Raw genomic sequence first — 230,686 nt, forward strand, 5'->3', positions numbered from 1 at the left:
GCTTGATAGCAGAAACCGGCATTGCCATTGAACATCCCCCGAGATATGGTTTTGAGCACTTGAAGGGCTCACCCAGAGGCGCAGGCTTGTTCCTATCGTCGGTCTAGCCAGATGCATTCTTTATCGGCGCTTGGGTGAAAGGAGGAGGGGCGAAATCTCCCACGGATCTGTACTGCGCTAACAGTCAGAATCGAGCCTTGTCCCTCCTCCTCCCTTCAAGTCCTAGCATACAAGCGAGCCTGCTCGCGAAAGCGGTGTGTCAGTCAGCATTGATGTTGCTGACACTCCGTCTTCGCGAGCAGGCTCGCTCCCACACTGGGTTATAGGTTGATTCAGTTGGTTCGCGGTGTACGCCCCGGCACAAAATGGCTCACATCATTGAACCCCGGTGTCGACGCATGCCCCGGTGTCACCAGCGAATCGATGAACGCCTCGTCCTCGGCCGTGATCTTCACCGCCTGCGCCTTAGTGTAGGCGTCCCACTGCGCTTCGGTACGCGGCCCGACAATGGCCGAGGTAACGGCGCTGTTGTTCAGCACCCAGGCAATCGCGAACTCGACGATGCCGACGCCGCGCTGCTGGGTGTACTGCTGAATTTGCTGGGCGATGCGCAGGGACTCGACGCGCCATTCGGTTTCCAGGATGCGTTTGTCCTGGCGTCCGGCGCGGCTGTTGGCGTCCGGTTTCACATCCGGCGCGTATTTGCCGCTGAGCACCCCGCGCGCCAGCGGGCTGTAGGGCACCACGCCCAGACCGTAGTTTTGCGCCGCCGTGATCTGCTCGGTTTCAGCCTGGCGGTTGACGATGTTGTACAGCGGCTGGCTGATCACCGGCCGGTCAACGCCAAGCTTGTCGGCCACACGGATGACTTCGGCGATGCGCCAGCCACGGTAGTTGGACAGGCCCCAGTAACGGATTTTCCCTTGGCGGATCAAGTCGCCGATGGCCGATACCGTGACCTCCAGCGGCGTGTTGTGGTCTTCACGGTGCAGGTAATAGATGTCGAGGTAGTCGGTGCCCAAGCGCGTCAGGCTGGCATCGATGCCGTTGAACAGATGCTTGCGACTCAGGCCGCTGCGGTTGGGGACGCCGTCCACGGGGCCGAAGCCGACCTTGGTGGCCAGCACCCATTCATGGCGGCGGCTGGCGATGGCCTCGCCGACGATTTCCTCGGAACGGCCGTTGGTGTAGACGTCGGCGGTGTCGATGAAATTGATGCCCTGGTCCCAGGCCTTGTCGATGATTCGCAAGGAATCTTCGGCGCTGGTCTGTTCGCCGAACATCATGGTGCCCAGGGTCAGGGTGGACACCTGCAGGCCCGAATGACCCAGCGTGCGGTAGCTCATGAGCAAATCCTTTTACCAGTGGGAAAGGCTCAATCAGATACCAGAATCGCTCTGCGGGGCAAACCGATTTAACTAACAACTCAGATCAAATGTGGGAGCGGGCTTGCTCGCGAAGGCGGAGTATCAGACGACATTTATATTGACTGACACTCCGCCTTCGCGAGCAAACCCGCTCCCACAGGGGATTTGCGCTGCTTAGGCGCGCAGCGTGCGAGTCATGCGCAACGCCAGCAAACTGCCGCAGACAATCACGCCCGCCAGCAGGTACAGCGCCGCATCGGTCGAGCCGGTGCTGTCCTTGACCCAACCCACCAGGTACGGGCTGAGGAAGCCAGCCATCTGTCCCATCGAGTTGATCAGCGCCAGGCCGCCAGCCGCGGCGCCAGCACTGAGCAGGGCGGTCGGCACTGGCCAGAACATCGGCAGGCCGGTGAGGGCGCCCATGGTGGCGATGGTCAGGCCGAGAATCGCGATAGCCGGGTTGGCAGCGAAGTTCACCGCAATCAGCAGCCCCAGCGCGCCCATCAGCATCGGCACCACCAAATGCCAGCGACGTTCCTGGCGCAGGTCCGCCGAACGGCCAACCATCAGCATGAACACCGCGGCCAGCAGGTACGGAATCGCACTGAGCCAGCCGATCACCAGGTTATCGCTGAAGCCCAGGTTCTTGATGATCGACGGCAGCCAGAAGTTGATCGCGTACACGCCACTCTGGATGCAGAAATAGATCAGGCCGAAGGCCCAGATCGCCGGGTTCTTGAACACCGCCAGCAGCGAATCGGTCGTGGTTTTCGGCTTGTTCGCCAGATCTTCGGCGTGGTCGGCTTCCAGCACCGATCGCTCGAACGGGGTCAGCCACTTGGCGTTGGCGTAGCTGTCGCTGAGCAGGAAGTAAGCCAGCGCACCAAGGATGACGGTGGGAATGCCTTGCAGCAGGAACATCCACTGCCAGCCCGCCAAACCACCTTGGCCGGTGGCAAAGTGATTGAGAATCCAGCCGGAAAACGGACTGCCGAGCAGGCCGGAAACCGGGATCGCCGACATGAACAGCGCCATGATGCGGCCACGGCGGAAGGTCGGGAACCACTGCGAGAGGTACAACACCACGCCAGGGAAGAACCCGGCTTCGGCCGCGCCGGTGAACAGGCGCAGTGTATAGAACTCGGTCGGCGTGGTGACGAACAGCAGGCAGGTCGACAGGCTTCCCCAGGTAATCATCATCAACGCGATCCAGCGCCGTGGGCCGAATTTGGTCAACGCCAGGTTGCTTGGCACACCGCACAGCACGTAACCGATAAAGAAGATGCCGGCACCGAGGCCGTACACGGTCTCGCTGAACTTCAGCGCGTCGAGCATCTGCAGCTTGGCAAACCCAACGTTCACCCGGTCGAGGTAGTTGAACAGGTAGCAGATGAAAATGAAGGGGATCAAGCGCAGGGTGATGCGCTTGTAGACGGCGTTTTTGTCGTCAGCGATGGCGTCGGACGCTACGGCGCTCTGTGTCATGGCGGCTCTCTCTTTATTATGATTTTTTGCGATGCAAAGGGTAACGTTGATCGCCCAGAGAGTCTCGACCACCCTCAGGGTGGCTGTCTTTGTGCCTGAGCACAGGGTTTGCAACCAAGGCCTGTGCGGGTGAACAACCCGTTCCATCACCGTCTTCAAGGATTACTTGCATGTTCGAACTCGATCACGACCTGGCCCAGGACATCGTCGACCGGGCGATGGCTATCCTGCCGTACAACGTCAACGTCATGGACAGCCAGGGCTTGATCCTGGGCAGCGGCGAGCCGGAGCGGGTCAACACCCGGCATGAAGGCGCGCAACTGGTCCTGGCCAATGGCCGGGTGGTGGAGATCGATGCGCAGACGGCGATTCATCTCAAGGGCGTGCAGCCGGGCATCAACCTGCCGCTTTTGCTGGACCAGCGCCTGATCGGCGTACTGGGCATCACCGGCGAACCCGAGCAACTGCGCACCTACGCCGAGCTGGTGCGCATGACCGCCGAAATGTTGGTGGGCCAGCGCAACCAGCAGGCCGAACAACAATGGCGTCGCCAGCGCTGCGATGATCTGCTGGCGTTGTTGCTCAGCGAAGCTGGGGATGCTCCGCGACTGGTCGATGAAGCAGCGCAGCTGGGCCTCAAGCCACAGATGACCCGGGTGCCGTACCTGTTCGAACTGGGCCTGGAGCACGCGCCAGGGCAAACCGTCGAGGCACTCAGCGCCTGGTTGACCACCCGTCATCCCGACAGTTGGTGCGTGAGTTCAGCCAAGACCTCGTTGCTCTGGTGCCGGCCGGCGAGCCAGACGGTTGAGAACGAGCGCTTGCTGGACAAACTCGACGGCCTGGGCTGGAACATCCTGCGCATTGCCGTGGGTGGGCAGGCCGATGGACTTTCGGGCTTGCGTCGCTGCTATCGCCGGGTCGGTGACTTGCTGGCCTACGGGCGCGAGGTGTTGCCGCGCTCCCGATTGCTGACGCTGAACCGTTATCGGCTGCCGGTGATGCTCTGGCGCCACCGCAACGACGACGCACTCGATGAGTTGCTCAATCCGCTACGCAAGGTCATTGCCAAGGACAACAACGGCCAGTTGCTGGCAACCCTGCGCAGCTGGTGCGAACACGACGGCCAGAGCCAGGCCTGCGCCGATGCGTTGGGCATCCATCGCAACAGCCTGCGCTATCGCATAGAGCGGATTGCCGAGCTGAGCGGGGTTGATCCACTAAGATTGGACGGCATGCTCGCGTTGTACCTCGGCGTGCAACTGCTCCCCCAGACAGACGGGAACCCCTGAACCATACACATTCCCTGTGGGAGCAAGCCCGCTCCCACCCGGTAACGCGTCTGCCACGGGCTTTGTGGAAATGAACAATAATCCTCATCGGCGCTTGTGCAGCGGACCGGCGTTATTGTTCATGGCGGCTGGCAGCATGTGGACATTGGAACTGGAGAATTCCCATGAAAATCGTGATCGCCCCCGATTCGTTCAAGGACAGCCTCAGCGCTCAAGGCGTGGCCGATGCCATTGCCTTGGGATTGGCGCAGGTCTGGCCTGATGCCCAACTGATCAAATGCCCTATGGCCGACGGTGGGGAAGGGACTGTCGAGTCAATCCTGGCCGCGTGCGAAGGCGAACAGCGCCGCACCGTGGTTCGAGGGCCGCTGGGGGCCACGGTGGAAGCCGCCTGGGGCTGGTTGCCGCAGAGCCACACCGCGATCATCGAAATGGCCGAGGCCAGCGGTTTGCAGTTGGTCCCGGTGGTGCAACGGGATGCGTGCATCAGCAGCACCTTCGGTACCGGGCAATTGATCCGCGCCGCGCTGGATGCCGGTGCACAACGGGTGATCCTGGCGATTGGCGGCAGTGCGACCAATGACGGCGGCGCCGGTGCCATGCAAGCCTTGGGCGTGAAATTGCTCGACGCCCAGGGGCAGACGCTGTCACCGGGCGGCCTCGCCCTTGCGCAATTGGCCCGCGTCGACCTGAGCGACATTGATCCGCGTCTGGCACAGGTGCGCTTCGACATCGCCGCCGACGTCAACAACCCGTTGTGCGGCCCCCACGGTGCCTCGGCGATTTTCGGCCCGCAAAAAGGCGCCTCGCCCGTGCAGGTCGAGCAACTGGACCGGGCCTTGGGGCACTTTGCCGACTATTGCGCGACTGCCTTGAACAACGACGTACGCGACGAGCCGGGCAGTGGCGCGGCGGGCGGCCTGGGGTTTGCCGCCAAGGCGTTCCTCGGTGCGCAATTCAAGGCGGGTGTTGAAGTGGTAGCCGAACTCGTGGGCTTGGCCGACGCCATTGCAGGCGCCGATCTGGTCATCACCGGTGAGGGGCGTTTCGATGCGCAAACCCTGCGCGGCAAGACGCCGTTTGGTGTGGCGCGGGTCGCCCGGGAACATGGCGTGCCGGTCATCGTCATCGCCGGCACGTTGGGCGAGGGCTATCAGGCACTGTACGAGCATGGTATCGACGCTGCGTTTGCCCTGGCGAGCGGGCCGATGACCCTGGACCAGGCCTGTGCCGAGGCGCCGCGCTTGCTGCGTGAGCGGGCAACTGATATCGCTCGTGTCTGGCGGATGGCTGTCCGCTGCGGCTGAGGGTTTTTCACAAAAGCCCCGATGGCAGTTTTGGCGGTGGATTTGCACGCCATGGTGGCGCGCTTCGTGATTTGAGATAGGGTTGTGGCTGGGAGCACCCGCGCGACAGGAGACCGACATGCGCTATTCAGCCTTGACCCAACGAATCGCCGGTGACGGAGCGGCGGCTTGGCAGATTCACGATCGAGCGCTGCAATTGCGCGAACAGGGCGTCGATGTCGTGCTGCTGTCAATTGGCGATCCCGATTTCGATACGCCGCAACCCATCGTGCAGGCCGCCATCGCCAGCCTGTTGGCCGGTGATACGCACTATCCTGAAGTGCGCGGCAGTCGAGGGCTGCGCGACAGCATTGCCCGGCGGCATCGGCACCGCAGCGGTCAGGCGGTAGATGCCGAGCATGTGATCGTCTTTCCGGGCGCGCAGTGTGCGGTGTATTCGGTGGCGCAATGCCTGCTCGATCCGGGCGATGAAGTGATTGTCGCCGAGCCGATGTACGTGACGTATGAGGGCGTGATCGGCGCTTGCGCGGCCACAGTGGTCCCGGTGCCAGTGTGCCCGCAGAACGGGTTTCGCGTTGACCCGGCAGATGTCGCGGCACGGATCACGGCAAAAACACGCGCCATCCTGCTCAACAGTCCGAACAATCCATCAGGCGCCAGTCTGTCGTTGCCGATCTGGCAGGAATTGGCAACGCTGTGCATTCGCCACGATTTGTGGCTGATCAGCGATGAGGTCTACAGCGACCTGCTGTACGAGGGTGAACACATCAGCCCGGCGAGTCTGCCGGGCATGGCCGAACGTACGGCGACAATCAACAGCCTGTCCAAGTCCCATGCCATGAGCGGTTGGCGGGTGGGTTGGGTGATCGGGCCCAAACCCATGGCCGGACACCTGGTCAATTTGTCGCTGAGCATGTTGTTCGGCATTCCGGATTTCGTGCAGAACGCTGCGCAGTTGGCGCTGGACCGGGACCTGCCGGAAGTGGCCTCGATGCGCGAAGAGTATCGCCAGCGCCGAGACCTGGTGTGTGCAAGTCTGAGCCAGTGTCCGGGCCTCAGGCCGATTCGCCCGGATGGCGGGATGTTCGTGATGGTCGATGTAGGCCAGACCGGGTTGTCGGCCCAGCGCTTCGCCGAACGACTGCTGGAAGACTATGGCGTGTCGGTACTGGCCGGTGAAGCTTTCGGGCCGAGTGCGGCGGGGCATATCCGCATCGGGTTGGTGGTGGATCAGATGAAGCTGGCTGATGCATGCCGGCGGATTGCTTTGTGTGCGACGGATTTGCTGGAGGTGCGGCGGGCCTGAGGTCGTTGTGTTGCGTGTGCGGGCCCCGTCGTCGGAACGCCGCCCAGAGCGAGCTTGCTCCGGGCGGCGTTCCGACGATAGCTATGAGGCAAACGCCAAATCCCTCAAGCCTTCCAGGCTTGAGCGTTGACTAAATTGGCCGGCCGTTCACCCGCCAGCGCCGCCAACAGGTTGTCCACCGCGCATCTGGCCATGGCTTCCCGTGTTTCATGGGTGGCCGAGCCGATATGCGGTGTTGCCACCACGTTGTTCAACTGCAACAACGGCGAGTCCTGATTCAACGGTTCGCGTTCGAATACATCCAGCCCGGCCGCGCGAATCTGGCCCGCACGCAAGGCTTCAATCAGTGCTGCTTCGTCCACCACTTTACCCCGTGAAATATTGATGAAGATGGTCTCGGGACGCATCAGGGCGAACTGTTCTGTGCCGATCAACCCTTCGGTTTCAGCGGTCAGCGGCAACGTCAGGCAAACGAAATCGGCCTGTTGCAACAGCTCCGGCAGGCTTCGATAGTGCGCATTGAACCGCTGTTCCACCGCCGGTTTCGGTGACTGGCTGTGATAAATCACCGGCATGCCAAACCCGAAATGCCCGCGCTGCGCGAGGGCCTCACCAATGCGACCCATGCCAATGATGCCCAGGGTTTTACCGTGCACGTCGCTGCCGAAATGCGTGGGGCCGATGTTGCGGGTCCAATTGCCTTCACGAATCATGTTTGCCAATTCCACTACGCGCCGGGCCGTTGCCAGGATCAGCGCGAAACCAGTGTCGGCGGTAGTTTCTGTCAATACATCCGGCGTGTTGCTGAGCAGGATGCGCCTCTCGGTCAGGTAGTCGATGTCGTAGTTATCGACACCCACCGAGACGCTGGCAATGGCTTGAAGGTTGGGTGCCAGATCGAGCAGTTCGGCATCCAGCTTCAGGCTGGCACCCAGCAAACCGTGGGCGCGGGGCAGGGCATCGCGCAGTTTGGCCAGGCCCTGGGCATCAAGGTTTTCGATCTGCGTCACTTCGGCCTGCTCGTGCAGGCGAGCCATCAACAGCGGCGAGAGTTTCTTGTACAGGACGACCTGCTTTTTCATCTTTGAGATCTCAACTTCAATTCAGGAATGTGCCGTGGCAGTGCGCGTTACTGTGGCCGTGGGCCGCTCCCGATCGCTGGCGCCGGGCTTGAGGCAAATGGTCAGCAGCACCGAGCACATCAGCGCGCCGCTCATCAACAGGTACGAGGCGCCGGGCGAGCCGGTGGAGCTGTTCAGGTAGCCGACCAGATAGGAACCGCCAAAGGAACCGAGGGCGCCCATGCTGTTGATCAGCGCCATGGCGCCGCCCGCGACGTTGGCCGGGAGGATCTCCGGAATGATTGCGAAGAACGGTCCGTAAGGCGCGTACATGCAGGCACCGGCAATCACCAGCAGGGTGTAGGACCCCCAGAAGTGTTCGGCACCCAAGGCGTAGGAACCATAGAAGGCAATCGAGGCAATCAGCAGTGGCGGCCAGACGAAACGTTTACGTTTTTGCAGCTTGTCCGAACCCCAGGACACCAGCAGCATGCCGATCACCGCCGCCAGGTACGGCAGCGCCGACAGCCAGCCGGCCTGGACCATGTCCATCTGCGCGCCGGCCTTGAGGATAGACGGCAGCCACAACACGAAGCCGTACACGCCAATGCTCCAGCAGAAAAACTGCAGTGCCAGGATGATCACTTTGGGTGAGCGGAACGCTTCGGCGTAGTTCTTCACGGCCTTGATGCCGACCTGTTCTGCGGCCAGTGCGCTTTCCAGGTCCTGTTTTTCCTGATCGTTGAGCCACTTGGCTTGTGACGGACGATCATCGGCCAGACGCCACCAGATGAATGCCCACAACACCGCTGGCAAACCTTCGACGATGAACATCCAGCGCCAGCTGTAATGCTGCACCAGATAGCCCGAGACCACCGACATCCACAGCATGGTCACCGGGTTGCCGAGGATCAGGAAGGTGTTGGCCCGCGAGCGTTCGGCGCGGGTGAACCAGTGGCACAGGTAGATCAGCATCGCCGGCATCACTGCCGCTTCGACCACGCCGAGCATGAAGCGGATGACGATCAGCCAGTAGGCATTGGAGACAATCCCGGTCAACGTCGCCAGGCTGCCCCAGAGGATCAGGCTGACGAAAATCAGCTTCTTCACACTGTGTTTCTGCGCGTAGATCGCGCCGGGTACCTGGAAGAAAAAGTAGCCGAGGAAGAACAGCGCGCCGAGCATCGACGACAGGCCTGGTGTGATCATCAGGTCTGCCGCCATGCCGGACGCGGCGGCGAACCCATAGTTGGCGCGATCCAGATACGCCAGGCTATAGGTAATGAACACGATGGGCATGATGTACCACCAGCGGCGGGTGGCGAGCGTTGCGGTTTTCATGGTGGTGCTCCTGAGCTTGTTGTTTTTGTCGCAGCAGGTAACGGTTTGAATCTTCGGTGCCTTTACTGGCCTCATCGCGAGCAGGCTCGCTCCTACATTGGATCTAAGGTCGACATAAATCCCGTGTAGGAGCGAGCCTGCTCGCGATGGCGGCCTCAAATTCGCTGACCATTTCGGATCGGGTAGGCAACCCCTCCATATCCCCCCGGCTCTGCACCGCCCGGCTGCCAATCCAGTTGGCGCGTTTCACGGCCTCGACAACGCTTTGGTTTTCCAACAGCGCGCTGATCATACCCACGGCAAAACCATCGCCGGCGCCCACCGTATCGACCACTGTTTGCACCGGTACGCCAGCCACGAAACCTTGATCAAGATGTGTGCGGTAGTAAGCCCCGTGTGGGCCAAGCTTGATCGCCACGGCTTCGGCGCCTTGGTCAAGGTAGAAGGCGGCGATGTCGGCCGGGTCTTCGAAACCGCTCAGCAAGCGACCTTCGCTCAACCCCGGCAGCACCCAATGGGCGAGGGCGGCGAGGCGGTTGATCTCGGTGATCATTTGTTGCTCGCTGGCCCACAGGCTCGGGCGCAGGTTCGGGTCGAAGGACACACTGCGCCCGGCCTCGCGCATGCGGGTCATCAACTCGAACGACATCTGCCGCGCCGACTCCGACAGCGCCGGGGGAATGCCGGTGGCGTGCAGGTGTCGGGCCTTGAGCAATTCGGGCACGATCGAGTGCGGCGACAGGTGGCTGGCCGCCGAACCACGGCGGAAGTACTCGACCACCGGATCGCTGCCGTCGTCGGTGCGGGACTTGAGTTGAAATCCGGTCGGGTGGACGGTGTCGATGTCGACGTGGCGGCAATCCAGGCCTTGTTTTTCCAGGGTGTCGACCACGAACCGGCCCAACGAATCGGCACCGACACGGCTCAGCCATGCCACGTTGAATCCCAGACGGGAAAGACCAATGGCGACGTTGCTGTCAGCCCCGGCAATGCGTTTGTGGAAAGCGCCGACGCTGGCCAGGTCACCAGCCTGCTCGGCGACGAACATCGCCATGGTCTCGCCGAACGACAGAATATCGATCTTAGACATGAGCACTCTCCAGCTGCGATTGGCCGAGGTGGGCGAGGGCGGTAACGTGCTCGGTGGTCAGTTGCACCAGGTCATCGCCTTGCAGCGGATATTCCGCGGCCCGCATAACACCTTGGGCCATGTGCCGCAGCAGGTGTTCCCACTGTTGCAGGTCACTGACGGCGGGTGGGATAGCGACCAGTTTGCCGTCGGCGCGGCGGGTCACCGCTTTGCAGTGCACGTAACCGACGTGACGTCCGAGCAAGCGCGCGGCGCTGGCGGCGGACTGGTCCTGCCAGTGCCAATTGCCGATATCGAAGGTCATCTTGATCGGCAACTGGTGCTGCTCGACGTCCGCGAAAAAACGCTGGAAGGGTTCAATGCGGCCGCCGTGCAGGGTCTGGTCGTTTTCCACCAGCAACTGCACGGCGCTTTCGCCCAGCACACGGGCGAGAGTTTGCAGATCGCTGTTGTCGGTGAAATAGCCCAGCGACACCTTCAGCCATTTGGCGCCGAATGCCTGGGCGCGTTGCAGGGCCGTGATCAGTTCGGCGTTGGGTTTGGATTGCCCGGCCAGCCATAGCTCCATGGGCGACGAATACACGCTCTGCAGGCCCTCTGCTTGAGTGGCATCGGCCAGTTGAGCGGGGTCCTCGATGGTCAGCAACTCTTCGCGCCACTCAATGCGCGTGGCGCCGGCGGCGGCGAGAATCTCGATGAAGCTGCCCTGGCCGCGTTGACGCACAAGGTCGGCGCCGTAGCTGGAAAGGCTGATGGAAACGGCTGGTTTGTTCATTGTTTTTCTACCTCTGAAACCGGTTTCATTTTTGTTCAAAAAAATTTTCAGTGCTACTTGGGGCCCCTTCGCGAGCAGGCTCGCGAAGGGGCCTTAACATTCAACGCAAATTCCCAAGGGTCGACCCCCGCACAACCAGCCGCGCGGAAAAATCCAGCGTCCGCACCGCCCCGTCATCCCCACGCAACCGCTTGAGCAGACACTCAAAGGCACTGGCGCCCATCTCGGTGGTCGGCTGCGCGAGGGCGGTAATACCACTGCCCACCAACGGGTACCAATCCAAGTCATCGAGGGCGATCAAGCCCACGTCATCGAACAGGTTGCACTTGAGTTCACGCAATGCATGGGTGCTGGCTAGCGCTGCAATCCCGTTCGCGCAAAACAGCGCCTTCGGGCCGGGGCCAGGCGTGTCGAGGAAGGATTTCAATTGTGCGGTCAGTTCGCTGCCGGTTTCGATGTGCGTGCCGCGAAGCGCCGGGCGTTGCTCGATTTGCGCCTTGAAGCTGCTGACCCGCTCAATCCGCGAACTGGTGCCATCAAGCGGCTCAGTCACTAGCAACACATCGCAATAACCGCGTTCTTCAAGGTGGTTAAGGGCCATGTCTATGGCCTGCGGGTTGTTCAGCCCGACCATATCGCTTTCAAGGTTCTCCACCTTGCGATCCACCAGTACCAGGGGCATTTCCCGGTGCAGTTCGTGCAATTCGTCACGATGATGACCGAGGGTGTTCACGATCAGGCCTTCGATGTTGTACGAGCGCAGCAGGGCCAGGTGCTGGCGCTCTTGCTCGTCGTCGCGGTCGGTGTTGCACACCACCAGGCTATAGCCGTGCTGACGGCAGGCGGTTTCCACCCCGTGCATCACGGCAATTGAATAAGGGTTGCGGATATCGGCCACCAGCATGCCGATCAGGCGGGTGCGCCCGCGTTTCAGGCCGCGGGCCATCTGGTTCGGGCGATAGCCGAGTTCGGCAATTGCCTGTTCGATGCGCAGGGCAATGGCATCGGAGAGCAGGGCGCGATCATCGCCGATGAACCGCGAAACGCTGGCCTTGGAGACCTTGGCGTGTTCGGCCACGTCGAGCATGGTCACGCGGCTGCGCTGAGCGGCGGAGAAATCGTTCACGGTCTGAAACCTTCTTATTGGATTTATAAGGTCAAGTGCTTCGTGAGACAGCACTGAAACCGGTTTCAGGAGACACCAAAAGCCATTTCACCGTCAAGCCCTGGATGATTGATTGTCGAACAATGAACGACAAGTGGCCGTCAGGCCAACACGCTCAACCACGCAGAACCCAGCAATAACAGGCCCATGCTGCGATTGAAGCGTTGCATGGCACGGGGTGAGCGCAACCAGCGGCTTGAACCGGCACCGAGCATCGCCCAGACCGCGAGACATGGCAGGGAAACCAGAAAAAACACCAGCGACAAATACGCCACCTGCACTGCGCGATGCTCGCCACCCACGGCGAATACGCTGACCACCGCCAGCGCCATCATCCAGGTTTTCGGGTTGACCAGTTGCAGGCTGGCGGCGCCCACCCATCCGAGGCGCGCTTCGCTGTTGCGGTCGGCAATGGCTGTCGCCGGGGCGCTGAAAATCTGCCAGGCCAGATAACTCAGCCACGCCACGCCGGCCCATTGCATGATGCCTTGCACAGCGGGCCACGCGGTCAATGATGAACCGATACCCGTGCCCACCAGCAACACAAGAGTCGCAGCACTGGCACAGGCGCCGACGATGATCGGCACAGCCGCGACCCACCCGTATCGAGCGCTGTTGCTCAGCACCAGAATATTGGTCGGGCCGGGGGTGATCGAAGCCACGAAGGCAAACAGCAGGAAAGGCAGTAACGTCGGGAACGAGGGCAGCATCGCGGGCTAACTCCGGTGAAGATCAGTGAAGTCGATCTTCACTATCCCGGGCTTATCTGTCTGGAAGATTTGAGCAGCGTTTGCGGTACAGCGCTGGCGTCAGGCCGTAGGCGCGCATGAACCAGCGCCCCAGATGGCTCTGATCAGCAAAGCCCAGCGCCATCGCCACCGCGGCCGGTTGTTCGCCACGGGCCAGCAGGCGGCGGGCGGTGGCCAGGCGCAATTGCACCAGATACGCGTGGGGTGCCATGCCATAGGCAGCCTTGAACGCGCGGGTCAGGCGGAAGCGGTCGACGCCTGTGACGGCTGCCAGTTGATCGAGGCCGATGTCGTATTGCGCGTTGGCATGCAGGTATTCCCGGGCTTTCTGCGCCACTCGCGGCAGACGCGGGTCCTGGCCATCGCGGGCGCGCCAGTGCAAGTGGCTGGTCAGGCGTTCGAGCAAACCGTCAAGGGCGGTCTGGCGGACAATCTTCAGTTCACCGCGATGCAGGGTTTCAAACGCCAGGCTGGTGGCCTGGGCCAGACGCGCATCGCTGGCCAGGGTGGCGGCGAAGCTGAGCTGGCTGTTGTCGGGGGCATGATCGAACACGGCGCCGAGTTCACGCTGCAACCACTGTGGGTCGAGGTACAGCATGCGGTAGGTGAAACCGTCGGCGGTCGGGGCTTCGCCGTCATGGATGTCACCGGGTTCCAGCAGAAACACCTTGCCCGGCGTGCTCTGGTGCCTGGCCCGTCGGCAATTGAATTGTTGCAACCCTTGCTCGGTGACGCCCACCAGATAGCTGTCATGCCAGTGCGGGTCGTAGGCGTGGCCTTCGAAATGCGCGCGCAGGGTCTCGATGCCGGTGTCGGCATCCTGGGCCAGGTCGATCCAGTTGTGAGCGCTCATGGGGCACCTGCGAAACGGTTTGCCGGGCTATTTAACGCCTTGACCGAGGGCCATGCCTAGAACGTTTGTGCAGTCATCAACCGAACAGTCCTGCCGCGATGTTGATCGAGAACCCGAGAATGGCGGTGTTGAACACAAAACCGATCAACGACTGCGCGAGCACGATCTTGCGCATGTCCCGGGTGGCCACGCCGACATCCGAGGTTTGCACCGCCACGCCGATGGTGAACGAAAAGTACAGGAAGTCCCAGTAGTTGGGGGTCGTCAGCCCTTCGGCAAAACGCAGCGCCGGCTCCTTGCCGTCCCAGATGTAATACAGCCGGGCGTAATGCAGGCTGAAGATGACCCCGATCAGCAGCCATGAACCGATGACGGTCAGCGCAGTGAAGCCGTAATGCAAAAGCTTGCGCGTGGTTTCCAGGTCTTTGCTGCCAGCCAGTTCGAAGGTAATGGTCGCCAGGCTTGCCAGTGCCGCAATGCACACCAGTGCCAGCACCAGCCCGGCGTTTTCGTCTTCGATTTCGGCGATGCGTTTTACGTCAGGCGCCTTCGAGCGCACGGTGAGCCAGAGCATCAGCAGCAGGTAGATCCAGACGCCGGCATTCCAGCCGATGAGGATCTTGCCGATCGGCGAATCGGCCGGAACCAGAATGCCCACCGCGATGCCCAGCAGGATGGCGGCGGACAGGCGAGGGTGGGTGCGGGTGAGGAAGGACATGGAGGCTCGATGGGTTGGGGCTGTGAAATCACCTTAGCCCAGGTGATCCCAATCTTGAAATCACTGAGATCCCCTTGTGGGAGCGGGCTTGCTCCGGGCGGCGTTCCGACGAAGGCGCACTGTCAATCAACACGGATGTTGAATGTGATGGCCTCTTCGCGAGCAAGCCCGCTCCCACATGGGACAGTGGTGCTGGTCAGGTGTTTTTATGTTGCTTGCGCACCAGCTTCATCACCACCACAAAAAACACCGGCACGAACACCACGGCCAGCGTCGCCGTGATCATCCCGCCGATCACCCCGGTGCCGATGGCCTGCTGGCTCGCCGAACTGGCGCCGGTCGCGATCGCCAACGGCACCACGCCAAGGATGAACGCCAGTGAGGTCATGACAATCGGCCGCAACCGCAGGCGCGCGGCTTGCAGGGTGGCGTCGATCAGGTCGTGGCCTTCGTCGTACAGGCTCTTGGCGAACTCGATGATCAGGATCGCGTTCTTCGCCGACAGGCCGATGATGGTGATCAGCCCGACCTTGAAGAACACGTCGTTGGGCATCCCGCGCAAGGTCACCGCCAGCACCGCGCCGAGCACGCCCAGCGGCACCACCAGCAGCACCGAGGTCGGGATCGACCAGCTCTCGTACAACGCTGCCAGGCACAGGAACACGATCAGCAGCGACAGCCCCAGCAGGATCGGCGCCTGACTGCCGGACAACCGTTCCTGCAACGACAATCCGGTCCATTCCTGGCCCAGGCCCGCCGGGCCTTGCGCCACCAGCCGCTCGATCTCGGCCATGGCCTCACCGGTGCTGTGGCCCGGGGTCGGTTCACCGGAAATGCTGATCGCGGGGTAGCCGTTGTAGCGGGTCAACTGCGCCGGGCCCTGAGTCCATTTGGCCTGCACAAAGGCCGACAAGGGCACCATTTTTTCTTGGGTGTTGCGCACGTGAATCTTCAGCAGGTCAGCTACCTGGCTGCGTTGATCGCCTTCGGCTTGCACCACGACGCGCTGCATCCGCCCCTGATTGGGGAAGTCGTTGATGTAGGCCGAGCCCACGGCCGTGGACAGCACGTTGCCGACGTCGGCAAAGGACACCCCCAGCGCGTTGGCCTGCTTGCGGTCGACCACCAGTTGCACCTGCGGCGCCTCGGCCAGGGCGCTTTCGCGCACGTTCATCAGGATCGGGCTTTTTTCGGCCGCCGCGAGTAACCCGGTGCGGGCTTCCATCAACCGCTCATGGCCGAGACCACCGCGATCCTGCAGGCGGAACTCGAATCCGCTGGACGTACCCAGGCCATCCACAGGCGGCGGCAGTACGGCAAAGGTCACCGCGTCCTTGATCTGGCTGAGGGCGACGTTGGCCCGGTCGGCAATCGAAGCCGCCGAATCGTCGCTGCCGCGCTCGGACCAGTCTTTGAGTGTGCTGAAGGCGAGTGCTGCGTTCTGGCCACTGCCGGAGAAGCTGAAACCCAGGATCACCACACTGTCCCGAATACCCGGCTCGGTAGCGTTGTGCGCCTCGACTTGCTCAGCCACCTTCACCGTGCGGTTCTTGCTCGCACCCGGAGGCAACTGGATGTCGGTGATGGTGTAACCCTGGTCTTCTACTGGCAAGAACGAAGAGGGCAAGCGACTGAAGGCCAAGCCCAGACCGATCAGCAGCACGCCGTAGATCAGCAGGTAGCGCCCAGTGCGTTTCAACGCGTAGGCCACCCAATCCTGATAGCGCTCGGTCAGTTGCTCGAACCGGCGGTTGAACCAGCCGAAGAATCCGGATTTTTCATGGTGCTCGCCTTTGGCAATCGGCTTGAGCAATGTCGCGCACAGGGCCGGGGTCAAGGTCAGGGCGAGGAAGGCCGAGAACAGGATCGAGGTGGCCATCGACAGCGAAAACTGCTGGTAAATCACCCCGACCGAGCCCTGCATGAACGCCATCGGAATGAACACCGCGACCAGCACCAGGGTGATGCCGATGATGGCCCCGGTGATCTGCTGCATGGCCTTGCGCGTGGCTTCCTTGGGCGACAGGCCCTCGGTGGCCATGATCCGTTCGACGTTCTCCACCACCACGATGGCGTCGTCCACCAGAATGCCGATGGCCAGCACCATGCCGAACATGGTCAGCACGTTGATCGAAAACCCCAGCGCCAGCATCGTCGCAAAAGTGCCCATCAACGCCACCGGCACCACCAGGGTCGGAATCAGCGTATAGCGGATGTTCTGCAGGAACAGGAACATCACCGCGAACACCAGCAGCATGGCCTCGCCGAGGGTGTAGACCACCTTGGTGATCGAAACCTTGACGAAAGGCGAGGTGTCGTACGGGATCGAGTACTCGACGTTCGCCGGGAAATAGCGCTTGAGTTCGTCCATCTTCGCCCGCACCAGGGTCGCGGTGTTCAGGGCGTTGGCACCAGGCGACAACTGCACGGCGACGGCGGTGGACGGCTTGCCGTTCAGGCGTGTGGAAAACTGGTATTCCTGGCTACCGATCTCGACCCGCGCCACGTCGCTGATGCGCACGGTCGAGCCGTCCGGATTGGCCTTGAGGACGATGTCAGCAAACTCTTCGGGGGTCGACAACTGACCCTTGACCAGAATGGTCGCGGTGATTTCCTGGGTGGTGCGGGTCGGCAGATCGCCGATGCTGCCCGCCGACACCTGGGCGTTTTGCGCGACGATGGCGGTGTTGACGTCCGCCGGCGTCAGGTTGAAGGCGAGCAGTTTCTGCGGGTCGATCCAGATCCGCATCGCCCGTTCGGCGCCGTACAGCTGCGCCTTGCCGACGCCATCCAGACGCTTGATCTCGTTCATCACGTTGCGCGCCAGATAATCGCTGAGCGCCACGTCGTCGAGTTTGCCGTCGCTGGACGTGAGGGTGATCAACAGCAGGAAACCGGAGGAGACTTTCTCCACTTGCAAACCTTGCTGGATGACCGCTTGCGGCAGGCGTGACTCCACGGCTTTCAGGCGGTTCTGCACATCCACCTGAGCCAGTTCCGGATTGGTGCCCGGCTGGAAAGTGGCCTTGATGGTGGCGCTGCCCAGGCTGCTCTGGGATTCGAAATACAACAGGTGATCGGCGCCGTTGAGCTCTTCCTCGATCAGGCTGACCACGCTCTCGTCCACGGTTTGCGCCGAAGCGCCCGGGTACACGGCATAGATTTCAATCTGCGGTGGCGCGACGTCGGGGTATTGCGCCACCGGCAGTTGCGGAATGGCCAGCGCACCGGCCAGCAGGATGAACAAGGCAACCACCCAGGCGAATACCGGGCGGTCGATAAAGAACTGCGGCATAAAAAAGCGTCCTGCTTACTGACCAGTCGCCTGGGCAAGTGGAAGAGGGGTGTCGTCGATCTGCACTTTCTCGCCGGGGCGGGCGTGCTGCAGGCCCTCGATGACGATGCGGTCGCCTGCTTTCAGGCCGCCGGTGACGATCCAGCGATCGTTCTGCACGGCGCCCAGTTCGACCGGTTGCTGCCCGACCCGCTGTTCGGCGTCGAGCAGCAGCACCTGGGCGATGCCAGCGCTGTCGCGCTGGATGGCCCGTTGCGGCACGCTGATACCCTGCTGGTTGACCGCTTGTTCCAGGCGCACGCGCACGAAACTGCCGGGCAGCAAGTCGAGGTCGGGGTTGGGGAACTCGCTGCGCAGGATGATCTGGCCAGTGCCCGGGTCGACGGTGATGTCGCTGAACAGCATTTTGCCCGGCAGCGGGTAGAGGCTCCCGTCATCCTGAATCAGCGTGGCCTTGGCCTGGTCCTGGCCGACCTGCTGCAACTGACCGGAACGGAAGGCGCGGCGCAGTTCGTTGAGTTCGCGGGTGGACTGGGTCAGGTCGGCGTGAATCGGGTTCAGTTGCTGAATCAGTGCCAGCGGCGTGGTTTCGTTCTGCCCGACCAGCGCGCCTTCGGTGACCAGCGCGCGACCGATACGCCCGGAAATCGGCGCGGTGACGGTGGCGTAACCGAGGTTCAGCCGGGCGCGTTCCACCGCAGCCTTGTTGCCGGCGACGTCGGCGGCGGTCTGCCGTGCGTTGGCCCGGGCGTTGTCGTAGTCCTGGCCGCTGATGGCCTTGTCGTCGATCAACCGGGCGTAGCGTTGCTCCTGCAATTTGGCCTGGAACGCATTGGCTTCGGCCTTGTGCAACGCCGCTTCGGCACTGTCCAGGTCAGCCTTGAACGGCGCAGGGTCGATGCGGAACAATACATCGCCCTGTTTCACGTCACTGCCTTCGCGGAAGGTGCGCTGCAAGACCACGCCAGCCACGCGGGCACGCACTTCGGCCATGCGCGGTGCGGCAATCCGCCCGCTCAGTTCGCTGCTGATGGTCAGTGGCCGCGCTTCGATGGTCTCGATGCGAACCGTGGCCAGCGGCGCCTGTTCCTCGGCGTTCGAGGACTTGTCACACGCGCCCAGTGTCAACGCCAGTGCAATCAGGCTGAGCCTGGCAAGCAGATTCTTCGACATGTAATACCCCAATAAAGACCCCCAGCATCCTACTGGGCGACGGCGAGGGTAGCGGTGAAGCTTTGTTGGTGCTGTGTGAAATTGTGTAAGGGTTTTACTCAGGTGTGCGTGAGGGCGTATATCCTTCAGTCCTTGATTTCTATTGCGCCTGACAGGCCGCCATCGCGAGCAGGCTCGCTCCCACAGTTGAAATGCGGTCCCCTGTGGGAGCGAGCCTACTCGCGAAGAGGCCGGTGCAGACGCCACAGCTCTTTCTGGAAACACCCCATGCCCAACATCCTCCTGGTCGAAGACGACACCGCCCTCGCCGAACTGATTGCCAGCTACCTGGAACGCAACGGTTATTCCGTCAGCGTGATCGGTCGCGGTGACCATGTGCGCGAACGTGCGCGGCTCAATCCGCCGGACCTGGTGATCCTCGACCTGATGCTGCCCGGACTCGACGGCTTGCAAGTCTGTCGCCTGTTGCGCGCCGATTCTGCGACCTTGCCGATCCTGATGCTCACTGCCCGCGACGACAGCCACGACCAGGTCCTGGGCCTGGAAATGGGTGCCGACGACTACGTCACCAAACCCTGCGAGCCGCGGGTGCTGCTGGCCCGGGTGCGGACCTTGCTCCGCCGCAGCAGCCTCAGCGAGCCGCAGACCGCCAACGACCGCATTCTGATGGGCAACCTGTGCATCGATTTGTCTGAACGCACCGTGACCTGGCGCGAGCAATTGGTGGAGCTGTCCAGCGGTGAGTACAACCTGCTGGTGGTGCTGGCCCGGCATGCCGGCGAAGTATTGAGCCGCGACCAGATCCTGCAACGCTTGCGCGGCATCGAATTCAACGGCACCGACCGTTCGGTGGACGTGGCAATTTCCAAGCTGCGGCGCAAATTCGACGACCACGCCGGCGAGGCGCGCAAGATCAAGACCGTGTGGGGCAAGGGTTACCTGTTCAGTCGATCCGAGTGGGAATGCTGAGCCGATGTTCAGAATCCTCTTTCGTTTGTACCTGGTGACCATCGTCTCGTTCAGCGCCGCGATTTACCTGGTGCCGGATCTGGTGGTCAAGGTGTTCCACGAGCGCTTTGTCACCTACAACCTCGATTATTCCCGTGGGCTGCAAACGCTGATTGTCAAACAGTTTCACGCGGCCCCGGCCGAACAGTGGCCGGCCCTGGCCGCTGAAATGGACAAGGACTTCAATCCACTGCACATCGTGCTCAGTGACAATGACGACAGCAGCCTGACGCCTGAAGAACAGCAGCGCTTGCGCCACGGCGAGAACGTCGTGCGCGTGGGCGACTGGGGCTGGCGCACGCTGGCGGTCGCGCCGCTGAATGAGCGCACCGTGGTGCAAATGGTCGTGCCACCGGACCCGCTGGACGTCAATCTGTTGTACTGGAGCATCAACGTCCTGATCGGCGCGACCATGCTCGCGTGCCTGTTGCTCTGGCTGCGCCCGCACTGGCGTGATCTGGAACGCCTCAAGGGCGCGGCCGAACGCTTTGGCAAGGGCCACTTGGGCGAGCGCACGCAAATCTCTCCGAGCTCCAACATCGGCAGCCTGGCCAGTGTGTTCGACACCATGGCCGGCGACATCGAGAACCTGCTCAACCAGCAGCGGGACTTGCTCAATGCGGTGTCCCACGAGTTGCGCACGCCGCTGACGCGCCTGGATTTCGGCCTGGCGCTGGCACTGTCCGACGACTTGCCGGCGGCCAGCCGCGAGCGCCTGCAAAGCCTGGTGGCGCACATTCGTGAACTCGATGAATTGGTACTGGAACTGCTGTCCTACAGTCGCCTGCAAAACCCGGCGCGGCTACCGGAGCAGGTCGAAGTGTCGCTGGATGAATTCATCGACAGCATCCTCGGCAGCGTCGACGAGGAAATGGAGTCCCCGGAAATCGTCATCGACGTGCTGCTCCACGGCCAGTTCGAACGCTTCAGCCTGGACCCGCGCCTGACCGCCCGCGCCTTGCAAAACCTGCTGCGCAACGCCATGCGCTACTGCGAGAAGCGTATTCAGATCGGTGTGCAGGTGTATACCGGGGGCTGTGAAATCTGGGTCGACGATGACGGCATCGGTATTCCGGATGACGAGCGCGAGCGGATCTTCGAACCGTTTTACCGCCTCGACCGCAGTCGCGACCGCGCTACGGGTGGTTTCGGATTGGGACTGGCGATCAGCCGCCGCGCGCTGGAGGCCCAGGGCGGCACGCTGACGGTGGAAGCCTCGCCGCTGGGCGGGGCGCGGTTTCGCTTATGGTTGCCGGCTTCGGCTTGACTGGCGCTCGGGATAGCGCTGCTCAGGCACTCAGTCGACTACGCAACAACTTGGCCATCTCCTCCAGATCCGCGATCGGCTGATGCCCGATCAGCATCCAGGCGTGTTCCATGTCAGCCCAATACACGATGTTCAGCTCGCGCCGCCGTTCATGGGCGATTTGGCGGTTGCCGCTGTTGGAGCGGGTGATGCACAGCGCCATGGGGCCGTGCGCCGGATCGAGGTAGGTGATCTGGGCGATGGGCGCACCGTCGTACTCGAGGATTTGCGCACGCTTGAACTCGGCACGGGGCAGGCTCAGTTTTGCCGGCGCGAGATCGAGGCCCAGGCGCGCATCGATGGTTCGCAGTTGTGCCCGTTGGGCGGCTTCATCGGCGGGTAAATGATCCAGGGTTTCTGGCACGTAGAGCGCCATGTAATCGGCCACCAGGCCGCGCCAGTTGTGTGTCTGCTGACTCGCTTGCCAGCCGAGGAACAAACGGTCCGTCAGTACGCCGCCGGCCAACAGCCCGGCCGCGGCGGCCAGGAACCAGCGGCGATTGAGCCCGGGGCGGGCGGGTGAGGGTAGCGTGGCGAGCATGGCTTGCAGGCGATCCACCGGCGCCTGCCGGGCCAGTTCATCGTAGGCGTCCTTGAACGGCAGGCTGCTGCGATCCAGCCATTGCAGGCGCAGGCCGAGCATCGGGTCGGCGATGATGGCCGCGTCGATGCGCGAGCGCTGCTCGGTATCGAGTTGGTTGTCGAGGTAAGCCACCAGTTGTTCGTCCGAGGGTATCGTGCTCATCAATGTTCTCCTCGGTTAGGGTTGGGCACCGTGTGCAACGGTGGATATTCGGCCAGTTTCGCCCGAGCGGTGGCCAGGCGACTCATGACCGTGCCGATGGGCACTTGCAACACTTCAGCGACTTCGCGGTAGGACAAGCCTTCGACATAGGCGAGAAACACCGTTTCGCGTTGGGTCTCGGGTAACGCATCGACGCGACGGATGACCTGCGCCGCCAACACGTGGGTCTGGGCCACGGATTCACCATCGAACGACAAGGCCTGATCGGCATCCACCCAACCCTGACCCTGGCGCACCCGTTGGGCGCGGACTTCGTTGAGCCAGATCGAATGCAGAATGCTCAGCAGCCAGCGGTCCATGCGCGTTCCCGGCATGAATTGCCCGGCCCGTTCCAGCGCTCGCACGCAGGTGGCCTGCACCAGGTCATCGGCGACATGCCGTTGCCGGGACAGCAGCAGGCCGTAGCGCCATAAACGCGCCAGATGCTGGTTCAGTTCCGTTCGTATTGCCTGATCGCTGGCGATGGCGACCTCCGTCCGCTCGGGTTGTCAGGTTTTCGATGAACCGTTGATGGCTTCGGCCAGGTCCTGGTACTCCTCGCACTGGGTGCTGCCACAGATGGATTTGATCTGCTGCAGTTGCTCCTGCGCAAGATCCAGCCGGCCTTTGACCACATAGGCTTCGCCGAGGTATTCGCGGACCTGCGCGTACTGCGGGTCGAGTTTCACCGATTGCAGGTAATAGCCGATGCCTTCGTCGGTACGTCCCAGTTTACGCGTGGCGTAACCGCGATAGTTCAACGCTTTTGCCGTGTTTGGCTGTTTCAGCGTGTCGAGCAGGGCCAGGGCTTCTTCATAACGCCCGTCCTTGGCCAGTTGATAGGCATAGTTGGTGCGGTCTTCGTCAGGCACCAGGTTGCTGGTCTGCCTGACGCACCGATGCGATCTGGTATCCAGCACCTGACCTTTCGGGCAGCTGGGCCTGGTGGGCATGTCGTCACCGCCGCCACCACCGTTGGCCAGGGCGAGGGAGCCGGACAACGCAACGGTCAGCAACAGCGGGGTCATCAGAACAGCAAAACGAATATTCATGGGCTTTGCTCCTTAGGTTCATGGGTTTCGGATCAGGTCGCGCCCTGCCAGATGCAGCGCATGGTTGAGACAGCCAACGGCTTGAACAATTGAAGGGGCCTGCTGCCCCGGCAACCTCATGTTCAGGGTTGATGTCTTGAGAACACCGCAGCATGAACAATTATTCATTACGTTCTGGCGGTGCTTTCAAGGAAAGCCCATGACGGGGCGCAGGCATGGTTTTGTGCCTTACACAGTGTGTGCGCTGACGATCCCACATAGGATTTTCGTCGAACACAACATGGGCGGCGGTCCGACGAAGCATTATGACGCGGTATCAACCCAGCAGACGAATCGGAGCCCCTGCCGACCAGGCCTGAATGTCCTCGATCATTTGCGAGAAAAACAGCTGGTAGTTCTGTTGGCTCACGTAGCCGACATGGGGTGTTGCCAGCACATTGTCCAGGGTCCGGAACGGATGGTGGGCGGGCAGCGGCTCCTGCTCGAAGACGTCCAGGGCGGCACCGGCCAGCCGTTGTTTCTGCAGCGCCTTGATCAACGCCGCTTCATCGACAATCGGTCCGCGAGCGGTGTTCACCAGCAATGCCGTGGGTTTCATCCAGCCAAGGGCTTGCGCGTCCACCAGACCGCGACTGCGCTCGCTGAGCACCAGGTGCACCGACAGCACGTCGGCCTGTTCGAACAGTTCCTGTTTGCCGACATAGGTCACACCGACCCGCGCCGCACGTTCGGCGGTGAGGTTTTCACTCCAGGCGATGACGCGCATGCCGAACACCTGACCGAACTGTGCGACTCGCTGGCCGATGCTGCCCAGACCGAGGATGGCCAGCGTCTTGCCATGCAGGTCGCCACCCAGGCCTTGTTGCCACTGGCCGGCACGCAGGGCATTGGCTTCGACCACCAGGTTGCGGGTTGCGGCCATGATCAGCGCCCAGGTCAGTTCCGGTGCGGCGTGTTTGTAGCTGTCGGTGCCGCAGACCTGAATGCCCAGCGCGGCAGCGGCTTTCAGGTCCAGGGCGGCGTTGCGCATGCCGCCGGTCACCAGCAGTTTGAGCTTCGGCAGGCGGCGCAGCAGGTCTTCATCGAAACGGGTGCGTTCGCGCATCACGCAGATCACCTCAAACCCGGCCAGGCGCTCGGCCAGGGATGGGGTATCGGTGGGGTAGTCATGGAGAAAACTCACCTGGCCGACACTGTCCAGCGCCGACCAGTCCACCACGTCCCGCGCCACATCCTGCCAATCATCAAGCACTGCAATCTGCACAGGCATCGCCTTTCCTCTTTAACGCACGGGGTTGGTCTTGTTCAGCCAGGCGAGCAGGGCCTGGTGGAATTCTGCCGGTTCTTCCATCTGAGGCGCGTGGCCCATGCCAGGGAGTTCGACCAGCGTGGACTGGGGAATCAGCCTGGCCACCTGTTTGCCGAGGACGTCGTAGTGCCCGATCTTCGCCTTGACCTCGGGCGGGGCGATGTCACTGCCGATGGCGGTGGTGTCGGACGTACCGATCAACAGCAGGGTCGGCATCTTCAGGTTCTGGAATTCGTAGTACACCGGTTGGGTGAAGATCATGTCGTAGATCAGCGCCGAGTTCCACGCGACTTGCGTATGTCCCGGGCCTTTGTTCAGGCCGGCGAGCATGTCGACCCAGCGATCGAACTCCGGCTTCCAGCGGCCGCCGTAATAGGTGCTGCGTTTGTAATTGCGGATACTGTCGGCGCTGAGTTTGAGTTCGCGTTCGTACCATTGGTCAACCGTGCGGTAAGGCACGCCGAGGGCTTTCCAGTCTTCCAGGCCGATGGGGTTGACCAGCGCCAGTTGCTCGACCTGTTCGGGGTATTGCAAGGCATAGCGAGTGGCGAGCATGCCGCCGGTGGAATGCCCCAGCAGGGCGGCTTTCTGGATGCCCAGGGCCTTGAGCAATTGCTGGGTGTTCGTCGCCAGTTGCTGGAAGCTGTACTGATAGTGCGCCGGTTTGCTGGAGGTGCAGAAGCCGATCTGGTCCGGGGCGATGACCCGATAACCGGCGTCGCTGAGGGCTTTGATCGAGCTGTCCCAGGTGGCGCCGCAGAAATTCTTGCCGTGCATCAGCACCACGCTGCGACCATTGGCCTTGCCGTGGGCGGCGACGTCCATGTAACCCATTTGCAGGGATTGGCCCTGGGATTCAAAGGCGAAGTGCTTGAGGGTGTAGGGGTAGTCGAAACCTTGCAGCTCGGGGCCGTATCCCGCTCCTTCGGCGTGGGCGATGACGGGCAGGGCGGCGGTTAGCAGCAGACCGGGTAACCAGCGGGAGAAGGGGGGCGACATGGGTGGGCTCCATGGAAAATCCGCCGATGCTGGATCGGCTCGATTAGGGCGGCATTAAACACAGGCAACCGCCGCCCTCGATGGTTCAACCCATCCAGCCCAAAGTCGCCATGGCCAGCACGCCGTAGCGGGCACCTTTGGCCAGGGTGACGATCAGCAGGAAGCGCCCCAGCGGCTCGCGCATGACCCCGGCGACCAGCGTCAGCGGATCGCCGATCACCGGTAGCCAACTGAGCAGCAATGACCAGTGGCCGTAGCGTTGGTAATGAAACCGGGCTTTCTCCAGGTGCCGGGGGCTCACCGGAAACCAGCGTCGGTCGCCGAACCGCTCGATGCCGCGCCCCAGCCACCAGTTAAGCAGCGACCCCAGAACGTTGCCGAACGTTGCCACCGCCAGCAGTGCCCAGAGCCAATACCGATCGCTGAGCAGCAATCCGACCAGCACCGCTTCGGATTGCAACGGCAGCAGCGTGGCAGCACCGAATGCCGCGAAAAACAGCCCGAGGTACGCGCCGGACATCAATGAGCGGGGTAGTCCGCAACCACCACGTCAGTGCCGTTCTTTTTCAGGCCGATGACCTGATAGGCATCGCTCATGCCGTCCATTTCCATGCCGGGCGAACCCATGGGCATGCCGGGGGCAGCGACGCCCAGCAGATCGTCGCGCTTGCTCAAGGCCAGGACCTGGTCGGCCGGGACATGACCTTCGACGAATTTGCCGTTGATCAACGCGGTGTGGCACGACGACAGGCGCGGCGGCACGCCATGCTGTTGCTTGAACTCACTCATGTTGGCTTCGACGTGGTCTTCGACCTTGAAGCCATTGGCCTCCAGATGAGTGATCCATTTTTTGCAGCAGCCACAGTTGGCGTCGCGATGAACCTCGATCGGAATGAGGTCGGCGGCCTGGGCCAGGGAGGACATGAACAGGGCGCTCAGGGCGATCAGACGCAGAGGGTTTCGCATGGGGTTCGTCTCGGCTAACGGGCAAAAAAACGCATTCTGACCATTTTTATTGGTCAGGCATTCAAGGAGTGTTTCTAATTGCTACAAAGGTCTGCCATTCGATGATGGTAGATCAACGCTGTCAGGCAGATGAGGGGCACATTACAAAATCGTCAGGTTGAAATGCCGAGGGTAAGTATCGGTATTGATGAAAACCAACTAGTCGCTATGTAAGAAAAGTCTGAAGGACCATTCTTTAATGTGCCAAGATCCAATAAACAAGAAGTTTTACAGTATGTATCTTAATTGTACGAGAATTGTTAAAACTCTGAATTAAAGTTTGGTGGCCTCAAGTGCTCCGGCCGATACTCCTGACCTCCTAACTTGGTCAAACAAGGAGTTTTCAATGACTATCGGATATACCGGCGCCTGGACCGCGAAAGCGGGCCTGCTGGTTCGAGATGCCGCCAGCAGATCAAAGGCTGTTCCCCAGAGCGTCAAGGTCAGGCAGATGCTTGACTTGGTGGGCAACAATCCAGTTGAACTGGATACAGTCAAGATGGACAAGATGAAGTTGCGCAAGCAGATGAAGGGTTTTGATCCTACTAATATTTCAGTCAAATCCATGGGCAGTCTCAGTGTCTTTCTGAAAGAACGTGGCCTGATCAGTGATGTGACGGCGGTCACGCTGAGCAATGCCGGTAACAAGTTCGACCGGTTTGGCATCAAGGACCCTGACGCGAAGTTTAATGCACTGGAATATTTCGCCACGCAACTGGAGAACATCCAGAATAACAATCTGAAGGGTAACAAGTACGCCAACTACCTGGTTCCCGAATTCAAAAAAGCGATCTACGTGCTGCAAAACCTGGAAACTTACGGCAAGAACAACGGCCCCATGGTGAGGCCAGGCAGTGTTCTCTCGGAAGAGGCCTGACGCCATGTTGCCCGGCCCGCCCGGTTCATCGAACGGGCCGGCAACCCTTAGCGGTCGAGCAGTTTCATGACTTCTTCCGGATAACGCAGGCCAGCGGTGGCATTCGCCGGAAAGATTGCTTCCAGCGCGTGCAGTTCTTCGGCGTTCAGCGTCACCTCCAGAGCGGCCACGTTTTCTTCCAGGTATTTGCGTTGCTTGGTGCCCGGAATCGGAATCAGGTAGTCGCCCTGGGCCAGCACCCACGCCAGCGCCAGTTGGCCCGCCGTCACGCCTTTTTCTGCTGCCAGCGCTTGTACCTGTTGCACCAGCAGCAGGTTTTTCGCGAAGTTTTCGCCCTGGAAGCGTGGGCTGAAACAACGATAATCGTCCGCCGCGAAATCATCCGGGCTTTTCAATGCGCCGGTCAGAAACCCTCGGCCCAACGGGCTATAAGGCACAAAGGCGACGCCCAGGCGCTGGCAGGCCGCCAGGCAACCGTTTTCTTCCTGGTCGCGACTCCACAACGAATATTCGCTTTGCAACGCACTGATCGGATGAACCTTGTGCGCCCGCTCCAAAGTCGCCGCCGAGGCCTCGCTCAATCCCAGATAACGCACCTTGCCGGCACTGACCAGTTCAGCCATGGCGCCGACGGTTTCTTCGATGGCCACCTGCGGGTCGATTCGGTGCTGGTAATACAGGTCGAGGGTGTCCACGCCCAGGCGCTTCAAGCTGCCGTCGATGGACTGGCGAATGTATTCCGGCCGACCGTTGACGCCACGGGCGGTAGGGTTGGCCGGGTCGCGGACGATCCCGAACTTGCTGGCCAGGAACACCTGATCGCGCTTGCCGGCAATGGCCTTGCCGATCAGTTCTTCATTGGTGTGAGGGCCGTACATGTCGGCGGTATCGAGCAGGTTGACGCCCAGTTCCAGCGCGCGGTGCAAGGTGGCCGTGGCTTCGCGGGTGTCCGTGCCGGTGGTGTAGAAGTCGGTCATGCCCATGCAGCCCAGGCCGATGGCCGATACCTGCGGACCGTTCTTTCCCAATTGACGTGTGTGCATGAAATCAGCTCCCTGTGAAATGAATCGCCATTGTTCGCCTCGACAGAAACAAGATAAACCGGCTAAAACGGCTATCACTATTCGTTAAATCTAAATAATCAGCCGGTGGAGCCAGCAATGGACCGTTTCAACGCCATGCGCGTCTTTACCCGAATCGTCGAGTTGGGTGGCTTTGCCAGGGCCGCCGACAGCCTGCAATTGCCCCGGGCCTCGGTAACCATTCTGATCAAGCAACTGGAGGCGCATCTGGGGGTGCAACTGCTGCAACGCACCACGCGGCAGATCAGCCTGACGCTCGACGGTGCGGCCTATTACCCGCGTTGCGTGCGCTTGCTGGCGGATCTGGAAGAGACCGAAGCAGTGTTCAGTGCTGCACGTCATAATCCCAAGGGGTTGTTACGAGTGGACATGCCGGCGGGCGTGGGGCGCCTGATTGTGATTCCGGCACTGCCGCAATTCACCGCCCGCTATCCGTTGATCGAACTGGAAATCGGCCTGAATGACCGGCCGGTGGACCTGATACGCGAGGGTGTCGATTGTGTCTTGCGCGGTGGTTCGTCGCTGGACGATTCGCTGGTGGCGCGGCCGCTGGTGATGATGGATCAGGTGACCTGTGCCAGCCCCGACTACCTGCAGCGGCACGCAGCGCCACATACCCTGGATGACCTGAGCGGGCACCGGATGGTCGAGTACGTCTCCAGCAGCAGTGGCAAACGCTATGGGCTGGAGTTTGTCGTGGATGGCCAGGTGCGGTCGGTYGACCTGCCCAAGCAGGTGGCGGTCAACAGTGCCGATGGCTATCTGGCGGCGTGCGAGGCGGGATATGGCCTGGTGCAGACGCCGTACTATCACGTGGCGCGCCAACTCGAAGAGGGACGTTTATGTGAAGTGCTGAAGGAAGTGCCGCCACCGGGCATGCCGATGACGGCGCTTTATCCGCCGCACCGCCAGTTATCCCGGCGGGTGCGTGTGTTTGTCGATTGGCTGGTGGAACTGTGTGCCCAGCCCGGCAATGACTTTTACCGCAAGAATTCTGGACATTGAGCAGCGGTTAACGATGCTGGTAGTAACCCGGTCCGCCATGGTTGTCATAGTGATCGTGGTGCCAGCCCCCGTGGGGGAAAACAATGCATCCGCTCAGGGTCAGGATGGCAAGCAGGGGAATCAGCAGTGTGATTCGACGCAACATTTGAAAGTCCTCATGGTAATCGCCGCAATGAAGCTAAAACTCTTCATCGGCTGTAACATGAGACCCCGCTTGTAGCGGCTTATCCCCGAAACCGGGTAAGCGCTTGGCATGCGTGTCGATACAAACCGGATACATTTTCAGATTCAGGAACCCGCAATGACTCAGTCGCAACGTTTGAAATACTCGATTCTGATCTCCCTGGTGGTGCTGGGGATCATGTTTGGCCTTTCCTGGTTGCAGAACACCGGCGTCATCAGCGAAAAAATGTTCCAGTACATCGCCATTGGTGTGGCAGTGATAGTGGTGGTCGTCAATGGCGTGATGCGCCGCAAGGTCAAGCCCTGATCATTCGATCATTGGTTGCGCAGAATGGCAGCAGCCTGGGGATGCAGGCTGTAGCTTTTGTCGGGGTTGAGGACAATCACGCCTTCGCTGCACAAGCGCTTTAGCACTTCACGCACGCTGAGAAAGGACAGGGGAACATCCAGGTCCAGCAATTGGCTGTGCACGCCGCGCACGCCAAGGCTGCGGTCGCTTTCGGCGGCCGTCAGCAGGGCATCGATGACTTTCAGGCGGATCAGGCTGGTTCGAAGGCCAAAGCTTTTGAGCAGGATCCTGATCCGCTCGTTGCGGTGGCGATCGGTACGCGGCTCGAATGCGCCGACTCCCATGGAAGTACCCTTTGGCGCATTGCTACCGTCCGTTGGCAGTTGCGAGTTGTACATTGCAAAAACTCCTTTTCAGAGCCTGATCAGGAAAAAGTGGGCGCTCTTACAGGACTAGATGTATGAGCAGTCCGAATCATGAAGGCTCAAATGTAGAAAATTTGTCGCCATCGCGTGATCAACCTGTCAGTCCATGGGCAGTTTCACGGTAAATCCCTAAATTTTTGTGGTGAGCTTCGTCCCTACAGGGAGGCCCGGTCCGCGTGGATATGCGCACCTGTGGCCATCGTTTTTTCGATCAGGAGCGAGCGTGATTATTTCCAGCCAGTTAACCAGGTTGAGCCTGGCGGGTGTGACTTTGGGGTTGAGCCTGGGGCTGAGCCTTGCGGCGAGCGCGAGTGGTACGCCGGCGCCAACGAGCGCCGACATCCGCCGAACCGGTTTCGGCGTGCCGCACATCCGCGCCGTCAATGAGCGCGGGCTCGGCTACGGCATCGGCTATGCCTACGCCCAGGACAACCTGTGCCTGCTGGCCAACGAAATCACTACGGTGAATGGCGAACGTTCGCGGTACTTCGGGCCGGATCAGTTCACCGTAGAAGAGCGTGAGAACCTGGTCAGCGATATGTTCTTCACCTGGCTGAACACCCCCGCAAGCCGTCGCCGGTTTCTGGCAGGCCCAGACCCCCGAAGTGCGTGAGCTGGTCGAAGGCTATGTGGCGGGGTACAACCGCTCCTTGAGCGAACGTCGGGCCCAGGGGTTGCCGCCGCAGTGCCAAGGCGATTGGGTGCGCGACATCACCCCGTCGGATCTGGTCAAGCTGACCCGGCGCCTGTTGGTCGAAGGTGGCGTCGGCCAGTTTGCCGAAGCCCTGGCCGGTGCCACACCACCCAAAGCCGTTGCCCAGACGTCGAGTGCACAGGCAGCGTTCCAGGTAGCCGCCACGCGGATGCAGCGCTTTGCCCTGGACCGGGGCAGCAACGCCGTCGCGGTCGGCAGCGAGCGTTCCTTCAACGGACGCGGCATGTTGCTGGCCAATCCGCACTTTCCGTGGGTGGGTGGCATGCGTTTTTATCAGATGCACCTGACCATTCCCGGCAAACTGGACGTCATGGGCGCGGCGTTACCCGGCCTGCCGCTGATCAACATCGGTTTCAATCAGCATCTGGCCTGGACCCACACCGTGGATTCGTCCAGGCATTTCACGCTGTATCGCTTGCAACTCGATCCCAAGGATTCGACCCGCTACCTGCTAGACGGCCAGTCCTTGCCGATGGACAGGCAGACCGTCAACGTCAGGCAGGCGGACGGGCAGGTCCAGGCGATTTCCCATGAGGTCTACAGCTCGAAATTCGGTCCGGTGGTGCAATGGCCTGGAAAACTGGATTGGGATCGTCAGTACGCCTTCAGCCTGCGCGACGCCAATCTGGATAACGACCGTGTTCTGCAGCAGTGGTACGCGATAAACCGCGCTAAAAACCTCAAGGATTTCCAGGCCTCGGTGCACCAGATCCAGGGCATTGCGTGGGTCAACACGCTGGCGGCGGACGATCAGGGGCAGATGCTGTACATGAACCTGTCGGTGGTGCCCAACGTCAGCGCCGACAAGCTGGCGCAATATCAGGTGCAGACGATTCGTCAGCAGGATGCAAAGGCTGCCAAGGTGGCCGCGCAGTAAGGAAGTGGCGTTTTGCATGAACGCTGAAGGCCGCACCCCGCAAGGGTGGCGGCCTTTTCAGCTTTTCGGGGATGTTTGCGGAATTGCGTTGACCACCAGATTGCCGTTCTGGTTGCGGGTCAGGTAGACCGGCAGGACCCGCGGCAAGGACTTCACCAGGCCGTTGATCTCTCTGATGTTGTAGATGCCGCCGATATGGATCGCGCCGGTGCTGTTGTCAGCCACCATCAACGGTTTGTCCAGGTAGCGATTGATCAATGGCAGCGCATCGCTCAGGGCCAGATCGTCGAGCACCAGTTTGCCCTGGCGCCAGGCCAGTGAGCTGTCATTGTCATAAGTCTGGCTGATGCGGGGGATGAAGTCGCCGTGGCGATAACTGGCCTGCATCGCCGGGCCAAGGCGCAAACCGTCGCCTTGCAGGTCGGCGTTGCTGCTGACCAGTACCGAACCCACGATCAGATTGACCTTGACCTGGTCTTCATACATCCAGACGTTGAATTGGGTTCCGGTCACGCGAATTCGGCCTTCGGCGGCCTTGACCACGAAAGGGTGACGGGTGTCATGGCTGACACTGAAGAAGGCTTCGCCTTTTTTCAGCGTGACTTGCCGCTGATCCTTGTAGTTGCTGTACGTCAGCTCGCTGCCCAGGTTCAGCTCCACCTGGCTGCCGTCCTTCAAGGTGACCGTTCGAACATTGTCGGACGCTTCGAAATGCTGGTACGCGTTCGGAACCCAGCCCAGGTGCCAGCCGCCATAACCGGCCAAAGGCAGTGCCAGGGCACACACCGCCGCTGCAGTAGCCAGGCGGCGCCACGGGTTTACGGGTTGGGTGCGAACCAGCGGCACCACAGGTTCGGGACGGGGCAAGTCGCCGGCGACATCCCAGATCTCCAGCATCGCTTCGTACTCGAAGGCATGGAGCGGATGCGCATCACGCCATTGCTCGAACGCGTGGCGCTCTTGCTCGGTACAGTCATTGGCGTGCAGACGCATGCACCAATGCGCAGCGGCATCGGTGATGGCATCGTATTCGGCTTCCGAGAGGGTGTGGTCGGTCATTGGCCCATCCTGATTTCCTGCATTCTAACCTTGGGGGAAGTTTGCGAGAACATCAGTCATGGCATTTAACCATCAATGGGTATTTTTTTTCAGCGCCTCGCCTCTGGAGCGCCTGCTGTCGGGTAGCAGTATCCATAGGGGCGCGCGAAAAAAAGATCAAGACAAACACCGCTGTGCAGCGCAGATCCGGGGATCTGCGCGTTATTACGATGGGATCAGAGGCCAGTGGACGCCGTCACCGTTACCGGATCCAGTTGCCGGCCCATTTCGCAGATCAAAAAGGCGATCGAGTCGGCATTATGCAAAATGACGTCGATTCGGAACTTCGAATCCTGCACGTCAAAAAAAGCGTCTCGTGCCTCATCCATGGTCTTGCTGCCCGTCAGCCGCAGGATAGCCTTGCCGATGTGGTAAGAATCCGGAATCGAATCCAGGCTGATCCACGATTGCAGCCCATTGTTCCAGCGTGCGAACAGTTCCTCCTCGGGCGTTTCCATTGACAAGGCTTCTCGCTGGAAGTCCATTTGAGTCTGTTTCTTTGCTGCGCCATAGCTGGTGATCGACGCTACCAAATCGCTGAACGGCAGCCTGGCCTCAAGGTATGCAATGTCCACGGCCCCGGAAAACAAATGAGCGAACTCGTGTATCAGGGTCACGGCCTGGCTGTGGCCGTCGACATCAAAGGGTTGTGTCAGACTGGATTTGTACCAGTCGAGTTGTTGATCGAAAAACTTTTCCGTGAAATGCACATTGCGCTGTAGATCCTTGTCCACGACAAACGCGACGAGATTGTCCTCCGGGTCCCGGCTTGAACCCACGATAAAGCGTTGCGAGTTCATCCAGTCTTCATCGGGATCGACCAGCGCATTGCAGATGGGGACGATGGCCTGTTTGATTTTTTCGAGCAGTGCTTTGTCGACCCGACCAACATCAAAGAACTGTTTGAGGAAGGTATCGAGCCGTGTGCCCGGGGCGAGTTTTCTGAGTTGTACCAGGTTGTGCAGACTGTTGAACGCGTAATAGCGAGCCATGTCGATGGCCTGCACGATCATGCGGGCCTTATCGGGATGTTTGGCCCGGATTTCGTCCATCCCCCGGGCCTCGATATTCAGTACCTCCCTGGCAACATAGGCGTTGGCATACCGATTGTGCATTTTCGAGACGACTTTCCCGAAGTGAACGGTGTGGGAATCCGGGTCGATTACCAGTTGGTTGTCAGATGCAGCCAGTAACACGGGGCCTTCTTCCTTGCCTTTGATCGTTCTCCAGACCGCTCCGGTCTTGTTCACGCCGTACACCTTGCCGGCAATGGCGGCGAAGGTTTTCTGGCTGCCCGCTTCGAGATAGGTGCCGTCAGTGCTGCTTTTCGCGAGGTCCTTGAGTTCAAGCGTGGTTTCGAACGGTTGCAGCCGGGTACGCAGTGCTGCGGTCGACCGGACCCGCGACCAGGGTTGTGCGATCACGGGGGAGGCAACCGGTTCAGCAGCCGCTTCGCCGGTTGCCTGGGCGCTTTCGGCCGATCCTTCAAGCGACAACCGGCCCAATGACACGATTTGTGCCGCACCGGCAATAAAGTCGCGCAATGCGCTCGTCCAGTGATGGTCGTGCAGGGCTTCGGCTGAGTTCAGGGCGTCCTTGTAGGCCTTCCAAAGAAACTGCACATACGCGAGTTTGCCCGGCAGCAGGCCTGAAATGCACTCGATGCCGGAGCCGAACAGGTGTTTGACGGCCTCCCAGTCAGACTGAGCGGTAGCGTTTGCCTGGCTGCCGAGCATCTTCACCAGCAGTTGGGTGTTGTCATGGAACAATTGGGTGAACAGGTTGCCGCCGATGGGGTTGGACGCAAGGGTGATTTCGCTCGACTGGCCGGCGGTGGACTTGAACAGGTTGCGAAACACTGTTTGCTGACTGTCCGGCAGGCGACGTATCAACATGTCCTGCAATGGCCCCGGTGTGTTGAGCGCCGAGACAATGCTGGCCTCATTGTCGAACTCAACGAACGGTGAACCACCAGGGTGGTAAGGGGCATAGAGGATTTGCGGGCCTGCCTTGTCCGTGCCTGGGCCAATCAGGTACAGGCTCAGCGCGGTGACGGCGGCGGCACCGCTTGTCTTGATCAATTGCAGTGGCCGGGCGATTGCGTGCGCGCCTTCTACGGCCGCCCGGGCGATGGCGTCCGGCATGTCGAATACTTGCTGAAGCAAATCGAAAGCGCTGTCGGACAGCCGTTGCTGGAGTTTCAGTTCGTGGGCGTGTTGCAGCAGTTGCTGTCCTCAACAACGCTGTTGCGGTATTGCTCCAGCAGTTCAAGGTGCAGTCGCTGCTCTTGCAGCGGAGCCATTCCCAGCCAGGCGGGCAGGGACTGCTGCTGGCTGATCGCCCGGGCAATCGACGTGGCTCTTCCCAGGTTGGTGTTGAGCACCGTTGTGGTCAGGGCTTTAAGGGCTTTTTTCTGCTTCGTGTCGCTCAGATCGAAAGTGCGTACGTGTTCGCAGCGAGCCAAAAAGTGCTCGATGGACGATTGCGTGACCCGCTCCAATACAGGCCCTTCAATCAGCCGCAGCGGACCCAATGAGTAGCGTTGGTGAAAGATGCGCTGGGACGGGGTCAGGTTTTCCAGCAACGCCAGGCGTTGTTGTGGTTCGAGCAGGCGGCGGTTCAGTTCCAGCCTTGCACGACTGATGGTGTCAAAGACTTCCAGGCCCTCGGCGGGTGTCCACAGGATCGTCCGGCCGGAATGCGAGGAATCGAGTCCGCCACGCTCGGTCAACAGCAGGCAATGAGCCAGGGGCAGGACATCCTCCTGGCCGGAGCACTCCAGGGTCAATGAGTAGGCATCGGGGCGGAAGCCCTTGAGTGACAGGCGGTTTTGCCGGTCGGGCTGGTCCGGGTTGAAGACCGTGTCGACAATGGCCCGATCCGCATCCCGCAGTGTCGCGCCGAGTACCCGCAGACTGGCCTCGCCACGGATGCCAACGGAAAATGCATGGGTCAGGCGGGGTTTCATGTTTTCCAGATAGACCCGTTGCAAGGCCAGGGAAGCGACCGGTTGTGCTGCAAAATCTGCGTTTATCTGTGTTTCGATGTCGCTGAAGGTCTTGACGAAAGCCGCCACCGTATCGGCCAGCACCATGGAGGGATGCTGATCGCCGGGTAACACGGGGCGCGTGCTCCAGCGTTCGTCGGTAGCCAGCGTCAGCAGGCGCTCGCTGATCATCGAGCGGATATCCAGCGCCTTGTCGAACAGGGCGTGGATGTCTACGGCACCGTCACTGTGACGGAACACTTGCAGGGCGTAATCCATGTTCTGCAGCTGCTTGCCGATGATCCCGTCGAAGAGCCTGGGGAAGATCGCGCCGGAAATCACTTCGCCGGTCACGTTTGGCCAGTCAAAACCAATGAAACGCTGGCGCTCCTCCAGGCTCAGCAGGCCATAGAGCTCATCCTCGTGACCGGCCGCGCTGAACTTGCTCAGCACCGTATCGCACAAGTCCTGATAGTCCTTGAGCACCTGCAGGCCTTCAGTAGGCGTGTAGAGAAACGCGTTGCCGGCGCTGATCATCAGTGAGCCGGCCAACTCCACATAATTGGCCTGGTACTCCCACAGACGCACGGTTTCGACCGTCATTGATTTGTTCGTCCGAGTGGTCGTCGAGATCAACGCGTGCAAATCCTGGCTTTGCTCCGGGGTGATGATCCCGGCTTCGCGCTTGAGCAGCAGTTGCACTCGGGCCTGATCGGCAATGGCCTGGCCGAAGAACTTGCGACGTGATGCGCCATCGGCGCTCGCCGCATCCCAGAAACCTTCGAGCTGCCCGACCAGCAGGCTGATCAGTTGGCGCGAGATCGTCGTGACGCCTGCCTCCCAGAGTGGCTGGTCGGCTTTTGCCGGGGACTTTTTCGGATGGGAAAACTCAGGGGAAGACCCGGACGGCCAACGCTGATGGCGATAGTGCAGGAGGACGGCCTCACTCAGGGACAGGGAGTTGACCCAGCGTCGCGCCGGATGGCTTTCGTCAGCGTTCTCTGGCGTTGTTGCCTGGTAGAAGTTCACTTGGGTCCGGCCCTGATCCAGACCGGGGAAAGCCGCTGCCAGCTGTTCATTGAGTAATGCGTCGAGCAGCGATGTCAGGGACGGCAGTGCTTTCAATTCGTCGAGCAGGGCCTGGTCGTTGAGTTGCTGATGGGTGGAGAGGGTGTTGCGCTGGTCTTCGAACACGTCGCCGTCAATGGTTTGAAAGTTCAGCTCAATGTCGGTGGCGTCCACCACGGCCTTGCGTTGAGACAGCGCCATGAAGGCCAGCAGGTCATCGTCTTCGCTGGCCGCCTTGAGTTGCGTCACCAGTTGTTCGGTCAGGTCCGTACGGCTGGAGAACTTTTTTATTCCGGCGTACGGGGTGTAGAGAATCAAGCCGTTGTCATCGGGTGTCGCGGTCAGCAAAAAACTGCCGGCCAGCGCCACGGGTTCCAGGCCAGGGATTTTCAGCAGGATTTTCTTCGCCAGCATGGGCGGCGTCTGCCCATCGCGCAGTGCCTGGCTGGCCAGTTCGATATGGCTGAACCATTCGAAGTCCCTTTGCGTCAGCCCGTGGGTTTTGCCAAGTTCACGCCAGCGGCCGCGCAATGTCAGCGCCTCGGGGAAAAACAGCGGAGTTACTGGTGTAGACATCGTCGAGTCTCGTTCAGGGTGCCACTCAATGGCGCCGGTGGATTGAGCATCGAGACTAAAAGCCGGTGCGTTGACACGGGTGGTAAATAGATAACGCACGGGCCGCGGGCATTCGTGACAGGGATATACCTCATCGACCCTGAGCGAAAGGTTGACAGGTTACTCGCCGCGCGTTGTTAATCGGCGGGTCTTTGTACGCTGTTGTTCCCTCCAATAATTAGTCTGGAGCTTCAGATGTCTGCGCCACACGATCACGCGTCTACTGCGGTCTCGTCACACCTGTCACTCGAAGCGCTGAGCGCTTTGCTAGAGAAAATTTTTCTGCGTCACGGCACATCGGCCGAGGTTGCCCGGGTGCTGGCGCAAAACTGCGCCGGTGCCGAGCGCGACGGCGCGCACAGTCACGGGGTATTCCGCATTCCAGGTTATGTTTCGACGCTGCAAAGCGGCTGGGTCAATGGCCAGGCCGTTCCGGTGGTCGAAGATGTGGCTTCAGGGTTTGTGCGGGTCGATGCCAATAACGGTTTTGCGCAACCGGCCCTGGCGGCGGCACGCGAGTTACTGGTGCAGAAGGCCCGAAGTGCCGGCATTGCGGTGCTGGCGATCCGTAACTCGCACCATTTCGCTGCCCTATGGCCGGATGTCGAACCCTTCGCGGATGAAGGTCTTGTGGCATTGAGCGTGGTCAACAGCATGACCTGCGTGGTGCCCCACGGTGCCGACCGGCCGCTGTTCGGCACCAACCCGATTGCCTTCGCTGCGCCGCGGGCCGATGGCGGGCCGATTGTCTTCGACCTGGCCACCAGTGCCATTGCCCATGGCGATGTGCAGATTGCCGCCCGCGAGGGTGAACGCTTGCCGGCAGGGATGGGCGTAGACAGCCTCGGCCAGCCGACCACAGACCCGAAAGCGATTCTTGAGGGCGGCGCGTTGCTGCCTTTCGGCGGGCACAAGGGCTCGGCGTTGTCGATGATGGTCGAGTTGCTCGCGGCGGCATTGACCGGCGGCAATTTTTCCTTCGAATTCGACTGGAAGAACCACCCCGGCGCCAAGACCCCCTGGACTGGCCAATTGCTTATCGTGATCGACCCGAGCAAAGCGGCGGGGCAAAGTTTTGCCGAACGCAGCCAGGAACTGGTGCGGCAAATGCACGGTGTCGGCCTGAAGCGTTTGCCGGGGGATCGGCGTCATCATCAGCGCGCCAAGTCACAGGTCAACGGCATTGAACTGGATGCCCGGACGCTGGCGAACTTGCGGGAGCTGGCGGGGCTCTGATCGGGTCAGTTTTGCGCAATCCCTGTGCGGGCTTGCTCGCGAAGGCGCCGTGTCAGCCAATATCCAAGTTGCTGACACACCGCTTTCGTCGGAACGCCGCCCGGAGCAAGCCCGCTCCCACAAGGCTCAGTGTTTGCCAGTGCTTATCGACGCCCCAACAACAACCCCACCACCAGGCCAAACCCGGCGGAAATCGCCACGGTTTGCCATGGATGCCCGCCGATATAGGTTTCAGTGGCCTCGACCGCGGGCAAGGTGCGGTCGCGTACGCTGCTCACCGAATCCTTGGCCTGCTGGAGTTTCAGGGCGATTTGTCCGCGAAGGGTCTCCGCTTCTTCCCCGACCAGCGAGGCGCTGCTTTTCAGCAGCTTTTCCGACTCTTCGATCAGCGATTGAAGCTCGCTGAACGCTTGATCCTTGATTTGATCTTCGGCGGCTTGCAGGGCGGTTTTGCGGGCCATTGAAGTACTCCTTGCAGGTAAGTGGACAGTGAACAATGGAGTCAGCCGTCGTCGGAAAAGTTGCAGCTATTTTGCCCGGGAAGGCCATCTTGCTGAAAAACCGGCGCAGGACATTTCGTCCTACAGTGTAAGATGTCGCCTATTTTACGCAGCAGGAAATTCCCATGAGCTTCAATCTGGCCGACAAACCCCTCGCCGAGCGCGCTGCGCTTGAAGACGAGAAATCCCGTCTGTTCGAACTCTGGCAAAACAACCTGGGCAAAGCCAAGGGTGAGGCCGCGCGGTTGTTCGGCGAACGGGCCAAGCGCAAAGGCAAGTGGGCGGAATGGGTGCGCGCCGAGCTGGACGGCATGTCGCCCCCGGAGTACGCCAACATGGTGCGCAGTGAAGTCAATCGTCTGATGGCGGCCAACAAATAACATAGGCCGTCAGGCGAAACTCGCGACAATCGCCTCGCGCACTTTCAATAGCACCGGGTCGAGCTGGGTGCTGGTCCGCCAGCCCAGTTCGATCGGGTAGCGCGGCAAGGCCAAGGGGCAGGGCAGCAGCGCCAGCCCGCTGAGCGTTGCGATGCTTTGGGCGGCATGGGCCGGAATGGTCGCCACGGCCCGGCTGCCTTTGAGCAAATGCGGCAACGCGGCAAAATGCGTGGTCGAGGCGCACACCCTCCGACTCAACCCCAGCGCCGCCAATCCTTCATCGGTAATCCCGATAAAACCGCCGGACGACACCAGAATGTGTTCGCGGGCTACAAACTCCTCGAGACTGATGCTCTGCTGGCCCTCGACCAGGCTCGACGGGTCCGCCAGGCACAGATAGCCGCCTTCCCCCAGCACCTGACGGCTGAGCAGCCGCTCGGCGAACCCGCCCGCGGCAATCGCCAGGTCAATGCTGCGCTCCATCAGCGCCTGGGCGACGATCTGGCTGTGGGTCTGGCGGAAAATCAGCCGCAGTTTCGGCGCGCACCGGGCGATTTCTTCGATCAGCCGCCGGCCGTAGGCAATCTCGAAATCATCCGACATTCCCACGGTGACCGAGCGACCTTCGTACTGTTGCGCGGCCGGATCGACCATCGCCAGGCTTTGCCGGCATTTGTTCAGGGCATCGCTGACCACCGGTCTGAGCTGGTTGGCCTTGAGTGAAGGGGCCAGGCCGCGTCCAGTGCGCACGAACAGCTGATCGCCATACACCTCACGCAAGCGACGCAAGGCCGCGCTGACGGCCGATTGCGTCACGCCCAGGCGCAATGCGGCGCGGCTGGCGCTGGACTCTTCGTGCAGTGCTTCGAAGACTTTGAGCAGGTTGAGGTCGACGTCGGTGATATTCATTTGGTTCATATCATTCAGCAGTGAATCGGTCTTTATTGATGATCACGTGGCGCAGGAGAATGAGCAACACCTGATGCGAATGGAGTTTCCGAGATGCCAAAATCAATCGTTGCGGCCCTGCAAATCGGCGCCTTGCCCGGTGGCAAGGCTGAAACCCTGGAACAGATCCTGTCCTATGAAAACGCGATCATCGAATCCGGCGCCGGGTTGGTGGTGATGCCGGAAGCACTGTTGGGCGGTTATCCCAAGGGCGAGGGCTTTGGAACCCAATTGGGTTATCGCCTGCCGCAAGGGCGCGAAGCCTTTGCCCGCTATTTTGCCAATGCCATCGACGTACCCGGCGCGGAAACCGAGGCGCTGGCGGCGCTGTCCGCACGCACCGGAGCCAATCTGGTGATCGGCGTGATCGAGCGCGCCGGCAGCACCTTGTATTGCACCGCGCTGTACTTCGATCCGCAGGCCGGGCTGGTGGCCAAACACCGCAAGCTGATGCCCACCGGCACCGAACGGCTGATCTGGGGCAAGGGCGATGGCTCGACCTTGCCGGTGATCGACAGCCAGGTCGGGCGCGTCGGTGCGCTGGTGTGCTGGGAAAACATGATGCCGCTGCTGCGCACCGCGATGTACGCCAAGGGCGTGGAGGTGTGGTGCGCGCCGACCGTGGACGAGCGGGAAATGTGGCAAGTCAGCATGCGCCACATTGCCCATGAGGGGCGTTGTTTCGTGGTCAGCGCCTGTCAGGTCCAGGCATCGCCCCAAGCCTTGGGTGTGGACATCGCCAACTGGCCGGTGGATCGGCCGTTGATCGCCGGCGGCAGCGTGATCGTCGGTCCCATGGGCGACATCCTCGCAGGACCTCTGCGCGACAGCGCCGGGCTGCTTACCGCGCAAATCGATACGGACGACCTGGTATGCGCCCGCTACGACTATGACGTGGTCGGCCACTACGCGAGGCCGGATGTGTTCGAACTGACCGTGGACGAACGGGCCAAACCCGGGGTGCGCTTTATCACTTGATACCCTGCGGGCTTTGGCCAAAGCAGTCAGACAACTTGATAACTTTGACCATTGCCCGCCACCCCGCGCAGAGCGAGTATTTCCCTGTTGATTACGGTTCCCCCCAACCTAATAAAAACACAGAGGGATTCTGGCAATGCGCGATTACTTGTCTGCTACTTCTCAGTTCAATTATCAGCACACCGTCGATGCCGCACTCGCAGGCGATTTGACGGCCCTCAACGCCTGCGTCGAATGCTGTGACCGGCATGCCTTGCCGGGTCGCATCGCACTGTTCTGGGAAGGACGCGACGGCACCGGCACGACGTACACCTTCACCGACTTGCAGGACAAGGCCGCGCGTTTCGCCAACTACCTGCTGGCCCAGGGCGTGAAGAAAGGCGACAAGGTGGCCGGCCTGTTGCCACGCAACATCGAATTGTTGATCACCGTATTCGCCACCTGGCGCATCGGAGCCGTGTATCAACCGCTGTTTACCGCGTTCGGCCCCAAGGCCATCGAGCATCGCCTGAGCTGCTCTGGCGCCAAAGTGGTGGTGACCGATGCGGTGAACCGGCCGAAACTTGCCGAAGTCGCCGATTGCCCGACCACGGTGACCGTCACCGGCCCCAAAGGGCAGGGCCTGGTTCGTGGCGATTCAAGTTTCTGGGCCGAACTGGCCAATTATTCCGCCGACTGTGAACCGGTGCTACTGACCGGCGAAGCCCCGTTCCTGCTGATGTTCACCTCGGGCACTACCGGCCCGTCGAAAGCACTGTCGGTGCCGCTCAAGGCCATCGTTGCGTTCCAGAGCTACACCCGCGATGCGGTGGATCTGCGCCCGGAGGACGCCTTCTGGAACGTCGCCGACCCGGGTTGGGCCTACGGCATTTATTTCGGTGTCACCGGGCCAATGTCCATGGGCCATCCGATCACCTTTTACGATGGCCCGTTCACCCTCGAAAGCACCTGCCGGGTAATTAACAAGTACGGAATCACCAACCTCACCGGTTCGCCGACGGCCTACCGCTTGCTGATTGCCGGCGGCGATGAGTTCGCCAGATCGATCAAGGGCAAGCTGCGTATCGTCAGCAGCGCCGGCGAGCCGCTGAACCCGGAAGTGATCCGCTGGTTCGCCGACAACCTCGACGTGGTTATCCACGACCACTACGGCCAGACCGAACTGGGCATGGTGCTGTGCAACCACCACGGCCTTGAGCACCCGATTCACATGGGCGCCGCCGGTTTTGCCTCGCCGGGCCACCGCATTGTGGTACTGGACGACGAATACAAGGAACTCGGCGTTGGCCAGCCGGGCATTCTGGCCATCGACCGCAGCCAGTCGCCGATGTGCTGGTTCGCCGGCTACGAAGGCGGGACAACCAAGGCCTTTGTCGGCAACTATTACCTGAGTGGCGACACCGTCGAGTGGAACCCGGACGGCAGCATCAGCTTCGTCGGTCGCAGTGATGACGTGATCACCACCTCTGGCTACCGGGTCGGTCCGTTCGATGTGGAAAGTGCGTTGATCGAACACCCGGCCGTGGTCGAGGCCGCCGTGGTCGGCAAGCCCGATCCGGAGCGCACCGAACTGGTCAAGGCCTTCGTCGTGCTCAGCGCGCAATACCGCGCCGCCCCCGAGTTGGCCGAAGAGCTGCGCCAGCACGTGCGCAAGCGTCTGGCGGCGCACTCGTACCCCCGTGAAATCGAATTTGTCAGCGAATTGCCGAAAACCCCCAGCGGCAAATTGCAGCGCTTTATCTTGCGCAACCAGGAAATCGCCAAGGCTCAAGAGGCCGCGGCGAAGAACCTTCCAGCTTGAATCCAGGGAAACAATGATGCAGATCGAGAACAAGATTTTTATCGTCACCGGTGGCGCTTCCGGCCTCGGTGCAGCGACTGCCGAGGTACTGGTCGCCGCTGGCGCGAAAGTGATGCTGGTGGACATGAACGCCGAAGCCGTTGCAGCCCAGGCCCAGCGCCTTGGCGCACACAGCGTGGTGGCGGACATCAGCGACGAAGCGGCGGCCGAAGCCGCCGTGCAGGCGACGGTCAAGGCTTTTGGCGGCCTCAATGGCCTGGTCAATTGCGCCGGCATCGTGCGTGGCGAGAAGATTCTCGGCAAGAATGGTCCACACACGCTGGCCAGTTTCAGCCAGGTGATCAACGTCAACCTGATCGGCAGCTTCAACATGCTGCGCCTTGCGGCAGCGGCGATTGCCGAGACCGAAGCGGATGCCGATGGCGAGCGCGGCGTGATCATCAACACCGCGTCTGCCGCGGCTTACGACGGTCAGATCGGCCAGGCGGCTTACTCGGCGTCCAAGGGGGCGATTGTCAGCCTGACCTTGCCGGCTGCCCGTGAGCTGGCGCGTTTCGGCATTCGTGTCATGACGATCGCCCCGGGCATCTTCGAGACGCCGATGATGGCCGGCATGACCCAGGAAGTTCGCGATTCCCTGGCCGCTGGCGTGCCATTCCCGCCGCGTTTAGGCAAACCGGGCGAGTATGCCGGGCTGGTCAGGCATATCATTGAAAACAGCATGCTCAATGGCGAGGTGATCCGTCTCGACGGTGCCTTGCGCATGGCCGCCAAGTAAGGAGGATTTGTCATGACTATTTCCAACGATCCAATTGTTATCGTCAGCGCCGTCCGCACCCCGATGGGCGGCTTCCAGGGCGAACTGAAAAGCCTGACCGCGCCGCAACTCGGCGCGGCGGCCATCAAAGCAGCGGTGGAACGCGCTGGCGTTGCCAGCGATTCTGTCGACGAAGTGTTGTTCGGCTGCGTGCTGCCGGCAGGTCTTGGCCAGGCCCCTGCGCGTCAGGCGGCGCTGGGCGCGGGGCTGGATAAATCGACCCGCTGCACCACCCTGAACAAGATGTGCGGTTCCGGCATGGAAGCGGCGATTCTGGCCCATGACATGCTGGTGGCGGGCAGTGCCGATGTGGTGGTCGCCGGTGGCATGGAAAGCATGTCCAACGCGCCTTACCTGCTGGACCGCGCCCGTGCTGGCTACCGCATGGGCCATGGCCGGGTGCAGGACTCGATGTTCCTTGACGGCCTCGAAGACGCCTACGACAAGGGCCGCCTGATGGGCACCTTCGCCGAAGAATGCGCCGAAACCAACAGCTTCAGCCGTGAAGCCCAGGACGCGTTCGCCATTGCCTCGACCACTCGCGCGCAGCAGGCGATCAAGGACGGCAGCTTCAAGGCCGAAATCGTGCCGCTGACCGTGACGGTCGGCAAAGAGCAGGTGGTGATCAGCAATGACGAGCAGCCGCCAAAAGCCAGGCTGGACAAGATCGCTTCGTTGAAACCGGCGTTCCGCGATGGCGGTACGGTGACGGCGGCCAACTCCAGTTCGATCTCCGACGGTGCTGCGGCATTGGTGCTGATGCGCCAGTCGCAGGCACAGAAGCAAGGCCTGAAACCCTTGGCGGTGATTCATGGCCACGCCGCATTCGCCGACACCCCGGGCCTATTCCCGGTGGCGCCAATCGGTGCGATCAAGAAGTTGATGAAGAAAACCGGCTGGTCGCTCAATGACGTCGATCTGGTGGAAGTCAACGAAGCCTTCGCCGTGGTCGGCATGGCCGCGATGACTCATCTGGAAATCCCCCACGAGAAGCTCAACGTGCACGGCGGTGCTTGCGCCCTCGGTCACCCGATCGGGGCGTCCGGCGCGCGGATTCTGGTGACCCTGCTTTCGGCCCTGCGCCAGAAAGGCCTGAAGCGCGGCGTTGCAGCGATTTGTATCGGCGGCGGTGAAGCGACGGCCATGGCCGTGGAATGCCTCTACTGAAACTGACGCCAATCCCATGTGGGAGCGGGCTTGCTCGCGAAGAGGCCGTGTCAGTCGACATCTTTGTTGAATGACACACCGCTTTCGTCGGAACGCCGCCCGGAGCAAGCCCGCTCCCACAGGGTTCTGCGTCGTAACCAGATTCAAGGATTCACCATGATCCCCAATGACGACCAACAACAAATCCGCGACATGGCCCGGGACTTTGCCCAGGAACGGCTGAAACCGTTCGCCGCCGAATGGGACCGCGAGCATCGCTTTCCCAAGGAAGCCATCGGCGAGATGGCCGGGTTGGGCTTCTTCGGCATGCTGGTGCCGGAGCAGTGGGGCGGATGCGACACCGGTTACCTGGCTTACGCCATGGCCCTGGAAGAAATCGCCGCCGGCGATGGCGCCTGCTCGACCATCATGAGCGTGCACAACTCCGTGGGCTGTGTGCCGATCCTCAAATACGGCACCGATGAGCAGAAAGAGCGCTTTCTCAAACCGCTGGCCAGCGGTGCGATGCTCGGCGCTTTCGCCCTGACCGAGCCCCAGGCCGGTTCCGACGCCAGCGGCCTGAAAACCCGTGCGCGCCTGGAAGGCGATCATTACGTGCTCAACGGCTGCAAGCAATTCATCACCTCCGGGCAGAATGCCGGGGTGGTGATCGTGTTTGCGGTGACCGATCCGAGCGCTGGCAAACGCGGCATCAGCGCCTTTATCGTGCCGACCGACTCGCCGGGCTATACCGTTGCGCGGGTCGAGGACAAGCTCGGCCAGCATGCGTCCGACACCTGCCAGATTCTCTTCGAAGACGTGAAGGTGCCGGTGGCCAATCGTTTGGGCGAGGAGGGCGATGGCTACAGGATTGCCCTGGCCAACCTTGAAGGCGGCCGCGTCGGCATCGCTTCGCAATCGGTGGGCATGGCCCGCGCCGCATTCGAAGCGGCTCGCGACTACGCCCGCGAACGCGAGAGCTTCGGCAAGCCGATCATCGAGCACCAGGCCGTGGCCTTCCGTCTGGCGGACATGGCGACCCAGATCGCCGTGGCGCGGCAAATGGTGCACTACGCCGCCGCCCTGCGTGACAGCGGCAAGCCGGCCCTGGTCGAAGCGTCGATGGCCAAACTGTTCGCCTCGGAAATGGCCGAGAAGGTATGCTCCTCGGCGCTGCAAACCCTTGGCGGTTACGGTTACCTCAACGACTTCCCGCTGGAACGGATCTACCGTGACGTGCGGGTCTGCCAGATCTACGAAGGCACCAGCGATATTCAGCGCATGGTCATTTCGCGCAATCTATAAGAAGGAGTCCCCTGTGAGCTATGAAACGATTTTGCTGGAAACCCACGGCCGCGTTGGCCTGATCACTCTCAACCGTCCACAAGCGTTGAACGCGTTGAATGCGCAGATCGTCAGCGAACTGAATCAGGCCCTCGATGGCTTCGAGGCGGACTCGAACATCGGCTGCATCGTCCTGACAGGTTCGAAAAAAGCCTTCGCCGCCGGTGCCGACATCAAGGAAATGGCCGAGCTGACCTATCCGCAGATCTACATCGACGACCTGTTCAGCGACAGCGATCGCGTGGCCAACCGCCGCAAGCCGATCATCGCGGCGGTCAATGGTTTCGCTTTGGGCGGTGGCTGCGAACTGGCGCTGATGTGCGACTTCATCCTGGCCGGTGACAACGCCAGATTCGGCCAGCCGGAAATCAACCTCGGCGTGTTGCCGGGCATGGGCGGCACCCAGCGCCTGACCCGCGCCGTGGGCAAGGCAAAGGCCATGGAAATGTGCCTGAGCGGTCGTCTGATCGATGCCGTGGAAGCGGAGCGTTGCGGCATCGTGGCGCGTATCGTGCCGAGCGATGAGCTGCTGGACGAAGCGCTGAAAGTCGCGGCGCTGATCGCCAAGAAGTCGTTGCCGATTGCGATGATGGTCAAGGAAAGCGTCAACCGTGCCTTTGAAGTGAGCCTGGCCGAAGGTGTGCGCTTTGAGCGCCGGGTGTTCCATGCGGCATTTGCGACGCAGGATCAGAAGGAAGGGATGGCGGCGTTTATTGCCAAGCGCGAGGCTGAATTCCAAGGTAAGTAATGCGGCGTCTTCGCTGACCTCATCGCGAGCAGGCTCGCTCCCACATTGGATCTCCGCGTGGGAGCGAGCAGGCTCGCGATGCTTTCAGGGCTTCAAACCAGGTAGTTCTTCAGTTCGCGTGCAATCACCATCCGCTGAATCTCGCTCGACCCTTCGTAGATCTGTGTGATCCGGGCATCCCGGTAGTACTTCTCCACCGGATAGTCTTCCAGGTAGCCATAGCCGCCATGAATCTGAATGGCGGACGAGCAGACCTTTTCCGCCATTTCCGAAGCAAACAGCTTGGCTTGTGACGCCTCCGACAGACAGGGTTTGCCGGCCGTGCGCAGGCGTGCGGCGTGCAGGATCATCAACCGAGCGGCGTTCAATTGCATGTGCATGTCGGCCAGCAAATTGGCGATGCTCTGGTGCTCATTGATCGTTTTGCCGAACTGCACACGATCACGGGAATAGGCCAGCGCCGCTTCAAACGCAGCGCGGGCGATGCCCAGCGCCTGAGCGGCGATACCGATTCGCCCGCCTTCGAGGTTGGACAGGGCAATGGCAAGACCCTTGCCGCGCTCACCTAACAGATTGGCTTCGGGAATGGTGCAGTTGTTCAGGGTCACAGCGCAGGTGTCGGAGGCACGGATGCCCATCTTGTGTTCGGTGCGGTCGACGATAAAACCGGCAGTGTCGGTCGGCACCAGGAACGCCGAGATGCCACGTTTGCCCAGGTCCGGATCGGTTACGGCAAACACAATCGCCAGCTTGGCGCGCTTGCCATTGCTGACGAACTGCTTGGCGCCGTTGATCACCCACTGGCCGTCACGCAGTTCTGCACGGGTGCGCAGGTTGTGCGCCTCGGAACCGGCCTGGGGCTCGGTCAGGCAGAAGCAGCCGATGACCTTGCCGCTGGCCAGGTCCGCCAGCCAGGTCTGTTTCTGTTCTTCGCTGCCGTAGTTGAGCACCGGCCCGCAGCCCACGGAGTTGTGGATGCTCATGAAGGCGCCGGTAGCACCGTCGCCGGCGGAAATCTCTTCTACCGCCAGGGCGTAGGCGACGTAGTCGACATAGGTGCCACCCCATTCCTCGGGGACCACCATGCCCAGCAGGCCCAGTTCGCCCATCTTCGCCACCAGACCGTCATCGATCCAGCCGGCCTTTTCCCAGGCCTGGGCATGGGGCGCGATTTCGCCGCGGGCAAAATCCCGGGCCATGTCGCGGATCATGACTTGCTCTTCGCTCAATTCGATATCGTGCATGGCTCAGTTCTCGCTCTGGTCAAACTCGCTGAAGAAGCTCGCCACGTGTTCGGCGTCCAGCGCCTCGAGGGTGGGCGGGTTCCAGCGCGGTGTCTTGTCTTTGTCGATCAGCAAGGCGCGCACGCCTTCGATCAGGTCGCCGCGTTCGAACCACTGGCGGTCCAGATGCAGCTCAAGGGCGAAACATTGTTCCAGCGGCAGCTCGCGTCCGCGACGGAGCATTTCCAGGGTCACGGCCATGGCCAGCGGCGAGCGGGTTTCCAGCAGGTTGGCGGTGGTGACCGCCCACTCATGGCTGTCGGCGACCGTTACCTGACGCAGTTGCTTCACAATACTCGGCACATCGGGTTGGGCGAAGAACTGGTCGATGGCCGGGCGCAAGGTCGCCAGTGGCGCATCAGGCAGTTGCTGCACGGCGAGTGTTGCCAGCAGGCCTTGTAGGTCCTTGAGTGGCGTGTCGTGCCATTCGAGCTGGTCGAGTTTTTCGTCCAGGGCGCCCAGCTTGACGCTTTCGAGGTACCAGTCGGCCAGACCGCAATACAGCGCATCGGCGGCGCGAATCTGTACGCCGCTGACGCCGAGGTAAATCCCCAGTTCCCCGGGGATGCGCGGCAGGAAGTAACTGCCGCCGACGTCCGGGAAGTAGCCGATGCCGACTTCCGGCATGGCCAGGCGGCTTTTCTCGGTGACCACGCGCAGGTCTGCGCCTTGCACCAGACCCATGCCGCCGCCGAGGACAAAACCGTCCATCAGGGCCAGCACCGGTTTGCGGTAGTGGTGGATCGCGAGGTCGAGGGCGTATTCCTCGACGAAGAAATCTTCGTGCAGGGTGTCGCCGCTTTTGAAGCTGTCATGCAGCGAGCGAATGTCGCCGCCGGCACAGAAGGCTTTTTCCCCGGCACCACGCAAGACCACGGCATGGACTTGCGGATCCTGGGCCCAGGCGTCGAGCTGGCGGTGCAGGTTGCGCACCATGTCCAGGGTGAGGGCATTGAGGCCGGCGGGGCGGTTGAGGGTCAGATGACCAATGTGGTTGCGCACTTCGGCCAGCACTTCGTTTTGCATGGCATCCATGAACTGCGCCCCCTTCGATGAAACCTGAGCAGTCATCACTAACTCCCTGCTTTTATTGTCTTTATCGAGATGCTCGCGCGCGAGCGATGACGGATCGTATCAGTGCAAATTTGCCTTGTACAACCCGGATAAGTGCAGGTTATCTGTGCATTTTTGCATGGTGAGGACCGGCACTGTTTCAGCGTAGACCACGGTCTGTTCAGGCAAACGCCGCGAGCAGATCCTCTTCGAATGCCTTCTGCGCCTCGCCGGCCACCTGCGCCCGGTGCCGGGCCAGATGAAACGCGACATCGAAACTCATGTCGCCTCGGCTCACGGCCCTGAGCAAACCCTTGTCTTCCCAGCCACGGGCGAAGTGGCTGGGCAAATAGCCGACATGCTTGCCGGAAAGAATGAAGGCGAGGGTGCCTTCGACCTGTTCCGAACGCGCCGAACACCGCTTGCCCTGGAAGGGTTCGTCACTGCGCAGGAAACGGTAGGGGTGATCGACCCGGTCGCTGGCCTGCAGATCCTGATCGCTCGGGTCCGGGTTGCTGAACAGCGGATGGCCGGGGGCGCAATACAGATGCTGGGTTTCAATGAACAATTGGCGGTAGTCAAAGGCGCTTTGCACTTGCGAGAAATAGCCGATGGCCAGGTCCAGGCGCTGTTGCAGCAGCAGGCGCTCCATTTCACCGGGCATGGCGCTGATCAGTTCGATGCGCACTGACTCGTCCCGTTCACGAAAACGCCGGATCGCTTCGGCCACCCGTTGTAGCACCGATTGATCCAGGGCTTCGGACAGACCCAGGCGCACTTCGCCGATCAAGCGTCCGGCCACGCCGTTGGATTGATGACGGAAGGCTTCGATGGACTGGAACAATCCACGGGTGGCGCTGAGGAGTTGTTCGCCCTTGGGCGTGATCCGGAACCCTCCCTTGCCGCGACTGCACAAGCGGTAGCCGAGACGGGTTTCCAGTTTGGCCATTTGCTGGCTGATGCTCGACTGGCTCAACCCCAACTCGCCCTGGGCGGCGCTGAAGCCGCCGCACTCCACCACGCTGACAAACAGACGCAACAATTGCAGATCCAGATCATGCAGTTGGCCGAGCATCAAACATTACTCCGTCATAAAGTCAGGTTAATTAACTTGATATTTCACCAATGTATCCGACGACGCATCCTGCAACCACTTCCTCTGGTCAGGTGTTCGTCATGGCTCCCATGTTCAAGCTGTGTTTACCCGCGCTGTTCCTTGCCATGGCCGCATCGGCCCAGGCCGAAGACAAGGTGGTCAATCTGTACAGCTGGGCCGATTACGTCGCCCCTGAAACCCTGCAACGGTTCGAGCAGGAGACGGGGATTCATGTGCGCTACGACACCTTCGATGCGCCGGAGGTACTCGAAACCAAGCTGCTCACCGGTGGCAGTGGGTACGATGTGGTCGTCCCGTCGTCCAGTGTCCTGGCTCGCGGCCTGGCGGCAGGCGCGCTCAAGGCCATCCCCCATGAGGGGCTGAAGGGCTACGCCAATCTTGATCCCGACCTGTTGGAAAAGATGGCTGCGGTCGATCCCGGTAATCGCTATGGCGTGCCCTATACCTGGGGCACCCTGGGGCTCGGGATGAATGTCGAGGCGGTGCGCGAACGCTTGCCGAATGTGCCGCTCAACAGCCTGGACCTGCTGTTCAAGCCGGAATATGCCAGCAAGCTGAAGGACTGTGGCATCGCGGTCATTGATTCACCGCAGGAGGTGATCGGCCTGGCATTGCATTATCTGGGCAAGGATCCGTACAGCACCGATAAGCACGATCTCGATGCGGCCCAAGTGTTATTGCATCAATTGCAGCCTTCGGTGCTTTACGTCGCCAGTGGGCGGCAGATCAACGATCTGGCCAATGGCAGCCTCTGCCTTGCACTGACTTACAACGGTGACGCCAGCATGGCTGCTGATCAGGCGCGCAAGGCTAACAAACCCTATGAAATCGCCTACCGGATTCCCAAGGAAGGCACCATCGTGTGGCAGGACAACCTGGCGATTCCCAAGGACGCGCCACACCCCGAGGCTGCCCGCCAGTTCATCGAGTTCATGTTGCGCCCCGAGTCCGTTGCGGCGCTGACCAACACGCTGTTTTTTGCCACCGCCAACCAGGCTGCCACGCCGCTGGTGGATGAAGCGGTGCGCACCGATCCGGATATCTACCCACCCGCCGATGTACGTGAGCGGCTTTACGCCGACCGCAGCATGAGCCTCAAGGACATGCGCCAGCGCACCCGCTTGTGGACCACTTTCCGTAGCCGCCAATAACTAGAAATGAAGGAGCCTCAAATGGACGTCCCTGTGCAGAACGATCAAGCCATTACCCGTGACAGCCTTTACGGCACGGCCGCTGAAAGCACCTACGGCGGCATCACCAGCTTCATGCGTCGACGCTACAGCCGCGACTTGCGCGGGGTCGACGTGGCGGTCAGTGGTGTGCCGTTCGATACGGCGACCAGCAATCGTCCCGGGGCGCGCTTCGGGCCACGGGGCATTCGTGCGGCCTCAACCGGCATTGCCTGGGAGCGGCACTGGCCATGGACCTTCGACCCGTTCGACCATCTGGCGGTGATTGATTACGGCGATTGCGACTTTGATTTCGGCTCGCCGCAGTCGACGCCCGAAATGATTGAGGCCCACGCCGAGCACATCCTCAACGCCGGCACGGCGATGCTGACCTTTGGCGGCGACCATTTCATCACCTATCCGCTGCTCAAGGCTCATGCCCGCAAGCACGGGGCGCTGTCGCTGATCCACTTCGACGCCCACAGCGACACCTGGCCGGACGAAGAGGGCAAGCGCATCGACCATGGCACCATGTTCTGGCACGCGGCCAGGGAAGGGCTGGTGGACCCGTCGCGCTCGGTACAAATCGGCTTGCGCACCACCAATGACGATCATCAGGGCTTTCAGGTGCTGGACGCGCGGCAGGTGCATCGCCGTGGCTGCGAGGCGATTGTCGAGGCGATTCGTGCTCGGGTCGGCGACAACCCGGTGTACCTGACCTTCGACATCGACTGCCTCGATCCGGCGTTCGCTCCGGGCACCGGAACACCGGTGTGCGGCGGCTTGAGCACGGTGCAGGCGCTGGAGATTCTCGGCGGTCTGCGCGGGATCAATCTGGTGGGCATGGACGTGGTGGAAGTGGCTCCGGCCTATGACAGCGCGGAGATCACGTCACTGGCGGCGGCGACGCTGGCGATGGAGATGCTGTGTCTGTATGCGGCCAAACACAAGGTCGATAAGTAAAACGCAAACCCCCTGTGGGAGCGGGCTTGCTCGCGAAAGCGGTGTGTCAGTTGGTGCAGCGGTAGACTGACACTCCCCATTCGCGAGCAGGCTCGCTCCCACAGTCGTGATGGGTGTCAGGCCACTGGAACGAATGGCAGGTCAAGGATCTGGCCACCACTGAACCGCGCGAACGAACCGGAAATGGATTCGTGCGGCTGGCGTGGTGACGCGGTGGGGTGGGGGGCGGTGGCGATGACGCCCAGGCTATTGCGTACATTCAGATATCTGATATCGCGAGCATCGGCGGCTGCCAGGGCGGCGGTTTTCACCATCCCTGTTCCATGAACACTCGCCAGAGCGACAACGGCCAGCAAACATATACTCAATACCAAACGCTTCACTGGTTTCTTCCTTGGGGTCCGACGCTGCGAGTTTCGATACCCGATCGTCTTGTGGGCGTTAATCCGCTTTCACGTCCAGGACGCATTCCATGGCACCGCTCTGCAGCGTACGCTGTTTTCTGGGAACGACTTCAAGCGCGCGGTCAACGGGCAGTACGGGAACGCCGGAGCCCAGAAAGATCGGAATGGTGGTGATGAACAGCTGCTGCAATTCCCCGGCGTCGGCAAAACAAGCTGCCGTTTTGCCGCCACCGACCAGCCAGACATTCTTGCCCTTCGCCGCTTGCCTGGCCCTGGCCGCGATGGCCCCGGCATCACCGCGTACGAAGGTGATATCCAGATTGGCGGGGACTGACCGATTCCGGTTGCTCATGACAAAGGCGGGTACATCCTGGTAGGGCCAGTCATCGGGAGCGTTCGACATGATCCAGTCATAGGTCTGCGACCCCATGACCACCGCTCCGACCGTCTGATAAAAATCATCATAGGCCGTTGCATCATCCCCCAGCGCAAAGTTCTCCAGCCAATCGAGTTTGTGTTGTTGAGTGGCAATATAACCATCCAGGGTGGCAGCTACGTAATAGACCAGCGTCGACATGTGTTTTCCTTGTAATCATGCAGGTGGGAAATGACCCGTAAATAAAGAGCCCCTCTGGAAAGTGGCGAGGGGCGATGGTGATCATTTATTTCGGGTAGGCGAAGATAATGCCGTTTTCACTTGGTAGGCGCTTTATCTGGTTGCGCCGTATACCATCTACTTGGTAATGGGGTAAGCGTTTTTGCTTGTCGTGCTGATGCGGGGAAGCAGCGGAGCTTTATATCTAATGCAGCTTGTGAAGTGTCCTTGATTACAAGGTGCGGTTGAATTTTTAACTTTGAATTTTAGGCGTCGTGCGGCTGTTGCAGTTGGATTTATGATTGACTATTTAGATTGCAAATCAAATGATAAGGAAGTAACAAAATATTGCGAGGGTCCAAAAAATTGGGGTAGGAAGCCAACTTTTATGAATGATCTGTAGGAATGTTCTGAAGAAGCCCAGCATCCAACAAAATAAGTTCTGGAAATACGGGGGCTCCAGACAGATATTGTGCAAAAGAGTGGGTTTATTTAGAGTTTCCCTAAGTCACGCCAGACTATATAAAGGTAGCTAAAATGGGAGGTTTATTTTTGAGTCAGGAGACTAGTTAGGGGGCGGATATTGTTTGCCTGATGGTGGCTGCTTATTTTATTTTTATTTTAATTGTATGGGATGGGTTTCGCTACTAAGTTCCGTAATGGATAACTATTGATATATGGATGCTAAATAATGCCTAGTGTTTTTTCTGACGGAAAAGGGAATGGAAATCCAGGTTTTGTGCATGCGTTCAGTCGTATTGCGCCGACTTATGTAGAGAAGTACGGTACCAAACTAAGCCAGGCCCATGATGGATGCTGCGAATATTGAGCCTGCTCGCGATGGCGGTCTTGCATTCAACATCTCTGTTGGCTGACAGGGCCTCATCGCGAGCAGGCTCGCTCCTACAGTTTTAATGGGTGTCAGGCCACCGGAACGATCGGCAGATCCAGGATCTGACCACCGCTGAACCGTGCGAACGAACCGGAAATGGATTCGTGCGGCACGCCTTTGGCCACGTCACTGACGCCGTCCAGTCGTGCCAGTTGCTCGGTGCTCAACTGCACATTCAGCGCGCCCAACGTGGCGTCCAGTTGCTCCCGGGTCCGGGAACCGAGGATCGGAATCAGTGCCGTGGTCGAGCGCCTGGCCTTTTCCCGCAGCCAGGCAATGGCCACGTGAGTCGGGCTGGCGTCCAGTTCTGCGGCGACATCGATCAGGGTGTCGAGCAGGGCGGTTTCCCGGGCGCTTTTTTCGGCGTGAATCAGCACGCCGAGCTTGTTCGCGCGGTTGTCGCCTTCACTGTTGCGATACTTACCGGTGAGGAAGCCGCCGCCCAGCGGCGACCACAAGGTTACGGCCAGGCCCAGGGCTTCGGCCATCGGCAGTTGTTCACGCTCGGCGGTGCGTTCGGCGAGGCTGTACTCGACCTGGATCGCGGCAATCGGTGCAAAACCACGTACCTCGGCCAGCAGGTCGGCGCGGGCGATGCGCCACGCAGGGAAGTTCGACAGCCCGGCGTAATGAATCTTGCCGGCACTGACCAGATCGTCGAACCCGCGCAAGATCTCTTCCATGGGCGTGACGCCGTCGCTCATGTGGGCCCAGAACAGGTCGATATGCTCGGTCTTCAGCCGTTTGAGGCTTTCTTCGACGGCGCGCACCATGTTCTTGCGGCTGTTGCCAGTGTGGGAAATGCTGGCCGCCGGTGTAGTCCCAAGGGTGTATTTGGTGGCGATGACCAGGCGATCCCGTTCTGCGGCAATGAATTCGCTGAGCATGGCCTCGGACTGTCCGCCCTGATAACCATTGGCGGTATCGATGAAGTTGCCGCCGGCTTCCAGGTAGCCATCAAAAATGCGCCTGGCTTCGTCACGCTCGGCGCCATGGCCCCAACCGGTACCGAAATTACCGGCGCCCAGCGCCAGTTCGGAAACCCGCAAGCCGGTTTTACGACCGAAAACTTTGTAATGCATGGGATGACTCCAGAGGGGTGGCGACAGGACTAATAAATTACATACGACATGTATTAAATATGATGCGAGTAATTTAAGGCGTCAAGGCGCTTTTCCTTCCTGCATAAAACTGCCGATCACTGGTCACGTTATTCATGCGCAATGGCATACTGCCGCCCATGACTATCGATTCCCCCTTAAGCGCCTGGCAGCATGCCATCGAACAAAAGGGCTTCGTCCAGGACGAGGCCCAGGAACATGCCGTGTGGGCCCTGCAAAAATGCCACGAAGCGCTGCACGAAGGCCGATCCCCGATTTCCGGCGTGTACCTGTGGGGTCCGGTGGGGCGGGGCAAGACCTGGTTGATGGACCAGTTCTACCAAAGCCTGCGAGTACCAGCGCGGCGCCAGCACTTTCACCACTTCATGGGCTGGGTGCACCAGCGCTCGTTTCAACTGACCGGTACCGCCGATCCGCTCAAGGCGTTGGCCCGTGAACTGGCCGAAGAAGTGCGCGTTCTGTGTTTTGATGAGTTGTTCGTCAACGACATCGGCGACGCGATCATTCTCGGGCGCCTGTTCCAGGTGATGTTCGAACAGGGCGTAGTGGTGGTCTGCACGTCCAATCTGCCGCCGGACCAGTTGTACGCCGACGGCTTCAATCGCGACCGCTTCATGCCCGCCATCGCGGCGATCAAGCAGCACATGCAGGTGATTGCGGTGGATGGCGGGGAAGATCATCGCCTTCATCCGGGGGCCGGTTCGCAACGTTATTGGGTGGCCGAGTCCGGCAGGCCCGGCGCGCTGGATGAAGTGTTCCAGGTACTAAGCGTCGGCCAGTCAGTATCGAGCGAGCCGATCCAGGTCGGCTACCGTTCCCTTGAGGTGATCAAGGCCGGCCCGACTGTGCTCTGGACCCGTTACGCCGCGCTGTGCGAGCAACCCTTCTCGGCTATGGATTTCATCGCCCTGTGTGATACCTACGGCGCTATTCTGTTGAGTGACGTGCCCAACCTCAGCGCACAGAAACGCGCCGGGCGCATTGCCCGCGGCACCGAGGACGGTGTCGAACGGGTGGAAGCGGGGGATCGCGAGTTGCCGCAGTTGTCGGTGCATGACGACGGTGTGCGACGGTTCATTGCCCTGGTCGACGAGTGCTACGACCGCAAAGTGCCGCTGTACCTTGAGGCGCAGGTGCCGATGGCATCGCTTTACACCGAGGGTTATCTGGAATTCCCGTTCCGCCGCACCCTCAGTCGATTGCAGGAAATGCAACTGCAGCGGTTTGCCGAAGTTTGATCGGGATTTGATCGGGAGCAGCGAACATGAATCAGCCCCTGTCACACCATTTGCTGACCATGGCCTATCAGAACGCCTGGGCCAATCACCGACTGGCCAAGGCCTGGCATCAGTTGAGTCCGCAGGAACTGAGCGCACCCCGGGTCAGCTTCTTCCCGACGATCCGCGCCACGCTCAACCACATCCTCACCTGTGACTGGTTTTATGTGGACGCCCTGGAGCGCGAACTGCGCGGCGACGATCCGCATCCCGATTGCCGGGTGTTTTTCAAGGAGGACGAGCCCTGCCTCATGGCGACGGACCTGGTTGGCGAACAGGCCCACGTCGACCGCCGGCTGATCGCCTACTGCGAGCAGATGCGCGATGCCGACCTCGGCAAAATCGTGACCATCGCCCGCGACACCCCGCAACACGACAGTCGCTTGCGCCTGCTGTCCCATTTGTTTGAACACCAGATCCATCACCGCGGCCAGGTTCACGCCATGCTCAGCGGCACCTCGATCAAGCCACCGCAACTCGACGAGTTTTTCTGCGTCGGTGAATCGCATTTGCGGGCCAAGGATTTTGCCGAGCTGGGATGGACGGAGGCATTGATCTGGGGCGCTTGAGCGCCAAAGATTTGCACGGTTGCGATTGTCGGTAACACGGTGCTCGCGCTATGGTCAGCGGGCACTTCAGCGTGAAGTACATGCTGGGGGCTACTTCATGTGTGATCGAGGATGGAAATGGACTCCGCAGAAATTCTTGTGCTTCAGGCCAGTTACACCAATCCGGTGCATGCCGAGGCTATTTGTCTGGTGTTGAACCACTACGCCGAGGACCCGATGGGGGGCGGCCAGCCGTTGCCAGCCAATGTACTGGCGCAACTCCCGGCAGAGCTCGCCCGGCGCCCCCACGCTTTCAGTGTGCTGGCCTTTGTCGGTGGCGAGCCGGCCGGGCTGGTCAATTGCTTCGAGGGGTTCTCGACCTTTGCCTGCCGGCCGCTGGTCAATGTGCACGATGTGTCGGTGGTGAAAAAATTTCGCGGCTTGGGCCTGAGCCAGAAGATGCTGCAAAAGGTCGAGGACATCGCCCGTCAACGTGGCTGCTGCAAGCTCACCCTGGAAGTGCTGGAAGGCAATGCCGTGGCGCAGGGTTCGTATGAAAAAGCCGGTTTCGCCGCCGGCATGTTCGACCCGGCCCATGGGCGGATGCTGTTCTGGACCAAGAGCCTCTGACTCAACAGGCAAAAAAAGGGCGTCCATCAAGACGCCCGGCAGTCTTCTGCGACCCTAGGGGGCCATGGATCATTTCGGTCTGTAGGTTTCAGTCATTTGTGCGGTTTGATCGTCCGGAACCCGCAGCTCAGTGCTTTGGATGGGGTGGCCCAAGGCTTGTTGCTGGGCCAGTCGCAGGCTTTCGTAGTAATAGCGCATGCGTTCGGCTCCACCTTCGGCAAAAGCGCTGGTTGAGCCCAAAGCCATCAGGCCGGCGAGAATCAATGCGGTGCGTTTCATGGTTTGCCTCCCACTACAGATGTCGGATGCCTTTCGTCCATGAATCAATGAAGCAGTGTCGAAATGGCATTATCCGCCGAATCCGTTAATTGGGAATTAACTTCACCAACGGCCTTCGTGGCTAGCGCGGGACGGGAAGCCTGCTCGGAGAAGTTCGCGAGCCGGCGCGGAAGCAGTGCAGACTGCTCCCGCTTGAAAGGAGGGGGTCAGGCGAGTGGGGCGCGTTGCGTCACAGCCAGGGGCTGCGTCTGACCGGCTTGCAGCAGCAGCCGCAATTGCGCCAGCTCCTGTTTCAATTGATCGCGTTCGTCCTTCAACTGGCGCAATTCATCGCGACGGATTGTGACGTAAAGGGTTTGTGCTGGCAGTGCGGTATGTACTGTGCCCATTGCTCACCTCGCAAATGGCGTGTCTCAACTGTAGAACCGCCTCGAAATCAACGGCTGATCTACTATCGGCGCCAATTTTGATTTCTTTTGCCCCCGAAGGGAACTTTTTTATTTTTCATGGTCGTTGTGTCTTCGGTTTGATTCCCGACGTTATCCATCAGGATCGGGCACAATGCCCGGAAACTTCACGCCAACGCTCTGGACTAACCTCATGAGTCGCGTTGGGCTATAACCTTTGACACACTTTTATTTGTAGTAGGGAGCATCAGCACATGCAACTCGGGATTATTGGACTGGGCCGCATGGGCGGCAATATTGCGCGGCGCCTGATGCTCAACGGGCACACCACCGTTGTTTATGACCGCAATACCGCCTTTGTCGAAGCCCTGGCCACAGAAGGCTCCACGGGCGTCACCGATCTGCCAGCGCTGGTCGCTGGCCTGGCCAGGCCGCGTGCGGTCTGGGTCATGCTGCCGGCAGGCGCGCCGACCGAAGAAACCATCGACACCCTGAGCACCTTGCTCGAAGCCGGCGACACCATCATCGACGGCGGCAACACCTTCTATAAGGACGATATCCGCCGGGCGAAGACCCTGTCGGAAAAAGGCCTGCATTACATCGACGTCGGTACGTCCGGCGGCGTCTGGGGCCTGGATCGCGGTTACTGCATGATGATCGGCGGCGATGCCGAGACCGTTAAACGCCTCGACCCGCTGTTCGCAACCCTGGCCCCGGGCCTGGGCGACATCCCGCGCACCAAGGACCGCAAGTCCGATGACGAGCGTGCCGAACACGGCTACATTCACGCCGGTCCCGCCGGCGCCGGGCATTTCGTGAAGATGATCCACAACGGCATCGAATACGGAATGATGCAGGCCTTCGCCGAGGGCTTCGACATCCTCAAGACCAAAAACAGCGAGAGCCTGCCGCAAGACCAGCGTTTCGACCTGAACGTCGCCGACATCGCCGAAGTCTGGCGTCGTGGCAGCGTGGTGTCCTCGTGGTTGCTGGACCTGACTGCCGACGCCCTGGCCAGCGATCCGAAGCTTGACGGTTTCTCCGGGTCCGTGGCCGACAGCGGTGAAGGACAATGGACCATCGAAGCCGCGATGGAGCAAGCGGTGCCGGTGCCGGTGCTGTCGAACTCGCTGTTCTCTCGCTACCGCTCGCGTGGGCAAGGGACCTTTGGCGACAAGGTTCTCTCGGCCCAGCGCTTCGGCTTCGGCGGCCATGTGGAGACCTCGAAAAAATGACCCACGCGATCCGCAGAAAATCCAAGGCTGAACCCGCGCCGCCAACCACGCTGTTCCTGTTCGGCGCCCACGGCGATCTGGTCAAGCGCCTGCTGATGCCGGCGCTGTACAACCTGAGCCGTGACGGTTTACTCGGGAATGGACTGCGGATCATCGGCGTTGACCACAACGCCATCAGCGATGAAGGCTTCGCGAAAAAGCTCGAAGACTTCATCCGCAACGAGGTGGCCACCAGGACCGGCAAGGGCGATCAAGCCCTTGACCCGGCGCTGTGGGCCAAGCTCGCCAAAGGCATCAGCTACGTCCAGGGCGATTTCCTGGACGACAGCACTTATCAAGCGCTGGCGGCAAAAATTGCCGACAGTGGTACCGGCAACGCGGTGTTCTACCTGGCCACCGCGCCGCGTTTCTTCAGTGAAGTGGTGCGCCGCCTCGGCTCGGCCGGCTTGCTGGAAGAAACCCCCGAGGCATTCAGAAGGGTAGTGATCGAAAAACCCTTCGGCTCCGACCTGCATACGGCGGAAGCCTTGAACGCGTGCCTGCTCAAGGTGATGACGGAAAAGCAGATCTACCGGATCGACCATTACCTGGGCAAGGAGACCGTGCAGAACATCCTGGTCAGCCGGTTCTCCAACAGCCTGTTCGAAGCGTTCTGGAACAATCACTACATCGACCACGTGCAGATCACCGCCGCCGAAACCGTCGGCGTGGAAACCCGTGGCAGTTTCTATGAGCACACCGGTGCGCTGCGGGACATGGTGCCCAATCACCTGTTCCAGTTGCTGGCGATGGTGGCGATGGAGCCACCCGCGGCGTTTGGCGCCGATGCGGTGCGCGGCGAGAAAGCCAAGGTCGTTGGCGCGATCCGTCCCTGGACGGTCGAGGAGGCCCGCGCCAACTCGGTACGCGGCCAATACGCCGTGGGTGAGATCGACGGCAAGGCACTGCCGGGCTATCGCCAGGAAAACAACGTCGCCCCCGACAGCAATACCGAAACCTATGTGGCCCTCAAGGTCATGATCGATAACTGGCGTTGGGTCGGCGTGCCGTTCTACCTGCGTACCGGCAAGCGCATGAGCGTGCGTGACACCGAGATCGTGATTTGCTTCAAGCCGGCGCCCTATGCGCAGTTCCGCGATACAGAGGTCGATGAGTTGCAGCCGACCTATTTGCGCATTCAGATCCAGCCGAACGAAGGCATGTGGTTCGACCTGCTGGCCAAGCGTCCTGGTCAGGCCTTGAAAATGGACAACATCGAGCTGGGGTTCGCCTACAAGGACTTCTTCGAGATGCAGCCGTCTACCGGCTACGAGACCCTGATCTACGATTGCCTGACGGGCGACCAGACGCTGTTCCAGCGCGCCGACAACATCGAGAACGGCTGGCGCGCCGTGCAACCGTTCCTGGATGCCTGGCAGCAGGATTCCAGCGTGCAGAGCTATGCCGCCGGGGAAAACGGCCCCAAGGCCGGCGAAGAATTGCTCACCCGTGACGGTCGCGTCTGGCACCGCCTCGGATGAAGGAAACCTCGCAACGCCCCATCCGTTTTCTGCTCAGTGACATGGACGGCACCTTGCTGCTGCCCGATCACAGCCTGAGCCAGCGCACCATCGAAGCGGTCCGCTCGTTGCGCGAGGCAGGTGTATTGTTCAGCCTGGCCACCGGCCGACCACCCAAAGCCATGTTGCAAGTCATTGAAGCGTTGGGCGTCGACCTGCCGACGGCGGCGTTCAATGGCGGGACGCTGGTCAATCCGGACGGCAGTTTGCTCGTCGCGCACTATTTGCCGGCGACTACCGCGTTAACCACATTGACGCTGCTTTGCGACCTGCCTGATGTTGAGGTGTGGGTGTTCAGTGGCGGCGACTGGCTGGTCAAGGATGCGAACGGCCAGATGGTGCCTCGCGAACAGCACGGCCTGGGCTATCCGCCGGTGGTGGTCGACAGTTTCGAGCCGTATCTGGAACGTATCGACAAGATTGTCGCCGCGAGCAACAACACCCAATTGTTGATCGAACTTGAAGCGCGACTGTTATTGCAGGTAGTAGGCCAGGCACAGGTATCGCGCTCGCAACCGGTGTACCTGGATGTGACCGCCATGCAAGCCAACAAGGGCGAGGCATTGGTGGCGCTGGCCAGACATCTCGGCGTGCCGCTGGAACAGACGGCGGCGATCGGGGATGGCGGCAATGACCCGGCGATGTTTCAGGTTGCCGGGTTGTCGATCGCCATGGGGCAGGCGGAGGAGGCGGTAAGGCGTCAGGCCGATGTGGTCACCGGGGCCAATACCGAGGACGGTGCGGCGCAGGCGATCGAACAATACATCCTCCCTCGATAACTACGCCCCCCTGTGGGAGCGAGCCTTTGTGGCGAGGGGGCAAGCCCCCTCGCCACAAAGGCTCGGCGGTGTCAGAGCCAGTAACTCACCGCATACCACCCGAGCAAGCCCATCACCACGGTGTACGGCAATGCCATCCAGACCATCCGCCCGTAAGACAGGCGCACCAGCGGTGCGATCGCCGAGGTCAGCAGGAACAGAAACGCCGCCTGACCGTTGGGCGTCGCCACGCTCGGCAGGTTGGTGCCGGTATTGATCGCAATGGCCAGCGTTTCGAAATGCTCGCGGGTCATCTCGCCCGCCATGAAGGCGCGCTTCACTTCGGTGATGTAGATGGTCGCCACGAACACGTTGTCGCTGATGGCGGATAACAGGCCGTTGGCAATGAACAGCATGCCCGGTTGTTGGTCTGCCGGAAGCGTCAGCACCCAGTGGATCAGCGGGGCGAACAGTTGCTGATCGTGGATCACCGCGACCACGGCGAAAAACACCACCAGCAATGAGGTGAACGGCATGGCGTCCTTGAACGCGGTGCCGAGACGGTGTTCGTCGGTGATGCCGGTAAAGGCGGTGATCAACACGATCACCATCAAGCCGATCAAGCCCACTTCGGCGATGTGCAACGCCAGCCCGGCAATCAGAATCAATGCGGCAAAGCCTTGCACCAGAAGCGCTGCACGTTGGCGCGTGGTGCGCTCGGCATTGTCTTCGGCGGCGTAGTTGGCCAGCACCGCACGGACGTTATCCGGCAGCAGCGTGCCGTATCCGAACCAGCGCAGCTTTTCCAGCAGGACGCAGGTTACCAGCCCGGCAACCAGTACCGGCAGGGATACCGGCGCAATCCGGGTAAAGAACTCGGCGAAGTGCCAGCCCATTTCATGGCCAATCAGCAGGTTCTGCGGTTCGCCGACTAGCGTACAGACACCGCCCAGTGCAGTGCCCACGGCACCGTGCATCAGCAGGCTGCGCAGAAAGGCGCGGAACTGTTCGAGATCGCCGTGGTGCAGGGTGGGCAGATGTTTGTCGTCGCTGAACTCGCTGTCCTGACGTGGATCGTTACCCGAGGCAACGCGGTGATACACCGAGTAAAAGCCTACGGCGGCACTGATGATCACGGCAGTCACGGTCAAGGCATCGAGGAACGCCGACAGAAAGGCCGACAAAAAGCAGAACATCAGGGCCAGCAGGGCCTTGGAGCGGACCCCGAGCAGCAGGCGCGAGAACAGGTACAGCAACAGGTCCTTCATGAAATAGATACCGGCCACCATGAACATCAGCAGCAGGATCACCGGGAAGTTGTGCAGCAACTCGTCGTACAGCGCCTGGGGTGTGGTCATCTTCAGCAGCAGGGCTTCAATCAATAGCAGGCCGCCGGGCATCAGCGGATAGCACTTGAGCGCCATGGCCAGGGTGAAGATGAACTCCAGCACCAACAGCCAGCCGGCAGCCACCGGGCCTGCGGTCAACAGCACCAGGGCATTGAGGATGAGAAAGCCGACGATGCAGGCCTTGTACCAACGGGGCGAGTGCCCGAGAAAGTTGTGCGCGAACGCCTGGGCCATTGAACCGGACATCGGCTGCTCCTTGTCTTGAGAAGCGCGCAACTTGCCGTAAGCGCGCCAGAAGATCAAGCGTAGGAAAAGTGCCGGTGTTTATCCCTGGAAGCGAGCGATGACCGCCTTGTAGTTACCTTGCAGCGAATAGCCTCCCACGATGATGTTTCCATCGGCTTGCGCGGCGACACAGGTGGCGGTATCCAGGCTGGGGCCGAGGCGGGTACGTGTATAGCCGCTGCCTTTGCCAAAACGGCGATCGGGAAGGCCGTTGGGCAGGTATCGCCCGAGAATGAAGTCTGCTTCGACGCCGCCGATGGTGGCGCCCGCCGTCAGCACAGCGCCATCGGGCTGTAACTGCGCGGCGGTCCACTGGCATCCGCTGTAACCGATTTCCCGCCGCTGCGGGTGCCCTCCGTTGCAATGAGTGTCGGGTCGGCCGTTGCTGTGCATTTTAAATGCCAGGCAGTGCATTGGCTCGCGACTGCAGCCAAAACACAGGACGCCGCCTTCGTTTTGCTGGACCACCTGGCTGACCCGGGCGCCATGCCCTTGCGTCTTGAAGGTCATGAATCCATCCACGGCAAAACGGTCGTCGAGGCGCCCGTCCGGGTGATAGCGTGCCAGCAAGCCTTCGTCGGGAAAGTTGATCGATCCACCGACCAGAATTCGGCCATCACGTTGTACCGTCAGGCTGCTGAGCCAGGTATTCATCAGCAGGTGCCTGACCATCACGAAGCCGCGGCCATTGAACGAGTAGTCCAGCGAGCCTTCGACATCCAGTCGTATCAACATACCGACGTGATCGGCCAGTTCGAAGTGATGGTTGGCCAGGATCAGGATCCGGCCGTCTTGTTGTACGTCGATGTCGCAGGCTTCAGCGCCTGGCACACCGGGAGGGAGCCATTTATCGCGCATGCCCAGGGACAGACCGCCAGGCAATCGCACGACACGGCGGCCATTATTGCCAAAGCTTCGAACCAGGCGACCGTCTTGATCCAGCAATGCCAGGGCCGGGAGCGTGCGGTGCGCGTTTTCGTATTGCAGGCCGGCCAACAGGATATTGCCGTCGGGCAGGATCAGGACCTTGGCGCCCATGGCTTCGAACCCCGGCTCGAATTGCCCGATGACGCTTCCTTGTTTGCCGAACGCGAGGTCTGCGCAACCATCCTTCAGCAAGCGGGCCAGGCCAAAGCGGCTGCCATCGGCCATGGCGACTTTTGCGGCTACCAGCAAGCGACCTTGCGCATCGATCGCAACGCCATTGGCCAGGCTGAAAAGGCTGTCGGCGAAATAGACCTGGGTTTTGCCGTTGGCGGCAAACGTCGTATCGAGGGCCCCGGCGTTGTTCCGGGTGGCGGGGTAGGCAAAAGCGGACTGGATAGACATTCGCCGCATCTCCTTGCGAGTCGTCTTGATCCAGAAGTTTGGGTGGCGACTTGTAAGGACAATATTCAATCCCTGAATGAAAGGATGCGCAACGGTAAGAACTAACAGACGGAGGGTCGTTGTGTGCCACAACAGTGTCTTTTCGAACCAATGGCGAGCCTGCAAAGTATCAGGCGTATGCAAAGTTCCAATTAAACAGTGTCAACGAGTGCGCGCGGCCAGAAAAAACCTCGAGCTGAAGACAGGAGGAGGGCGCGGATTACTCCGGAGTAATCCGCAAAACGATCAGTGCGGCATCGACCACGACTGCAGTGTGTAACCTTCCTCGCTCAATTCGGCGCGGGCCTGTTCCAGCAGCAGTTCGAGTTGTGCGGGATCGGAATAAGCGCTGCTTGGGATCTGTTTGCGGCCAATGCTGGTGCTGGTGCGGTCGATAACGGTCAGGCTGAGTTCGCCATTACCGTCTTGTGGAGCCCAGGCCACGCATTTGAATGGTTTGAATGCGCGGTCGGCAATCAGAAGTGCTTCGTTGATACGCAGCGGGGCGTTCATAGGGTCTTCTCTCTGTATGCCCAATCAAGTGATGTGCCGCCGGTTGGGCTTACCGTTCGGCTGGTTACTTGTACTGATGCCCGCAACCGGGGTTTGGGTCACACACAATCAAAAGAAATTTCAAGTTTATTTCACAGGCTCAAGAATGAGCCTGTCATTGAAAGCTGAATGAAAGGAAAGAGTCGTTAGGTAACTAACATAATCGCAACTTATAACTGGTTGCATTGCATCCCTATAGTCAAACGGTACAAGCCCCTGTCAAATTCTTGCTAATGTTACAGTCAGGTCTGCCAAATGACTGTTTTTAATAAATTTTTGTAAATTTGGCGCCAAGGAACAGTCATGAGCGATGCGCCTGCCTTACGACGTTTATTAGTGGTGGACCCCTGTGACGATTGCTATCGTCTGCTCCCTGGATTGCGCGCTATCGGTTGGGACGTTGACAGCTGCACGCTGGAGAACGCCGCCGACCGAACCTGTGACGTGGGCTTGTTACGTTTGCAGCCCTTTCACCTTGAGCACCCGGAGGCTGTCAAAGAGTTGATCAGTCGCAGCGGCACCGAGTGGATAGCCGTACTCAATCAGGACGTGCTGCGACTGCAAAATGTCGGCGACTTCGTCTGTGAATGGTTTTTTGACTTTCATACCTTACCGTTCGATGTGTCCCGGGTTCAGGTAACGCTGGGCCGGGCGTTTGGCATGGCGCGGTTGCGCGGTCAGGGCACGGTCCATGTTGACCAGCCCGAGCACGAATTGCTGGGCGACAGCAAACCTATCCGTGAACTGCGAAAACTGTTGAATAAACTGGCTCCGACCGAATCTCCAGTGTTGATTCGCGGTGAAAGCGGCACCGGCAAGGAAATGGTCGCTCGAACCCTGCACCGACTGTCTCAGCGTCACAGCAAACCCTTCATCGCGATCAATTGTGGTGCAATTCCCGAACACTTGATCCAGTCCGAGCTGTTTGGCCATGAGAAAGGTGCATTTACCGGCGCGCACCAACGCAAGGTCGGGCGGATAGAGGCCGCCAACGGTGGCACTCTGTTTCTCGACGAGATCGGTGACCTGCCACTGGAGTTGCAGGCCAACCTGCTGCGGTTCCTCCAGGAAAAACACATCGAACGGGTGGGCGGCAGTCAGCCGATTCCGGTGGATGTGCGGGTTCTGGCGGCGACGAACGTCGACCTTGAAGCGGCCATCGCGAAGAAACGCTTTCGCGAAGACTTGTATTACCGCTTGAACGTACTGCAAGTGTCGACCGTTCCGCTGCGCGAGCGCCATGGCGACCTGGCGACGCTGGCCAACCACTTCTCCCATTTCTACAGCCGTGAAACCGGGCGCCGCCCACGCAGCTTCAGCGACGACGCGTTGATTGCCATGGGCAAACACGACTGGCCAGGCAATGTTCGCGAACTGGCCAATCGCGTTCGTCGCGGGCTGGTGTTGGCCGAAGGCCGGCAAATCGAGGCCCGTGATCTGGGGTTGATCAGTCAGCATACGAGCACTGCGCCGATGGGCACCCTCGAAGAATACAAGAGCCGGGCCGAACGCCAGGCATTGTGCGATGTATTGAACCGCCACAGCGATAACCTGAGTGTCGCCGCCAAAGTATTGGGTGTGTCGCGTCCAACCTTCTACCGCTTGTTGCACAAGCACCAGATTCGCTGAACCGCAGCCTGAAACCAAAAAACCGTTGCGATTGCAATTGCAGCGGTTTTTTTGTTCGGGTCAGAAGTAGTAAGGGAGTTTCAGGCTGAACTGGAAGTCCGGGGCATCGTCCGTCATGCCGATGGACAGGTTGGGGACGATGGTCAGGTTGTCGGTGGCCGCAATGGTCATGCCGATGTTGAAGTAACCGGCGTTGGCATCGCTGGAAACCACCGATTGCCAATCCCCGCCATCTTCCTTGAGCTTGCTTTTGCGCTGCACCAGGTCAGAGACCGAGAACGACATACTCATCTTTTCGTTCAAGGCGAACGCAATACCGGCGCCAATCTGGAAGCTGTCGCCAATGCGTACTTTGCCCGGTGTCTTGACCGCCGGGTTGGAGCTGATGTCGTCGAAAGATTCTTCCAGGTTGTGCGTGTAGGACAGGCTGCCGAACAGCACTGCCGGATCGAACGTCTTGACCAGAGAGATCCCCGGCGTAATCGCCCAGACGCCATTACCGGTAGGCAAGGATTCAGGCACGGCCAGGTTGGAGTTATCCGCTACCCGAATCAACTTGATGCCGAACGGGTCTTTGCCGGTAGGTGCCTTGACGCGCAAGGTCACCACGGCATCCGGCGTGTTGACCGATTCGTCGAGGAATTTATAGGCGATACCGAAGTTCACGTCACCAATGGTCGGGTCTTCTTTGACGGTGTCTTCGGTCGTGATATTTGCGGCGCCGTTATTGCCGCCACCGGACTGGTACGTGGACTCACGGTAGACCACCGGCACGTTCAGGTCGAACTGCCAGCGATTGTTGAAGTTGTAGCGGCCGGTGAGGTCAAGCGTCCAGGTGTCGGCCTTGATCCGGTCCAGGTTGATGGCGCCCAGGAAGATCGAGTCCAGGGCGAGAAAGCCGTTGAGGATCAGTTGGCGGGTATCGTATCGGGAGTAGGTTATCCCGGTTTCGAAGCTGAACTTGCCACCGCCGAAGAACCCGCTGGCCTCGTCATACAGGTTTGAAACGCTTTGCGCCGGTTGTGAGTCATCGGCCAGCGATTGTCCATAAGAACTGCCGCTACCCCCGGCGGCGCCCCCTGAGGCCGCCGCGGCACCGGTGCCGGTGGCGACTTTCGGATTGCCCTTGAGGTCCGCTGGCGACTTGGCCAGGCGTTTGGGAGGGGGTGAAGCGGGCTGGTCCTCAACCTGGCGGACCCGTTGTTCGAGAACCGCCAGGGCTTTTTGCTGTACTTCGTATCGTTGTTTCAACTCCAGAAGCTCTTGTTTGAGAGCCTCCAATTCCGGGTCAGGTGCTGCCTGCAACATCGCCGCGGGGAGTAGAGCACTCAAGCATGCAACTGCACGCAGTGATACTGATCGGTACATGAAATAAGCCGTCCATTTGTGCCCAACAGTCGTATCTCAGCGTAGTTCAATACCCCAAGGTCCGTAATGCAGCGAGTTGGCTCAGATTGCCGTCCAATACACCAGCACCAGGGCCATTATTGTTGAGCACCACGTTGAGTTGAGTCATGTTGTTGACCACATTGCTGCTGCCCAGCAATCGGGTGTTTTGCAGCAACCCGCCTTGGGCGACTTGTTGCAGGCTTGAGCCCTGATTGTTGTTGGCGGTAATGGCCATCTGAACGCCGCCGCTGGTCGCGGATACGGCGACACTGCCTGCGGCATTGCTGCCGGTAATGGTTTGACCGGCTATCAGCGCCTGACCCTGGCTCGGCACCAGTGCAGGGGCCGTGCTGGCCTCTTTGACGTTGATGGCGATGTTGTTGTTTGCGCTGTTGCCATCGCCTGCGGCCCGTGTGACCTGGGTTATGCCCCGGGAAGTGCTCAGCCCATCGCCCCCCGACACGTGACCGCTACCCGATTTGGGCGAACCGCCATGACCGGACTGCTTGATGGTTGAAACATAGAACTCGGGTTTGACCGTTGCGGCTTGAAGCTGCATCGAGCTGGAGGCTCCGATCAGATCACCACTGGCATTGCGCCAGGTACTGCTCATGACAACACCGAAGCTGATGACCCGCCCCGGCATCACATACCGGCCACGCAACTCGGCCAGTTCCTGGTCCTTGATTTCGATGGGTCTGAACTCATCAGCAAAACCTGAAGTGGTCGCTGCCAGACAGGCAGCGACCACCCAATACGAGGTTTTCATTTGCTGCTCCCGGAGCATCCTGCCCCCTATCATCTTATTGGCGATTAAAAGAAGTCGCTCTGTATGAAACCAAAATCCATCAATTCAGCATCTTTGACCGGGTTGAAGTTATCCATCTTGTTCTTGGCTGTCAGCGGTTCCGGTGGATTGCGTAGCGCATTGGTTTTGTCGTAACCGGGACCGACGATGGCGAAGATAATGCCATTCCAGCCTTTGACAAAGTCATCATGGGAGTAGCGTTTGTGTCCGAGTACCGGGTCGCCGATATAGACCCAGTGCTTGTCCGCCCGCTGCAACACCACGAAGTGCTTGTAGCCGCGAATTTCCATCAGTACCACCACCGGAATCGTCACTGCATCGAGTCTTTCCGGCGGGATCTTGTAGCCCCGGGCGCGCATGCCGATGCGTTCTATGTAGCGCTTCATGTCCAGCATGGAAAAACCCTGGGTACGCACAAGGTCCTGGTCTGCGGTGACCAGCATGCCTTTGATGATGTGCTCCTCATCGACGTCGAGCCAATAGGCCTGGCGCAGTATCGTTGCCAGCGCAGCGGCGCCGCAGCTGAAATCGGTTTTTTGTTCGACGATGTCGCTGAACTTGCGCTCGCGCAAACTCTGTACGTGCTTGTACACCAGCACGCCACCCGGCAGGGCGGCAACCGGCATCTGTGCGGCCTGGGTCAGGCCGGACAGGCAGAGCAGGGCGAAAAGGACAGTCTTACGCATGATCGATACGCCTTGGGGCTGTAGAAAAGCCCCGTCGCCGGGGCTTTCATTGCGATTGCGATCGCGATTACTGGCAAGTTTTGCAGCCTGCGGCGATGGACAGCGAGTTGCTTTGCTGGTTGCCTACGCCGGACGATATGTTCGCTCCGCCGTTGCCGGAGAAGTTGTTCATCGAGCCCGTTATCGAAGCATTGTTGGTTACAGGGGGTTTCCAGCTATCTGGAGTCATCACTTGTTGAGTGGTTACGCCAGCCAGACCGAATACACCCACGGCTACGAAATCAGTCGTGGAATTGCCGTTGTTGGTGACCTTCATCCCGGACGTGCTTTGGTTGGCCGCTGCCGCCGCTAGTGCTACACGGCCGCCCGAAACGGCAATCGCCAGGTTGTTTTTCTGTTGGTTGAAGGCGCCGGTGGTCACGTTGATGCCGATGTTGCCGGAACCGCTGTTGCCGGCGTTATTGAGCGTTGTGTTGTTGGTGTTGGAGCGGTTCCTGGCGGTGTTGCCGTTGCTCCTCTGTGTCGCGCTGGAGACGGCGACGGCAGTGCCAAAAATAAAGCTTTCGTCAGCAGTGGCAAGGGCGGCGGCGTTGTCTTGTTGGTTGCCGTCACCGGCTGCAACGTTGGCACCCATGTTGCCGTTGGAGTTGTTCAGGGAGTTATCGACTTTAGCGTCGTTTTGGGTGCCATGGTTCGATACGGAGTTGTGACTGCTGTTCTGCGAGTCCAGCACGGCGGCCCCGGCGCCTGCTGTAATCTGCAGAAATTGATCCAGAGTCGGGCCTTCAGGCTGAAGGTTGTTGCCTTGCTCAGTGCCCTGACCGTTGCCTTGACCATCAATACCGCCTGCTTGGGCTGCGAATGCCATCACTGCTGCCAGAGCGAAAGCCAGAGGTTTGAGAGCAGTTATCGGGTTCATGGTGTTTCTCCGTGCTCATTAGTTGGTCAAGTGTTGGTACGTCCCTAAACGCACTGTAATGGGGTCAGTCAGCGACCCGGATGCTCAGGGTGTTAGCCATTCGGTTCCCCACCCCGGCACTCTGGTTCACYTGGATGACTCCCCGGCTGCCGGTGAAGGCCTGGTCGCTTGTCACGACCTGGCGACTGCCGTCTGGGGTGCCAGTTGCTCCCGAGTTCGGTAACAACGCCACGTTCTGTTGAGAAAGGGCACTATCGTCAATGGCTTGCGGTGCAGCGCTGATGCTGATGCGCATGGCGTTGGCCATCTGGTTGTTCGCCCCGGCACCCTGGTTGACGCCCAGTACGCCATTGCCATTACTGAAGGCGGCGCCGCCGATATTGGTCGTTGCATCCATCGACGGATTGGCGGGCGTGGTGATTTTCTGCTGGACGCTGGTGGTCGCACCGGCTTGGGTACCAATGGCGATTGCGCGGACGTTGGCCTGCTGCTGTTGATCACCGGCCGCCTGGTTGACGTTGAAGTTGCCTCGGTATTGAGTACCGGAATCCTGAATGGAGGCGGTGTTAACCGAACTGACGCCCGAATCGGCCATCACACTGGTGCAGCCGAGCAGGGCAAGTAACAGGAGGGATCGACTCATCTCATTGGCCTCCCGCTATTCTGCCCAGTGAGCCGAGGCCGGTGCTCATGGCGCGGTTGATGGTTCCGGAAATGGCACCGCCACTGCCGCCACCGTGGCCGACGGACATGCCAGGCAAACCATTGGGGTTGGTGATGACGTTGAGGCCTTGCATTCCACTCAGGCTTTGCCCGTTACTGTTACGAAGGGCCGTTCCGGTGGTTACTCCGGCAATGTCGGCGTCGCTGAGTTCGCCGGTGACGCGGGCTGATGGGTTGGCATTGATGGTGTTCGGGTTCGGATCCCTGCCGCCGCTGCGACCGATGGGAGTCGGGTGAACAGAACGATCAAGCACGATGACACCGTTGCCTTCGGCTTGAGCGTTGAAACTGAGTATCGTGCCACCTGCGCTCGCGATCAGCAGGAGGCACGCCAAGCCCTTTTTGTTGAATATCCCCACGACGGTTATTCCTTCATTTGACGGCCGTCCCTGGTCAGCTGTTTAAGGAATAGAGCGAAACCTGTGCCGGTTTTTGAATATCGCGTTGATTCAATGGCTTGCAGACTTTTTCCGGGAACCCTTTGCCGAGAATGTTTCAAAGGTGAGACAAAACCCTGCGCAGGCAACCCGCAAATGCGGATAAACCGCTCTGGAACAGGGGTTTCAGCGACGTTGTATCAATGACTTAACAAAACCGATGACCAAACGATGAAAGGCGCTGAAATGGGTGGTTTGAGACAGAGAGGGTGTTTCAGGATCGGACACTTTCCCCCAAAAACAGGGGGGGATGGTGGGGAAATTGCCCCAAAGGCCGGTCAGGCATCGAGCAATCGGGTCACGGCGTTCAGTGCCTGGAATCGGCGTTCTGCCCAGTCTCCGTGCAGTACTTGAACCGGTTGTGCGTGGCGCTCGAGCCAGGCCAGGGTCTGCTCGAAAAATGCCTGGCGCTCACTCAGTCGGGGCTGGCAGCGCTGGCCATCATCCGTCCAGTCGACGTGTTCCGGCGACAGCAGCAAGTGCAAGTCGTAATGCCGGGCCAGTAGCGCTTGTTCGATCCAGGCGGGGCAGTCGCCAAACAAGGTTTGGCTCCAGAGGATATTGCTCAGCAGGTGCGTGTCGAGGATGAGCAAAGGCGGTTGTTGCGCCCGCGCTTCGTCTTCCCATGCCAATTGACCTCGGGCGATCTGCGGAATGTCGGCCAAGGTGGTGTCCCGCGGATTCTGCTCGATGAACCAGCGCACATACTCGTCGACCAGAACCCCGCCGAAACGCTGTTGCAACTCGGCCGCCAGCCAGCTTTTACCGCTGGATTCGGGGCCTGTGAGTACCAGGACTTTCATGCGTGCAATGCCGGATCGGCGCGCCACTCGCGCCAGCCCTGCACGGCGATAACGGTGAACAACCCGTACAGGGTGGCGGTCAGGTACAGGTCCTTATAGATGAACAGCCCGACGAAAATCACATCCAGGGCGATCCACAGCGGCCAGCACTGGACACGTTTTTGCGCCATCCAGACCTGCGCCACCAGGCTGAATCCGGTCAATGCCGCATCGAGCCAGGGTTGCGCAGCGTCCGTCCAGTGGGCCATGGCCGCCCCCAGCAACAGGCTGCCGATTGCACCGATGGCAAGGCTCAACGCCACAGACCGGGTATCGAGCCGACTGACTTCGCGGCCATGGGTCGTTTCGCCAAACCGCGTCCACTGCCACCAGCCGTAAAGCTGCAAGGCGGCATAAACGACTTGCAGCAGCATGTCCGAATACAGCTTCACCTCAAAAAAGATCCAGCTATACAGCAGCACCATGACCAGGCCGATGGGCCAGCACCAGGGGTTCTGTTTGACCGTCAACCAGACGGCAATGACACCGAGGGCGGCGGCAAACAGTTCAAGCCCGGACATGGAGGTTCCTTGGGGAAATCGAAGAGGGGGCGGATTGTAACCGGATTGGCGTCGGGAATCCCGCGGCGCAAGGTGTGCTTCATTGGCGCGCGAAGCAATCCTGAAATCGGTCGTGATCTTGCGGGTACAGCCGCGGATTCTTGTTCCTGTCATAAATCATTGCCAGCATCCAGCCACGCTTTGCCGCACGAGCCTGTGCGAGCGGCGATTGATAACGCGGCAGCGCCAATCGGACTTGTCTGATAGGATTTCGGCCCCGCACGGGTAAACCCCGAATCAGGGTTGTTTTTTCACAGGATTTTTACGGTTCAGTGGTGATCCTTGATGCGTGGGGCTTCAGCTACGCTGATCGCAATTCAAGCTTTTGAAAAATACTAACGGGGCATGCCGACGCGCATAGCCTTTTGGGGGATTGATGGATCTTTGGACCGCCTTTCAGGCATTGATTCTTGGGGTTGTAGAAGGGCTGACCGAGTTCCTGCCCATTTCCAGTACCGGCCACCAGATCATCGTGGCCGACTTGCTCGGCTTCGGGGGCGAGCGGGCGATGGCGTTCAACATCATTATTCAGTTGGGTGCCATCCTGGCGGTGGTGTGGGAGTTTCGACGCAAGATCTTTGACGTGGTCATCGGTCTGCCGACCCAGCCGGGTGCGCGGCGGTTTACCGCGAACCTGCTGATCGCGTTCTTGCCGGCCGTGGTGTTGGGTGTGATCTTCGCCGACCTGATTCACGAGTACCTGTTCAATCCGATCACTGTGGCAACGGCGCTGGTCGTGGGCGGGTTCATCATGTTGTGGGCCGAGCGCCGTCAGCATGAAGTACACGCCGAAACGGTGGATGACATCACCTGGAAAGATGCCCTGAAAGTCGGCTTCGCCCAATGCCTGGCGATGATTCCGGGCACTTCGCGTTCGGGCTCGACGATCATCGGCGGGCTATTGTTCGGCCTGTCGCGCAAGACCGCTACCGAGTTCTCGTTCTTCCTGGCGATGCCGACCATGGTCGGCGCAGCGGTGTACTCGGGCTATAAATACCGTCACCTGTTTGTCCCGGCGGACTTCCCGGTGTTCGCGATCGGCTTCGTCACGGCGTTCGTCTTCGCAATGATCGCGGTCCGCGGGCTGCTCAAGTTCATCGCCAACCACAGCTATGCGGCGTTTGCCTGGTATCGCATTGTGTTCGGCCTGATCATCCTGGCGACCTGGCAATTCGGTTGGGTCGACTGGAGCGCGGTCAAGCCGTGAGTGACTCAAGCTCGCGCAATAACCCCGGGCGCCAGCCCGGGGGACAGATCCGCCATTCACGGCTGAAGTGGCTGGTGTTTGCAATCCTGTGCGCGTTGCCGCTGTCGGGTTCGGTGTCGTCATGGCTGCACGGGGTGTCGCTGATTCCCCTGGCGGCCTACGGCATCGTCAGCGTCGTGACGTTTTTGCTGTACTGGAGCGACAAGCGCAAGGCCCGCGCCGAGCAATGGCGTACGCCGGAGAATGTCCTGCATGCGCTGGAGCTCGCCGGTGGCTGGCCCGGCGCCTTGCTGGCCCAGCAAGCGTTTCGGCACAAAACCCGCAAAGTCTCGTACCAGTTGGTGTTCTGGATCATCGTGCTACTGCACCAGGTGTTCTGGATTGACCACCTGTTCCTCGGCGCGCACCTGTTCGCCTTGTTCCGATAAAACAAGGACCTATAGCAACATACCGACTTGAGTGCGCTTTGGCAGTCTGCTGACCACCAATTGGTGGGAACGCTGCAGCAATCCCTGTAGTTCTTCGCTACCGAGCGGGTAGGGCGTTTCCATGATGATCCACTGGGCGCGCGCCAGATAAGGCGCCGGATGAATCCCCGGACGGTCGCAATGACCGAGAAACAGATCCTTGTCGACCTTGAAGGCCAGGGAATCACCCCGCAGGCCCTGCAAGGCGAACATCTTGTTCCCGGCAATCGAAAACACCCGCACGCCTCCCCATTTATAGTCTTCCCGTGCTCCGGGCAGGGTAAGGCAGAATTTCGCGACATCCTCTTCGCTCATCCGTCCGGCTTTCATAACAAGCGTTCCCCACAGGCATTGAATGACTCGACCAAGTGGTCAATCCAGGCGCGTACCGCCGGCATGACCCCGCGTCGATGAGGATAGACCGCTTGCAGCCAGCCACCGGGCAACGACCAGTCGGGCAACAACTGCACCAGTGAGCCGTTTTCCAGTTCCTGCTCGCAATACATCATGGGCAGCATCGTAAAGCCCAGACCAGAGAGGGTGCTGGCCTTGCGCACGATAAAGTCATCGATGCCCAGCCGGGCCTCGAGCGCGAGTTCATAACTTTTGCCTTTTTGATCCAGCAGGCGGATGTGCACCATACGGTCGGCTTCCAGGGCGCCGAGCACTGGCAGGCTTTTCAGGTCCTCGGGATGGTTGATCTCACGACCAACGAGGAAGCCGGGACTGGCGACCATCAGCATCTGCGCCTGACGCAGACGGCGGGTGACCAGCAGCGGGTCTTCGTCGCCAAGCTCCCGCACACGCAGGGCCACGTCAATGCCTTCGTTTACCAGGTCAACCCGCCGGTTGAGCAGCATCACCTCCAGCTGGACTTGCGGAAAGCGTTCCAGAAAGTCGCTGATCACCCCGGGCAATATTTCATGGGCCAGCCCGACGGGGCAGGACACCCGCAAACGCCCGCGAGGCTCGCTGGACATGCTGGCCACAGCCTCGTCGGCCATTTCCGCCTCCAGCAGCATCGCCTGGCAGTGCCTGAGGTAGCGTTCACCCACGGCAGTCAGCTTCAGCTGTCGGGTGGTGCGTTGCAGCAATCGTGCGCCAAGGCGTTCTTCCAGTTCGGCGATGCGCCGTGACAATCGTGACTTGGGGATGCCCAGCAAACGCCCGGCCGCCGCGAATCCCCCGGCTTCCACGACTTTGGCGAAGTAATACAGGTCGTTGAGGTCTTGCATGATGTGAATCCGATTGTTCTATCTGTGGGACGAACTATCGCATTGTTGCCGTCTAATCAGCTATTGGTTTCGTCTGTAGGATTAGTCCCATCAGATCGCCCTTGTGGGCGATCCTCACCTGGAGATCCCACATGAAACTGCTGCATATCGATTCGAGCATTCTGGGCGACAACTCGGCTTCCCGTCAGTTGAGCGGCGAAGTCGTCAAGGCCTGGCAAGCCGCCGAGCCAACCGCTGTGGTGACCTACCGCGACCTGGCCGCCGACGCCATCAGCCACTTCTCCGCCACCACCCTGGTCGCCGCCGGCACCACCGCTGAACTGCGCAACGCCGCACAACAGCACGAAGCCGAACTGAGCGCCTCGACCCTGGCCGAATTCCTCGCCGCCGATGCCGTGGTGATTGCCGCACCGATGTATAACTTCACCATTCCGACTCAATTGAAGGCCTGGATCGACCGCATCGCCGTTGCCGGCCAGACCTTCCGTTACACCGAAGCCGGCCCTGAAGGCCTATGCGGTGGCAAGAAAGTCGTGATCGTTTCGACTTCCGGCGGCATGCACGCCGGTCAGGCAAGCGGTGTTGCCCACGAAGAGTACTTGAAGTTGCTGTTCGGTTTCATCGGCATCACCGACATCGAAATCGTCCGCGCCGAAGGCCTGGCTTACGGTGACGACGTTCGCAACAAAGCCATGAGCGCTGCCCACGCACAAATCAGCGAGCAGTTGTTCGCCGCAGCGTAAGGCTTGCGTAAAAGTAGGCAACCGTACAGGTAAAGCCCCAAAAAACTCTGTAGTCTGGTTACGCAAGTACCAGCTACGGAGTTTTTTGTTTCTGGTCGTTTCAGATTGTGGCCTGACTTATGCAGTCAGGGTTCACGTCACAAGTCCGGTAACAAGGTGGGGCATCCGATGATGCGTCTTTGTGCAACTTTACTGTTTTGCCTGCTCAGCAGCTTGAATACAGTGCACGCCGCGCCTGCACCGCATCCTCACTGGAGCGTCGGCTTCCACGAGATGACTTTCCTCGACCCGCTGGACCTGCAGCCGATGCGTGCCATCGCCTTCTATCCTTCCAGTGATCGGGAGCACACCAGCAAGCTCGAGGGTTACACCGTCGAAGCCGGAGAGGACACCAAGGTCGCCATTGGCCGGTTCCCGATGCTGATGCTGTCCCACGGAAACACCGGCACCCCCCTGGCACTGCACGACCTTGCTACGTCGCTGGCGCGCAAAGGTTTTGTCGTGGTGGCGGTGATTCACCCCGGTGACAACTCCAGAGACCACAGCCGACTCGGTACTTTGAGTAACCTGTACGGCCGGCCGATCCAGATTTCCGAAGCCATTACCGCTACCTTGGGCGACCGTATGCTGTCGCCGTTCGTCAATGCCGACCAGGTGGGGGTCATCGGTTACTCGGCCGGTGGCGAGACCGCATTGATTCTGTCCGGCGCGACCCCGGACCTGGATCGCCTGCGCCGATACTGCCAGGAGCGCCCGGATGACCACGATGCCTGCAACACCCAGGGCGAATTGATTGTCGACCGCGACGACCTGCAACCGGTGCCTGATCCTCGCGTCCACGCCTTGATGCTGATGGCGCCGTTGAGCCTGAAGTTCGGCCGCCACACCCTGGCCGATGTGCATGTGCCGGTGCTGCTTTACAGCGGCGATGGCGACAAATTGGTGGCAGTCGACAAGAACGCCGCGGCACTGGCGCGCAAACTGCCGACGGCGCCTGACTTCAAGTTATTGGCCGGGGCAGGGCACTTCGTGTTCATGGCGCCATGCAATGACGAGCAGATCGTGATCATGCCCGCGCTGTGCACCGATGCCGATGGCGTCGATCGGCAAGACATTCACCGCAATCTGATCTCTGAAGCCGGACGCTTCTTCTCGCGCACACTGGGCAGGGCGACTCGGGCGGGTATGCAAACGGCTGATCAGTGAGTGTCCTCGACCCTCTGTGGGAGCGGGCTTGCTCGCGAATACGGTGTGTCAGTAGACATAAGTACCCTGTCACCGACAACAACGCCGCACTGAAGAAAATCCACGCATAACCCAGGTTCAACGCCACTGCGCCCATCAACGGGCCTGCGATGGCCAGCGCCAGGTCGAAAAACACCGCATAAGCACTCAGGCCCGCGCCCCGGCTGGAGCTGGGCACCTGCTTGATGGCCTCGACACCCAGCGCCGGATACACCAGGGACAGGCCGAACCCGGTCAGGCCGGCGCCAATGAGCGCATACCCGGTCGAAGGTGCCAGCCACAGCAGCACCAGGCCAACCGTCTCAATGCACATGCAGGCAATGGCCGACGTGAACCCGCCGAAACGACTGATGGCGGATATGAACAACAGCCGCGACAGAATGAAACACACGCCAAACACGGTCAGGCAGTAGGCCGCGCCAGTCCAGCCGCGATTGACGTAGTACAGTGTGATAAAGGTCGTCAGGGTGCCGTACCCAATGGACGCCAGGCTCAGGCTCGCGCCAAACGGCGCAATGCGCCCGAACACCGCCCAGAACGGCAAACGTTCACCGCGCACCACCGGCACCGAGGGCTTGTTGCGAATCAGCAACAGTGCGGCCAGGGCCAGCAGCGACAGGGCGATGCCCAGGCTGGCGAAACCCAGTTGTTGCACCATGACCACGCCCAGCGGTGCACCAATGGCAATCGCCCCATAGGACGCGATGCCGTTCCAGGAAATCGAGCGCGCGGTATGCTCGGCGCCCACCTGGCCCATGCACCAACTGATGGTGCCGACGCCGATCAACCCTTGGGCGATCCCCAGCAGCAGGCGCCCGGCGATCAGGATCAGCAGGCTGAGCAAGGGAAAGCCTTGCAACAGGGTCGACAGCAAGGTCAGCACGCCGCTGAGCACAATCCCCGACAAGCCATAGATGATTGCGCGCTTGGTGCCGATGCTGTCGGACATCCGCCCGGCCATGGGCCGGCTGAGCAGGGTGGCGAGGTATTGCGAGCCGATGGTCAACCCGGCCACGATGGCACTGAACCCGAGTTGTTCGTGGACATAACCCGGCAATACCGCAATCGGCAAACCGATGCAGAGGAAGGCAATAAAGGTATAGAAAACGATGGAGACGATCTGCAGGGTGATCGCCATAGAGCTTTGCGGAGCAACTTGCTGCACAGACATGATGGCTCGTTCGCGGGCGGCGGTGGGAGAACTGCATCATGGCGCGGCGTTGTCATAAAAGGAAGCAGGCTAACTAATTTTGCAGTCATTGATGGCCTCTTCGCGATCAAGCCCGCTTGCTCGCGAAGGATTCTGCACCCAGAAAATCCCACCCATGAAACGCAAAAAGCCCCGTCACATGGACAGGGCTCTTAACTTGTAGCTTGCAGCTTAAAACTGATAGCTGCCCTTAGAACACCACACCCTGGCTGCGCAGGTAGTCGTCGTAGGTGCCGCTGAAGTCGGTCACGCCGTTAGGGCTCAACTCGATGATGCGGGTGGCCAGAGACGATACGAACTCACGGTCGTGGCTGACGAAAATCAGCGTGCCCGGGTAGTTTTCCAGCGCCAGGTTCAGCGACTCGATGGATTCCATGTCCAGGTGGTTGGTCGGTTCGTCCATCACCAGAACGTTCGGCTTTTGCAGGATCAGCTTGCCGAACAGCATGCGGCCTTGCTCACCACCGGAGATGACCTTGACCGATTTGAGAATCTCATCGTTGGAGAACAGCATGCGGCCCAGGGTTCCACGGATGATCTGCTCGCCCTGAGTCCACTGGCCCATCCAGTCGAACAGGCTGACGTCGTCTTCGAAGTCATGGGCGTGGTCCTGGGCGTAGTAGCCCAGCTCCGCGCTTTCGGTCCACTTCACGGAACCGGCGTCCGGGGTCAGCTCGCCCATCAGGGTGCGCAGCAGGGTGGTCTTGCCGATACCGTTCGGGCCAATGATCGCCAGGCGCTCGCCGGCTTCGACGGTGAAGCTGAAGTTCTTGAACAGGGTCTTGCCGTCGAAGCCCTTGGACATCTGCTCGATGGTCACGGCCTGGCGGTGCAGCTTCTTGGTCTGTTCGAAACGGATGAACGGGCTCACGCGGCTCGATGGCTTGACTTCGGCCAGCTGGATCTTGTCGATCTGCTTGGCGCGGGAGGTGGCCTGCTTGGCTTTCGAGGCGTTGGCCGAGAAGCGGCTGACGAACGTCTGCAGTTCGGAGATCTGGGCTTTCTTCTTGGCGTTGTCCGACAGCAACTGCTCGCGGGACTGGGTTGCCGCGGTCATGTACTCGTCATAGTTGCCCGGGAACAGGCGCAGCTCACCGTAGTCCAGGTCAGCCATGTGGGTGCAGACGCTGTTGAGGAAGTGACGGTCGTGGGAAATGATAATCATGGTGCTGTTACGCGCCTTGAGAATGGTTTCCAGCCAGCGAATGGTGTTGATGTCCAGGTGGTTGGTCGGTTCGTCGAGCAACAGCACTTCCGGATCGGAGAACAGCGCCTGGGCCAGCAATACCCGCAGTTTCCAGCCTGGAGCGACTTCGGACATCGGGCCGAAATGCTGTTCCAGGGGAATACCCAGGCCCAGCAGCAGTTCGCCGGCGCGGGATTCAGCGGTGTAGCCGTCCATTTCGGCGAATTCGGTTTCCAGCTCGGCCACGGCCATGCCGTCTGCTTCGCTCATTTCCGGCAACGAATAAATGCGGTCGCGCTCGGCCTTGACCTTCCACAGCTCTTCGTGACCCATGATCACGGTGTCGATCACGGTAAATTCTTCGTAGGCGAACTGGTCCTGACGCAATTTACCCAGACGCACGTTCGGCTCCAGCATGACCTGGCCGCCGGACGGCTCGAGGTCGTCGCCGAGAATCTTCATGAAGGTCGACTTGCCGCAACCGTTGGCGCCGATCAGACCGTAACGGTTGCCACCGTTGAACTTGACCGAAACGTTTTCGAAGAGCGGCTTGGCGCCGAACTGCATCGTGATGTTAGCTGTAGAAATCAAAGGTTTTTCCTGCGAAGCATTCAGAGTAGCTAGGGTTGCGGCAGTACCGGTTCAGTACCCGTTCCACTGTTCGGACCCGGGACATTCATCCCGATCAGCAGTGGAAGATCCATCTGGCATTTAAGTGGACAGCAGCATGTGGCGCGCTTGGCCCGAGTCAACGTAGGCTGAAAGGGGATTTTTCCCGCTCTCAACCTGGGGGCGCGTAAAGTTTGGCGGCGATTGTACTGGCCTGGCTCTTTAAACGATAGGGCGATGAGGCCTCTGCAACGCTTTGGCGGTTTTTGCGCACACATTTTCACAGTTGCAGGTTAACTATTGGTTACAAACTGTGGCTAAAATGCCATCCAGGAGCCGGAGACCGACCATCGGTAAGGCTCGTTGGCACTACGGGGCCGCTGTTTCGTAATCAGTTGCTGCACAAGACCCGGGGACCGGCATGCCGGTAAAGGGCGCAGTTTGTTTACTTCCGACCTGTGACGATTTCCGTGAAACTCATCATTGCCGTTATCTACGTTGCCTCTATTGCGTATGTCCATCTGCGCGGTCACGTGCGCCATAAGCTGGGTCGCCAGTTGAGTGACCACTCGACGTTTCTGGCACCGATCAATTGCTTTCTTTATCTGTTTTCGAAAATCCCCAACAAGCCTTATCTCGACCCGGTCGACTTCCCCGACCTGAGCCCACTGCAGGCGCATTGGGAAGAAATTCGTGCCGAAGGCCAGAACTTGCTTCACGCCGGCGAGATCAAGCGTTCGAATCAATACGATGACGTCGGTTTCAACTCGTTTTTCAAGACCGGCTGGAAGCGCTTCTATCTCAAGTGGTACGGCGATAGCCACCCGTCGGCCATGAAACTCTGCCCGCGCACCACCGAACTGGTACAGGGCATTTGCTCGATCAAGGCGGCGATGTTCGCCGAGTTGCCACCGGGCTCCAGACTGGTGCGCCATCGCGACCCGTATGCCGGTTCGTACCGTTATCACCTCGGGCTGGACACACCCAACGCCGACGGTTGCTACATCAATGTCGATGGCAAGAACTACCATTGGCGCGATGGCGAAGCCGTGATGTTCGATGAGACCTACATTCATTACGCAGAGAACACCACGCCGCACAATCGCATCATTTTGTTCTGCGACGTCGAGCGGCCGATGAAATATCGGTGGGCAGCGGCATTCAATCGCTGGTTCAGTCGCCATGTCATGTCGGCGGCAGGTGCACCGAACGAGGACGGAGACCGGACCGGCGGGCTCAACCGACTGTTCAGCAAGGTCTACAAGGTTCGCCTGCGCGCCAAGGAACTGAAAAAGCGCAACCGCAAGCTTTACTACCTTGAAAAGTGGTCGATCTTTGCCGGGTTGCTGGTGGTGTTCATTCTGATCTGAGCCGGGTGTTGGGGCGGCAGGCCTCATCGCGGGCAAGCCACGCTCCCACAGGTTTGAGTCAACCACAAATGTCATGAATGCCCACCGTCCATTGTGGGAGCGAGCCTGCTCGCGAAGAGGCCGAATCAACGCCGTGTTGCATCGTGCCGGGGAGTTTTTGGTTAACAAATCCGAACCTCGGGCGTAGCGTGGTATCGAAGTCCTTATCCACGCGGACGCAGAGAGGCACCCCATGAACCGATATGCGTTTGGCGCCATCGCGCTGGCCTTGAGTACCGTATTGGGCCCACTGGCCCAGGCCGATGCCCTTGCTCCGTTGCAGTTGGCCCAGAACCTGCCGGGCAGCACCCGCAACAACCCTTACAACAGTCCGATTCAGCGGGCCAATCCCAACAGCATGCAAGGCACCCAACCCAGTGCCCCGGCAATACGCGGGCCGAATACCGTGCCGGTCCAGCGCTCGCCGACGCTGGACAACGGTGGCATCGGTAATCGCTATCCCGACCGGACAGCTCCCGCCAGCCCACCGAAATTCATTCCCAATCCTCCCCCACGAGACACCGGCACCAGCAACCGTTGAGTGGCAGGCATGACGTCTGCCCGCTATTTTTCACCAGGCCCCATTTCCATCAGAAAAGGAATCCTGCATGTTGCGTAAAAACCTGTTGGCAACCCTCTGTGCCGGCGTATTGATCAGCGCCACCGTCCCTGTGCTTGCCGCGCCCACCCAGACGATGAAAAGCGAAGAAGGCACCCTTGAGGTCACCCCCGTCGTGACAGGGCTGGAGCACCCCTGGGGGTTGGCATTCCTGCCGGATCGTAAAGGCATGCTGGTGACCGAACGGTCCGGCAACCTGCGGCTGGTGACCGCCGAGGGCAAATTGTCGGCACCGCTCAATGGTGTGCCCACGGTCTGGGCCAAGGGGCAGGGTGGATTGCTCGACGTGGCGTTGTCACCGGATTTCAAACAGGACCGGATGGTCTATCTGTCCTATGCCGAAGGTGGCGGTGAGGGTAACAAGGCCGGTACTGCGGTGGGGCGCGGCCGGCTCTCTGACGATCTGACGGCGCTCAAGGATTTCCAGGTGATCCTGCGTCAGGAACCCAAACTCTCGGTCGGCAACCATTTTGGCTCGCGGCTGGTGTTTGATCGCGACGGCTATCTGTTTGTGACACTGGGGGAAAACAACGACCGCCCGACCGCCCAGGATCTCGACAAGCTGCAAGGCAAAGTGGTGCGCATCTACCCGGACGGCACGGTGCCCAAGGACAACCCCTTTGTCGGCCAGGCCAACGTGCGCCCGGAGATCTGGTCCTACGGGCAGCGTAACCCGCAAGGCGCGGCGCTCAACCCGTGGAACGGCACGCTGTGGGAAAACGAACACGGCCCTCAGGGCGGCGATGAAATCAACATCATCGAGCGCGGCAAGAATTACGGTTGGCCGCTGGCGACCCATGGCATCGACTACTCCGGTCAACCTATTCCCGAAGCCAAGGGTGATACCGCCGAAGGCACCGTCGCCCCGAATCATGTCTGGGAAAAATCCCCGGGCCTGAGCGGCATGGCGTTCTACGATGCCGATCGTTTCAAGGCCTGGCAACGCAACGTGTTTATCGGCGCGTTGGTCAGCCAGGAGCTGATCCGCCTGGAGTTCGATGGCGACAAGGTGATCCACGAGGAGCGCTTGCTCGGGGAGTTGAAAAAACGCATCCGCGATGTGCGGCAGGGGCCGGACGGCTACTTGTATGTTTTGACCGATGAGGAGAACGGTGGCATTTACAAGGTGGGTTTGAAGTTGCCGGCAGACTAAGGCATCTACAAAAACTTGCCATTGACTTGCTATCAACGCCCGGCTAATTTCGAGCCATGACTTCCACTGTATTGCGCTGCCAGCCAAGCATTATTACCGCCATTCCTCATTTGGCGGGCTAGCTCACGACTGCAGCACCCAACCCGCCCTGGAGGCGGGTTTTTACTTTCTGTCTCCCGGGCCCCGATCAACGTCAGGAGACGACGATGAGTTTTACAACCGATCAACAAGCCCTGCTGGAACGCTACGTCAAAAAAATCCTCGCCGCGCCGGTGTATGAACTGGCCGTGCGCACGCCGTTGCAACTGGCACCGGCCTTGTCCGAAGCCTTGGGCAACCAGATCCTGCTCAAGCGCGAAGACCTGCAACCGACCTTTTCCTTCAAGATCCGCGGCGCCTACAACAAGCTGGTGCAACTGAGCGAAGCGCAAAAGGCTCGTGGCGTGGTCACGGCTTCTGCGGGCAATCATGCGCAGGGCGTGGCACTGGCGGCGCGGGAGCTGGGGATCAACGCCACCATCGTCATGCCCTGCACGACGCCGCAACTTAAGGTCATCGGGGTGCGCAGTCGTGGTGCCGATGCAGTGCTGCACGGCGAAAGCTTTCCGTTTGCATTGGCCTATGCGCTGGAGCTGGCCGGGGAAACCGGCTGCACCTTTGTATCGCCCTTCGACGACCCGGAGGTGATCGCGGGGCAAGGCACGGTGGCCATGGAGATCCTGCGCCAGCACCAGGGGCCGCTGGACGCGATCTTCGTGCCGGTGGGTGGCGGGGGGCTGATCGCGGGTATCGCCGCTTACGTCAAATACTTGCGGCCGGAAGTTCGCATCATTGGTGTCGAGTCGGAACATTCCGCATGCCTGCAAGCGGCGATGCATGCCGGCGAACGGGTCGTGCTGCCGAGCGTCGGCACCTTCGCCGATGGGGTGGCGGTGGCGCAGATCGGCGCTTGCGGTTTTGAGGTCTGCCGGTTCTGCGTTGATGACGTGGTGACGGTCAGCAACGATGAGCTTTGTGCCGCAATCAAGAATATCTACGACGATACCCGCTCGATCACCGAACCTTCCGGTGCGCTGGCCGTGGCCGGGATCAAGAAATACGTCGCGCAGACCGGTGCTTTGGGGCAGACCCTAGTGGCGATCGACTCGGGTGCCAATATCAACTTCGACAGCCTGGGGTACGTGGCCGAGCGCGCCGCGTTGAGTGGCGCCCCGGCATGACGCTTGGGCCGGTCTACAGCGGACGCCGCAAGCGGGCGCCGCGAGGGTCCGCCGGATGGCCGGGTTATTCCTGAATGGCTTTCTCGACCTTGGTCGACGCCGACCAGATCCGATAGCGCACTTCGATGTCCTTGGGCACGTACAGCACGAGCGGCAGCTTGCTGTTGTAACGCAGCAGGAAGCCGTCACCGACCACCGGTACAAAACCCTGTTTGCTGGTGCCGCCCGGGCAGGCCATCAGCGTGCTCATCGGGCCAATGACTTTTTCCAGGCGGTAGAACGGATAGCCCCAACCCTCGAGGTTCTTCTCCTCGAGAATGCCACCCAGGCGCGGGTTATTGCAGTCGACGGTCATCGTCTTGCCGGCCAGGATCTCGACCTGGAAGTCGTTTTCCCGGGTCTGTGGCGCGAGGTGAATCACTTGGCGGGTAAACCCGTTTTCGGCCTTCGGATAGGGCGCGGTGTCTTCGAGTTTGGCGGCGTGCGCCACGCCGGCAAGCCCCAGTGCGACTAGCGCTGCGCAAGCGTTAACGGTCAAAGAACTCATGGTGCCTCCTTGCTTGAAGTGAGGGGCGGCATTCTCACGGTCGTTTGCAGTGAATGCAAACCCGGGATGCCCAGTGTGCAAATTGCAGGCTCGCCAGAGGCGCTTATTGCAAACGGTATGGCAGGTTTACAGGTGATTCGTCTAAATACTTGAATTGCCGATGAGCTGCACCGCGAAACTCAGGGTATGTTTTATGCTGTAGCTGTCCTTGAAGCTTGCCGGGATTTCAAATGAGCGAGCATTGATCGTCGGGCAGTCTCACAAAGGAGGGAGTCGCCATGTTTCTTTCTGCCTTGGAAATTCGCAATATCATCGAAAGCAGTTTTCTGCCCAAGCGCTGCCAGTGCACGCTGTCACCGGATCTGTCGATGACTGTCAAGGTCTATGCCGACGGGCAAACCGATCATCTGGATCTTTTGGTCACTGGCATCGATGCTTCCGGGCTCAATGGTTGTCGGGAAATCAACGATTTGATTGCCCAACTGCGCTCCAGACAGCATCACGTCGAGGTCGAGCCGCACTCTATGCTGGGCAAAGCGCTCTAACCTGCGGTTTCGAGTTCCATGGACACGCGCCGGGTCTGGAAGAAAGCCAGGCCCAGCGCCAGTTCAACCCCGACCGCCAGCAAAATGCCCGGCCCGACATGGCCGTCGAGCCATTCGACAAAACCCAGCACAGCCAATCCCCAACAGCCGACGACGAAGCCGAGGCTCAGCGCATTGCGGGTTGCGCAAGGGGGCTCGTTGCGAACCAGAAAAGAAATCACGCTCAACGCCCCAAACAGCACGGCGGTGCGTCGCGCGACCAATCCCGCCGCGAATGAAAACTCGATATCCCAGAACGACAATAACCATTGCGGTGCAAAGCCCCAAACCAGGCTCAGCAAAAGACATAAGGCGGCGGTAAACGTCGACAGCGTGCGAAACGACAACTGCATGGCCAATCCTTGCGGGCAGAGAGGGAGGCGCTAGAGCATAGCGCCGCAACCCTCAAAGGCATACCGCCAAGTACCAAATCAGACTTTTCAGTCAGCTCTGGTTCTCGCAGGCGTCGGAAAGTTTACGGTAGGAAATTTCTGCGGGTTTTCCCGTGTCATCGATGTACTTCATCTCGGCCTTCACCACTTTGCACTCCAGGGTGTCCGGCTCGGTCAGTGAAATCACTTTGCTGACATGCAATGGCATGCCGTAGTGATAGGGCACGGCTTGAGAGGTCGGGGTGTCATTGGCCTGAGCCAGGCCGGTAAACGCGGTGCAGGCGAGGGCGGCGGTAACCAGCAGGGTGCGAGTGTTCATCAGCGATCTCCGGTGCGGACGGAATGTCAGTTCGATGTGGCGCTTGTCGAACTTGCCGCACTGGGCGTCAGAACAGTCTGAGGGCGTGCGGTCCAGTGAAGTGTTGGACCGCACGGTTAAACGAGGGTTAACCCGGCTGAACGCCGCTTGTCGCGGATGCGCGATCCTGTGTATCAGTTAAGACCATCGGGCGCCTGATGGAAAGTTATCGCGAGCAGGCCCTCGAACTCAGCGCAAATCCAGTTGCTTGCGATAAGGCAAATCCGGCCCGGTCTTGCTGCACGTCAGCGCCGCCGCCTGCACCGCGAACTTCAGCATGCGGTCGATCTGCTCGCGGCCAAGTTGCTTCACGCCCTCTACCGAGTCCAGTTGCTGTTCGGTCAACCAGGTAATCAGCGCCGCCTGAAAGGTATCGCCCGCGCCCACAGTGTCGGCGATTTTTACCCCACAGGCAGGAGTCGACCACGAGCCGTGAGTCCGGCTGAACACGCTCGCGCCTTCGCCACCCCGGGTCAGGAACACCAGCTGACAGCGGTGCTGCAGCCAGCCTTCGATCACCTGCGCCGGGTCCTGGCCGGGGTACAACAGATGCAGGTCCTCGTCGCTGACCTTGATCAGGTCGGCCAACTCCACCAGGGTCGCGATCCGGTTACGCCACAGGTCGATGTCCGGCTCCGGGTTCAGGCGCACGTTCGGATCGAGGCTGATCAGGCGCTTGCCGCTTTCCCGGCGCACCAATGCCAATAGCGTGTCGGCAATCGGCTGCACCACCAGGGAAAACGAGCCGATATGCAGGCCGCGTACCTCAGGCCCGAGTGCCGGCAGGTGCTCCGGTTTCAGTTGTCGATCCGCGCAGCCTTCGCCACGGAAGCTGTACTGCGGCGAGCCATTGGCCCCGACCGCGACCATCGCCAGGGTGGTCGGCGCGGCAAAATCCAGCAGGAAGTCCTGACGCACGCCTTCATCTTGCAACACTTGCAGCAGGCGCCGGCCCAGGTAGTCAGTGGACAACCCGGCCAACAGCGCCGCGTCCACGCCCAACCGGCGCAAGCCCACCGCCACGTTGAACGGCGAGCCACCGGCAATGGCTTTGAAATTCACTTTGGACGCCAGACCGCTGGCGTCGTTTTCACTGAAAAAATCGAACAGCGCTTCGCCACACACCAGGTACATAGTTGTTCACTCTTTAATTAGGGTTGCGACTTGCTGTTGATAGCGTTCATATGCCTGCTGGCAGGCTTGCACATTGTCGGCGACCGGCAGGGTCTCACTGGCCGGGTCGAGTTTCACGCAGCGCTCGCACAAATCCGCCAGGCTGTGTTCGCGCCCGTTCGCCCGGGCTGCGCACCAGGCCGCCTGAATCGCCGCACCCAAGGCTGCGGCCTCGCTTTGTTCGGTGCAGATCACCGGTGTATTCATGGCATCGGCGACGATCTGCCGCCAGACCGCACTTTTTGACCCACCACCAATCAGCCGAATGCTGCGGCTTTGTAAGCCATTGCGGCGTAGCAGGTCCAGTCCGTAACGCAAACCGAACGTCGTGCCTTCGACCACCGCGCGGCACAGGTTGGCCCGGGTCAGGTTGGTCATGGTCAAACCCGACAGGCTGGCGCTGGCATGGGGCAGGGCAGGCACCCGTTCGCCATTGAAAAACGGCAGCATGCACACACCTTCGGCCCCGATCGGCGCCTGGGCAACCAGTTCGTTGAACTGATCGATGTCGAGGTCCAGCAGGTCACGAATCAGGCCGGTGGCATTGGTCAGGTTCATGGTGCAGATCAACGGCAACCAGCCGCCACTTGAAGAACAGAAGGTGGCTACCGCGGCATCTGCGGCGACGTTCGGTTGATCGGCGTAGGCGTACACCGTGCCCGACGAACCGAGGCTCATGGTGATTGCACCGGGCTGGATGTTGCCGGTGCCGATGGCCCCCATCATGTTGTCGCCACCGCCACTGGACACCAGTGCCCGGGGGTTGATGCCCAGGTGTTCGGCAATGCCCGGCAGAATCGTGCCGACCGCCTGATGGGCATCGATCAGCTCCGGCAGCGCGGCTTGCAGGCGTCCGCTGGGGTCGATGTCACGCAACAATTGCAGATCCCACTGGCGCGTACGCACATTGAAATACCCGGTGCCCGAGGCATCGCCGTATTCGCTGCAACTGCGGCCGGTGAGCCAATGGTTGAGGTAGTCGTGGGGCAGCAGAATGCGGGCGATCCGGGAGAACACCTCGGGATGCTGCTCTTTGGTCCATAACAGCTTGGATACGGTGTAGCCCGGCGCAATGACCACGCCGAGGCGTTCCAGCGAACCCTTTTCGCCACCCAGATGGGCCAGCAGTCGGTCATTCTCCGGGGTGGTTTCGGTGTCGCACCAGAGTTTCGCCGGGCGCAACACCTTGCCCTGATCGTCGAGCAGCACCAGGCCGTGTTGCTGGCCGGAGACACCAATGCCGAGAATCGACTGGCCATCGACTTTGGCCGCGATCAATGCGCGGCGGGTGGCGGTGGCGAAGGCTTCCAGCCACTGGCCGGTGTCCTGCTCGCGACGGCCGTTGGCGACGCTGATCATCGTGTGGGTGGCTGCGCCTTGGCCCAGCACCTCGCCGCTGTCGGCGTCGAGGATGATGGCTTTGGTGCCCTGGGTGCCGCAGTCGATGCCGAGGAAGAGTTGTTGGGTTGTCATGCAAGATCCTTGGTCGTCAGCTCAATACAAGTCTGGATTCAGTATCCCTGGTGCCTGTCCGGCCGCCTTCGCGAGCAAGCCCGCGAAGACGGTAGCAGTTCCACCGCAGGACTTACGCCAACACTCGTTCCAGAGTCCGCGACACCCCAACCTCGCGCAAACTGTTGCAGCACCACTCAAACGCCGCGACAAACTCCGGCGAGCGCGCAATCGCCGTACCAAAAATATCCTCGACTACCAGCAAGCGCTGGGTAATCAGCACATCATCGGCCACCAGTGCCTGGCAGAACGCTGCGCGCGGATCCGCAATCGTGTAGGTCTCGCCATGCTCATCCACGCCTTTGAGGTACAGCGCCCACGCCGCCACCACCAACGCCGCGCGCCTGGTTTCGCGGCCATCGGCGATCAAGCGGTTGATGGTCGGTACGGTGAACTTCGGAAACTTCGACGAGCCGTCCGAACACACCCGTTCAAGCTGATCGGCAATCGCCTGATTGGAGAAACGCGCCACCAGGGTGTTCTTGTACTCGGTCAGGTCGATTCCCGGCACCGCCGGCAGCTGTGGCGTCACGTCCAGGTCCATGTAGGCGCGCATGTAGCGCACGAACAGCGGATCGTTCATGGTCTGGTGGACGAAGCGGTAACCCTTGAGGAACCCCAGGTACGTCAGCGCAAGATGACTGCCGTTGAGCAGCTTGATCTTCATTTCCTCGTAGGGCGTGACATCGTCGGTGAACTGCACGCCGACCTTTTCCCAGGCCGGGCGACCGTTGACGAACCTGTCCTCCAGCACCCATTGCGCGAAGGGTTCGCAGACCACCGGCCAGGCATCGTCCACGCCATGCTGGTCCGCCAGTTGCAGGCGGTGCCGGGTGCTGGTCATCGGCGTGATGCGGTCGACCATGGCGTTGGGGAAACTGACGTTGGCGTCGATCCAGTCGCGTAATTGGCTGTCGTGCAAGGCGGCGAAGGCCAGCAGGGCCTTGCGGGTGACTGCGCCATTGTGCGGCAGGTTATCGCAGGACATCAGGGTGAAGGCCGCTGTGCCAGCGGCGCGGCGCCTGGCCAGCGCGGCACAGAGGAAACCGAATACGGTTTTCGGGGCGCCCGGGTGCGCCAGGTCATGCTGGATCTGCGGCAAGTGCGCCATGAACTCACCGGTGCTGTCGTCGATGCAGTAACCGCCTTCGGTGATGGTCAGCGAGACGATGCGGATCTCGGGGCTGGCCAGTTTGTCGATCAACGCCTGGGCGTCGTCTTCGGCCAGCAGCATGTCGCGGATGGCGCCGATCACCCGCACTTCGGTGTCGTCGCTATCGCCGAGTTCGAACAGGGTGAACAGATAATCCTGATCCTTGAGATCGTCACGGGCGCGGCGGTCTTCAGCGCGCAGGCCGACACCGCAGATGGCCCAGTCCAGGCCTTCGCCGGTATTCATCAAGGCGTCGGTGTAGTACGCCTGATGGGCACGGTGGAAACCGCCGACGCCGATGTGCGCGATGCCTTGGCGGGTCTCGCCCAGGGCGTAGGCGGGCAGGACCACTTCAGGGGCGAGGCGGCTGAGGTTGTGTTTATTCAGTTTCATCGCAGGCTCTCTGAAATCAGGCAGCAACGCGCAACGGACGGGTCAACGCCACGCCGTCGGCATCGAATAAATGGCAGTGTTGCGCATCCAGATGCAGGCTCAGGGTTTCACCGTAGCGGCTGGCCAGATCGCCGCGAACGCGCATGGTCAGGGCTTCGCCGGATGCCGTCCGGACGTGGCAGAAGGTGTCGCTGCCCAGGCGTTCGCTGACATCGGCGGTGACCTGCAGGGTGCAATCACCGGGTTTGGCCAGTTCCAGATGCTCCGGGCGAATGCCCAGCGTCACCGCACTCCCGACGCTCAAGTGCCTGCCGCTCAAGGGCAGGTTGATGCGGGTTCCGGCGTCCAGCTGCACTTCACAGCCCTGGTTGTCGACGCGGGTGACCTTGCCCTTGAGGAAGCCCATTTTCGGCGTGCCCAGGAAACCGGCGACGAACAGGTTGGCAGGCTGGTGATAGAGATCCAGCGGCGAACCGACTTGCTCGATCTTGCCGCCATTGAGTACGACCACTTTGTCGGCCATGGTCATCGCTTCGACCTGGTCGTGAGTCACGTAGATCATCGTGGCTTGTAGCTCTTTGTGCAGGCGCAACAGTTCCAGGCGCATCTGCACTCGCAGGGCGGCATCGAGGTTGGACAACGGTTCGTCGAACAGGAAGATTTTCGGGTTGCGCACGATGGCCCGGCCAATCGCCACGCGCTGGCGCTGGCCGCCGGACAGTTGCTTGGGCTTGCGCTCCAGCATCGGCCCCAGTTCGAGGATGCGCGCCGCTTCGCCGACCTTTTTCTCCACTTCGGCTTTCGCCACGCCGGCCAGGTCGAGGGCGAACGACATGTTCTTGCGCACGCTCATGTGCGGGTACAAGGCGTAGGTCTGGAACACCATCGCCAGGTCGCGCTTGGCCGGGCTCACTTCGGTGATGTCGCGGCCATCGAGCTCGATGGTGCCGCCGCTGACTTCCTCCAGCCCGGCGATCAGCCGCAGCAGCGTGGATTTTCCGCAGCCCGACGGGCCGACGAAGACCACGAACTCCTTGTCGTTCACTTCAAGGTCGATGCCCTTGATGATGGAAAAGCCTTCGAAGCCTTTTTGCAGATTCTTGATTTTCAGGTTGGCCATGGTGGCGCTCCTTTTGTGCTTGTTCTTTGAGGGCTATTTCACGGCGCCGAACGACAGGCCGCGTACCAGTTGTTTCTGGCTGATCCAGCCGAAGATCAGGATCGGCGCACAGGCCAGGGTCGAGACGGCCGACAACTTGGCCCAGAACAGCCCTTCGGGGCTTGAATACGAAGCGATCAATGCGGTCAGCGGTGCGGCTTTCGACGAGGTCAGGTTCAGCGACCAGAACGCCTCGTTCCAGCACAGGATCAGCGACAGCAGGACCGTGGATGCCAGGCCGCCCTTGGCGATGGGCAGCAACACCCGGAGCATCTCCTGGGCCAGCGTTGCGCCGTCCAGCCGCGCGGCTTCGAGGATGTCCCTGGGGATGTCCTTGAAGTAGGTGTAAATCATCCAGACCACGATCGGCAGGTTGATCAGCGTGTAGATCACGATCAGCGCGATCCGCGTATCGAGCAGGCCGAAACTCTTGGCCAGCAGGTAGATCGGCATCAGCACGCCCACCGGCGGCAGCATCTTGGTCGAGAGCATCCACAGCAGGGTGCCCCTGGTGCGCTGGGTTTCGTAGAACGCCATCGAGTAGGCCGCCGGCACCGCGATCAGCAGGCACAGGGCCGTGGCGCTGAAGGAAATCACCACCGAGTTCCAGGCGAAACTGAAATAGTCGCTGCGCTCGTTGATGTGCAGGTAGTTCTCCAGCGTCGGCATGAAGATGAATTGCGGCGGCGTGGCGAAGGCATCGATCTCGGTCTTGAAACTGGTCAGCACCATCCAGAAGATCGGAAAGAAAATCACGATCGCGATGGCCCAGGCCAGCGTACCGAGCAGCAGGCTTTGCAGACGACGGGATTGTTGAAGAGTCATGGCAGGCCTCAGGCTTTGTCGGTCAGGTTTTTGCCGATCATCCGCACCAGGATGATCGCGGCGATGTTGGCGATGACCACGGCAATCAAGCCGCCCGCCGAGGCCATGCCGACGTCGAACTGCACCAGCGCCTGGTTGTAGATCAGGTAGGCGAGGTTGGTCGAGGCGTAGCCGGGGCCGCCGTTGGTGGTGGTGAAGATTTCGGCGAACACCGAGAGCAGGAAGATGGTTTCGATCATCACCACCACCGCGATCGGCCGCGCCAGGTGTGGCAGGGTCAGGTGCCAGAAAATTGCGACAGGCCCGGCACCGTCCAGGCGCGCGGCTTCTTTCTGTTCCTGGTCGAGGGACTGCATGGCGGTCATCAGGATCAGGATCGCGAACGGCAGCCATTGCCACGAGACAATGATGATGATTGACAGCAGCGGGTAGTGCGCCAGCCAGTCCACCGGTTGCGCGCCGAACAGCTTCCAGACGTAGGCGAGAATCCCCGACACCGGATGGAAAATCAGGTTCTTCCAGATCAGCGCACCGACCGTGGGCATGATGAAGAAGGGTGAGATCAGCATCACCCGCACGACACCGCGACCGAAAAACTCGCTGGCCTCAAGCAAAGCACTGATCAGCACACCCAATACCACACTGATCAGCAGCACGCTGCCCACCAGCAACAGCGTGTTGGTGGCGCCGGGCAGGAAGCCCGAATCGGTGAGGAAGTAGGTGAAGTTTTCCAACCCGACGAATTCGTTCTCGCCGGGGTTGAGCAAGTTGTAGCGAATCGTCGAGAAGTAGACGGTCATACCCAGCGGTACGATCATCCACAACAGCAGCAATGCCACCGAAGGGCTGACCAGAAACCAGCCGGGATTGGCCACGCGGCTTTTGCGCAGCGGTTGGACAATGTCCATGTGAGCTTTTGCAGTTGATGTATTCATAGTGATCAGAACCGATTATTTACAGGCATATGAAGATCAACTGTGGGAGCGGCGGTGCGGCGATCCGACTTGCTCGCGAAGAGGCCAGTACATCCGACACAACTTTTGCGATTGGAATGCCGCTTTCGCGAGCAAGCCCGCTCCCACACTGGATAGGGGGGTTACTTGGGATAACCCGCACGCTTCATCTCGCGCTCGGTGGTTTGCTGGGCCGCCGCCAACGCCTGGTCGACCGTGGTCTGGCCGATCAGCGCCGCAGAGAAGGATTTACCGACCTGGGTACCAATGCCCTGGAACTCGGGAATGGTCACCAACTGGATGCCGATGTACGGCACAGGCCTGGCGCCCGGCTTGCTCGGGTCCGCGGCCTTGAGCGACTCCAGCGTGACCTTGGCGAACGGGGCGGCGCTCATGTACGCCTCGCTGTAGGTCGAGGCCCGAGTGCCCGGCGGTACGTTGGCGATGCCGTCTTTTTCTGCGACCAGTGCGCCGTATTCTTTGGACGTGGCCCAGGCGCTGAAGGTTTTCGCCGCGTCCTTGGCCTTGGAGCTGGTCGGAATGGCCAGCGCCCAGGAGTACAACCAGGCCGAGCCCTTGTCAGTGACTTGATGCGGCGCATAGGTGAAGCCGACGTGATCGGTGACCTTGCTCTGGGACTTGTCGGTGACGAACGAGCCGGCGACGCTGGCATCGACCCAGATCGCGCATTTGCCACTGTTGAACAACGCCAGGTTTTCATTGAAACCGTTGCTCGACGCCCCCGGCGGGCCGGATTTCTTCATGGTGTCGACATAGAAGTTCAGCGCGTTTTTCCATTCGGGACCATTGAATTCCGGCTGCCACTTTTCATCGAACCAGCGCGCGCCATAGGCGTTGGCCACAGTGCTGATCAGCGCCATGTTCTCGCCCCAGCCAGCCTTGCCGCGAAGGCAGATGCCGTACTGTTCCTGCTCGGGTTTGTTCAATTTGGCGGCGAATTCACCGATCTGCTCCCAGGTCGGGCGCTCGGGCATGGTCAGGCCGGCATCCTTGAACAGGTCGGTGCGGTAGTAGGTGATGGAACTCTCGGCGTAGAACGGCAGGGCGTACAGCGAGCCTTTCACCGACAGGCCTTCGCGCACCGACGGGAACACGTCATCGAGGGCATAGCTGGCCGGCAAATCCTTCATCGGCTCCAGCCAGCCCTTGGCGCCCCAGAGTGCGGCTTCGTACATGCCAATGGTCAGCACGTCGAACTGCCCGCCCTGGGTGGCGATGTCGGTGGTCAGGCGCTGGCGCAGGACGTTTTCTTCGAGGACCACCCAATTGAGCTTGATCTGCGGATGCTCGGCCTCGAAGGTTTTCGAGAGCTTTTGCATGCGGATCATGTCGCTGTTGTTGACGGTGGCGATGGTCAGGGTCTGTGCGCCAAGGCTGACGCTGCTGAGGGTCATGCAGGTGAGGGCAAGCAGAGCTTTTACCGAAGGTTGCATCGTGCACTCCTTTTCTGCACCCGGCGGGATACAGAAGGACAGTTATTGTTTTTGTGTCTTCCGAAGACAGGAAGAATGTGCACTGATTACAACCTTCAATACGGACGATGACAAAGCGTTGGCAGCACTTTGGCTGATACTATTTTGCACTGATGGAGTTTTGCTGAAATGCCAGCCCTTGCTTTGCGTCCCTCACACGGGCGCTCGTACCTGGATCGACTCAATCGACATGGTTCGTCCGCTGGTCAAGCTAAAGTGCACGAAAAATACTCCATCCGCACCGGCTTTGGCACCTTCAATCTGGTACAAGCTGTGCTGTTGGACGGACACCTCCTTGATCTCGCGGACACCAGCGGGATGCCTAGCAATCAATATTTCGTCGGCCAAAAGACCGCGAAGCCGGATCAGCACCCGGACATCAATCGACGGCGGCAGTTGTTGCCCAAAATCCCGCCGGGCATCCTTTGAAAACCAGCAGTACTTGTTGGCGATGTCATCCTGTTTTATTTCACCTTCGCCCGTCCAGCCCAGGGTTTCTCCCGGCGTGTCGAAGCGTGCGTTCTCGTCGATGTTTGTTGAGGCGGCGCAATCTTGTGAGGAATCAGGGCACATGGTCTGAGGTCTCGATGTGGATGGCTGGGTTGCTGCAAGCATGGATAACCCATCACGGCCAAACCACTGTCAAAACTACCAGTTCCGACCAGCGGCTATCCCTGGTTTTGCTCAGTCAACCGCTGCACCACCAACCGCCGGTAGTGCGACGGGGTCATGCCCTTGAGTTGCTGGAAGCGCCGGTTGAAGTTGGAAATATTGTTGAAGCCCGATTCGAAGCACACGTCAGTGACCGGCTTGTTGCCATCGGCCAACAACTCGCAGGACTTGCTGATACGCAGGCGATTGACGAATTCGATGAAATTGCGTCCGGTGGCCTGCTTGAATACCCGGCTGAAATAAGTCGGTTTCATGCCCAGATGCTCGGCGACTTCCTCCAGCGTCAAGTCCCGGGCGTAATGGGCGAAGATGTAATCCACCGCGCGGTTGGTGCGATCGATGTTGTGCTCGTCCGCCAGTTGCGGGGTCGTGGCGCCAGAGAGCAATTGGTAATCGTCGGTGGCCGCAAGCAATTCCAACAGAATGAAAAAGTGCCCGAGCCGGGTCACACCGGTGGTATCGGCAATGCGCTGCATCAGATCCATCGCCTTGCCAATGGTGTGCTTGCAGCGAAATTCGATGCCGTACTGCGCGCGTTCCAGCAACGGCGCCAGGGCCTTGAGTTCGCCGAATACCTGATAGCCGCTGTCGAACAACTCGTCGGTGAAGTTGACCAGCATGTCGCGCTTGGGCACCACTTCATCCTCGGCTACCTGGCTGATCCAGTTGTGGGGCAGGTTGGGGCCGGTGAGAAACAGTGTCTGAGGATAGAAGTTGCCGATGTAGTCGCCGATGAACACCTTGCCAGAACTGGCGACGATCAGGTGCAGTTCGTATTCCTTGTGGAAATGCCAGCGCACCAGGGGGCAGGGGAAACCATGCTGGCGGTAGATGATGGACAAGCCGTTGTGGTCGTCCATCAACTCATAGGAAGGATCGGTGACTCTGGCGGTGCGGGTCATGTCAGGGCGCTTATGTTGTTATCCCGCCCCGATCATGCCTCTTGCCGCAGGGCTAACGCTACTACCGCCGGTGTGACTGTTCATGCAAGGCGCGCGCAAGGAGGGTGGGCTACTCCTGATTAAGGCGGTTCTTCGCCTCGATCCATTGCGCCATGTATTGAGTGCTCTTGTGCTGGTGATGACGCAGCATGCTGCCGGTAAAGTTATCTCGTCTGATGTTGGCCAGATCCCGTTGGCAATCGACCAGCCGCTGGATCAAGGCCGGGCCATGAACGGATTTCTGGTAGCGGCCGGCAAGCAGGGTTTGCCCGTGCGCCTGGGCGTCCAGCCAGCGCGTCTTGTCGTTATGGAGTTGCACGGCATGATCGGCGAACTCGCGTGCCGAACGGGTCACCGCACCGGGCCATGTCTCTTCGCCATGCATCGCCTCGGCGCCGACTGGCGTCGTCACATTCGGTGTGCCACAGAGCATCGCATCGACAATCTTGCCTTTGATTCCCGCGCCAAAACGCAGAGGCGCCATACAGACTCGCGCCGCCGACATGACTTGCAGTGCGTCTTCTGCCCAGTTCATGACATGAAAACCCTGGACCGGGTTATGCAGGGCAGTCGCCTTGGGCGGTGTGTAGGCACCATAGATATGCAATTGAGCGCCGGGCAATTGCTCGCGAATCAGCGGCCAGATAGCGGTTTTCAACCAGAGCACCGCATCCCAGTTGGGTGCATGGCGAAAGTTACCGATATGAAGAAAGTGTGCCCGGTCTTCAAACGGTACCGGCGCATTGGTCGGAACATCGACCATCAATGGGCACCAGTGCAACAAGTTGCGCGCAAACCTGAACTGCTCGACCAGCAATTCGATTTCCACTTCGGAAACCATCAGCGTCAAATCACAACGATAAAATGAGGCGATCTCGCGCTTCGCCATATCGGTATTGGCCATATGTTCGAATTCTTCGCGCGACGCTGGGGCGAACAGGTCGCTGAAGTCATTGTTGTCCTCACTGGCCTTCAAGCGCTCCTTGAGGCGTTGATGCCGACCCTGCCGGAGGCTTTGCAGGTCGCAGCTTTCGAGCACGCGCAAGGCATCTGGGCAATGCTTCTCGACCCGCCAGCCGAACTGTTCCTCCATCATGAATTGATCGAACAGCACGATGTCCGGCGCCAGTTCGCTGATGAAAGCGTCAAAACTGCTGTTGTTCAGCTCGATGGGGACTTCGCGAATACCCAACGCCGTCAGGTCTGCGCGTTGCTCGCCGAAGCCTGCCGGGCTGCTGAACGTGATGTCCCAGCCTTGTTCCAGAAAAACATCGAGAATTTGCATGACATGCCCGCTGGCCGCTGAAGAGCGGGGCTCGGGCCAGACGTAACCAATGACCAGGACTTTGGTTGCGTGGGGCTCAATCATGTACGGGATTTCCTTGAAGCGAAGACAGGGCAGGGACGAAAAAGGCGCGCATTAAACCACAGCGCAGTGCAGGGTCACCCGAGAATGCCTTTGACCTTGTCGCGTAACTGATCAATGGAGAACGGTTTGCCGATCAAGTGCATGCCTTGAGGCACTTCGATGTTTTCGGCATACCCGCTGGCAAACAGGATCGGCAGGGCTGGACGTAAAGCACGTGCTTGATTGGCCAGTTCGCGGCCGTCCATGACCGGCAGGCCAACATCAGTCATCATCAGGTCAATGTGTTGGTTCACGTCCTTGAGTGTCACCAGCGCCTGTTCGCTGCCATCGGCTTCCAGCACCTTGAATTCCAGTTCTTCCAGTACGTCGACGATCAGCATGCGCACGATGGCATCGTCTTCGACGACAAGGATGGTGGAGGCGTTGGCGGATGACATAGTCGAATTCCCGAAAAAGATTGGCTTTGCCAGTCGCTGGAAATCGTCGGCCTCTTGCATGAGTAAGTGGCGGATCCCGACAAGTTCCCAACGTTGTAAAAAAGAATTGCAGTGTAGGCCACGCAAGGATAACCCGTGGCCTGGAGCGGGCGCAGCGCAATGTAGGACCTTGCGCGCAAACATGTCAGAAAATTGGATCAATGTGCCAGTTTTGGGGCAAACTCCTTGCATTCTGACAGTTCGACAAGGCCTGCCCCATGTCCTCCGCGTCCTCGGTTGATGAACAACGATTTCGTAAACTCCTGAGCCGCAACATCAGCCTGCCTTTGGGTCTGGGTCTCATCAGCGCCGTATTCTTTGTGTCGCTGATCAGCTATTTACTGTCGACGATCCAGTGGGTGGAGCACACCGACCGGGTGATCAATAACGCCAATGAAGCGGTCAAGCTGACCGTGGATCTGGAAACCGGGATGCGCGGTTTCCTGCTCAGTGGCGACGAACATTTCCTCGAACCCTTCGAAACCGCCAAGCCGCGCATCGCCGTGGCGCTCAACACCTTGCTCGAACTGACCGCCGACAACCCGCTGCAGACCGACCGCTTGTTGCGGTTGCAGGCCTTGCAGCTGGAATGGACCAACTACGCGCAATCGATGATCGATTTGCAGCGCAGCAGCGGGGACTATCGCGCTGTGGTCAAGGCCGGACGCGGTAAACGGCTGACCGATGAAATTCGCAAGCAGTTCGAGGAGGTGATCGACACCGAGCAACAGTTGCGCACATCGCGCAATGATGAAGTGCGACGTACCACCGTCATGAGCATCAGCCTCTATCTGTTGTTCATAGCCGGGGTCAGCGGGTTGCTGGCGTATGTCGGGCGCCGCGATTTGTTGACGCTGACGCAGAACTACAGTGTCAACCTTGCCGCCCAGCAGGCCAGCGCCCGTCGTCTGGAGCAGCAGGCCTGGCTGCGCAACGGCCAGACCGAGCTGGCCGAGCAGGTGTTGGGGCAATTGAGCCTGAATATGCTGGGTCGCAATATCCTGCAATTCTGCGCGCAGTACCTGGGCACCGCCGTGGCGGCTATTTATGTGCGCGAAGACCACGGCGGCCTCAAGCGCATAGCTACCTACGGCTTCTCTCGCGAACAGGAGGAGCGTGAACAGCAGCTTTACAGTGACGAAGGCATTGTCGGCCAGGTGGCGCAGCAGGCACGGCTGATTCGCCTGGACGAGGTACCGGGGGATTATTTCAAGGTCAGCTCCGGCCTCGGTGACGGTTTGCCGCGCAGTGTGCTGGTGGTGCCAACCAGCGACGACGAGCGGGTCAACGGCGTGATCGAGTTGGGCTTTCTGCGTCCACTGACGGACCGTGACGTTGAATTGCTTGAGCTGATTGCCGGCAACATCGGTACCTCGATCGAGGCGGCACGCTATCGCCAGCGTTTGCAGGATGTGTTGGCGGAAACCCAGCAACTCAACGAAGAATTGCAGGTTCAGCAGGAAGAACTCAAGACCGCCAACGAAGAGCTCGAAGAACAATCGCGGATTCTCAAGGAGTCCCAGGCGCACCTGGAAACCCAGCAGGTGGAGCTGGAGCAGACCAACGAACAACTCGCCGAGCAGGCAGAAGCACTGGCTGAGCAACGCGACGCTATGGACCTGAAGAATACCGAGCTCAATCAGGCCCAGATCCAGCTCGAAGAACGCGCAGTAGAATTGCAGCGCTCGAGCAAGTACAAGTCCGAATTCCTCGCCAACATGTCCCATGAGCTGCGCACGCCGCTGAACAGCTCGCTGATCCTGGCCAAGCTGCTGGCGGAAAACCAGGAGGAAAACCTCACTGCCGAGCAAGTCAAATTCGCCGAGTCGATCTACTCCGCCGGCAATGACTTGCTCCACCTGATCAACGACATTCTGGATATTTCCAAAGTCGAGGCCGGCAAGCTGGAAATCCGTCCGGAGAACACCAGCGTGGTGCGTCTGGTGGATGGCCTGCGCGGCGTGTTCCAGCCGTTGGCCACGGACAAGCAACTGGATTTCCAGGTGGATATGCAGGACGGTGCGCCGCTGATGCTGTTCACCGACCGCCAGCGCCTGGAGCAGGTCCTCAAGAACCTGTTGTCCAACGCGGTGAAATTCACTGAGAGCGGCAACGTCAGCCTGTCCGTCGCCACGGCGCCGAATGACGGCATCGCGTTCAGCGTCCGCGATTCCGGGATCGGCATTGCGCCGGATCAGCACGAAAGCGTCTTCGAAGCGTTCCGTCAGGCCGATGGCACCACCAATCGGCGTTACGGCGGCACCGGGCTGGGGTTGTCGATCTCCCGTGACCTGGCGGCCTTGCTCGGCGGCTCCATCAGTGTGAGCAGCACGCCGGGGCAGGGCAGTGTGTTTACCCTGGTCTTGCCACAGCAGTACGTGGAACCGGGCGAAGTGCCAGTCGAACCGATGCGAGCCGTTCCGGTGGCGGCCACGCCGAGTGTATTGCCGCCAACGTTGTCGCCACTGGTGGCCGAAGTCGACATTCCGCGTTTCGACGACGATCGCAACAAGGGGCCGTTCACCAATCGCTGCATTCTGGTGGTGGAGGATGAGCCGAACTTTGCGCACATCCTCTACGACCTGGCCCATGAACTGGGTTATCAGTGCCTGGTGGCCCACGGCGCCGACGAAGGCTACGACCTGGCCAAGGCGTTCATCCCCGATGCAATACTGTTGGACATGCGCCTGCCGGATCATTCCGGCCTGACCGTGCTGCAACGCCTGAAGGAACACGCCGAAACCCGGCACATCCCGGTGCATGTGATTTCGGTCGAGGATCGGGTCGAAGCGGCGATGCACATGGGCGCCATTGGCTATGCGGTCAAACCGACCACCCGCGAGGAACTCAAGGACGTGTTTGCACGCCTCGAGGCCAAGCTGACCCAGAAGGTCAAGCGCGTGCTGCTGGTCGAGGACGACGCCTTGCAGCGCGACAGCATTGCCCGCCTGATCGGCGACGATGACATCGAGATCACTGCCATTGGCCTGGCGCAGGAGGCGCTGGACCTGCTGCGCACGTCCGTCTTCGATTGCATGATCATCGACCTCAAGCTGCCGGACATGCTCGGCAATGACCTGCTCAAGCGCATGTCCACCGAAGACATCTGCTCCTTTCCGCCCGTCATCGTCTACACCGGACGCAACCTGACCCGGGATGAAGAGGCTGAACTGCGCAAGTATTCGCGTTCGATCATCATCAAGGGTGCACGCTCGCCGGAGCGGCTGCTGGATGAGGTGACGCTTTTTCTGCACAAAGTCGAATCACGGTTGTCCCATGAACGGCAGAAGATGCTCAAGGTCGCCCGCAGCCGCGACAAGGTCTTCGAGGGCCGCAAGGTGCTGCTGGTGGATGACGATGTGCGCAACATTTTCGCCCTCACCAGCGCGCTGGAGCAAAAGGGCGCGGTCGTGGTCATTGGCCGCAACGGCCGCGAAGCGATTGAACGATTGAATGAGGTGCAAGACATCGATCTGGTGTTGATGGACGTGATGATGCCGGAAATGGATGGCTTTGAAGCCACCGTTGAAATCCGCAAGGACCCGCGCTGGCGCAAGCTGCCGATCATCGCGGTGACGGCCAAGGCCATGAAGGACGATCAGGAGCGTTGCCTGCAGGCCGGCGCCAACGATTACCTGGCCAAGCCCATCGACCTCGATCGCCTGTTTTCGCTGATTCGTGTGTGGTTACCGAAGATGGAACGTATCTAGTGGAGCGCAATTTTTCAGTGGAGCGAGACAGTGAAATCGAATTGCGGTTGTTGATCGAGGCGATCTACCTCAAGTACAGCTACGATTTTCGCGATTACTCCGGCGCTTCGATCAAGCGCCGGATCAACCATGCGTTGAGTCAGTTCGAGTGCAATACCATCTCGGCGTTGCAGGATAAGGTCCTGCACGACCCCACCGCGTTCATGCAATTGCTGCAATTGCTTACCATTCCGGTCAGCGAGATGTTTCGCGACCCCTCGCACTTCCTGGCCATCCGCAAGGAAGTGGTGCCGCTGCTGCGAACCTACCCTTCGATCAAGGTCTGGATCGCCGGATGCAGCACCGGTGAAGAGGTGTATTCGATGGCCATTGTGCTGCGCGAAGAGGGCCTGCTCGACCGCACGATCATCTACGCCACCGACATCAACCCGCGTTCCCTGGAAAAAGCCAAGCAAGGGATTTTCTCGATGGAGAATGTCCGCGCCTACACTGCTAATTACCAGCAGGCCGGTGGCCAGTGTTCGTTTGCCGACTACTATACGGCGGCCTATGGGTACGCGATTTTCGACAAGACCCTGCGCGAGAACGTGACCTTCGCCGATCACAGCCTGGCAACGGACAGCGTATTTTCCGAAACCCAATTAATTTCATGTCGTAACGTACTGATTTATTTTAATAAAAAGCTTCAGGATCGGGCATTCGGACTGTTTCATGAGTCCCTCTGCCATCGCGGTTTCCTGGTACTGGGCAGTAAGGAAACCCCGGATTTTTCAGCCTTCGGCAATCAGTTCGAGCCGCTGGTCAAACAAGAACGGATCTATCGAAAATCATGAACAGTGCAACGAAATTGCCGGCGATCGAAGCGATCGTGATCGGTGCCTCCGCCGGTGGAGTCGAGGCGCTGTTGAACATCCTCAGTCCGCTGCGCGAAGGCTTCGCACTGCCGATCATTGTCGTGCTGCACCTGCCGGACGAGCGCCGCAGCCAGCTGGCAGACGTGTTTTCCCGCCGGGTTGCCCTGCCGGTGCTGGAGGCGTGCGACAAGACTCCGGTCGAGGCCGGCACGCTGTATTTCGCCGCGCCCGGTTATCACCTGTCGGTGGAGCATGACCGCAGCTTTTCCCTGAGCCTGGAGCCTCGAGTGCATCATTCGCGACCCGCTATCGATTATCTGTTCGAATCGGCCGCCGATGCGTACGGCGCCAATCTGGCTGCGGTATTGCTCACCGGCGCCAACCGCGATGGCGCGCGCGGGCTGGCCCAGGTCAAGCAGCGCGGTGGCATGACCATCGTGCAGGACCCGCAAGAGGCTCAGGTCGCCACCATGCCCCTGGCTGCGCTGGATATGCACCAGCCAGACCACATACTTCCTGTACGCGGCATCGGCCGTCTGCTTGTCGAACTGGAAAGAATCGCATGCTAAGTAATATCCAAGCCAAACTGCTGATCGTGGACGATCTGCCGGAGAATCTGCTGGCGCTCGAAGCGCTGATCAAGCGTGAGGACCGCATCGTCTACAAGGCGCTGTCCGCCGACGAAGCCTTGTCCCTGCTGTTGCAACACGAATTCGCCTTGGCCATCCTCGATGTGCAGATGCCCGACATGAATGGCTTCGAGCTGGCCGAGTTGATGCGTGGCACGGAAAAAACCAGGAACATTCCGATCGTTTTCGTCAGCGCCGCCGGGCGTGAACTGAACTACGCGTTCAAGGGCTATGAAAGCGGTGCCGTGGACTTCCTGTACAAACCGCTGGACATCCAGGCGGTCAAGAGCAAGGTCAATGTGTTCGTCGACCTGTATCGCCAAAGCAAGGCGATGAAGGAACAAGTGCTGGCCCTTGAGCAAAGTCGCCGCGAACAGGAGACCCTGCTCAAGCAACTGCAAAACACCCAGCTGGAACTGGAACAGGCGGTGCGCATGCGCGATGACTTCATGTCCATCGTCGCCCACGAAGTGCGCACACCGCTCAACGGTCTGATCCTTGAAACCCAGTTGCGCAAAATGCACCTGGCCCGGGACAACGCCGCCGCCTTCACCCTGGACAAGATGCATGCCATGGTCGACCGCGACGAGCGGCAGATCAAAAGCCTCATTCGCTTGATCGAAGACATGCTCGATGTCTCGCGCATTCGCACCGGAAATTTGTCGATTCGGCCAACGCGCATCGATCTTTCGACGCTGGTTCGCCACCTGTTGCACAACTTTTCCCAGCAGATCGACGCCGCCGAGGCGTCGGTCACCCTCGATGCCGCGCAACCGGTGATCGGGCACTGGGACGAGTTTCGTATTGAACAAGTCATATCCAACCTGTTGACCAACGCCTTGCGCTACGGGGCCAAGAGCCCGATCTCGGTGAAGGTCTACAGTGAAGGTGGCCAGGCGTTGGTGGATGTGCAGGATCAAGGGATCGGCATCAGCGAGACAAACCAGAAACGGATTTTCCAGCAGTTCGAGCGGGTATCGGCCAAACACGCCGTCGCCGGGCTGGGCCTGGGATTGTTTATTTCAGAACAGATTGTCACCGCCCATGGCGGTACTATTACCGTCCAGAGCAGGATTGGCGAGGGCGCCTTGTTTCGCGTTTGTCTGCCGCTGTAGGAAAACAGCCAGATAAACGCAACCTCTGATCGACCCCACGGTCGTATCAGCAGCAATTGACCGAACAAAGGCTTCCCATGAGCGAAGATGCACAAGATGTAGTACTCGTCGTCGAGGACGATCCCTCGATTCTGATGGTGCTGTCCGCTTATCTGTCGGGCGAGGGTTACCGCGTGTTGCAGGCCGAAAACGGCGAACAGGCTTTTGAAATCCTGGCGAGCAAACCGCACCTGGACATGATGATCACCGACTTCCGCCTGCCCGGTGGAATCTCTGGCGTGCAGATCGCCGAGCCCGCCGTGAAGCTGCGACCGGAACTCAAGGTGATTTTCATCAGCGGCTATGCCCAGGAAATCCGTGAGACCGACAGCCCGATCACGCGCAAGGCGCCGATCCTGGACAAACCGTTCGATCTGGATAAATTGCAGGAATTGATGCAGGACATGCTTTCGTAAGAGCATTGGCCGTGCGCGTACCTGTAATTTCTGACAGTTGACGGTGGTGCTGTATCAGCAGATAAACGTTCCGGACGTCATGTGGCTAATCCCCTGCATGTCAATCCGGAGCGAGTGCGATGCACAGACATACACCGACACTTTCAGTGATTGATCCGCGTCGCGCCGTCGTACGTGAGATCGCCTATCATCGTTGCTCGGATCAACGAGCCCCCGAGGCTCGCATCACCCAACATATCTACAGCACTCCAAACCGAGTCAGTTACAGCCGCGATCCGCGGCTTTTTGCCCTATTTGAAGGCGATAAGTCCACTCCCGCCAATCAAACCACAATCACCACGCTCACCGGGCAGCCTTTGCTCTCTGTGAGTCTGGACGCCGGATGGCGGGTTAGTCTTTACGGATCTGCCCAGCAAAGGCTGGAAGATTGGGACCAGAAACTTAATCACCTGCGTATGACCTACGATTGTTCATCCCGCCCAGAGGGTGTTTTTGAATCGGCGACAGGTGAAGAACAGCGCACGGCTTGTTTTGCGTACGGTGACAATTCGCAAGAATCCGCCAGGCACAATCGCTGCGCTCAGTTGATCCGTCACGATGACGGTGCGGGTACTCAGCACTTCAGCGAATTCAGTTTGTTCGGTGCATGTTTGCAGCAGACTCGTCGCTTTCTGGCGCAGATTCAATTGCCTGACTGGCCAGTGAGCGAAACCGAGCGCGATAAATTGCTCGAGCCTCAAGGGTCGCTCACACAAATTGGTTTTAACAGTGTCGGCGAGTCGGTACGTCTTGTAGACGCATTGGGCAATGAGCAAAACCAGCGTCAGAGCGTCGCCGGGGAATTGTTGGAAACACGCATCAAGCTGTTCGGAGCCCATGACGAAATCACGCTTGTAAGTGACATTCGATACAACGCCTCTGGGCAAACAGAGCAGCAAACGGCCGGCAATGGCGTAGTAACTCGTACCGTTTTCGATCCCGAGGATGGGCGCCTGACAACGCTGCAAGCGCAACTGGCAAATCAGCCGCCGTTGCAGCATCTGACGTATGCCTATGATCCAGTCGGTAACCCGATTCGTATCACTGACGCCACCCAGGCGATCCGCTACTCGCGCAATCAAAGCGTTGCCGCGATCAGCATCTGGCAGTACGACACCCTCGGCCAACTTATCAAAGCCAGCGGTCGACAACGCTGCAATGCCTCGGGCGGCCCCCATTTACCTGCATTCGTTTCGCCACCGGATCCTGGCCAACTGGAGAACTATATCCAGACGTTCAACTACGACGCCGGTGGCAACCTGGAGATCCTGCATCACCACGCTGACAGCGCAAGTCGAACCGAGCGAACGGCCGTTGCAACCTTGAGCAACCGAAGCCTGCCTTGGGGCGATGGAATTGAATCGCCAGGTGACAGTGAAATTGATGCTGCTTATGACGCCTGTGGCAATCTCAAAGTGCTGCAACGGGGACAGACACTGCACTGGGATGCACACAACCGCCTGCGTCAGGTCGATCAGGTGGTGCGCGAGGACGAACCTGCAGACACGGAGATCTATGTCTATGACGGCGATGATCAGCGCGTACGAAAGATCCGTACGGCTTATACCGGCACATTGAGCCGTACCCATGAAACCCGCTACTTGCCGGGCGTGGAGGTCCGCACCGGTCCGAATGAAATTCTGCATGTCATCAGTGTCCAGATTGGCGGATGCACCGTACGAGTACTGCACTGGGAAACAGGTCAGCCGAAGGCAATTGCCAGGACCCAATTCCGTTATTGTCTTGCTGACCATCTGGGATCAAGCACGCTGGAACTGGATGAAGACGCCAACATCATCAGCCAGGAAAACTTCTACTCCTATGGCGGCACAGCCTGGTGGGCGGGTCGAGACAAGGTTGAGGCCAGCTACAAGACGATTCGTTATTCAGGAAAAGAGCGCGATGCAACGGGGCTGTACTACTACGGATTTCGCTATTACATGCCTTGGCGGCAGCGTTGGTTGAGTGCAGATCCGGCGGGAGCGATAGATGGGTTGAACCTGTATCGGATGGTCAGGAGTAACCCAGTCAATTACAGTGATCCAACTGGTTTAGTCGCTAAAGGTGCATCGCATACTGTGGAGTTTCATGGAGCGCCTCGGCATGACACAAACTTTAATAATATTGAAAAAGCGAAAGCAGAAACTTTCTATGCCGCAACAATAATTAGAAATCCTGCATCAGTTGCCGGGATAATTTCGGAATTATCCAAAAAATTACATGGACTTGTTTCCAGTATAGAAGGCGATCCTCGGGCGGCGGACTTTTTTAACTTCTGGCTAGGGAGGGCGCTTAATGTAGGCGAGTATGGCGAAATCTCGGGAGGACTAAATGAGGTGAAAAATATTCTCTCCGATGATGCACCTCTCGAACCTGTTTCGTTTGCAAACAAAGTACGATTAATAAAAGATTTTGGCGCCTACTTGATAACTCGCGGGTCGGGCAGCCTCGACGAACATGCGTTTATGCTCAATGGGGCGAACAGTCAACAAGTATCGTCTGCGATTTCACGGTATATGCCTGATAATCTGTTTGGCAAGAGAGGTCGGACTGGAATTATAAGAGAAGAGCGTAGAGACGAAAGCGGCATACTGGACAAGGAAACATTTTCCTTGCTTTCTGACGATGAAAAAGAGTTTTTACTTATTCCTGGCCTATCTAGAATTCGCCCTCAGGTTAGGACCTTTATACATGAACGTGTTGAAGGGGAAATAATTTCTACCGCTCCTTTTATTGAGAGGTCATTTGATAACGATTTGCCCATAATAGGTTCAGTTTCTGGAAGTGCTGCCTGTATTATGGTGGGGGCAACTGTTTTGAAAACCAACCTGAGCGAAGATGATAAACGGTCTTTGGCGAAGTCGGCCGTTGCGTTTTATGTGGGTGCTGGTTATCACTCGGCGACTGAGGTTTTGGATGTGGCCTACCCTGGATTAAAGCTGTATTAAGTCTTTTCGGACTGTGCAAAGTAGTGATGCCGCGCACTCACGTGCGGATTGTATTTATGTTGGTTGTTTTCTCTCCAAGGACTAAATTTCAAGTGTGTTAAACACTTGCTCCGATTTGTTCTCAGAAGAAAGGCTCGGGAATTGAGCGCAATGTTAGCCTTGTACCGGGAGTGCCAGAGGACTACTGGCAAATCATCTCCCTGACCTTCGCCGTCAACAGGTCGAAGGTAAACGGCTTGGTGATCAACTGCATGCCCGGATCGAGGAACCCGCCGCGCACCGCGGCGTGCTCGGCGTAGCCGGTGATGAACAGTACCCTGAGGTCGGGTCGCAGTTGCCGGCCGATTTCCGCCAGTTGCCGGCCATTCATGCCGGGCAGGCCGACATCGCTGATCAGCAGGTCGATGCGCTGAGGCGAATCGAGTATTGGCACGGCGCTATCACCATCACACGCCTCGACGAAGGCATAACCCAGATCGCTCAACACCGTACTGACCAGGACCCGCACCGCCGGATCGTCCTCGACAATCAATACCGTCTCGCCATTATTGGCGAGGAGTGAATGTACGACGTCCAGCGGATGGTCCTGGTGCAGGTCACCGCCAAAGCGCGGCAGAAACAGACTCACTGTGGTGCCTTTGCCCACTTCGCTGTGGATAGCGACGTGGCCACCCGACTGTTTGCTGAAACCGTAGATCATCGATAGCCCGAGGCCGGTGCCCTGGCCGATGGGCTTGGTGGTGAAGAACGGGTCGAAGGCGCGGTTGATGGTGCTTTGCGGCATGCCACAGCCGGTGTCGGTCACGCTGAGCACCACGTAGTCACCCGCATCGAGATTGCTCTGGCCTTGGGTGAAGTCCTCATCAAAGTGCTGGTTCGAGGTAGAGACCACCAGTCTGCCGCCATTGGGCATGGCATCGCGGGCATTGATCACCAGGTTGAGCAGGGCGCTTTCCAGTTGATTGGGGTCGGCTTCGGCCACCCACAGTTGCTCGTCCAGTTGCATGTCCAGACGAATGCTTTCGTTGATGCTGCGCTGCAGCAGTTCATCCATGGAGATCACCAGGCTGTTCATCTCCACGGGCTTGGAGTCCAGCGACTGGCGGCGGGAAAACGCCAGCAGGCGGTGAGTCAGACCCGCCGCGCGGTTGGCCGAAGTCACCCCCAGATCGATCAGGCTGTCGAGGTCTTCGGTTCGCCCCCGGGCCAGGCGTCGGCGCAACAATTCCAGGCTGCCGATGATGCCAGTCAGCATATTGTTGAAGTCGTGGGCGATGCCGCCGGTGAGCTGGCCTACCGCTTCCATTTTCTGTGACTGGCGCAGCACTTCTTCGTTGTGGCGCAGTTGCGTGGTGCGCTCCTCCACCTGCTGTTCAAGGGTTTCGAGGGTGTTTTGCAGGCGCAACTCGCTCTGGCTCAGATCGATCAGCCGATCCCTGGCTTCGTACTGTCGTCGTCGCCCGCGCAAGGCGGTGGTGACCAGACTGATCAGTGTGACCGGGTGAAAAGGCCGTTCAAGGAAGGTGACATTGCCCAATTGCGCGCCGAAGCATGATGCCGGGTTCTGTTGTGGGCCACGATGGTGTGTCATCAACACGATCGGCAGGTCCGACCACGCGGGCTGTTGTTCAATCAGGCGGATCAGCGGTTCGAGATCAGCACCCAGCAGCGCCTCGGAAGAGATCAGCAGCAGGCCGGCACCCTGTTCCAGCTCGGCGCACAATCCCGGCAGGTCGCGACTGATCACCCCGTGGAGCCCTGCCTTTTTGAGCGTCATCAAAGTCATCTGGCCGTCGCGCCCCCGCGGTGCAAGGATGATGGCGCGTTCGGGTGTCGCTTGCACGGCCTTCACGGGATATTGTCCAGCTGCCATCCATGGGACAATCCGCCGTCGAGGATAGCGTCCAGACCTTCGATACCGGTGGCGGCCTTGGCTTGGTTCAAATCGTTAGATAGAGACAAACAAACGTCCTCACATGGCCAGGGTCAACGAGGCAGCCGCTGCGAAGTGCCGCAACGGGCTGCCTTTTCACTTGACCCTGGGCCGGGACGACGGTTCAACGAAATTTCAGGCGGGGTCAAAGCCCTTGTTGCAACGACGGATCGTCGGGGTTCATCTGTTCGAGTTGGGCCAACAGGATCTGCACGTTTTGCAGTTGCCCGCTTTCCTTCCAGTAATTGATCAACAGCACCCGAGCCTTGCGATCGTTCGGATGGCGCTGAACGATTTCCTGCAACTGTTTCTGTGCCGCTTCGAGCTCCTGTTCACCATGCAACGTGGTGGCCAGGTCGTAGCGGTAATCCCGGTTATTGGGCTCAAGTTCAACGGCCTTGGACAGGCCGAGCAGGGCGAATTCGCTTTGCTCGTGATGCAGCAGCCAGAGCCCCAGGGCATGTTGCAGGTAGGCCGAGTTGGGCTGTGCCTGCAGTTGCCTGGCCAATAGTTGCCGGGCGGCGTCGTTCTGGCCCTGTTTATCCAGCACCTCGATTTGCAGCACCAGCGCCGGCAGGTTGTCCGGCGCCAGGCGCAGGGTATTGTCCAGCGCCTGTTGCGCTTCCTTTAGCTCGGCATTGTGCAGGTGCAGCTGGGCCAGTTGGTATTGATTTTCGGCGCTTTGCGGCGCGCTCTTGAGCACTTGCTCCCAGGCATCGATGGCTTGTTCCAGCGGCCCGAAATACAAACCCAGATCATCCGGGGACAACCCCAGCAGCGCGTTGATTGCGGCCAAACGAACACTTTGCTCGCTGTCATCGAGCAATGGCCCCAGCAGCAAACTGCGCTGGCCGTTGGGCACCAGGCCGCTGATGCTTCGGATCGCAGCGATACGCACTTCAGGCGACTCGTTCTGCAAGTCGGCATCCGCCAGTTTCAGGGCCACCGAACTTGGGTAGTTGGGCAGTTCGGCATGCAGCCAGACACGACGCTTGGGGGACAGGTCCGGACGGGCCAGTTGCTGATAGAGCACCCGCGCGGCCCCTGGCTTGCCGGCCCGGGCTGCCGCCAGCGCTTCGCTGTAGCCATGCTGGATGGCTTCGGGAACCACCGGGGTGGTACCGCGCAGGGAAAACCACGCAAGACCGATGACGAGCAGGGCGAAGAGGCTGATAAACAGATAGCGGCGAGACTTGGGCATGCAGGAATCCGGAAGCTGGCAAGCTTTTGCAAAGGCGCCAGCTTCGGTCAGGCCGGGCTTTGAGTCAAACCTTGACGACGCTCACGCTCGATTCAAACGGTTGAACAGCCCTTCAGTCGACAATCAACGGGCCTGCAAGCTGCGTCGTCAGCAAAACCTCTCGAGGCACCGCAGCAGTGACTACGCTTGCTGGAGGTGTTTCGACGAGTGTTCCCATGCAAGCGTTGTTGCAGTACTTCAAGGCCATGCTCAACCCCGGGCCCGGGGTGTTGCTGTTTGCCCTGCGAACCATTGCGGCCGGGTTGTTGACCCTGTACCTGGCGTTTTTGTTCGATCTGGACCAGCCCAAGTGGTCGATCATGGCCGTGGTCATCATCAGCCAGCCACTGGGCGGCATGGTGCTGGCGCGCAGCTTTGGCCAGGTGATCGGCACCACGACGGGCGCGGCTGTTGCGGTGCTGATCATGGCGATCTTTCCCCAGGCGCCGTTGCCTTTCATCACTACGCTGGCGTTGTGGCTGGCGTTGTGCACCGCCGGTGGCACCTTGTTGCGCTATACCAGTTCCGGGGCGTTTGTCCTCAGCGGCTACACCGCCGTGGTGGTGGCCTTGCTGGCGGTGCCGGACCAGGACGGCATGTTTTTGCTGGCGGTGACCCGCGTCACCGAGACGCTGCTGGCGGTTGCCTGTGTGTGCGTGGTCAGCCTGCTTACCGCCAGGCCAGAAGCCGTGGCCCGGGATTACTTCGCCAGGATCGATCAAATCACCCGGTTGCTGGCCACCCATGCCAGCGCCGTCATCCGCACCGAAGAGAGCGAAGCCGATTTCCAGCAGCGGCAAATGCAACTGCTGGGTCAGATCAGCGGCCTGGAGGGCGTGCGCCGACACATGTACTTCGATGCGCCACGGTTACGCAGTGCCAACGGTCTGGTGCAACTGCTGGGCAACCAATTGGTGTTATTGACCGCGCGGCTGACCGCCTTGCGCCACCAGCGGCTGCTGTTGACTGAGCGCTGGGAGGGCGAGTTGCCTGAAGAAATTCAACGGCTGCGTGCCGAAGAACTGGCCTTTCTCGATGAACTGGCGCGGGAGGGGCGTTCGCTGTCCAGTGACAAGCGCCATCATTTCACGTCGCTGCAACAACGCTTTGATGAGCTGGCCTACAGGGCCGAACAATTGACCGAGCCACTGCCAGCCACCTTGCGTTCGCTGGCCTGGTCGCTGCGCTGGGAGCAGGCGCGCCTGCTGCAGCAACTGGAGCAGATTCTGGAATTGAGCGATGCCATCCAGAGCGGGCGCCCAGCCAGCAGCGTGTTTCGCGGGCGGGAAAACCCGCTGCACCTGGACTTTACCCTGGCGACCATGAATGCCGTCCGGGCTTTTTCCGCGCTGTTGATCGCCGGTCTGATCTGGATCGAAACCGGCTGGGACGGTGCGCGAGGCGGGATGGTGCTGGTGGGCATCCTTTGCTCGCTGATGTCGACGTTTCCACGGCCGCTGCTGGCCGTTCAAAGCTACGCGAGGGGATTCGGGCTGGCACTGGTGGCCTCGGCGCTCCTTCAGTTCATGTTTGTGCCGATGATCAGCAATTTCGAGATGCTTGCCTTGCTGCTGGCGCCCTTGCTCTACGCCGTTGCGGTGGGGCTGGCCAGTCCACCCACCACAGGTACCGGGATTGGCCTGGGGCTCACGACGTTTCTATTGCTCGGCCCGTTGAACGTGGGGATTGGCCAGAACACCGCCATCCAGTGGTTTGAGTTTGCCGGGGCTTATACCTGCGCGACCGTGCTGGCCTTGAGTGTCTACGCGCTGATCTTTCCGTTCATGCCGGATTTGCGCATGCGCCGGCTCCACAAAGAGAACTGCGATCAGGTGTACGCCTTGCTGAAAACCTTGGCGACCGATGAGCAGCAGTTTGCGTTCGAGAGCCGCATGGTTGATCGCCTGACCATGATGCTGGGGTTGCTGCCGGCGGCCCGGGAGCCACAATCACGTGAGCGGTTCCAGGTCAGCCTGGGCTGCATGGCACTGGGTACTGCCTTGAATCAGCTCAGGCAGCAGGGGCAGAACAACGCATTGCTGAGTCCGGAACTGCAAAGTCGCCTGTTTTCGACAGTCCGGGAAACGGGCAGGCTGGTCGCCGGCCGGCCCGGGGTCGAAGTGGCGCAGGTGCTTGATAGCCTCCACGCCCTGGGCGACGACCTGGATGCCCTGCATACCGATGTTCATGAGCGCTTGTGGTCGGTGTTCCGCATGCGTGTGGCACTGTTGATCGTGGTGTCGTTCGTTGAACGTTATCGCGGCTATTTTCAACCCTCTGGTCTTGAAGGAGACCCTGTCCTTGCCCATTGATCTGGAAGTGGGTGGTGCCTATCTGCCCCCGATTGCTCAGGCGCTGCTGCTGGGCTTGCCGATTTTTCTGTTGCTGGACTGGACGTTGCGGCGCCTCGGGGTGCTGCAGTTTGTCTGGCACGAGGCATTGTTCGAAGGCGCGTTGTACGCCTGCGTCTGCGCCACGTTGATTCTGGTCATGGGAGCCTGATGCCTTGAAGAACATCCTTTCCCGACTCTCGACGGTGGCGGTGGTCCTGCTGGCCTTGATCCTGGGGTGGTTCGCCTGGGAGCATTACACCCGCGCGCCCTGGACCCGGGATGCCCGGGTGCGTGCCGATGTGGTGACCTTGTCCGCCGATGTTTCGGGGCGAATCGTCAGCCTGGCCGTGCAGGACAACCAACATGTGAACAAAGGCCAGGCGCTGCTGGAGATCGACCCGGCGCGTTATACCCTTTCGGTGGAGCATGCCAAGCGCGCGGTGGAGGTGGCGAAAGCCTCACTTGGGCAGGCCCAGGCGGCCATTACCGCCAGCGAAGCCTTGCTCAAACAACGTCAGAGCGAGGAGCAACGGCGGCGCACGCTCAAGGATCGTTCGGCGATTTCCGGCGAAGAGTGGGAAAAGGCCAACACCGATGTGTCGGTGGCCCAGGCTGACTTGCTGCGTAATCAGGCCAACCTGGTGTTGGCCCAGGCCAACGTGCAACTTGCCATCGCGGCCTTGACCCAGTCCGAGCTCGATTTGCAGCGTACCCACGTCGTTTCCCCGGTAACCGGCTATGTCACCAATCTGCTGACCCGGGAGGGCGACTATGCCGCGGCCGGTGGTCCATTGCTGGCGCTGGTGGACAGCGACTCGTTCTATGTCAGCGGTTACTTTGAAGAAACCAAGTTGCCGCGGATCGGGGAGGGCGACCGGGTCAAGATCGAATTGATGAGTGGCGAGACGTTTGGGGGCAAAGTGCAGAGCATTGCCTTCGCCATTGCCGACCGGGAAAACCTGCCCGGTGGCCGCCTGCTGGCCAACATCAACCCTAGTTACACCTGGATCAAACTGGCGCAACGGGTGCCGGTGCGGATCGAGATCGATGCCGACTATGCGGGTAAAAACAACCTGCGGGCGGGGACCACGGCCACTGTGACCGTCCAGGAAAACCATCGGACTGAAGATCACCGTTAACCCTTGTGGGAGCGGGCTTGCTCGCGAAGACGGTGTGTCAGGCAATACATATGTTTACTGACGCACTGCCTTCGCGAGCAAGCCCGCTCCCACAGGGAACTGTGGTGGTTTCAGTATTGTGTTAAGGCAAAAAAACCCCGCGACCGAATGAGACGCAGGGCAAAGAAATTGGTTGGTTGCGGCCAACCAAAGGAGCACTTCAACACATCGGGTTAATTGCTCGCGACCGTCTCCGGCTGCCAGCCGCCACCGAGGGCCTTGTAGATCGCGACGATGCCGCGATACAGGTCGACTTCGGCCTGGGCCTGAGTGTCTTCGGCCGCCAGGCGTTCCCGCTGGGCATCGAGCAACACGAGGAAATCGGCCGTGCCTTCGCGGTAGCGGATCTCCGCCAGGTCGGCGGCCGAGCGGCTCGATTCGCTCTGGCGAATCAGCGAGATCAGGCGCTGCTGGCGTTTGCCGTAGTCGCTGAAGGCGTTTTCCGATTCTTCCAGGGCCAGCAACACTTGCTGCTCGTAGGTCGCCAGGGCGCCTTCGGCATCGGCGTCGGCACCGCGCAACCGGGCCTTCACGCTGCCCAGGTCAAACGCTGCCCAAGTGATGCTCGGGCCCAGTGCCCAGGCGTTGGCCGCCGAGGAACCGATCTGCGAACCGCGCCCGGCCGTAAAGCCAAGGAAGCCACTGAGGCTGACCCGTGGGAACAGATCAGCCTTGGCCACGCCGATACGTGCCGTGGCCGACGCCAATTGGCGCTCGGCACTGCGAATGTCCGGACGGCGTTGCAACAATTCACCCGGATCACCGATCGGCAACGCCTTGGCGATCGCCGGCAGGTCTTTCGGGCTCAGGTCCACGGTCAGCTTGTCCGGACGTTCACCCAGCAGGGTGGCGATACGGTTTTTCTGCCGGATCTGTTCGGCCTGCAGTTGTGGCACGCTGGCTTCGACCGACGCCAGTCGCGCATCGGCGCGCTCCACATCGAGCTGATCGCCGACACCGGCATCACGCAGGCTGACCGTGATCTTGCGCGACTCCTGCTGATTCTGCAGGTTGGCCAGTGCGATCTTTTCCCGCAGCTGCGCGCCGCGCAGTTGACCGTAGGAATCCACCAGTTCGGCAATCATGGTGACTTGCAGTTGGTACAGATCGGCCTCGAACGCCTGTTGCTCGGCGTTGGCCGACTCCAGGTTGCGCTGGATGCGGCCGAACAGATCAATTTCCCAGGCCATGTCCAGGCCCAGGTCATAGCGTTCAGTGTTGACCCGGTCGGTGGCCTGGCCCGGAATCTGGCCTTTGCCCAGGTCACTGCTGACGCGGCTGGTGATGGTCGGCATGGCGTCGTTGCTGACGTCGTCGCGGATCGCCCGTGCGGCTTTCCAGCGGGCGAAGGCGACGCGCAAATCGCGGTTGCCTTGCAGGGATTGCGTCACCAGCTGGTTGAGGGTCGGGTCTTCGAACTGCTGCCACCAGATGCCTTCGAAACGCGAACGGTCAAAGTTCTTCTGGCCGGCGGCGCCATCGGTGACGGCCGTGATGTGGGCCGCCTCGGTGGTTGGCGTCTTGTAGTCCGGGCCCACGGCACAGGCACTCAGGGCCAGTACCAGCAGGCTCGGCAGGAAGGCTTTCAAACTCATCAATGCGACTCCAGCTTCAGGGCGGCCTTGGCGGCTTTACGCGCTTGGCCGCGCTCGACAAAGTTACGAATCAATACGTAGAACACTGGCGTCAGCAACAGACCGAAGAAGGTCACCCCGAGCATCCCGGAGAACACTGCCACACCCATGGCATGACGCATTTCGGCACCGGCACCGCTGGAGAACACCAGCGGCACAACGCCCATGATGAACGCGAAGGAGGTCATCAGGATCGGCCGCAGACGCAGGCGGCAAGCTTCCAGAACCGCCGCCAGCGGGTTGAGGCCTTCCAGTTGCTTGTCCTTGGCAAACTCGACGATCAGGATCGCGTTCTTACAGGCCAAGCCCACCAATACGATCAATCCGATCTGGGTAAAGATGTTGTTGTCGCCACCGGACGCAATCACCCCGGTAATGGCCGACAGCAGGGTCATCGGTACGATCAGGATCACCGCCAGTGGCAGGCTCCAGCTTTCGTACTGGGCCGCCAGTACCAGGAACGCCAGCAGCACACAGAGCGGGAACACGAACAGCGCGGTGTTGCCGGACAGGATCTGCTGGTAGGTCAGGTCGGTCCATTCGTAGGTCATGCCGTTCGGCAGTTCTTCCTTGAGCAGTTTCTCGATGGCTTTTTCGGCCTGGCCGGAGCTGTAGCCGGGGGCTGCCGCACCGTTGATTTCAGCGGTGATGAAGCCGTTGTAGTGCATCACGCGGTCGGGACCTGAGGTGTCGCTGACCTTGATGAAGGTCGCCAGCGGAATCATCTCGCCCTTGTTGTTGCGTACTTTCAGCTGGCCGATCTGGTCCGACTCGAGGCGGAACTGTTGCTCGGCCTGAACGTTGACCTGATAGGTGCGACCGAAGCGGTTGAAGTCGTTGGCATACAGCGAACCCAGGTAGATCTGCAGGGTGTCGAAGATGTCGCTGACGGCCACGCCGTGGGTCTTGGCTTTTTCCCGATCGATAGCGGCATCGACCTGCGGCACGTTCACCGTGTAGCTGGTGAACAGGCCCGCCAGTTCCGGCACGTTGTGGCTCTTGTTGATGATGTTCATGGTTTCCTTGTACAGCTCTTCGTAGCCCAGGTTGCCCCGGTCTTCGATCTGCAGGCGGAAACCACCGATGGTGCCCAGGCCTTGTACCGGCGGCGGCGGGAAGATCGCCATGTAGGCTTCCTGAATGTTCGCGTATTGGCCGTTCAAGGCACCGGCAATCGCACCGGCGGACATGCTCGGGTCTTTACGCTCGTCGAACGGCTTTAGAGTCACGAACACGATGCCGGCGTTCGGGCTGTTGGTGAAGCCGTTGATCGACAGGCCAGGGAAGGCCACGGCACTTTCCACGCCAGGCTGTTTCAGGGCCAGGTCGGACATGCGCTTGATCACGTCTTCGGTACGGTCCAGGCTCGAGGCATCCGGCAGTTGCGCGAAGGCCACCAGGTATTGCTTGTCCTGGCCGGGGACGAAACCGGTCGGGGTGCTGGAGAAACCGAAGAAGGTCAGGACCATCAGGCCGGCGTACAGCAGCAGGGCGATGCCGCTTGAGCGGATCACACGGGCAACGGTGCCGACGTAACCATGGCTGGCCTTTTCAAAGAAGCGGTTGAACGGACGGAACAGCCAGCCACCGAAAATCTTGTCCAGTACCTTGGAGAAACGGTCTTTCGGCGCGTCATGGCCCTTGAGCAATACCGCGGCCAGGGCCGGCGACAGGGTCAGGGAGTTGAAGGCCGAGATCACCGTGGAAATCGCGATGGTCAGGGCGAACTGCTTGTAGAACTGGCCAGTCAGGCCGGAAATGAACGCCGCAGGAACAAACACCGCACACAGCACTAGCGCCGTGGCAATGATGGGGCCGGTCACTTCACGCATGGCGCGTTTGGTGGCTTCGACCGGGGTCAATCCAAGCTCGATGTTCCGTTCGACGTTCTCCACCACCACGATGGCATCGTCCACCACGATACCGATCGCCAGTACCAGGCCGAACAGCGACAAGGCGTTGAGCGAGAAACCAAACAGATGCATCACGGCAAAGGTACCGATCAGCGATACCGGCACAGCGACCAATGGAATGATCGAGGCGCGCCAGGTTTGCAGGAACAGGATCACCACCAGCACCACGAGGATCAGCGCTTCGAAGAGGGTGTGAACCACCGCCTCGATGGAGCCACGCACGAAGATTGTCGGGTCATAGACGATGCTGAAATCCATGCCTTCGGGGAAGCTCTTCTTCAGCTCGGCCATTTTTGCCCGAACTTCGTTGGAGATTTCGATGGCATTGGAGCCCGGACGCTGGAAGATCGGGATCGCCACCGCCGGCTGGTTGTTCAGCAACGAACGCAGGGCGTACTGGCTGGAGCCCAGTTCGACGCGAGCGATGTCCTTGAGGCGAGTGATTTCACCGTTGTCGCCAGAGCGAATGATGATGTTCTCGAACTCTTCCTCGGACACCAGACGGCCCTGTGTGTTGACCGACAGCTGGAATGCCGTGGCATTCGGTGCAGGAGGCGCACCCAGCGCACCGGCCGCCACCTGACGGTTCTGTTCACGGATCGCCGTGACCACATCGGTCGCGGTCAGGTTGCGCGAAGCGGTCTTGTTCGGGTCGAGCCACACTCGCAGCGAGTAATCGCCCATGCCAAACAACTGCACATCACCGACACCGCCCAGGCGCGCCAGCTCATCCTTGATGTTGAGCAGGGCGTAGTTGGACAGGTACAGCATGTCGTAGCGTTTGTCCGGCGAGGTCAAGTGCACCACCATGGTCAGGTCGGGCGACGCCTTGTCCACGGTGATACCGATGCGCGTCACTTCCTCGGGAAGTTTCGGCTCGGTGCGGGTCACGCGGTTCTGTACCTGCACCTGGGCGTTGTCCAGGTCGGTGCCCAGGGCAAAGGTGATGGTCAGGGTGATCTTGCCGTCGGCGGTGGATTGCGAGGACATGTACAGCATGTTCTCGACGCCGGTGATGGCTTGCTCCAGCGGCGCGGCCACGGTTTCGCCGATGACCTTGGGGTTGGCGCCCGGGAAGTTGGCGCGGACCACCACGGTCGGCGGCACCACTTCCGGGTATTCGCTGATCGGCAACTGGAACAGCGAGATCGCACCGGCGATCAGGATCAACAGCGATAGAACCGCTGCGAAGATCGGCCGCGAAATGAAGAATTGGGAAAAATTCATCGTAAAAATCCCTTAACCGCGTGGGGTCGTGGCAGCCAGTTTCACAGCCGTACCCGGCGCAACCTTGGCAGGCGCGACTTGGGGCAGGTTGCTGGCTTCCAGCGCTTGGCGTTGTTGTGCGAGTGCCGCGAGGGTTTGTTCGCTGGCCATCGGAATCACTTCAGGGGTGACCGGTGAACCAGGGCGTACCCGTTGCAGGCCCTTGACGATGATGGTGTCGTCCTTGTTCAGGCCGTTGCGCACGATGCGCAGACCTTCGATCTTCGGACCCAGTTCCACCGCGCGGTAGGCGGTCTTGTTGTCGCCATCCATCACCAGCACGAACTTCTTGCCCAGGTCAGTGCCGACCGCTTCGTCATTGATCAGCATGGCGCTGTAGGTGCCGCTGCCCACCAATTTCAGGCGTGCATACAGGCCCGGTGTGTAGCTGCCATCGCTATTGTCGAACACTGCGCGACCACGGATGGTGCCGGTCTTCGGGTTGACCTGGTTGTCGACGAAGTTCATCACGCCCTGGTGCGGGTTGCCGTCCTCGTTGGACAGGCCCATGTAGACCGGGGTGGTGGCGCCGCGTTTGCCCTGGCGAGCGAGCTCGGTGTACTTGAGGAACACACGTTCGTCCGCGTCGAAGTAGGCGTACACCTTGTCGGTGGAAACGACGCTGGTCAGTGGCGTGGTATCGGCGGTCACCAGGTTGCCGGCGGTGATTTCCGCACGGCTGACGCGGCCGCTGATCGGTGCGGTGACGCGGGTGAAGCTCAGGTTCAGCTTGGCCAGATCCAGTTGCGCTTGAAGGGCACCGACGGCGGCGCGGGCTTCCTGGGCGGCGCTGGTACGCGAGTCGGCCAGTTCGGCGGAAATGGCGTTGCTGGTACGCAGACGCTCACCGCGCTGGGCTTCGTTTTCGCTACGGGTGGCATTGGCGCGCGATTGTGCAACCAGGGCTTCGAGGCGGCGGACCTCAGCCTGGAACGGACGCGGGTCGATCTGGAACAGCAGGTCGCCTTTCTTGACCAGGGCGCCTTCAGTGAACGCCACTTCATCGATCTGGCCGGAGACCCGTGGACGAATCTCGACGGTTTCCGGCGCTTCGAGGCGGCCGGTGAATTCGTCCCACTCGTTGACCGGTTGTTCCAGCACCTTGGCCACGCTKACCTTGGCTGCTGGCATGCTGGCGGCAGTTTCCGGGGCCTTGCCGCAAGCGCTGATCACCACTACGGCCAACAAAGCCAACGGGAAGCGCAAATGTTTGAGTGACTGTTCCATGGATGCATCCGCCAATGTGTTGAGATTGGCGAATGATGCGCGGCGGGTTTGTATCTCACGAATCGAATGGGGCAAAGGTAACTATCATTCGGAATGATATAAGACCCAAGCCAGCCCTCTAGCCTGCGCCTTGCGTTCGGTCGTCATCAACTGGACTGATGACAATTGTGTGTTGCATTGGATGCAATAGTTTGGCGGGAGCCCGAGGTGCGGCCATCGCGAGCAGGCTCGCTCCCACAGGGGATCATGTGCACCACAGAACCAATGTGGGAGCGAGCCTGCTCGCGAAGGGGCCAGAAGCCCTCATGCAAAACCGGGATCAAGCCAGGCTGTCCGGGTCGCCAAAAAACATCTGAATCCGCGACCGCAACCAGCGCTCCCCCGGATCGTTATCCTGCGACCCGCGCCAAGCCATGTGCAGTTCGAAACTGCGCACCGGCAACGGCGGATCTTCAGCTCGCACACCGCCGGCGGCAGTCAGCGCATCGGCTGTGTAGTCCGGCACTGTAGCCACGATGTCGGTTCCGGAGAGCAGGGTGCTCAGGCCGTTGAACTGCGGCACTGCGAGTACCACATGCCGTTTGCGCCCGAGCTTTTCCAGTTCTTCATCAATAAAGCCGCTGAGGTCGCCGGCGAACGACACCAGTGCATGGGGGCGGGCGCAGTAATCATCCAGGCTCAACGGCCCCGGCACGGTGTCGGCGCGCAACAGCTTCGGCTGGCTGCGGCGCAGTACCTTGCGCTTGGCGTTGGCCGGCAGGTCGGTGGTGTAGCTGACACCAATGGATATCTCGCCGGATGCCAGCAACCCCGGCATCAGGATGTAGTTGACCCTGCGCACCACCAGCACAATCCCCGGCGATTCGGCACGCAGGCGCTTGAGCAGCATTGGCAGCAAGGCGAACTCGACATCGTCCGAAAGGCCGATGCGGAACACGGCGGTACTTGTGGCAGGATCGAACTCGGCGGCACGGCTGACGGCGGTGGAAATCGAATCCAGTGCCGGCGAGAGCAGGGCGAAGATCTCTACCGCCCTGGCGGACGGCTCCATGCTGCGGCCGGTACGCACAAACAATGGGTCATCGAACAAGCCGCGCAGGCGCGAGAGCGCCGCACTGATGGCTGGCTGGCCGAGGAACAGTTTTTCCGCAGCACGGGTCACGCTGCGTTCGTGCATCAATGTTTCGAAAACGATCAACAGGTTCAGGTCGACACGACGCAGGTCATTACGATTCATCTGGAGTCCTGGCAGAGTCAGCAAACTTGACGTGGGCAGCCATATGAGAACAATGGCCAGCAGGAATATTACGGGGAAAGGCTGGTACTCTGCACCGGGTAATTCAGATTTCCTGCAAAAGCGGTTTCGGTTTCTTACGGCATTTAACGATGTTGCCGCTGCTGCGGAATCAATGACAGGCATGTCGACTATTAATAGCCACAGATAGTGTTGGGTTGAAAGCCCAGCTAGAGTTCAAGGCATTAGAGGTTCATTTGGCGAGGTTTGCGATGTCCCGCACGATCCGTTTTCACAAGTTTGGTCCTGCCGAGGTGCTCAAATGCGAAGAGCATGCGGCGTCTCTGCCTGCACCGGGCGAAGTGCAGGTGCGCGTCGAGGCGATCGGCATCAGTTGGTATGACACTCTCTGGCGCCAGAACCTGGCCCCGTCCCATGCCCGTCTGCCTTCAGGCCTTGGCCAGGAGATGGCTGGTATCGTCACCGCTGTCGGTGATGGCATCGATGACCTGGAAGTGGGTGACAAGGTTGCCAGCTTTCCGGCCCAAAGCCCGAACGACTACCCGGTTTACGGCGAGCAGATCGTTCTGCCGCGCTCGGCGGTCACCCGTTATCCGGACATTCTCAGCCCGATTGAAGCCAGTGTGCACTACACGCCGTTGTTGATTGCCTATTTCGCCTATGCGGATCTGGCACGGGTCAAACCCGGGCAGTTTGCCCTGGTGACCGACGCCAGCCATTGCGCCGGACCTTCGTTCGTACAGCTGGGCAAGGCCTTGGGTGTTCGAGTGATTGCCGCAACCAAGTCAGCAGAAGAGCGTGAGTATCTGCTGTCGCTGGGGGCCGAGAAAGTCATCGTTACCGAGGAAGAAGATCTGCTGATGCGGGTCAACAAAATCACAGACAACCGCGGCGTGGATGTGGTGTTCGATGGTTTGGGCGGTCCGCAGATGTCGTTGCTGGGCGATGTGCTGGCACCTCGCGGCAGCCTGGTGCTGTACGGCCTGCAAGGTGGCAACCAGACGCCTTTCCCGGCCTGCGCAGCGTTCCAGAAGAATATTCAGTTCTTCGTGCACTGCATCGGCAACTTCACTGGCAAGCCGGAACTGGGCATCACCCAGGACCAGGTTGCACTGCAACGTGCCTTGCGCGACATCAATCAGCTGACCGCCGACCGCGTTCTGCTGCCGCTCAAGACTCGGGTCTTCCCGTTTGCCGAGTTTGTCGAAGCACACCGCTACATGGACGAATGCCCGTGTCACGAGAGGGTCGCGCTGCAGGTCGAACCGGCGTAATACTTACCAAGAAGCTATCCAAGAGTCCGTGCCCACACGGACTCTTTCGTTTCAGCCCCCGAAACCCGTCGATCCGCAGGCCGGTCCAGCAACTGAACTGGTTTTTGCTCGTAATCTGTAGCTTCTAATCAGCCACTAAGCCCTGATAATTGAATGATTACTTTCATCTCAAGGAATGAGTCATGGCTGGGTGTCAGGCTGAAACTTTTCAATGTGCGCCGTCGGTGCAAATCTCCAAATTAGTTTGTTGTTGTTTAGTTGCCAAAAACACAGCGACAACTTCCTTCTTTATTTCTTGTATTAAGAGTCTGTGGGACTTTGTCGGACATTTCCTAGGACTCCGCTTTCAATCGGGGAAACCCTTGCCAGCCGGGCACTACAGCCCTGACGTCGTCGTTAACCCGAGGAGGCGCTGCGATCGTTTCAAATGATTTCAAGAAAATTCAAGTGTTAGCATTTGGCAATAAAGTCCATGACTCCATTCGCGCAGACAGTCCAACGGGATTTGCTGTCTGCGCGATGTTGAACTTACGAGTATCAGGTAAATAACGATGACCAGCATCCATGACCAAGCGATGAACTATGTCTATCAACAAGTGCTGCAGCGATTGCTGGGTTTTTTCTCTCGTGCCGAACGCACTGCATTGCAATTGTTGATTCAGCGTCTGGCGGTTGCGGCGGGGGGCATGGAGCGCATTGGCGATTACAAGGTGTTGGCGATCCAGTCCGGGGCCCGTGACAACTGCTACACCCTGGCGCTGTTGCGTGCTGCGCAGTTGACCATTGCCACTCGGTCGCCGGCTACATTCCAGTTGCGCATAGCCTCGTTGCGGTTGAACGGGGCAAACGGCGCGGCCGTGGAAAACATGCACCGGACCAACAGCGCATTGTTTGTCTATGACGATCCCCGGGTCGAGGTGTTGATGGTCGATGATCGGGAAGTCTTGCCGTTCAACCCCCTGACGCCGATCTCCGACGCCGGTCGCGAGTCCAGTCGCCTGAACCTGCTGCTGATCGGCCATCGCCGGGAGTGGCGGGATGGGTTCGACCTGTGGGATGACGGTTATCTGGCCACGGGAGAGTTCTATGGACAAATCGCCCGCTGGGACGGTGGTGTCGACGCGTTGCTCATCAGTGACACGCCGCGTCAGCAGAAGCAGTTCATCGACGGTTTGAAGCGTGCCGCCACCAAGGCAGGGCTCAAGCCTTCGCCCGCGGGAGAGGCCGGTTATGCGGGATTGTTTGCATTGCTCGATGAACTGGGCAGCGACTGTTATCACGCGTTCTACGCCGATTACGGCCAGGCCCCGTGGCGCCCGCAAGAGCGCTTTGAGACGTGTCGTCGTACGGCCTGCATCGACATTCACGACCTGCTGGTCAGCAACCTGGAAGAGCGCTGGCCATTGCTGACTGAGTTTCTCCGGTTCCAGCCGGACGAACTGTCCGCGCAGATCAGCGACAACGAATTCATCAGCCCGTTGATCTCGGCGCACGTCAGGGGGTTGCAGGCGTGCTACGTGCAGGGCCGCAATTACGAGTCCGGCATTGCGCAATACCTGCAACGCGCTTTGGTGATGATGCGCCGCAAGCGCTTGCCCGAGCGTTTGTGCGAGCAGGCCATCGAGGTCTTCGGCAACCCGGCGACACTGACCGAGCAGCGCGCCCGAGCGGCGGCCGAAGCGCAAAAGAACCTGGGCCTGAGCGAAGCACAGCTGGTGTGCCTGCTTTTTTCTCCTTTCATCGAAAAAGGTGCGGGGCTTGAGCGTTTCCTGCGTCAGTGCCATCCCGGCATGCTGGTGGCCATGCCCGAGTTGCATCGGGCCATGCAGGGGCATCCAGTCGCCGAACAGATCATGCAATGGATGATTGATGTCAGCGGATTGCCCGTCAGCCTGGTTGGCCAGCTTTACCGCACGGAGTGGACGCCAGCAGGCGCTGGCGGGGCGGCTGAAGCAATCATCCAGAGGGGCGGGCCGCAAAATACGCCGGGCGATCCTGACGCCGGCATCACATTGGTGGATGAATGGTCAGCGGGTCACTGAGCGTGGGCGGATTTTCAGCCAGTGCGGTTGGCCTTCGCCCATGAAAGGTCCACGAGAAACGGATTTCGCCTATCAGGCGGTTTATCGATACCTGGTCAGCCTGATCAACGAGTCTGAAGGGGATTCGCGCATCCGCCTGCCGTCGCTGCGGCATCTGGCGGAACGTCTCAATGTGTCGATCTCGACCATTCAGTACGCCTATTCGCTGCTGGAGAAAGAAGGGCGCGTCTATTCGGTGGCCAAGTCCGGTTACTACGCGTTGCCAGTGTCCTCGATCAACCTGCAGGACAGCGGCAGCGATCTGCTGGAAGCCGTCTATGTCAATGCCAGGCGCCCGGGGATGCTGGTCCTGAGCACCGATGAACCGGCGTTGCTGCAGCCGCTCGACAGTCCTTTGTTGCTTTTGGAGCGAGAGCTGCTGCGCCAGTATCCCCGCCAGCCGCAGTCGCCTTCGCAACCCTGCGGCGAGCTCGAATTGCGCACCGCCCTGGCAGCCCGCTACACCACGTCTCCGATGCGTTACTGGCACGCCGATGATGTCTATATCGGCGCCGACCTTCGCGGTGTACTGGAAATCCTGATCGCCGTGCTGGGCTTGAAAGACGCCACCGTGGTGGTCGAATCGCCGTGCGACTGGACGATCCTGCGTTTGTTTCAAGCCGCCTGCGTGCGGGTGATCGAGTTGCCTGTGCAAGCCGATGGCTGCCTGGATCCGGAACGGCTCAACATGCTGCTGGATACCGAACCGGTAAGGTTGGTGATGCTGTCCTCGGCCCTGAATATGCCCCGCGGCAGCCTGGCGCCTGACGAAAACAGGCAGGCCATTGCCCGGCTTTTGGCCGCGCATGACAGTTGGGTGCTGGAGAACGACTGTTATGGCGAACTTGGATTCGACCTGGGCGGCGTGCGCTTTCGAGACTTGCTGGACCCTGAACGGCTGATGGTGTTTTCTACGTTCGAGAAAATCATCGGGCCTGAAGCGCCCTATGGTTATCTGCTTTCAAGGCATTTGAGCGCTGAACTGCAACGGCACTTTCTGCTGCGTTCCTTCCGTCTCTCGCCGATTCGCCAGAAAGCCATCGCCCGCTTGTACTGCAGCGGTCGCATCGATCAACACCTGCTGGTGCTGCGGCGGTTACTCAAGGAGCGCAAGAGTCAAATGACCCTGCTATTGCAGGAGCGATTGGGGGATGCCTTGCATTTCGTCGAGCCTGAAGGCGGAGCAACGATCTGGGTGCGCTCGTTGCGTCGGGTCAATGTCCGTCGTGTGTTCCAGCGCCTGCTGGCCCATCAAGTGGTCATCGCGCCGGGCGAACTGTTCAGCCTCCACGGTCTGCACGGACAGCATTTGCGCTTGAGTCATACCTTCGGCGGCGATCACAATCTGGCTGTCGCACTGGGCTTGTTGGGGGATGCGCTGCGTCTGGAATCGATCGAGTGAGTGAGACAAAAAATAACACCCTTGACTCTGTTGGATCGATCCCATCGCCTTGCGGTCAAACTGCCAGTAAACTGCGGCCCAATTCCTGAACCACTCTATTCCAGAGGTTTTGCATGACACTCAGTCCTTTTGCGGGTAAACCGGCACCGGCAGAATTGTTGGTCGACATCCCGCGACTGGTAACGGCCTATTACACCGGCCAGCCTGATGCTGCGATTTCGACCCAGCGTGTTGCCTTCGGCACGTCCGGGCACCGGGGCAGCTCGTTCGACTTGAGTTTCAACGAATGGCACGTGCTGGCGATCAGCCAGGCGATCTGCCTGTATCGCGAAGCTCAAGGCATCGATGGCCCGCTGTTTGTCGGTATCGACACCCACGCGCTGTCCACACCGGCCGGCGCCAGCGCCCTCGAAGTGCTGGCGGCCAACGGCGTGACCGTGATGATTGCCGCTGGTGACGAGTACACGCCGACACCGGCCATTTCCCATGCGATTCTCTGCTACAACCGCGGTCGCACCAGCGGCCTGGCGGACGGCATTGTCATCACGCCGTCCCACAACCCACCGCAAAGCGGTGGCTACAAGTACAACCCAACCAACGGTGGTCCGGCCGATACCCACATCACCAAGTGGATCGAAGCCAAGGCCAACGAACTGCTGGCCAACAAGCTCGCTGGCGTCAAGCGCATCAGCTACGAGCAGGCACTGAAGGCCAGCACCACCCATCGTCACGATTACCTCAATACCTATGTCGCCGACCTGATCAACGTGATCGACTTCGACGCCATCCGCGATGCCAAGCTGCGCCTGGGTGTCGATCCGCTGGGTGGAGCGGGGGTGCGCTACTGGTCGGCGATTGCCGAGCATTACCGCCTGGACCTGGATGTGGTGAACAAAGAGGTCGACCCGACCTTCCGTTTCATGACCGTCGACTGGGACGGCCAGATCCGCATGGACCCATCGTCCAGCCACGCCATGCAAGGCCTGATTGGCCTGAAACAACGCTTCGACGTGGCGTTTGCCTGCGATCCGGACCACGACCGCCATGGCATCGTCACGCCGTCCGGTGGTTTGCTGGCGCCGAACAACTACCTCGCCGTTGCCATCGACTACCTGTTCCAGAACCGTCCGCAATGGCGCGCCGATGCTGCCGTGGGTAAAACCGTGGTCAGCAGCGGCTTGATCGATCGCGTGGCCAAGCGCCTGGGTCGCCGCCTGTACGAAGTGCCGGTCGGTTTCAAATGGTTTGCCGACGGCCTGTTCGATGGATCCCTCGGTTTCGGCGGCGAAGAAAGCGCCGGTGCCTCGTTCCTGCGCAAGGACGGCGGCGTCTGGAGCACCGACAAGGACGGTTTGATTCCGGCCCTGCTGGCCGCCGAGATGACTGCCCGAACCGGGCGCGACCCGAGCCAGGCGTATCGCGCCTTGACCGATGAACTGGGTGAGCCGTTCTCGGTGCGGGTCGACGCCAAGGCCAATCCGGAGCAGAAAGCGCTGTTGAGCAAGCTGTCGCCGCAACAGGTCACCTCGACCCAACTGGCCGGCGAACCGATCCATAGCATCCTCAGCCACGCACCGGGCAATGACCAGGCCATTGGCGGTCTCAAGGTCATGACCGAGAACGGTTGGTTCGCGGCACGGCCGTCGGGCACGGAAGACATCTACAAGATCTACGCCGAAAGCTTTGTCAGCGACGACCACCTCAAGCAACTGGTGGCTGAGGCGCAAACGCTGGTGGATGGTGCCATTTCTGCGAAATAAGCACACAACCCTGTGGGAGCGGGCTTGCTCGCGAAGGCGGTATCAGCTTCAACATCAATGTTGACTGAAACACCGCTTTCGCGAGCAAGCCGAAGATCACGCCAGATCCACCAGAACGATCTCGCTGTCCTCGATGGCCGTCACCCGCAGCACTTGCTCATCAGCAACCGCGACACCATCTCGAGCCTGTGCACGCAAGCCATTGACTTCAATGACCCCGGTGGCCGGCACCAGGTAAGCACGACGCCCCATGTCCAGCGGATATTCGGCAGACTCGCCGGCCTTTAGGTTGGCCGCTACCAGCCGCGCATCGGCGCGAATGCGCAGGCTCTGATCGTCGCCTTCCTTGCCGCTGGCCAGGGTGACAAAACCTTCGCGGTTGCCTTTCGGGAACGGCTTGGCGCCCCAGGACGGGGCCAGGCCGGACTCATTCGGGATGATCCAGATCTGGAAAATCCTGGTCGGCGTGGCTTCCAGGTTGTACTCGCTGTGGGCGATGCCGGTGCCGGCGCTCATGACCTGGACGTCACCGGCTTCGGTGCGGCCCTTGTTGCCAAGGTTATCCTGGTGGGTAATGGCGCCTTCGCGGACATAGGTGATGATTTCCATGTCGCGGTGCGGGTGTTGCGGGAAACCGGTGCCGGGAGCGATCACGTCGTCGTTCCAGACCCGCAGGTTGCCCCAGTTCATGCGCTTGGGATCGTAGTACTCGGCGAACGAAAAATGGTGGTGAGCATCCAACCAGCCGTGGTGAGCGCCGCCGAGGGTGTTGAAAGGTCTGAGTTCAAGCATGATCGTCTCCAGAAAAGGTTCGTCATGGGGCCAGGTGCCTGAGCCACGAAGCGAGACCGGTGAGTGATGACGGCCATCATCCAACAGGCAACAATCGATAAAAAGCGTAAAAAATGCAGCATTCCCATCGAATGGATTGATATAAAACGAACTCGAAAGGTTCTCACCCAGCCTTCACTTCATCGCATAAGCCAATGAGTCATAAGCAATTCACTAGAACTCAAGGGCAAATGCAGACACCATAGCGCTCAACAGCCTCACACCCTGGAGTCAGTCCGCGTGCCGCAACACACCCCCGATTTTCCTCCTGAACTTCGCCCCTTGGCCGAGATGCCGCTGATCAAGCGATTGCTCGCCCGATTCTTCGGCTACAGCCTGACCCGCCTGCACGCACAGCATCGTGCGTCGTGGTTGCATGGCCAGGCCGACGGTTTTCGCAGCGGTCACAGCGCCGGGGTCGATTACGGCTACAAGGAAGGCAAGCTCGAAGGGCTGGAGGAGGGTCGGCAGGTCCTGCTGATCCGCGACTCGCGCTGCACTGAACACCGACCGCCGAATGTCGATGACCTGCTGTTCGACGACTGGCGCCTGCCGTTGAGTGCCGAGTTGAAGAAGCGCATGAAGGCCGATGTCGCCCGCTTGCTGCCAGCCCATGCCCAACCCAGCGCCGCACAGTGGAAAATGATCTTCAGCGATACACCGTCCACTTCGGTGATCGCGGGTGCCGGTGCAGGCAAATCGACCACCCTGGTGCTGCGTATCTTGCTGTTGACCCATTACCTGGGTTTCGAACTGAGTTCAATGACGGTGGTGACCTTCACCCGTGAATCGCGCAAGGACTTCATCAACAAGCTGATCGAACTGTTTGCACTCTGGGGCCGCGCGATCAGTTTCAAGGAGGCGCGGGATCTGGTGCGCACCTTTCACTCGCGGATCCTGCCGATGGTGCGCAGTCTTCCCGGTTTCGAGCGTTTGCAGGCTTTCGAGAACCTCAGCCTGCGGGCCGCACAGGGTGACGAGGAGGTCGACAGCAATCCGTTCGATCTGCGCATCAACGACGCTCAACGTCAACAACTCAACGCCTGCTATCACCGTTTGCACAGTGACGATGAGCGTTTTCGCGAGCTGATCAAGCCATTGTCCCGGCATGCCCTGCAACTCAAGGAGCTGGAGCGCGATCACCCGGATGTGCAGAAACGCATGGGCGTTACCGAGCTTGCGGCCAAGCGCGATGAAGAACTGTGCGACGCCATCGAGGACCTATGGTTTCGCGCCGGTGCCTGGCCCATCAAGGGCATCGAACCGAATCGCCAGTCGTTCGATATCAACGGTTCGACATTCCATTGTCACGGCTACATCCCGTCCCTGGATGCCTGGGTGGTGCTGGGGTTCGATCCTCGGGAAAACCCGCAGGTCACGCGACCAAACGCCAAGCTGACAGTGCGTGCAGAGTGGGCAGTAAAGCGCACCCTGTTTCAAGCTTTCTGTCGTAAGCCATTGATATGGCTGGATAGTTACGAATCATCAAAGCGTGTCTTGGCCTCGCTCGCCGGCGATGCCAGCGCCGGGCCGGGCTTCGATTACAAGGTCAAGGGCGAGCTCGCTTCAGCGCCGTTGCTGGATTGTTTTGTCGCCGCCGCCGGCTTCATCGAAAACCTCGGGCTGGATGTGCCGAGCGCGGTAGGTCGGATGAGTTTCGCCAAGGACGATCCCGACCGGTTCTTCTTCGAAGCCTTGAGCCTTTACTGGCGGGCGCTGGAAGATCATCTGCTCGATCAGAAACCGCCGATCATGACCTACAACCGGATGTTCGCCCTGTTCAGCGAGCATTCGCCGGAGAATTTCAAACTGCTCGGCGATGATCTGCTGCGGCCGCTGTCACACCTGATGATCGACGAATTCCAGGATGTCTCGCCGCAGATCGTCTCCTGGATCAGGGCCAGCCTGGCAGAGATCCGCAGTCGCGGGCCGGCCATGCACGTAGGGCGCGGAGCCCAGCGTTCCTCGCTGCTCTGTGTGGGCGATGACTGGCAGTCCATCTATGGATGGCGCGGCAGTTCGCCGACCTACTTCATGGAATTCAACAAGGAGTTCCCGTCGCCGAGCACCACCAAGGTCATGCTCAGCGACAACTACCGCAGCCACCAGCACATCATCGATGCCGCCGAGCACATCGTACGTGCAGCACCGGCGATTGCCGGGAAGAAAGCCAAGGCCAGCGGTGAACCCAAGGCATTGCTGCCGGTGAACGTCCTCGATCGTGATGACCAGGGCATGGCCCAGCGCTTGATGGAGCATTACCGAAAGGGCGATTCGATCTTGATGCTTTATCGAAAAAGCAGCGATAAGTTATTGATAGAAGAGCATATTCAGTCAGTAGTTAATGATGATTCTAGCTTGCCGTATGAGGCGCGCAGGCTCAAGCAACTGACCTATCACAGCGCCAAGGGCCTCCAGGCCGATGCGGTGTTTTTGCTGGGCGACTGCCAGCACCTGACCAGTTCACCTTACAAGAATCAGGTTTACCGGATGGCGGGCCTGGGCAAGGCCGGTGACAGTGAGCCCTACGACAACGCCCAGAAGGACGAGATCCTGCGGCTGGCCTACGTGGGTATTACCCGCGCCGTCAGCCATTGCTACTGGTACGTCGATGCCCAAGACACCCAGGCCGCGAACATGCCCAAGGCCTCCGACCGGATCGGCAAGGGCAAGGCGTTCTTTGTCGACCATCGGCAGGGCAAGGCTTCTGCTTGAGCGAATATTGGCCCACAAAAAAGCCCACCTGATGTGGGCTTCTTTTGTGGACAACCTTCATGCATAACTTCTGAAGGCTTGAGGTGGTACGAAAGCTTCAAGTTCATCCTCCACCGCTTCGATTATTCGCTCTACATCCGCGGCATTCATGACGGTGGCGCACGGAATACCGGCAATGGCGATCATGGTCTCGCCAGTGGCACGATTAAACAGACGGGCAATCATGCTGCCCGGCGCGTCCATGCTCGCCTCGAAACCCATGGGATGAAAATGCCAGCGCATCAGCTGGCAGGCGTTTGGAAACGTGACCTTACTGAACCCTCTATTCATGTGTAACCCGCCTTCATTTTCGAGCGCTTCCTTTAGCTCATGGTAGGAGGGAAGAACCTTCATTGGTTCAACCAGTGACAGTTTTTAAAAGTAGCATCCGGATGTGAAAATAATGTGGAGTTTTCAGGCCGTTTGGCGATTGCCGCCATTTTTTTGATTCAGCTCACGCTTATCGGCAACTTGCGCGCACCAGCCTTCATCGGTTTAGTCGTTGAAGACAAAGCCGAAGTTGGGCAAGCTCGGTGTTTTCCCGTCGAGATGTTCAATGCACGCCGATGATGATGGCCCGTTGCAAACCCAGGCCACGGGCGAGACGGTCATGCGCTATCACTTGCGCTGGAAGCACCGGGATCTGGACGGCGTCATGGCGCTTTATCACCCTGAGGTCCAGTACAACGATTTTTTCCAGAACCGGGTCATGGGCCTGGCCGAGTTGCGCGAATATGTGCGCAGCAGCATGCCCCGGGATCCGGATGAAGCGCTGGAGCATTCCGACCGCATTCGACTGGACGGCAATACCGCGTTCATTCAGTACCGCATCACCTTGCGCGGCGGTGAAGGGCTGGTGTCGTTTCGCGCCAGCGAAGCGATCACCGTCAAGGATGGGCTGATCTGGCGGGTCAACGAATACGCTTCATTGGTGCACGAACAACCCGGCAACAAAGCTTCCAGCAACCAGCGCCCGGCGGTCAGCCGGCTCGGCCTGTCGCCGCGCCAATTGAGCTTCATGGCCGATGACCTGCAGCAGTATTTCCAGGGTCAACAGCCTTATCTGGACCCGGAGCTCGATCTGCAACGAGTGGCGAAGGAGTGTGGCTACAGCCGCAACCAGATTTCCTACCTGTTGAATCAGGTGCTGGGCCAGAGCTTCTACCGCTACGTCAACCAGGCACGCCTGCAACATTTGCTTGCAGCGCTGGATGCCGCCACACCGCCACTGCGCATCGATGAGCTGGCCTTCGCTGCCGGATTCAATTCGCTGTCGGCGTTCTACAGCTGTTTCCGCCAGCACACCGGCCAGTCCCCCAAGGCCTACGTCAAACAAATTTCTTTGCGTGCACGCGCGCAAGACAGCGCCTGAGCCCACGCACTAGGATCGACGCCATCGAAGTTTGAGTGGCGGAGTCTTGCATGCCGGCGTGGCGCACTATCAGTTTGTGGATGGACCAGCTCGACGAGCCGCTATTGGCGCGTCCGGCGCTGGAGCGGGACCTGGATGTCGACGTGGCGATCATCGGTGCGGGTTATACCGGTCTCTGGACCGCGTACTACCTCAAGCAACACAAACCAGACCTGAACATCGCCATCGTCGAAGCGCAAACCGCCGGTTTCGGCGCGTCGGGGCGCAATGGCGGCTGGTTGATGGGCAACTTGCTGGGTGAAGATCGCCTGCTGGCCGCGCTGTCGGCCGAAGAGCGCCGCGCCTCCTACGCTTTGTTGCACAGCATTCCGGATGAAGTGAAAATTGTCCTCGAACGTGAGGAGATCGACTGCGATTACCGTAAAGGCGGGGTGCTGTATTGCGCCGCACGCTATCCGGAGCAGGAGACCAGCCTGCGTCACTACCTGGACGATCTCCATCGCCAGGGCCTCAACGACAGCCACTATCGCTGGCTGAACCCGGAACAACTGGCGCAACAGATTCGCGTCACCAAACCCTACGGCGGTATCTACGCGCCGCACGTGGCGACCATACACCCGGCCAAGCTGGTACGCGGGCTGGCCCGGGCGGTGGAGCGCCTGGGCGTCAGAATCTACGAAAACAGCCCGGTCACCCATTGGCAGTCCGGCAGCCTGCGCACGGCGAAAGCTTCGGTGCGCGGTCGCTGGGTGGTGCCGGCGGTAGAAGGCTACTCGGTCACGCTGCCGCCATTGGGGCGTTATCAGATGCCGGTGCAGAGCCTGATTGTCGCGACCGAACCATTGTCTGCGGCCACCTGGGACGAAATCGGCCTGAGTCGCGGCCAGGCGTTCAGCGAGGCCAGTCGCCAGGTCACCTACGGTCAGCGCACCGCTGACAACCGATTGATCTTTGGCGCCCGTGGCGGGTACCAGTTCGCCGGTAAGCTGCGCCACGACTTCGACCTGACCACTGACGAAATACAGCTGCGGCGCTACCTGTTCGGTGAACTGTTCCCGCAGTTGAAGAACGTGCAGATCACCCATTCCTGGGGCGGCAACCTGGGCATGTCCCGGCATTTCCAGCCGCACATGCTTTGCGATCGGGCCAACGGCATTGCTCTGTCGGGCGGTTATGGCGGGGAGGGCGTTGGCGCCAGCAACCTGGGCGGCCGCACGCTGGCCGACTTGATCCTGGGGCGCGACACCGATCTGGTGCGCCAGCCCTGGGTCATCCCCCAGCGCGGCCTCGACGCACTGCGGGCCTGGGAGCCGGAGCCGATCCGCTGGCTCGGCTACAACGCGATCATCCGCAGCTTTGTCCATGAGGACCAGACCCTGGCCAACCCGGCCACTGCGCCCTGGCGGCGCAAGCTGGCCAGCGGGGTCGCTGGTTTCATGGAAGGTTTCATGCACTAAACGGCGCGCTCTTCATCTACAGGCTACATCGACAGGTATCCCCATGAGCATCACGCAATTCAAGAACACCGCAACCCTGCAACTGGACGAATCCAATCCGGTCGCCGTGCCCCTGGGCACCCCCGTGGCCGTGGCGTCGACCACCAGCGTCGAGCGCGACGACGGCGTCGAGACCGGCGTCTGGGAATGCACCCCTGGGCGCTGGCGGCGGCAGATCGTCGCCCAGGAATTCTGTCACTTCATCCAGGGCCGCTGCACCTTCACCCCGGACGGCGGCGAGCCCCTGCGCATAGAAGCCGGCGACGCACTGATGTTGCCGGCCAACAGCCTCGGCATCTGGGACATCCAGGAAACCGTGCGCAAGACCTATGTCCTGATTTTTTGAATTTTCAATTCTTTGAAATTTGAAAGCTGATCCTTTGATTGCCTGCCAACAAAAAAAACCCTACAGGAATCGACTCATGCTCCGAAAGACACTGACTCTGGCCCCGCTGATGCTGGTTGCATCGATCAGCCAGGCCGCCGAAACCGTCAAGATCTACAACTGGTCGGATTACATCGCGCCAGACACCACGAAAAACTTCCAGAAAGAAACTGTCATAGACGTCACCTATGACGTCTATGACAGCAACGAAACCCTCGATGGCAAGTTGATGACCGGCAAATCCGGCTACGACGTGGTGTTCCCGTCCAACCACTTCATGGCCCGGCAAATTGAAGGCGGCGCGCTGAAGAAACTCGACAAGAGTCAGCTGCCGAACTGGAAGAACCTCAACCCTGTGTTGCTCAAGGCGTTGCAGACCAACGATCCGGGCAACGAGCGCGGCTTCCCGTACCTGTGGGGCAGCACCGGCATCGGCTACAACATTGCCAAGGTCAAGGCCGTGCTGGGGGACAACGCCCCGGTGGACTCCTGGGACCTGATCTTCAAACCCGAGAACATGCAGAAGTTGCAGAAGTGCGGGGTGGCCATCCTCGACAACGGCCCTGAGCTGCTACCAGCGGCGTTGAACTACCTCGGGCTGCCGCCTCACAGCAAGAACCCGGAAGACTACAAGAAGGCCGAAGCCCTGCTGATGAAGGTGCGGCCGTATGTCAGCTATTTCCATTCGTCCAAGTACACCAGCGACCTGGCCAACGGCGACATCTGCGTCGCGGTCGGCTTCTCCGGTGACATCCTGCAAGCGGAAAACCGCGCCAGGGAAGCCAAGAACGGCATCGACATCGGCTACTCGATTCCCAAGGAAGGCGCAGCGATCTGGTTCGACATGGTTGCCATGCCGGCCGATGCCCCGGATGAAAAGGCCGGCTACGCCTTCATGAACTACCTGCTGCGCCCGGACGTCATGGCCAGCATCAGCAACCATGTGCATTACGCCAATGGCAATGAACAGGCCGACAGCCTGATCGACCCGGCCATCAAGAACGACACCAAGGTTTACCCAAGCCCGGAAATGATGGGCAAGCTGTTTGCCCTGGAAGCCATGCCGTTGAACATCGACCGGATTCGCACGCGAGTGTGGAACAAGATTCGCACTGGCAGCTGAAGGCCTGGTCAGGCAATCGGGACAGGACGTCCCGTTGCCATCGCCATCAGCCGACCGGCTCGGCTGCGCAACTCATCTGGCCTGAGCCGGGTATCTGGAAAAACACGTCATCGCCGATTTGCCAGAAGCTGTAGCTGCCTTTGTAGTCCTTGCCCGTGTACTGGGTTCCGGAATTGTTCGGCACCTGGTTCAGCGTAACCGAGGTGTTGGCCCATTTCAGGAACACCACGCCCGGTTCGACCGTAAAGAAGGTTGCGGCAACCAATGCGTTAAACCCTGCGCAACGATAAGCCAACGGGCCTTCGGTGAGCCTGCTTGGGTCCTTGGTTCTCGCAATGGCCGAGCCCTGGCGCAGTTGGAACGCACGCTCGGCATAACTTCGCACGACGCACGCCTTGGCTTGCGGCCCGGTACCACACTGGTTACGCGACTCAATCCAGAACCGCTGATCTATCTCGACTTTATTCGGGCGCGGCACGGAATGTTCATCCGTGAGCGCCAGGAGATAAAGGCGATTGAGCTCCAGGTCCATGCGCGCCAGTTGAGCGTCGTGACAGATAAGCTTTTCGGCGGATGCCTGGGGCGTGGCGCAATCGAAACTGGTTTTGTACGTTGGCAAGGGCTTTGGCTTGGCCTTCTTGGCGGCGTCACACACGCTCGCCGTCACGCACGCGCTGACGGCGAGCACAGAGGCCAGAAGTGGCATGACCATTTTCATTTCGGCGTCACCTGAGTCTTTGCGTGATGCCCGTATTGCAACGCCTGTGTCGAAGCGTTGCACAGTCATTCGGTCGCACGGGGTCTATCGAGTGTAAAGCAGTGCTCGAAACCTGCCACATCGTGCCAGGATAAACGTCAGTCTTCCTCGCGAATCGTCGCCACTTCATCGGCCCTGACTTTCACCATCGCCCCCGAAATGTCCTCAAACTCAAAGAACCCGTCCTTGGTTTTGGTCTTCGGTATGTCTTTGGTCAGGTATTGAGTGCCGTTCTGCAGCGTCACCACCGTTGGCGTCGAGCAACCGGCCAGCGCCAGCAGGGCCGCTACAGCCAGGGGCAAGCCCAAAGTCTTGATGTCCATGAACACCTCCCGTTCGTATAAAGCAGCGCCATCAGCCCGAGGCTGTCACTGCACCTGTATGGCGGTTGGTGCCGCCAGGAGGCAGAAAGTTCTACTGCCCGGGGAAAATTCCGTACAGCGCCGCCATTTATCCTTTTCCGATTGCACCGCGCAGCGTAGAACTGGTATCTGTATGCATAACCAGTACCTCTCGCCATGGCCCATTTTCCAGTGACCGCAAATCCCCTCGACGATCCGTTCTATTACTTGAACAACTTCATGCAAGTGCTTGATTGGCTTGAGTTGCGCTTTGCCGATGTGCTGAGTGTCGACGAGCAGCGTTTCATTCATGAGTTTAAGCGGTTGCCCCGTGAATCGCAGGCACTGCTGGTCAGAATGGTCATGCGCAAGGGCGTTCATTTCAGGGCGAGCAAACTGCATTACGAGGAAATCGGCGATATCGGCAGCGCCGTAGGCCCGCTTTTAACGCTCGGTTGGGTCGATGAGCGAATGCCGTTGGCGATCGAAGCACTGTTCGAGGTGCTGCTCAAGGGTGAAATCCTCCAGGCCTTTGGCCCGGTCATCGATCAACCCAAAGGCAAGAAAGCCGATTGGTTGCCAGCGCTGTGCGAGCAGTTTCCCCAGGCGCAAAGCTTCAACGACTGGTGCCCGACCCTGGACGAGCGCCTGTTCAGTCTGACCATCATGCAATTGTGCGATCGCCTGCGCCTGATGTTTTTCGGCAACCTGTACCAGGACTGGTCGGAGTTCGTGTTGGCCGACCTGGGTATCTACACCTACGAAAAAGTCGAATTCTGCGCCGAGTCCCGTGGCTTGCGCAGCCGCGAAGACGTAGATGCCTGCGTCCTCCTGCACGCGTACCAGCAACAATTCGAAGCCGGTGAAGCGCTGGAAGAGGTGGCCGAGCGGATCAAGGGCCTGGCGCTGGATAATCCGTGGTTGCAACGCCGGCGCGGCAAGCTGCTGTTCCAGATGGCCCAGTACTGCGAACGCATCGCCGATTTCTCCATGGCCCTGAACCTCTACCGCGAATGCGCTTATCCCGGCGCGCGTGCGCGGCTCATTCGCGTGCTGGAACGCAGCGGCCAGTTTGAGCAGGCCATGGACCTGGCCGCGCAGGCCGAGCAGGCGCCGGAAAGCGCCGCCGAACACCAGCAAATGCTCCGCGTGCTGCCACGCCTGCGCCGCAAGCTCGGCGGGCCGCCCATCAAGCGGGCTGCGCCTCGGGAAATGCAGCGCCTTGACCTGCAATTGCCCAGGACAGACCCGGCGTTATCGGTGGAGTTCTACGTTCAGGCGCATTTGGCGCAAGAGTCGGCGCCGGTGCACTACGTGGAAAACAGCCTGATCAATTCATTGTTTGGCCTGCTGTGCTGGCCAGCGATTTTCGCGCCGTTGCCGGGTGCGTTTTTTCACCCGTTCCAGCGCGGGCCGGTGGATTTGCTCAGCGAAGACTTCCAGGTCCGCCGTGCCGAACTGTTTCAGGCGTGCCTGGCCGAACTCGACGACGGGCGCTACCGGCAGACCATCCGCGAACGTTATGCCGCCAAGTGGGGCGTGCAGTCACCGTTCGTGTTCTGGAGCGTGCTCAGCGAAGAGTTGCTGGAGCAAGCCCTGGATTGCCTACCGGCCGAGCACCTCAAGCACTGGTTCAACCGCCTCTTGCCGGACATCAAGGCCAATCGCAGCGGCATGCCGGACCTGATCCAGTTCTGGCCGCAGCAAAAGACCTACCGCATGATCGAAGTCAAAGGCCCGGGCGACCGCCTGCAGGACAACCAGTTGCGATGGCTGGAGTTCTGCCACGAGCATCAGATGCCGATCGCGGTGTGCTATGTGCAATGGGCGGAGCCGGGCGATTGAGCTACAGCATTGCGGTGCGGGCGCTGTGCGAGTTCACCGCCAAGGTCGGCGACCTCGATCTGCGTTTCACACCGTCGCCTACCGCGCTGGAAGGCATCGTCGGCCACCGTACGGTGGCCTCGCGGCGCAGCGACGGTTACCAAAGCGAAGTCGCCCTTGAGGGCCAGTATCAAACCTTAACGGTCAAGGGCAGGGCGGATGGCTATGACCCCGGGCAAAACAGCCTGGAAGAGGTCAAGACCCACCGCGGCGACTTGAGCAAGCAACCGGCCAACCACCGTCAATTGCATTGGGCCCAGGTGAAAATCTACGGCTGGTTGATGTGCCGGAAACTGGATCTGCAGCAGATCAACCTCGCGCTGGTGTACTTCGACATCGTCAGCGAAAAGGAAACCTGCCTGGTCGAGCCTTTCGACGCCACCGAGTTGCAACAATTCTTCGAACGGCATTGCGCGCTGTTCCTGCAATGGGCCGAGCAGGAAGTCGCCCATCGAGAAGGGCGCAATCTGGCGGCGCAGGGCCTGGCCTTTCCCCATGCCGGTTTTCGACCGGGGCAGCGCCATCTGGCGGAGTCGGTGTTCAAGGCCGTCAGCACGGGGCGCTGCCTGATGGCCCAGGCACCCACGGGCATCGGCAAGACCCTGGGCACCTTGTTCCCCATGCTCAAGGCGCTGGCGCCGCAGCAACTGGACAAAGTGTTCTTCCTGACGGCGAAAACCCCAGGACGGCAACTGGCCCTGGACGCCGCGCAAGTGATTCTAAACAGCGCCGATGCGCCGCCGTTGCGGGTGCTGGAGATGATCGCCCGGGACAAGGCCTGCGAACACCCGGACAAAGCCTGCCACGGCGAGTCCTGCCCATTGGCCCGGGGTTTCTACGATCGCCTGCCCGCCGCACGGCAGGCGGCCAGTCAATTGAGCCTGTTGAACCAGAGCGCCTTGCGCGACGTTGCCCTGGCGCACGATGTCTGCCCGTATTACCTGAGCCAGGAGATGGCGCGTTGGGCCGACGTGGTGGTTGCCGACTACAACTATTACTTCGATTTCAGCGCGTTGCTGTTCGGCCTGGCCCAGGCCAACAACTGGAAAGTCGCGGTGCTGGTCGACGAAGCCCATAACCTGGTGGAGCGCGGCCGGCAGATGTACAGCGCCAGCCTCGATCAGGCGACCTTCAACGGCGTGCGCAAAACCGCGCCCGAAGTGCTGAAAAAACCGATGCAGCGGGTCAACCGCGAGTGGAATGCCCTGCATAACGCACAAACCGGCGCCTATCAGGCCTATGACAAGGCGCCGGAAAAGCTCCTTCAGGCTCTGTCATCGTGTAGCGCCAGCATCGGTGACTACCTCAACGATCACCCTCAAGGCCTGGACAGTGCGCTGCAGGGGTTTTACTTCGACATGCTGCACTTTTGCCGGGTCGCCGAACTGTTCGATGAGCAGTTCCTGTTCGACATCAGCAAGCGCGACCTCGAGCGCCAGCGCAACCTCTCGCAACTGTGCCTGCGCAATGTGGTCCCCGCCGGGTTCATCCGCCCGCGCCTGACCGCCGCGCGTAGCACGGTGCTGTTTTCCGCGACCCTCAGCCCCCGGCACTATTACGCCGATCTGCTGGGAACACCGGCGGACACGGTGTGCATCGACGTCGAGTCGCCGTTTCACGCCGATCAACTGCAAGTGCACATCGTCGACCAGATCTCCACGCGGTTCGTGCATCGCCAGTCGTCTCTTGAGCCGATCGTGGACGTGATCGCCAGACAGTTCTGCGAGCGCCCCGGCAATTACCTGGCGTTTTTCAGCAGTTTCGATTACTTGCAGCAGGTGGCGCAGTTACTCGCCGAGAAACATCCACATATCATTCTGTGGTCGCAGTCCCGAGGCATGGGCGAAGCGCAGCGTCAGGCGTTTCTCGATCAGTTCCACGCCGACGGCCAGGGTATCGGCTTTGCGGTGCTGGGCGGGGCCTTCGGTGAAGGCATCGATTTGCCCGGCGCCCGGTTGATCGGCGCGTTTATCGCCACGTTGGGGCTGGCGCAGCTCAATCCGGTGAACGAGCAACTGAAACGGCGCATGGCCGCGATTTTCGGTGCCGGTTATGACTACACCTACCTTTATCCCGGTGTGCAGAAAGTGGTGCAGGCCGCAGGACGGGTGATCCGTACGCAACAGGATCAAGGGGTGGTGATGTTGATCGACGACCGTTTTGGCGAGAGCAAGGTCAGGCAGTTGCTGCCGCGTTGGTGGGCCATGGCAGGCAATTATTCGTAGCATCACAGCATCGGGTTATCGCCCTGTGGGAGCAAGCTCGCTCCCACAGGGATCTTCGTTGTTGCTGAGGGGGGATCAGGCCTTGAGATGGCGCAAGCTGCGCTCCATCCGCGCAATGCCTTCTTCCAGCAGCGAACGTGGGCAGCCGAAGTTCAGGCGCACGAACTGCTTGCAGTCATCGCCGAAGTCCAGGCCGGCGCTCAAACCGACCTTGGCCTGTTCCAGGAAGAACTGTTGCGGGTCGTCCAGCCCCAGTGCCGTGCAATCGAGCCATGCCAGGTAGGTGCTTTGCGGCGGGTTCATGGTGATGCCCGGCAGGCGGGTGCGTACGGCCTCGGCCAGGAAATCGCGGTTGCCTTGCAGGTAGTCCTTCAGCTCGGCCAGCCATGGCGCGGCTTCGCTGTAGGCGACGCGGGTGGCTTCCATGCCCAGCGGATTGACGCTGTCGACCATGCCGCAACGGGCGTGGTTGACCTTCTCGCGCAGGTGGCGGTCCTGGATGATCATGAACGAGGTCTTCAGGCCGGCGATGTTGTAGGCCTTGCTCGCCGACATCAGCGTGATGGTGCGCTGGGCGACTTGTGGGCTCAGGGTCGCCATCGGAATGTGCTGGCGACCGTCGAAGCACAACTCGGCGTGGATCTCGTCGGAAATGATCCAGGCATCATGCTCGAGGCAAATGTCGGCAATGGCTTGCAGCTCTGCGCGGGGGAAAGCCTTGCCCAGCGGGTTATGCGGGTTGCTCAGCAGCAGTGCGCCACCACCTTGCAGCGACTGGCTCAGGGTATCCAGGGGAGTGGTGTAGGTGCCGTCGGCTTGTGCATCGAAATTCAGTTCGACCTTGTTCAGGCCCCAATGCCCGGGCGCATGGCGCAGCGGCGGGTAGTTCGGCACCTGCACAACGACATTCTGTGGCGCCTGCACCAGTGCCTTCAACGCCATGTTGAAACCGGACTCGACGCCCGGCAGGAAAATCAGTTCCTGGGGTTCGACGCGCCAGGCGTACTTGTTCCAGAGATCGGCAACGATCGCCTCGCGCAGGTCATCCTGGGCCACGCTGTAGCCGACCATCGGGTGTTCCAGTCGCTTTTGCAGGGCCTGGATGATCACCGGCGGCGCGGCGAAATCCATGTCGGCGACCCACATCGGCAACACGTCGGCCGGGTAGCGGCTCCACTTGGTACTGCCGGTGTGGTGGCGGTCGAACACCTGATCAAAATCGAAAGTCATGCGCAAATCTCATAAAGGCCGGGTTAAACATGGCAGCCATGATAAGCGCCAATCCCTGTGGGAGCGAGCCTGCTCGCGAAGCGTAGTGTCAGTCGACACTCATGCCGGACCTGCTGGCCTCTTCGCGAGCAGGCTCGCTCCTACAGGTTGTATGCCTTGGTTCGCATCGGGGAATCGCCCGACGGTCGGCTGTCATGGTGAATTCGACAGCATTGACTACAGTTTGTAGTGTCGGCAGCCAGACTGCCCCGACCGTGGTTGTTCAATAAAGCCCGGCCATGTACCGGGTTCCACCTGATCAGGAGTGCACGATGGATCTCAGCCGTCGTCAGTTCTTCAAGGTCGCCGGTATCGGCCTTGCAGGCTCTAGCCTGGGCGCGTTGGGCATGGCCCCGACACTTGCCTTTGCCGAACAGGTGCGTCATTTCAAGCTCGCCCACACCCATGAAACCCGCAACACCTGCCCGTATTGCTCGGTCGGTTGCGGCTTGATCATGTACAGCCAGGGCGATACGGCGAAGAATGTCGCGCAAAACATCATCCACATCGAAGGTGACGCCGACCACCCGGTCAACCGCGGCACCCTTTGCCCCAAAGGCGCGGGCCTGCTGGATTTCATTCACAGCCCCGGCCGCCTGCAATACCCGCAGGTGCGCAAACCCGGCAGCACTGAGTGGACCCGCATCTCCTGGGATGAAGCGCTCGATCGCGTCGCCGACCTGATGAAGGCCGACCGCGACGCCAACTTCATCGAGAAGAACGCCCAGGGCCAAACGGTGAACCGCTGGCTGACCACCGGTTTCCTCGCGGCATCGGCGGCGTCCAACGAAGCCGGCTACATCACCCACAAGGTGGTGCGCAGTCTCGGCATGCTGGGGTTCGATAACCAGGCGCGTGTCTGACACGGCCCGACGGTGGCAAGTCTTGCCCCGACGTACGGCCGTGGTGCCATGACCAATACCTGGACCGATATCGCCAACGCGAATCTGGTTCTGGTGATGGGCGGCAACGCAGCAGAAGCGCATCCGTGCGGCTTCAAATGGGTGACCGAAGCCAAGGCGCACAACAAGGCGCGGCTGATCGTGGTCGATCCGCGTTTTACCCGGACCGCCTCGGTGGCCGACTATTACGCGCCGATCCGCACCGGCACCGACATTGCCTTCATGGGCGGGTTGATCAATTACCTGCTGACCGAGGACAAGATCCAGCACGAATACGTGCGCAACTACACCGACGTGTCGTTCATCGTCAGAGCCGGTTATGGCTTCGAGGACGGGATTTTCAGTGGCTACGACGCGGCCAAGCGCCTCTACACCGATAAATCCGGCTGGGGCTATGAACTCGGTGAAGACGGATTTGCCAAGGTCGACCCGACCCTGCAAGACCCACGCTGCGTCTATCAATTGATGAAGCAGCATTACAGCCGTTACACCAGGGAGCTGGCGAGCCAGATCTGCGGCATGCCGGTCGATGCCATGCAGAAAATCTGGGAGGAGATCGCCACTTGCTCGCAACCGGGCAAGACCATGACCATTCTCTATGCCCTGGGCTGGACCCAGCACTCAATCGGTTCGCAGATGATCCGCAGCGCGGCGATGGTGCAACTGCTGCTGGGTAACGTCGGCATGCCGGGCGGGGGCGTGAATGCCTTGCGCGGACACTCCAACATCCAGGGGCTGACCGACCTGGGCTTGTTGTCCAACTCACTGCCGGGCTACCTCTCGCTACCCGGCGATGCCGAACAGGACTACAACGCCTACATCGTCAAGCGCACGCAAAAACCGTTGCGCCCGGGGCAACTGTCTTACTGGCAAAACTACGGCAAATTCCACGTCAGCCTGATGAAAGCCTGGTACGGCGCCAACGCCACAGCCGAGAACAATTGGGCCTACGACTACCTGCCGAAACTGGACATTCCCCAATACGACATCCTCAAGGTGTTCGACCTGATGGGCCAGGGCAAGGTCAATGGCTACCTGTGCCAGGGCTTCAACCCGATTGCCGCGCTGCCGGACAAAAACCGGGTGATGCTCGCGTTGGCGAAGTTGAAGTGGCTGGTGGTGATGGATCCGCTGGCCACCGAGACCTCGGAGTTCTGGCATAACGTCGGGCCGTACAATGACGTGAAAAGCGCCGACATCCAGACCGAAGTGATTCGCCTGCCCACCACCTGTTTTGCCGAGGAGGACGGCTCGCTGGTCAACAGCAGTCGCTGGCTGCAATGGCACTGGAAGGGCGCCGACGGGCCGGGTGAAGCGCAGACCGATATCCGCATCATGAGCGAGCTGTTCATGCGCCTGCGTCAGCGTTATCAGGCCAATGGCGGCAAATACCCCGATCCGCTGCTCAAATTGTCGTGGCCGTACAAGATCCCCGCCGAACCTTCGCCAGAAGAGCTGGCCAAGGAAATCAACGGCTCCGCCACCACGGACTTCACCGACGCCACGGGGGCGGCGATCAAGGCCAATGCGCAACTGGCCGGGTTTGGCCAGCTCAAGGATGACGGCAGCACGGCGTCCGGTTGCTGGATTTTCTGCGGCAGCTGGACCGAACTGGGCAACCAGATGGCCCGCCGCGACAACAGCGACCCATTCGGCATGCACCAGCATCAAGGCTGGGCATGGGCCTGGCCGGCCAACCGGCGGATTCTCTACAACCGCGCCTCGGCAGACCTGCAAGGCAAGCCGTGGGATCCGAAAAAACGCCTGGTGTGGTGGAACGGTAAAACCTGGGGCGGCACCGATGTGCCGGACTACAAGGCCGACGTGCCGCCGGAAGCGGGGATGAATCCGTTCATCATGAACCCCGAGGGCGTGGCGCGATTCTTTGCCGTCGACAAGATGAACGAAGGCCCGTTCCCCGAACACTACGAGCCGTTCGAGACGCCGATCGGCATCAACCCGCTGCACCCGCAAAACAAGAAAGCCACCAGCAACCCGGCGGCGCGGATCTTCGATTCGGTGTGGGATTCCCTCGGCGTGGCCAAGGATTACCCGTACGCCGCCACCAGTTACCGGCTGACCGAGCATTTCCACTTCTGGAGCAAGCATTGCAAGCTCAACTCGATTACCCAACCGGAGCAATTCGTCGAGATCGGTGAAGTGCTGGCCAAAGAAAAAGGCATCGTCGCCGGTGATCGGGTGCGGGTCAGCAGCAAGCGTGGCTTCATCGAAGCGGTGGCGGTGGTGACCAAGCGGATTCGTCCGCTGCAGGTCAACAATCAGGTGGTGCACCAGATCGGCATTCCGTTGCACTGGGGCTTCACCGGCCTCACGCGCCACGGTTACCTGACCAACACCCTGGTGCCGTTCCTCGGCGATGGCAACACCCAGACCCCGGAATCCAAGTCATTCCTGGTCAACGTGGAGAAAGTCTAAATGGCCAGCCAAGACATCATTGCCCGCTCGGCCACCACCACACCTGCACCCTCGGTGCGTGGCATGGAGGAAGTCGCCAAGCTGATCGACACCACCAAATGCATCGGCTGCAAGGCCTGCCAGGTCGCCTGTTCGGAATGGAACGAACTGCGGGACGAAGTCGGTCACAACCATGGCACCTACGACAACCCTCAGGACCTCACCGCCGAAACCTGGACGTTGATGCGCTTCACCGAGCACGAGACCGACGCCGGCAACCTGGAATGGCTGATCCGCAAGGACGGTTGCATGCATTGCGCCGAGCCCGGTTGCCTGGCGGCATGCCCCAGCCCGGGGGCGATCATCAAGCACGCCAATGGCATCGTCGATTTCGATCAGGATCATTGCATCGGTTGCGGCTATTGCATCACCGGGTGTCCGTTCAACATTCCACGGATCTCGCAAAAGGATCACAAGGCCTACAAATGCACGTTGTGTTCGGACCGGGTGGCGGTAGGGCTGGAACCGGCCTGCGTGAAAACCTGCCCGACCGGTGCCATCGTGTTCGGCTCCAAGGACGACATGAAGGAGCATGCGGCCGAGCGCATCGTCGACCTCAAGAGCCGGGGCTTTGAAAACGCCGGCCTGTACGACCCCGAAGGCGTCGGCGGCACCCACGTGATGTACGTGCTGCACCACGCCGATACGCCAAGGCTGTACGCCGGTTTGCCCGATCACCCGGCGATCAGCCCGTTGGTGGGGCTGTGGAAAGGCATCAGCAAACCCCTGGCACTGCTGGCCATGGGCGCGGCGGTGCTGGCCGGGTTCTTCCACTACGTGCGCGTCGGCCCGCAAGTCGTCGAAGAGGATGAACATCCGGAGCCGCCGGACAACGCCGTGCATGAAGTCGATCCGTCGGTGCACACCTTCGATCCCCGTGGGGAGGGCAGGCCATGAGCAACAAGACGATCCTGCGCTACACCAGCAACCAGCGCACCAATCACTGGCTGGTGGCGATTCTGTTCCTCATGGCCGGGCTGTCCGGGCTGGCGCTGTTCCACCCGGCGCTGTTCTGGCTGAGCAACCTGTTCGGCGGCGGGCCATGGACACGCATCCTGCACCCGTTCATGGGTGTGCTGATGTTCCTGCTGTTCCTCGGATTGGTGCTGCGTTTCTGGCGCGCCAACTACTTCATCGCCAATGATCGCCTGTGGCTCAAGCGCATCGACCGAGTGATGAAAAATGAAGAGGAGGGTGTTCCGCCCATCGGCAAGTACAACCCCGGGCAGAAGCTGCTGTTCTGGACTTTACTGCTGTGCATGCTGGTGCTGTTGTTCAGCGGGCTGGTGATCTGGCGTGCGTACTTCAGCGAGTATTTCGGCATCACCGCGATACGCTGGGCGATGTTGCTGCATGCGTTGGCCGCTTTTGTGCTGATCCTGAGCATCATCGTGCACATCTATGCCGGCATCTGGATCAAGGGCTCGGTCAGCGCCATGTTGCACGGCTGGGTCAGCCGCGGCTGGGCGAGGAAACACCACGAACTCTGGTATCGCGAAGTGACCCGCGACGAAGCTCCCAAGCCACCGATCACCAAAAAGGGCTGACATTTGCCAACCATCCTGGAACCTGGAGAAATCGAAGCGGCGGCCAGTTCGCCGCCGTTTCTGTATATGCCACCGCATAACCTGTTCAGCCTGCGCGCCCAGCGCCTGGAAACCCTGGCCGAAGGGCACCCGCTGGCCGACTACCTACGCCTGATCGCCGGGTTGTGCCGGGTGCAGCAACAGGTGCTGGACGACCCGCCGCAAAGTGAACCCATCGACCGACAACGCATCGAATTGTGCCAGCAACACGGCTTGCCGCCGTTCGCGGCCGACAGCCTGGCGCGCGAAGACGATTGGCAGCTTTACCTCGATGCCTTGTTGCAGCGCTATAGCGCACCGCCGCAATCTGCCGTGGCCGATGCCGTGGAAACCTTGCGCCTGGCCGATGCCGGGCAACGTCGTAGCTGGGCAGTGGCGCTGGTCAGCGGCCAGTATTCGCTGGTGCCGGCCGCGCTGGTGCCGTTCCTCGGCGCGGCGCTGCAAACAGCCTGGAGCCACTGGCTGTTGAGTACGCCGAACCTGGCACTGACCGCCGGCGACAGCCTCAGCCAGTGCCCGGCCTGTGGCTCGCCGGCCATGGCCGGGGTCATCCGCCATCGCGGCAAGCACAACGGCTTGCGTTACCTGGTCTGTTCGCTGTGCGCCTGCGAGTGGCATGTGGTGCGGGTCAAGTGCGTGTATTGCGAGCAGAGCAAGGGCCTGGAATACCTCAGCCTTGAAGATGATCGGCATGCCGCCAACCAGGCGCCGTTGCGCGCCGAAATCTGCCCCGGTTGCAACAGCTATCTGAAGTTGCTCTATCTGGAGAACGATGCGGACGCCGAGGCGTTGTCGGCCGACCTGACCAGCCTGATGCTCGACATGCGCCTGGCCCAGGACGGTTATCAGCGTCTGGCACCCAATCTGTTGCTGGCGCCGGGAGACGAGTAACCGCAGCGTCTACACTCTGGCGCGAGGGTCATTCGTTTTCAGGAGCGCCAGATGTCTGCACGCAGTGCCAGCCAACCCCTGCGTCTACCTTCGATCGACAGTTTGTTGCGTCACCCGGCGTGCCGGCCGTTGGCCGAGCGCTATGGACGCGACGCCTTGCTGGGCGCCTTGCGGCGATTGCTGGATGAACTGCGCGAAGGGGGGCGACAGGGTTTGCTCGAAGCTGTTGAAGTCAGCCCTGAGGTACTGGCGGGCAGGGTCGGCGAGCGATTGGCTATTCAGCATCGCAGCCAGGTGCGTCGGGTGTTCAACCTCACCGGTACGGTCTTGCACACCAACCTCGGCCGGGCGCTGTTGCCCGAGGAAGCGATCGAGGCGGTGCAAATGGCCGCGCGCTATCCGCTCAACCTCGAATTCGACCTGCGCAGCGGCAAGCGCGGAGATCGCGACGACCTGATCGAAGGCTTGATTCGCGAACTGACCGGCGCCGAAGCGGTGACCGTGGTCAACAACAATGCCGCCGCGGTGCTCTTGACCCTCAACAGCCTGGGCGCACGCAAGGAAGGGATTATTTCCCGGGGCGAACTGATTGAAATCGGCGGCGCCTTCCGCATCCCCGACATCATGGCCCGCGCGGGGGTGAAGCTGGTTGAGGTCGGCACCACCAACCGCACCCATGCCCGCGACTACGAGACAGCCATCGGCCCGCGCAGTGGTTTGATCATGCGCGTGCATGCGAGCAACTACAGCATTCAAGGCTTCACCACGAGCGTGCCGACCGCCGAACTGGCGCAACTGGCCCACCAGCACGGTTTGCCGCTGCTCGAAGACCTCGGCAGCGGCAGCCTGCTGGATTTGACCCGCTGGGGTTTGCCGGCGGAACCGACTGTGCGTCAGGCGCTGCTGGATGGCGCGGACATCGTCACCTTCAGTGGCGACAAACTGCTCGGCGGACCACAGGCCGGGTTGATTGTCGGCTGCAAGGAATTGATCGCCAGGATCAAGAAAAACCCGCTCAAGCGTGCACTGCGGGTCGACAAAATGACCCTGGCTGCCCTGGAAGCGGTGTTGGCTTTGTACCGCAATCCGGACCGACTGGCCGAGCGCTTGCCCAGCCTGCGCCTGTTGACCCGGCCACAGGCCGATATCCTCGCCCAGGCCGAGCGATTGCGGCCAGCGCTGGCCCAAGTATTGGGTGATGGCTGGAGCGTCAGTGCAATGCCGGCACTGGGCATGATCGGTAGCGGCAGCCAACCGGTGGCGAGGCTGGCCAGCGCCGCGCTGTGTTTGCGCCCGCTGACGTCCAAGCGCTTGCGCGGGCGATCCCTGTTGACGCTGGAAGAGGCCTTTCGCGCCTTGCCGATTGCAGTCCTTGGGCGCATCGACGATGACGCCCTGTGGCTGGATCTGCGGCAACTGGACGACGAGCCGGCATGGCTGGCGCAACTCGATCAATTACAGGTGGAGGGCCGGGCAGGGTGATTGTCGGCACCGCAGGGCACATCGACCATGGCAAAACGGCGCTGCTCCAGGCGTTGACCGGTCAGGCGGGTGACCGACGCCGCGAAGAGCGTGAGCGCGGCATGACCATCGACCTCGGCTACCTGTATGCCGCGCTGGAGCTGGGAGCGGGCCTGACCGGTTTCATCGATGTTCCCGGGCATGAGCGCTTCACCCACAACATGCTCGCCGGGGCACAGGGCATCGATCTGGTGTTGCTGGTGGTGGCCGCCGATGACGGGGTGATGCCGCAGACCCGCGAGCACCTGGCGATTGTCCAGTTGCTGGGTATCCCCCGGGCATTGGTGGCGATCAGCAAGTGCGACCGGGTCGACAGCGCCCGAGTACAGGACGTGCGCGAGCAGATCCGTACCTTGCTGGCGCCCGGACCCTATGCCGATGCACCGCTGATTGCGCTGTCGAGCGTGAGCGGTGAGGGCATCGAAACCTTGCGCCAACAATTGCTGCAAGCCCAGCGTGAAGTTCAGCAACGCAGCACCGAAGGTGGTTTTCGCCTGGCGATCGACCGGGCCTTCAGCGTGGCCGGGGCCGGCATCGTGGTGACCGGCACGGCGCTGTCCGGCCAGGTCGCAGTGGGTGATACCCTGCTGTTGGGACCACAAGGCAAACCGGTGCGCATTCGTGGCCTACACGCGCAAAACCAGGCCGCCGACCACGCCATTGCCGGCCAGCGCGTAGCGTTGAACCTGAGTGCCGAACGGCTGGCCCTGGAACACATCCATCGCGGCCACTGGTTACTCGCCGAAGGCCTATATGCGCCCACCCAGCGCCTGGACATCGACATGCAACTGCTGGCCGACGAACCCCGGGCCTTCGAGCACTTTCAACCGGTGCACGTGCACCTCGGCACCCAGGACGTTACCGGGCGCGTCGCCTTGCTGGAAGGCACCAGCCTGGCGCCCGGTGGACGGATGTTTGCGCAACTGTTGCTCAATACACCGGTACATGCGGTGAAGGGCGATCCGCTGATCCTGCGTGACCAGAGTGCCCAACGTACGCTGGGTGGCGGTCGGGTGCTCGATCCGTTTGCACCCACCCGGCAACGCCGCAGCCCCGAACGGTTGGCGCAGCTGGAAGCGCTGGCAAACAGCGCAACGCTGGAAGATGTGCTACCGGCATTGCTGGCCCATAGCGACAGCGGGCTCGATCCGCAGCGCCTGGAGCGGCAGTTCAACCGACCGCGCAGCAGTTGGGTGTTGCCCGCAGACGTGCGCCTGATCGATACCCGTCAAGGCCCATTGCTGTTTAGTGCCAGTCGTTGGGAAGCCCTGAAGGCAGCAGTGCTGGAGCACCTCGCACGCTTTCATCAGCAAGAACCGGATCAGATGGGGCCGGATCGGGATCGCCTGCGCCGATTTGCCGGCAGCACTCTGGAGCGCCCGACGTTTATCAGCCTGCTCGATGAACTGCTGGCCAGTGGCGCTATCGTCAGCAGCGGACCGTGGTTGCACCTGCCCGAACATCAGGTGCGCTTGAGTGAAGAGGACGAAGCCTTGTGGCAACGCTTGCAGCCGTTGTTCGAACAAGCCGGATTCGATCCGCCCTGGGTGCGCGACCTGGGGCATGATGAGGCAACCGTCCGCGCATTGCTGCTCAAAATGGCCCGGCTGGGGCTGCTCCATCAAGTGGTGCGCGATCTGTTTTACACCGACAGCATGATCCACCGATTGGCGGCTATGCTGTTGCAACTGGCAGACGCCAATCCGGTGATTCAGGTGGCGGCGTTTCGTGATGCGGTGGGCCTGGGGCGCAAGCGCAGCATTCAGATACTGGAGTACTTTGACCGTATCGGTCTGACCCGGCGTTTTGGAGATCGTCGGCAGATACGCCTGGACAGTGCGTTGGCCCAGCGCAATGAGCTCTGATTCACGGGCAAGAATTCAAGGAAGGCAATCGCGCCCGGTGGCGCGGCCGGGCTTCAAACCCGGTTGGGGACGGCATCCGTTCCCGGGCAGGTTCGACTCCGGCTGCCTTCCGCCAATCAACCCCAAACCTTCCGACTCAACCCAATCCCCTGTGTGCGAGCCTGCGCGCGATGGCAGTTGCTCGAAGCAACACATTGCCTCAAGGTCACCCTCTGCGGCAGGCGTTAGACGATATTCAGCCATGCGCGGTTAACATTCTCTGTTTGAATGCAGCTGGATCGAATGGGCGAGGTTTTCCGCTGGATTCACCTTCCCGAAGGGCGGCACGGATCGTTTCGAGTTCAGCGCTGCGCTCCTGTTCGCGACGGATCAGATCGCGAATATATTCGCTGTCGTTGGTGTAATGGCCCGCTTCTATCTGCGCTTTGATCCAGTTGTCTTGCTGGTCAGTCACAGTGATGGTTTTTCGTACGGTTCCCATGATTGGGCCTCCACGGAGATGGTCGACTGCGTGCAAACTATCATACTATTGGTGCGGTATCGAGCGGTCGGGCCTCTATTGCGATCCATCCAATCCGAACAGAAATTGCAGCTTTGCGGCAAGCCCGCTCCAACAATTGAATGCATTCCAAACATTGCCGAATGCTTTCCTCAGAACCCCAGCGGGTACTGAATCACTACATATATCCGGTCTATGTCATCACCCGCCTGCGCCTCATTGGCCCGGTGTGAAACGTGCGACACCTGCACCGACAGGTCCTTCGCCGCACCCGTTTGGACGATGTACTTCAAATCAATGTCTCGCTCCCAGTGTTTGCCCCCATCACCTTGTTGCGGCGCGAAGGTGCCGGTTGCCGGGTCGAACGGGTTGTAGGCCCCGCCTTGTGGCGCATGGGTGCCGTCGATCTGGTCGCCGGTGACGTAGCGGGTCATGAACTTCAGGCCGGGTATCCCGAGTGCAGTCAGGTCCAGGTCGTAACGAACCTGCCAGGAGCGTTCGTGGGCGCCGTTGAAGTCGGCGTACTTGATCGAGTTGGCCAGGTAGATTGAATCGCCACCGACGAAATCGAACGGCGTATCACCGTCGACTTTCTGGTACGCCAGGGTAAAGCTGTGAGCGCCGAGCGTGTATCTACCGGACAGGCTGTACGCCGTGTTGTCGATGGCGCCGGCCAGTGTCTGGCCGGTGTCCCGGGTGTGATAGAGGTTGGCGTCGAGGAACACCTCGGACTGCTTGAAGTGCAGGTTGCTGTAGTACTGATGCCAGGTATCGGTGAGTTCCGAAGCGTACAGGGCGCCACCAACCGGGCTTTGGGTAAACAGATCGGCGCCGACAAACGAAATGCCACCGGCTTCGGTGTTGGCGCCATAGCCGAAAAAGTTGCCTTTGCCTGAAGCACTGTCCTGATTCTTGAATGCCGTGAAGTGGCCGGCTTGCAGGTTCATCCCGTCGATTTCGCGACTGTTGAGCAGAAAACCGGTGGCATACTCCGGTTGCAGGCGTTTGTCCGCGGTGTCGAACACCGGGGATTCGACCTCCATTTCGCCAAACGCCAGGGTGGTTTTTGAAGCCTTGAGCTTGATCGCGCCGCCACCGCTGGAGTAGTCGCGTTCGCTGCGGCCGTCACTGCCCACGGGCAACAGACCGGTTCCGGAATGGCCCTTGCCGCCATCGAGTTTCAATCCCACAAAGGCATGGGCATCAAGGCCGAAACCGACGGTACCCGGCGTGAAACCGGATTCAAAAGCGCTGATAAAACCTTGAGCCCATTCGGCCTTGTAGCTCTTGCCGGTCGGCGATGGGGATCGATAGTCGCTGTTCAGATAAAAGTTTCGGTTGAGCACGCCAAGCGTCGCGCCGTCCAGAAAGCCCTGCGCCGATTCATCCGCCACCGCGGTTCCGGCCGTGCTGGCGAGCAGCACCGATAACCAGAACGGGAATCCGGCCCTGAGTACTTGCGAGTCACACTTCATCAATCGTTCACCACAGGCACAGCGACTGCGGATGATGATTCACTGTAGGAGCGAGCTTGCTCGCGATGGTCGTTAACGATAACGCGTGTTGACTGGCAAAACGCGGCGCTCTTGAGACCATCGCGAGCAAGCTCGCTCCTACAGGGTTCGCCCGCAGTCGTTAGTTTTTCCGAGAGCCTTAATGGCCTTCGGACGCGCCAAACATTGTCTTGGCGTAGATCAGGCCCAGACCGTAGGCACCACCGTTGGCAATCGAGGTTTTCACCGTTTCGTCGTAGGTCTCACTGCGGGCCCAGTCGCGTTGCAGTTCCAGCAGGTATTGCAGCGAGGTCATCGGCCGGGCACCGATCTGGATCATGCGCTGCATGGCCATTTCATGGGCTTCGGTGCTGACGTCGCCGCAGGCGTCGGCAATCACATACACCTCGAACCCCTGGTCAATGGCCGACAATGCCGGGCCGACGATGCAAACAGAGGTCCACAGACCGGCGAGGACAATCTTCTGCTTGCCGATGGCGTTGACTTCCACGGCAATGCGCTCGTCTTCCCAGGTGTTCATGCTGGTGCGGTCGATCACGTTGTGTTCCGGGAACACCGCCTTGATTTCGTCGAAGATCGGCCCGGAAAAGCTCTTCTCGGCGACGGTGGTGAGAATGGTCGAGACCTTGAAGCCCCGCGCTGCCTTGGCCACCAGTGCGGCGTTGTTGCGCAGGGTGACGGCGTCGATCGACTTGGTCGCGAAGGACATCTGCGACTGGTGGTCGATCATGATCAGGGTGTGGTCGGTCGGGGTCAGCAGGGTTTTGCCGGGTACTGCCTTTGCAATGGCCATGACACTGTCCTTACGGGTGTGATTGAGGACGTGATGGTTACGTAGATCGGGTCGGGAATATTGAATCGGTGTGCCGTCTTTGATGACACCGAGGCGGGGCGGGAAGCCAACCGTCGTGTCGATATTCGTCTGGTACCGGAAAAGGGCGCCTGTCTGTCGTCGACCTGAAGTGTGTCAGGCTCTTTGATATCGACTGTACCGAAGCCATCACGAGCAGGCTCGCTCCCATAGGGATTTGTGTTTTCCATGCCGCCAATACGAAATGAGCGCCACTTGGGCGCTCATTTGTTCACGGCATTACGGGTTACTGCTTGTGCAAATCGCTGGGTTTCCAGGCCTTGTCGAAAAACGCCTTGGTCGGGCCGTACAGGCGCAGGATCACGAAGAAGCCTTTGCCCGGCAGGGTGCGAATCCAGTTCTTGCCTTCACCCGGCGAGTCCGGCCCGAAGTGCACGTCAATCGAACCGTCGGCATTCACCCGCGGTTTGTCCATGGCGTTCAACGACGGGAACGGCTGGCCGTTGTCCACACCCGAGGCGGTGATCGAGTCGTACACGGTCACCGACCAGAACAACGCCGCCGGAATACCCTTGGGCAGGTTCAGCGTGTAGGCATTGCTGCCTGAGAGGAACTCGCCCTTGGCGTCGACGAAGGTGGCGGGGTACTTGGCGCCGACGTTCTCCATGTTCACCGCCATGCCGGGGCTGGCCGAGTAGGCATTGGTGAAGAAACCGGTGCGCGGGTCGATGTAGTTGAAGGTGTCGGCGGTGAACGTGGCGTTGCCCGGGAAGACGTTCAGCCACTTGCGGTCCGGATACCAGGTGCCATTGACGACGATGGTTTGCGGGGTGTAGGAAGTGGCGTGGCCCATTTTGCTTGCAGTCTTCGCGGCCTTGTCGAGCAGGTCGCGAGTCGCCGCGTCCGGCTGGAACGGCTTGCCCTTGATGATGCCCAGGGCGGCGAGCATGCCGCGCATTTCCATGTCTTGCGGGTCGACATACTCATGGTCGATAAACCGCGAAAGCATGTCGAACGCGCTGCCATCGGTGGGGTAGAGCATGTTGACCGGGGTTTTCGAGGCGTTGGGGAACTCGATCTTCTTCGCCGTGGCTTCTTTGCCCAGCGGATAGATGCGCGTCTGCTCCATGAGCTTGACTGGTGCGTCGAGCTGTTTCGGGTCCTTGAAGAAACCGCGCCAGAACACAAACACGTTGTAGGTGCGCGAACGGTAGGTCAGGTAGCCCGGCGGCACGTCACCCTTGTAATCCGGTGGCAGCACCAGGTACTTGGCGCCCTTGCCTTTGTCCGGGCCGGGCAGGCCGACATCGCCGCACCATTGGCGACCCTCGATCTGGCCTTCGGAGCAGATCGGGCGCTGGAAGAAGTCGTCGAGAATGCCCTGCATTCCCGGCGGCACTTCGATCACCATCGGGCCATCCTGTTTCAGGTCGAGGTAGCCCATGGCATAGATCACGTCGGAGTTCGGCGTGGTCACCAGGGTCTTGGCATTGAGCCGGTCTTTCCAGATCGGCAGCACGTTGTAGCCGGCGCCGAAGGTTTTTTCCGAGCCTTCCTTCATGGCGTACATGTTCAGTGCCGGCAGTGCCCAGATGTAGGACTGCACGGCGCGCTGGAACAACAGCTCGTTCTTGAGCTGAGCCACGCCTTCGAGGGTTGGATAACCGCCGGCGAAGGGCAGATCCGCCAGTTGTTCATAGTGCGTGGCCGCCTGGGCGCCAAGGCTGACCGAAACGGCCAACGCCAGTGCGGTCAGCGTTTTGCTTGCCGCGTTCATCGTCGAAGTCCTTTCAATTGGTTTTCACCACCGCCGGTGGAGTCCAGTCGCCGTCGAGGGCATCGGCTTGCGGCCAGTAGGCGCGGATGTACAGCGAGAATTCGGCGCCTTTAGGCGAGGGCAGCCAGTTGCTTTCCTTGTCCTTGCCCGGTGATTCGCTTTGCACGTAAATAGTCAGCGAGCCGTCAGGGTTGCTTTGCAGGGACTTGTTCTTGGTGCCGATGGAGTAACGCTTGAGCTCGTTCGGCGAGAAGAAGTGCTGTTCGTTGTACAGCGTCAGCGACCAGAATCCCTTGACCGGCGGCAGCTTGCCTTTGGCGAACGTCACGCTGTAGCCGTACTGGCCGTTGAGGCGCAGGCCGTTCTCATCCAGGTCCTGGTAGAAGTACTTGGTCTCTTTCTGCTGATTGACGAATATGTTCGAGCGCGCCACGGCGGTACGGGTGAAATAGTCGGTGCCGAACGCTGCACCGTTGCTCACCGTGCTCCAGTGATCCGGCAATTGCAGGCCATAGTTACGGAACTGCAACAGCGGGTCGATCACTTCGCTGTCGGCCTTTTTCGCCTCGTCGATCATCGCGGCGCGCAGTTGCGGGTCGGCCTTGGCGATGGCCGCGAGGGCGGCCATTTGCGCGTAGAGGGCCTCTTCGCCCGGCAATGGCTTGGCGTCCTTGAGCAGGGCCGGCAGTTCGTCGAAGAACTTCTCCGGTACCACCCATTTGGTTTCGGCGTTGCCTTCAGAAGCCTGTGCCGGGAATTTCGGCAGCCTGGCCCAGTTGCGCTTCTTCATCTTGCCGTCGTATTGCGACAGTGGGTACATGTCGATGCCCGACAATGCCGGCTGCACGGCCTGGCGGTCGGCGGCGGTGTCGTCCTGGAACACCCGGGGGATCACGAACCCGGTGTTCGTGCGCGAGCGGTACACCCGTTTAATGCCGGGCGGCACCTTGCCGTTCCAGTCCGGGCCGACCAACAGGTAGAAACCTGGCTGGGTGTTATACATTTTGCCCAGCTCTGCGAAGCTGTCGGAACGCAGGTCGACCACCTGATACACCCAGAAACGGCCGTCGAAGTCCGGCACTTGCAGCACCACCGGCTCAAGGTCCAGGGCGATGCTGCCGGCGCCGTACACCACGTCCTGGTTCGGGCAGGCCACCAGCCGCTCGGCCGGGTCGATGTAGTCGCTGAGCATCGACAGCCGATTGATCGGCGCCACGGGTACGATGCCGCCCATCAAGCCGGGCTCGGGCAGGTCCTTGAAGGTCTGGCGACGATTGAAGATGTTGGCCATCGGCCAACCCCAGAAATACGCCTCGCGCGCCATCATGCGCACATAGGGTTCGGTCACTTTGGTTCCGGTGACAGGCCCCGCGACGGGTGCGACTTTGGCTGCTTCGGCAGCGTAGCCCGGCGTGCTCAGTGCGGTTGCCGTGAGTGTGCTGATGAGCGTCAGTGCGAAGAGGGCGTGGCGCTGGGGTGAACAGTTCATAAAGCGTCCTTACTTGTTGGCAGTCGCCTGATGCAGGCGAGTCGCTGACAAGATAGCTCATCTTTGCCGGCGTTTGGCTCGGCGTAAGGACTGGTGTGCATCGACTTCACAAAAAACGGCTGGTTAGCTGAAACGAGCCGTTTTTTTCGAGGCATTGCTTCTGGATACGTACGCGGATGTCAGATCGGGCTTAAAGGTGATCCGCGTCTATCACCGCTTTGGCAAACGCCCGCGGATCTTCCTGCGGCAGGTTATGGCCGATGCCGCCGGTGATCAGCCGGAACTCGTATTTGCCGGTGAAACGCTTGGCATAGTCTTCAGGCGCCGGGTGCGGTGCGCCGTTGGCATCGCCTTCAAGGGTGATGGTCGGTACGCTGATGGACGGCGCAGTGGCCAGTTTGTGTTCCAGCGCTTCGTATCGGCTTTCACCCTGGACCAGGCCCAGGCGCCAGCGGTAATTGAACACGGTGATGTCGACATGGTCCGGGTTGTCCAGCGCCTTGGCACTGCGGTCGAAGGTGGCGTCATCGAACGCCCATTTCGGCGAAGCCAGTTGCCAGATCAGCTTGGCGAAGTCGTGGGTGTTTCTCTCGTAACCAGCGCGACCACGGTCAGTGGCGAAGTAGAACTGATACCACCACTGCAATTCCGCCTTGGGGGGCAGCGGGTTCTTGCCGGCCGCCTGGTTGCCGATCAGATAACCGCTGACCGAGACCAGCGCTTTGACCCGCTCCGGCCACAGCGCCGAGACAATGTCGGCCGACCGCGCACCCCAGTCATAGCCACCGAGCACCGCTTGTTTGATCTTCAGGGCATCCATGAAGTCGATGACATCACTGGCCAGCGCAGCCGGCTGGCCGTTGCGCTCGGTTTCTACGGACAGGAAACGCGTATCGCCATAGCCGCGCGCATAGGGCATCAGCACCCGATAGCCCTTGGCGGCCAACAACGGCGCGACCTCGTCATAACTGTGAATGTCGTACGGCCAGCCGTGCAGCAGGATCACCACCGGCCCGTTGGTCGGGCCAGTTTCGGCGTACGCCACGTTCAGCAGTCCGGCGTTGACATGCTTGAGCGGGCCGAAGGGCAAGGGCGCCGCCTGCGTGGTAGCGGCAGGGGTCGCCGCTGGCTGCGTGGTGGCGGCCGTTTGCGCGTGGGCCGCGCCGAGCACGCCGAACAGAGTAAGCGCGAGGATCGAAGGGCCGACCAGGTGGCGGCGAGTCTTGCCGGTTTTGCTGTAGTGCAGTGCCTTCTTCATGGGATGTCTCCATTACCAGCCATGGGTCAGGGGTCCGGTCTGTGCCCCTTCAAACCTTGCTTGCATTGAAACGCGGCAACGTATCTGGCCTGTGTCCAATCGCCGGCCGGACGAAAGTCAGTGTATCGAGATCTCGCTTTGACACACTGTGATACATAGACATTTAGCCTGAGCTTCTTTTCAACTCGATCGAGACACATAAGCCGCTCTTGTTCGTCTCATCCGAGAAACCTAGGCGCACGCGAGCGCCCGTACGCTCGGCGATGGCGTTGACGATGGACAAGCCCAACCCGGAGCCCGCTTCCTCTGTTCCCACGCTGCGATAGAACGGGTCGAACACGCGCATTTGTTCATCGGCGGTGATGCCAGGGCCGGAATCCTTGACCTGAAGGATCACGGTGTCTTGCGCCAGCTCCACCGACAGGTCGACACGTCCGCCACAAGGGGTGTAGCGGATCGCGTTGTCCGCCAGATTCTTGATCAGGATCAGCAGGTCCATTTCGTTGATGACGACCTGCACGTCTTCGGTACTTTCAACGCCGATGTCGATGTTCTTGCGTTCAGCCAGGGGCAACAGGTCCTCCAGTACCCGTCGATACACCTCATGCACCCAAACCGTGGTCTGCGGCCGCTCGGCGTTCGATTGCGCGGCGGCCAGGGCCAGCAACTGATCGATCAGCTTTCTGCTGCGCTCTATGCCGCGGGACAGCGGCAGCAGACGCTCGACGGCTTGCGTCGGCATATGTGTGGCTTTCAGCCGCTCGGCTTGCAGCGACAGGGCGGTCATGGGCGAACGCAGTTCGTGGGCGGCGTCGGCGATGAAGCGACGCTGGGTTTCCATAGACTGCGCAACCCGCGCCAGCAAGCGATTGATGGCCACGACGAAAGGGCGGATCTCGGTTGGCAGATGGTGTTCGTCGATCGGGTGCAGGGCCTGTTTGTCCCGTCGATCAATTTCGTCGGAAAGGGTCGCGATGGGGCGAAACAGTTTGCGCACCAGATCGCCCACCACCAGCAACAGCACCGGAAACAGAATGAGAAACGGCAACAGGCTGTGCCAGGCGCTCTCGCGTGCCTCTTTGTCGCGAACACCGGTCTCCTGGGCGACGACGATGCGCTCGCCCCGGGCGGTGGTCCGGACCAGCGCGCGAAAGTCTTCGCCGGCGATACTCAAGGTCGACCAGCCATCGGCCAGCGTCGTGGGGAAGGGCAGTGGCAGGACGCTGTCGTCGTTGTTGTTGCCGACGGCTTTGCTGCTGTCAGCCAGGTATTGCACGATGACCCTGGATTCTTCGTCGTCGCCGGCGATTTTTTCGGCGGCGGGGTAGTGCAGTGTCATCTGTTGCCGATCGAACAGGACCGCCACATGACGCAGGGTTTCGTCCTGCATTTCGTGGGCCTCGTCGAGGGCCGAGACGAACGCAAATATCCCGGCCAGCACCGCCACGATCAGGATGGCCAGCGACAGCGCGACCGACAGCCGTACCTGCACCGAGTCGCTCAAGCGCTTTTTGAAACCATCCATCCCATACCCCTGACGTTCTTGATGACCTGGCTGCCCAGCTTGCGTCGCAGCGAATGAATCAGAAACTCCACGGCATTGCTTTCCACTTCATTGCCCCAGCCGTAGAGGCGGTCTTCGAGTTCGCTGCGCGAGAGGATCGCCCCCGGGCGGATCAACAGGGCCTGTAACAGGGCGAACTCGCGGCTGGACAGTTGCACGTCGGGGTTTTCCGCCGTGCTGGCCTGTTTCGACAGCAGGTCCAGCGCCACCACGCCGTTGTCCAGCAATGACTGGGCGTTCCCGCCGTTACGGCGCAGCACGGCGCGCATGCGGGCCAGCAGTTCGGCCATGTCGAAGGGTTTGAGCAAGTAGTCGTCGGCGCCACCGTCGAGGCCGCGCAGGCGATCGTCGAGGCTGTCCCGTGCGGTGATGATCAGCAGAGGCACCGGGTTGTTGCGGGCGCGAATGTTGTCGAGGACATCGAGCCCGTCCTTGCCTGGCAGCCCGAGGTCCAGCAGCACCAGGTCGTAGGGCTGGGTCTGCAGCGCCGAGAGTGCGGTAAGGCCGTTTTTCACCCAATCGGTCGCGTAGCTCGCATCACTCAGTGCGCCCTGGATGGCGTCCCCGATCATCGGGTCATCTTCGACCAGCAATATGCGCATGTCCCGCTCCGAAAAAAAGGCGCGGCGGTCATGACCGTCGCGCCTGTATTGAAGCACCTGTACCGGCGTTTGTCCGCCCGGTTATTACGCGCCTTTCATCGAATCGAAGGCCTTCATCAGCTCGTCCATGCGGGCCTTGCAGTCGTTCTGTTGCGGATTGCTGGCGCGCAACGCGTCGAGCGCGCGGTCAATGGCCTTGTCCACTACATGCCAGTCGCTGGCTGCGCGAGGCTTGATGCCGGCTTCGGCCGAGTCCCAGGCGCTCTCCAGGTCCTTGATGCGGGCTTTAGCACCCGGCAGGTCGTTTTTATCGACGACCGTGGCAACGTCGGCGGCGATGGTGCGGAACTCGGACAGGTCACCCAGTTTTGAACCGGATTGGGTTTGTGCACTCATCGCACCGGAGGGCCCGCCCGCAGCGGGCTTGTCGGCGGGTTTCGAGCAGCCGGCGGCGATGCTGAGCAGCAAGATCGACGAGACAATGGCGACGTGACGAATGATGTTTTGAAAAGGGCGCATGACGATTCCTTGATGGACTATTAAGCGTTACTGAGTGACGGGTTTGCGGTTGCCGACGCTGATCTGCGCAACAGCGACCAGCAGGACGATGACGCACAGGAATATCGCGCTGGTCCAGGTGGCGCCCATGCCGAGGCCACCGTAGGTCTTGGCTTGGGTCAGCAAGTCGCCCAGAGAAGCACCGAACGGGCGGGTCAGGATGTAGGCGACCCAGAAGGCCAGTACCACATTGGCGCCCAGGCGCCAGGCCACCAGGGTCGCGGCGAGCAGCGCGGCGAAAATCACGGCGCCGAGGGTGAAACCCAGGCCCAGTGCTTCGGTGGCCAGGTCACCGGCTGCCGTACCGAGGGCAAAGGTGCAGAGTACGGTCGTCCAGTAGAACCATTCCCGGCGCGGGGTGACGATCTCGCGGATCGACAGGTTGTGTTCCATCCGGTACCAGACGAGAAAGTTGAGTGCCAGCAGGACTGAAAACACGGCGGTGCTGGTGTACAGGCTGACATCGAGAACGTCGGTCAGGATGTCGGTGAGCTGCGTCCCGACAATGCTCACCAGCACCACGGTCAGCCAGTAGATCCAGGGCGAACAGGCGCTTTTGCGCATCTGTATGAACAGGGCGATGGCCAGCAATGTCGCCATGCCGACACTGGTCCAGCCCAGGCCAAGGCCGGCATCGACAGCGAGGAAGTCCGCGCCGGTTTCACCCACGGTCGTGGACAGGATCTTGATCACCCAGAATGACAGCGTCACCTCGGGTACTTTATTGAGCCATCCGGCTGTAAAGGGTTTCATGGGCGGGTTGCCTCTCCTGAGCAGCGCCGAAGTTGCGCAAGGGAGACGATACGCAGCGAAACTTAGCTGAGACTGAGGAGCGGGGAAGTCGACCGGTTTTCTGGTACGGTTTCGAGCCAGAGTAAAAGCCAACTCGACTAAAGCACTATTTAGTCGAGTTATGTCGATAAATGCTGCGAATGCGTCACCAAAATCACAAATAAGAGGCGCACGGCAAATGACTCAACGCACCCTGCATCTTAGAGAAATGATCAAAGCCCTGGGTCTTGAGCCCCATATCGAAGGCGGATTCTTTCGCAGAACCTACCAATCGGACGACCAGAACATGGTTGTGACTGCGGGTGGTCAACGGCATTGCATGACGTCGATTTTCTATCTGTTGACCGAGGATTCTCCGATAGGCCATTTCCATCTCAACCAGTCAGACATCGTTCATTACTATCATCTGGGCGATCCGATTCAGTACACGCTGATTTTTCCGGACGGCACGTTGAAAACCATCGTGATGGGTCACGACGTTCTTGCCGGACAATGCTTGCAGCTGCACGTGCCCGGGGGAATCTGGAAAGCTTCGCAGGTGATGCAAGGCGCTGCAGGATTCGGCTTGATCAGTGAAGCGGTTTCGCCAGGTTTTGATTTCGCGGATATGGAAATGGGCGACCGGCAAAAGCTCGGACAGCAGTTTCCTGAGCATTGGGCGCTGATCGAAAAGCTGACGCGAGGATGAGGTGGTTGCGTGCTTCTAGATCTGTGTGTGTCAGGGTCAATCCGGGAATACTAAGTCTCCTAAAAAGGGTTTGGTCGGGTATTGTTGCTCTTGTATTTATTAAAGATTTAAATCAATTAGGCCGTGTCCACGATTTTAGCTGTTGCCTAAAGAAAAATCGTCGGCTAGTTGCGAGAGCCTTGTCGACGAAGTGCAACGTTATTCGGTGTCAGCTCTCGTGATGGCTAACGGCCGTTGGGGATTTTGTTGCGGTTCGTTCCTACAGTTTAAAACAGCTACAGCATCTCGACACTGTTGTATTGATGTCGTGATGCGTAGCCTGTCTATTACGCTTGCGCGGTCGATTGCAGCGTTTCGATCAAGGTACGAGCGCAACCGGCAGTGCTTCCAGGTCCCTAACCAGTATGCTGCGTGCACGAATCGACTAGGGTTCATCCAGTTCTATGATTGACAGCGCCATGTTGACGCTATGGCCCGCGCCGCCGTTTTCGGGATGACACCGACCGACGCCGTCTTGGATCATCCGACAGATCGCTTCAAAGCTGGAAACTGGATTCGTAACGACAGGTTCCCCCCCATTCGTTCGACCTGTTCGCGCATAAAGCTATCCAGGAGGCTGCCTTCATGGAGGCCGATATAGGGGAATTGCAGGGTATCTGCCAGGCGGATCTAAGTACCAAGTCGTCGTCAGGGTCGATGACATGCAGAAAGGCTTGCCAATGTACTTGAGGGCCCGTTACGCATTCCATGCTCCGAATTTGGCAGCGGACCGTACGTTCCGTGAAGAACTCGTCAGGGAGTTACTCGACCTGCCTATCAATCCGACGCTGGAGACGAGGGAGTTCGCGCTTTGAGACCGACGCACAACTGGTTGATCGAGGCTCACTCCGTTTTGGACAGATCGCTTGGCACGCCATTCTTGTCTGGCCTTCGATGCGACTGACTTCGGTGGGTGCGATGCCAAAGCGATGCTGTTAGCAATGGTGCCGCCCCTACCGTTCGATAACCCCATTATTGAACAGGGTCGATCGTCTCGGTAGTTAGCTTACTAGTTGTAAGGAGCCTGCTTATAGTAGTTGCTAAATGGCCATTGTTTCCGGAGCGCTTCTACTGTTCCGCTGAAGCAGTTGCGGTCAGATCGGCCCATTCCATTAATATCGCGTGGTTGCGGTCCATTCGCTCCGTCGGTGTACTGCCAGAAGGTAAAGGTTGGCCAAGTATCTATCGGAATGCCGACGGGGTTGTCCCGATAGCGGGCATACCAAAGCGGGCAGTTTTTCAAAATATCGTCAGGGTGGTTTCATCTGCTAAATGGCTCCGGTCAGTGGCCTTCAGAAAATTTTCGAATTGATCCTTAACATCCCGACTGCTGGAAAAATGATAGGCACCCCAGAGTAAGCCCGCATCCAGTGCGAGCTTTCTCCTGCTCAAGTATTTGTCATCACGAAAGGTAGCGCCTTCGCTGGCCTTGTGAATGACCGCAACAATGCCATCGTCTTTGATTTTCTTCATATCGATTTTGTTGTCATGGTTCAAGTCGACAATAACGTCAACAGTGCCGGGTACAGTGCTTGGCATATTAAATGCTCCTCTTGTAGTCGTCGCATGGAGGATTGGCTAATTGCAACTGCGAATGCAGGATCTTCTACATTTTTCAGCGCTCAAGGCGGTTCTTGTTTAACGCACAAACCAGAGACTATGCATGCTTTGATTCTGTGCAGATTTCAATATTCTTTAAGTCCAAAAATATTAGCTTTGACTAGAGCAAAACTGTAATTGCCGTATTGACGAGCACGACAACTAATCCACTTATAAATAAATCCCGCCGAGCTTGAGCCAGGCCCGCTTGTTTAAGGGCGTGGAGTCTGCCGAGGCTTTCAGCGCCGATCAACAGTGAGTTGTATTCATTTGTAGTTATTTTCTTTGCAGCAAGTAGCTCGATCCATCTAATTAGGTCCTGCTTGCAATGTTCCAGAAAGTCCTTGATGTCATTTTTTACGGCATTCGCAAAATCGGAAAAATTTTGCTGCACTAATTTAGCGAGAGGTTCTTTGAGCGCATCCAGGTACTCATCGAAGCTAGCCATGGCAAATCTCCAGTCTCGTTGCTATTTTTTTTCGCCTTCCAACTCAATGATCAGATCAAAGCTATTCGCGATTTGAGTTTTCTTTTCGGGAATAAAGTTTTCACTCAGCGATCCCTGATGCTTCCAAAGAGCTAGCGTTGAATATAGTTCCCATTATCTGTTTGAGCCCATTGTTTTGTTTTGTGGTCGTAGACGTAACCTTTATAACTCCTAACAAAACAGGGATTAAACACGGAAGGCAAAAAATAACGTATCTCTGGTGTTGTGTAGCATAGGGTGGTAATTAGTCAAGGCAAGCTCTATGTATTTTAATTATTTCAAATTACCCTGTTTTTCTTGCGGTCATCTATTTCTGACAAATCAAAGGCTTATTGTTCTAGCCAGAATTTCTGGTGGAAGGTGTTTCATCGGATTAACAGATGTTTTTTCGGGCTCGAACACTTTTTTATGCCCCTGATTTGTAAGTGTTCTGGTAGTCAAATTAGAGCACTGACTTTAGGCAAGATAAGGCGTTTGCAGCGATCAACTTGCATAAAGAATCGCGTCGTCTATATTTGTCAAATACAGTCGAAAAGTAGATGTCTAGGGTTTGAGTAAGCCGGGTTTGCCGATGATGCACCGGCAGGGATACACACGATTCTCTCAATTATTGAGGAGCGCATTATGGCGTCTAACCCCGATGGCTTACAGCCAAATAATTTTAGCCGCAAGGCCAAAAAAATCCAGATTCTGATGTTGGGTTCAGGGCTCATTATGCTCGCAGTGCTACTCGCCTACCTATTTGTCCTGTTGTGGCCGTCGCCGTCGGATTTTTCACAAAAAATCTCGGGAAGCCAAAAGCAAATGATTTGCTCCCTATTTGTGACAAGTGCTGGCGGAGTGGCAGAAGGTAAAGTAACGAGTGCGAGTGGAGTAGCAGGCGACAAAGTGACGAGTGCGGGTGGAGCAACAGAAAGTAAAGAGTGTTTTGAAGTAACTTTAGATGCCAGATTGTTGATGCTGGTGATGGTGGCAGGCGGCTTGGGGAGCTTTGTTCACACCGCTAAATCATTCGGTGATTTCGTCGGAAACGACAAACTCATGAGCAGTTGGATCTGGTGGTATATTCTCAAACCATTTATCGGTATGATCTTGGCGACAATCTTTTATCTGGTTATTCGTGGCGGCTTTCTGTCCGTCGGCAACGATGCAGGCAATCTCAATCTTTACAGTATAACGGCGATGGCCTGTATGGCCGGAATGTTTGCGAAGCAGGCCACAGACAAGCTCAGTGAAATATTCGACTCACTGTTCAAGACCAGTCATGGTGGTGGGGATGCAAAGCGAAAAGATAATCTTGATAATCCCATCCCTACGGTTGTTGATATTCAGCCATCCAGCGCCAGCCCCAAGACACAACAATTGGTATTAAATGGTTTGGGGTTCCTGAAAAGTTCGGTGGTTCGGGTCAATGATACCAATAGGGAAACCAGATACATCGGAGATAAACAACTGATAGCAAGCTTGTTACCTGAGGACGTAGCCAAGGAGGGTGTGCTCAATGTTTCCGTATTTAACCCGTTGCCTGGGGGAGGGATCTCCAATACCCTGAATATCACTGTTTCTGGTGCGATCGGGTTGCCATCGAATGACTTGAATGTGGCGCCGAACGTTCAAGATGACAACATGGACGGTTGCGACGGGGTAATCGAGTCAGAGACAGCCGATAAAGATCTTCCGCCTTCGACTGGAGGTGTCGCATCATGACCTATTCATTGACGTGGTTGCCAAGTACGTTAGAAGCTGCCGGCCTTAAAGTCGCCTTGGTCGATGGCTGGACCAATCGGGGGCGTGGCGATTTAGGACAAGCACTTGGCGTTATGTGCCACCATACGGCAGGTCCTAATCGGGGCAACATGCCAAGTTTGGATACTCTTATTCATGGTCGATCTGACTTGTCAGGGCCATTAGCACAATTGGGGTTGGGACGTGATGGTACATTTTATGTCATAGCTGCGGGAAAATGTAATCATGCGGGCGCAGGGGAGTGGAAAGGGATTACAACTGGAAATACGAATTTTATCGCAATAGAGGCAGAAAATTCTGGCCTGCCCGGGGACTCCCCTTGGCCGGCTGTACAAGTTGATAGTTTTTATCGTGGAGTGGCAGCAATATTAGGGCATATAAATCAGGGCGTTGAGTTTTGTGTCGGTCATAAAGAATATGCATTGCCAAAGGGGCGTAAACCGGATCCGAATTTGGATATGGTGTTGTTTCGCGAGGCTGTGTCGGCCATCATGACTGGAACTGTACCTGCATCAAAGCTTATTCCTGCAATTGAGCTCGAACCCCAGCCAGGTTTAACAGCAGGCAGGCCGACATTACGGCGTGGTGCAATAGGTGAATTGGTAAAGCAGATTCAGTCCAAGTGTGGAGTGAACGTGGATGGGCACTTTGGTGCGAATACCGAAGCGGCACTGCGTGAATTTCAGCGTACGCATGGCCTCGTCCCTGACGGGATCGTCGGGCCAAAAACCTGGCAGGTTCTCGACCATAATTGACTAGCCAAAGGTAATAGCGGTCCGATTTCAGTCGTGCAGCGGGGGCGCTGCTGGAGATCCAATCAATCCCAAGCGGAGTTCTCACGGATCCTGAATCGGGTCGATAGCCTGTGTCACCTTCCTTTCGATCCACAAGGGCATTGCCCTGGCGCTGGCCAAGGCGAGTACGACCGAGGAGGCTGAAAGTATTCTGACCGAGTCCAATGCAGCGCGTGATGCGTACTACACCGCACGCACCGCGCTGCTCAATGCTGCGGACCCGTCAATCGCTCCACTGTTGGCCAGGCTCCAGAAGGCCACAGACGCCGCGGAAGCGGTCGACGCTCAGGTCGGCCGTTTTGAAGACGTCGCTAACAAGCTCAACATAGCGGTAGGGATGCTCGCCAAGATCGTTGCGATTGCCGCAACGGTGACATGATGACAATCCTAGGCCGGGAATGCCTTCTCAAGAAGCTTGCTCTCGGTGTCGCGGTCCAGTTGACCGGTTTCGGGTAATCCAACTTGTTTCTGGAACTGCATCAACGCCGAGCTCGTGCGACGACCGCGCACGCCATCGATTGGCCCGGGATCGATGCCAAGGTAGACCAATGCCGCTTGTGCGGAGCGCAGAGCCAAATCCGGGAGAATAATCTTGTACTTGGCATGGGCAGCGGCCAAGCGGGTGTCATACTCGTTCTTCTTGAAATCCGGACCGTTGTAGCCACGTGCAAAGGAGACCCAATTGTTGCGCTGCAGCGCACCGGCCAGATTATTCTCTTTGATAAAGTTTGCCACCGCCAACAGTTGGGCGTTCTCATCCTTCACCATGGCGGCGACCATATCGTTTACTGTGGCGAAGCCAACTGATTTGAAATTGAAACCCATGACTTGGCCGATACCCCATGATGCGCTTTGGAGTGCGGCACTCGGCTCAAGCTCCATCGCTTTCTCCAGGCGTTGGTATTCACCAGGGCCACCAATGTAACCTCCCGCTTTTTCATTGCTGATATCTGAATTTCCCGTATCGTGCCGACCGTTTGTAAGGCGGTGGAATATATGACGCTCAAATAATATCTGTGGGCGCCGATCCTGAAAAAAACCAAAGCCGCGCGTTTCAACCGTGAGTATTGCCCATACTTCCGGCTCGAAAATTCCCAGCGCATTGCAGATCTGGTCCATACCTCCATCACTTAATGGGCGACCTTGACTATGGAAGTTCATGATGAAGTCCTCTCTGTATCAGAGCGCTCCCAGTGAGCGCCTTTTCAGTTATATCTGCTCATTTGTTAGTTGACACCGGCTAATAACGGCCGTTCAGAACCGCCAGGGGAGATTCAATCCCCAGGCTATAAATAATATCGCTTTGAACTGAACGCATTAGAGCGAGTTTTCCTAAACCACAGAACCAATCGATTTAATGGATGTGAGATAAAAGGCTCCGTGAACCGCCCGCTCACGACTTTGTATACGAACCCTAATTTTAATTTTTGGTTAACACTACAGGCCCGACCGCATTCATGATGGTGGATGTCTAGTCTTCGTGTATGTACAGGCTGAATGCAAAGCTGCCTGGCTTCTGTTGGGCCCAAGGGGCGCGAACGTCATCGAGTTCTCTTTTACCGCCTTCCAGCGACTCAAGGATATTAGGGGGACTCACGGTCGACCGATCGACTTTGCGCATGGTTGATACCTCGCAATAAACTCATGATCTTGGCCTTCGATTCCGTTCTCATGCGTTGAAGGGCCTCATCCGACGCGGTCCTGCGCTCTTTGAGGAACTCGGCCACCACCTCTTGCACAAGGCGTTGTCCTTCTGACGTTCCAACCGGCAGCACGGACGCGATGTCACTCTCGAAGGTGTGCAGTAATTTGATCTCTTGTGGGTCGGTGTTCGACTCCAAGCGTTGAGCCGCCAGAAGATCAGCGATACCGGCGAACTGTCAGTCGATTTCCGGTGCGTCCGCAGAAAAAAGCTGAAAAAAATCCGACGTCAACAATTGTTCGATCGTCAGGTTCGAGGTGGCAGGTAGGTGCTCCAGGCGCTCTACTTTCATCGGTAGTAAAGGAGGCTTTTTCGATTTTTTTGCAGTTTTGGGAGGTTGTCCTGATGCAGCGCGTTGCAGTACCAGCACCTCGTGGTTAGCCATGGTTCGCAGGCAAAGAGGATCATGGGTTGTTGCAATGAACGTGACGTTCGGCAGTGCGCTCCTGAGGCCGCGCATGATATTCATTTTCCAGCGGGGATGGAGGTGGGCCTCGACCTCATCGATCAGCACAACAGCCCGTGCAGTGCTTAAGCTCTCGAAGTCCCGGTTGGCTCTGGGGTCCATCAAGCCCTGAAAAATGTCACAGATCGTTGCCAGCACTGTCCTGAAACCAGAAGAGGCGACATCCAAAGGGGTTTTCCCATATTTCGCCTCGTTTGCATTGCTCATGATTGAGGTAACAATATGACATTTACGTCTTTCGGGATCCCGCGAGATCACATCGAATTCGCCTTCGATACTCAAAACATCCCGTAGCGCCCGCACAACCATTGCAAAGGTGGCCGCGTTGAGACTGAGTAGCCATTTTTCCGGGTTGGAAAGCACTACATCGGAGCGCAGCAGATTTTTAACGTATTTCGCTGGGCTATAACTTCGCTGTTTTTTCAGGTACTGCCGAAAAGCGCCATAAGCAAAAACACCAGGCATCTCAAAGCCGCTGGTATGTTTACTGTCGACAAAGCCTTCTCGGCTGATAGTCAATACATGGGAACTGCCGTCGTCGAACGTCAGCGACACGGTTGCGGAATCCCGTCGATCCTGGTCGCTGCCGCCCATGAATTCGGGCTTCAGAATAAAACTGTGAGGGTCCAGCGCTAACTCATTTCGCGCTGCATCGTCTGACATCGCGAGCGCAATGGCTTCCAGAATCGAACTTTCGCCGGCTGCATCCTCACCCAGAATCAGCAGGGAGGGCGCGCTCATTTCTGTGGGGTTATCAATTCGTGCCTGTTCTTTAGTGGCGGCCGGTAGTTGAAACGCAAGATCCTCTGGTGGAGAGAACTTAAATGCTTCTACACCTGTCGACCTGGGCCGAAATCGGCAGACTTTCTGCAACGCAGTCGAACCATCGTGATCCCGATCGGTTCGAATGAACAACACGGTCCAACCGGCCTGTTAGGTACCGATTGGATGTGTCCCGAAATCATTGCCCGTGAAGCCCAGAAAACAGCGGACATCCTGATTGCCCCGACCTTCAACATTGGCATGGCCCAGCACCATCTAGGCTTTCCGGGAACCATTTCGCTGCGTCCATCAACCTTCATTGCAGCCATTGGCGATTGGGTACAGTCTTTGGCAGCGCACGGGTTTGAGAAAATCCTGTTCCTCAATGGTCACGGCGGCAATGTTGCATCGATTGAAGCGGCGTTCTCGGAACTCTACGCCGAGGCGAGCTTCGCTCGACGCCCATCGGGGTTTGCGCTGAAGTTATGCAACTGGTGGGACCTTGAAGGCGTGGGTGAACTGGCACGGGAGCAGTTCCCTACAGGGCACGGCGTTCATGCCACGCCTTCCGAGATTGCTGTTACCCAATGGGCATACCCTGACTCGATCAAGTCGGCTGAGTATTCGCCCCAGATCGCCGCGTGGGGGCCAATTCGCGAAGCACAGGACTTCCGCGCACGCCATCCGGACGGCCGCATGGGCTCGGACCCCGCTCAGGCAACACCGGAAAAAGGTCGAGCACTGGTGATGATGGCAGCTCAGGGCTTGGTTCAAGAGGTGGAAGCACTCAGCCGGGAATCGAAATCGGGCAGCAACGCCTGAGACACGTCATTTTGGCCAGCCTCCTGGGGCCCAAGGCTGGCCGTACCCAGCTCATCCACAGCGATGAAAATCGATGCGCCTTCTTTGGCTTTAATAATATCTGGCTATTAGCGCAACAACGAAACAGTCATTGATCTTTTAAAGTTATTTATTGTTTTTCTTCGGTGCTTTATGACTATTGGATATAGGCATTTTTGCGGTAGTTGTTTAAGTTCAGGCATTTACACAACTAAAAATATCAATGAGCCATTAATTAAAGATCGAGATGCTTGAATTTGCTTAATAAAAAATACGATCTATAGCTATCCATACCTTTCGGATCGTGGACCGTCAGTTCCCCTCAGGAACTTGCACTTCGTCCAGGTCATCAACGGTTTCCGAGCAGTGGGTGGGTTCGGATGTAGTTGTGTTGGTTGTGAGGCGAGGTTGTAGCTGCCTCTGAAGGGATTTGACCATCAACCACCTGCATCCTGTCCGGAAAGGATCCGCCATGCCAGCCCAACTCAGCTATCCAGGTGTCTATATCGAAGAACTGCCGAGCGGCGTGCGGACCATTACCGGTGTCGCGACCTCGGTAGCTGCTTTTGCCGGTTCGGCTCCACGCGGTCCGATAAACAAAGCCCAGCACCTGTTCAGTTTCGCCGATTACGAGCGACGCTTTGGCGGTTTGGCGGTGGATTCCGAGATGGGCTATGCAGTCCGCCAGTTCTTCCAGAACGGCGGCACCGAAGCTTACGTGGTGCGTATCGTCAAGGACGCCAGTACCGCAAGCAAAACCCTGCAGAACGCGACGCCGATCGATGTGCTGAAGGCCGAGGCGTTGGACGAAGGCTCTGCTGGTAACGGTATCGAAGTCCGGGTGGATCACCTCACCATCAACCCCGGTAGCTCATTCAACATCACGTTCATCCGCGCCTCGGATGGGCGCGCCGAACGCTATGAAAACCTGTCGATGAACTCGATGGATGCCCGCTACGTCCTGGACCAGGTGAATGCGGTTTCACAGCTGGTAAAACTCAGTCGGATGGTCGGTCAGCCTGCGCTGGATGGGTTGACCGCCGGTACATCGCGCAGTGCCAGCCTGGCCGATGTGGCGACCCTGCTGGACGCCAATCACAACGAATTTCGTGTCAGCGTGAACAATCTGCCGCCGGTCAAGGTGCTGATCGCGCTGCCGGCGGATATCGCGGGCGGCACCCCGACCCAGCGTCTGGATGCGTTGTGTGGCGCAATCCAGACCAAGGTTCGGGCGCAGGCAAACAGCCAATTGGCCTACCAGAACTTCACCTGTGCGCGGCCGGCCGCTACGCAGACAATTCTGATGACGTCCGGTGTCGGCGGTGAGTTCTCCAGTGTGCGGGTGCTGCCCGGGCAGAAGAGCAATGCCAGCGCCGCGCTCAAACTGGGCAGTGAGGCCGGTGGGGTAGAAGTCGACTCGGTCGGTGCGATTCGACCGGTGCCGGTGCCTGATCCGGCGACTCTCACCAGCGATACCTTTGGTGCCAACGATCTGGATGCACTGCCGGATGCAACCCACACCGGCCTTCGCATCAGCCTCGATGGCAATCTCGACGTGATCGATATCGGTGACGCGGGGGCGGTTGGCGGCGACCTTGCAGCCAAACTGAAAGACGTCGCCGCGCGGATTGAGGCGGCGGTGCGTGCGCGCAAACCAGGCGATCCGGCCTACCGGAACTTTACCTGCTCGGCGGTCGGCAGCACCCTGGTCCTGGCCACCGGCACCCAAGGTGCGGCATCGAGCATCGCGGTCTCGGCTTCGCCGCTAAACAGCATCGCCAGCCAGCTGCACTTGCTGGCAGGCTCGCTCACCACCCAGCCGGTGAATGTCACCCTGCAAAGCGGCAGTGAAACAGCCTATTCCGCCGCGGATATCTATTCCTCCTTCATTGCCGACCGTGACACGCGCAAAGGGCTGTATGCGCTGGAAGAGGTGGACCTGTTCAACATCCTCTGCCTACCGGGTATCACCGACACTGGCGTGCTGATGGATGCCGCGGCCTACTGTGAGGAACGCCGGGCATTCTTCGTGATCGACTCGCCGCCAACGGCTGTCGATCCGCAGCAGATGGTGGTCGCAGTATCTGGCACGGCATTGCCAAAGTCCGATCACGCCGCGGTCTACTACCCCTGGATCTACATCGCCGACCCCTTGAAGAACGGCAAGCTGCGTCTCAGCGCACCTTGCGGCACCGTGGCCGGGCTTTACGCCCGCACCGATGGCGACCGTGGTGTGTGGAAAGCGCCGGCCGGCACTGAAGCCAGCCTGATCGGGGTGCAGGCGCTGAACTATCAATTGAACGACCGCGAGAACGGCAGTCTCAACCCGCTGGGGGTCAACTGCCTGCGCAGTTTTCCGGTCTACGGTGCGGTGTCTTGGGGGGCCCGGACTTTGCGTGGGGCCGACCAGATGACCTCGGAATACAAGTACGTACCGGTGCGTCGGCTGGCGCTGTTTCTCGAAGAAAGCCTGTATCGCGGCACTCAGTGGGTGGTGTTTGAGCCCAATGATGAACCGCTCTGGGCGCAGATCCGGCTCAACCTTGGTGCCTTCATGAACAGCCTGTTCCGCCAGGGCGCTTTCCAGGGAAAAACGCCGCGCGAGGCCTATCTGGTCAAGTGCGATCGTGAAACCACCACCCAGGACGACATCAATCGCGGGGTGGTGAATATTCTGGTGGCTTTCGCTCCGTTGAAACCGGCGGAGTTCGTGGTGATCAGGATCCAGCAGCTGGCTGGGCAGATTCAGGTGTAATCAAGGCTGCAGCCACTCGAACGGGTGGCTGCTGAACCGCTGCATCAGGGAGATATGCCATGGCTCAGTTCACGGTCAACGCCCAACGTTTCGATCCGTATAAAAACTTCAAATTCCGCGTCAAGTGGGACGGTCGCTATGTCGCGGGTATTAGCAAGGTATCGGCGCTAAAACGCACCACTGAAGTGGTCAAGCACCGCGAAGGCGGTGATCCCAGCAGCAGCCGCAAATCACCGGGGCGTACGGAATTCGAGGCGATCACCCTGGAGCGCGGGGTGACCCACGATGCCGATTTCGAGCGCTGGGCGAACAAGGTCTGGAACTTCGCCTCCGGTCTGGGCGCGGAGGTCTCGCTCAAGGATTTTCGCAAGGACATCATCATCGAGCTGTACAACGAAGCCGGCCAATTGGCCCTGGCATACAAGGTGTTCCGCTGCTGGGTCAGCGAGTTCCAGTCGCTGCCGGACCTGGACGCCAATGCCAACGCCGTGGCCATCGCCCGCCTGAAGCTGGAAAACGAAGGCTGGGAGCGCGATTACGAGGTGGCCGAACCGAGCGAGCCAAGCTTTAACGAGCCGAACTGACGAGGCGTCGTGCCTGCTGGTGTTTCCATGATGGAGATCCCGACTGTGTCCAAGCTTGATTCCGCAGACTGGCTGGCGATCTGGGACCATAGCCAGACGCTGCCTCCCGCACTGCAATCCTGCGCGCTATTGGCGCCTTTGCTGGCCGACGGACTGGAGGGCGCCAAGCGGTTGCCGGTGGGGCGGCGCGATGCGCATCTGCTGGATCTGTATGGCGCACTTCTCGGTCCGCAATTGACCGCCATGGCCTGCTGCGGACACTGCGCCGAACGCTTGGAGCTGAACCTGAACACGGCCGACCTGCGTTTGGATGATCCGCCCGCCGAGACGCAGGATCTTCAACTTGAGTGGCAAGATTACCGCCTGCGTTTTCGCCTGCCGGACAGCCTCGACCTCGCGGTTCTGGCCCAATCGCTGGAGATTGCGCAGGTGCCCGACATGGAGCAGGCGCGTCAGCTGTTGGCCCGGCGTTGCGTGCTGGAGGCCGGGCAGGGCGCCCAGCCGGTATCGCCCGAGGCCTTGCCGCAGGAGCTGCTGCAGGCCTTGAGCGAGGCCATGAGCCAGGCCGATCCACAAGCGCTGATTGAGTTGGACATGTGCTGCCCGGCGTGCGAGGAGCGCTGGAGCGAGGCCTTCGATATCGGCAGTTACCTGTTGGAAAGCCTCGATCATTGGGCACAACGAACACTCGATCATGTGCATCTGTTGGCCACGGCCTACGGCTGGAGCGAGGCGCAGATTCTTGCCTTGAGCCCGCAGCGTCGCGCCCGTTACCTGGAACGCGTGCAGTCATGAGCGACTTGCTGCTCGCCCTGGCCCGGCGCGCCTTGCAGCCGCCGGCGATTCGCCCGCGAATCGGCTCGCGCTTTGAAAACGATGCAATCGTGCAGCGCGAATTCGAGCAGGCGCCGCAGGCGCAGTTGGCATCCACTCGTGAACTGCCGAAGGCACCTGCCGCGATACCCGTGGCGGTGCAATCGAGGCCCGAGTCATCAACGCCGACGCCAATGCTGCTGCCTGTGACGACGGTGTTGCAGCGGGTGGCCTCACTGCTGCAACCAACATCGCCGGCGGGGACCCTCCCGCCAGCCATGCCCGGACCGCCGCAAACTTTGGTTTCGGCCGTGTTTGAATCGCCCAAGGAGTCTGGGCTGTCCCGGGATCCGCTGCTGTTATCGCCGGTTGACGATACCGCGCCACAGCATTCGCCCCCAGGCCCGCAAACCCGGTTGATCGAACGCTTGCACAGTGAACGGCGCATCGAGCACCACGAGCTCAGTCGGGAGCTGATCGAGCGCCGTGTCGAACGGCTGCACGAGCAAGCGCCCGGCAGCGCCACGGTATCGCCGCCACTTCATGCACGGCAGGAACCGCACCCGGCGCAGGCCGATGGGCAAGCCGCCGCGCCACGGATCGAGATCAATATCGGACGCATCGAAATCCTCCCACACGAAGCAGCACCCGCATCGCGTGTCGAACAGCCGCCCCGGCGCCTGCCGGCCAAGTCTCTGGATGACTACCTGAGCGAGCGTAATTCGGGTGCAGGGCCGCGGTCATGAGTTCGCCACTGGGGCTGGCCGCCGCGCTCGCGACACTCCAGCAAATGCTCGAAAGCGGTCTGGCGGACTTGAAAGTCAGCGATGTACTGGGCGGTGCGCCGAGCGTCACCTGTATCGGCCCGGATCGCATCGATCCCGCTGGCGGCGACCAATTGAACCTCTTTCTCTATAACCAGACGCGCAATCCCGGCTGGGCCAATCTCGGACTGCCGAGCCGCGACAGCGCGGGCGAGCGCATCGGCAATCCGCCCCTCGCGCTGGACTTGCACATACTCATCACCGCCTATGGCGCCGCTGATTTCCACGCCGAGATCCTGCTTGGCGCTGCGATGCAAATCCTTCACGACACCCCGGGACTGGGCCGCGACGCCATCCGCGCGGCGCTCAAACCGTTGCCGAACAAACCCAATGTGCCCAAGGCGCTGGAACTCGCCGGACTGGCCGATCAGCTGGAACAACTGCGGATCACACCCCTCAACCTCAGCACTGACGAACTCTCGCGCATCTGGTCCTCAATCCAGGTACCCGCACGGCCCAGCGCGGCGTATCTCATCAGTGTGCTGCTGCAATCGACGGCCAGAAGCCAGCGCACGCCGTTACCGGTACTGGCACGTAACCTCTATGTGGTGCCGTTGCGTACGCCACGGGTGGACCGGGTCGAGTCGGTGGCCGGTGCGGCAATGCCGATTCTGCCGGACGGCAACGTGCGGGTCAGCGGCGCCCAATTCAAGGCTCAGGCCCTACAACTGTTGGTCAATGGACTGGACCTCAGCGCCGGACTGAGCAAAATCGAAAACGAGACCCTCGAGTTCGGCTTTCTGTTCCCGGCGCTGCCGCCATCCTTGCGGGCGGGGGTCTGCACGTTGCAGGTGGTCCATGGGCAATTGCTCGGGACACCACCAGTCGCGCATGGCGCGGTGCAATCGAACCTTGGCGTGTTCATTCTCAACCCTCAAGCGGGCTTTGTCGTTCAGCCCGGCGCGACCAGCAAGGTGGTCGACGGTGTGACCTACCGCTTCGGCAGCATCAAGGTGACCTGTGTTCCGCCCGTTGGGCCGGGGCAGCGGGTGCGTCTGCTGCTCAACGAAAAAGCACCGCCAAGCGACCGGCCGGCACGGTCCTACAGTTTCAGCGCAACTGACGGCAATGGCATTCTCCCGCCGGCCGAGCAGAGCGTAACGGTCACCATCGAATATCAAGGCGTCGCCCAAGGGGCCTATTTGGCAAGGGTGCAGGTGGATGCCGGAACCAGTGCGCTGGTCATGGCCGCTGATGGCCAATTCAGCGCGCCGCAGGTGCTGCCATGAGCCAGCGCCGCGATTTCGCCGACAACCGCCGTGCGCTGACGCAGGCGCTGGATGCTTTTGCCGCCTACCTGACGGCGCGGCTGGCTGGCGAGCCGGCGCCCTTGGGCGCTTATCTGGAGACCCCGCCGGCGCTGGCGCTGCTGTCCGAACGGTTGGGGTTGAGCCGTTTCGAACAGGATCTGTTGCTGCTGGCCGCCGCCGTTGACCTTGACCCACGCTTTCGCGACTTGATGGCGCAAGCCCAAGGTGACGTGAACCAACCCTGGCTGAGTTTCGAGCTGGCCCTGCGCCTGCTGCCTGAACCTGAGTGGAGTGCGATCACCCCGATCGGCCGTCTGCGGCGCTGGCAATTGCTTGAACCCTTCGGCAGCGGCGGGGCGCTACAAGCGCGGCTGGTGGTGGATGAAATCATCCTGCACCGGATCGCCGGCCTGAGCTTTCCCGATCCGCGTCTGGAACCCTGGTTTCGTCAGGAAAACCTGGCGGACGCCGAGTCGGTCGCTGTCGACAGACAACAGGCAAGGGCCAGCATCCTTGAGATCGCCGCCCAGTGGCAGGCAGCGCCCAGCCTTGCCTTGGCACCGATTGCACGACTGGTGGAAGGCGACGGCGAAGGCTATGCCCAAGTCCTGGCGACAGAACTGGGGCTCAAGCTGTACCGGATGGCCGGGCATGACCTGCCTGTCGGGCATGTTGAACGCGAGCAATTGGCGCACCTGTGGGAGCGTGAAGCGCTGTTGCACGGCGTGCTGCTCTGGTCGCAACCGCAAGATCTGAACGCGGAGCAGGCACAACGTCTGGGCGACTTTTTCGATCACTTGCAGGGCCTGATACTGCTCAGTGGTGACAGCGCGCCGGCCCTGCGTCGCCGTCAATGCCGGGTCAGCGTCCAGGGCAGCGACGCGTCGGCACGGCTCAAGCTCTGGCAACAACATTTGGGTGAATCAGTCTCAGGCGTCAACGGCCGACTCGGTCTGCTGGCGGAACAGTTTCAACTCAACAACAGCACCATCCTGCATCTCGCCGAGGCCTTCAAGGCCAGGCCCAAAGGCGGTGTCGAACACCTTTGGCAGGCATGTCGCGAAGAAGCTCGACGTGGCCTGGAGCACCTGGCTGAACGAGTGGACGCCCGCGCCGACTGGGACGATCTGGTGTTGCCGGACGCGGCCCTGACAAGTCTGCATACGTTGGCAGCCCAGGTTCGTCAGCGCACACGGGTTTACCGCGATTGGGGCTTTGCCGAGCGCAGCGACCGTGGCCTGGGTATCAGCGCCTTGTTCGCTGGCGGCAGCGGCACCGGCAAAACCCTGGCCGCCGAAGTGCTGGCTCATGAACTGCAACTGGACCTTTACCGCATCGATCTGGCGGCACTGGTCAGCAAGTACATCGGCGAGACCGAGAAGAACCTGTCACGGGTATTCGCCGCGGCCGAAAGCAGCGGCGCGATCCTGCTGTTCKACGAGGCGGACGCCTTGTTCGGCAAACGCAGTGAAGTGCGCGACAGTCATGACCGATACGCGAACCTGGAGGTCAGCTACCTGCTGCAACGGATCGAGACTTACCGTGGACTGGCGATTCTCACCACCAACTTGAAGCAGGCCATCGACCCGGCATTCCAGCGTCGCATCCGTTTCATCGTGCAATTTCCCTTTCCCGATATGGAGGCCCGCAGCGCCATATGGCAGCGGGCGTTTCCACCCGATGCGCCGTGCAACGCGCTGGACATTGGCAAATTGGCGCGGCTTTCGCTGTCTGGCGGGCATATCCGCAACCTGGCCTTGAACGCGGCCTTCCTGGCGGCAGACAAGGACATGGCCATCGGTATGCAGCATCTGCGTGCAGCCGCCGAAGCAGAGTTCGCCAAACTGGAAAAACCGCTGCCGGCGGCGGAAGTGGGGGACTGGACATGACCCACCCCCTGACACCCGTCGCCCCGACCATCAGCCTGACGATAGGTACCCTGGCGTTGCCCGGTTATTCATTGCGCAATGGCCAGCGACTGGCCGGTGCCCTGGAGCGTGAGTTGGGACGTTTGCTGATCGCGGCACCGCTGCCAGGGCAGGGTTTTGCGCTCGAACAAGTGCAAATCCCCCGGTTTGCCACACCTGCGGGTGAGCGCCCGGAGCGTACCGGACGGCGCTTGGCACGACTGATCGCTGAACAACTGCAGGGGCCGGGACAATGACCGAACACGCCCTTGCTCCCAGTGCCGAACGCGACGCCACGCCGCCGAAGACTGCCGTGCGTGGTCTGCTATTACAGCGCAAGTGCGCCTGTGGCGCGGGTGCCGGTAACAGCGGCGAGTGCGAAAGCTGCGCCGCCGGCCGCCAACAGAACCTGCAACGCAAGGGCAACGGTGCCCAAGGCGGGCAGAGTGTCCCGGCCTCGGTCAACGAGACTCTGGCGAGTCCCGGTCGACCATTGGATGCAGACACTCGCGATTTCATGGAGAGCCGCTTCGACAGCGACTTCGCTGCCGTACGCATACACGACGACAGCGCCGCCGGGGCCAGTGCCCGGGATGTGGATGCGCATGCCTTCACTGTCGGCCAGGACATTGTGTTCGGCGACGGTCAATACCAACCCCAAAGCGAGAGCGGTCGACACCTGTTGGCTCACGAACTCGCCCATACCGTGCAACAACAAGGCTTGCAGCGCTCCGGCATCAGCAACCTGGCCGATCAGGGGCCGCACTACCAGCGGCTAGAGCGCGAGGCCGACTTCGTCGCCGACAGCGTGATGCGCGGCCAGCCCCTGGCCAGCGGCGTGCTCAGCCAGGGCGGGCCACGCCTGTCGCGCAAGCCGGCGACCCCGCCGGCCCCCCTGCCGACACCTGCGGCACCTCCTGTGACAGCTGCCGGCGCGACGCCTCCAGTCAGCGAGGAAAAGGAGAAGGACCCACCTCCAGGTTTCACCGCCGAGTACGAAACCTCCACCTACAACCGCAGTTTCAGCCTGACCAGCACCGAGGTGCCGGTGCAGGTGACGGGGGCAGTGACCAAGACCCAGGCGGACTACGAAGTGGAGAAACTGGTGCTGCCGACGCAGAAGGGCCCTTATGCGCTGGCTCACTGCAACAAGCCCTATTTGCCGCTGAAAGCGACGTTCGAATGGGCGGGCGGCGTGCCCAAACCGTACAAGAACATTGCTCGCGACCCCACCGATACCCTGCAACGCACTTGGCTGTCGAAGTACGGCTACACGCTCGGCAAGGACGCTCACGCGCGCTGGAAGGAAGTGGGCGGCGAGGCGCAATTCCCGAAGATACCCACCGGCCCGACCTGCGAGATCGACCACATCCAGGAATTGCAGGTGGGCGGCGACAACCAGAGCGATAACCTGCAGGTGCTGGACAAAGTGGACAACGGTTCCAGCGGTAACTTGATCCAGCAGCAACTGCGTTACCTGGCCACCACAGCCTTCGACGATGCCAAGACGGCGCTGGGTAAGCGACCCAAGCGTGTATCGCTGACCTTCAAAGGAGCGGTGATGCAGGGTAGCCCCAGTTGTTCGCTGTGCTGCCAGCTCGGCAAGCGCTTCAATGATCCGTCGATCACCGCCGCCAGCGGCGCCGTGGTGATGGACTATGAGCTGATCGTGCTGGGCAACCCGGTGAAGCTGAAACTAGCGGCGGACAAGAGCAAGTCCGTCCCCCTGGCCGGTTCTCCCTACACCGAAAACCAGGCCGCCTCGAAGGTCATCAAGGGCCTGACCCTGACCTCCTTCGAACGCGACAAGTCAGGCAAGGGGCGTGACAAGGTGCACGCCAGCATCGATGGCGAAATCATGCACCTCAAGCCCAACAAGGGCGTGGACCTGATGATGGACATCGGTCCGGATCGTGCGCTGCTGTTGCCCAAGGGTAAGCCGAGCTCGCCGATCAAGTTCGAGTACACCAAGCTCAGCCCCGGTCAGTTCAACAGCTTCAGCGCTGACGCCAATGGCATCGTCGCCGAGGGCACGATCAAGCCGAACATCCCGCTGCTGCCGACACTCACCGTGGCCATGGACGCCAACAACTTCCGCGTCACCAAAAGCATCGACAAGGACAAGATCAAGCCGCCTTTCCCCGGTGTGAGAGTCACCGAGGCGAGCATTGCCCTGGAGCTGGCGCCGACCTTCAAACCGGTGGGCACCCTGGGCTTCGAGTTCGGCGGGACGAAGAAGCTGGCCGACCTCAAGCTCACCGCGTCCGCTGACGACGCCGGACTCGTGCTCAAGGGTGATCTGTTCGTCTACCTGCCCGGCGTGGACCAAGCCAAGGGCGAGGTGAAGTATCAGGCCGGCGAGTGGAGTGGCGGGGCGCATATCGAGTCGGGGCAGATGGCCGGCAAGATTCCCTATGTAAAGAGCGGCGCTGTCGATGTATTCCTCAAGGCCGGCAAGATCGACGCAAGCGGCAAGGTCAACCTGGAACTGCCGGGCGGCAACGAGGCATCGCTGGAACTCAATTACACCCGCAGCAAGTGGGTGTTCCAGGGGCGCGGCAAGATCAAGGTCAAGAGCCCCTACCTCAAGCCGATCCAGGCCAGCCTCTGGTACGACGGCGAGCTGTTCATCGCCAAGGGCCAGGCCGGATTCGCCTTCTCGGGTCTCGACGGCATAGTGGATGCCACCTACGAGAACAAGGGCGGCAAGGAGAAGGTCTACGGCAAGGGCGATATCAAGATCGACAAGGGCCGCGCCAAGGGCAATATCGTCGTCGAGTTGCTGCCCAATGAAAAGATCATCGGCAAGGGCAAGCTCTCCTACGAAATCAAGAAGGACATGGTGGCAACGGCCGGCATCACGGTGGACGAACAGCAAAAGATCACCTTCGACGGCGAGCTGAGCTTTCCCGACATCACCCTGTTCAAGCGCTTCCCGGAGAAACAGGAAGACCAGCCGATTTTCTCGGCCTCGGGAAGCATCCCGATTCCTGGCGCCTCCATCGGCCCGATCGGGCTCAAGGTCAAGCTCTGGGGCAGCCTTGGGTATTACTACTATGTCGGCCCCGGGGTGCTCACCGGGATCAAGGCTACGGTCAAGTTCAGTCCCTTCGAAGCTGACCCGGATTTCAGTTTCAACCTCAAGGCCAAGGCCAGCATCCCGGCGGGCGGGGGTATCAGCGGCAAAGTCGGCGCCGACGTGGTCATCGATCTGTACATCGCCGAGGTCGGTGGTGGCCTCAACGTAGAGGCCAAGGCCGGTCTTGAAGGCAAGGCCGAACTGGCCGGCGAGATTGCCTACAGCAAGGACAAATTCAGCGTCGATGCCAGCGCCTATATCGGCGGCAGCGTGGTGCTGGCCGCGGCGCTGAATGCCCGGGTCTACGCCGAAGCCGGGGTCTGGCGGTTCAAGGTGCGTACTGAAAAGACCTGGAAACTGCTCGGTGGCACCTTCGACACCGGCCTGAGCCTCGGCGTACGCCTTCCGCTGCACTACGACAGCATCGACGGCTTTCGCATGCCCAAGCTCTCCGATATCAAACCGGAACCTGCGCAGATCAATCTTGATCCGTCGAAGATGCTGTCCAACCTGTTCGGCAATGCCAAGAGTGAGGAGCGCGAGGTATGACCGGCTTTTCCAATTCGCCGAAAGTGCTCAAGGGCGGGCTGATCCTGATCGACCCGGCCAGCGGTGCCGTACTGCGGGTGATCGCCTTGCAGTACAACCCTGACCTGTTGACCCGCAGCCTGCAACCGCAGAGCACCGGAGGCAGCGCGGCGATCAGCGAGCCGCTACGGCTGAAGGGGCCGCCGGTGGAAACGATCAAACTCGACGCCGAGATCGACGCCACCGACCAGCTGGAGTTCTCCGACCAGCACCCCGGCGCGATCCAGGTCGGTATCCACCCGCAGCTCGCGGCACTCGAAACCATCGTCTACCCGGACAGCAACGCCTTGATCCGCAACAACCAGATGGCCAACGCCGGCACCCTGGAAATCGTCCCGGTGCAGGCGCCGCTGCCCTTGTTCGTGTGGAGCAAGGAACGCGTGGTGCCGGTGCGCATCACCGATTTTTCGATCGTCGAGGAGGCGTTTGACGTCAACCTCAACCCGATTCGCGCGCGCATTAGCCTCGGCATGCGCGTGCTCAACATCAATGACCTGGGCTTCGGCGACAAAGGCGGGCACCTCTACATGGTTTATCACCAGAGCCGCGAACGCCTGGCGCGCACGGCCAGCAGCACGACCCTGGCCAGCCTGGGTTTGAGCGCGCTTTTTTAAATCAACGGATAGCTGAAGCACTAAAAAGGACAATCACGATGAGCGACCGTTTCCCACCCAACAGCCGTTACTACCCGACCGAAACCGCCGAGCTGGTCCAGGCCGACGGTCGACGCGTGGTCTACCTGCGGCGGCGCTTCGTCCCCGACCCGGCAAACTTTGTCACGTTGCAGATCTACACCGTGATCGAGGGCGACCGTATCGATCGCATGGCCGCTGCGGTGCTCGGCGATCCAGAACAGTTCTGGCGCTTGCCGGATGCCAATGGCAGCCTCCACCCACTGGAGCTGGAAGAGTTGGGCCGGCAAATCCGCCTGACCTTGCCCGAAGGCATGCAGGGGCCGAGCGATGCTTAAAGGCATGCATGTCTCGTTGCTGGTCGGCCCGGCGATTCCGCTGCCGGTGCCCAAGCCGCTGATCGATGCCTTGCAGAGCATCCAGGTGACGTCGGCGGCTGGCGCCCGCAGCGGCTTCCAGATCAGCTTCGCCCTGCACAACAACTCACCGCTGCACACCCTGTTGTTGCTCGCCGGCGGGCGAGTGCCCTGGTTGCGGGTGCTGATCGTGATCACCCTCAACAGCCTGCCGATGGTGTTGATGGACGGCCTAATCACCCGCCAGGAGGTCAGTGGTTCCAACGAGCCAGGGCAGAGCACGCTGACCATCACCGGTGAGGACCTGTCGGTGGCCATGGACCAGCAGGAATTCAACGGCATTCCCTATCCAGCCATGCCGGCCGAGGCTCGGGTGGCGCTGATCGTCGCCAAGTACGCGATCTTTGGCATGGTGCCGTTGGTGATCCCGCAGATTTTCAGCGATGTGCCGATCCCGGTGGAAAAGATCCCTACCCATGACGGCACCGACCTGGCCTATGTGCAGAAGCTGGCCAAGGACGCCGGCTACGTGTTCTACGTCGAGCCCGGCCCGCTGCCGGGGATGAATACCGCTTACTGGGGGCCGGAGATCAAGCTCGGGATACCGCAACCGGCGCTAAACCTGGGGATGGATGCCCACAGCAATGTCGAGGCGCTGTCGTTCAGCGTGGACAACACCAAGGCCAGCCTGCCGATCGTGTTTATCCAGAACCCGCTGACCAAGTTCCCGATTCCCTTGCCGATCCCCGACATCAGTCTGCTCAACCCGCCACTGGGCGCGCTGCCGCCCATCCCCAAATCGATCCACCTGCTGAAGGACACCGCCAAGCTGTCGCCGATGGCCGCCTTGTCCAAGGGCCTGGCGGAGGCCGCGGGCTCGGCGGATGTGGTGACCGCCACCGGTTCGGTCGACGTATTGCGCTATGGCACGGTGCTGAAGGCACGCCAACTGGTTGGCGTGCGCGGCGCGGGCACCGCCTTCGACGGTTTGTATTACGTGAAAAGCGTGACCAGCAACTTCAAGCCCGGCGAGTTCAAGCAGAGCTTCACGCTGACCCGCAACGGCTTGATCTCGACACTGCCGAGGGTACCGGTATGAACGCTGAGCAAGGCAAGTTCTACGGCAAGTTCCGCGGGGTGGTGTTGAACAATATCGACCCGATGCAGATGGCCCGCATCCAGGTCCAGGTGCCTGATGTGCTGGGGCTGGGAATCTCCAGCTGGGCCATGCCCTGCGTGCCGTTCGCCGGGAAGCAGAGCGGGATGTTTGTGGTGCCGCAGATCGGCGCCGGGGTCTGGATCGAGTTCGAGCAGGGCAACCAGGATTACCCCATCTGGGTCGGCGGTTTCTGGGGCAGTGCGGCAGAGGTGCCAACCCTTGCGTTGGCGGGGCTTCCGGTATCGCCAAGCATCGTGCTGCAAACCGGTAACCAGAACGGCCTGACGATCTCCGACCTGCCTGGGCCAACGGGCGGCATCCTGCTCAAAACCCTCACCGGGGCGATGATTTCGATCAACGAGATAGGTATCACCATCAGCAACGGCCAGGGCGCGACGATCATGCTCAATGGCCCGGCGGTGAATATCAATCAAGGCGCATTGACGGTGATTTGAAATGAACATTTCACGCAATCGCCAGCCTGGCCCACAGCCGTACCCGGTCCTGACAGGGGAGGACTGCTGATGCCCGGTTTTCTCTTGCACCTGGGTGCCACCGTGATGTGCAGCCATGGCGGGCAAGCAACGCCGACTGCGCCTTTTGCGCGGGTGCTGCTCTCTGGTCAGCCAGTGACAACCCTGGCCGCGCCCTACGTGATTGCCGGCTGCGCCATGCCGCCACCACCCTCCGGCAATGGCCCCTGCGTCACCGGCCAGTGGCTGGTCGGCGCAACCCGGGTGTTCGCCGGTGGGCTGCCGGTACTGCTGCAATCGAGCACCTCGATCTGCGTTCCCACCGGCACGCCGATGATGGTCACCGTCACCCAGCTACGGGTTTCAGGAGTCTGACATGGCCTTGGACTTTCCCTTCAGCATCGATTCGCGCGGGCGCAGCGCCGAAGTGTTCGCCGATCTGCAGGTGCGAGACATGATCGAACAGGTGCTGTTCACCGTGCCGGGCGAGCGGGTGAACCGTCCGGATTTCGGCTGCGGCTTGTTGCAGTTGGTGTTCGCGCCCAACAGCGACGCCCTCGCTGCGGCTGTGCAGATGACCGTGCAAGGTTCGCTGCAACAGTGGTTGGGGGAACTGATCGAGGTCGAGGCGGTGACCGTCGAAAACCTCGATGCGCGCCTCGGCGTGACGGTGCAGTACGTCATGCGCCGGGATCGACAGCGACAACTGGCGACCTTCAGTCGAGGGCTTGCGCCATGAAACGCCAGTTTCTGTCCGATAACCGCCATCGCCTGCAATTGCTGCGCGACCTCGCCTCGTCGAGCCTCAATGGCATCGACTACCTGGAGGTGGTCTCCGTCGATCAACGCAAGCTCAGTGTGGTGTTCGTCAACCCGGTGGTTGGCATCACCCCTGCACATTGCCGGATCGAGGGCGGGGTGCGCATTACTGGTATACACATCGAAAGCCTGAGTATCAGCGGCAATCAACTGAACATTACGGTGGACCAGTCCGGTGATTTCTCCTGGTACCGCTTCGTTTTGATCAACCCCTTGGCACCCGAAGACGCGCCGGAGGGTATCGACCCTTGCCTGTCGAGTATTCGTTTCAGTTTCAAGGCGCAGTGCCCATCCGAATTTGATTGCGCCGACGACCAACCCTGCCCGCCGCAGGTCCCGGCCGAACCGCTGCTGGATTACCTGGCCAAGGACTATGGCAGCTTTCGCCGGTTGATGCTGGACCGGATGGGGCAATTGATTCCAGGCTTTCACGAGCGCAATCCGGCAGATTTTTCTGTGGCCCTGGTGGAAATGCTGGCGCATATCGGTGATCAGCTCAGTTATTACCAGGATGCAGTCGCCACCGAAGCGTATCTGGGCACTGCCCGCCGCCGCGTCTCACTGCGCCGGCACGCGCGGTTGCTGGATTACCCGATCCACGATGGCTGCAACAGTCGGGTCTTCGTCAGCCTGAGCGTGTCGGCCCAGGCCGACGGTCGAGTGTTGCCCGCCGGTACGCCTCTGTTGACGCGTACCGCCGAGCCCGGGACGGTATTGAACGAAGCGGTGTTGCAAACATTGCCTGACGGTGCCACCCAAGTCTTCGAAACAATGCACGCATTGCCGTTGCAGTCGGCGCATAACCGCATTGAGATCCATCATTGGGGCGAGCCGGACTTCTGTCTGGTCAAAAGTACGCAGGAGGCCGCGCTGATCAACGATCCGCCGCTGAACTTGCAGGCAGGCATGTTGCTGATCTTCGAAGAAGTGCCAAGCCCCGGCACTGACCGTGCACCGGATGCCGACCGCACCCACCGGCATGTGGTGCGCTTGACCAAAGTGAAGAAGGGCCATGATCTGCTGACCGACACGCCGTTGCAGCTGATCAGCTGGCACGCCGAAGACGCGCTACCGTTCCCGTTGTGCATCAGCAAGCGTATCCAACAGTCCGCTGTCAGCGAGATAGTCAGGGTCGCTCAGGTCTGCGGCAATGTGGTACTGGCCGACCACGGGCTGACTCGCGCCGATGAGTCGCTGCTGCCGGACACTGTGCCGACTGCCGGCCAGTACCGCCCGCGCTTGCGCGAGCCCGGCATCGTCTTTGCCCAGGTCTATGAACACGACCCGACGCGCTCCGCCAGCAGCAGCTTGTATCAGGACCCCCGGCAAGCCCGTCCGGCCGGCATGCGACTGCGCGAAGACGATCCCGATCAGTTTGGCGACCAACCCAAGCCTGGTGCCAGCCATTGGTTGCCACGCCGTGATCTGCTCGGCAGTGACCGCTTCGCCCAGGAGTTCGTGGTGGAGATCGAAGCCGACGGCAGTGCACACCTGCGCTTTGGTGACAACCGCTTCGGCATGCAGCCGCAACCCCTCAGCCGGCTGTTGGCCAGCTATCGCCAAGGCGGTGGCAGCATCGGTAATGTCGGCGCCGAGAGCATCACCCAGGTGGTCTGTGAAGACCCTCTGATCAAGGACTTCATCGTATCGCTGCGCAATCCGTTGTCGGCAAGCGGCGGTGCCGAGCCGGAAAGCGCCGACGCGATCAAGCTGTTAGCTCCGCAGGCGTTCCGCACCCAGGAACGGGCCGTCACCGAGGCCGACTACGCACGCGTCGCCGAGCGTCATCCGCAAGTCCAACGGGCAGCCGCCCGGCTGCGCTGGACCGGCAGCTGGTACACCATGTTCGTCAGCCTCGACCGCAAGGGCGCACTGCCACTGGATAAGCCGTTTCGCGAACAAATGCTGCGCCACCTGGAACGCTACCGGCTGGCCGGCTATGACCTGGAACTGCGTGAGCCGATTTATGCGCCCCTGGATATTCAGCTGAACGTCTGCGTATTGCCGGGGCACTTCGCCGCGACGGTCAAGCTCGGCCTGCTCAAGCGCCTGAGCAGTGGTGCAGACGGGCTGGGACAACTCGGCTTTTTTCATCCCGATCACTTCAGTTTCGGCCAGGGCCTGGCGCTCTCTGCCCTGATGGAGGCGGCGCATTCGGTGACCGGCGTGGCCTCGCTTGGAGTCGAGGTGTTCCAGCGCTGGGGTAAAACCCCTGATAAGGAAATAGAGCAGGGCTTGATCAGTGCCGCGCCGCTGGAAGTGCTGCGTCTGGATAACGATCCGAATTTCCCCGAAAACGGCCGACTGCTGCTCAATATGCAAGGTGGCTTATGAGTAATGGCGAACAATGCGGCTGCTGCACCGGGGTCAAGGTGCTGACGCCGGTCGACGAATTGAACCCGACTGGGCAGACGACGTTGCACTATCGGGTCGGCACCCATGGACGCTTTCGCGAGAGTCAGCTGGCGCATCTGTCCCGCCAGGCGCTGCTGCGTGGGCTGAGCACACGCGATGCCGATGATCCGGCGCTGGCATTGCTCGATGCCTGGGCTGGAGTCCTCGATGTACTGGGTTTCTATCAGGAACGCCTTGTCAACGAGGGTTTCTTGCGCACTGCCACGGAGCGGCGTTCGATATTGGAGCTGGGGCGCTCCATCGGCTACGAGCTGCGCCCTGGCGTGGCGGCCTCGACCTTTCTGGCGTTTTCTCTGGAGACCGCGCCGGGTGCAACCTTGACCGCGCGGATCGACGCTGGCACCAAGAGCCAGAGCATTCCCGAGCAGGATGAACAGGCCCAGGTTTACGAAACGCTGGAGCCGTTGCAGGCGCGCGCCGCCTGGAATGCCCTGGCCCTGCAGACCCAGGAAGAGGTGCCGCCATACTGGGGCGCGCGCACCCTGTACCTGAAGGGCCAGAACACCCGCTTGCAAGCTGGCGACCCGTTGTTGATCGTCGGCGATGAACGGCAGAAAAATCCCGGCAGCGAAAATTGGGACCTGCGCCGCGTCACCCGCCTGCAACTGGTTTCTGCGCCGGAGCCCAGTGCCGATCCACTGGCTGGCTACACGGTTGTAACGCTCGACCGGCCACTGGGTGAAGCGATGCCCCACGTCGAACCGGCCAAGGCCAATCCTCGCTGTTTTGCCCTGCGGACCAAGGCGGCGCTGTTCGGCCAGGCTGCGCCGGACTGGCGCGCAATGCCACGCAGCCTGCGGGCAAGCTACCTGGGCCTGGACGTCGACGAACAGGCGAAAATCAGCCTGCACGGCGAGTGGCCTGGCTTCACCCTGGCCGACATTTCCGATCCGCCAAGCCGTCAAGCCACCGGCAGCGGCCTGTATGCCGAGTACTTCGAAGGCAAAGACTTCAACACACGCAAACTTAGCCGCACTGACGCCACCGTGGATTTCGACTGGAGCAGCGGCAGTCCCGACCCGATATTGACTGCCGATACCTTTTCGGTGCGCTGGAGCGGCTGGCTGCAAATACCTGAAAGCGGTAACTACAGCCTTTTCGTCAAAGCCGACGATGGTGTGCGGCTGTGGGTTGACGGCCAATTGCTGATCAATCACTGGGAGCTGCAAGGTGCCACTGAATACGGCGAGACACTGTACGAGCTCCAGTCCGGGCAAAAAATTGGCCTGCGCCTGGAGTACTTCGAGAACAGTGGCGCGGCCTTGATTCAATTGCGCTGGCAGGGTCCGGGCATCGACAAACAGATCATCCCCCAGAGTCGGCTCTACCCCCGGGACGTACACAGTGTGCATCTGGATGCCAGCTACCCACGGCTGGTCACAGGCAGTTGGCTGGTGCTGGCACTGCCCGATTACCAGGAGCTGTATCAGATCCTCGACAGCCGCGAAGATGCTCGCGCCGCCTTTACCCTGAGCAGCAAGACCACGCGCCTGAGCCTGCGTGGTGAACAACTGCGCGAGCTGTTCAACGAACGTCTGCGCGAGACCACGGCCTATGGCGAATCGATCGAACTGCCGTGGGCGACCCGCCCCCGGTCCGGGTTGCTCAGCGGTCATGTGCTGACGCTCGATGGTCTGCAACCGGAGCTGCCAGCGGGTCGCTGGCTGGCGGTCAGCGGCCACACCTTGGCGGACGTGGCGCAAAATGCGCCGGCGCGGCAGCGACTGTTGGCCAATGACCCGCTGGCGGCGGTGGAAATCGCCAGGGACGGGCGGACCGCCAGCCTGTCTTTCACCGATGGCGTACGCCATGAAGTACTGCTGGGTTTCGCCAGCGAAGTGCGGCGCTTGCAGCATAACGACAGCAGTGGGTCGCGTACGCGCCTGGAGCTGGACAGCGATTTGCAAAATATCTATCTGCCGCTGAGTGTGCGGATCAACGCCAATGTGGCGCCCGCCAGTCATGGCGACAGCAAGCAGATGCAGATCCAGCCGGAAATCCTCGGCAGTGGGGACGCCAGCCAGGCCTTCCAGCGCTTCGTGCTGCAGCAAAAACCGCTGACCTGCATTTCCTCACCAACACCTTCGGGCATCCAGAGCACGCTGCAAGTGCGCATCGATGGTGTGCGTTGGTCCGAGGCGCCACGTTTGGGCGACCTCGGCGCACAAGACCGTGCCTATCTGCTGCGACGGCATGACGATGGTCGGGTCACCGTGCAATTTGGTGACGGCCTGCACGGCAGCCGCCTGCCCACAGGGCAAATGAACGTGCACGCCTACTATCGCGTCGGCATCGGTGCGGCCGGCAATCTCGGCAATGGGCGCATCAGTCTGCTGCTGTCACGCCCATTGGGGGTCAAGGATGTGATCAACCCGGTACCCGCAGCGGGCGGAGTTGACCCGGAAGACCGCGACAGCGCCCGCCAGAATGCACCGCTGAGCGTAAGGACCCTGGACCGCATCGTCTCACTGCGCGATTTCGAAGACTTCGCCGCCGCGTTCGCTGGCGTCGGCAAGGCTCAGGCGGTGTGGTTGTGGGATGGCGAGCAGCGGTTGGTCCACCTCACTGTCAGCGGGGTGCAGGGCGTCAGCATCGATCCCGGATCGGCGCTCTACCGCAACCTGGCAGCGGCCATCGACACGGTGCGCCCGGCTCATCAGCCGCTCAAGCTTGCGCCCGGCGTGGTGCTGCACTTTGGTGTGGAGGCCAGGGTCCGGGTCAATCAGGACTATCAGGGCACGGCAGTCCTGAGTGCAGTGCGCGGTGCCCTGGGGCAAGCGTTCGGGTTTGCCGCGCGGTACTACGGTCAGCCCGTCAGCGGCAGCGAAATACTGGCGGTGATGCAGCGGGTACCGGGAGTAGAGCGGGTGGATCTGGACAGCCTGCGGCTCTACGACGGCGTGTCCAGTAGCAGTGTAACGGGGCCGGATGGCCGACTGCGCGCTCGCGGTGCGCGGTGGCAGAGTCAGCAGATATTGGCGGCACAACTGCTGTTGCTGGACCCGACCGCGGTCACATTGACGGAGCTTGGTTTATGAGCATTGACGCCGAATTCCTGATGGCACGGCTGCCTGCCTTCTATCGCGAACGTGATGCCGAAATGGGTGGGCCGCTGCGGGCATTGCTGGAGGTTATCGCCGAGCAGGGTGCTGTGCTGGAGGATGACATTACCCGGCTCTACGACAACTGGTTTATCGAAACCTGTGACGACTGGTTGGTGCCATATATCGGTGATCTGCTGGGTGTACGCGGCCTGTACCCGGTCAGCGGCACCCAGGCATTCGGCCTGCGCGCGTATGTGGCCAATACCCTGCGCCTGCGACGGCGCAAGGGGACGTTGCCGGTGCTCGAACAGCTGGCGTTCGACACCACCGGCTGGCGCGCGCGGGCGGTGGAATTTTTCGAGCTGCTGGGCACGACCCAATACCTGGAACACTGCCGTCCACAAAGCTTGCGCACGCCGAACCTGCGTGATGCCACGCAATTGGAACGCGTCGACGGCCCCTTCGACCGCAGCGCCCATACCGTCGAAGTGCGTTCACTCCCGGCCGGGCGCTACAACATTGCCAACGTCGGTCTCTATTTTTGGCGATTGCAGGCCTACGCACTGCAACGCGCCACCGCCCGGGCGATGACCAGCCTGGAGGGCTTCTACAGTTTCGATGCCCTTGGTCGCGACGTTGCCCAGCCGCTGCTGCGGGGCGAGGGCATGCTGTTCAACCGGCCGCGCACCGAGCAGGAAATCACTCACCTGGCGCAACCGGAAAATGTGCCAGAGCCACTGTCCCGACGCCTGCTGCACGACGAACTGACCGCCTTGCGTCAGGCGCTGACCGATGGCGAGACGCCCAACCCTGTGTACTTTCCCCTTGATCAGGAGGGGGGCGGCCCGGTGCTGCGAATCTGGCTCGACGGAGAAGAAGTAGCGCCTGAGCATCTGCTGGTGTGCAATCTGTCACCCTTGCCCGGCGTGGTGCCGCAGCAATGGCGGCGACCACCGGCCAGTGTGACGGTCAAGTCGACCAAGCTTGGCCAGCCGGACAAAACCTTTCCCGACGTTGCCAATCTGTATCTGGTGGGTTTCGACCCGGTCCTTGGGCGTATCGCCTTGCCGAGCGGCAAGACCGCGACCCGGGTGGAAGTCGCCTATTGCTATGGCTTCCCTGGGGATGTCGGCGCCGGGCCCTATGATCGACGGCCGGTGAGTCACGAAGATGAGCCGTTGCAAGGCTTGCTGGACCCAGCGGATTTCCAAGTGCAGATGCGGGTCCCGGGCGATTACGCAACCCTGGCCGATGCGCTCGCGGCGGTGATTGCCGGGGCCTCTACGCTCATCTATCTGATGGACGACGGGACCCAGGAGCTGAGCCCCAATCTCAACTTGCCGGATACCCACTTGGCCATTGAAGCCGCCAACCAGCGGCGACCGGTACTGATCGGCGACCTGCGTTTGCGCGGCAACCTCAACACCAGGCTCAGCCTGTCCGGGCTGCTGCTGGACGGTCAACTGCGCCTCGATGGCGCGCTGGGCGAGGTGAATTTGCGCCATTGCAGCCTGACGCCGAGCAAAGGCGGCATCCGCCACACCGGCACCGCCAGCCAACTCTGGCTGCGACTGACCCATTGCCTGTGCGGACCGATACGCACCAGCAAAGCCATCGCCGGGGTCGAGGGCCGCAACAGTGTGTTCGATAACGGCGATGCCTTGGCCTTTGATTTGCCGAACACGCGATTGCAACTCGATCGCTGCAGCGTCTTCGGCGCTTGCACCGCCGGGGAACTGCATGCCGGCAACAGCCTGTTTAGCGCCAAATTGAGCATCGCCCGACGCCAGGAAGGTTGTGTACGTTTCTGCTATGTCCCGCCGGGCTCGCAGACGCCACGCCGCTACCGGTGCCAGCCAGACCTGGTAGCCGGCCAGGCGAAGAGCGAACGAGTGCGGGTGACGCCCACCTTTACCTCGGCGGATTTCAGCCATCCGGCGTATGCCCAGCTGCGACTTTCAAGTGCTCAACAATTGCGTGCCGGTGCCGAGGATGGCGCGGAAATGGGCGTGTGGAATCTGCTGCAACAACCACAGCGCGAGGCCAACCTGCGTCAGGCCTTGGACGAATACCTGCGCTTCGGCCTGGAGGCCGGGGTGATCTTTGTGAACTGACTGAACGCGCATAACGGGCCAGGAATACCATTATGAAAGCCGATCTCACCCGCTCAACCGACAAGCAGGACCAGCACTACCGCACGGTACGCATGCAACAGGGGCGGGTGCAGCTGGATGCGGACTGGAACGAGCAGCAGGACATTCTCAATCGCCGGATCGAGACCGAAACCGTCGATACCATTGGCCATAGCGCAGGACCGTTGACCAACCCTGGTTTTCTACTGACCGGCAACGGCAAGTCCATCGGTATCGGCGTCGGTCATTACTACGTCGAAGGCTTGCTCTGCGAAAACGCCAGCCCGGTGACGGCGACCACCCAGCCGCACTTGCCGGGAAATGCCTCGCCGGTGCTGCTGGCCAATGCCAGCCTGTTGCCATTGCCCCCGGCGAACGCTCCGCAGCTTGCCGAGGTCAAGGTCTATGACAACAACGGAGCGCCCGTCGACCCTCCTGATGGGGTTTACATTGGCTATCTCGAAGCCTGGCTGCGGCATATTACGGCCCTGGAAGACCCGCTTATCCGTGAAGTGGCCCTTGGCGGGCCGGACAGTGCGACCCGCGACCAACTGCTGTGGCAGGTCAAGTTACTGCGTGCCGGCGAAATCGGTGCCGACCTGAACTGTCTGAGCGTGCTGCCGGCCTGGACTGCCTTAGTCACTGCCGCCAATGGCAAGCTGGCGGCCCGAGCGGAACCCAGCAATCCGCCCAAAGATCCCTGCCTGTTGGCGCCGGAAGCGGGTTACCGACGCCTTGAAAACCTGTTGTATCGCGTGGAGATCCATGACGATGGCAGCGTTTCAGCTGACCAGCGCTACAAGTGGTCGCGTGATAACGGCAGCATCGAGACCCGCGTAATACGTTGGCTAGGCGAGCCGACGGCCGACGAGTTCGAGGTTGCCAGCATCGGTCGCGATGCCTACCTTGCAATCACTGCCGGTTGCTGGTTGGAATTCTTCGACGATACCCATGAACTGCTCGGCCGGCCGGGAACACTGGTGCAGGTGCTCAAGACCGAAGGCAATCTGGTCACCCTCGATCTGGCCAGTGCCACCGGAGCGCTGGACAAGTCGCTGTACCTGAGCAATCCGCGCGTACGGCGTTGGGACGGTTGGGCGAAACTAGCCCCGGCAGCGGCCAATTTGAACAGCGGCTGGGTGGAGCTGGAGGAGGGCGTCGAGATCAAATTCATCCCCGGCAAGTACCGTGTCGGGGATTTCTGGACCATTCCCGCTCGCACCGCTACCGCTGACATCGAGTGGCCATTGGTGGCCAATAAACCCGCCTTTCAGGCACCGCAGGGCGTGTTGCGCGCCTTCACCCGGTTGGCCTTGCTCAACTGTCAGGCCGGGGTCTGGAGCACGCTAAGCGATTGCCGTCAGTTGTTTCCGGCGCTGACCGAACTGACCAATCTCTATTACGTGGGTGGCGACGGCCAGGAGGTCATGCCTAACCCTTTGGCGCCACAAAACCTGCCGTTGCCCAGCCCACTGGAAGTCGCGGTGTTCAATGGCAAGTTCCCGCTTGCCGGGGCCGAGGTCCGCTTCATTGTCAGCGGTGGCACGCTGCCCAACGGCACCGATAGCCAAGACATCACCACCGGCGCGGACGGTATCGCCAGCGTTATCTGGAGCCTGGCACCTGGCGTGCTGAACCAGACCTGCACGGCGCAATTGCTCGAAGCCGGCCAGGTCGCGGCGGGCAAGTATAACGTCCTGCACTTTTCCGCCAGCCTGTCCGTGGCAACACAGGTCGCCTATGACCCGGCGAAGTGCGCCGACATGGCCGCCCAGGGCATTCATACCGTGCAGGACGCACTCGACGCGCTCTGTCAAAAAACTCACGGCGGTGGCTGCTGCACCAGCGTCGGTGTCGGCGGCGAGTTCGAGAACCTCGACATCGCTCTTAAAACGTTGCTCGAACAGGGCAAACGCGACATTTGCCTGTGCCTGCTACCCGGCGAGCACCGCCTGGCCGACAGCATTGATCAGGTCGCACCGGATGGCACTCATCTTTTCATCTACGGCAGCGGCCCCGCCAGCCGGTTGATGCTGCGCAATCAAGAGTTCAACTGTTTCGATTTCGCCTCACTAACGTTTCTGGATTTCGACATCATCATGCAGGGCGAGAATCAGAGCCTGCGTTTCCAGGGCTGTCAGCAAGTGCGCTTGCAGCGGATGCGCCTATCGGGGCTGACGGTGCCCGGCATTAGCCTGGTGCAGATCGAAGACGCTCAGCGCATCGACCTCAGCGCCTGTCTGATCAATGCCTACGCGCTGAGTGGGGCACAGCACGCCCAGGATCTGCTTGCTGCCATACCCTTGCTCGCCCCCTTTGAGGTGGCAATAAAATCAGGCAAGGGCGAGCTGTTTGTGCCGATCCCAGGCAAGGTGGTCGACGCCTTGGCCAGGTTCAGTCCAGCTCAGCGAAAGGCGTTCGGGCAACAGGTGGATCGCCATCAGTTGGTCCTCAACACCAATGAAATCCTGGCATTGTCGACACTGCGCAGCGATATAGAGCAAGGCGCCAGTCAGCGCCGACTCGTGCTCTCGCTGGATCGCCTGCGCACTGAACTGCTGCTCAACCACACTGGCTTCGCCCTGGCCTTGGGCGACGCCGAGGCGGACACCTTGCTGGCGGATAACCAGATCAACGGCCGTGTGTCCTTGTACGGTGAGGCCAAAAGTGACGAAGCGCTGAACCTCGATCTGCTGAAAAGTCTGGGCCTGGCGTTGAGTCGGGGTCACGTCCAACTCAAGCCCGGCTATGGCGAACTACGCCTGCGCAATAACCGCCTACGCGAGTTGCGACTGGGCGATGCGATGCTCGACCGCTTGCGAGAACTTGCCGGCGCAGCCGAGGGAGGTGTGCTCGAAGGTTGCTATCGCAGCCTGCTGGCGGATGCCAATACACTGGTGGGCACCGAAAACCTGCTACTGGCGTCGAGTCTGGCCCTGAGCCAGAACCAGCTGAGTGTCTTCGGCCACATTGCGGCGTGTATCGCCTCCCAAGGCAAGTACATCGGCAACTTCACCGTCGAATCTATCCTCTTCGTGCTGGGCCACAACGCGAACCAACAGTTCGCCAATGCCGGGCTAATTTTCAGCGAGATGTAGCGGGGCACAGAAACAGGAGGGGGGTTGCGACCATTTAAATCGGCACACTGCATTTGCTGTCGGTGGCAACCGGTAGAAAATATGGTTGAGCAATTCTACGTAGCTGTCGCAACCCTTCAGGAGATTGCATGAAAGTTGGCGTGATTTCCGATACTCACGGCTTGCTCCGCCCCGAAGCCCTTGCCGCCCTGATAGCGCAGAGGTTCTTGATCAACTGGCCTCTATCGCTCCTTTGCAGGTCGTACGCGGGAACAATGATCAAGACGCGCCCTGGGCAAACAATCTCCCTGACCTGCTGCGTTTTGACCTCCACGGATGGCAGACCCTCGCTGAGCAGCTGCGACTCGAAGAGGAAGGCTTCCCCGGTGTCCTGGAGAAAGGTCATGCCGCGGTGCGCTTCGTCAACCCGACCACCGGCGGCGACATCATGTCCACCATCCGCGCCGAGTTTCATCGCTTGCGTGCCGGCGCGGTGTCGGCCGAGCGGCGGGAAGTGGGCTCGCGGGTTTTCCAGGTGTTCGAGGGCAGGGGACAGGTCGTACTGGACGGCGTCAGCCGAACCCTGGAGAAAGCTGACCTCTTTGTCATTCCATCCTGGATCAGTTGGGCATTGCACGCCGAAAGCCAGTTCGACCTGTTCAGCTTCTCCGATGCACCGATCATGGAGCGGTTGAGTTTCGACCGCGCGATGGTCAACGGACAATTGGTCAGAGCGGACTTCGCCACGGTCGAGTACGATTGATGTCCGTATAAACTTAACTCAACTAAATAGACGTTTAGTTGAGCTAGCTAATGACTCCACGTAGAGGTCGTTACGCTGCCATTGTCGGTAGACCACTTCAAGAGCACATATCTCTCGTCAGAGACGCGGCGACAGAGCGCTCTGATGTGATCCAACATAAACTTGCGGGGTGCCAAAAACGGGAAGTCACTGCTGACAGGGCAGCGCGAGTGATAATAAGTGTAAACATTCCAACCGGCAAACCCCGGAGTTCGAACAGCATTACGGAGCTTTGAAATCCCAGGCGCGCTAAGCAAATCAAGGATAACACGCAGGTTCAGTATTACTCTGTAAACTTGTTTTTTGACTTGTTCACTACGGTGGTTAACAAGTCAAATTTGTGGTTAACGACGGTACCGGACTAGCATTTTACTGAGCTTTTCATCCAGCCAGATTCTGGCGAGCTTCCAGGGTATTTGGTGGCTGGAAAGCTCAACAGCCTTCAAGCGCAAGGTGTGCACCGCCAAACCTTCAGCATCAGCAAGTAAATCAACCGGCGTTTGTCTTTTCCACATGTGGCAGCCCTTGAAATCTGCGCACCAACTCCACGCTGAACGCTGCAGATTTCACACAGCGACGTGTTTGCAGGTGGAGCTGTGACGTAAGTAATGCCGTAAACGAACAAGCTTTCCCCAAAAAGACTCCTTAAATCAAATGAATAGGCAATTTCGCATGCGGTGTGCGATCACGCCAATCTGAGGCAACGTTTTTGGATTAGCTGTGCATGACGTAAAATCAAGCATTACGGCGACGGCAAAGGCCGCGCCAGAGCCTGTAGCGCGAAGATGTTTACCGGTCAGGTGATCCATGAGTAAAACCGTGAACGTGAGGCGAAAGGCTCGATTCACACGATTACTTCCCGTTTTTTCACACATTTACTTCTGAGAACTGTCGTACAGAGGGTCCGAGCGCTCCTAAGGCATTTTTTAGTGTTCTCGACAACGACAGTCGGGGGTAATCTGGCAATGTCGTATTACGTGTAATGTATATTATGTTAAATCATGTGCTATGATTGATCGAACTCAATTTCTTGTGACCGTTACTTAAAAATGATAAGGGTGGCAGGAAAAAATGATACCGAGAGATCAATAGCTTAGATGGCTGCTTTGATTACCCCCTTCGCTTGATTACTTAAATGGGATAATCACGACTTGCTGCAGCGCAGGATTACTTGGAACTGTTCAACGCGTTCTATCGGAGTTTATTCAACGAAGCACCTAGTGCGCGTTCAGCCTCCCAGAGCCTAGGCTATAAGCCAATACTGTTTCGCTAAAGTGTTTTGGAGGGGCGCCTACCGCCTGCTTGATCTTGCTTCGTCGAGATTGGTCAGGTCTTTTGCATCCGCGAGAGACCCCGTGAAGTTTGAAAGCAAGGATGATGAGATCCTACGATCGATGGTTCCGGTTTGCCTCTCCAATGTAATATCCGATAACTGTCAGACCCGGATATTGCATAAAAAACGTGGGTTGGCAAAGGCAACAAAGCGGCGAAAATCAGTGTGCGGAACGAATATATCCATGAGTATCTCGTGCGTTATCGCCGATCCCTGAAGCTCTCCCCCCTACCCTCACCACAAGAAAAAACGCCGTTGATTGCGACGCTTAAAGGACGCGGTGGACTGTCGGATCGATACGTAAGATCGCTTCTTCAAATGGTGTTTGATAAGGCACTGCAACGTATGCAAAGTGAAGGTTGGAGTGAAGATGAAGTCGACCAGCTTCGGTCTGCGTCCCTGCACTGGCTTCGCCATACGGCTGCCACGTTTGACGCGCCGCTTCGTGACATGAAAGACCTACATGCGGATTCCACGCCATCCGGCCACTCAGTCCACCAACATCCGGCCACCCGTTCCACGCTCATCCGGCCAGGCAGTCGGAGCGCAGCGACGCAGGTTTGCAGGAATCATCATCATTCGAACAGAGGCTTATGTTACGAATATGTCGCACGTTAGATGATTCACCCTATCGTCCGCCAGTCTAGTATTACTCTTGGACAGACTTGCTTCCTCTCCCAATCACATCGTCCGCCCAGCTAATGGCCGCAACAACGGTCGGGAAACCGATCGTGCTCGTCAGTGAGAGCAACGTGTGATGGATCTGCTCTGTCGTGGCGCCCGCTTCCAGTGCCCGTCTGGTATGACTGTGCACTGCGCCCTCAGAGCGGATGGTCGCCGCGGCACTGAGCTGGATCAGCTGGACGACTTTCTCGTCCAGCGGGCCGGCGTGACGCACAGCTGCACCCAAGGCCTCCACAGCGCCAAAGTAATCAGGGTACTGCTGTTTGAGACGTTGGTACGTGTTGTGGTCTCTCTTGCTTTCCATCTTTGTCTCCTCGCGTTAGAGGTGCGATTCAGTTCCCGCCCTTCACTTCAGACAACGCTCTACGAGCTCCGCGGCGCTGGTCACAGGGGTTTCGCAGGTGCGATTTCGGCACACATAGGCGCTGGTTTGCCCCGCGAACGTCTGCCGGCCCACGCCGATGGGAACATCCTCGGCAAAGGCAAGGACGCGTGCCGGCAGGTAGCGGCGCTGCAGGCTCGCCACCAAGGCACTGGCAGCGGAACGTTCGCCAGCGATGACAATGCTGATTGGGCCTCGCTGTACGAAGTCCTGCGCCGCCAGGAGATGGGCGAAGCCTAAGGGATTCTGCGCGGCTGCGGCGCGGTACATCGTGAACACCTGCTCGGCACGCTCGCGGTAAAGCTCGCGGCCGGTTAGTTCAAAGAGTCGCAAGAAAGCGAACACGCTGGTCGAGGTGCCCGACGGCCAGGCATTGTCATGCGGTGCGCGTGGCCTGTGCACCAGCGGCTCGCCATCGCTGGGCGTGAAGTAGAGTCCGTCCTCCCAGAACTTATCGAGGATTCGCTCGACCAGCTGCGTGGCGCGTTCGAGATAACGCTGATCGAAGTCGCATTCGTAGAGATCGATCAAGGCGTTGGCGAGGAAGGCGTAGTCATCGAGGAAGCCTGGAACCTTGGCCATGCCCTCCCGCCAAGCCCGGTACAGGCCACCTTCGGGAGTCGAGAGTCGGTCCAGAATGAAATCGGCGGCGCGCCTCGCGGCGTCCAGGTGGGTTGTGGTTCCGGTCGCCTGGTAGGCGGCGCAGAGGCCCTGGATCATTAACGCGTTCCAGCTGGTGAGGATGTTCTCGTCGCGCCCCGGACGAATGCGTTGGGCACGCGCCACCAACAGCTTGCCGCGCAGGCCCGCCAGTTGCACTTCCTGCGCCGCGTCCAGTGTGGCTGCGCGATGCAGCACGGTGGTGCCATGCTCGAAATTGCCGGTGGCGATCACGCCGTAGGCCCGACAGGCCAGCGCGGCGTCCGGGTCGCCGAGGACGGCCTGCACCTGCGCGGGTGTCCAGACATAGTATTTGCCTTCTTCACCCTCGCTGTCAGCGTCCTCACTGGCGTAGAAACCACCCTCAGGGTGTGTCATGTCACGCAGGGTGTAGTCGATCGTCTCCTCGAACACGCGCCGCCAGGCAGGTTTGCCGGTCGCGCGATAGGCGTCGGCATAGAGCTTCACGAGCTGGCCGTTGTCGTAGAGCATCTTTTCGAAATGGGGCACGGCCCAGCGCTCATCCACACAATAGCGAGCAAAGCCGCCGCCCAGGTGATCGTAGAGCCCACCGGCGGCCATGCGATCGAGGGTCAGCTCCAGGGAGCGCAGCAAGTCCGGCTCGTGTAGACGCTGAAAGAGACGCAGGACGAGATCATGGCAGGCCGGGTTGGGAAACTTTGGTGCGTTGCCCAGGCCGCCGTGCACAGGGTCGGTGCTCTTGGCAAACAGCCGAGCAGCGGCGGCCGGCTGGTCTTGCTCCAGCGGCGTGTCGCCCTCCAGCATTAACGTCTCCAGGGTGCGGTAACCCTGGAGGAACTGTTCGACATTCTGCCGTAGCGCCGCGCGGTTGTTTTGCCAGGCTTCGCTCAGACCGCGCAGGAGCTGAGTGAATCCAGGCCGGCCATAGCCCTCCCGCGGCGGGAAGTAGGTGCCGCCGAAGAACGGCTCGCGCTGCGGCGTGAGGAACACCGTCAACGGCCAGCCGCCGCCCTGCCCCAGCATCTGCACGACTGTTTGATAAATGTCGTCGAGGTCAGGCCGCTCCTGGCGGTCAACTTTGATGTTGATGAAGCGCTCGTTCATCAGGCTCGCGATCTCCGGGTTCTCGAACGACTCGTGGGCCATCACGTGACACCAGTGGCAGGCGGCGTAACCCAGCGACAGGTGGATGGGCTTGTCCTCGTCGCGCGCGCGGCGGAACGCCTCCTCGCCCCAGGGATACCAATCGACGGGGTTCTCTGCGTGCTGCCGCAGATAGGGGGAGGTTTCTTTGGCGAGTCGATTGCTCATGGCTGGCTCCTCACATCAAACCGAGTTGCAGGAGGGCCGCCTCGGACATGCGGCTTTGATCCCAGGGCGGCTCCCAGACGATCTCGACTTCGACCTCTGTGACGCCGGGAATCGTCTGCACCTTGGCGCGCGCATCCTCTTTCAGCACTTCGCCCATCCCACAACCGGGCGCGGTCATGGACATCTTGATCTCGATCCGCTGGCCGCCGCCTTCGAGCGGCTGCGCCTGGCATTGGTAGATCAACCCGAGATCGACCACGTTGACCGGAATCTCCGGGTCGTAGACGGTCCTTAGCCTGTCGAGCACCTGCTGGATGTCGAAGGCGCCGCTGGCCGCCGGCTGGCCGCTCGCCTGGGGCAGCCCTCCCTGGCGAGCATCCAGCCCCAAGGCATCGGCGTCAGCGGCGGCGATCCGTGCCAGCCGGCCCCTGGCGATCTGAACCGTGAAGCTGCCACCGAGCGCCTGGGTCACCACCACGCGCTCGCCGCGCCTCAGCTGCAGCCGCTCCCCGCCCGGAATCAGGGTCGCCGCGCAGTCCCGCGTGAGCTCGATCGGCTGGGGACGGCCCGGCTGGTTCGGGTTGTCGAACTGAAAACCAGTGCCGTTGAGTTCATACGCGAAGTCGATGAACAGGCCATCGGCTCGCCCTGCGCTGACGGGATCGAGCAACAGCGTGATGCCGTAGTCGGTTTCGACGACGACATCGCCCTCGACACCGGGCTCGAAGAGCAACTCATGGGCGAAGCGCTCGTCGATCCTGAGTCGCACCGAGTCCGCGCGCCCATCCGCCAGGGCGGCGCCGAGGATCTGCTGCGCCGAATCGCTGAGGCGGATGTTGGGGATGGCTGGATCGGCAGTCATGGCTTACTCCGTCGAGACCTGTGAGCCGCCGCCTTCGAGGGCGCTGCGCAGCGTATGCCAGGCCAGGGTGGCGCACTTGACCCGCACCGGGAACTCCCATACTCCCGAAAGCACCGCGAGTTTGCCGAGCTCCGTGGGCGTCACCTTGGCGTTCGGCCCTTCGGTGAGCAGCGTATGCACACGGACAAAGAGTGCCAGCGCCTCCTCCGGTTTCTTCCCCTTGACCGCCAGGGTCATCAAGGATGCCGAAGCCTGGGAGATGGCGCAGCCGGCCCCCTGGAAGGCGATGTCCTCGATCACCCCGTCCGCAAGCTTGATATAAATCCTCAGCTGATCGCCGCACAGCGGATTGAAGCCTTCCGCCGTAGAGGTAGCGTCCAGGAGCTCGCGGAAATTGCGCGGCCGTTTGCCGTGGTCGATGACTACTTCCTGATAGAGGTCGCGCAGTTCATCGCCGCTCATCGGAACACCTCCTGGACCTTGGCCAGACCTGCCACCAGCGCATCGATATCAAGCTCGGTGCTGTAGCAGCCGAGCGAGGCGCGGGCGGTGGCGGCGACACCGAAGCGGTTCATCAAGGGCTGTGCGCAGTGGTGCCCGGTGCGAATCGCGATCCCCTCACGGTCGAGGATGGTACCGATATCGTGGGGATGGATGCCGTCGAGAACGAACGAGAGGACGCCGACTTTGTCCTTCGCTGTGCCGATCAGTCTGAGCCCGGGCACCGCCGCCAGCGCCTGCTGCGCGTAGGCCAGCACGCTCTGCTCGTGGGCGGCGATGGCCTTTGGTCCCAGCTCGCGGAGGAAGTCGATCGCCGCGCCGAGACCGATCGCGCCGGCCATGTTCGGCGTCCCCGCCTCGAACCTGTACGGCGGTTTATTGTAGACGGTCTTCTCGAAGGTGACCGAGAGGATCATGTCGCCGCCGCCCTGGTAGGGAGGCATGGCTTCGAGTAGATCGCGGCGGCCATAGAGCACGCCTATACCGGTGGGACCGTACATCTTGTGGCCCGACAGGGCATAGAAGTCACAGCCCAGCGCGCGCACATCGATCTGCAGGTGCGGGGCCGCCTGGGCGCCGTCGACTAGCACACACGCGCCCCGGGCGTGGGCGAGTTCGACGATGCGTTGGATCGGATTGACGGTGCCAAGCACATTCGAGACATGGGCGACGGCCACCAGCCGGGTCCTGGGCCCGATCAGCCGTTCCAGCTCATCGAGCAGGAGTTCGCCGGTGTCGTCGATGGGCGCTACCCGCAGCCGGGCGCCGGTCTGCTCGCAGAGCATCTGCCAGGGCACGATGTTCGAGTGGTGTTCCATGGCGCTGATCAGCACCTCGTCGCCCGCGCGGAGCTGAGCCTTGCCATAGGTTTGCGCCACCAGATTGACCGCTTCGGTCGTGCCGCGGACGAAGACGATCTCCTCGACGTGCTCGGCATTGAGGAAGCCCTGGACCTTGGCCCGCGCCTTCTCGTACTCCTCGGTGGCGCGCACCGAGAGGTAGTGCACGCCACGGTGCACGTTGGCGTTCTCCTTCAAGAAGAAGCGCGACATGGCATCGATGACCGCCTGCGGCTTCTGGCTCGTCGCGGCGCTGTCGAGGTAAATCAGCGGCTTGCCGTAGATCGTGTCTGCGAGGATCGGGAACGCCCGGCGCACGCGCTCGACGTCGTAGCCTGCCGCGCGGTCGAGCTGTTTCGGTAGTGCCTGGAGGCTGCTTTCGAGGTCGCTCATGCTGCCACCTCCAGGCCGCGCAGCTGCGCGGCGACCAGTAGCTCGAGTTGCGCTCGCAACGGCGCCAGGCTGATCAGCTCCAGCATCTCGCTGACGAATGCGTAGGTCAGCAGAGACCGCGCCGCCGCTTGGGGAATCCCCCGCGAGCGCAGGTAAAAAATCGCCTGTTCATCCAGCTGGCCGACGGCGGCGCCGTGGGCGCACTTGACGTCATCGGCGAAGATCTCCAGCCGTGGCTGGGTGTTTACCTGGGCCAACGCCGACAACAAAAGAATCTTGTTGGTCTGGCTGGCATCCGTCTTCATCGCACCCGGGCGCACTATGATCCGCCCGTCGAAGACCCCATGCCCATGCCCGTCGATCACGCCCTTATAGAGTTCGCGGCTGGTGCAGCGCGGCGCCAGATGCTCGATGGTCGTCTGGTTGTCCAGGTGCTGCTCGCCCCGGGGCAGGTACAGACCGTTCAGGGCGACCTCCGCGCCGGGGCCCTCGAGCACGATCCGCACCTCCTGCCGTGCCAGCGCCGCGCCGAGTGCCGAGGAGTGCGCGGCAAAGCGGCTGCCCTGGGCCTGGCGCACACTGAGCAGCGCGACATGGAACGCCGCCGTGCTCTCGTTCTGCACCTTGTAATGATCGAGTGTCGCGCCGGCCTCGAGCACGACCTCGGTGACGCAATTGCTGAGGTAGACCTCTCCCCCGCTGCCGACGTGGCTTTCCACTAAGGTCGCGCGGCTCCCTGCCCCCATCAGCACCAAGGCGCGCGGCTGCACCACCAGCGGCGTGGCGCCCGGGTCCGAGAGAAATACCAGGTGGATCGGTTCTTCGACCGTGGTGTGGGCGGGTATCTGTACCAAGGCCCCGTCCTCGGCGAGGGCCGCATTGAGCGCCGTGAAGGCCTGCGGCTGCGCACGGAACGCATGCGCGAACAGGGCTTCGAGCGCCCAGCTGTCGGCACGTAGTAGCGTCGCGAGTTTGGTCACCTGGGTGTCTGGGGGTAGCCCCTCGAGCACCGAGAGCTCAGCGGCGAAATAGCCATTGACGAAGACCAGCCGCGGGCCACCGTAGTCGCCAGCGAGCCGCTCGACGCTGGCGGCGGACAGGCGCCGGTTCATGGCCGGCTCGGCCGGCTGGAAAGGGATCGCCAGGATGGGCGCGACGCGCGTGTACTTCCACGCCTCGTCCTTTGCCGTGGGAAAGCCGTGTTCGGTTACCCACTGGAACGCCGCGCGGCGCAGTTCCTGCAGCCAGACGGGATGCCGGCCGTTGGCCATGGACTCTAGCCGGGCCAGGAACGTTGTGCTCTGCGCCGTATTCATGGCCTGACTCCGGGCACTGCCGACTCCTGCTCGAAGCTCGCATAGCCGTGCTTCTCGAGCTCGACGGCCAGGTCCTTGTCGCCGGACTGCACGATCCGGCCGTTGGCCATGACGTGGACGCGATCCGGGACTATGTAGTCGAGCAGTCGCTGATAGTGCGTGATGACCAGCAGCGCGCGATCCTTGCGCCGCAGCGCGTTGACGCCCGCCGCGACTATCCGCAGCGCGTCGATGTCGAGGCCCGAGTCGGTCTCGTCGAGGATCGCCAGCTTGGGTTCCAGAATCGCCATCTGGAAGATCTCGTTGCGCTTCTTCTCGCCGCCGGAGAAGTCCACGTTGACGGAGCGGTTCATGAAGCTCTGGTCCATCTCGACCAGCGCCATGCGCTCCTTGGCGAGCGCGAGGAAATCCAGCGCGTCGAGCTCCTCGAGCCCGCGCTGCTTGCGCACGGCGTTGAGGGCCGTGCGCAGAAAATAAAGGTTACCGACGCCGGGGATCTCCACCGGGTACTGGAACGCGAGGAAGATGCCGGCGACCGCGCGTGCTTCCGCCGGCATCGCGAGCAGATCCTGGCCCTCGTAGAGCACCTCGCCGCTGACCTCGTAGGTCTCGTGGCCCGCCAGCACCTGGGCCAGCGTGCTTTTGCCGGAGCCGTTCGGCCCCATGATCGCGTGCACCTCGCCGGCGTCGACCCGCAGCGTGATGCCCCGCAGAATTTCGCGGCCCTCGACGCTGGCATGCAGATTATTGATCTCGAGCATGCTCCACCCCGGGCCTCAGCCCACGCAGCCCTCAAGGCTCACGCCCAGCAGTTTCTGGGCCTCCACCGCGAACTCCATCGGCAGCTCCTTGAACACCTCGCGGCAGAAGCCATTGACGATCATCGGCACCGCGTCCTCCGCGCTGATGCCGCGCTGCCGGCAGTAGAAGAGCTGCTCATCGCTGATCTTCGAGGTGGAGGCTTCGTGTTCGACCTGGGCGCTCGGGTTCTTCACCTCGACATAGGGGAAGGTGTGCGCGCCACACTGGCTGCCCAGCAGCAGGGAGTCGCACTGCGTATGGTTGCGGGCGCCTGTCGCGGCCTTCTGGATCTTCACCAGGCCGCGGTAGGTGTTCTGCCCATGGCCAGCGGAGATCCCTTTGGAGAGGATGGTGCTGCGCGTGTGCCGGCCGATGTGGATCATCTTGGTGCCGGTGTCCGCCTGCTGGTAATGGTTGGTCAGCGCTACCGAATAGAACTCGCCGACCGAATAGTCGCCCTGGAGAATCACCCCCGGATACTTCCAGGTGATGGCCGAGCCGGTCTCGACCTGGGTCCAGGAGATCTTCGAGTGCACACCGGCGCACTTGCCGCGTTTGGTGACGAAGTTGAAGATGCCGCCGCGCCCTTGTGCATCGCCCGGGTACCAGTTCTGCACCGTGGCGTACTTGATCTGGGCGTTATCCAGCGCAACCAGCTCGACCACCGCCGCATGCAGCTGGTTCTTGTCGCGCATCGGCGCGGTGCAGCCCTCGAGGTAGCTCACGTAGGCGCCCTCCTCGGCGACGATCAGCGTGCGCTCGAACTGGCCGGTATCCGCGGCGTTGATGCGGAAGTAGGTCGACAGTTCCATTGGGCAGCGCACGCCCTTGGGCACGTAGCAGAAGGAGCCGTCGGAAAACACCGCCGAGTTCAGTGTGGCGAAGAAGTTGTCGCTGTAGGGGACCACCGAACCCAGGTACTTGCGCACCAGCTCCGGATGGTTCTGCACGGCGTCGGAGAAGGAGCAGAAGATCACGCCGACCTCGGCGAGCTTGTGCTTGAAGGTGGTCGCCACCGAGACCGAATCAACCACGGCGTCCACCGCGACGCCGGTCAGGCGCTCCTGCTCGGCGAGGGAGATGCCGAGCTTGCCAAACATCTCGCGCAGCTCGGGGTCGACCTCGTCGAGGCTATTGGGCCCCGGCGTTTTCGGCTTTGGCGCCGAGTAATAGATGATGTCCTGGTAGTCGATGGGCTCGTAGTGGACGTTCTGCCAGGTTGGCTCGCGCATCGTCAGCCAGTGGCGGTAAGCCTTCAGGCGCCAGTCGAGCAGCCACTGCGGCTCGTTCTTCTTCGCCGAGATCAGGTGGATGACGTCTTCGTTGAGCCCGCGCGGTGCCGCGTCGCTCTCAATATCAGAGACAAAGCCGTACTTGTACGCCCGGCTGCTGAGTTCGCGGATCCTGGCATTGTCAGTGCTCATCGCTGACTCCTCCTGCTGCTGGCAGGACGATTCGATTGTTTTAACTATACTCCATCCCTAATTTAGCAAACATGCTCTTTATAAGGCATGAATAGCCTGTAAATTCAACATGTTATAAAATACATCTAATAACAGGTGCACACAAAACCTGTAGGAGCTGCCGCAGGCTGCGATCTTTTTTAGGCCCCCTGCACTTAACTGACTGGCATCAGGCCGCGCCCTCGCCTTTTGGCGGTTGCGGCCCGAGCTCCTCCGCAGCGCTCAAGCATCCGCCGATTGCCGCAGCAGGATGTCGTCGCCGTCCACCCGGACCTCGAACTGCTCGACTCGATAAGCCGGTTCCGTGAGGCACTCGCCGCTGGTCACGTCGAACTCGTAGCCGTGCACGGGGCAGGTCACCACGCTTGCGCAGAGCGTTCCTTCTCCCAGCGGGCCGTCCTCGTGCGGGCAGGTGTTGTGGATGGCGAAATACTGGCCGTCCACGTTGAACAGCGCGACGGGCGTTCCCTCCAGGTTCACGGTCTTGCCGGTACCCGCTTCGATATCGACCACGCATGCGACCTTGACGAATTCACTCATGGCGCCACTCCAGGGTGCAACCGGCGCTCGTAGCAGGACGCTGAGCCGCCAAACTCAACAGCTAGACCGTCCCCCCTCGATTGTCAATAAGGCGGCGCACTTCTGCCCCCGGCTCCTGATTCGCCAGTTTCGATCGACGAGACTTGCGCACAGCAACAGTAGCGAAGCATGGCTGGAACGTGTTCTTCTGGGCCATGGACACCCAGGTGAACCCGGCCATCAAGATCGCGCTTTACGTGGCGATTTTCATCTCGCAGATTCTCTGCGGGTTGGCGACCGTGACCTCGGTCTCACGCATGATCTTCGCGTTCTCGCGTGACGGCGGCCTACCCTGCTCGAAAGCGCTGGCCACGGTCTCGCCGACCCATCGCAACCCGGTGGCGGCGATCTGGACCGGTGCCACTCTCGCGGTGTTGTTCGACTGGGGATCATCCCTGGTATCGATCGGCGAAACGCCGGTTTACACGATTGTGGTCTCCTGTACGGTGATCTTCCTGTTCTTCTCTTTCATCATTCCCATCGTGCTAGGCATGTTTACCTTCGGGACCTCGAAGTGGCCGACCATGGGGCCGTGGAACATGGGGCGCGGGTTGTACTCGTTGTTCGCAATCCTCTCGATCATCTCAATGGTGCTGATCTTCGTCATTGGCATCCAGCCGCCGAACGTTTGGGCGCTGTACATCACCATCGGTTTTCTGATTCTGACGGCAATCGTCTGGTTCGCCTTTGAAGCCCGGCGCTTCCAGGGCCCACCCGTGGGCGACATGATCATGAAGCGTCAGGCAGAAATCGCAGCCGCTGAAGAGGCGTTGAATAGACAAGCTGGAAGCTAATTGCCATAGGCATGAAAAACAGGGCGCTGAGCGCCCAATGCCAGTCAGTTAACAAAAATCTACAGTTTGGTGATCAATTGTGGCGAGGGAGCTCGCTCCCGCTCGGCTGCGAAGCAGTCGTAGAACCTGCGATGCGTTCTACCTGAAAAACCTCAGTTGCAGATTTTAGGACCGCTTCGCGCTCCAGCGGGAGCAAGCTCCCTCGCCACAGGTTCTGCATTCGACGTCTCTACTCTTAAATGACTGGCATTAGGCGCTCAGCGCCCCGTTTTTCATGAAACTTAAATCCTCACCTCGTTTTACGGTAGGTGCCGATCAGCTCGGCCTGTGCCAGTACATGGCCGCGCATTGCGCTTTCGAGTTTGGCCTTGGTGGGCTGCTTCAGGTCCGGCAAGACGGTGTCCAGCGCGTAGAGCTTGTGAAAATACCGGTGGGTGCCGATCGGCGGACAAGGTCCACCGTAGCCGGTTTTCTGCCAGTCGTTGAGCCCCTGTAGCGTGCCGGGCGGCAGCGCGTGCAAGTCTTCGGGCAGCTCAGTCGTCCCCATGGGCAAGTTATAGAGTACCCAGTGGACCCAGGTCATCTTAGGGGCAGCGGGGTCCGGTGCGTCCGGGTCGTCGACGATCAGCGCCAGACTCTTGGTGCCTGACGGCACACCGCTCCAGGCCAACGGCGGAGAAACATCCTTGCCTTCACAACTGTAGATCGCCGGTATCGGACCCTGGACATGAAAAGCGGGAGAATCGAGCACGAGTGGCATGGCCGTTACCTCTTTTTGAAGTGTGTTTGACAACAGACTTGATTCCGCGCCCGCTGTTCCCGATAACTAGCACTTTTGCTGGCGAGACTGGTTCCTTGAGCACCACCCAATCTATAGCATCAATCACACGGTTTTGAGCAGGTGTTCGGCCAGCCGCAACAGCGCACCGTGATACGCACCAAGTGAGTCCATGCGATAGCCTTCGTCGTCCAACAACTCAAACCAGGCTTCCGGCTCTTTGGTTTTCCTGTTGTCGCTCATTGTTCATTCTCACCACTTCTGAATCTCCGGTTGCTTCGGCCAGGGCTTCCAGCAGCGCTTGTGTGTGATCTATGGATTCCCGTATCTCGTCAAACGCGTGATCCAGCGCCTGTCCGCTATCCGGCACCTGCCCACCGCTCAGGGCTTTCTGAATGCTCAATTCATCGTGTTTGAACTGACTGACGTTGGCGCGCAATGCCACGAGACGAAGTGATATTTGTGAAAGATAGTATCTGCGTCGCTGAATCATGATGGTGCTCCCGACGAAAGCCTTATTAGTCCTCTATTAATTAAGAGTGACGCTTTCGCTGAGTGTTCAGTGTTGTGGACTGAGTCGGATGCACCCATGAACGTAAATCTGTGAACACTTGACTCCATAGGCCGTACGAAAAGCCAATGCTGGTTGGGACATAGATCGCCGATGAACAGTGAACATCGCCCACAAGTTAAATCAAGTATTACTCAATAGATGCGCATAGGTCCTGTCCGTTTTCCTAACTTCCGCTTTCCTCTTGGCATACATCTCCAGCAATCGACGCTTGATCCGTCTGATCAAGGCCGGCGCAGCGAACTTCGCCTACGGGCACCGAAGGACTCTATAGATCTCAGAAATCACCTGCATCGTTGCGTCTTCGATCGTTCCTTCGTTACGGCATAAAACCCAGCCGTGATCTGCAATTGCTTGCTCGAACGCCTTGGTACAAGCGACATGTTCTTCCAGCTTATGGATCACGGTACTGCCCAGCCCACGCCGTCGTGTCGCTGCCCTTGCCCACGAAATATCAGGGGTGGTGACAACCCCGACATGCAGGTCTGGCACTCGCACGTTTCGATCAATGTTCAACTGTAGAATCTCAGCAAACGGGACTATCCGGCGAAACGCGGCATCAGACGGGTACCAGCGATCGATCAAGATGATGCTGTCTGGTGGCTGTTTAGTCAGCACGTGCCGGGAAATCCAGGTACGGCTATCAGCAAAGCGCTCACAAACCCTCAACTCCAAATCCCGGGTGGGATTTCTGACGAGCTTGTTAACGAGGGTCATTGTTTCACCCCTATAGGGATCGCTTTTTTTCTCGCAAAGTCGGATCACCTTTTTGTTGTCTGCCCTTAGTACTTTCGTCACGGCTTCCAACAGTGTGGTTTTGCCGGCTCCCTTGGGCCCATCTAGAGAAACAAACAGCGGACGATTCATTCTTCGCATAACGATTGAGATACGGTTTTTTTGCCCGGTTCGTTCGCTGGAACCGCTTGGCGCGACTACGCGAATCGAGTGGAGGGACCTAATGAACAGACATTGATGAACACTCTAACTTGGTTTCTGACTAACGGGTCTCAAAATCCAGGGTTATAGCCGCTTATGAGCATCGGTCATCGCGCACAAGTTAAATGATGTGTAAGGCTCTTTAGAGCAATCAATTGGAATTGACCCGGCGTCAGTCTGCATCACTGCCAGTGCTCACATAGCTTAACCAGCTCATCGACCACATACCTGACCTTCGGCCGCAGATGTGACACCTTTGGCCATACGGCATGCACATCGACAGCTTCTGGTTCATACACTTGCAGAACCTCCACCAGTCTGCCCGCCTCGATATCGTCCTGGAACAGGCTGCGTGGCATCTGGCACAAACCGGTGCCGGCGACCGCCGCGAGAATCATGGCTTCCCCGTCGCCAATCTGATGGGTCGACGGTGGCGCGTATCGTACGGTCTGCCCCGCCTGCATGACCCGCCACGACAGCGGCTGGCCGCGTCGATGCCCGACAATGCAACGGTGCTGGCTCAGGTCTTCCAGGGTCTGCGGAATGCCAAAGCGCGTCAAATAGTCGGGGGCGGCACAAATGGCCCAGCGTTGTCGGGTCAGCCGCCGCGCCACCAGACCGCTGGTGTCTTGCAGTTCTCCAAAGCGGACCAGCAAATCGATGCCCTCCTCGAAGGGATCAACCAGGTGGTCAGAAAACGTCAGGTTAAGTTGCAGAGCCGGGTATTTGTTGGCGATCTCAAACAGCAACGGGGCTACGACCCGACGCCCGAATGCCACAGGAATGTCTACTCGCAGGCGTCCGGAGGGCTCACCAGCGCGGGGGCCCAATCCGCTCTCTGCAGCACCAATCTCCTCAAGGGCGGTAGAGCACGCCACGAAATAAGCCTCACCATCCGCGGTCAGGGAAATCCGGCGAGTGGTGCGATGAAACAGCTGTGTACCCAAGCGCTCTTCCAGACGCGCAATGGCTTTGCCTACGGCTGATTTTGACAGCCCCAAGCGCTCGGCAGCCTGAGTGAAGCTAGTCGAGCGCGCGGCTACGACGAACGTGATGACGCCCTGAAACGAATCGATAGGAACCATGCCTGCTCGCCGATTGTAGAGTTTTAATCTACCCAGATTATAGCTTGAGGCCGTTTATCGCCAGCACACTCAACAGTAGGATGAGTTCTAGAAAGACAACGGTGCACATCACGCACCTCTCTCCAGGTCAATGCCCCAAGAGGACACCATCATGCCCGTCGTACGTGTGAGCTGGTTCGAAGGTAAAGAACACGCACAAAAAGCCGCTGTGGCCGCAGATATCACTGAAAGCATCGTTAAACACACCGGTACCGATGCCAACTACATCTATGTCATTTTTGAAGACGTAGCGGCTTCGGATTGGGCGGGTGCAGGCAAACTGTTTGGCGACGTGCCCGAGAAACCCTGACCGCCTTCAGCACCGAATGCATCGACTTGGCCAGCGATGCATCCTCACCAGGCTTTTTATGAAGCCTCTGACACAAGGGCTACGCCGTAGTCAGTCACGTAGACACCACCTTCGCACCATTCGGCAAGCGTTTCCTCGAGCTGTGCACCGTTACCAGCTTGGTGGTCTACGGCACACCGGATGCAGAAATCCGCAAACGCCTTGATCCGTTCGGGGCGGTGTACATGACCCCTTTCGACGGTTTCAGCCGCTGAGTTCAATGAAGGCGCAGGCTCGACGGCAACAACCGGGACTGCGCACATCCCCTTCCCTGCACAGAGATCCCCATGTCCGGTATTGCTGAAGTTATTAAGTCCCGAATTTCCGCCAACAGCTACGACACTGAACGTCAGTTGACGGATCAACAAATTGCCGAGCTGATCGATTTGGCAACGCACGCCCCCTCCGCCTTCAATCTTCAAAACTGGAAGTTCCTGGCGGTACGCAGCACCGAAGCAAAGGCGCGATTGCTGCCATTGGCCTTCGGTCAACAAAAGGTCATGGATTCAGCCGTGACCTTTATTGTCTGTGGCACCCTCAATCCCCATGAAACCCTGCCATCAGCCCTGAAGCCGACGCTGGATGCAGGGATCATTGATCAGGCGATCTACGACATGTGGGTTGGCGCCGCTCAAGGCATGTACCAGGACAGCCCGCAGTTACAACGCGACGAAGCGATCCGCTCAGGCTCGCTGGCGGCCATGACCCTGATGCTGGCCGCCAAAGGACAAGGCCTTGTTTCGACACCCATGATCGGGTTCGACCAGTCGGCAGTGGCACAAGCATTCTGTCTTTCCGCTACGGAGATTCCGGTGATGTTGATCACCGTTGGCTACCCTGGCTCGGCTAACTGGCCGCAAAAGCCCCGTAAAGCTGTCAACGACGTTCTGCAGTTCGTGTAAGCAGTGCTGCCGGCGATAGCCAGGTACAACCTGGCTTCGCTGGCTGTTGCTGATCGACTCGCAACCACCACATGCCAGGGGCTGTGAACCATTGATTGCTGAATCCAAATCACACTCTTCGTTACGCGCGATTCTGACCGCTGCCTGTTTAGGGTTTCTTGTCGTTCAACTTGATGTCAGCGTCGTAAACGTCGGCCTTGGCGCACTCAAAAATGCGTTCGGCACCGACCTCACGGGCTTGCAGTGGGTCATTAACAGTTACGCGCTGCCTTTTTCTGCGTTGCTCATCCTGGGAGGCGCATGGGGTGACAAATGGGGAGCAAAATCTGTCTTTGCGGCGGGTTTCGCTATCTTTACCTTCGCCTCTATCGGTTGTGGTCTCGCCGACAGCATGACCATGCTGATCACGATGCGGGTCGTGCAGGGCATCGGCGCCGCCTTCCTGATACCGACCTCCCTTACTCTGATTCGCGTGTCATTCGACCCCGATGCACGTCGTGCCGCTGTTGCGCTCTGGGGCGCCTGTGGGGGTATCGCCTTGGCCGCCGGTCCCGTGATCGGCGGCCTGATGATCGAGTACTTCGGCTGGCGAAGCGTATTTCTTCTGAATATTCCGATCGGCCTGCTGGCTGTCGGGCTGATCCTGCGTTACGCCCCCGCCTCCCCTCGGATTGATAAGCACGTCGATATTCCAGGGCAAATCAGTATTGCGATTTGCCTGGCGTCACTGACCTATGGCATGACCGAATCCAGTGCCAAAGGTTGGGTAAGCGAAACACTCACCGCGATTGCAATTGCCACGATTAGTGCGGCGGCATTTGTTCTGATCGAGCGTCGGGTAAAGCATCCGATGCTGCCCGCTCACCTGGCAAAAAACAAAGTGCTGGGGAGCATGGCGCTCGCAGGCGCTGCGATCAATCTGATCGTTTTATGGAACGGTCTTCGTTTTCAGTATTTACTTTCAAACCTTCCTGCACTACGACGCATTCAAAACGGGGTTGTCGTTTATCCCGCTGACGGCGGTGCTGACATTTTCTACGATGCTCTCGTCAAGGTTCGCCAGGCGGTTCAGTGCCACTCGTATTATCACGACAGGTTTCACGGTTCAGATCGTCGGATTCATCGCGCTTTCGCAAACCACTTCCAATAGCTCGCTCTGGTCGCTCAATGATGCGTTGATGCTGGTGGGAATTGGCAGCGCCATGTCAGTACCGTTCATTACCAACTCGATGCTGTCCTCGGTCACACAGCATGACGCGGGCATCGCCTCCGGCCTGATGGCCTCCGCCAGGCAACTGGGCGGTGTAATTGGCGTCGCTGTCTTCGGCACGATGATCGCCCATGCGGATAAAGCCGCTTTTTCTGCCGGGCTATCGCGCTCGATGCTGTTTTCAGCGTTGGTCCTGGCAATCTGCATCGCCGTAAACCTGTACGCAGCCTCAGCTCGGCGTCGATAAATGCCGGTATGGATGAGAGTCGCGCCCTTGCACCCTGAATCAACTGCGCCATTTCTTCAACTGGATGGGATTGCACTTTGAAATACCCACTGAACAATCAATCGCTTCTCTCGCTGCTCGGCGAAGACTTTCACTTTCCCCATGAAATCCCTGGTCAACGGGTTCGGGTTTCTGACTTTGAAGGCCTGAAACTCAACAGCTTTGTCACCAGCGACGGTGTCAACCTCGCCTATTGGGAAGCCGGTGCGGGCACGCCGTTGATTTTCATCTCGGGTTGGTCAGCCAACGGTGCGTTGTATTTCCACCTCATGCACATCCTCAGCCAGCATTATCACGTGTACGTGCTGGATGTCAGAAACCAGGGGCTCTCCGAAAAGGTAGCCTTTGGCAACCGGATTTCCCGATATGCCATGGACGTTAAAGAGTTTGCAGATCACCTGGGGCTGTCCCAAGCCGATTACTGCGGGTGGTCGATGGGCGCGTCAATCCTCTGGGCCTATATCGACCTGTTCGGTACACAAGGCATACGCACGCTGAGCATCATTGACCAGGCGCCCTCGGTTTATTGTCATGAAGACTGGACCGAACAGGAGCGACTGCAAGCCGGGGCGTTCACCACCTCGCCAGAGCGCATGATTGCGTCCTACGCCAAAGGAGCGCCTACCAACCAACTGATCAGCGCAACTCGGGTACTGGAACGGGCCATTGCCCTGGACTCACCCTACTTTCACAACGCAATAAGCCTTGCTCAGGCCGTTGTGAAGGATGACATGGCATTTATGGAGCGCGTGCTGTTCGATCACGTCACCAACGATTGGCGGGATGTCATCCAGACAAAGATTGATGTTCCAACCGCCATTTTCACCGGCGAATACAGCGACTGGCTGGACAGCCAACGTTGGATGAATTCGGTCGTCGCGGGATCTGTGCTGCATGTGTACACCAAGGCCGAACAGGGCGATCACTTCCTGGCGTTAAAAAATCCGGAAAAATTCGCGACCGACCTGCGAGGCTTTCTGGATAAGTGCTGAGTCAGACACTATTTGGCGACATCCCCTCTACTGTTCCCATTGAGGGTGGGCAAATCGCTCAGCCAGAAAGTTGATCAGCACCCGGACCTTGGTCGCCAAGTGCTTGCGGGTGGGATAGACCACGTAGATACCCAGTTCGACGGACTGGTACTCAGGCAGGATCTCAACAAGGATCCCGGCCCGCAAATCCTCGGCCACCATGAAGCTGGGCTGCAAGGCAATGCCGCCCCCCGCCAAGGCAATACTGCGACAGGTATCGCCATTGTTGCAGCGAACAATCGAGCGGGTGCGCACACTTTCGCTGCCACCAGGGCCCATAAACTGCCATTCATTGCCGCTGGCGAAGTTGGTATACGCAATCACTCCGTGCTCTGTCAGGTCCGCCAACGTGCGCACTTGTGGATGGCTCGCCAGATAGTCGGGTGAAGCGCACAGACACATTCGCGTGCCCGCCAGTCGGCGCCCTATCAAGGAAGAGCTTTCCATGCGGGCAATACGAACAGCGGCGTCGAAGCCCTCCTCCACAAGATCCACCAGTCGGTCGTTCAAGCTGATGTCCAACTCGACGTTGGGGTAAGCCTTCATGAAGTCGCCCCATAGCGGCGCCAAGTGCAGCACACCGAAACTGACCGGTGCATTCACTCGTAAAACGCCACTGGGTTCTGGAGCGGTGGACGATACGGCCTCCTCGGCCTGATCCATGAGCGCCAGGACTTCACGCGCTTGGTGGTAAAACTGGCGCCCCTCCTCCGTCAATGAAAGCCGGCGGGTCGTGCGATGCAGAAGCCGCGCACCGAGGCGTTCTTCAAGGCCGCTCACGTAGCGTGAAATCGCCGCTTTCGACATTCCCAAGGGTTCGGCCGCCCCGACAAAACTGCCTTTATCGACCACGGTGCAGAAGACCTGCATCTCCAGCGCTCTGTCCATCATTGTCTCGATAAGTGGAACGGTTAGTCGCATTTGGCCTTATTTATCTCGATATCTCAATCTATAAACTGAGCCCATCGATACGCACATCAACTTAAATGAGGTCGCGATGAAAATTACAGTAGTGGGTACGGGCAACATGGGTTCGGCGTTCGCCAAACAATTGTCCAGTGTCGGCCATATCGTTCGGATCACAGGCCGCGACATCGACAAGGCCAAAACCCTGGCCGCTCAATTTGACAATGTCAGCGCTTATCCGGCTGCAGAAGCACTGGGTGACAGCGACATCGTTGTTGTTGCAACCGCCTATGAAGATGCCGCCAAAGCACTGCAAAGCCTGGGCGATCTGACGGGCAAGGTAGTCATCGACATCACCAACCCACTGAGCGCCGACTACATGTCGCTGACCATCGGTCACGTGACGAGCGCTGGTGAAGAAATTGCCAAAGCAGTGCCTCAAGCCCACGTCGTTAAAGCGTTCAATACGTTGTTCGCCCAAATGCTTGCCGACGGCCCGACATTCGCCAATGACCAGCGCGGCAGCGTGTTCGTCGCCAGCGACAGCGAGCGCGCCAAACAGACCGCTACCGCCATGGCACAGAGCCTGGGTTGGAACACGGTGGACGCGGGTGGACTGATCAATGCCCGTTACCTGGAGCCATTGGCAGGTCTGAATATCTACCTCGGTTACGGCGCTGGCCTGGGCACTTCAATCGCCCCTGTCTGGCTTAACAAGTAATTCGTCAGGAGCATTTACCATGAACACTTCGTTCCCCCTGTTGTTTGTGTCTCATGGTGCTCCAATGTTTGCCATCGAGCCTGGTCTGGCGGGTCAACGTCTGGCCGAACTCGGTCGCGAACTGCCGCGACCTGATGCCATCGTCATCCTCTCTCCGCACTGGATGACCCGCGGCGAAATCAGCGTTACGGCGAGCACCGCCCCTGAAACCATCCACGATTTCGGCGGATTTCCCGACGCCTTGTACCAGTTGCGCTACCCCGCTCCGGGGGCTCCGGCTCTCGCCGCTCATATCGTGGGTCTGCTGCAGAATGCGGGATGGAAGTCGCGGCTTGACGCCCGTCGAGGTCTGGACCACGGCGCCTGGGTGCCTCTGCTGTATCTGGCCCCTGAGGCAGACATACCGGTCGTTCAGGTATCGATGCCTGCCGGCCTCGACACCTACCATGCATGGAAATTGGGCAAAGCCCTCACGCCACTGCGCGATATGAAAGTGTTGATCGTGGCTTCCGGAAGCCTGACCCATAACTTGTATGAGTTTCGGGGGGCTGCCAGCCATGAGGCTCACTACGTGAAAGAGTTTGCTGCCTGGACAGCCCAAAACCTGCAGGCGAGCAACACCGATTTGCTACTGGACTATATGCAGCACGCCCCTTCTGCAGAACGTGCCCACCCGACTGATGAGCATTTTTTACCGTTGCTCATCGCCCTTGGTGCGGCCGGCGAACGGTATGAAACGCGTGTCCTGGAAGGCGGCGTGAGCTACGGAGTGCTGGCGATGGACAGCTACCTGTTTACCTCGAACGACAATGATGGATCTGAATCCATTCAACTCAGTTAAGGCATGACAGACCATGGGTGACATTACATTTTCTGAAGCGGCCCGCGAGCCGCAAACGGGCCTGTTTTTCCGCAAAGGGTGCAGCACTTCGGCCCCCAGGGGCCGCCTGCTTTTACTGCATGGTGTCGGTTCAAACGAAGCGAATCTCGCCTCATTGGCCGCATCGCTGCCCGAAGAACTGGAAGTGATTCTGCTGCGCGGTCCGCTGCAAGTTGGCCCACAGGGTTTCGCCTGGTATCAGGTGAACTTCACCAGCAACGGCCCTTCGTTCAATCAAGAGCAAGCAGAGTCCAGTCGGCAACTGTTGCAGCGCTTCATCGAAGCACTGCCCAAGTTGCCGACCGTGATCGCCGGCTTCAGCCAGGGCGGCATCATGAGCGCGAGCCTTGGGGTCACCGAGCCCGAGCTGGTTGCCGGTTTCGCAATATTGAGCGGCCGGATGCTGCGCGAACTTGCCCCCCGGATCGCTTCCGCCGATCGGCTCAGTTCCATCCGCGCGTTCATCGCCCATGGCCATCAAGACAACATCCTGCCAGTGGCTTGGGCGAAAGAGTCGGACGCCTGGCTGGATCGAATCGGCGTCGCCCACGAAACGCATTTCTACGACATGGCCCACGAGATCGTCACTGAAGAACTGGCGGATTTCTCGCAATGGCTGACCCACACACTGTCACTCTCCAAATAAACAAAGGAACCACACCATGATCGACTCACGCACCGCTCCGTATGCCGCACTCGTTATGCGCCTGGCCCTCGGCATCATGTTCATTGCTCACGGCCTGACCAAAGTGCTTGTGTTCACCCCAGCAGGCACCGCAGGCTTTTTTGAATCCATCGGTTTCCCGGGCTTCCTGGCCTACCCGGTCATGGCCTTTGAAGTCATCGGCGGCTTAATGCTGGTGCTGGGTGTCTATGCGCGCTGGGTGGCCGCTCTGGCGGTGGTTCAACTGTTCGTTGCCGCGACCGTCCACTTCGGCAATGGCTGGAGCTTCACCAACGCCAATGGCGGCTGGGAATATCCTGTCTACCTGGCGGCGACAGCACTGGTCGTCGCGTTGCTGGGTGACGGCGCCATGGCGACAAAAGCATCCAGCAAAGCGTAAGTCACTGCTGGCGCAAATTCTGCCGACGCCCTCCCCCCAGCGCGTCGGCGGTTTGCGCTTGGGTCACCGTAACGAATCACGTCAGGCGCGAAGTCATAAAGCTCACGAAGGCCTTTATCTTGGGCGACGGCTGGCGACTGGATGGCCAGAGAATGCTGAAGGTGCGTGGTCGCGAACGTAGCGGTCCAATACCGGCACCAATCGTCCGTCAGCGATGGCGTCCTCGACAAAAAAATCAGGGAGGCAAGCTATTCCCTGCCCCGCCTTAGCCATTGCCAGCAACGGTTCAATCGCGTTGGCGGTAGCCGACTGTCCCAATTCAACAATGGCCTGCCCCTTTTTTGCCACCAGAGGCCAAGCGTCGAGTTTACCGCTGGTGGTGTATCGGTAACGCAGGCATGAATGGCTGGACAGTTCCGATGGCCGTGAAGGAATACCCCGTAGTGAAAGATAGTGTGGAGACGCCACCAGGCGATGACTGTAGCCGTTGAGCTTGCGCATCATCAGCCGCGAGTCTTCAACCTCACCGATACGTATCACGGCATCGAAACCCTCCTCGATCACGTTGACCAATCGATCACTCGGGCGACTTCCTGCAGCAAACGTAAAACGATCTGCTTGCGGCGTGGATCGCCTTCGGTGTTGTCCAGTCCCGAGGCTTGTCGGAAGAATTGCTGCAATTGCGGCAGTTGAGAAATTTTTACTGTCATCTTGATTCACCTGATCTTATTGGTATTCACGAACGAAGAGAGCCGCTGGATGCTCCCTCCGTGCATGTCGGTTCAAGTCGTTAGGCAAGTGCTCGCCAACCCAACTGGGCACGAGCCTCTTGAAGGTCGGACTGCATATCGTGATTCCACAGCCAGCCGAAACGCTCTGCGAGGGTTTTTCCCAGCAGTTGTTCATCATCGGCTACGACTGGATCACGCAGTTCATAAAGCTCCCCGGCTTCCCAGGAGGTACGCTGTACACGACAGGCACGTGGACGACGAATTGCGTCATAAGCCGCGAGCACCGCTTGTGGCTGGCTGTCCAGGACCTGCGGATCGGCCAGCAATCGCGCCAGAAGCCAGGCGTCTTCCAACCCCTGACCTGCGCCAGCGCCCTGGTGCGGCAACATTGCATGCGCAGCATCGCCGATCAGCCCCGCGCGGCCGTGCACGTAGCCTGGCAACTCATCGAGTTCATGCAGAGCCCATAGGGTGGGTGCCGGAATGCATTCGAGCAGCACCCGTGCAGCGTCTCCCCAATGATTGAAGGCAGAGAGCATTTCTTCCTGGCTGGCATTGCGCACCCATGGAGAATCGCTTGGCCAGGTTGGATCAGGGCGACTGCGATCGGAAATGAAGGCCACAACGTTGATAAGCCGGCCTTGTTTAACGGGGAATGTCAGGATATGTGCATCAAGACCCAAGTACATCTGCGGGACGTCGACCAAGTGCTCATCGACACCCCGAGCCCGGTAGGCTGCGCGCAGCTGTTGGCTGTCGATCATCCCACGGTAGGCGCAAGTACCACTGAAACGCGGTGCCACAAGGGGTTGGCCAAGACCGTTGAGAACATGATCACGAATTGTAGACTTGATACCGTCCGCGGCGATCAATAGATCGCAGCGATGCTCAGTGCCATCGGTGAAAAGGACGCGAGCCTGCTCGGCATCCTGCTCCACGCTGACGGCGCGTTTACCGAATTGGGCGATCCCTTCGGGCAACTGGCTGGCCAGAGCATCGAGGAAGTCAGCACGGTGTACCGAAGACTGCCCTACCCCTTCGGCCAGGCTTGCGCCTAGATAGCCGGCATCTTCACCACGACGCCATTCGAACCAGATGTCCTGCCAGGGGTCCTGCGTTTGGTCGGCAATCTTGCGGTAGGGTTCGGCAATACCCAGACCCGCGATGGCACGAACGGCATTGGCGCCGAAGGAGACACCTGCTCCGACCTCGCCAAAGGCTGGAGCCGCTTCGAACAACTGCACGCTCAGATGGGAATGACGGCACAGGTCCAGGGCCAGAGCCACGCCGGCAATACCACCGCCAACAATACCGATGTGCAATTTAGATTGAGAAGTACGCATAGCAAGTTACCCATGAGGCTGATTGTTATTGGAGTAACCAAATCATCGCCATCTGAGTGCTATTGATAAATACCGCAACTCCCATACATGCCATCACGAGTGTGAATATTACTTCTCAGGACGAGCAGTTATTGGCCAAACGAGCCCCTCCTTGAGCTCGCCTTTTTCTGCAATCGTTACTGCAGCACAGATTGCTTGGATGAAACGGCCTGTCGGCTTGAAGAGTTCTGAATCAGAAAGACCAGAATAGCGACGGCCCCTATCAGTCCTGGTACTGCGAAGATGAGAAAGCTCGCCTGCAGCGGCAATGAAGAAGCGTGCAGTGCGCCTCCTAACAAAGGACCGATGATGGCTCCGGTGCGACCGACGCCCATCGCCCAACCAAGCCCTGTAGACCGTATGTGCGCAGGGTAATACTGCACCGTGCAGGCGTTGGCCAGGATCTGCGTGCCAATGGTGCAAGCCCCAGCTATGGCGATGAGCAAATAAAGTATCGGTAACGGCGCCTTGAGCGCTAACAGGCTCAGGGCTAATGCTCCGCAACTGAAAAACGTGAACAAGACCTTTGCAATACCAATTCGGTCCCCCAGCCATCCACCGCCTACCGCTCCAATAATCGCGCCGACGTTTAACGCTACCAGAAACGCCAGGCTGGAGTTCAATCCATAGCCTGCAGCACTCATGAGTTTTGGCAGCCAGGAGCTCAATGCATAAACCATCATCAAACAACAGAAAAACGCCAACCACAGCATGAAGGTGTTTAACTTGCGTCCCTCTTGGAATAGCTGCGCAATCGACACAGTCGTGCCTTTGGCAACCATCTGGTTCAACTGCTCGTTTGCGCTTGGTTTATAAGACGGCGCAGCTTGTGCCAACAGGTTTTGGGCCTTGACGGTCTGCTCTGTGCGCAAAAGGAAATCCATCGACTCTGGCAATTGTCGTATCAGAAATGGCAACGCCAACAGAGGAATCAGCGCTACATAAAACACCGCTTGCCATCCCCATTGTGGGATCAGCACCATGCCCAGGCTCGCCGATAGCATTCCCCCTAACGAGTAGCCACTGAACATGATCGCGACCAAAGTGCTACGGGATTTCTTTGGCGCGTACTCGTTCATCAACGCGACAACGTTGGGCATTACACCCCCGATCCCAAGACCGGCGATGAATCGGCATAAGGCGAAAGCCTCGGGGCTCCGTGCCAGGCCGTTGATCGCTGTGACTGCGCTGAAGATGGCGACACACATCATGATGGTTTTTCGTCGGCCTATACGATCCGACAGTGAACCGAAAAACAGAGCGCCCAACATCATGCCCACCAGCGCGCAACTGCCTAGCGCTCCAGCCTGCAACGAACTGAGGCCCCACTCGGACATCAGTGAAGGCAACACGACCCCATAGATGACCAGATCATAACCGTCGAAAATGATGATGAGCGCGCACCAGAACAGCAAGCGCGCATGGAAGGCATTGAAACGTGCCCCGTCAATCAGGGCTGATACATCAATCGTACGCATGGCATCGCTCTTCTTGTCATTGTTATAGAGCCGGAGGATCTGACTCCTCCGGAAATTTCGCAGTGCCCAATGGTGTTACGCAGAGCGTTCAGCACTGGACATGGATTCGATCATGGGCAAACGATCGACCGTGATAAATGCAGCCAGGTGAATAGGCATTATTTCGAGCGTGAATAAAGATCGAAGGGGAGCAAAAGTCCCATCGATCTCACGATGGACGCGGCGGTCTGGCACTTGTTAGGCTTTGGCTCTTGCAGCGGCGATTTCAGAGCGGTGCAGACCCAACGGTGGGCAAAGATTTATAGCCCTTATGAGCGCGCAATCTGCACGAGGCGTTATGGAATTACGTGAACTGGATCTCAATCTACTTCTGGTATTTAACCAACTGCTGATTGACCGCCGGGTATCGACGGCGGCAGATAATCTCGATCTGACCCAGCCCGCTGTCAGCAACGCGTTAAAGCGACTGCGTGTCGCTTTGAACGACGAGCTTTTCGTTCGCACTTATCAAGGAATGGAGCCCACGCCCTATGCCCGGCAATTGGCTGAGCCAGTTGCACTGGCCATTCAGACCTTGCGTGATGCACTGAGCCGACAGGACAAGTTTGACCCGCTCAACTGCAATCGCAGATTTACGATGGCGATGACCGACATTGGTGAAATCTACTTTATGCCGCGGCTGATGGACGCTCTGGCTGAGCGCGCTCCAGGCTGCTCGATCAGTACACTACGCAACACATCCAATACCTTGGCCGAAGGGTTGCAGAACGGTGCGATAGACCTCGCAGTTGGATTACTGCCGCACCTACAAGCAGGATTTTTTCAGCAGCGCCTGTTTCACCATCGCTATGTTTGTATTTGCCGCAAGGACCACCCGGCTACCAGGGAACCGTTAACGCTGGAACGTTTTTGCAGTTATGACCACGTTCGCGTCGTTGCGGCGAACACGGGTCACGGCGAAGTAGATACGTTTCTGGCGCGGGCCGGCATCGAGCGCAACATACGCCTCGAGGTTCCCCATTTCGTCGCAGTCGGCCACATCCTTCAACGCACCGACTTAATGGCAACAGTGCCTGAACGATTCGCCAGCAGTTGCGAACAACCCTTCGGGCTCGCGGTTCTACCGACGCCGGTGGAACTGCCTAACATCGAAATAAATTTGTTCTGGCATGCACGCTATAACAAGGACCCAGCCAATCGTTGGCTTCGCCAGCTGATGTTCGARCTGTTTTCTGATTGAGGCGTGCCCTCAGTCCCAGTAACTTCTCAGTCTGCGCCAGGCGGACGCGGTACTAATTCCAGAAAAAAGCCTTCTATAGATAGTTGAGGGCTCCTCATGAACATTAGGCTCCATAGATCGTGTAAAAACTCAATAACGATTGAGGTTGGATCGCTCATGAACGGTAAACATCGCCCATAAATAAAATGATGTATGCGGATGAAACTGCTCCCATTGTTAGCTCTCTTGCGACTCCATGAATTTGAAACTTTCTCATCAAAATGCCGCTATGGACTTCAGTAATTTTCATTGATCGATCTCCGGAATGGTGAGGATGAGCTTCCCAATAAACCCCTTACTCAGGAATTCCTCATGCGTTTTATAAATTTCCTTTAGAGGAACGGTTGGCAGATTTGGCCTACGCCAGTCAGGCCGCTATCAGCATGGTGCTGTCGCAGGCGGAAAATCTAATAGCCTTTAGACCGATCAACCACGTTCAAGAGAGGCATTCCCTCACGCTCTCTTCGAAGATTCTCAACTATCACCGCCACACCACCTTCAATCTGCACATCGCTTGCAATATGAGGCGTCAGGAGCACCCGGGGATGTTTCCAGAGTGGGTTGTCTTGAGTGGGAGGCTCTTGTGCCAAAACATCCAGTATGGCACCTCCCAGACGACCTTCATTCAACACAGAAAGCAGAGCTGTTTCTACAACGTGGGCGCCACGTCCCACGTTAATCAGTCCAGCTCCATGAGGCAGGCAATCGAGCCTCGCAGCATTGAGTATCCCGTCTGTTTCGGGAGTCAGTGGCAACATGTTCACAAGGATGTCGCACTGCCCTAGAAACGCCTCCAGTTCGTCCGGGCCGACGTAACAGTGGCCACCTGGCACCTCCTTCAAAGAACGATTCCAGCCACTGAGCTGAAATCCCAATGGCTGAAGGCGATCAAGCGCGGCACGTCCGAGATTGCCAACCCCCATGACACCAACACGCCGCTGTGAAGCGAGCACGATTGGTCGAGGTTGCCAGCGACCACTGCGCTGATCCTCTTGGTAAGCGAGGATGTCTCGATGCAAGGCAAGAACACCAAACAGAACATACTCGGCCATGATGTCAGCCATCGAGCTGTCTACCAGCCTTATTAGCGACACGTGAGCAGGCAAACGGGCCAGATCGAACTGGTCAACTCCAGCCCCGGCAGCGTAGAGGAGTCGAAGATTACCAAACCGCTCCGCAACGTTGGCAAGAGGCTCCCAAGCCAGGATGTAGTGCACCTCTGCCGGGTTACCGATATCAGGCCATTGGCGGAACTCTAGTTCAGGGGCGAGCGTTGACAGGCAATCTCGCCATTTCTGCGCATCGGCAGGGTCTGCCATGTATAGGATGCACATTGAAAACTCCTATTCACCTTTCAGATGCGCATAGCTATCTACGAAACGCTTAAATTTGTGTTTGCCACAAGTGTACGCTTCGTACTTCGCGGGCAGAGCCTCACTCACGCAGGTTGGCACAGGCTCAACAACCGCATCGAAATCCAAATCAATAAAGAAAGGTATTGAATAGCGCTCTAGACCGCTAGTATTTATGACGCGATGCATTGTCGAGGTGTAGCGATCGTTGGTGAGCGTTTGAACTAGATCACCAATGTTGACGATAAAAGTCCCTTCAACTGGTGGGGCAGTAACCCACTCCCCTGCACGGTTCTTGACTTGTAAACCGCCAACCGTGTCTTGAGACAGGACTGTCAGGAAGCCGTAATCCGTGTGAGCACCAATACCGATCTCTTCCAGGGAAACCTTTCCTATCTGAGGCGGATAACGCAAAACGCGCTGAATAGTGATGGGCTTGCGTTGGCGTTGTTCAAAATAATTTTTCGGCAAATCCAGACTCAGCGCGAT

General features: G+C 59.8%; 196 protein-coding genes, 1 tRNA gene and 10 pseudogenes (1 of these 207 cut by a window edge). 97 read left to right on the top strand and 110 right to left on the bottom strand.

The window, feature by feature from the left end; translation table 11 throughout:
* Positions 1 to 332 precede the first annotated feature (332 nt).
* Positions 333 to 1,346, bottom strand: a complete 1,014-nt coding sequence (locus AC1DVE_RS08780) for an aldo/keto reductase (protein ID WP_477783887.1) — start codon at positions 1,344 to 1,346, stop codon at positions 333 to 335.
* 195 nt (positions 1,347 to 1,541) lie between these two features.
* Positions 1,542 to 2,852: an MFS transporter gene (locus tag AC1DVE_RS08785; protein ID WP_223460787.1), complete on the bottom strand. Its 1,311-nt coding sequence runs from the start codon at positions 2,850 to 2,852 to the stop codon at positions 1,542 to 1,544.
* A gap of 170 nt (positions 2,853 to 3,022) precedes the next feature.
* On the opposite strand from AC1DVE_RS08785, the gene AC1DVE_RS08790 reads away from it, so the two are divergent.
* The 3 genes from AC1DVE_RS08790 to AC1DVE_RS08800 all read left to right on the top strand — a co-directional run bounded on the left by AC1DVE_RS08790 (position 3,023) and on the right by AC1DVE_RS08800 (position 6,757).
* On the top strand, positions 3,023 to 4,144 hold the full coding sequence (locus AC1DVE_RS08790; RefSeq protein WP_223460785.1) for a sugar diacid recognition domain-containing protein: 1,122 nt from the start codon (positions 3,023 to 3,025) through the stop codon (positions 4,142 to 4,144).
* Positions 4,145 to 4,308: 164 nt separating this feature from the next.
* Entirely contained in the window at positions 4,309 to 5,451 is a 1,143-nt protein-coding gene (locus AC1DVE_RS08795; protein WP_223460784.1) for a glycerate kinase, read from the top strand.
* Positions 5,452 to 5,569: 118 nt separating this feature from the next.
* The gene (locus AC1DVE_RS08800) at positions 5,570 to 6,757 is read left to right on the top strand and encodes a pyridoxal phosphate-dependent aminotransferase (RefSeq protein WP_223531524.1); all 1,188 of its coding nucleotides are present in this window, start codon (positions 5,570 to 5,572) and stop codon (positions 6,755 to 6,757) included.
* 104 nt (positions 6,758 to 6,861) lie between these two features.
* Here AC1DVE_RS08800 and AC1DVE_RS08805 read toward each other — a convergent pair whose 3' ends face one another.
* The 10 genes from AC1DVE_RS08805 to AC1DVE_RS08850 all read right to left on the bottom strand — a co-directional run bounded on the left by AC1DVE_RS08805 (position 6,862) and on the right by AC1DVE_RS08850 (position 18,977).
* Positions 6,862 to 7,839 carry a 2-hydroxyacid dehydrogenase gene (locus AC1DVE_RS08805; RefSeq protein WP_223531523.1) on the bottom strand — a complete coding sequence of 326 codons (978 nt, stop codon included), beginning with the start codon at positions 7,837 to 7,839 and terminating at the stop codon, positions 6,862 to 6,864.
* A 21-nt stretch (positions 7,840 to 7,860) separates the two neighbouring features.
* Positions 7,861 to 9,159, bottom strand: a complete 1,299-nt coding sequence (locus tag AC1DVE_RS08810) for an MFS transporter (RefSeq protein WP_223460778.1) — start codon at positions 9,157 to 9,159, stop codon at positions 7,861 to 7,863.
* Between the two features lie 103 nt (positions 9,160 to 9,262).
* Positions 9,263 to 10,249, bottom strand: a complete 987-nt coding sequence (locus tag AC1DVE_RS08815; protein WP_223460776.1) for a sugar kinase — start codon at positions 10,247 to 10,249, stop codon at positions 9,263 to 9,265.
* The gene (locus tag AC1DVE_RS08820; RefSeq protein ID WP_223460774.1) at positions 10,242 to 11,024 is read right to left on the bottom strand and encodes a sugar phosphate isomerase/epimerase family protein; all 783 of its coding nucleotides are present in this window, start codon (positions 11,022 to 11,024) and stop codon (positions 10,242 to 10,244) included. Before AC1DVE_RS08820 ends, AC1DVE_RS08815 begins: the two co-directional genes overlap by 8 nt.
* A gap of 100 nt (positions 11,025 to 11,124) precedes the next feature.
* A complete protein-coding gene (locus tag AC1DVE_RS08825) occupies positions 11,125 to 12,150 on the bottom strand; it encodes a LacI family DNA-binding transcriptional regulator (RefSeq protein ID WP_317848722.1) in 1,026 nt (341 codons plus the stop codon).
* A 140-nt stretch (positions 12,151 to 12,290) separates the two neighbouring features.
* A complete protein-coding gene (locus tag AC1DVE_RS08830; RefSeq protein ID WP_223460773.1) occupies positions 12,291 to 12,899 on the bottom strand; it encodes a LysE family translocator in 609 nt (202 codons plus the stop codon).
* Positions 12,900 to 12,951: 52 nt separating this feature from the next.
* Positions 12,952 to 13,791, bottom strand: coding sequence for an AraC family transcriptional regulator (locus AC1DVE_RS08835; protein WP_223460771.1), 840 nt, complete (start codon positions 13,789 to 13,791; stop codon positions 12,952 to 12,954).
* Positions 13,792 to 13,867: 76 nt separating this feature from the next.
* The gene (locus AC1DVE_RS08840) at positions 13,868 to 14,509 is read right to left on the bottom strand and encodes a DUF1345 domain-containing protein (RefSeq protein WP_223460769.1); all 642 of its coding nucleotides are present in this window, start codon (positions 14,507 to 14,509) and stop codon (positions 13,868 to 13,870) included.
* Between the two features lie 196 nt (positions 14,510 to 14,705).
* Entirely contained in the window at positions 14,706 to 17,804 is a 3,099-nt protein-coding gene (locus AC1DVE_RS08845; protein ID WP_223460767.1) for an efflux RND transporter permease subunit, read from the bottom strand.
* Positions 17,805 to 17,819: 15 nt separating this feature from the next.
* Positions 17,820 to 18,977, bottom strand: a complete 1,158-nt coding sequence (locus tag AC1DVE_RS08850) for an efflux RND transporter periplasmic adaptor subunit (protein WP_223460765.1) — start codon at positions 18,975 to 18,977, stop codon at positions 17,820 to 17,822.
* 267 nt (positions 18,978 to 19,244) lie between these two features.
* On the opposite strand from AC1DVE_RS08850, the gene AC1DVE_RS08855 reads away from it, so the two are divergent.
* Both AC1DVE_RS08855 and AC1DVE_RS08860 read left to right on the top strand, forming a co-directional pair.
* On the top strand, positions 19,245 to 19,946 hold the full coding sequence (locus AC1DVE_RS08855) for a response regulator (protein WP_007985461.1): 702 nt from the start codon (positions 19,245 to 19,247) through the stop codon (positions 19,944 to 19,946).
* A 4-nt stretch (positions 19,947 to 19,950) separates the two neighbouring features.
* The gene (locus AC1DVE_RS08860) at positions 19,951 to 21,252 is read left to right on the top strand and encodes an ATP-binding protein (protein WP_223460763.1); all 1,302 of its coding nucleotides are present in this window, start codon (positions 19,951 to 19,953) and stop codon (positions 21,250 to 21,252) included.
* 22 nt (positions 21,253 to 21,274) lie between these two features.
* Here the strand turns inward: AC1DVE_RS08860 and AC1DVE_RS08865 are convergent, their stop codons facing one another.
* The 7 genes from AC1DVE_RS08865 to AC1DVE_RS08895 form a co-directional block, all read right to left on the bottom strand.
* Positions 21,275 to 22,036 carry an anti-sigma factor gene (locus AC1DVE_RS08865; RefSeq protein WP_223536265.1) on the bottom strand — a complete coding sequence of 254 codons (762 nt, stop codon included), beginning with the start codon at positions 22,034 to 22,036 and terminating at the stop codon, positions 21,275 to 21,277.
* The gene (locus AC1DVE_RS08870) at positions 22,036 to 22,518 is read right to left on the bottom strand and encodes an RNA polymerase sigma factor (protein ID WP_411741647.1); all 483 of its coding nucleotides are present in this window, start codon (positions 22,516 to 22,518) and stop codon (positions 22,036 to 22,038) included. The genes AC1DVE_RS08865 and AC1DVE_RS08870 overlap by 1 nt, the downstream gene beginning before the upstream one ends.
* 66 nt (positions 22,519 to 22,584) lie before the next feature.
* Positions 22,585 to 23,127 (bottom strand): tetratricopeptide repeat protein, encoded by a 543-nt coding sequence (locus AC1DVE_RS08875; protein ID WP_223457030.1) that lies wholly within the window; start codon positions 23,125 to 23,127, stop codon positions 22,585 to 22,587.
* Between the two features lie 316 nt (positions 23,128 to 23,443).
* The gene (locus AC1DVE_RS08880) at positions 23,444 to 24,397 is read right to left on the bottom strand and encodes a D-2-hydroxyacid dehydrogenase family protein (RefSeq protein WP_223457032.1); all 954 of its coding nucleotides are present in this window, start codon (positions 24,395 to 24,397) and stop codon (positions 23,444 to 23,446) included.
* Positions 24,398 to 24,409: 12 nt separating this feature from the next.
* Positions 24,410 to 25,435 (bottom strand): alpha/beta fold hydrolase, encoded by a 1,026-nt coding sequence (locus AC1DVE_RS08885; protein ID WP_477783888.1) that lies wholly within the window; start codon positions 25,433 to 25,435, stop codon positions 24,410 to 24,412.
* A gap of 85 nt (positions 25,436 to 25,520) precedes the next feature.
* Positions 25,521 to 25,955, bottom strand: coding sequence for a YqaA family protein (locus tag AC1DVE_RS08890; protein ID WP_223457036.1), 435 nt, complete (start codon positions 25,953 to 25,955; stop codon positions 25,521 to 25,523).
* Positions 25,955 to 26,401 carry a DUF411 domain-containing protein gene (locus AC1DVE_RS08895; protein WP_223457038.1) on the bottom strand — a complete coding sequence of 149 codons (447 nt, stop codon included), beginning with the start codon at positions 26,399 to 26,401 and terminating at the stop codon, positions 25,955 to 25,957. The genes AC1DVE_RS08890 and AC1DVE_RS08895 overlap by 1 nt, the downstream gene beginning before the upstream one ends.
* Before the next feature lie 385 nt (positions 26,402 to 26,786).
* Between AC1DVE_RS08895 and AC1DVE_RS08900 the strand changes: the two genes are divergently transcribed.
* Positions 26,787 to 27,317, top strand: a complete 531-nt coding sequence (locus AC1DVE_RS08900) for a hypothetical protein (protein ID WP_477783889.1) — start codon at positions 26,787 to 26,789, stop codon at positions 27,315 to 27,317.
* Between the two features lie 47 nt (positions 27,318 to 27,364).
* Here the strand turns inward: AC1DVE_RS08900 and AC1DVE_RS08905 are convergent, their stop codons facing one another.
* Positions 27,365 to 28,360, bottom strand: a complete 996-nt coding sequence (locus AC1DVE_RS08905) for an aldo/keto reductase (RefSeq protein WP_477783890.1) — start codon at positions 28,358 to 28,360, stop codon at positions 27,365 to 27,367.
* 117 nt (positions 28,361 to 28,477) lie between these two features.
* Here AC1DVE_RS08905 and AC1DVE_RS08910 point away from each other — a divergent pair, with 117 nt between their 5' ends.
* Positions 28,478 to 29,404, top strand: coding sequence for a LysR family transcriptional regulator (locus AC1DVE_RS08910; RefSeq protein ID WP_223457044.1), 927 nt, complete (start codon positions 28,478 to 28,480; stop codon positions 29,402 to 29,404).
* Between the two features lie 7 nt (positions 29,405 to 29,411).
* On the opposite strand, the gene AC1DVE_RS08915 is transcribed toward AC1DVE_RS08910, so the two are convergent.
* On the bottom strand, positions 29,412 to 29,549 hold the full coding sequence (locus AC1DVE_RS08915; protein ID WP_008054152.1) for a hypothetical protein: 138 nt from the start codon (positions 29,547 to 29,549) through the stop codon (positions 29,412 to 29,414).
* 156 nt (positions 29,550 to 29,705) lie between these two features.
* On the opposite strand from AC1DVE_RS08915, the gene AC1DVE_RS08920 reads away from it, so the two are divergent.
* The gene (locus AC1DVE_RS08920) at positions 29,706 to 29,894 is read left to right on the top strand and encodes a hypothetical protein (protein ID WP_007983579.1); all 189 of its coding nucleotides are present in this window, start codon (positions 29,706 to 29,708) and stop codon (positions 29,892 to 29,894) included.
* Positions 29,895 to 29,902: 8 nt separating this feature from the next.
* Here AC1DVE_RS08920 and AC1DVE_RS08925 read toward each other — a convergent pair whose 3' ends face one another.
* Positions 29,903 to 30,274 carry a fe2+ zn2+ uptake regulation protein gene (locus AC1DVE_RS08925; RefSeq protein WP_223457046.1) on the bottom strand — a complete coding sequence of 124 codons (372 nt, stop codon included), beginning with the start codon at positions 30,272 to 30,274 and terminating at the stop codon, positions 29,903 to 29,905.
* A gap of 250 nt (positions 30,275 to 30,524) precedes the next feature.
* Between AC1DVE_RS08925 and AC1DVE_RS08930 the strand changes: the two are divergent.
* A pseudogene (locus tag AC1DVE_RS08930) lies at positions 30,525 to 31,833 on the top strand (penicillin acylase family protein); the annotation flags it as partial.
* A gap of 117 nt (positions 31,834 to 31,950) precedes the next feature.
* On the opposite strand, the gene AC1DVE_RS08935 reads toward AC1DVE_RS08930, so the two are convergent.
* Entirely contained in the window at positions 31,951 to 32,952 is a 1,002-nt protein-coding gene (locus tag AC1DVE_RS08935; RefSeq protein ID WP_223457048.1) for a FecR family protein, read from the bottom strand.
* A 215-nt stretch (positions 32,953 to 33,167) separates the two neighbouring features.
* Positions 33,168 to 37,621: pseudogene (locus tag AC1DVE_RS08940) on the bottom strand (dermonecrotic toxin domain-containing protein).
* 234 nt (positions 37,622 to 37,855) lie between these two features.
* Between AC1DVE_RS08940 and AC1DVE_RS08945 the strand changes: the two are divergent.
* A complete protein-coding gene (locus tag AC1DVE_RS08945; protein ID WP_223457050.1) occupies positions 37,856 to 38,896 on the top strand; it encodes an Ldh family oxidoreductase in 1,041 nt (346 codons plus the stop codon).
* A gap of 143 nt (positions 38,897 to 39,039) precedes the next feature.
* Here AC1DVE_RS08945 and AC1DVE_RS08950 read toward each other — a convergent pair whose 3' ends face one another.
* A complete protein-coding gene (locus AC1DVE_RS08950) occupies positions 39,040 to 39,357 on the bottom strand; it encodes an ElaB/YgaM/YqjD family protein (protein ID WP_223457052.1) in 318 nt (105 codons plus the stop codon).
* Between the two features lie 164 nt (positions 39,358 to 39,521).
* On the opposite strand from AC1DVE_RS08950, the gene AC1DVE_RS08955 reads away from it, so the two are divergent.
* Complete coding sequence (locus AC1DVE_RS08955) at positions 39,522 to 39,776, top strand: hypothetical protein (RefSeq protein ID WP_007970091.1); 255 nt, start codon at positions 39,522 to 39,524, stop codon at positions 39,774 to 39,776.
* 9 nt (positions 39,777 to 39,785) lie between these two features.
* Here the strand turns inward: AC1DVE_RS08955 and AC1DVE_RS08960 are convergent, their stop codons facing one another.
* Positions 39,786 to 40,694, bottom strand: coding sequence for a LysR family transcriptional regulator (locus AC1DVE_RS08960; RefSeq protein ID WP_223457054.1), 909 nt, complete (start codon positions 40,692 to 40,694; stop codon positions 39,786 to 39,788).
* Positions 40,695 to 40,778: 84 nt separating this feature from the next.
* On the opposite strand from AC1DVE_RS08960, the gene AC1DVE_RS08965 reads away from it, so the two are divergent.
* From AC1DVE_RS08965 to AC1DVE_RS08990, 6 genes are all read left to right on the top strand, one after another.
* A complete protein-coding gene (locus AC1DVE_RS08965; protein ID WP_223457056.1) occupies positions 40,779 to 41,702 on the top strand; it encodes a carbon-nitrogen hydrolase family protein in 924 nt (307 codons plus the stop codon).
* A gap of 136 nt (positions 41,703 to 41,838) precedes the next feature.
* Entirely contained in the window at positions 41,839 to 43,503 is a 1,665-nt protein-coding gene (locus AC1DVE_RS08970) for an AMP-binding protein (protein ID WP_223457058.1), read from the top strand.
* A gap of 16 nt (positions 43,504 to 43,519) precedes the next feature.
* Entirely contained in the window at positions 43,520 to 44,281 is a 762-nt protein-coding gene (locus AC1DVE_RS08975; RefSeq protein WP_223457060.1) for an SDR family NAD(P)-dependent oxidoreductase, read from the top strand.
* A gap of 12 nt (positions 44,282 to 44,293) precedes the next feature.
* A complete protein-coding gene (locus AC1DVE_RS08980) occupies positions 44,294 to 45,487 on the top strand; it encodes an acetyl-CoA C-acyltransferase (protein WP_223457062.1) in 1,194 nt (397 codons plus the stop codon).
* A gap of 156 nt (positions 45,488 to 45,643) precedes the next feature.
* Positions 45,644 to 46,771 (top strand): acyl-CoA dehydrogenase, encoded by a 1,128-nt coding sequence (locus AC1DVE_RS08985; protein ID WP_223457064.1) that lies wholly within the window; start codon positions 45,644 to 45,646, stop codon positions 46,769 to 46,771.
* 13 nt (positions 46,772 to 46,784) lie between these two features.
* Entirely contained in the window at positions 46,785 to 47,558 is a 774-nt protein-coding gene (locus AC1DVE_RS08990; protein ID WP_057714717.1) for an enoyl-CoA hydratase, read from the top strand.
* Positions 47,559 to 47,650: 92 nt separating this feature from the next.
* On the opposite strand, the gene AC1DVE_RS08995 is transcribed toward AC1DVE_RS08990, so the two are convergent.
* The 3 genes from AC1DVE_RS08995 to AC1DVE_RS09005 all read right to left on the bottom strand — a co-directional run bounded on the left by AC1DVE_RS08995 (position 47,651) and on the right by AC1DVE_RS09005 (position 50,969).
* Positions 47,651 to 48,802 carry an acyl-CoA dehydrogenase family protein gene (locus AC1DVE_RS08995; protein WP_007970104.1) on the bottom strand — a complete coding sequence of 384 codons (1,152 nt, stop codon included), beginning with the start codon at positions 48,800 to 48,802 and terminating at the stop codon, positions 47,651 to 47,653.
* Positions 48,803 to 48,805: 3 nt separating this feature from the next.
* Positions 48,806 to 49,912, bottom strand: a complete 1,107-nt coding sequence (locus AC1DVE_RS09000; protein ID WP_223457066.1) for an enoyl-CoA hydratase/isomerase family protein — start codon at positions 49,910 to 49,912, stop codon at positions 48,806 to 48,808.
* A gap of 163 nt (positions 49,913 to 50,075) precedes the next feature.
* Positions 50,076 to 50,969, bottom strand: a complete 894-nt coding sequence (locus AC1DVE_RS09005) for a LysR family transcriptional regulator (RefSeq protein ID WP_223457068.1) — start codon at positions 50,967 to 50,969, stop codon at positions 50,076 to 50,078.
* A gap of 101 nt (positions 50,970 to 51,070) precedes the next feature.
* Between AC1DVE_RS09005 and AC1DVE_RS09010 the strand changes: the two genes are divergently transcribed.
* Positions 51,071 to 52,162 (top strand): polyamine ABC transporter substrate-binding protein, encoded by a 1,092-nt coding sequence (locus AC1DVE_RS09010; RefSeq protein ID WP_223533431.1) that lies wholly within the window; start codon positions 51,071 to 51,073, stop codon positions 52,160 to 52,162.
* 21 nt (positions 52,163 to 52,183) lie between these two features.
* Positions 52,184 to 53,143 carry an agmatinase gene (gene speB, locus AC1DVE_RS09015; RefSeq protein ID WP_223457071.1) on the top strand — a complete coding sequence of 320 codons (960 nt, stop codon included), beginning with the start codon at positions 52,184 to 52,186 and terminating at the stop codon, positions 53,141 to 53,143.
* A gap of 116 nt (positions 53,144 to 53,259) precedes the next feature.
* On the opposite strand, the gene AC1DVE_RS09020 is transcribed toward speB, so the two are convergent.
* From AC1DVE_RS09020 to AC1DVE_RS09030, 3 genes are all read right to left on the bottom strand, one after another.
* Positions 53,260 to 53,457: a hypothetical protein gene (locus AC1DVE_RS09020; protein ID WP_223457073.1), complete on the bottom strand. Its 198-nt coding sequence runs from the start codon at positions 53,455 to 53,457 to the stop codon at positions 53,260 to 53,262.
* Positions 53,458 to 53,584: 127 nt separating this feature from the next.
* Positions 53,585 to 54,124 (bottom strand): dihydrofolate reductase family protein, encoded by a 540-nt coding sequence (locus AC1DVE_RS09025; RefSeq protein ID WP_223457075.1) that lies wholly within the window; start codon positions 54,122 to 54,124, stop codon positions 53,585 to 53,587.
* Positions 54,125 to 55,063: 939 nt separating this feature from the next.
* A complete protein-coding gene (locus AC1DVE_RS09030; RefSeq protein WP_223457077.1) occupies positions 55,064 to 56,116 on the bottom strand; it encodes an aldo/keto reductase in 1,053 nt (350 codons plus the stop codon).
* 158 nt (positions 56,117 to 56,274) lie between these two features.
* Here AC1DVE_RS09030 and zapE point away from each other — a divergent pair, with 158 nt between their 5' ends.
* The 3 genes from zapE (at position 56,275) to AC1DVE_RS09045 (ending at position 58,610) form a co-directional block, all read left to right on the top strand.
* Positions 56,275 to 57,393, top strand: coding sequence for a cell division protein ZapE (gene zapE, locus AC1DVE_RS09035; RefSeq protein WP_223457079.1), 1,119 nt, complete (start codon positions 56,275 to 56,277; stop codon positions 57,391 to 57,393).
* A gap of 26 nt (positions 57,394 to 57,419) precedes the next feature.
* Positions 57,420 to 58,001: a DinB family protein gene (locus AC1DVE_RS09040; RefSeq protein ID WP_223457081.1), complete on the top strand. Its 582-nt coding sequence runs from the start codon at positions 57,420 to 57,422 to the stop codon at positions 57,999 to 58,001.
* A gap of 117 nt (positions 58,002 to 58,118) precedes the next feature.
* On the top strand, positions 58,119 to 58,610 hold the full coding sequence (locus AC1DVE_RS09045; protein ID WP_150723745.1) for a GNAT family N-acetyltransferase: 492 nt from the start codon (positions 58,119 to 58,121) through the stop codon (positions 58,608 to 58,610).
* 69 nt (positions 58,611 to 58,679) lie between these two features.
* On the opposite strand, the gene AC1DVE_RS09050 is transcribed toward AC1DVE_RS09045, so the two are convergent.
* Complete coding sequence (locus tag AC1DVE_RS09050) at positions 58,680 to 58,889, bottom strand: hypothetical protein (RefSeq protein WP_223457083.1); 210 nt, start codon at positions 58,887 to 58,889, stop codon at positions 58,680 to 58,682.
* 206 nt (positions 58,890 to 59,095) lie between these two features.
* On the bottom strand, positions 59,096 to 59,278 hold the full coding sequence (locus tag AC1DVE_RS09055) for a DUF6026 family protein (protein ID WP_108228275.1): 183 nt from the start codon (positions 59,276 to 59,278) through the stop codon (positions 59,096 to 59,098).
* Positions 59,279 to 59,550: 272 nt separating this feature from the next.
* On the opposite strand from AC1DVE_RS09055, the gene gnd reads away from it, so the two are divergent.
* From gnd to AC1DVE_RS09070, 3 genes are read left to right on the top strand one after another with little or no spacing between them, the layout of a single operon-like run.
* Positions 59,551 to 60,531, top strand: coding sequence for a phosphogluconate dehydrogenase (NAD(+)-dependent, decarboxylating) (gnd, locus tag AC1DVE_RS09060; RefSeq protein WP_223457085.1), 981 nt, complete (start codon positions 59,551 to 59,553; stop codon positions 60,529 to 60,531).
* On the top strand, positions 60,528 to 62,051 hold the full coding sequence (gene zwf / locus AC1DVE_RS09065; protein ID WP_223457087.1) for a glucose-6-phosphate dehydrogenase: 1,524 nt from the start codon (positions 60,528 to 60,530) through the stop codon (positions 62,049 to 62,051). Before gnd ends, zwf begins: the two co-directional genes overlap by 4 nt.
* Entirely contained in the window at positions 62,048 to 62,869 is an 822-nt protein-coding gene (locus tag AC1DVE_RS09070; protein WP_223457089.1) for an HAD family hydrolase, read from the top strand. The genes zwf and AC1DVE_RS09070 overlap by 4 nt, the downstream gene beginning before the upstream one ends.
* A gap of 71 nt (positions 62,870 to 62,940) precedes the next feature.
* On the opposite strand, the gene nhaB is transcribed toward AC1DVE_RS09070, so the two are convergent.
* From nhaB to AC1DVE_RS09085, 3 genes are all read right to left on the bottom strand, one after another.
* The gene (nhaB, locus tag AC1DVE_RS09075; protein WP_223534826.1) at positions 62,941 to 64,443 is read right to left on the bottom strand and encodes a sodium/proton antiporter NhaB; all 1,503 of its coding nucleotides are present in this window, start codon (positions 64,441 to 64,443) and stop codon (positions 62,941 to 62,943) included.
* A 78-nt stretch (positions 64,444 to 64,521) separates the two neighbouring features.
* A complete protein-coding gene (locus AC1DVE_RS09080) occupies positions 64,522 to 65,811 on the bottom strand; it encodes an NHL repeat-containing protein (RefSeq protein ID WP_223457092.1) in 1,290 nt (429 codons plus the stop codon).
* A gap of 285 nt (positions 65,812 to 66,096) precedes the next feature.
* The gene (locus tag AC1DVE_RS09085) at positions 66,097 to 66,363 is read right to left on the bottom strand and encodes a hypothetical protein (RefSeq protein ID WP_007970062.1); all 267 of its coding nucleotides are present in this window, start codon (positions 66,361 to 66,363) and stop codon (positions 66,097 to 66,099) included.
* A 342-nt stretch (positions 66,364 to 66,705) separates the two neighbouring features.
* Here AC1DVE_RS09085 and AC1DVE_RS09090 point away from each other — a divergent pair, with 342 nt between their 5' ends.
* A complete protein-coding gene (locus AC1DVE_RS09090; RefSeq protein ID WP_223533435.1) occupies positions 66,706 to 68,031 on the top strand; it encodes a sigma-54 dependent transcriptional regulator in 1,326 nt (441 codons plus the stop codon).
* Positions 68,032 to 68,091: 60 nt separating this feature from the next.
* On the opposite strand, the gene AC1DVE_RS09095 is transcribed toward AC1DVE_RS09090, so the two are convergent.
* From AC1DVE_RS09095 to pnuC, 8 genes are all read right to left on the bottom strand, one after another.
* On the bottom strand, positions 68,092 to 69,399 hold the full coding sequence (locus AC1DVE_RS09095; protein ID WP_223457096.1) for a hypothetical protein: 1,308 nt from the start codon (positions 69,397 to 69,399) through the stop codon (positions 68,092 to 68,094).
* A gap of 46 nt (positions 69,400 to 69,445) precedes the next feature.
* Positions 69,446 to 70,207, bottom strand: coding sequence for a hypothetical protein (locus AC1DVE_RS09100; protein WP_223457098.1), 762 nt, complete (start codon positions 70,205 to 70,207; stop codon positions 69,446 to 69,448).
* A gap of 26 nt (positions 70,208 to 70,233) precedes the next feature.
* On the bottom strand, positions 70,234 to 70,914 hold the full coding sequence (locus tag AC1DVE_RS09105; protein ID WP_223457100.1) for a C39 family peptidase: 681 nt from the start codon (positions 70,912 to 70,914) through the stop codon (positions 70,234 to 70,236).
* A 67-nt stretch (positions 70,915 to 70,981) separates the two neighbouring features.
* Positions 70,982 to 71,833, bottom strand: coding sequence for a heme utilization protein (locus AC1DVE_RS09110; protein WP_223457109.1), 852 nt, complete (start codon positions 71,831 to 71,833; stop codon positions 70,982 to 70,984).
* Positions 71,834 to 71,897: 64 nt separating this feature from the next.
* Complete coding sequence (locus tag AC1DVE_RS09115; protein WP_223457111.1) at positions 71,898 to 72,476, bottom strand: adhesin; 579 nt, start codon at positions 72,474 to 72,476, stop codon at positions 71,898 to 71,900.
* A gap of 1 nt (position 72,477) precedes the next feature.
* Positions 72,478 to 72,915, bottom strand: a complete 438-nt coding sequence (locus AC1DVE_RS09120) for a hypothetical protein (protein WP_223457113.1) — start codon at positions 72,913 to 72,915, stop codon at positions 72,478 to 72,480.
* Between the two features lie 356 nt (positions 72,916 to 73,271).
* Positions 73,272 to 73,796, bottom strand: coding sequence for an AAA family ATPase (locus tag AC1DVE_RS09125; protein ID WP_223533436.1), 525 nt, complete (start codon positions 73,794 to 73,796; stop codon positions 73,272 to 73,274).
* Entirely contained in the window at positions 73,793 to 74,356 is a 564-nt protein-coding gene (pnuC, locus tag AC1DVE_RS09130; RefSeq protein ID WP_223457115.1) for a nicotinamide riboside transporter PnuC, read from the bottom strand. Before pnuC ends, AC1DVE_RS09125 begins: the two co-directional genes overlap by 4 nt.
* Before the next feature lie 415 nt (positions 74,357 to 74,771).
* Here pnuC and AC1DVE_RS09135 point away from each other — a divergent pair, with 415 nt between their 5' ends.
* Together AC1DVE_RS09135 and AC1DVE_RS09140 are read left to right on the top strand one after the other, a co-directional pair.
* Positions 74,772 to 75,602, top strand: a complete 831-nt coding sequence (locus AC1DVE_RS09135; RefSeq protein WP_223533437.1) for an undecaprenyl-diphosphate phosphatase — start codon at positions 74,772 to 74,774, stop codon at positions 75,600 to 75,602.
* Positions 75,599 to 76,030 (top strand): DUF1294 domain-containing protein, encoded by a 432-nt coding sequence (locus AC1DVE_RS09140; protein WP_223533438.1) that lies wholly within the window; start codon positions 75,599 to 75,601, stop codon positions 76,028 to 76,030. Before AC1DVE_RS09135 ends, AC1DVE_RS09140 begins: the two co-directional genes overlap by 4 nt.
* Positions 76,031 to 76,039: 9 nt before the next feature.
* Here AC1DVE_RS09140 and AC1DVE_RS09145 read toward each other — a convergent pair whose 3' ends face one another.
* Both AC1DVE_RS09145 and AC1DVE_RS09150 read right to left on the bottom strand, forming a co-directional pair.
* Positions 76,040 to 76,399, bottom strand: coding sequence for an MmcQ/YjbR family DNA-binding protein (locus tag AC1DVE_RS09145; protein WP_223533439.1), 360 nt, complete (start codon positions 76,397 to 76,399; stop codon positions 76,040 to 76,042).
* Positions 76,396 to 77,304: a LysR substrate-binding domain-containing protein gene (locus AC1DVE_RS09150; protein ID WP_223534850.1), complete on the bottom strand. Its 909-nt coding sequence runs from the start codon at positions 77,302 to 77,304 to the stop codon at positions 76,396 to 76,398. Before AC1DVE_RS09150 ends, AC1DVE_RS09145 begins: the two co-directional genes overlap by 4 nt.
* Before the next feature lie 131 nt (positions 77,305 to 77,435).
* On the opposite strand from AC1DVE_RS09150, the gene AC1DVE_RS09155 reads away from it, so the two are divergent.
* Complete coding sequence (locus tag AC1DVE_RS09155; RefSeq protein WP_223457126.1) at positions 77,436 to 78,047, top strand: FMN-dependent NADH-azoreductase; 612 nt, start codon at positions 77,436 to 77,438, stop codon at positions 78,045 to 78,047.
* A 168-nt stretch (positions 78,048 to 78,215) separates the two neighbouring features.
* On the top strand, positions 78,216 to 79,253 hold the full coding sequence (locus tag AC1DVE_RS09160) for an alpha/beta hydrolase family protein (protein ID WP_223457128.1): 1,038 nt from the start codon (positions 78,216 to 78,218) through the stop codon (positions 79,251 to 79,253).
* A gap of 19 nt (positions 79,254 to 79,272) precedes the next feature.
* Here AC1DVE_RS09160 and AC1DVE_RS09165 read toward each other — a convergent pair.
* Positions 79,273 to 80,463 (bottom strand): annotated as a pseudogene (locus AC1DVE_RS09165) (MFS transporter); the annotation flags it as partial.
* A gap of 229 nt (positions 80,464 to 80,692) precedes the next feature.
* Complete coding sequence (locus AC1DVE_RS09170; RefSeq protein WP_223461293.1) at positions 80,693 to 82,279, bottom strand: ABC-F family ATPase; 1,587 nt, start codon at positions 82,277 to 82,279, stop codon at positions 80,693 to 80,695.
* Positions 82,280 to 82,767: 488 nt separating this feature from the next.
* Here AC1DVE_RS09170 and lpxO point away from each other — a divergent pair, with 488 nt between their 5' ends.
* The 4 genes from lpxO (at position 82,768) to ilvA (ending at position 86,698) form a co-directional block, all read left to right on the top strand.
* A complete protein-coding gene (gene lpxO, locus AC1DVE_RS09175) occupies positions 82,768 to 83,667 on the top strand; it encodes a lipid A hydroxylase LpxO (protein ID WP_223461295.1) in 900 nt (299 codons plus the stop codon).
* Between the two features lie 232 nt (positions 83,668 to 83,899).
* The gene (locus AC1DVE_RS09180; RefSeq protein WP_223461297.1) at positions 83,900 to 84,247 is read left to right on the top strand and encodes a hypothetical protein; all 348 of its coding nucleotides are present in this window, start codon (positions 83,900 to 83,902) and stop codon (positions 84,245 to 84,247) included.
* Positions 84,248 to 84,314: 67 nt separating this feature from the next.
* Entirely contained in the window at positions 84,315 to 85,478 is a 1,164-nt protein-coding gene (locus tag AC1DVE_RS09185) for a PQQ-dependent sugar dehydrogenase (RefSeq protein ID WP_223461299.1), read from the top strand.
* 206 nt (positions 85,479 to 85,684) lie between these two features.
* Complete coding sequence (gene ilvA, locus AC1DVE_RS09190; RefSeq protein WP_223461300.1) at positions 85,685 to 86,698, top strand: threonine ammonia-lyase, biosynthetic; 1,014 nt, start codon at positions 85,685 to 85,687, stop codon at positions 86,696 to 86,698.
* Positions 86,699 to 86,762: 64 nt separating this feature from the next.
* Here ilvA and eco read toward each other — a convergent pair whose 3' ends face one another.
* Positions 86,763 to 87,245, bottom strand: coding sequence for a serine protease inhibitor ecotin (gene eco, locus AC1DVE_RS09195; RefSeq protein WP_223461302.1), 483 nt, complete (start codon positions 87,243 to 87,245; stop codon positions 86,763 to 86,765).
* A 278-nt stretch (positions 87,246 to 87,523) separates the two neighbouring features.
* Here eco and AC1DVE_RS09200 point away from each other — a divergent pair, with 278 nt between their 5' ends.
* Positions 87,524 to 87,790 (top strand): DUF1652 domain-containing protein, encoded by a 267-nt coding sequence (locus tag AC1DVE_RS09200; RefSeq protein WP_223461304.1) that lies wholly within the window; start codon positions 87,524 to 87,526, stop codon positions 87,788 to 87,790.
* Here the strand turns inward: AC1DVE_RS09200 and AC1DVE_RS09205 are convergent.
* The 13 genes from AC1DVE_RS09205 to AC1DVE_RS09265 all read right to left on the bottom strand — a co-directional run bounded on the left by AC1DVE_RS09205 (position 87,787) and on the right by AC1DVE_RS09265 (position 100,659).
* On the bottom strand, positions 87,787 to 88,182 hold the full coding sequence (locus AC1DVE_RS09205; RefSeq protein ID WP_223461305.1) for a hypothetical protein: 396 nt from the start codon (positions 88,180 to 88,182) through the stop codon (positions 87,787 to 87,789). The two genes, AC1DVE_RS09200 and AC1DVE_RS09205, sit on opposite strands and share 4 nt — an antisense overlap.
* A gap of 91 nt (positions 88,183 to 88,273) precedes the next feature.
* Entirely contained in the window at positions 88,274 to 88,540 is a 267-nt protein-coding gene (locus AC1DVE_RS09210; RefSeq protein ID WP_223461307.1) for a DUF2790 domain-containing protein, read from the bottom strand.
* A gap of 228 nt (positions 88,541 to 88,768) precedes the next feature.
* Entirely contained in the window at positions 88,769 to 89,713 is a 945-nt protein-coding gene (locus AC1DVE_RS09215) for a carbohydrate kinase family protein (RefSeq protein ID WP_223461309.1), read from the bottom strand.
* Between the two features lie 6 nt (positions 89,714 to 89,719).
* Complete coding sequence (xylB, locus tag AC1DVE_RS09220) at positions 89,720 to 91,225, bottom strand: xylulokinase (RefSeq protein WP_223461311.1); 1,506 nt, start codon at positions 91,223 to 91,225, stop codon at positions 89,720 to 89,722.
* Positions 91,226 to 91,337: 112 nt separating this feature from the next.
* Positions 91,338 to 92,810 carry a mannitol dehydrogenase family protein gene (locus AC1DVE_RS09225; protein WP_223461313.1) on the bottom strand — a complete coding sequence of 491 codons (1,473 nt, stop codon included), beginning with the start codon at positions 92,808 to 92,810 and terminating at the stop codon, positions 91,338 to 91,340.
* Between the two features lie 16 nt (positions 92,811 to 92,826).
* A complete protein-coding gene (locus tag AC1DVE_RS09230) occupies positions 92,827 to 93,930 on the bottom strand; it encodes an ABC transporter ATP-binding protein (protein ID WP_223461315.1) in 1,104 nt (367 codons plus the stop codon).
* A 33-nt stretch (positions 93,931 to 93,963) separates the two neighbouring features.
* Positions 93,964 to 94,794, bottom strand: a complete 831-nt coding sequence (locus AC1DVE_RS09235) for a carbohydrate ABC transporter permease (protein ID WP_223461317.1) — start codon at positions 94,792 to 94,794, stop codon at positions 93,964 to 93,966.
* An 8-nt stretch (positions 94,795 to 94,802) separates the two neighbouring features.
* Positions 94,803 to 95,729 carry a carbohydrate ABC transporter permease gene (locus AC1DVE_RS09240; protein WP_411741659.1) on the bottom strand — a complete coding sequence of 309 codons (927 nt, stop codon included), beginning with the start codon at positions 95,727 to 95,729 and terminating at the stop codon, positions 94,803 to 94,805.
* Positions 95,730 to 95,890: 161 nt separating this feature from the next.
* Positions 95,891 to 97,201 (bottom strand): ABC transporter substrate-binding protein, encoded by a 1,311-nt coding sequence (locus AC1DVE_RS09245; protein WP_477783891.1) that lies wholly within the window; start codon positions 97,199 to 97,201, stop codon positions 95,891 to 95,893.
* 192 nt (positions 97,202 to 97,393) lie between these two features.
* Positions 97,394 to 97,855: a hypothetical protein gene (locus tag AC1DVE_RS09250; RefSeq protein ID WP_477783892.1), complete on the bottom strand. Its 462-nt coding sequence runs from the start codon at positions 97,853 to 97,855 to the stop codon at positions 97,394 to 97,396.
* A gap of 53 nt (positions 97,856 to 97,908) precedes the next feature.
* Positions 97,909 to 98,814, bottom strand: coding sequence for an AraC family transcriptional regulator (locus tag AC1DVE_RS09255; RefSeq protein WP_477783893.1), 906 nt, complete (start codon positions 98,812 to 98,814; stop codon positions 97,909 to 97,911).
* Positions 98,815 to 98,923: 109 nt separating this feature from the next.
* Positions 98,924 to 100,222 (bottom strand): glycosyltransferase, encoded by a 1,299-nt coding sequence (locus AC1DVE_RS09260; protein WP_477783894.1) that lies wholly within the window; start codon positions 100,220 to 100,222, stop codon positions 98,924 to 98,926.
* 74 nt (positions 100,223 to 100,296) lie between these two features.
* Entirely contained in the window at positions 100,297 to 100,659 is a 363-nt protein-coding gene (locus AC1DVE_RS09265; protein WP_223453895.1) for a response regulator, read from the bottom strand.
* A 257-nt stretch (positions 100,660 to 100,916) separates the two neighbouring features.
* Between AC1DVE_RS09265 and AC1DVE_RS09270 the strand changes: the two genes are divergently transcribed.
* The 6 genes from AC1DVE_RS09270 to AC1DVE_RS09295 all read left to right on the top strand — a co-directional run bounded on the left by AC1DVE_RS09270 (position 100,917) and on the right by AC1DVE_RS09295 (position 110,448).
* Positions 100,917 to 104,408: a response regulator gene (locus AC1DVE_RS09270; protein ID WP_223453894.1), complete on the top strand. Its 3,492-nt coding sequence runs from the start codon at positions 100,917 to 100,919 to the stop codon at positions 104,406 to 104,408.
* The gene (locus AC1DVE_RS09275) at positions 104,408 to 105,241 is read left to right on the top strand and encodes a CheR family methyltransferase (protein ID WP_223453892.1); all 834 of its coding nucleotides are present in this window, start codon (positions 104,408 to 104,410) and stop codon (positions 105,239 to 105,241) included. Before AC1DVE_RS09270 ends, AC1DVE_RS09275 begins: the two co-directional genes overlap by 1 nt.
* Positions 105,238 to 105,831 (top strand): chemotaxis protein CheB, encoded by a 594-nt coding sequence (locus tag AC1DVE_RS09280; protein WP_223453891.1) that lies wholly within the window; start codon positions 105,238 to 105,240, stop codon positions 105,829 to 105,831. The genes AC1DVE_RS09275 and AC1DVE_RS09280 overlap by 4 nt, the downstream gene beginning before the upstream one ends.
* On the top strand, positions 105,825 to 107,006 hold the full coding sequence (locus AC1DVE_RS09285) for a hybrid sensor histidine kinase/response regulator (protein ID WP_223534866.1): 1,182 nt from the start codon (positions 105,825 to 105,827) through the stop codon (positions 107,004 to 107,006). The genes AC1DVE_RS09280 and AC1DVE_RS09285 overlap by 7 nt, the downstream gene beginning before the upstream one ends.
* A gap of 77 nt (positions 107,007 to 107,083) precedes the next feature.
* Positions 107,084 to 107,461 (top strand): response regulator, encoded by a 378-nt coding sequence (locus AC1DVE_RS09290; protein ID WP_007970583.1) that lies wholly within the window; start codon positions 107,084 to 107,086, stop codon positions 107,459 to 107,461.
* A 119-nt stretch (positions 107,462 to 107,580) separates the two neighbouring features.
* Positions 107,581 to 110,448 carry an RHS repeat domain-containing protein gene (locus tag AC1DVE_RS09295; protein ID WP_223532376.1) on the top strand — a complete coding sequence of 956 codons (2,868 nt, stop codon included), beginning with the start codon at positions 107,581 to 107,583 and terminating at the stop codon, positions 110,446 to 110,448.
* A 181-nt stretch (positions 110,449 to 110,629) separates the two neighbouring features.
* Here AC1DVE_RS09295 and AC1DVE_RS09300 read toward each other — a convergent pair whose 3' ends face one another.
* Together AC1DVE_RS09300 and AC1DVE_RS09305 are read right to left on the bottom strand one after the other, a co-directional pair.
* Entirely contained in the window at positions 110,630 to 112,300 is a 1,671-nt protein-coding gene (locus tag AC1DVE_RS09300; protein ID WP_477783895.1) for an ATP-binding protein, read from the bottom strand.
* 226 nt (positions 112,301 to 112,526) lie between these two features.
* Complete coding sequence (locus AC1DVE_RS09305) at positions 112,527 to 113,582, bottom strand: tetratricopeptide repeat protein (protein ID WP_477783896.1); 1,056 nt, start codon at positions 113,580 to 113,582, stop codon at positions 112,527 to 112,529.
* Positions 113,583 to 113,797: 215 nt separating this feature from the next.
* On the opposite strand from AC1DVE_RS09305, the gene AC1DVE_RS09310 reads away from it, so the two are divergent.
* From AC1DVE_RS09310 to AC1DVE_RS09320, 3 genes are read left to right on the top strand one after another with little or no spacing between them, the layout of a single operon-like run.
* Positions 113,798 to 115,933 (top strand): FUSC family protein, encoded by a 2,136-nt coding sequence (locus AC1DVE_RS09310; protein ID WP_223543038.1) that lies wholly within the window; start codon positions 113,798 to 113,800, stop codon positions 115,931 to 115,933.
* The gene (locus tag AC1DVE_RS09315; protein ID WP_032829912.1) at positions 115,923 to 116,123 is read left to right on the top strand and encodes a DUF1656 domain-containing protein; all 201 of its coding nucleotides are present in this window, start codon (positions 115,923 to 115,925) and stop codon (positions 116,121 to 116,123) included. Before AC1DVE_RS09310 ends, AC1DVE_RS09315 begins: the two co-directional genes overlap by 11 nt.
* Positions 116,124 to 116,127: 4 nt before the next feature.
* Positions 116,128 to 117,093, top strand: a complete 966-nt coding sequence (locus AC1DVE_RS09320) for an HlyD family secretion protein (protein ID WP_223453881.1) — start codon at positions 116,128 to 116,130, stop codon at positions 117,091 to 117,093.
* A gap of 212 nt (positions 117,094 to 117,305) precedes the next feature.
* On the opposite strand, the gene AC1DVE_RS09325 is transcribed toward AC1DVE_RS09320, so the two are convergent.
* The 4 genes from AC1DVE_RS09325 to AC1DVE_RS09340 all read right to left on the bottom strand — a co-directional run bounded on the left by AC1DVE_RS09325 (position 117,306) and on the right by AC1DVE_RS09340 (position 124,409).
* Positions 117,306 to 118,727, bottom strand: coding sequence for an efflux transporter outer membrane subunit (locus AC1DVE_RS09325; RefSeq protein ID WP_223453880.1), 1,422 nt, complete (start codon positions 118,725 to 118,727; stop codon positions 117,306 to 117,308).
* Complete coding sequence (locus tag AC1DVE_RS09330; protein ID WP_223453878.1) at positions 118,727 to 121,906, bottom strand: efflux RND transporter permease subunit; 3,180 nt, start codon at positions 121,904 to 121,906, stop codon at positions 118,727 to 118,729. The genes AC1DVE_RS09325 and AC1DVE_RS09330 overlap by 1 nt, the downstream gene beginning before the upstream one ends.
* Positions 121,907 to 121,918: 12 nt before the next feature.
* Positions 121,919 to 123,172 carry a multidrug efflux RND transporter periplasmic adaptor subunit MexE gene (gene mexE, locus AC1DVE_RS09335; RefSeq protein ID WP_223453876.1) on the bottom strand — a complete coding sequence of 418 codons (1,254 nt, stop codon included), beginning with the start codon at positions 123,170 to 123,172 and terminating at the stop codon, positions 121,919 to 121,921.
* 319 nt (positions 123,173 to 123,491) lie between these two features.
* A complete protein-coding gene (locus AC1DVE_RS09340; protein ID WP_096511328.1) occupies positions 123,492 to 124,409 on the bottom strand; it encodes a LysR family transcriptional regulator in 918 nt (305 codons plus the stop codon).
* A gap of 269 nt (positions 124,410 to 124,678) precedes the next feature.
* Between AC1DVE_RS09340 and AC1DVE_RS09345 the strand changes: the two genes are divergently transcribed.
* The 4 genes from AC1DVE_RS09345 (at position 124,679) to pgm (ending at position 130,944) form a co-directional block, all read left to right on the top strand.
* Positions 124,679 to 125,701 (top strand): zinc-dependent alcohol dehydrogenase family protein, encoded by a 1,023-nt coding sequence (locus tag AC1DVE_RS09345; RefSeq protein ID WP_223453875.1) that lies wholly within the window; start codon positions 124,679 to 124,681, stop codon positions 125,699 to 125,701.
* Between the two features lie 551 nt (positions 125,702 to 126,252).
* Entirely contained in the window at positions 126,253 to 127,743 is a 1,491-nt protein-coding gene (locus AC1DVE_RS09350; protein WP_223453873.1) for a hypothetical protein, read from the top strand.
* Positions 127,744 to 127,783: 40 nt separating this feature from the next.
* Entirely contained in the window at positions 127,784 to 129,184 is a 1,401-nt protein-coding gene (locus AC1DVE_RS09355; RefSeq protein ID WP_223532388.1) for an aminotransferase-like domain-containing protein, read from the top strand.
* A 113-nt stretch (positions 129,185 to 129,297) separates the two neighbouring features.
* The gene (pgm, locus tag AC1DVE_RS09360) at positions 129,298 to 130,944 is read left to right on the top strand and encodes a phosphoglucomutase (alpha-D-glucose-1,6-bisphosphate-dependent) (RefSeq protein ID WP_223532390.1); all 1,647 of its coding nucleotides are present in this window, start codon (positions 129,298 to 129,300) and stop codon (positions 130,942 to 130,944) included.
* A 96-nt stretch (positions 130,945 to 131,040) separates the two neighbouring features.
* Here the strand turns inward: pgm and AC1DVE_RS09365 are convergent, their stop codons facing one another.
* Positions 131,041 to 131,736 (bottom strand): pirin family protein, encoded by a 696-nt coding sequence (locus tag AC1DVE_RS09365; RefSeq protein ID WP_223453866.1) that lies wholly within the window; start codon positions 131,734 to 131,736, stop codon positions 131,041 to 131,043.
* A gap of 279 nt (positions 131,737 to 132,015) precedes the next feature.
* Here AC1DVE_RS09365 and AC1DVE_RS09370 point away from each other — a divergent pair, with 279 nt between their 5' ends.
* Positions 132,016 to 134,490: a UvrD-helicase domain-containing protein gene (locus tag AC1DVE_RS09370; RefSeq protein ID WP_223453864.1), complete on the top strand. Its 2,475-nt coding sequence runs from the start codon at positions 132,016 to 132,018 to the stop codon at positions 134,488 to 134,490.
* Between the two features lie 57 nt (positions 134,491 to 134,547).
* On the opposite strand, the gene AC1DVE_RS09375 is transcribed toward AC1DVE_RS09370, so the two are convergent.
* A complete protein-coding gene (locus AC1DVE_RS09375; protein ID WP_223453910.1) occupies positions 134,548 to 134,820 on the bottom strand; it encodes a DUF1652 domain-containing protein in 273 nt (90 codons plus the stop codon).
* A 265-nt stretch (positions 134,821 to 135,085) separates the two neighbouring features.
* On the opposite strand from AC1DVE_RS09375, the gene AC1DVE_RS09380 reads away from it, so the two are divergent.
* The 4 genes from AC1DVE_RS09380 to AC1DVE_RS09395 all read left to right on the top strand — a co-directional run bounded on the left by AC1DVE_RS09380 (position 135,086) and on the right by AC1DVE_RS09395 (position 138,905).
* Complete coding sequence (locus AC1DVE_RS09380; RefSeq protein ID WP_223532392.1) at positions 135,086 to 135,901, top strand: helix-turn-helix transcriptional regulator; 816 nt, start codon at positions 135,086 to 135,088, stop codon at positions 135,899 to 135,901.
* Positions 135,902 to 135,951: 50 nt separating this feature from the next.
* A complete protein-coding gene (locus AC1DVE_RS09385; protein ID WP_223534872.1) occupies positions 135,952 to 137,358 on the top strand; it encodes an NAD(P)/FAD-dependent oxidoreductase in 1,407 nt (468 codons plus the stop codon).
* Between the two features lie 43 nt (positions 137,359 to 137,401).
* The gene (locus AC1DVE_RS09390) at positions 137,402 to 137,743 is read left to right on the top strand and encodes a cupin domain-containing protein (RefSeq protein ID WP_223453859.1); all 342 of its coding nucleotides are present in this window, start codon (positions 137,402 to 137,404) and stop codon (positions 137,741 to 137,743) included.
* Positions 137,744 to 137,819: 76 nt separating this feature from the next.
* Positions 137,820 to 138,905: a polyamine ABC transporter substrate-binding protein gene (locus tag AC1DVE_RS09395; protein ID WP_477783897.1), complete on the top strand. Its 1,086-nt coding sequence runs from the start codon at positions 137,820 to 137,822 to the stop codon at positions 138,903 to 138,905.
* Between the two features lie 46 nt (positions 138,906 to 138,951).
* Here AC1DVE_RS09395 and AC1DVE_RS09400 read toward each other — a convergent pair whose 3' ends face one another.
* Positions 138,952 to 139,623, bottom strand: a complete 672-nt coding sequence (locus AC1DVE_RS09400) for an MliC family protein (protein WP_223453855.1) — start codon at positions 139,621 to 139,623, stop codon at positions 138,952 to 138,954.
* Between the two features lie 137 nt (positions 139,624 to 139,760).
* Positions 139,761 to 139,985: a YgdI/YgdR family lipoprotein gene (locus AC1DVE_RS09405; RefSeq protein ID WP_223453853.1), complete on the bottom strand. Its 225-nt coding sequence runs from the start codon at positions 139,983 to 139,985 to the stop codon at positions 139,761 to 139,763.
* Between the two features lie 195 nt (positions 139,986 to 140,180).
* Between AC1DVE_RS09405 and AC1DVE_RS09410 the strand changes: the two genes are divergently transcribed.
* Together AC1DVE_RS09410 and AC1DVE_RS09415 are read left to right on the top strand one after the other, a co-directional pair.
* On the top strand, positions 140,181 to 141,848 hold the full coding sequence (locus tag AC1DVE_RS09410; protein ID WP_223534876.1) for a VRR-NUC domain-containing protein: 1,668 nt from the start codon (positions 140,181 to 140,183) through the stop codon (positions 141,846 to 141,848).
* Positions 141,845 to 144,112 (top strand): ATP-dependent DNA helicase, encoded by a 2,268-nt coding sequence (locus tag AC1DVE_RS09415; RefSeq protein WP_223534878.1) that lies wholly within the window; start codon positions 141,845 to 141,847, stop codon positions 144,110 to 144,112. Before AC1DVE_RS09410 ends, AC1DVE_RS09415 begins: the two co-directional genes overlap by 4 nt.
* Positions 144,113 to 144,187: 75 nt before the next feature.
* Here AC1DVE_RS09415 and AC1DVE_RS09420 read toward each other — a convergent pair whose 3' ends face one another.
* The gene (locus tag AC1DVE_RS09420; RefSeq protein WP_223453847.1) at positions 144,188 to 145,342 is read right to left on the bottom strand and encodes a MalY/PatB family protein; all 1,155 of its coding nucleotides are present in this window, start codon (positions 145,340 to 145,342) and stop codon (positions 144,188 to 144,190) included.
* Positions 145,343 to 145,653: 311 nt separating this feature from the next.
* Here AC1DVE_RS09420 and fdnG point away from each other — a divergent pair, with 311 nt between their 5' ends.
* From fdnG to AC1DVE_RS09455, 7 genes are all read left to right on the top strand, one after another.
* A complete protein-coding gene (fdnG, locus tag AC1DVE_RS09425) occupies positions 145,654 to 148,719 on the top strand; it encodes a formate dehydrogenase-N subunit alpha (RefSeq protein ID WP_223453845.1) in 3,066 nt (1,021 codons plus the stop codon).
* The gene (gene fdxH / locus AC1DVE_RS09430; protein WP_223532402.1) at positions 148,720 to 149,655 is read left to right on the top strand and encodes a formate dehydrogenase subunit beta; all 936 of its coding nucleotides are present in this window, start codon (positions 148,720 to 148,722) and stop codon (positions 149,653 to 149,655) included.
* The gene (locus tag AC1DVE_RS09435; protein ID WP_223453841.1) at positions 149,652 to 150,305 is read left to right on the top strand and encodes a formate dehydrogenase subunit gamma; all 654 of its coding nucleotides are present in this window, start codon (positions 149,652 to 149,654) and stop codon (positions 150,303 to 150,305) included. Before fdxH ends, AC1DVE_RS09435 begins: the two co-directional genes overlap by 4 nt.
* A 3-nt stretch (positions 150,306 to 150,308) precedes the next feature.
* The gene (fdhE, locus tag AC1DVE_RS09440; RefSeq protein ID WP_223532404.1) at positions 150,309 to 151,235 is read left to right on the top strand and encodes a formate dehydrogenase accessory protein FdhE; all 927 of its coding nucleotides are present in this window, start codon (positions 150,309 to 150,311) and stop codon (positions 151,233 to 151,235) included.
* Positions 151,236 to 151,286: 51 nt separating this feature from the next.
* Complete coding sequence (selA, locus tag AC1DVE_RS09445) at positions 151,287 to 152,717, top strand: L-seryl-tRNA(Sec) selenium transferase (protein ID WP_223453837.1); 1,431 nt, start codon at positions 151,287 to 151,289, stop codon at positions 152,715 to 152,717.
* Positions 152,714 to 154,621 carry a selenocysteine-specific translation elongation factor gene (gene selB, locus AC1DVE_RS09450; protein ID WP_223532483.1) on the top strand — a complete coding sequence of 636 codons (1,908 nt, stop codon included), beginning with the start codon at positions 152,714 to 152,716 and terminating at the stop codon, positions 154,619 to 154,621. Before selA ends, selB begins: the two co-directional genes overlap by 4 nt.
* Before the next feature lie 19 nt (positions 154,622 to 154,640).
* Positions 154,641 to 154,736 (top strand) — tRNA-Sec (locus AC1DVE_RS09455).
* A gap of 120 nt (positions 154,737 to 154,856) precedes the next feature.
* On the opposite strand, the gene AC1DVE_RS09460 is transcribed toward AC1DVE_RS09455, so the two are convergent.
* The 10 genes from AC1DVE_RS09460 to AC1DVE_RS09505 form a co-directional block, all read right to left on the bottom strand.
* Positions 154,857 to 155,102, bottom strand: coding sequence for a type II toxin-antitoxin system ParD family antitoxin (locus AC1DVE_RS09460; RefSeq protein ID WP_046043337.1), 246 nt, complete (start codon positions 155,100 to 155,102; stop codon positions 154,857 to 154,859).
* 170 nt (positions 155,103 to 155,272) lie between these two features.
* Entirely contained in the window at positions 155,273 to 156,595 is a 1,323-nt protein-coding gene (locus tag AC1DVE_RS09465) for an OprD family porin (RefSeq protein WP_477783898.1), read from the bottom strand.
* 178 nt (positions 156,596 to 156,773) lie between these two features.
* The gene (locus AC1DVE_RS09470) at positions 156,774 to 157,427 is read right to left on the bottom strand and encodes a hydrolase (RefSeq protein WP_046043338.1); all 654 of its coding nucleotides are present in this window, start codon (positions 157,425 to 157,427) and stop codon (positions 156,774 to 156,776) included.
* A 304-nt stretch (positions 157,428 to 157,731) separates the two neighbouring features.
* On the bottom strand, positions 157,732 to 159,222 hold the full coding sequence (locus tag AC1DVE_RS09475) for a DUF1254 domain-containing protein (protein ID WP_223453832.1): 1,491 nt from the start codon (positions 159,220 to 159,222) through the stop codon (positions 157,732 to 157,734).
* 13 nt (positions 159,223 to 159,235) lie between these two features.
* Entirely contained in the window at positions 159,236 to 160,711 is a 1,476-nt protein-coding gene (locus AC1DVE_RS09480) for a DUF1254 domain-containing protein (RefSeq protein ID WP_223532408.1), read from the bottom strand.
* Positions 160,712 to 160,901: 190 nt separating this feature from the next.
* Positions 160,902 to 161,969 carry an alpha/beta fold hydrolase gene (locus AC1DVE_RS09485; RefSeq protein WP_223453829.1) on the bottom strand — a complete coding sequence of 356 codons (1,068 nt, stop codon included), beginning with the start codon at positions 161,967 to 161,969 and terminating at the stop codon, positions 160,902 to 160,904.
* A 163-nt stretch (positions 161,970 to 162,132) separates the two neighbouring features.
* On the bottom strand, positions 162,133 to 163,494 hold the full coding sequence (locus tag AC1DVE_RS09490; RefSeq protein WP_223453827.1) for an ATP-binding protein: 1,362 nt from the start codon (positions 163,492 to 163,494) through the stop codon (positions 162,133 to 162,135).
* Positions 163,470 to 164,135 (bottom strand): response regulator transcription factor, encoded by a 666-nt coding sequence (locus AC1DVE_RS09495; RefSeq protein ID WP_223453825.1) that lies wholly within the window; start codon positions 164,133 to 164,135, stop codon positions 163,470 to 163,472. Before AC1DVE_RS09495 ends, AC1DVE_RS09490 begins: the two co-directional genes overlap by 25 nt.
* Positions 164,136 to 164,219: 84 nt before the next feature.
* The gene (locus AC1DVE_RS09500; RefSeq protein WP_223453823.1) at positions 164,220 to 164,654 is read right to left on the bottom strand and encodes a hypothetical protein; all 435 of its coding nucleotides are present in this window, start codon (positions 164,652 to 164,654) and stop codon (positions 164,220 to 164,222) included.
* 27 nt (positions 164,655 to 164,681) lie between these two features.
* The gene (locus AC1DVE_RS09505; protein WP_223532411.1) at positions 164,682 to 165,446 is read right to left on the bottom strand and encodes a COG4705 family protein; all 765 of its coding nucleotides are present in this window, start codon (positions 165,444 to 165,446) and stop codon (positions 164,682 to 164,684) included.
* 217 nt (positions 165,447 to 165,663) lie between these two features.
* On the opposite strand from AC1DVE_RS09505, the gene AC1DVE_RS09510 reads away from it, so the two are divergent.
* A complete protein-coding gene (locus tag AC1DVE_RS09510; protein WP_223532413.1) occupies positions 165,664 to 166,173 on the top strand; it encodes a cupin domain-containing protein in 510 nt (169 codons plus the stop codon).
* A 427-nt stretch (positions 166,174 to 166,600) separates the two neighbouring features.
* Here the strand turns inward: AC1DVE_RS09510 and AC1DVE_RS09515 are convergent.
* The 3 genes and pseudogenes from AC1DVE_RS09515 to AC1DVE_RS09525 all read right to left on the bottom strand — a co-directional run.
* A pseudogene (locus tag AC1DVE_RS09515) lies at positions 166,601 to 166,842 on the bottom strand (LysR substrate-binding domain-containing protein); the annotation flags it as partial.
* 609 nt (positions 166,843 to 167,451) lie between these two features.
* Entirely contained in the window at positions 167,452 to 167,751 is a 300-nt protein-coding gene (locus AC1DVE_RS09520) for a GH25 family lysozyme (RefSeq protein ID WP_223532415.1), read from the bottom strand.
* Between the two features lie 181 nt (positions 167,752 to 167,932).
* Positions 167,933 to 168,259 (bottom strand): hypothetical protein, encoded by a 327-nt coding sequence (locus tag AC1DVE_RS09525; protein WP_223532417.1) that lies wholly within the window; start codon positions 168,257 to 168,259, stop codon positions 167,933 to 167,935.
* A gap of 663 nt (positions 168,260 to 168,922) precedes the next feature.
* Here AC1DVE_RS09525 and AC1DVE_RS09530 point away from each other — a divergent pair.
* The gene (locus tag AC1DVE_RS09530) at positions 168,923 to 170,005 is read left to right on the top strand and encodes a hypothetical protein (protein WP_223532419.1); all 1,083 of its coding nucleotides are present in this window, start codon (positions 168,923 to 168,925) and stop codon (positions 170,003 to 170,005) included.
* A complete protein-coding gene (locus tag AC1DVE_RS09535; protein WP_223532421.1) occupies positions 170,002 to 170,799 on the top strand; it encodes a peptidoglycan recognition protein family protein in 798 nt (265 codons plus the stop codon). The genes AC1DVE_RS09530 and AC1DVE_RS09535 overlap by 4 nt, the downstream gene beginning before the upstream one ends.
* 426 nt (positions 170,800 to 171,225) lie before the next feature.
* Here AC1DVE_RS09535 and AC1DVE_RS09540 read toward each other — a convergent pair whose 3' ends face one another.
* Together AC1DVE_RS09540 and AC1DVE_RS09545 are read right to left on the bottom strand one after the other, a co-directional pair.
* Positions 171,226 to 171,999 carry an N-acetylmuramidase domain-containing protein gene (locus AC1DVE_RS09540; RefSeq protein ID WP_223532423.1) on the bottom strand — a complete coding sequence of 258 codons (774 nt, stop codon included), beginning with the start codon at positions 171,997 to 171,999 and terminating at the stop codon, positions 171,226 to 171,228.
* Between the two features lie 719 nt (positions 172,000 to 172,718).
* Positions 172,719 to 173,747: an AAA family ATPase gene (locus AC1DVE_RS09545; RefSeq protein WP_223532425.1), complete on the bottom strand. Its 1,029-nt coding sequence runs from the start codon at positions 173,745 to 173,747 to the stop codon at positions 172,719 to 172,721.
* 83 nt (positions 173,748 to 173,830) lie between these two features.
* Here AC1DVE_RS09545 and AC1DVE_RS09550 point away from each other — a divergent pair.
* The 21 genes and pseudogenes from AC1DVE_RS09550 to AC1DVE_RS09650 form a co-directional block, all read left to right on the top strand.
* Positions 173,831 to 174,590, top strand: a pseudogene (locus tag AC1DVE_RS09550) (creatininase family protein).
* Positions 174,591 to 175,080: 490 nt separating this feature from the next.
* Complete coding sequence (locus AC1DVE_RS09555) at positions 175,081 to 177,363, top strand: phage tail sheath family protein (RefSeq protein WP_223532427.1); 2,283 nt, start codon at positions 175,081 to 175,083, stop codon at positions 177,361 to 177,363.
* Between the two features lie 59 nt (positions 177,364 to 177,422).
* Positions 177,423 to 177,947 (top strand): phage tail protein, encoded by a 525-nt coding sequence (locus AC1DVE_RS09560; protein WP_057399652.1) that lies wholly within the window; start codon positions 177,423 to 177,425, stop codon positions 177,945 to 177,947.
* A gap of 45 nt (positions 177,948 to 177,992) precedes the next feature.
* Positions 177,993 to 178,742, top strand: coding sequence for a T4 family baseplate hub assembly chaperone (locus AC1DVE_RS09565; protein WP_223532430.1), 750 nt, complete (start codon positions 177,993 to 177,995; stop codon positions 178,740 to 178,742).
* Entirely contained in the window at positions 178,739 to 179,506 is a 768-nt protein-coding gene (locus AC1DVE_RS09570; RefSeq protein WP_223532432.1) for a hypothetical protein, read from the top strand. Before AC1DVE_RS09565 ends, AC1DVE_RS09570 begins: the two co-directional genes overlap by 4 nt.
* Positions 179,503 to 180,813, top strand: a complete 1,311-nt coding sequence (locus AC1DVE_RS09575) for a Pvc16 family protein (RefSeq protein WP_223532435.1) — start codon at positions 179,503 to 179,505, stop codon at positions 180,811 to 180,813. The genes AC1DVE_RS09570 and AC1DVE_RS09575 overlap by 4 nt, the downstream gene beginning before the upstream one ends.
* Positions 180,810 to 182,723, top strand: a complete 1,914-nt coding sequence (locus tag AC1DVE_RS09580; RefSeq protein WP_477783899.1) for an ATP-binding protein — start codon at positions 180,810 to 180,812, stop codon at positions 182,721 to 182,723. Before AC1DVE_RS09575 ends, AC1DVE_RS09580 begins: the two co-directional genes overlap by 4 nt.
* Positions 182,720 to 182,998, top strand: a complete 279-nt coding sequence (locus AC1DVE_RS09585) for a hypothetical protein (protein ID WP_223532440.1) — start codon at positions 182,720 to 182,722, stop codon at positions 182,996 to 182,998. Before AC1DVE_RS09580 ends, AC1DVE_RS09585 begins: the two co-directional genes overlap by 4 nt.
* Positions 182,995 to 186,369, top strand: coding sequence for an eCIS core domain-containing protein (locus AC1DVE_RS09590; RefSeq protein ID WP_223532442.1), 3,375 nt, complete (start codon positions 182,995 to 182,997; stop codon positions 186,367 to 186,369). Before AC1DVE_RS09585 ends, AC1DVE_RS09590 begins: the two co-directional genes overlap by 4 nt.
* On the top strand, positions 186,366 to 187,022 hold the full coding sequence (locus AC1DVE_RS09595) for a hypothetical protein (protein WP_223532444.1): 657 nt from the start codon (positions 186,366 to 186,368) through the stop codon (positions 187,020 to 187,022). Before AC1DVE_RS09590 ends, AC1DVE_RS09595 begins: the two co-directional genes overlap by 4 nt.
* Positions 187,023 to 187,060: 38 nt before the next feature.
* The gene (locus AC1DVE_RS09600; RefSeq protein WP_223532446.1) at positions 187,061 to 187,378 is read left to right on the top strand and encodes a hypothetical protein; all 318 of its coding nucleotides are present in this window, start codon (positions 187,061 to 187,063) and stop codon (positions 187,376 to 187,378) included.
* On the top strand, positions 187,371 to 188,495 hold the full coding sequence (locus AC1DVE_RS09605) for a hypothetical protein (RefSeq protein WP_477783900.1): 1,125 nt from the start codon (positions 187,371 to 187,373) through the stop codon (positions 188,493 to 188,495). The genes AC1DVE_RS09600 and AC1DVE_RS09605 overlap by 8 nt, the downstream gene beginning before the upstream one ends.
* Positions 188,492 to 189,010 carry a phage baseplate assembly protein V gene (locus AC1DVE_RS09610; protein WP_223532450.1) on the top strand — a complete coding sequence of 173 codons (519 nt, stop codon included), beginning with the start codon at positions 188,492 to 188,494 and terminating at the stop codon, positions 189,008 to 189,010. Before AC1DVE_RS09605 ends, AC1DVE_RS09610 begins: the two co-directional genes overlap by 4 nt.
* Positions 189,011 to 189,079: 69 nt before the next feature.
* Positions 189,080 to 189,403: a DUF4280 domain-containing protein gene (locus tag AC1DVE_RS09615; protein WP_223532452.1), complete on the top strand. Its 324-nt coding sequence runs from the start codon at positions 189,080 to 189,082 to the stop codon at positions 189,401 to 189,403.
* Position 189,404: 1 nt separating this feature from the next.
* A complete protein-coding gene (locus AC1DVE_RS09620; protein WP_150798274.1) occupies positions 189,405 to 189,767 on the top strand; it encodes a GPW/gp25 family protein in 363 nt (120 codons plus the stop codon).
* Positions 189,764 to 192,181 carry a baseplate J/gp47 family protein gene (locus AC1DVE_RS09625; protein WP_223532454.1) on the top strand — a complete coding sequence of 806 codons (2,418 nt, stop codon included), beginning with the start codon at positions 189,764 to 189,766 and terminating at the stop codon, positions 192,179 to 192,181. Before AC1DVE_RS09620 ends, AC1DVE_RS09625 begins: the two co-directional genes overlap by 4 nt.
* Complete coding sequence (locus AC1DVE_RS09630; RefSeq protein ID WP_223532456.1) at positions 192,178 to 195,300, top strand: putative baseplate assembly protein; 3,123 nt, start codon at positions 192,178 to 192,180, stop codon at positions 195,298 to 195,300. The genes AC1DVE_RS09625 and AC1DVE_RS09630 overlap by 4 nt, the downstream gene beginning before the upstream one ends.
* Positions 195,297 to 197,420: a hypothetical protein gene (locus AC1DVE_RS09635; protein ID WP_223532458.1), complete on the top strand. Its 2,124-nt coding sequence runs from the start codon at positions 195,297 to 195,299 to the stop codon at positions 197,418 to 197,420. Before AC1DVE_RS09630 ends, AC1DVE_RS09635 begins: the two co-directional genes overlap by 4 nt.
* Before the next feature lie 32 nt (positions 197,421 to 197,452).
* The gene (locus AC1DVE_RS09640; RefSeq protein WP_223532460.1) at positions 197,453 to 200,536 is read left to right on the top strand and encodes a DUF6519 domain-containing protein; all 3,084 of its coding nucleotides are present in this window, start codon (positions 197,453 to 197,455) and stop codon (positions 200,534 to 200,536) included.
* 128 nt (positions 200,537 to 200,664) lie between these two features.
* Positions 200,665 to 200,864: pseudogene (locus tag AC1DVE_RS09645) on the top strand (metallophosphoesterase family protein); the annotation flags it as partial.
* A 1,918-nt stretch (positions 200,865 to 202,782) separates the two neighbouring features.
* Positions 202,783 to 203,268 (top strand): annotated as a pseudogene (locus AC1DVE_RS09650) (hypothetical protein); the annotation flags it as partial.
* A gap of 31 nt (positions 203,269 to 203,299) precedes the next feature.
* Here AC1DVE_RS09650 and AC1DVE_RS09655 read toward each other — a convergent pair.
* The 9 genes from AC1DVE_RS09655 to AC1DVE_RS09695 form a co-directional block, all read right to left on the bottom strand.
* Complete coding sequence (locus AC1DVE_RS09655; protein ID WP_223453780.1) at positions 203,300 to 203,638, bottom strand: carboxymuconolactone decarboxylase family protein; 339 nt, start codon at positions 203,636 to 203,638, stop codon at positions 203,300 to 203,302.
* Positions 203,639 to 203,680: 42 nt separating this feature from the next.
* A complete protein-coding gene (locus AC1DVE_RS09660; protein WP_223532462.1) occupies positions 203,681 to 205,669 on the bottom strand; it encodes a thioredoxin domain-containing protein in 1,989 nt (662 codons plus the stop codon).
* Between the two features lie 10 nt (positions 205,670 to 205,679).
* Positions 205,680 to 206,531, bottom strand: a complete 852-nt coding sequence (gene sufT, locus AC1DVE_RS09665) for a putative Fe-S cluster assembly protein SufT (protein WP_223453776.1) — start codon at positions 206,529 to 206,531, stop codon at positions 205,680 to 205,682.
* Between the two features lie 3 nt (positions 206,532 to 206,534).
* Positions 206,535 to 206,993: a Fe-S cluster assembly sulfur transfer protein SufU gene (gene sufU / locus AC1DVE_RS09670; RefSeq protein WP_223453774.1), complete on the bottom strand. Its 459-nt coding sequence runs from the start codon at positions 206,991 to 206,993 to the stop codon at positions 206,535 to 206,537.
* A complete protein-coding gene (locus AC1DVE_RS09675; protein ID WP_223453772.1) occupies positions 206,990 to 208,264 on the bottom strand; it encodes a cysteine desulfurase in 1,275 nt (424 codons plus the stop codon). The genes sufU and AC1DVE_RS09675 overlap by 4 nt, the downstream gene beginning before the upstream one ends.
* Positions 208,261 to 209,580, bottom strand: coding sequence for a Fe-S cluster assembly protein SufD (gene sufD, locus AC1DVE_RS09680; RefSeq protein ID WP_223532464.1), 1,320 nt, complete (start codon positions 209,578 to 209,580; stop codon positions 208,261 to 208,263). Before sufD ends, AC1DVE_RS09675 begins: the two co-directional genes overlap by 4 nt.
* Positions 209,577 to 210,341, bottom strand: coding sequence for a Fe-S cluster assembly ATPase SufC (sufC, locus tag AC1DVE_RS09685; RefSeq protein ID WP_223453769.1), 765 nt, complete (start codon positions 210,339 to 210,341; stop codon positions 209,577 to 209,579). Before sufC ends, sufD begins: the two co-directional genes overlap by 4 nt.
* A 15-nt stretch (positions 210,342 to 210,356) precedes the next feature.
* The gene (gene sufB / locus AC1DVE_RS09690; RefSeq protein WP_223453767.1) at positions 210,357 to 211,805 is read right to left on the bottom strand and encodes a Fe-S cluster assembly protein SufB; all 1,449 of its coding nucleotides are present in this window, start codon (positions 211,803 to 211,805) and stop codon (positions 210,357 to 210,359) included.
* Positions 211,806 to 212,066: 261 nt separating this feature from the next.
* Positions 212,067 to 212,384, bottom strand: coding sequence for a Rieske (2Fe-2S) protein (locus tag AC1DVE_RS09695; protein ID WP_223453764.1), 318 nt, complete (start codon positions 212,382 to 212,384; stop codon positions 212,067 to 212,069).
* 161 nt (positions 212,385 to 212,545) lie between these two features.
* Here AC1DVE_RS09695 and AC1DVE_RS09700 point away from each other — a divergent pair.
* Positions 212,546 to 213,217, top strand: a pseudogene (locus AC1DVE_RS09700) (amino acid permease); the annotation flags it as partial.
* Between the two features lie 289 nt (positions 213,218 to 213,506).
* Here AC1DVE_RS09700 and AC1DVE_RS09705 read toward each other — a convergent pair.
* The 4 genes from AC1DVE_RS09705 to AC1DVE_RS09720 form a co-directional block, all read right to left on the bottom strand.
* Entirely contained in the window at positions 213,507 to 213,977 is a 471-nt protein-coding gene (locus tag AC1DVE_RS09705) for a YbhB/YbcL family Raf kinase inhibitor-like protein (protein WP_223453762.1), read from the bottom strand.
* 217 nt (positions 213,978 to 214,194) lie between these two features.
* On the bottom strand, positions 214,195 to 214,488 hold the full coding sequence (locus AC1DVE_RS09710; RefSeq protein ID WP_223453760.1) for a hypothetical protein: 294 nt from the start codon (positions 214,486 to 214,488) through the stop codon (positions 214,195 to 214,197).
* Between the two features lie 327 nt (positions 214,489 to 214,815).
* Positions 214,816 to 215,433, bottom strand: coding sequence for a dTMP kinase (locus AC1DVE_RS09715; protein ID WP_223453758.1), 618 nt, complete (start codon positions 215,431 to 215,433; stop codon positions 214,816 to 214,818).
* 251 nt (positions 215,434 to 215,684) lie between these two features.
* The gene (locus AC1DVE_RS09720) at positions 215,685 to 216,587 is read right to left on the bottom strand and encodes a LysR family transcriptional regulator (RefSeq protein ID WP_223453756.1); all 903 of its coding nucleotides are present in this window, start codon (positions 216,585 to 216,587) and stop codon (positions 215,685 to 215,687) included.
* Positions 216,588 to 216,738: 151 nt separating this feature from the next.
* Here AC1DVE_RS09720 and AC1DVE_RS09725 point away from each other — a divergent pair, with 151 nt between their 5' ends.
* The 5 genes and pseudogenes from AC1DVE_RS09725 (at position 216,739) to AC1DVE_RS09745 (ending at position 220,365) form a co-directional block, all read left to right on the top strand.
* The gene (locus AC1DVE_RS09725; RefSeq protein WP_223453754.1) at positions 216,739 to 216,936 is read left to right on the top strand and encodes a tautomerase family protein; all 198 of its coding nucleotides are present in this window, start codon (positions 216,739 to 216,741) and stop codon (positions 216,934 to 216,936) included.
* A gap of 83 nt (positions 216,937 to 217,019) precedes the next feature.
* Positions 217,020 to 217,190 (top strand): annotated as a pseudogene (locus AC1DVE_RS09730) (putative quinol monooxygenase); the annotation flags it as partial.
* A gap of 72 nt (positions 217,191 to 217,262) precedes the next feature.
* Positions 217,263 to 217,877, top strand: a complete 615-nt coding sequence (locus tag AC1DVE_RS09735) for a nitroreductase family protein (RefSeq protein ID WP_223453752.1) — start codon at positions 217,263 to 217,265, stop codon at positions 217,875 to 217,877.
* Positions 217,878 to 217,968: 91 nt separating this feature from the next.
* A pseudogene (locus AC1DVE_RS09740) lies at positions 217,969 to 219,334 on the top strand (MFS transporter).
* A 77-nt stretch (positions 219,335 to 219,411) separates the two neighbouring features.
* On the top strand, positions 219,412 to 220,365 hold the full coding sequence (locus AC1DVE_RS09745; RefSeq protein WP_223453750.1) for an alpha/beta fold hydrolase: 954 nt from the start codon (positions 219,412 to 219,414) through the stop codon (positions 220,363 to 220,365).
* A 27-nt stretch (positions 220,366 to 220,392) separates the two neighbouring features.
* Here AC1DVE_RS09745 and AC1DVE_RS09750 read toward each other — a convergent pair whose 3' ends face one another.
* Positions 220,393 to 221,292 carry a LysR family transcriptional regulator gene (locus tag AC1DVE_RS09750; protein ID WP_223453907.1) on the bottom strand — a complete coding sequence of 300 codons (900 nt, stop codon included), beginning with the start codon at positions 221,290 to 221,292 and terminating at the stop codon, positions 220,393 to 220,395.
* Positions 221,293 to 221,401: 109 nt separating this feature from the next.
* Here AC1DVE_RS09750 and AC1DVE_RS09755 point away from each other — a divergent pair, with 109 nt between their 5' ends.
* The 4 genes from AC1DVE_RS09755 to AC1DVE_RS09770 are packed head-to-tail and all read left to right on the top strand — an operon-like array spanning position 221,402 to position 223,975.
* Positions 221,402 to 222,031, top strand: coding sequence for an NADPH-dependent F420 reductase (locus AC1DVE_RS09755; protein WP_223453748.1), 630 nt, complete (start codon positions 221,402 to 221,404; stop codon positions 222,029 to 222,031).
* Between the two features lie 19 nt (positions 222,032 to 222,050).
* Positions 222,051 to 222,872, top strand: coding sequence for a DODA-type extradiol aromatic ring-opening family dioxygenase (locus AC1DVE_RS09760; RefSeq protein ID WP_223453747.1), 822 nt, complete (start codon positions 222,051 to 222,053; stop codon positions 222,870 to 222,872).
* Positions 222,873 to 222,885: 13 nt separating this feature from the next.
* The gene (locus tag AC1DVE_RS09765; protein WP_223453745.1) at positions 222,886 to 223,557 is read left to right on the top strand and encodes an alpha/beta hydrolase; all 672 of its coding nucleotides are present in this window, start codon (positions 222,886 to 222,888) and stop codon (positions 223,555 to 223,557) included.
* 16 nt (positions 223,558 to 223,573) lie between these two features.
* Entirely contained in the window at positions 223,574 to 223,975 is a 402-nt protein-coding gene (locus AC1DVE_RS09770; protein ID WP_223453743.1) for a DoxX family protein, read from the top strand.
* A 114-nt stretch (positions 223,976 to 224,089) separates the two neighbouring features.
* Here the strand turns inward: AC1DVE_RS09770 and AC1DVE_RS09775 are convergent, their stop codons facing one another.
* The 4 genes from AC1DVE_RS09775 to AC1DVE_RS09790 all read right to left on the bottom strand — a co-directional run bounded on the left by AC1DVE_RS09775 (position 224,090) and on the right by AC1DVE_RS09790 (position 227,566).
* Positions 224,090 to 224,539, bottom strand: a complete 450-nt coding sequence (locus AC1DVE_RS09775) for a LysR substrate-binding domain-containing protein (protein ID WP_477783905.1) — start codon at positions 224,537 to 224,539, stop codon at positions 224,090 to 224,092.
* Positions 224,536 to 224,685, bottom strand: a complete 150-nt coding sequence (locus AC1DVE_RS09780; protein WP_223453739.1) for a hypothetical protein — start codon at positions 224,683 to 224,685, stop codon at positions 224,536 to 224,538. Before AC1DVE_RS09780 ends, AC1DVE_RS09775 begins: the two co-directional genes overlap by 4 nt.
* An 80-nt stretch (positions 224,686 to 224,765) precedes the next feature.
* Positions 224,766 to 226,049, bottom strand: a complete 1,284-nt coding sequence (salA, locus tag AC1DVE_RS09785; protein WP_223453737.1) for a salicylate 1-monooxygenase — start codon at positions 226,047 to 226,049, stop codon at positions 224,766 to 224,768.
* A 176-nt stretch (positions 226,050 to 226,225) separates the two neighbouring features.
* Complete coding sequence (locus AC1DVE_RS09790; protein WP_223453735.1) at positions 226,226 to 227,566, bottom strand: MFS transporter; 1,341 nt, start codon at positions 227,564 to 227,566, stop codon at positions 226,226 to 226,228.
* 337 nt (positions 227,567 to 227,903) lie between these two features.
* Here AC1DVE_RS09790 and AC1DVE_RS09795 point away from each other — a divergent pair, with 337 nt between their 5' ends.
* A complete protein-coding gene (locus AC1DVE_RS09795; protein ID WP_223453734.1) occupies positions 227,904 to 228,806 on the top strand; it encodes a LysR family transcriptional regulator in 903 nt (300 codons plus the stop codon).
* Between the two features lie 154 nt (positions 228,807 to 228,960).
* Here the strand turns inward: AC1DVE_RS09795 and AC1DVE_RS09800 are convergent, their stop codons facing one another.
* The 3 genes from AC1DVE_RS09800 to AC1DVE_RS09810 form a co-directional block, all read right to left on the bottom strand.
* Positions 228,961 to 229,095 (bottom strand): hypothetical protein, encoded by a 135-nt coding sequence (locus tag AC1DVE_RS09800; protein ID WP_263287311.1) that lies wholly within the window; start codon positions 229,093 to 229,095, stop codon positions 228,961 to 228,963.
* A 157-nt stretch (positions 229,096 to 229,252) separates the two neighbouring features.
* Positions 229,253 to 230,179: a 2-hydroxyacid dehydrogenase gene (locus tag AC1DVE_RS09805; RefSeq protein WP_223453732.1), complete on the bottom strand. Its 927-nt coding sequence runs from the start codon at positions 230,177 to 230,179 to the stop codon at positions 229,253 to 229,255.
* Between the two features lie 9 nt (positions 230,180 to 230,188).
* Positions 230,189 to 230,686: the 3' portion of an isopenicillin N synthase family dioxygenase gene (locus AC1DVE_RS09810; protein ID WP_477783901.1), read on the bottom strand. The gene runs 483 nt beyond the window's last position; the window shows 498 of its 981 coding nt (coding positions 484–981); the start codon falls outside the window, past its right edge; its stop codon occupies positions 230,189 to 230,191.

It is taken from the genome of Pseudomonas sp. P4_B4 (genome assembly GCF_056402255.1).

Bases quoted from the DNA above. Each gene is read 5' to 3' on its own strand.
- AC1DVE_RS08985 (WP_223457064.1), top strand. From the start codon at position 45,644: ATGATCCCCAATGACGACCAACAACAAATCCGCGACATGGCCCGGGAC.
- AC1DVE_RS09590 (WP_223532442.1), top strand. From the start codon at position 182,995: ATGACCGAACACGCCCTTGCTCCCAGTGCCGAACGCGACGCCACGCCG.
- sufT (WP_223453776.1), bottom strand. From the start codon at position 206,531: ATGACTGCCGATCCAGCCATCCCCAACATCCGCCTCAGCGATTCGGCG.
- AC1DVE_RS09240 (WP_411741659.1), bottom strand. From the start codon at position 95,729: ATGAATACATCAACTGCAAAAGCTCACATGGACATTGTCCAACCGCTG.
- nhaB (WP_223534826.1), bottom strand. From the start codon at position 64,443: ATGTCCGGTTCAATGGCCCAGGCGTTCGCGCACAACTTTCTCGGGCAC.
- AC1DVE_RS09030 (WP_223457077.1), bottom strand. From the start codon at position 56,116: ATGCATTACAAAGTTTTCGGTCGTAAAACCGGCTTGCGGGTTTCCGAA.
- AC1DVE_RS09395 (WP_477783897.1), top strand. From the start codon at position 137,820: ATGCTCCGAAAGACACTGACTCTGGCCCCGCTGATGCTGGTTGCATCG.
- AC1DVE_RS09405 (WP_223453853.1), bottom strand. From the start codon at position 139,985: ATGGACATCAAGACTTTGGGCTTGCCCCTGGCTGTAGCGGCCCTGCTG.
- gnd (WP_223457085.1), top strand. From the start codon at position 59,551: ATGCAACTCGGGATTATTGGACTGGGCCGCATGGGCGGCAATATTGCG.
- AC1DVE_RS09020 (WP_223457073.1), bottom strand. From the start codon at position 53,457: ATGGTGAAAACCGCCGCCCTGGCAGCCGCCGATGCTCGCGATATCAGA.
- AC1DVE_RS08995 (WP_007970104.1), bottom strand. From the start codon at position 48,802: ATGCACGATATCGAATTGAGCGAAGAGCAAGTCATGATCCGCGACATG.
- AC1DVE_RS08810 (WP_223460778.1), bottom strand. From the start codon at position 9,159: ATGAAAACCGCAACGCTCGCCACCCGCCGCTGGTGGTACATCATGCCC.
- AC1DVE_RS09265 (WP_223453895.1), bottom strand. From the start codon at position 100,659: ATGTCATCCGCCAACGCCTCCACCATCCTTGTCGTCGAAGACGATGCC.
- AC1DVE_RS08925 (WP_223457046.1), bottom strand. From the start codon at position 30,274: ATGTACAACTCGCAACTGCCAACGGACGGTAGCAATGCGCCAAAGGGT.
- AC1DVE_RS09160 (WP_223457128.1), top strand. From the start codon at position 78,216: ATGATGCGTCTTTGTGCAACTTTACTGTTTTGCCTGCTCAGCAGCTTG.
- AC1DVE_RS09485 (WP_223453829.1), bottom strand. From the start codon at position 161,969: ATGAAGAAGGCACTGCACTACAGCAAAACCGGCAAGACTCGCCGCCAC.
- AC1DVE_RS09760 (WP_223453747.1), top strand. From the start codon at position 222,051: ATGAACACTTCGTTCCCCCTGTTGTTTGTGTCTCATGGTGCTCCAATG.
- sufD (WP_223532464.1), bottom strand. From the start codon at position 209,580: ATGAATACGGCGCAGAGCACAACGTTCCTGGCCCGGCTAGAGTCCATG.
- AC1DVE_RS08915 (WP_008054152.1), bottom strand. From the start codon at position 29,549: ATGTTGCGTCGAATCACACTGCTGATTCCCCTGCTTGCCATCCTGACC.
- AC1DVE_RS09655 (WP_223453780.1), bottom strand. From the start codon at position 203,638: ATGGAAAGCAAGAGAGACCACAACACGTACCAACGTCTCAAACAGCAG.
- xylB (WP_223461311.1), bottom strand. From the start codon at position 91,225: ATGACAACCCAACAACTCTTCCTCGGCATCGACTGCGGCACCCAGGGC.
- AC1DVE_RS09280 (WP_223453891.1), top strand. From the start codon at position 105,238: ATGAACAGTGCAACGAAATTGCCGGCGATCGAAGCGATCGTGATCGGT.
- AC1DVE_RS09285 (WP_223534866.1), top strand. From the start codon at position 105,825: ATGCTAAGTAATATCCAAGCCAAACTGCTGATCGTGGACGATCTGCCG.
- AC1DVE_RS08790 (WP_223460785.1), top strand. From the start codon at position 3,023: ATGTTCGAACTCGATCACGACCTGGCCCAGGACATCGTCGACCGGGCG.
- salA (WP_223453737.1), bottom strand. From the start codon at position 226,049: ATGCGTACTTCTCAATCTAAATTGCACATCGGTATTGTTGGCGGTGGT.
- selA (WP_223453837.1), top strand. From the start codon at position 151,287: ATGTCTGCACGCAGTGCCAGCCAACCCCTGCGTCTACCTTCGATCGAC.
- AC1DVE_RS09585 (WP_223532440.1), top strand. From the start codon at position 182,720: ATGACCCACCCCCTGACACCCGTCGCCCCGACCATCAGCCTGACGATA.
- AC1DVE_RS09755 (WP_223453748.1), top strand. From the start codon at position 221,402: ATGAAAATTACAGTAGTGGGTACGGGCAACATGGGTTCGGCGTTCGCC.
- AC1DVE_RS09675 (WP_223453772.1), bottom strand. From the start codon at position 208,264: ATGAGCGACCTCGAAAGCAGCCTCCAGGCACTACCGAAACAGCTCGAC.
- zapE (WP_223457079.1), top strand. From the start codon at position 56,275: ATGACTATCGATTCCCCCTTAAGCGCCTGGCAGCATGCCATCGAACAA.
- sufB (WP_223453767.1), bottom strand. From the start codon at position 211,805: ATGAGCACTGACAATGCCAGGATCCGCGAACTCAGCAGCCGGGCGTAC.
- AC1DVE_RS08970 (WP_223457058.1), top strand. From the start codon at position 41,839: ATGCGCGATTACTTGTCTGCTACTTCTCAGTTCAATTATCAGCACACC.
- AC1DVE_RS09510 (WP_223532413.1), top strand. From the start codon at position 165,664: ATGACTCAACGCACCCTGCATCTTAGAGAAATGATCAAAGCCCTGGGT.
- AC1DVE_RS08965 (WP_223457056.1), top strand. From the start codon at position 40,779: ATGCCAAAATCAATCGTTGCGGCCCTGCAAATCGGCGCCTTGCCCGGT.
- AC1DVE_RS09050 (WP_223457083.1), bottom strand. From the start codon at position 58,889: ATGAAACGCACCGCATTGATTCTCGCCGGCCTGATGGCTTTGGGCTCA.
- AC1DVE_RS08815 (WP_223460776.1), bottom strand. From the start codon at position 10,249: ATGTCTAAGATCGATATTCTGTCGTTCGGCGAGACCATGGCGATGTTC.
- AC1DVE_RS09325 (WP_223453880.1), bottom strand. From the start codon at position 118,727: ATGAGTTTGAAAGCCTTCCTGCCGAGCCTGCTGGTACTGGCCCTGAGT.
- AC1DVE_RS09100 (WP_223457098.1), bottom strand. From the start codon at position 70,207: ATGCTCCGGGAGCAGCAAATGAAAACCTCGTATTGGGTGGTCGCTGCC.
- AC1DVE_RS09640 (WP_223532460.1), top strand. From the start codon at position 197,453: ATGAAAGCCGATCTCACCCGCTCAACCGACAAGCAGGACCAGCACTAC.
- AC1DVE_RS08905 (WP_477783890.1), bottom strand. From the start codon at position 28,360: ATGCACACACGTCAATTGGGAAAGAACGGTCCGCAGGTATCGGCCATC.
- AC1DVE_RS09375 (WP_223453910.1), bottom strand. From the start codon at position 134,820: ATGAATAGAGGGTTCAGTAAGGTCACGTTTCCAAACGCCTGCCAGCTG.
- AC1DVE_RS09215 (WP_223461309.1), bottom strand. From the start codon at position 89,713: ATGTACCTGGTGTGTGGCGAAGCGCTGTTCGATTTTTTCAGTGAAAAC.
- AC1DVE_RS09435 (WP_223453841.1), top strand. From the start codon at position 149,652: ATGAGCAACAAGACGATCCTGCGCTACACCAGCAACCAGCGCACCAAT.
- AC1DVE_RS09355 (WP_223532388.1), top strand. From the start codon at position 127,784: ATGAAAGGTCCACGAGAAACGGATTTCGCCTATCAGGCGGTTTATCGA.
- AC1DVE_RS09560 (WP_057399652.1), top strand. From the start codon at position 177,423: ATGGCTCAGTTCACGGTCAACGCCCAACGTTTCGATCCGTATAAAAAC.
- AC1DVE_RS09110 (WP_223457109.1), bottom strand. From the start codon at position 71,833: ATGAACCCGATAACTGCTCTCAAACCTCTGGCTTTCGCTCTGGCAGCA.
- sufU (WP_223453774.1), bottom strand. From the start codon at position 206,993: ATGAGCGGCGATGAACTGCGCGACCTCTATCAGGAAGTAGTCATCGAC.
- AC1DVE_RS09260 (WP_477783894.1), bottom strand. From the start codon at position 100,222: ATGATTGAGCCCCACGCAACCAAAGTCCTGGTCATTGGTTACGTCTGG.
- AC1DVE_RS09350 (WP_223453873.1), top strand. From the start codon at position 126,253: ATGACCAGCATCCATGACCAAGCGATGAACTATGTCTATCAACAAGTG.
- AC1DVE_RS08780 (WP_477783887.1), bottom strand. From the start codon at position 1,346: ATGAGCTACCGCACGCTGGGTCATTCGGGCCTGCAGGTGTCCACCCTG.
- AC1DVE_RS09520 (WP_223532415.1), bottom strand. From the start codon at position 167,751: ATGCCAAGCACTGTACCCGGCACTGTTGACGTTATTGTCGACTTGAAC.
- AC1DVE_RS09095 (WP_223457096.1), bottom strand. From the start codon at position 69,399: ATGTACCGATCAGTATCACTGCGTGCAGTTGCATGCTTGAGTGCTCTA.
- AC1DVE_RS09805 (WP_223453732.1), bottom strand. From the start codon at position 230,179: ATGTGCATCCTATACATGGCAGACCCTGCCGATGCGCAGAAATGGCGA.
- AC1DVE_RS09235 (WP_223461317.1), bottom strand. From the start codon at position 94,794: ATGACTCTTCAACAATCCCGTCGTCTGCAAAGCCTGCTGCTCGGTACG.
- AC1DVE_RS09145 (WP_223533439.1), bottom strand. From the start codon at position 76,399: ATGAAAGCCGGACGGATGAGCGAAGAGGATGTCGCGAAATTCTGCCTT.
- AC1DVE_RS09540 (WP_223532423.1), bottom strand. From the start codon at position 171,999: ATGAACTTCCATAGTCAAGGTCGCCCATTAAGTGATGGAGGTATGGAC.
- AC1DVE_RS09420 (WP_223453847.1), bottom strand. From the start codon at position 145,342: ATGACTTTCGATTTTGATCAGGTGTTCGACCGCCACCACACCGGCAGT.
- AC1DVE_RS08840 (WP_223460769.1), bottom strand. From the start codon at position 14,509: ATGTCCTTCCTCACCCGCACCCACCCTCGCCTGTCCGCCGCCATCCTG.
- AC1DVE_RS09500 (WP_223453823.1), bottom strand. From the start codon at position 164,654: ATGCGCCCTTTTCAAAACATCATTCGTCACGTCGCCATTGTCTCGTCG.
- AC1DVE_RS09465 (WP_477783898.1), bottom strand. From the start codon at position 156,595: ATGAAGTGTGACTCGCAAGTACTCAGGGCCGGATTCCCGTTCTGGTTA.
- AC1DVE_RS09610 (WP_223532450.1), top strand. From the start codon at position 188,492: ATGAACGCTGAGCAAGGCAAGTTCTACGGCAAGTTCCGCGGGGTGGTG.
- AC1DVE_RS09600 (WP_223532446.1), top strand. From the start codon at position 187,061: ATGAGCGACCGTTTCCCACCCAACAGCCGTTACTACCCGACCGAAACC.
- AC1DVE_RS08950 (WP_223457052.1), bottom strand. From the start codon at position 39,357: ATGGCCCGCAAAACCGCCCTGCAAGCCGCCGAAGATCAAATCAAGGAT.
- AC1DVE_RS09570 (WP_223532432.1), top strand. From the start codon at position 178,739: ATGAGCGACTTGCTGCTCGCCCTGGCCCGGCGCGCCTTGCAGCCGCCG.
- AC1DVE_RS09630 (WP_223532456.1), top strand. From the start codon at position 192,178: ATGAGTAATGGCGAACAATGCGGCTGCTGCACCGGGGTCAAGGTGCTG.
- AC1DVE_RS09620 (WP_150798274.1), top strand. From the start codon at position 189,405: ATGGCCTTGGACTTTCCCTTCAGCATCGATTCGCGCGGGCGCAGCGCC.
- AC1DVE_RS09000 (WP_223457066.1), bottom strand. From the start codon at position 49,912: ATGACTGCTCAGGTTTCATCGAAGGGGGCGCAGTTCATGGATGCCATG.
- AC1DVE_RS09255 (WP_477783893.1), bottom strand. From the start codon at position 98,814: ATGACCCGCACCGCCAGAGTCACCGATCCTTCCTATGAGTTGATGGAC.
- AC1DVE_RS08935 (WP_223457048.1), bottom strand. From the start codon at position 32,952: ATGACCGACCACACCCTCTCGGAAGCCGAATACGATGCCATCACCGAT.
- AC1DVE_RS09525 (WP_223532417.1), bottom strand. From the start codon at position 168,259: ATGGCTAGCTTCGATGAGTACCTGGATGCGCTCAAAGAACCTCTCGCT.
- AC1DVE_RS09305 (WP_477783896.1), bottom strand. From the start codon at position 113,582: ATGCCCAAGTCTCGCCGCTATCTGTTTATCAGCCTCTTCGCCCTGCTC.
- AC1DVE_RS09340 (WP_096511328.1), bottom strand. From the start codon at position 124,409: ATGAATCGTAATGACCTGCGTCGTGTCGACCTGAACCTGTTGATCGTT.
- AC1DVE_RS09575 (WP_223532435.1), top strand. From the start codon at position 179,503: ATGAGTTCGCCACTGGGGCTGGCCGCCGCGCTCGCGACACTCCAGCAA.
- AC1DVE_RS09605 (WP_477783900.1), top strand. From the start codon at position 187,371: ATGCTTAAAGGCATGCATGTCTCGTTGCTGGTCGGCCCGGCGATTCCG.
- eco (WP_223461302.1), bottom strand. From the start codon at position 87,245: ATGAGTTCTTTGACCGTTAACGCTTGCGCAGCGCTAGTCGCACTGGGG.
- AC1DVE_RS08835 (WP_223460771.1), bottom strand. From the start codon at position 13,791: ATGAGCGCTCACAACTGGATCGACCTGGCCCAGGATGCCGACACCGGC.
- AC1DVE_RS09490 (WP_223453827.1), bottom strand. From the start codon at position 163,494: ATGGATGGTTTCAAAAAGCGCTTGAGCGACTCGGTGCAGGTACGGCTG.
- AC1DVE_RS09205 (WP_223461305.1), bottom strand. From the start codon at position 88,182: ATGCAGTTGTCGTTTCGCACGCTGTCGACGTTTACCGCCGCCTTATGT.
- AC1DVE_RS09660 (WP_223532462.1), bottom strand. From the start codon at position 205,669: ATGAGCAATCGACTCGCCAAAGAAACCTCCCCCTATCTGCGGCAGCAC.
- AC1DVE_RS09150 (WP_223534850.1), bottom strand. From the start codon at position 77,304: ATGCAAGACCTCAACGACCTGTATTACTTCGCCAAAGTCGTGGAAGCC.
- AC1DVE_RS09480 (WP_223532408.1), bottom strand. From the start codon at position 160,711: ATGAACTGTTCACCCCAGCGCCACGCCCTCTTCGCACTGACGCTCATC.
- AC1DVE_RS09230 (WP_223461315.1), bottom strand. From the start codon at position 93,930: ATGGCCAACCTGAAAATCAAGAATCTGCAAAAAGGCTTCGAAGGCTTT.
- AC1DVE_RS09290 (WP_007970583.1), top strand. From the start codon at position 107,084: ATGAGCGAAGATGCACAAGATGTAGTACTCGTCGTCGAGGACGATCCC.
- AC1DVE_RS09270 (WP_223453894.1), top strand. From the start codon at position 100,917: ATGTCCTCCGCGTCCTCGGTTGATGAACAACGATTTCGTAAACTCCTG.
- AC1DVE_RS08960 (WP_223457054.1), bottom strand. From the start codon at position 40,694: ATGAACCAAATGAATATCACCGACGTCGACCTCAACCTGCTCAAAGTC.
- AC1DVE_RS09295 (WP_223532376.1), top strand. From the start codon at position 107,581: ATGCACAGACATACACCGACACTTTCAGTGATTGATCCGCGTCGCGCC.
- pnuC (WP_223457115.1), bottom strand. From the start codon at position 74,356: ATGTCCGGGCTTGAACTGTTTGCCGCCGCCCTCGGTGTCATTGCCGTC.
- AC1DVE_RS09200 (WP_223461304.1), top strand. From the start codon at position 87,524: ATGTTTCTTTCTGCCTTGGAAATTCGCAATATCATCGAAAGCAGTTTT.
- AC1DVE_RS09800 (WP_263287311.1), bottom strand. From the start codon at position 229,095: ATGAAAATTACTGAAGTCCATAGCGGCATTTTGATGAGAAAGTTTCAA.
- AC1DVE_RS09695 (WP_223453764.1), bottom strand. From the start codon at position 212,384: ATGAGTGAATTCGTCAAGGTCGCATGCGTGGTCGATATCGAAGCGGGT.
- AC1DVE_RS08955 (WP_007970091.1), top strand. From the start codon at position 39,522: ATGAGCTTCAATCTGGCCGACAAACCCCTCGCCGAGCGCGCTGCGCTT.
- AC1DVE_RS09750 (WP_223453907.1), bottom strand. From the start codon at position 221,292: ATGGACAGAGCGCTGGAGATGCAGGTCTTCTGCACCGTGGTCGATAAA.
- AC1DVE_RS09400 (WP_223453855.1), bottom strand. From the start codon at position 139,623: ATGAAAATGGTCATGCCACTTCTGGCCTCTGTGCTCGCCGTCAGCGCG.
- AC1DVE_RS08945 (WP_223457050.1), top strand. From the start codon at position 37,856: ATGTCTGCGCCACACGATCACGCGTCTACTGCGGTCTCGTCACACCTG.
- AC1DVE_RS09530 (WP_223532419.1), top strand. From the start codon at position 168,923: ATGGCGTCTAACCCCGATGGCTTACAGCCAAATAATTTTAGCCGCAAG.
- AC1DVE_RS08830 (WP_223460773.1), bottom strand. From the start codon at position 12,899: ATGCTGCCCTCGTTCCCGACGTTACTGCCTTTCCTGCTGTTTGCCTTC.
- fdxH (WP_223532402.1), top strand. From the start codon at position 148,720: ATGGCCAGCCAAGACATCATTGCCCGCTCGGCCACCACCACACCTGCA.
- AC1DVE_RS08890 (WP_223457036.1), bottom strand. From the start codon at position 25,955: ATGTCCGGCGCGTACCTCGGGCTGTTTTTCGCGGCATTCGGTGCTGCC.
- AC1DVE_RS09345 (WP_223453875.1), top strand. From the start codon at position 124,679: ATGTCCCGCACGATCCGTTTTCACAAGTTTGGTCCTGCCGAGGTGCTC.
- AC1DVE_RS09225 (WP_223461313.1), bottom strand. From the start codon at position 92,810: ATGAAACTGAATAAACACAACCTCAGCCGCCTCGCCCCTGAAGTGGTC.
- AC1DVE_RS09125 (WP_223533436.1), bottom strand. From the start codon at position 73,796: ATGAAAGTCCTGGTACTCACAGGCCCCGAATCCAGCGGTAAAAGCTGG.
- AC1DVE_RS08800 (WP_223531524.1), top strand. From the start codon at position 5,570: ATGCGCTATTCAGCCTTGACCCAACGAATCGCCGGTGACGGAGCGGCG.
- AC1DVE_RS09330 (WP_223453878.1), bottom strand. From the start codon at position 121,906: ATGAATTTTTCCCAATTCTTCATTTCGCGGCCGATCTTCGCAGCGGTT.
- AC1DVE_RS09185 (WP_223461299.1), top strand. From the start codon at position 84,315: ATGTTGCGTAAAAACCTGTTGGCAACCCTCTGTGCCGGCGTATTGATC.
- AC1DVE_RS08980 (WP_223457062.1), top strand. From the start codon at position 44,294: ATGACTATTTCCAACGATCCAATTGTTATCGTCAGCGCCGTCCGCACC.
- AC1DVE_RS09545 (WP_223532425.1), bottom strand. From the start codon at position 173,747: ATGAGCGCGCCCTCCCTGCTGATTCTGGGTGAGGATGCAGCCGGCGAA.
- AC1DVE_RS08795 (WP_223460784.1), top strand. From the start codon at position 4,309: ATGAAAATCGTGATCGCCCCCGATTCGTTCAAGGACAGCCTCAGCGCT.
- AC1DVE_RS09135 (WP_223533437.1), top strand. From the start codon at position 74,772: ATGGATCTTTGGACCGCCTTTCAGGCATTGATTCTTGGGGTTGTAGAA.
- AC1DVE_RS09735 (WP_223453752.1), top strand. From the start codon at position 217,263: ATGTCCGGTATTGCTGAAGTTATTAAGTCCCGAATTTCCGCCAACAGC.
- sufC (WP_223453769.1), bottom strand. From the start codon at position 210,341: ATGCTCGAGATCAATAATCTGCATGCCAGCGTCGAGGGCCGCGAAATT.
- AC1DVE_RS09085 (WP_007970062.1), bottom strand. From the start codon at position 66,363: ATGAACGCCCCGCTGCGTATCAACGAAGCACTTCTGATTGCCGACCGC.
- AC1DVE_RS09005 (WP_223457068.1), bottom strand. From the start codon at position 50,969: ATGCTCGGCCAACTGCATGATCTGGATCTGCAATTGTTGCGTCTGTTT.
- AC1DVE_RS08900 (WP_477783889.1), top strand. From the start codon at position 26,787: ATGACTATCGGATATACCGGCGCCTGGACCGCGAAAGCGGGCCTGCTG.
- AC1DVE_RS09385 (WP_223534872.1), top strand. From the start codon at position 135,952: ATGCCGGCGTGGCGCACTATCAGTTTGTGGATGGACCAGCTCGACGAG.
- AC1DVE_RS09635 (WP_223532458.1), top strand. From the start codon at position 195,297: ATGAGCATTGACGCCGAATTCCTGATGGCACGGCTGCCTGCCTTCTAT.
- AC1DVE_RS09155 (WP_223457126.1), top strand. From the start codon at position 77,436: ATGAAACTGCTGCATATCGATTCGAGCATTCTGGGCGACAACTCGGCT.
- AC1DVE_RS09535 (WP_223532421.1), top strand. From the start codon at position 170,002: ATGACCTATTCATTGACGTGGTTGCCAAGTACGTTAGAAGCTGCCGGC.
- AC1DVE_RS09595 (WP_223532444.1), top strand. From the start codon at position 186,366: ATGACCGGCTTTTCCAATTCGCCGAAAGTGCTCAAGGGCGGGCTGATC.
- AC1DVE_RS08805 (WP_223531523.1), bottom strand. From the start codon at position 7,839: ATGAAAAAGCAGGTCGTCCTGTACAAGAAACTCTCGCCGCTGTTGATG.
- AC1DVE_RS09705 (WP_223453762.1), bottom strand. From the start codon at position 213,977: ATGCCACTCGTGCTCGATTCTCCCGCTTTTCATGTCCAGGGTCCGATA.
- AC1DVE_RS09615 (WP_223532452.1), top strand. From the start codon at position 189,080: ATGCCCGGTTTTCTCTTGCACCTGGGTGCCACCGTGATGTGCAGCCAT.
- AC1DVE_RS08785 (WP_223460787.1), bottom strand. From the start codon at position 2,852: ATGACACAGAGCGCCGTAGCGTCCGACGCCATCGCTGACGACAAAAAC.
- AC1DVE_RS09045 (WP_150723745.1), top strand. From the start codon at position 58,119: ATGGACTCCGCAGAAATTCTTGTGCTTCAGGCCAGTTACACCAATCCG.
- AC1DVE_RS09765 (WP_223453745.1), top strand. From the start codon at position 222,886: ATGGGTGACATTACATTTTCTGAAGCGGCCCGCGAGCCGCAAACGGGC.
- AC1DVE_RS08975 (WP_223457060.1), top strand. From the start codon at position 43,520: ATGCAGATCGAGAACAAGATTTTTATCGTCACCGGTGGCGCTTCCGGC.
- AC1DVE_RS08850 (WP_223460765.1), bottom strand. From the start codon at position 18,977: ATGTCGAAGAATCTGCTTGCCAGGCTCAGCCTGATTGCACTGGCGTTG.
- AC1DVE_RS09710 (WP_223453760.1), bottom strand. From the start codon at position 214,488: ATGATTCAGCGACGCAGATACTATCTTTCACAAATATCACTTCGTCTC.
- AC1DVE_RS09495 (WP_223453825.1), bottom strand. From the start codon at position 164,135: ATGCGCATATTGCTGGTCGAAGATGACCCGATGATCGGGGACGCCATC.
- AC1DVE_RS09245 (WP_477783891.1), bottom strand. From the start codon at position 97,201: ATGCAACCTTCGGTAAAAGCTCTGCTTGCCCTCACCTGCATGACCCTC.
- AC1DVE_RS09460 (WP_046043337.1), bottom strand. From the start codon at position 155,102: ATGGGAACCGTACGAAAAACCATCACTGTGACTGACCAGCAAGACAAC.
- AC1DVE_RS08860 (WP_223460763.1), top strand. From the start codon at position 19,951: ATGTTCAGAATCCTCTTTCGTTTGTACCTGGTGACCATCGTCTCGTTC.
- AC1DVE_RS08845 (WP_223460767.1), bottom strand. From the start codon at position 17,804: ATGCCGCAGTTCTTTATCGACCGCCCGGTATTCGCCTGGGTGGTTGCC.
- AC1DVE_RS09090 (WP_223533435.1), top strand. From the start codon at position 66,706: ATGAGCGATGCGCCTGCCTTACGACGTTTATTAGTGGTGGACCCCTGT.
- zwf (WP_223457087.1), top strand. From the start codon at position 60,528: ATGACCCACGCGATCCGCAGAAAATCCAAGGCTGAACCCGCGCCGCCA.
- AC1DVE_RS09210 (WP_223461307.1), bottom strand. From the start codon at position 88,540: ATGAACACTCGCACCCTGCTGGTTACCGCCGCCCTCGCCTGCACCGCG.
- pgm (WP_223532390.1), top strand. From the start codon at position 129,298: ATGACACTCAGTCCTTTTGCGGGTAAACCGGCACCGGCAGAATTGTTG.
- AC1DVE_RS09025 (WP_223457075.1), bottom strand. From the start codon at position 54,124: ATGTCGACGCTGGTCTATTACGTAGCTGCCACCCTGGATGGTTATATT.
- AC1DVE_RS09070 (WP_223457089.1), top strand. From the start codon at position 62,048: ATGAAGGAAACCTCGCAACGCCCCATCCGTTTTCTGCTCAGTGACATG.
- AC1DVE_RS08875 (WP_223457030.1), bottom strand. From the start codon at position 23,127: ATGAATATTCGTTTTGCTGTTCTGATGACCCCGCTGTTGCTGACCGTT.
- AC1DVE_RS09380 (WP_223532392.1), top strand. From the start codon at position 135,086: ATGCACGCCGATGATGATGGCCCGTTGCAAACCCAGGCCACGGGCGAG.
- AC1DVE_RS09715 (WP_223453758.1), bottom strand. From the start codon at position 215,433: ATGAATCGTCCGCTGTTTGTTTCTCTAGATGGGCCCAAGGGAGCCGGC.
- AC1DVE_RS09555 (WP_223532427.1), top strand. From the start codon at position 175,081: ATGCCAGCCCAACTCAGCTATCCAGGTGTCTATATCGAAGAACTGCCG.
- AC1DVE_RS08895 (WP_223457038.1), bottom strand. From the start codon at position 26,401: ATGCGAAACCCTCTGCGTCTGATCGCCCTGAGCGCCCTGTTCATGTCC.
- AC1DVE_RS08865 (WP_223536265.1), bottom strand. From the start codon at position 22,036: ATGAGCACGATACCCTCGGACGAACAACTGGTGGCTTACCTCGACAAC.
- AC1DVE_RS09105 (WP_223457100.1), bottom strand. From the start codon at position 70,914: ATGCGTAAGACTGTCCTTTTCGCCCTGCTCTGCCTGTCCGGCCTGACC.
- AC1DVE_RS09040 (WP_223457081.1), top strand. From the start codon at position 57,420: ATGAATCAGCCCCTGTCACACCATTTGCTGACCATGGCCTATCAGAAC.
- speB (WP_223457071.1), top strand. From the start codon at position 52,184: ATGGACGTCCCTGTGCAGAACGATCAAGCCATTACCCGTGACAGCCTT.
- AC1DVE_RS09720 (WP_223453756.1), bottom strand. From the start codon at position 216,587: ATGGTTCCTATCGATTCGTTTCAGGGCGTCATCACGTTCGTCGTAGCC.
- AC1DVE_RS08880 (WP_223457032.1), bottom strand. From the start codon at position 24,397: ATGCCTGTGCAGATTGCAGTGCTTGATGATTGGCAGGATGTGGCGCGG.
- AC1DVE_RS08885 (WP_477783888.1), bottom strand. From the start codon at position 25,435: ATGTCGCCCCCCTTCTCCCGCTGGTTACCCGGTCTGCTGCTAACCGCC.
- AC1DVE_RS09390 (WP_223453859.1), top strand. From the start codon at position 137,402: ATGAGCATCACGCAATTCAAGAACACCGCAACCCTGCAACTGGACGAA.
- AC1DVE_RS09410 (WP_223534876.1), top strand. From the start codon at position 140,181: ATGGCCCATTTTCCAGTGACCGCAAATCCCCTCGACGATCCGTTCTAT.
- ilvA (WP_223461300.1), top strand. From the start codon at position 85,685: ATGAGTTTTACAACCGATCAACAAGCCCTGCTGGAACGCTACGTCAAA.
- AC1DVE_RS09365 (WP_223453866.1), bottom strand. From the start codon at position 131,736: ATGCTTGAACTCAGACCTTTCAACACCCTCGGCGGCGCTCACCACGGC.
- AC1DVE_RS09780 (WP_223453739.1), bottom strand. From the start codon at position 224,685: ATGACAGTAAAAATTTCTCAACTGCCGCAATTGCAGCAATTCTTCCGA.
- AC1DVE_RS09010 (WP_223533431.1), top strand. From the start codon at position 51,071: ATGGCTCCCATGTTCAAGCTGTGTTTACCCGCGCTGTTCCTTGCCATG.
- AC1DVE_RS09180 (WP_223461297.1), top strand. From the start codon at position 83,900: ATGAACCGATATGCGTTTGGCGCCATCGCGCTGGCCTTGAGTACCGTA.
- AC1DVE_RS09505 (WP_223532411.1), bottom strand. From the start codon at position 165,446: ATGAAACCCTTTACAGCCGGATGGCTCAATAAAGTACCCGAGGTGACG.
- AC1DVE_RS09080 (WP_223457092.1), bottom strand. From the start codon at position 65,811: ATGTCTATCCAGTCCGCTTTTGCCTACCCCGCCACCCGGAACAACGCC.
- AC1DVE_RS09790 (WP_223453735.1), bottom strand. From the start codon at position 227,566: ATGCGTACGATTGATGTATCAGCCCTGATTGACGGGGCACGTTTCAAT.
- AC1DVE_RS09250 (WP_477783892.1), bottom strand. From the start codon at position 97,855: ATGCTTGCAGCAACCCAGCCATCCACATCGAGACCTCAGACCATGTGC.
- AC1DVE_RS08920 (WP_007983579.1), top strand. From the start codon at position 29,706: ATGACTCAGTCGCAACGTTTGAAATACTCGATTCTGATCTCCCTGGTG.
- AC1DVE_RS09470 (WP_046043338.1), bottom strand. From the start codon at position 157,427: ATGGCCATTGCAAAGGCAGTACCCGGCAAAACCCTGCTGACCCCGACC.
- AC1DVE_RS09475 (WP_223453832.1), bottom strand. From the start codon at position 159,222: ATGAACGCGGCAAGCAAAACGCTGACCGCACTGGCGTTGGCCGTTTCG.
- AC1DVE_RS08855 (WP_007985461.1), top strand. From the start codon at position 19,245: ATGCCCAACATCCTCCTGGTCGAAGACGACACCGCCCTCGCCGAACTG.
- AC1DVE_RS09625 (WP_223532454.1), top strand. From the start codon at position 189,764: ATGAAACGCCAGTTTCTGTCCGATAACCGCCATCGCCTGCAATTGCTG.
- AC1DVE_RS09725 (WP_223453754.1), top strand. From the start codon at position 216,739: ATGCCCGTCGTACGTGTGAGCTGGTTCGAAGGTAAAGAACACGCACAA.
- AC1DVE_RS09310 (WP_223543038.1), top strand. From the start codon at position 113,798: ATGCAAGCGTTGTTGCAGTACTTCAAGGCCATGCTCAACCCCGGGCCC.
- AC1DVE_RS08820 (WP_223460774.1), bottom strand. From the start codon at position 11,024: ATGAACAAACCAGCCGTTTCCATCAGCCTTTCCAGCTACGGCGCCGAC.
- AC1DVE_RS09770 (WP_223453743.1), top strand. From the start codon at position 223,574: ATGATCGACTCACGCACCGCTCCGTATGCCGCACTCGTTATGCGCCTG.
- AC1DVE_RS09055 (WP_108228275.1), bottom strand. From the start codon at position 59,278: ATGGGCACAGTACATACCGCACTGCCAGCACAAACCCTTTACGTCACA.